Here is a 168,592-nt window from a genome sequence, read left to right on the forward strand (position 1 = left end):
GTGGCGCGTGCCGAAGCACCCTCCGACGGCGCCGCGAGCGCCCTGGTGACCAGGAGGGGGCGTCAGCTGGCCGGTCGGTTGGCCGCGGACATGAACACCCCCGTCGAGTACACCGACCCGGTGACCGGTGAGCAGGTCGTCGTGGACGTCCCGAGCGCCGAGGAGGTCGACGCGGTCGAGGGGACCGGGGTCGACGGGACCGAAGTCGACGGGGCCGGCGGGGCCGGGGTCGACGGGATCGGGCTCGATGGCGAGCCGGGTGCCGAAGAGCCGGAGCCCCGGGAGGAGACCCCCTGGGGCACCGGCCTGACGGTCAGCTTCATCGTCGCCGCGGTGGTGACGTTCACCGTCTACACGCTGTCGGTCGGCCTGGGCGAGACCAGCCAGTGGCTCGCCCTGCTGGCGAACGTCCTGGTGGTCGGCGGCATCGCCCCGTCGGTGTGGCTCGCCCGGAAGGTGCCGGTGTGGCGGTGGGTCGCCTACGGCGTGGTCGCGGGCGTCCTCGCCGCCTGGCTCTCCCTGCTCCTGACGACCGTCCTCGCGCCCGTCTGACCGGTGGCTCCGGCCGGGGGCCCCGACCGGCGTCCTGGCCGGCGCGAACCCCCGGCCAGAGCCTTCGGCCGGGATCCCGGCGAGAGTCCCGGCCACAACCCCGGCGAGAGCCCTCGGCCGGAAGCCCGGCCGGAACCCCGGCGAAGACCCCGGTCGGAACCCCCGGCGAGAGCCCTCGGTCAGGCCAGGGAGTCCCGCCACGCCGTGTGCAGCGCGGCGAACCGGCCGCGTCCGCCGATCAGCTCCTCCGGCGTGCCGTCCTCCACCACCCGGCCGCCGTCGAGCACCAGCACCCGGTCGGCGATCAGCACGGTCGACAGCCGGTGGGCGATGATGAACGCCGTCCGCTCGGCGAGCACCGTCTCCAGCGCGCGCTGCACCGCGCGCTCGGTCGGCACGTCCAGGCTGGACGTGGCCTCGTCGAGCACCAGCACCGCCGGGTCGGCCAGGAACGCCCGCGCGAACGCCACCATCTGCCGCTGCCCGGCCGAGAGCCGCCCGCCGCGCTTGCGCACGTCCGTGTCGTAGCCCTCGGGCAGCGCCCGGATGAACGCCTCCGCGCCGACCGCCCGTGCCGCCGCCTCGACCTCCTCGCGGGTCGCGGACGGGCGGCCCAGCGCGATGTTGTCCAGCACGGACCCGTCGAACAGGAAGTTCTCCTGCGTCACCATGACCACCGCGCGCCGCAGCTCGACGTCGGCCACCGACCGCAGGTCGACCCCGTCCAGCCGGACCGAGCCCGCGGTCGGGTCGTAGAACCGGGCCACCAGCTTGGCCAGCGTCGACTTGCCCGCGCCGGTCGCGCCGACCAGCGCCACGGTCTGCCCGGCGGGCACGGTCAGGTCGAACGGCGGCAGCACCACCGGCGTCGAGTCGGAGTAGCGGAACTCGACCCCCTCGAACCGCACCGCGCCCCGCACGTCACCCAGCGGCGTCGGCTCCTCCGGCTCGCGGACCTGCGGTTGCTCTTCGAGCAGACCGGAGATCTTCTCCAGCGCCGCGGTCGCGGACGCGTAGGCGTTGGCGAACATCGCCAACTGGTCGAACGGGTCGTAGAACCGCCGCACGTACAGCGTGACCGCGGCCAGCACACCGAGTTCGAGCTGCCCGTCCGCCACCCGCAGCGCGCCCCACGCGAGGACCACCGCGAGCGACAGGTTGCCGATCACCCGCACCAGCGAGGTGAACGCCGCCATCACGCCCATCGCGTCGGTGTTGGCGTCGCGGAACCGGCCGTTCAGCTCGGCCATGATCTTCACGTTGCGCCGCTCGCGCCGGAACGCCTGCACGGCGCGGATGCCGTTCATGGTCTCCACGAACTGCACGATGATCTTCGCGATCGCGCCGCGGGTGTGCCGGTAGGCCCGCCCGGAACGGCGGCGGAACCACTGGGTGAGCAGGATCAGCGGCAGGAACCCGGAGAGCACGACGAGCGCGAGCGGCACGTCCAGGTACAGCAGCACGACCGAGATGCCCAGCAGCGACAGCATCGAGCTGAAGAAGCCGTCCAGGCCTTCCTCGACGAGGTCCTGGAGCGAGTCGACGTCGCTGGTCAGGCGCGAGATGACCTTGCCGGAGGTGTACTTCTCGTGGAACGAGACCGACAGGCGCTGGGCGTGCCGGAAGACGCGTTCCCGCAGCACGAGGAGCACGTCCTGGCCGATCCGGCCGGTGAGCCGGACGAACGACCAGCGCAGCAGCGTCGCGGAGATCGCCGCCACCACGTACCCGCCGACGCACCAGGCCAGGGCGTCCGGCCTGCCGTCGAGCGCGGCCGGGACGCCGGTGTCGATGGCCGCCGCGATCAGCAGCGGACCGGCCAGGTTGACCACGTTCTCGACCACCACGATCAGCAGCGCCAGGATCGCGGCCCTGGTGTGCGGGCGCAGCAGCTCGCCGAGCAGGCGGCGGGAGCGGGCCTGGAGCTTCACCCCCGTCGCGTAGTCGACGTCCTCGACGTCCTCCGCGGCGACGCCGCGCCACGCCTCCTCGTCCCGCTCCGGTTCGAGCGCCGGCTGTTGCCCGGTGGTCACGCCGCCACCTCCTCGTCCTCCATAGTGGACAAGAGGTTGCGGTACTCCTCGTTGTCCGCCAACAGTTCCCCGTGCGTCCCGACGGCCGCGATCCGGCCGTCGACGAGCATCGCCACCCGGTCGGCCAGCTGCACCGTGCTCGGCCGGTGCGCGACGACCAGCGCCGTCACGCCCTTGAGCACGCGGCGCAGCGCGGCCTCCACCTCGGCCTCGGTGTGCACGTCCAGCGCGGACAGCGGGTCGTCCAGGACCAGCACGGCCGGGTGCCCGGCCACCGCGCGCGCCAGCGCGAGGCGCTGGCGCTGACCGCCCGACAGCGACAGGCCCTGCTCGCCGATCCGGGTGTCCAGGCCCCAGGGCAGGGCGTCCACGAACTCCTCGGCCCGAGCCACCTTCAACGCCTCGCGGACCCGTTCCTCGGTGACGTCCGCCGAGCCGAGCGCCACGTTCTCGGTGACGCTCGCGGAGAACAGGATCGGCTCCTCGAACGCCGTGCCGACGATCCGGCGCAGCTCGGCCAGGTCCAGCTCGCGCACGTCGACGCCGTCGACCGTGACGCTGCCCGCGGTGACGTCGGCCAGCCGCGGCACGAGCGCGGTGACCGTCGTCTTGCCCGAGCCGGTGGCGCCGACCAGGGCCACGGTCTCGCCCGGCCGGATGTCGAGGTCGACGCCGCGCAGCACCTCGTGCTCCGCGCCGGGGTGCCGGTAGCGGACCCCCTCGAACCGGACGTGCCCGCGCACCGGCGTGGTGGCGGGCCTCGGGTTCGCCGGGCTGGTCACCGTCACCTCGCTGTCGATCACCTCGAAGTACCGCTCCAGCGCCGACGCGGTCGAGTTCGTCTCGGCCAACAACCACCCGATCGAATCGACCGGCCAGCGCAGGTAAGCGCTCACCGTGATGGCCGCGACGAGCGTGCCGACGGTCATCGTGCCGTTGGCGATGCCGATCGAGCCGAACGCCAGCTGACCGGCGATGCCCAGCTCGGGCAGCACGATCAGCACGGCCCACAGCGCGGCGAAGATCCGCACCTTGGCGACCTCGGTGTCCCGCAGCTCCCGGGCCTGGCGGGCGAACCGCCTGGTCAGGTGCGGGCCGCGGCCGAACGCCTTGAGCACCCGGATGCCGAGCACCGACTCCTCGACCACGGTGGTCAGGTCGCCGGACTGGTCCTGCGCGCGGCGGGCGACGACCTTGAACTTCGTCTCGAACAGGTACGACAGCGCCACCAGCGGCAGCGTGCTCGCCAGCACGATCAGGCCCAGGGTGGGCGCCAACCAGAACAGCACGCCCAGCCCGACCGCCACGACCAGGCTGTTGATCACCAGGAAGATGACGGAGAAGCCGACGAACCGCCGCACCTGGGTGAGGTCGGTGGTGGCGCGGGACAGCAACTGCCCCGACTGCCACCGGTCGTGGAAGGCCACCTGCAGGTCTTGCAGGTGGTGGTACAGCTCGGCCCGCATCCGCGCCTCGACGTCCGACGCCGGTCCGGCGATCAGCTTGCGACGGGCGTAGAACAGCGCGGCCTCGGCGCAGCCGAGCAGCACGATGACGCCGATGAGCAGCGGCAACGCGCCCAGGTCGCGGCCGGCGATCGGGCCGTCCACGATCTGTTGGGTGATCAGTGGAATGCCCAGGCCGCACATCATCGCGAGCATGGTGGCGGCCATGGCGAGCACGACGGGTGTGCGAACGGGCTTCAGGTACGGCCACAGCCTGCGCAGTGTCGCGGCTGTGGAAGTACGGTCTTCCGACACGAGTCCCCCTCCGGTCCACCCTGACGGTACGAAGGTGGACCGACTATCGGCATCCTGTTTTCCCTTGTTCGAGGCTGCAAGCTCCAGGTAGGTGGAAGTCAAGGAGCAGGCGCCGGCGCGGTCGACGAGTCAGGTGGAGGTCACGGTGGAGGTGCGGTTCCTGCGGGCCGAGCCCAGCATGGCGTACCCGCGCGGCAGGTTGCTGGCGGTGCGCGGCGGGCGGTTGCACGTGCTCGCGCCGGACGGGTGGGACGTGGTGGGCGGTCCGCGGCCCGAGGGCGCGCGGCCGATCAGCCGGGAGGACGCGGTGCGGTGGTGCCGGTTCGAGGGCTTCGAGGAGGCGGTGCTGGACGCCGTGCCGGTGCCCGAGTAGCTACTTCCCGCGCAGGATCGTCGGTGCGGTGATCAGCCCGGCCAGGCCGTAGCTGACGCCCGCCAGCACCACGAGCACGGTCCACTTGTCGCCGAGCCCGGCGAACTCCTCGGGCAGCTTGAAGTAGTGCGCGAGGCCCAGCAGGATCGGCCCGATCAACACGATCGGCCAGACCGGGCGCACCTTCAGCAGCCACAGCAGCGGCCCGGCCAGCAGTGCGCTGACCAGCAGCGCGATCGGCAGGCCGACCACGATCAGCAGGATGAACTCGCCCAGGGTCGTCTCGTTGACCACCCGGTCGAGCACACCGCTGCGGTAGGCCCGGATCCACGCGAACAGCAGCGCCGCGCCGACGAGGGCCGACACCACGACGCGCTTGAGCACCTTGAACGCGAAGCCGCCCGCGGTGGTGCCCGGCGTGCCCGGGCCGCGCGACGTGTCACTCACGGGCAGCAGTGTGGCTGACCGGGTGCCGTGCTGTCACCGGTGCGGCCAGTACGAACCCGATCGCACCGGCGGCCACGGCCCCGGCCGGCACCGAGACCCACACGGTGAGCAGGGTGAGCGCGGCGGTGAACGTGACGCCGACGGCGGCGAAGCCGAGGGCGCGGTCCTGCCGGGCCGCCTTCAGCACGACCCAGGAGAGCAGGACGCCCACCACCAGGCTGATCGGCATCGCGAGCAGGCCCAGGGCCAGGCAGTCCCAGTCGTCGGTCGAGCACACGGTCCCGGACGCGATGAACTCGCGCAGCCCCCACCAGGCCGCACCCAACCCGGCGCCCAACGCGGCGCCGACGACCAGTCGTCCCAGCATGGCGGCGGGTTACCCGGGTGATCACTCGCGGTAAACCGCTCACGACGAGAGCATGCCGCCGATCAGGAACGACAGCGCGCCCACGCCGACCGCGGCCGGCCACGCCGACAGCGCCGCGAAGCCCAGACCGGCGATCGACAGGACCACGGTGACCACCGCACCCGACACCGCCGTGACACCCGGTCGGTCGACGCCCAGTCGGCGCAGCAGGAACCAGGCCGTCAACCAGCCCGCCACCGGCAGGAACGGCACGGTGAGCGCGAAGCCGACCTGGCACCCGAAGTCGCTCCCGCAGGCCCGGCCCGCGTAGGTGAACCAGGCCCACCAACCGGCACCCAGCAGGCCGCCGACCGCCGTCACCCAGCCGTACCGCCACGCGACCCGCCTCATGTGAGCGATCTTCGGCCATCCGGACCGCGCCCGTCTTGAGTACTCCTACGCGAAAGGGCCCCCGCTGTCGGCGGGGGCCCTCGTCGTCGCTACCCGCTAGCCGCGGGTGGAGCGGACGCCCAGCAGGACGTCCTCCCACGACGGCACGATCGGGTGGTTCTTCTTGCCGCGCTTGGGCGGCGGGTCCTTGCGGGCCGGTGGCGGCTTGGCGCCCGCCGTCGCCGCCGGCTGCTGCGGTGCCGGTGCGGCCGGCGCGGGCGGTTCCTCGGCCACCGGAGCGGGCTCCGGGGTCGGCTCCGGTTCCTGGACCGGCGGCGGAGGGGGAGGCGGTGGGGCCGGCTCCTCGCGGGCGAGGATCTCCGGCTCCTCCAACTTCTCCAACTCCAGCGCCTGGCGGGCCAGCTGGGTGACCGGCCGGACCGTGCGCAGCGTCCGGTTGGGGTTCGGGTCCATGAGCTCCATGGCCCCGTCGTCCAGCGCGGTCACCGTGCCGCCCTGGGCGCCTGGGTGGAACGCCCAGTGGGCCAGGTTGTCCGACCTGCCCGCGGTCCAGTGGAGCTGGACCACCCAGCGGCCGTCCTCACCCCGCCACGAGTCCCAGCTGACGTCGGCGTACTCCTGGCCGCGCAGGCCGAAGGAGTGCGCGACGACCTCGCCGAGCGTCTGCACGTCCGGGCCGTCCTCGCGGACGGGGTGGGCGCGTTGGGCCAGGTCGGCGGTGCGGGAGCGCTCCAGCAGCACCGGGTAGGCGTAGCGCTCGACCCGGTGCACGGGCAGCCCGGCGGCCGCCGCGACCTGGGCCACGGACTCACCCGCCCGGATGCGCGCCTGGATCTCGCGCGGCCGCATCTGGCTCTCGACCTCGATCTCGATCTGGCCGAGCCGGGTGAGGTCTCCGCGTGCCGCGGCGCGCAGCCGTTCGTCGGCGGGGAGCACGAAGCGCTCGCCGCGATCCGGGTCCTCAAGGATGACGGACTTGCCGTCGTCTTCGAGCCCGATGACTCGCAACGCTCGCATCATGGCCTCCCGGATGGCTCACCTCGCCGACTACACACGTTAATGCGGCGCGCCGCCTTGACGGGGGAGACTCGCCGTGGTCACCGATATCTTCGTGTGATCTTGCCGTATGTCGCCCGTGTCCGCACGTCCGTTACCGGAAGGTTCACCTTCGCGCAGGTCGACCGGGACGTTCCCGGCCCGGTGATCCCGCCGGGTACGGCTTCCCGAAGCACCCGGTCGACCGGCGGCTGCGGGCAGCGGACGAAGGGCCGGCGGGCGACGGGAAGCGCACGAAGAGCCGGCGGACGGCGGGAAGCGGCACGGCGGGGCGGCGGGAAGCGCACGGGGGCCGGGTGGGCCGTTCGGCGCAACGGCCGCCGGACAGCGGTGTGGGGGCCGCCCGACGAACCGGGACGGCCCCCACACCGGAGGACGCGATCAGAGCTGGGAGACGACCCAGTCGACGGCCTTGGTCAGCGTGCTCACGTCGGTCGGCTCGACCGCCGGGAACATGGCCACCCGCAGCTGGTTGCGGCCCAGCTTGCGGTACGGCTCGACGTCCACGATCCCGTTGGCGCGCAACACCTTCGCCACCGCGGCCGCGTCCACCGAGTCGTCGAAGTCGATCGTGCCGACGACCTGCGAGCGGTGCGCCGGGTCGGCCACGTACGGCGTGGTGTACGAAGTGGACTCCGCCCACGAGTACAGCCGCGACGACGAGTCGGCGGTGCGCTCCACGGCCCACGACAGGCCACCGTTGCCCAGGATCCACTCGATCTGGTTGTTCAGCAGGAACAACGTGGCCAGCGACGGCGTGTTGTACGTCTGCTCCTTGGTGGAGTTGTCCAGCGCGGTGGTCAGCGACAGGAACTCCGGCACCCAGCGGCCCGACGCGCCGATCTCGGCGACCCGCTCCAGCGCGGCCGGCGACATCAGCGCGATCCACAGCCCGCCGTCGGAGGCGAAGCACTTCTGCGGCGCGAAGTAGTAGACGTCGTAGTCCGACGCCTCCACCGGCAGGCCGCCCGCGCCCGAGGTGGCGTCGATGGCGACCAGCGCGCCGTCGGAGCCGGCCGGGCGGGCGACGGGCACCGCGACACCGGTCGAGGTCTCGTTTTGCGCCCAGCCGACGAGGTCGGTGCCCTCGGCGTAGGTGATCTCGGGCGCGCTGCCCGGGTCGGCCTTGACCACGATCGAGTCGCCGAGGAACGGCGCGTCGGAGGTGACCTTGGCGAACTTCGAGGAGAACTCGCCGTAGGTGAAGTGCTGGGCGCGCTCGCGCACCAGGCCGAACGCGGCGGCGTCCCAGAACGCGGTGGTGCCGCCGTTGCCGAGCACGACCTCGTAGCCCTCGGGCAGCGAGAACAGCTCCCGCAGACCGGCGCGCACCGAGCCGACCAGGGACTTCACCGGCTTCTGCCGGTGGGAGGTGCCCATCAGCGCGGCGCCCTCGGCCGCGAGCGCCGCGAGGGCCTCGGGACGGACCTTGGAGGGCCCGCACCCGAACCTGCCGTCGGACGGCTGCAGGTCGGAGGGCAGGACCAACGTGGTCGGGTCGGCGGTCTGGGTCATCGCGAAGCCTCCGGTTACGGGGAGGGGGTCGGCACGACCGGCGCCGTTGCCGGGGTCTCCAGTGTTGCAGCCGCGTGGCCGCACGGTGACATCCGGGTGTCCCTGGTCACGTCCGCGCTCGGCAGTGGACAGTCCACGAACGACCGATCACCGGTGGTGCCCGGTCGGTGACGCGGCGGGGAACGCGGTCGCGGGGGCGGGCCGCGTGGACGCCGCGTGCACGTCCGCGATCGACCCGGACGCCGCCCACCGCGCGGTGACCGGCGAGGAGCCGACGCCCCGCCCGCCGCCGGACGACGTCGGCGGCGACCCGGGCAGGTCGGTCAGGCGATCTCTTCCCAGCCCTCCACCTCGGACGGCTTGCGCGGCCCCGGGCCGACGTACTTCGCCGACGGCCGGACCAGCCTGCCGGTGCGCTTCTGCTCCAGGATGTGCGCCGACCACCCGGCGGTGCGGGCGCAGGTGAACATCGCGGGCATCATGTGCGGCGGCACCTGCGCGAAGTCCAGGATCACCGCGGCCCAGAACTCGACGTTGGTCTCGATGGCCCGGTCCGGTCGCCGTTCCCGCAGCTCGGCCAGCGCCGCCTGCTCCAGCGCGTTCGCCGCCTCGTACCGGGTCGCGCCCAGCTCCAGGCACGTGCGCCGCAGCACGCGAGCCCGCGGGTCCTCCGCCCGGTACACCCGGTGGCCGAAGCCCATCAACCGCTCGCCCCGGTCGAGCACGCCCTTCACGTACCCGCGCGCGTCGCCGGTCCGCTCGACCTCCTCGATCATCGGCAGCACCCGCGCGGGCGCGCCGCCGTGCAGCGGGCCGGACATGGCGCCGATGGCGCCGGACATGGCCGCCGCGACGTCCGCGCCGGTGGAGGCGATCACCCGGGCGGTGAACGTGGAGGCGTTGAGCCCGTGCTCGGCGGCCGACACCCAGTAGGAGTCCAGCGCCTTCACGTGCGCCGGGTCCGGCTCGCCGCGCCAGCGGGTCAGGAAGCGCTCCGTGACCGTGGTGCACTCGTCGATCCGGCGCTGCGGCACGGCGGGCCGCCCGATGCCCCGCGCGGACTGCGCCGCGTACGACAGGGCCATGACCGAGGCCCGCGCCAGCTGCTCCCGCGCCTGCTCGTCGGTGATGTCGAGCAGCGGCTCGTAACCCCAGATCGGCGCGACCATGGCCAGCGCCGCCTGCACGTCCACCCGCACGTCACCGGTGTGCACCGGGATGGGGAACGGCTCGGCGGGCGGCAGCCCGGGGCCGAAGCGGCCGTCGACCAGCAGGGCCCACACGTTGCCGAAGCTCACCTGGCCGGCCAGGTCCTCGATGTCCACGCCGCGGTAGCGCAGCGCGCCACCGTCGCGATCCGGTTCGGCGATCTCGGTGCGGAAGGCGACCACGCCCTCCAGGCCTGGTCGGAAGCCGTCGTCCTCGGTCTGCACCACGCTGTGCGCTCCTTCTCGGCGAAAGTAAAGAGTTGGAGAAACCTTGCTCCCCATCAGACCCCACGGCAATCGCGGCCGCGCGTGTCCTCGGTCACGATCAAGGAACCGATTCAGATCGGGGAGGTGATCGTTAAGCCCTTGTTTCCGTTCCGCGTTCGGGTCGTTTCCCGTGGTAGACCACGAGCCATGCACCTGACACCGCACGAGCGGGACAAGCTGCTGGTCCACGTGGCGGCCGACGTCGCGCGCAGGCGGCTCGACCGCGGCGTCGTCCTGAACTACCCGGAAGCGGTTGCCCTCATCACCGACCACGTGCTCGAAGGCGCCCGGGACGGCCGGACGGTCAGCGAGCTGATGGACAGCGGCAGGCACGTCCTCACGCGCGACCAGGTCCTCGACGGCGTGCCGGAGATGGTCGAGTCGGTGCAGGTCGAGGCGACCTTCCCGGACGGCACCAAGCTCGTGACCGTGCATCACCCGATCGTGTGAGGAGCAGCCCGTGGTCCCTGGCGAGATCATCACCGGCGACGAGCCGGTCGAGCTGAACCCCGGTCGGCCGCGCACCACGCTCGTCGTGGTCAACGCGGCCGACCGCCCGGTGCAGGTGGGGTCGCACTACCACTTCGCCGCGGTCAACCCCGGCCTGGAGTTCGACCGGGAGGCCGCGTGGGGCAAGCGGCTGGACGTCCCGTCGGGCACGGCGGTGCGGTTCGAGCCGGGCGTGGAGCGCGAGGTGACCCTGGTGCCGATCGCGGGCGCGCGGCACGTGCCGGGGCTGCGGCCCGAGTGGGCCGGCAGCCTGGACGCGGGGGAGCGGGGCCGGTGACCAGGATCAGCCGCCGCCGCTACGCCGAACTGCTCGGCCCCACCACCGGGGACCGGATCCGGCTGGCCGACACCGACATCCTGATCGAGGTCACCGAGGACCGCAGCCGCGGCGCGGGCTCGGGCGACGAGGTCATCTTCGGCGGCGGGAAGGTGATCCGCGAGTCGATGGGCCAGGGCGTCGCCACCCGCGCCGAGGGCGCGCCGGACCTGGTCATCACGGGCGCGGTCGTGCTCGACCACTGGGGCGTGGTCAAGGCCGACGTGGGCGTGCGCGACGGCCGGATCGTGGCCATCGGCAAGGCGGGCAACCCCGACACCATGGACGGCGTCGACCCGGCGCTGGTCATCGGCCCGTCCACCGAGGTGCTGTCGGGCAACGGCAAAATCCTCACCGCGGGCGGCATCGACTGCCACGTCCACTTCATCACCCCCGGCATCGTGGACACCGCGATCGCGTCCGGCCTGACCACGCTGATCGGCGGCGGCACGGGGCCCGCCGAGGGCACGAAGGCCACCACGGTCACGCCCGGCGCGTGGAACCTGGGCCGGATGCTCGCCTCGTTGGACCACATGCCGGTCAACGTGCTGCTGCTCGGCAAGGGCAACACCACCCGCGAGGACGCCCTCCGGGAGCAGCTGGCCGGTGGCGCGGGCGGGTTCAAGCTGCACGAGGACTGGGGCACCACGCCCGCCGCGATCGACGCCTGCCTGCGCGTCGCGGACGAGTCGGGCGTGCAGGTGGCCATCCACACCGACACGCTCAACGAGGCCGGGTTCGTCGAGTCGACCCTGGCCGCCATCGCCGGCCGGTCGATCAACGCCTACCACTCCGAGGGCGCGGGCGGCGGGCACGCGCCGGACATCATCCAGGTGGTGTCCGAGCCGAACGTGCTGCCGTCCTCGACCAACCCGACCCGCCCGCACACCGTGAACACGCTCGAAGAGCACCTGGACATGCTGATGGTGTGCCACCACCTCAACCCGTCCGTGCCCGAGGACCTGGCGTTCGCCGAGAGCCGCATCCGGCCGACCACGATCGCGGCCGAGGACGTCCTGCACGACCTGGGCGCGATCTCGATGATCAGCTCGGACTCGCAGGCCATGGGCCGGGTCGGCGAGGTCATCATCCGGACCTGGCAGACCGCGCACGTGATGCAGCGGCGGCGCGGCGACCTCGCCGGTGGTGGGGCGGCCGGCAACCTCCGCGCCCGCCGGTACGTGGCCAAGTACACGATCAACCCGGCCATCGCGCACGGCATCGACCACGAGGTGGGCTCGGTGGAGGTCGGCAAGCTGGCCGACCTGGTGCTGTGGGAGCCGAAGTTCTTCGGCGTGCGGCCGTCGGTCGTGCTCAAGGGCGGGTTCATCGCGCACGCCGCGATGGGTGACGCGAACGCGTCCATCCCCACCCCGCAGCCGATCTTCGCCCGGCCGATGTTCGGCGCGCACTCGGCCGCGCGCAGCAGCGTGCACTTCGTGTCGCAGCAGGCGGTGGACGCGGACCTGGCGGACGTGCTGCGGTTGGCCCGACCGCTGGTGCCGATCAGGAACACCCGCGGCGTGACCAAGGCCGACATGGTGCTCAACGACGCGATGCCGTCGGTGAAGGTGGACCCGGACAGCTTCGCCGTGCGCATCGACGGCGAGCTGGTCGAGCCGCAGCCCGTGGCGGAGCTGCCGATGGCCCAGCGCTACTTCCTGTTCTGATGAACCTCGCGGCGCTGATGATCGCGGACTCCCGCTTCCCGGGCGGTGGTCACGCGCACTCGGGCGGGCTGGAGGAGGCCGTCGCGCGGCGGTTGGTCACCGACGAGGCGTCGTTGCGGTCGTTCCTGCTCGGCAGGCTGCGCACGGCGGGGGCGTTGGGCGCGGTGTTCGCCGCCGCCGCGTGTCGTGGCCGGTACGCGGAGCTGGACGCCGAGCTCGACGCCCGCACGCCGTCACCGGCCCAGCGCAACGCCTCACGCGTGCAGGGCCGGGGCATCGCGCGGGCGGCTTCGAAGGCGTGGCCGACGCCCGCGTTGGCCGAGCTGCTGCGCGTCACGCCCCGGCCGCACCACCCGATCATCGTGGGCGTGCTCGTCGGCGAGCCGTTCGAGGCCGCGCAGACCGTGGCGTACCACGCGGTGACGGGTCCGGCGACGGGGGCGGTCCGGTTGCTGGGGCTGGACCCGTTCGGGGTGAACGCGGTGCTGGCCCGGCTCGCGCCCGAGATCGACGCGGTGGCCGCGACGGCCGCCGTCCACGCCGACACCCCGCCCGAGGACCTGCCCGCGCCGAGCGCGCCGGGCCTTGACCTGCTGGCCGAATCCCACGACCGCCACCACTCCGAAGAGGTGCGTCTCTTTGTCAGCTGACCACGTGCACCCGGTGAACTTCGACCCCACCGACGCGGGACACGACCCGCACCACGCGCACGACCACGCCCACCGCGCCGTGCGCCTCGGCATCGGCGGCCCGGTCGGCAGCGGCAAGACCGCGCTGACCGCCGCGCTGTGCCGGGCGTTGGGCGGCAGCGTGGACCTCGCCGTCGTGACCAACGACATCTACACCACCGAGGACGCCGACTTCCTGCGCGCCGCCGGCGTGCTCGACGTCGACCGGATCGAGGCGGTGCAGACCGGCGCGTGCCCGCACACCGCGATCCGCGACGACATCACCGCCAACCTGGACGCGGTGGAGCTGCTGGAGCACCGGTTCCCCGGCCTGGAGCTGGTGATCATCGAGAGCGGCGGCGACAACCTGACCGCCGTGTTCAGCCGGGGGCTGGTGGACCGGCAGATCTTCGTGGTGGACGTGGCGGGCGGCGACAAGGTGCCGCGCAAGGGCGGGCCCGGCGTGACCACCGCGGACCTGCTGGTGATCAACAAGACCGACCTCGCGCCCATGGTGGGCGCCGACCTCGGCGTCATGACGGCCGACGCCCACCGGATGCGCGGCGAGCTACCGGTGCTGAGCCAGTCCCTTGTGGACACACCGGACGCCCCCGCGGTGGCCGACTGGGTGCGCGCTCAGCTCCGCACGCTCGCGGCGGTCAGTTGATCGCCGAACGGGCTGACGTCGCCCGCGCAGCCGTGCTGGTCCCGCATGGGCTCGTACAGCGGGACGGTCTCGTCCGGCGGGAACACGCGGATGCCCCAGACGGGCGTCTTGCGGCACACCTCCGGGTCGAAGTTGTCGACCTGGGCGAACCCGACGTCCGAGATCGCCGCGCCGCCGTGCGGCAGGGTCAGCGACGAACCACGGTCGCCGACGCGGCTGGCCGCGGCGCCGACCTGCTTCCCATCGGCGTCCACATAGGACACCCCCGGGAAACCGCGGAGCACGCACGTGCGCGGGCCCCGGTTGGTGAACACGACCTCCCGGTACACCGTTCCCGCCGCGCCCTCCACGCGGCCGAAGGCGATGTCGAGGTCCACCGAGCGGCACGTGGCCACCTCGGCGCCGACCTCGTCCCCCGCCGCCTGCGCGACGGCGGTTCCCCCGGTGACGGACACGGCCGCGATGATCGCGGCCACTGCGACAGATCTCCTCATCACGATCTCCCCCGAGATTCGCGGGTGGGAGTTCCACCCGACCTGATGACGTGTCGGGGGTCACGGGGGTTGCTCCGGTGAGGGCGCGGGCGCACCTGGTCGTGGAACGCGACCCGAACGGGCGAACCGTGGTGCGCGACATGAGGTCCATGGCCCCGTTGCGCCTCGTGCCGCACCGCGGGCGTGCCGAGGTGGCGCTGGTGCACCTGGTCAGCGCCGTCACCGCGCCGCTGGGCGGCGACGACCTCGAACTGCGCGTCACGGTCGGTCCCGGCGCGTCGCTGGAGCTGCGCGGGGTGGCCGCGACGCTCGCGCTGCCCGGTCGGCACCCCGGCGGCAGCCGTGCCCTCGTCGACGTGGAATTGGCCGACGGCGCGTCGATGTCCTACCTGCCGGAGCCGACTGTCGTCACGGCGCGTGCCTGCCACGAGGCGGTGTTCCGCGCACGGATGGGGGAAGGCGCTCGGCTGCGTGCGCGGGACGTCGTGGTCCTCGGTCGGACGAACGAGCGGTCGGGCCTGCTCACCACGACCCTCGACGTCCGGCGCGACGGTCCGCTGATCAAGCAGACGTCTCACTTGGGAACGCCCGAAGTGGACACGAGCCCGGCCGGCCTGGTGGGGCGCAGGGTGCTCGGCACCGAACTCCTGTGCTGGGGCGACGACCTCCCGGGAGCGGTCTCGGAACCGTGGTGGTCGCTCGTCCCGCTGGTCCGAGGCGGAAGCCTCGCCACCGCCGTGGCCGACGACGTGGTGACCGTCGACCGCGCGCTCGACCAGGCACGCGCCAGGCACCCCGGTTCGCGTCCGGTCTGACTCGATCCCGTGCTCGATTCCGAGGCGACCGTCACACTGAAAGTCACGGATCGGGTGGCGGTCATCACCGTGCGGGCGGTTTCGCCCAGCGCCGGGAACCCGTACGGTCGCTGGATCGCTAGGTGCCACAAGTGCCTTGGCCAGGCCGAAGTACGCTCCGGGAGGTCGGGATGTCGGAGACGACGAACATCGCGTTGCCGTCGATGCGGGTGTCCTACGAACAAGGATCGCTCACGGAGAGCGACCTCGAGGCCAGTTGGCACGAGCAGCTGCAGCTGTGGCTGGACCAGGCGGCGGGCGCCGGTCTGCCGGAGCCGAACGCGATGGTCCTCGCGACCGCGGACACCGAAGGCCGCCCCTCTTCGCGCACCGTGCTGGCCAAGGGCCTGGACGAGCGCGGTCTGGTGTTCTTCACCAACTACACCTCCGCCAAGAGCCACGACCTGATGGCCACCCGCTACGCGTCGGCCACGTTCCCGTGGTTCGCGATGCAGCGGCAGGCCCACGTGCGCGGCATCGTGGAGAAGGTCGGTCCCGCCGAGACGGCGAGCTACTGGGAGAGCCGCCCGCGCGGCTCGCAGCTGGGCGCCTGGGCGTCGCCGCAGTCCCGGGTGGTCGGCGGTCGCTCCACTTTGGAGAGCGCGCTGCACAAGGTCGAGCGGCAGTTCGCCGACTCCGACCGGGTACCCGTGCCCCCGCACTGGGGTGGCTGGCGCATCCGGCCCGAGGAGGTCGAGTTCTGGCAGGGCCGCCGCGACCGCATGCACGACCGCCTGCGCTTCCGCCTCGGCCGTGACGGCTGGGAAGTGCAGCGGGTCGCGCCGTAGTCCACGGCCCGCAGTCCACCACGGCCCGTAGTCCACGGCCCGCGGTTCCCGCTTCGGCGGTTCCCGCTTCGACCGGGCCCCGCGGTGCGTCGTCACCGCGGGGCCCGTTCTACGTCCGGGTGATCTCGTTGCCGCGCCGGGTCAGCGTGGTGCCGCCGCACCGCACGGACTGCTCGGTCGGGGTGTTCGCCAAGACCTCGAAGTCGGGCACCTCAGGGGCGATCAGGCACGCGTAGGAGGCGTTGACCGGGCTCGGGCCGTGGTCGAAGCCGATGGTGAAGATCCCGCCTTCGAGGGACGTGAAGTGCGGTGCCAGCGGCACGTAGGTGATGCCGCCGTGCCGGACCGGGTCGGTGGACACGTCGCCGACGGCCAGGCGCTGGTCGATGGTCGTGACCACCCGGTTCGCGCCGGGAGCCGAGATGCCCGCGCCCAGTGCCACCACGGCGTCCGGGAAGCAGAACCACGCCTTCCAGCCGTCGGTGAACCGGTCGACGCCCGCGATCCGCACCACCGCCGCGCCGTGGCCGTCGGCGGCCCACCCGAACACGTCCTCCGCCGCGCCGCGCTCCAGGTACGGGCGGGGGAGCAGGGAGCGGCCCTGTTCGGTGGTGGTGCCCGGCAGCCGGGCCCAGTCCCACACCGGCAGCACCTCGCGGTACCCGTCGGACGAGCCGAGGCGGATCGTGGCGACGCCGTCCCCGAGGTGCCGCCCGAGGGTGTTCTCCCCGTTCAGCGTCTCGGTGGGCACGGTCCGGGTGGACGACGCGCGCACGGTGAACGCCCAGGTCGGGCGGCGGTGCACGAGGTAGTCGGAGCGGGGGAACCACCGGGTGCCGACCAGCGGCGGGCCGGCGCCGTCGAGCCGGGACGCGAGGGCGGCCAGCTCGTCGGCCCGGTACCGCGAGCCGGAGCCGATCAGCCGGTCGACGGCCGCGCGCAGCGAGTCGAGCCGGTGGGCGTCGGGCCGGACCAGTTCGCGGCCCATGGCGGTGAAGTCGTACGACGAGCCGTGCGCGAACCACTGCTGGCCGTCGAGCAGGAAGTCGGTGAAGAACCGGACGGCGGGCTCGGGGAACAGGTGCAGCCACCGGGTGAGCGACTCGACCAGGCTCGCGCCGTAGCCGCCGGAGTAGAGCTGCGGACCGTGCTGGTGGAAGCTGTAGTCGTCCTGGACGCCCTCACCATCGGTGAAGGCGAGCACCGAGCACATCCGGTCGACCGCCTCGGCGACCACGGCGTCGTCCCGCGTGATCAGCCCGCGCCGCAGGTGGATCGCGGACGCCCAGACCAGGTTCTGCCCGGTCTTCTCCACCGGCCCGACCGCCGACGCCAGCCACTCGCCCCAGGAGGCGCGTTCGGCGGGGGACAGGTCGAGGTCCAGCAGGGCGTCGCCGACGAGCTGCGGTGCGCCGATCTCGTTGTACCACCAGTTGTCGGAGGTGGGGGCCAGGCGTCGCCAGGCCACCAGCGCGGCGAGGCGTTCGGCGGGCGGGAGGGTCCGCGCGCGGTGCAGGTGCTCCATGGCGGGGAAGTCGGCGGCGTCCCGGGACGAGTAGTCGACGTCGGGCCAGGTGCCGTCGAAGGACATGCCGCCCAGTATCGGGCACCGGGTGCCGGCTAGGGTCGACGCTCGCCCCGGGCGAACGGTTCCACGTCGGCCTCCGCCAGCGCCACCCGGTCGCCGCCCCGCCGCCGCGCCTCCCGCACCGCACCGTCCACGCGGGCCAGCGCCTCTTGGAGCGTTTCACCCGGCCGCACCGCGGTGACGCCGACGTTGACCTCCGGCTGCCGGTCGGTTCCCAGGAGCTCCCGCCAGTCGTGCCCGGCCACCGCCGCCCGCATCCGCTCGGCGACCGCGATCCCGCTGTCCGGCCCGTGCCCGGGTGCGGTGACGAGCACGGCGAACTCGTCCTCACCGAGCCGCGCCACGGGCGGCTCGTCACCCGAGGCCCTCCACAGCAGCCCGAAGATCTCGTTCTGCGCCGCGCCGACCGCCGCCTGGCTGATCGACGAGTACCGCGCTCCGATCGCGCCCACGTCGACCAGCAGCAGCCATGTGGTCCGGTCTTCCGCGCCCTCCCGGGCCGCCTCCACCTGGAGCCTGAACCACTCGCGGGCGTGGTCCCGGACCGGACCCCGGTCGTGCGACACCGCCGGCGGTGTCCGCGACGGCGGCTCGTCGGGCCGGGTCATCCCGGCGATGCGGCGGATGCGGTCGGGCGTGGGGCGGCCGAGCTTCGCGTCGAGCACCAGGCGCAGGCGGGCGGCGGCGATGTGTTCCGGGGTGATGGCCGCGTCAGTCACCACGGGGCTCCTCCTCGGCGGGCAACGACTCCAGTGCACGCCGCTGGAACTCGTCCAGCAACAGGCACTCGTCGCGCTCGGCCAGTTCCGACTTCGCGAGCGTGGTCAGCAGGTTCAGGCCCGCGACCCGTTTCGCGGGCGATTCGTCCAGGGCCAGTTCGGCGGCCCAGGTGAACCGCCGCCACCACTCCTCGCGGCGGCCAGTTCCCGTGGTCGAAGTCTCGGTAAAGAAGTTGTTAGTTACCGTACGCTAACGACTGTGCGGAGAGTGCTGGGGAAGATTGCCATCGACACCCGACCGCTGAAGGTCGTGGCGTTCCGGCGGCTGTGGCTCTCGACCGTCGTCACGGCCGTCGGCAGCCAGTTGACCGCGGTGGCCGTGCCCAAGCAGGTGTACGACCTGACCGGGTCGTCGGGCTGGGTGGGCGTGTCGGCCGGTGTGGCGTTGGTGCCGTTGTTGGTCTTCGGGCTGTACGGCGGCGCGATCGCCGACGTGGTGGACCGGCGCAAGCTGCTGGTCGTCACCAACACCGGTATCGCGGTGGCGTCCGTGCTGCTGTGGGTGCAGGCCGCGCTGCACGTGGACTCGGTGTGGCTGGTGATCGCCCTGCTGGGCCTGCAACAGGTGTTCTTCGCCGCGAACGCCCCCGCCCGCACCGCGTCCATCGCCCGGCTGGTGCCCGCCGACCAGATCCCGGCCGCCACCGCGCTCGGTGCGACGGTGATGATGTTCGGCGGCGTGTTCGGACCGCTGCTGGCCGGCGCGCTGATGCCGGTGGTCGGCCTGTCGACGCTGTACCTGGTCGACGCCATCGCCCTGACGCTGACGATCTGGGCGGTCTGGAAGCTGCCGCCGCTCCCGCCGTTGAGCGGCACGTCGAGGCGCGCCGGTGTGCGGGACGTGGTCGACGGGTTCAAGTACCTGGCGTTGCAGAAGATCCTGCTGGCGAGCTTCCTGCTGGACGTCATCGCGATGGTGTTCGGCATGCCGCGCGCGCTGTTCCCGGAGATGGCCGAGAACACGTTCGGCGACCCGCCCGGCGGAGGGTTGGCGCTGGGCCTGCTGTTCGCCGCCATGCCGCTGGGCGCGATGCTGTTCGGCCTCACGTCGGGCTGGACGTCACGGGTGCACCGCCACGGCATGGGCGTCGTGTACGCGATCGTCGCCTGGGGCGTGACGATGATCGGGTTCGGCCTGTCGCACGCCCTGTGGCTGGCCGTGGTGTTCCTGGCCCTCGGCGGCGCGGCGGACATGGTCAGCATGGTGTTCCGCAGCGCGATCCTCCAGTCGGCGGCGGCGGACGAGATGCGCGGCCGGATGCAGGGCGTGTTCATCGTGGTGGTGGCGGGCGGGCCCCGGCTGGCGGACCTCCTGCACGGCACCACGGGCGCCCTAATCGGCCCCGGCAACGCCACCGCCATCGGTGGTGTGCTCGTCGTGGCCGCGACCGGGCTGGCCGTGCTGGCGATCCCGGCGATCCGGCGCTACCGCTTCACGCCCGACGCGCTGCCCTCGGGGGACATCCCTAAGTGATGCCCCTGACCTGCGAAAACACTGAGAACACCCTCAGTCCTCGCAGGTTAGCGTCCGCCGGTATGAGAGCTGCCGTGCACACCAGGTTCGGTCCGCCGGACGTGGTCCGGGTCGTGGAGTCGGCCGTCCCCGTCCCGGGGAAGGACGACGTGCTGATCAAGGTGCACGCGACGACGGTGACGTCGGCGGAGTGCGCGATGCGTCGCGGCGAGCCGCGGTGGGGCCGGGTGGTCATCGGCCTGCGCCGCCCGCGCCGGAGGCTGCGGACCCTGGGGATGGAGGTGGCCGGGGTCGTCACGCGGGTCGGCTCGGACGTGCGGCGGTTCGCGCCCGGTGACGAGGTCTTCGGGTTCACCGGCTTCGGCGCCGGCGGGCACGCCGAGTACGTGCGGATGCCGGCCGACGGGTCGCTGGCGCCCAAGCCGGCCGGTCGGACGTTCGCCGAGGCGGCCGCCGCCGTGGACGGCGCCACCACCGCCTTGTTCTTCCTGCGCGACAAGGTCGGCGTGCGGGCTGGGCAGCGGGTGCTGGTCAACGGCGCGTCCGGCAGCATCGGCACGTACGCGGTGCAGCTGGCGAAGCTGTTCGGGGCGGAGGTCGTCGGCGTCTGCGGTCCCGGCAACGTCGAGCTGGTGAAGTCGCTCGGCGCGGACGAGGTCATCGACTACACGGAACGCGACTTCACGGCGGACTTGGACGCCTACGACGTCGTGTTCGACACGGTCGGCAAGAGCTCGTTCACGCGGTCGCGGCGGGCGTTGCGGGCCGGTGGGAAGTACGTGCCGACCACCGGCCTGGGCAACGTGCTGTGGGGGTTGTGGACGTCGGTGCGCGGCGGCAAGGGCGGCAAGAAGGTCGTGTTCGGCATGTCGGTGCGCAAGAACGCCGGCTTGCTCGTCGTCAAGGACCTGCTGGAGGAGGGCAGGCTGCGGGTCGTCGTGGACCGGACCTACCCGTTCGAGCACATCGCCGAGGCCCACCGGTACGTGGACGCGGGGCACAAGCGGGGCAACGTCGTCATCGCTGTGGTGGACTAGCCCGGTGATCACGTACGACCACCGCGCGTTCGCTCAGGCGTTCCTCGACGCCCACCCGGACGCCAAGCACGGCTACTTCTAAAGCCAGCCCTACAACACGGCCCTGCGTGAGCACCGGCAGCGGGTGCTGGACGGCTTGCAGGAGCTGTTCGGCTTCCGGCTGGAGCCCGACGGGATGTCCCAGGGGCGGGGTGCGCTGTTCATGCTGTTCCGCGCCACGGCCTCGTCGTACGTCAAGATCACCGGGCCGGGCGAGGGGTTCGGGGAAGCCGGGTTGATCTACCGGCAGCTGGCCGAGACCGACGCGCAGCAGCACGTCCTCGGCGGTCTGGAGCGGATCACCGCGTGCAACGACCGGTCGCGTCACGCCCACCTCGACGTCATGGAGTCGCTGATCGGGGTGTTCCTGGGAGAGCGGGCCGGGGCGACGTTCACCTCGGCGGACCTGGCCGCCATCGGCGTGGACGACACCGCCGGCCCGAACAGCGCGGACTACAACCAGTGGGAGGACTACTGAGCCCGCAGGAACCGCGCCCATGAGGTGGCGGGGAAGGTGATGGTGGGCGCGGGGTTCTTCGAGTCCCGCGCCGCCACCCGGTCCCGTTCCTCGATGTGCGCCACCTCAACGCAGTTGGCCGTGCTCGCACTACGAGAACTCTTGCGCCACAGGGTCATGCTCCACAGTCTTATGCAAGACCCTTCAGGTACTCCACTGTTTCCTGCATGGTGTATGCCAAATCCTGGAGGGTCGCCCAGGTCGCCTCGAACACCTCGATCTGGTCGTCCTCGTCGATGAACAGGCTGGCGACCTTGTTCTCCAACAGCACCAGGCTCGGATCGTCGTCGTACTGCAAGATCACGAACGGCCCGCTGAGCCCCGCGTGCAGTTCGGCGTGGGTCGGCACCACCTGAACGGTGACGTTCGGGCGCTCGGCCGTGTCGATGAGGTGGCGGACCTGCCTGGCTTGCGCGCCGGAGTCACCGAACGGCCGCTCGACCGCACCCTGCTCGATGATCGCGTGCAGCTTGAGGGGGTTGCCGCGGGCGAGCAGTCCCTGCCTCGCCATCCGGCTCGCGACCAGCGCATCGACCTGGTTCTCGGAAAGCGCGTGCCCGGTGGCCGCGATGATCGACCGGGAGTACTCCGGGGTCTGCAAAAGACCGGGGATGACCAGCGGCTCGTAGTAGAGCAAAGAACTGGCCTCGTCCTCGAAGTCGGCCCAGGTCTGCCAGTCCTCGTGCAGCTTCTGGTTGTTCATGCGCAGCAGGCCGCGTTGTTCGGCGTGCCGGGCGAGGTCCAGGAGCTCCACGCGTTGCCTGCGCGCGACCTTGTAGAAGTCGAGCAGCTTCTCCAGGTCGTCCAGGTAGATGCCCATACCGGACGTCTCGATGCGGCTGATCTTGCTCCCGGACATGCCCACGGCGTCGCCCACGGCATCGGTGCTGATGCCGGTGGCGTTGCGGAGCTTCTTGAGGATGTACGCGAGTCGGCGAGAGCGGACCGACGTTCCGGCGCGGCGTGCCATGGAAGCGAACGTAGGGCGCTGTGTACTGCGGAGCAATGACACTCACTCGATCGTGTCATTGCGAGCTAAGTGGAAGCGCTGCAAATCTAATGAGCATGGAGCCGATCATCAAGGTGACCTTGCCGAAGCGCGAGTGGTTGTTGCGGTGCTACTCCGAGCAGGAGGACGTGATGACGCTGGAAGTCCAGGACGGCGGGATCGACGTGTTCCTGCCTTCCGGGGTGGACGGCGTACGACTGGAAGCCGCCCAGATCGCGGCGTTCCGGGAGGCGCTGGACGAGGCCATCGCGCAGGCCGAGGCAGACCTCCGGGCCGCCGCCCGAACCTGAACATCAAGACTTGCCCAAGGTGTGCCGATTCGACTATCCGGGCCCAGTGTGATCCGGCACACTCACTCGGCATGGCGGAAGCGACGAGCGCACCGGCGCAACCGGAACTGAAGCGGGCCATCGGCCCGAAGCTGCTGCTGTTCTTCGTGGTCGGTGACATCCTCGGCACCGGCATCTACGCCCTCACGGGCAACGTCGCGGGCAAGATCGGCGGCGCGCTCTGGCTGCCCTTCCTGGTCGCGTTCGTGGTGGCGTTCCTGACCGCGTTCAGCTACCTCGAACTCGTCGGCAAGTACCCCAGGGCGGCCGGGGCGGCCCTGTACACCAACCGCGCGTTCAAGATCCAGTTCCTCACCTTCATGGTGGCGTTCGCGGTGATGAGCTCGGGCATCACCTCGGCGTCCTCCGCCGCGCTCGCGTTCGGGCGCACCTACCTCCAGTCGGTCATCAAGGAGTTCTTCTCGGACACGTTCACCGTGTCCGCGAGCCTGGTCGCGGTCCTCTTCATCATCGGGCTCGCCGCGATCAACTTCCGGGGCGTGTCGGAGTCGGTCAAGGCGAACGTCGTCCTGACCTGCATCGAGCTGTCCGGCCTGGTGATCATCATCGCGATCGGCATCTACGCGGTGCTGGCGGGCGACGGCGACCCCGGCCGGCTCACCCAGGTCGACCCGGCACCCGGCCAGAGCGCGCTGGTGGCCGTCACGTCCGCCACCGCGCTGGCGTTCTTCGCGATGGTCGGGTTCGAGGACTCGGTGAACATGGCCGAGGAGTGCCGCGACCCGGTCCGCATCTTCCCGCGCGCGATGCTGTGGGGCATGGTGATCGCGGCGGTGATCTACGTGCTGGTCGCGATCACGTCGTCGCTGCTCATCCCCGCCGACGAGCTGTCCAAGGCGGGGTCCTCCGCGCTGCTGAAGGTCGTCCAGGTGGGCGCGCCCGGTTTCCCGTTGTGGATCTTCTCGCTGATCGGCCTGTTCGCGGTCATCAACTCGGCGCTGATCAACATGCTGATGGCCAGCCGGCTGATCTACGGCATGTCGAACGAGCGGATCATCCCGAAGGCCTTCGGCATCGTGCACCCGTTCCGCCGCACGCCGTGGATCTCGATCGTCTTCACCTCGGGCGTCGCGATCATCCTGGTGCTCACCACCGACATCGCGAAGCTCGGCGGCACGACCGCCCTGCTGCTGCTGGTCGTCTTCACCATCGTCAACGTCGCGGTGCTGGTGCTGCGCAAGGAGAAGGCCGACCACGAGCACTTCCGCGCGCCGACGTGGGTGCCGGTGCTGGGCGCGCTCACGTGCGCGTACCTGGCCAGCCCGCTGTCGGGCCGCGCGTCGGCGGACTACGAGATCGCGTTGTACCTGCTCGGCGCCGGCCTGGTGCTGTGGCTGATCAACCGCCTGGTGCACGGCAAGGTCGAGTTCGACCCGGAGAAGCTGGCCAAGTGACCCGCTGATCCCGGTGGGCCGCATCCCTGCGGCCCACCGGGTCCCGGGCGTTCGCATTGGTCATTCGATCGGGTGAAAGCCTGATGATCTTGGCGCGGAACGGGGTGCTCAACCCCTTTGTTCACATGAGCCCGTCAACGCCTCCAGGCGAGCACGCGTCATCCGTGATCACCGGCATCCTCGTCGCCGCCGGGTCCTTCTACTCGCTCACCGGGTCCGCCCTCGCGACCGCGCTGGTCACCGCCCTCGCCGTGACGACTGCGGTGGTGCTGCGGGGGCGCGGCCGTCGGGCGCGGCGGTGACGCCGTGGCGCTGCGCACCGACTTCCCCCGCGCGGCCACCCGTGCCCACGACCACCAGCAGGAGGGCGTCACGTCCGGAGTACCCGTGTCGTGCGAGGTCGAGTTCCGCGCCGAGTACGGCCGGGTCGTCGCCTACCTGTGCTACCACGGCTTCGACCGGCACGTCGCCGACGACGCGGCGGCCGAGGCCTTGAGCGAGGCGTGGGAACCACGGTCTTCGGAATGGGCATCGCCTCCGCCTGGCTCGCGGTGGTCGGGTGCCGGCGCTGGGATCCGCCACCACGACGCCTGTGGGAGAGGTGGATCAGCCGTCGGCCGCCGCGCTCCGGACACCCGGTCAGACCACGACGACCGGCCGGCCCTCGGACTCCGGTCGCCCGTCCTCGCTCGGGGTGGTGAGGGGAGACGAGTCGGATGTGGCCCGGCTCGTCCAGCGGTGGAGCGTCGAGTTCGAGCCCGACTCCGTCCAGTTCGCCCGCGGCGACGGCGACACGTTGGTCCGGTACGCCGGGTTGATCCGGGAGACCCCTCACTTGAGGATCTTCTTAATCGGGCGGGCCGCCTCGGTCGGGTCCTCCGACTCCGCCGACAGGCTCAGCCTGACCCGCGCCACGAAGGTCCGCGACCTGCTCGTGGCCCTGGGCAGGCCGGCCGTTCGCGCCGGCGGCCTGACGGCCGTCAGGCCGCTTCCACCCGGTACGGGTCGTGCTCGGCGAGCAGCTTCTCCAGCCGGGCCTGGTCCACCCGGCTCACCACGTAGGTCTCCTCCTGGCGGTCGCGCACGCACTTGGCCAGGGTGAACGCCGACGTGACGGTGAACAGCAGGCCCAGGGCGAGGAACGCGCGCACCCAGCCGTCCACCGGCAGGTAGGCGACGCCAAGGCCGACGGCGGCCAGCGAGATCACGAACGAGATCACCGCCTGCGCGTAGAAGGCGTTGGTGGTCGGCGAGTGGGTTTTCGCGGTCATGGCCGAAGCATCCCCACCGACGCCCACCGGTGTCATGAGTAGCGCTACTCGATCAGGCGAGGGCTTTCTGCCGCCGTCGTAGGTGGGTGGTGTCGTGCGCGTTGAAGACGTCCACCGCACCACCGTGGTCGCGCACCAGTTCCCGCAACCGCTCCTGGTTGGCCAGCCGCAGCTCGGGCACGACCTCCATCCGCTTCTGCATGTACGCCAACGCCGGCGGGCAGTGGGGTGGTGACTCCACCTCGCCGTGGAAGAAGTACGAGTCGCCGGCGTGCAGCAGCCACCGGTCGCCGGTCCGCACCGCCACGCCCGAGTGCCCGTGCGTGTGCCCGAACAACGGCACCAGCAGCACGTCCGGCCGGACCTCGCGGACCCCGTGGAAGCCGAACCACGACTCACCGGTCGTCTCGTGCGGCACCCACCGCGGCCCGTGCGACCACTGCGCGTCCGGGTAGCGCACCCGGTCGTTGCCGGACTTGCCCGAACGCGTCGCCGCGGCCAGCTCCTCGACGGAGAGGTGGACCCTGGCGTGCGGGAAGTCGCGCAGGCCACCGCCGTGGTCGAGGTCGAGGTGGGTCAGCACGACGTCGCGCACGTCCGACGCGGCGAACCCGAGCGCCTCCACCTGGCGCAGCGCGGTCTCCGACTCCGCCAGCACCGGCCGGCTCATCAACCGCCACCGGCGCACCAACGTCTCGCCCGGCCGCCGCACGTCACCGACGCCCAGGCCGCTGTCGACCAGCACGAGCCCGTCGTCGGTCTCCAGCAGCAGCACGTGGCAGACCAGCTCGGCCGCGGCGAGGTACGAGCCCTCGCCGGTCACCAGCTTCCCGCCGAACGGGCGCATGGTGCCGCAGTTCAGGTGGTGCACCTTCATGGTCTCGGCCTTCCGAGGAGTGCGCCCAGCCGGGCGGCGACGGCGTGCAGGGGGTCGAGCGAACGGCGGGTGCGGGCGAGCAGCAGGGCGCCCTCGATGGCGGCCAGCACGACCGTGGCCAGGTCTTCGTCGCCCACGTGCGCGGCGATGACCCGCTGCCACGACGCGTAGACGTCCTCGCAGGCCACGCGGATCGGTTCGCTGTCCGACGCCGCGTCCAACGCCACCGTGGCGATGGGGCACCCGCTGCGGAAGTCCGAAGCCAGCAGCTCCCGGCCGAGCAGCTCCAAGGCCTCGGAAAGCGCTTTCGCCGGGTCCGGTTCGGCGGCGAGGACGGCGGCGAGCGCGGTGCGCAGGTCGTTGCCCGCCAACGTCACCGCCTCGACCGCCAACTGCTCCTTGCCGCCCGGGAAGTGGAAGTAGAGCGAGCCCTTGGGCGCACCGCCCTCGCTGAGAACCTGGTTCAGACCTGTCGCGTGGTAGCCCTGCGACCGGAAGAGCTCGGCCGCGGTGCGCACCACGCGCTGTCGGGTGTCGGTCCGTCGTGGCATGGTTTTACTATAGAGACCGGTCTAGTAATCAAGTCAAGGGCTGGAGCCCCTCGGATACGCTCCTGACCCATGCTGGAGATCACCCACGGCGCGGCGCGCGCCGTCATCGCACCCGAAGGTGCGGGACTGAAGTCCTACGAGGTCGGCGGCGTGCCGTACGTGGAGACGTACGACGCCGACGAACCGCCCATGGGTAGCGGCGCGGTGCTCGTGCCGTGGCCCAACCGCGTGGCGGGTGGCAGATGGGTGCTCGACGGCGAGGAGCAGCAGCTGGAGATCGGCGAGCCCGCCCGGGGCAACGCCATCCACGGCCTGGTGCGCCGCGCCATCTGGGGCACCGTGGAGCACACCGGGTCGCTGATCTCGCTGGAGACGCCGGTGGCGGGCCTCGGCTGGCCGGTCGAGCTGCGCACCACCATCACGTATGCGCTGGACGAGAACGGGCTGTCCGTCTCGCACGGCGTCACCAACGTGGGTGACAAGCGCACCCCGTTCGGCGTGGGCACGCACCCGTACCCGCGGGCCGGCGCGTCGCTGACCGACGAGACGTCGCTGTCGCTGTCCGCCTCGACCGTGCTGCCGGTGGACGCGCACACCATGATCCCGAGCGGCCCGGCCCTGCCGGTCGAGGGGACCGACTACGACTTCCGGGTGGCGCGGCTGCTGGAGGACGTGCGGCTGGACACCGCGTTCGGCGGGTGCGAGCCGGTGGACGGCCTGGTGCGGCACGTGCTCAAGGGGCCGGGCGGCGGCGTCGAGGTGTGGGCGGACCCGGACTTCAGGTGGGTGCAGGTCTACACGCCCGACGACTTCCCTGGACGTGGTCGCGCGGTGGCGATCGAGCCGATGACGTGCCCGCCGGACGCGTTGAACAGCGGGGTGGACCTGCTGTGGCTGGAGCCGGGCGAGTCGTGGGCCGGCCGGTGGGGTTTGCGCCCCCTGTCGTAGACAGTTAGCGTCGCTAACTATGAACGTCGCAATCACGGGTGGGTACGTCGTCCCGGTGGCCGGAGAGCCGATCGAGGGCGGCACGGTCCTGATCCGGGACGGGAAGATCGTCGCGGTCGGCTCGGACGTCGAGGTGCCGGACGGCGTCGCGGTCGTGGACGCGGCGGGCGGCTGGGTGCTGCCCGGTTTCGTGGAGGCCCACGGCCACCTCGGCGTGCACGAGGAGGGCGAGGGCTGGGCCGGGCAGGACACCAACGAGATGACCGACCCCAACGGCGCCCGGCTGCGCGCGTTGGACGCGATCAACGCCGCCGACCAGGGCTTCGCCGACGCCCTGGCCGGCGGCGTCACGACCGCGGTGGTCAAGCCCGGTTCGGGCAACGTCATCGGCGGCCAGACCGTGGCGGTGAAGTGCTGGGGTCGCACGGCCGACGAGATGCTGGTGCGCAACCCCGTCAGCGTGAAGAGCGCGCTCGGCGAGAACCCGAAGCGGGTGTACGGGGACCAGAAGAAGCTGCCGTCCACGCGCCAGGGCGTGGCCGCGGTGATCCGGGACGCGTTCACCAAGGCGCAGGACTACGTGGCCAAGCGGGACGAGGCGGACGGGGCGTTCGAGCGGAACACCACGTCCGAGGTGCTGGCCCGGGTGCTGTCCGGTGAGCTGCCGTGGTGCCAGCACTGCCACCGCGCGGACGACATCGCGACGGCGTTGCGGCTGGCCGACGAGTTCGGCTACCGGCTCATCGTCAACCACGGGACCGAGGGCCACCTGATCGCGGACCTGCTGGCGGAGCGTGACGTCCCGGTGATCATCGGGCCGCTGTTCACCAGCAGGTCCAAGGTCGAGGTGCGGCAGCGCTCGCTGCGCAACCCCGGCATCCTGGCCCGGGCGGGCGTCCGCATCGCGATCACCACCGACCACCCGGTCGTCCCGATCCACTTCCTCGTGCACCAGGTGACGCTCGCGGTGAAGGAGGGCCTGGACCCGAAGGTCGGCCTGGAGTCGATCACCACCAACCCGGCCGCCATCATGGGCCTGGACGACCGCGTGGGATCACTGCGGCCGGGCCTCGACGGCGACGTGGTGATCTGGTCGGGCGACCCGCTGGACGTGATGAGCCGCGCCCTGAAGGTCTTCGTGGAAGGCCGCGAGGTGTACCGGTTCGAGAACGGCGAGGAAGTCCACCTGAACCCGTTCTACTCGGAGTCCTGAACGAGGTCCAGCTGCCGCTGGGCCTCGTTCACCAGCTCCACCGCGTGGTCCCGGCGGGGGCCGAACACCTCCGGCTCCTGCCGGGCCAACGCGTCGTAGAGCTCCAACCCCTTCCGGGCCGCTCGCAACGCCTCGGGCAGGTGCGTCGGCGGCGGTCCGACGATCAGCTGCCCCCAGGCGAGCGTGAGGTAATCGTTCGCCAGGGCGGGCAGGTGGACCTCCGGGTCCTGCACGGCCAGCAGCCGGTTCAGCCGGATCGACTCCGCGGCCGCCTCGAACGCCGCCCGCCGGTCGCCCAAGGCCGCCTCGAGGTTGCTCAGGGTGTTGTGGGCGGCGGCGAGCAGGCCGGGGTCCGGGTACGCGCGCAGGATGTCGATGACCTCCTCGGTCGCCCGCATCGCGCCCGCCTCGTCGCCCGCCTGCGCGCGGATGCGGCCGATGGTCCTGAGCAGCCTCGCCAGCTCCGGTAGGTGGCTTGCCGGATCGAGGTTCGCCAGGTGGCGCCGCAGCACCTCGGCCTTCTCCACGGCTTCCAGCGCGCGCTCGTGCTCGTGCAAGGAGCTCCACGCGCCACCGACCGAGTGGAAGGCGTCCGCCAGGTCGTGCAGGTGCGGCAGGCCCCGCGTGACCAGGTCCTCGAAGATGTCGGCGCAGCGCAGCGCCGCCTCCAACTCGCCCTGGTGGTCGCCCAGGTCACCCAGCCGCCCGCTCACGTGCATCAGCATCTGGGCGCGGGCTTGCGGCGGGGCGTCGGGCGGGAAGTGCTCCATCAGGTACCGCGCGAGTTCCACGCTGGGGCGCAGCAACCCGGTGTGGTACTCGGGCAGCTTGACGTAGACCTGGCCGGCCACCGAGTACGGCGCGTGGTCGATCACCGTGCGGATCAGCGGCTCGCCGGCGTGCCGGCCCCACCCGTCGTGCTCGGTCAGCAGTGACCACAGGACGGGCCGGACGTGCTCGTGGCGGTCAGCTGCGGCGGCCAGCACGATCAGCGGCTGCCGCACCTCGCCGGTGAACAGCCGTTCGACGATGCGCGCCGCGCGTGGCGTGGTGAGGTGGTCGGCCACGAAGTCCTCGCCGAACCGGTCCGGCCGCAGCGGGGCGAACCCGCCCTCCGGGTACAGGTGGTCGTGGCGGCGGACCAGGTCCCGGGCCGCTTCACCGTCGGCGACGCCGGCGCGGGCGAGCAGGGCGGTGGCGGTGTCGGTCGGGCCGAACAGGGTGGCCACGAACACCGCGTCGGCGGTCTGCTCGAAGCGGTCGGCGGGCCAGAACCGGCGTTCGTGGTGGAGCAGGTAGGTGGACAGGTTCGCCAGGGTCGGGCGCGGGTCGTCGTCCCGCTGGGCGCAGACGGCGGCCAGCGCGGCCATGTGCAGGGTCAGCGCCGAGCCGTAGGCGTCGTCGGAGAGGTCCGGCGCGGTGGCAGCGGGTGCGCCGAGAGCGCGGGCGAACGCCTCGGCGGCGTCGGTGAAGGCTTGGACCCGGTCGTCGGGTGCGGTGAGGTCACCCAGCTCGACCGGGTCGGGCAAGTCGGTGGGCACGCGGTCCAGGTCTGCGGTGAGCTGCGGCCACACGGCGGTGGAGCGGGCCAGCAGGAGCACGCGGACCGTGCTGCCGGGGAAGTCGGCGGGCAGGGCCCGGATCATCTCGACCAGGCTGGTGGGGCTCCACCGCTCGGCGTAGTCGGCGACCACCAGGACCTTGTCCGGCCGCGTGGTGCGCGGGGCGGCGGGCGTGGTGGTGCGCTGGGCCACGGCTTCGGCGACGGCCCAGCCGGAGGCGTGCGCGACGGTGGCGAAGGCGTTGGCCAGCCGGGTCTTCCCGCGCCCGCCCGCACCGTGCACGAGCAGCACCGACATCGGCGCGTCCGGGTCGTCCAACCAGTCGGTCAGGTGCGCCTGGACGGCCGGACGCGGGCGGTACGGGACGGTTTCGCGGCGGGCGTCCAGCAGGTAGCTGGGCGTGCGCTGGTGCTTGGGCAGCCACGCGCGCGGCGCACCGGGGCTCAGCCAGTCGAGGCGGTGGTCCGGGCGTTCCAGCGCGAGGGTGACCGTGCCGGAACCGAGCTGCACCACCGAGCCGGCGACGTGCGAGCCGACGACCCGGTTCTCCGTCCAACCTGCTGCCACCCACCCACGTTAGCGCCGCAGGTCGCGCCCGATGACGACTCGCTGGATCTGGTTGGTGCCCTCGAAGATCTGGAGCACCTTGGCCTCGCGCATGTACCGCTCCACCGGGAAGTCGCGGGTGTAGCCGGCGCCGCCCAGGACCTGCACGGCGTCGGTGGTCACCTTCATCGCGGCGTCGGTGCAGATGAGCTTGGCGATCGCGGCCTGGCGGCGGAACGGCAGACCGCGGTCACGGCGGCGGGCCGCGTCCAGGTAGGTGGCCCGGGCGGACTCCACCGCGGCGGCCATGTCGGCGAGCATGAACTCCAGGCCCTGGAAGTCGATGATCGCGCGGCCGAACTGGGTGCGCTGCTTGGCGTACGCGACGGCCTGGTCCAGCGCCGCCTGCGCCAGACCCACGCCGCACGCGGCGATGCCGAGGCGACCGGAGTCCAAAGCGGACAGTGCGATCTTCAGGCCGTCGCCCTCGTGGCCGATGAGGCGGTCGGCGTCGACGCGGACGTCGTCGAACCGCAGCTGCGCGGTGATCGAACCGGTGAGGCCCATCTTGCGCTCGGGCTCGGCCGCGGTGAGGCCGTCGGTGTGGCCGGGCGCGAAGAAGCAGCTGACGCCCTTGCCGCCGTCGTCGGACGTGCGGGCCATCAGGGTGTAGAAGTCGGCGACGCCCGCGTGCGTGATCCACGCCTTGGTGCCGTTGACGGTGTAGTGGTCGCCGTCGCGGGTGGCACGGGTGGACAACGCCCCCGCGTCCGAACCCGCGTGCGACTCCGACAGCGCGTACCCGCCGAGGTGGTCGCCCGCGAGGACGTCCGGCAGCCAGCGCGCCTGCTGCTCCTCGGTGCCGAACGTGGCCAAGGCGTAGCTGGACATGATGTGCACCGACAGGCCGACACCGACCGACATCCACGCCGACGCGACCTCCTCCAACGCCTGGAGGTACACCTCGTACGGCTGCTCCCCGCCGCCGAACCGTTCCGGGTACGGCAGGCCGAGCAGACCGGTCTTGCCGAGCAGCCGGAACTTGTCGCGCGGGAACCGCTCGTGCTCCTCGGCCTCGGCCGCGTGCGGCGCGAGCTCGTCGCGGGCGATCTCGCGGACCAGGGCCAGCAGGTCCTCGGCCTCGGTGGTGGGCAGAAGGCGCTCGGCGGGCATCGTCGACCTCCGGGTGCGGCTCGTGGCCGTCAGCTACTGCGGTGTACTCGGTAGAGTACTGCAGGACGTACCACAGTACTGCATCGAGGCACTGTGACAGAGTTGCCGCCTATGACGTCGATCGCGCGCAGACAGCCGACGCCCAGGCAGGTGGAGCTGCTGGGCAGGCTCGAATCGCTGGTCCTCGCCGAGGGGTTCGCCCACTTCACGCTGGACGACCTCGCCGCACGCCTGCACTGCTCGAAGTCCACCCTGTACGCGCTGGCCGCGAGCAAGGAGCAGCTGGCCGTGCGGGTCGTCGGCCGGTACTTCAAGGGCGCGGCCGAGCGCATCGAGCAGCGCATCGCCGACGTCAAGGACGTCCGCGCGCGCGTCGGCACGTACCTGGCGGGCGCGGCGGAGGAGCTGCGCCGCGCGTCGGGCCAGTTCATCACCGACGTCTCCGCGTTCGCCCCCACGCGCACCACCTACGAGCGCAACGCCCGCGCCGCCGCCGAGCGGATCCGCGAGTTCATCCAGGAGGGCGTCCGCGACGGGGTGTTCCGGGACGTGCATGCGACCCTGATCGCCGAGATGGCCGGTCTGCTCATCGAGGGCATCCAGACCGGCGTGCTGACCCGCCGCGCGGGTGTGTCGGACGCCGAGGCGTTCACCGCGCTGGGTGAACTGCTGCTGGACGGGTTGCGGAGAGAACGGAGCCAGTCGTGATCGTCGTTGCAGGTGAGGCGCTGGTCGACCTGGTGCCCACGCCGGAGGGCAACCTCGCGCCGCGCTTGGGCGGTGGGCCGTACAACGTGGCCGTGGCCGCCGGGCGGCTCGAAGCGCCGGTGAGCTTCCTGTCGCGGGTGTCGTCGGACCTGTTCGGCGACCGGCTGATCGAGCGCCTGCACGCCTCCGGTGTGCGCACCGACCTCGTGCAGCGGGGCGACCAGCCCACCACCCTGGCCGTCGTGGGCCTGGCCGACGACGGCTCGGCGCGCTACTCGTTCTACGTCGAGGGCACGGCGGACCGCCAGGTGACCGACCCGGGGCCGCTGCCCGCCGCGACCAGGGCGGTGTCCTTCGGGACGCTCTCGATGGTGCTGGAGCCGGGCGCGAGCACCTACGAGCGCGTGCTGTGGCGCGAGGCCGAGCGCGGTGCGCTCACCGTGCTCGACCCGAACATCCGTGCGAGCCTCATCAACGACCCGGTGGCCTACCGCGACCGGTACGACTCGTGGCTGCCGCACGTGGGCCTGCTGAAGGTGTCCGTCGAGGACGCGCGGTGGCTGGCCGACCTGCCGCCGGACGCGCCCGAGGACGAGGTGCTGGAGGTCGTGCGCGACTGGCAGGGCGCCGGACCGGCCGCCGTCGTGCTCACCCGCGGCGGTGACGGGCTGGCCGTGCTGACCGCCTCCGGCGACGTGATCCGCGTCCCACCCACGCCCGTGGACGTGGTCGACACGATCGGCGCGGGCGACACCGTGCAGGGCGCGCTGCTGGCCTGGCTGCACGACCACGACGCGCTGTCCGTCGAGGCCGTCCGAGGTCTGGGCGCCGGCGAGTGGGGTCGGGCGCTGGCTTACGCGGGCGCCGCGGCGGCCATCACGTGCTCCCGTGCGGGCGCTGAACCGCCGTTCAGGCGAGAGCTGGAGATGACCTAGCTCTCACCCCTCGTGAGGTGGAGGAACAGCCCTGAAGGGCTACGGTGGTGGATGCACGCTAGCCACCCATGCATCCGGATGTGATGCCGGTCCCACCTCGCAGAATCGGTTCACACCGCGGCTGTGTGGCGGGTCGTCCTCCGACTAGCGTGAACTGACAGGACCCCAACGGGGTGGTGCTGCGGTGCGGGGCGATCCCACGCCCGCGCGCGTGCGTGCGAGACCCGCATGAGCCACCCCGCCCTAGGTTGAGAGGGACTCTGCATGCCCGACGCGACGACTGCGCCGAACGACACCCGTACCGTCGCGCTGCGCCATCCGGGCGGAGAGCACGAGATGAAGGTGGTACCGGCCACCGAGGGTGCGCCCGGTATCGATCTCGGCAAGCTGCTGGCCACCACCGGTCTGGTCACCCTGGACAGCGGGTTCGTCAACACGGCGTCCTGCTCCTCCGAGATCACCTACATCGACGGTGACGCGGGCATCCTGCGCTACCGCGGCTACCCGATCGAGCAGCTCGCCGAGAAGTCGAACTTCATCGAGGTCAGCTACCTGCTGATCTACGGCGAGCTGCCGACCCAGGCCCAGCTGGAGGAGTTCTCCTCCAAGATCAACCGGCACACGCTGCTGCACGAGGACCTGAAGCGGTTCTTCGACGGCTTCCCGCGTGACGCCCACCCCATGCCCGTGCTGTCCTCGGCGGTGTCCGCGCTGTCGACGTTCTACCAGGACAGCCTCAGCCCCTTCGACGCCAACCAGGTCGAGATCTCCACGATCCGCCTGCTGGCCAAGGTGCCCACCATCGCGGCGTACGCCTACAAGAAGTCCGTGGGCCAGCCGTTCCTGTACCCGGACAACTCCCTGGGTCTGGTGGACAACTTCCTGCGCATGACGTTCGGCTTCCCGGCCGAGCCCTACGACGTCGACCCCGACCTGGTGCGGGCGCTCGACCTGCTGTTCGTGCTGCACGCCGACCACGAGCAGAACTGCTCCACGTCGACCGTGCGGCTGGTCGGGTCCTCCGAGGCCAACCTGTTCGCGTCCATCTCGGCCGGCATCAACGCGTTGTTCGGCCCGCTGCACGGCGGCGCGAACTCCGCGGTGCTGGAGATGCTGGAGAAGATCCGGCGCGAGGGCGGTGACGTCTCCGCGTTCGTGAAGAAGGTCAAGAACAAGGAGGACGGCGTCCGCCTGATGGGCTTCGGCCACCGGGTCTACAAGAACTACGACCCGCGTGCCGCGATCATCAAGAAGACGGCGGACGAGATCCTCGGCAAGCTCGGCGCGTCCGACGAGCTGCTGGACATCGCCAAGGCGTTGGAGGAGACGGCGCTCGCCGACGACTACTTCGTCGAGCGGAAGCTGTACCCGAACGTCGACTTCTACACCGGCCTGATCTACCGCGCGATGGGCTTCCCCACGAAGTTCTTCACCGTGCTGTTCGCCCTGGGCCGGCTGCCCGGCTGGATCGCGCACTGGCGCGAGATGATCTCCGACCCGGCCACCAAGATCGGCCGTCCGCGGCAGGTCTACGTCGGCGCGCCGGAGCGCTCGTTCGTGCCGCTCGACCAGCGCTGACCTCTGCTCGACCAGCGCTGACCTCTGCGCCGGGAGGCCCGCACCCGTTCGTCGGGTGCGGGCCTCCCGCGTTGCCGGACCCTTCGCCGTGCGAGGTGGCGTTGCCGCTCCTAGGGTCGGTCCGTGGACTCCTCGACCGTGGTGTGGTTCCGGCGTGACCTGCGGACCTCCGACCACCCCGCGATCGTGGCCGCGGCGCGGCGGGCGTCGCGGGCGCTGGCGTTGTTCGTGCTCGACCCCGTGCTGCTGCGGGCCTCGGGTCGGCCCCGGGTCGAGTTCCTGCACCGGTGCCTGCGGTCGTTGGACCGGGAGCTCGACGGGCGGCTCGTCGTGGTCGAGGGCGATCCGGTGGAGGTCGTGCCGCGGGTGGCCGCGGCGGTCGGGGCGTCCTCGGTGCACGTCTCCGCCGACGCCGGACCGTACGGGCGGACTCGTGACGCGGCGGTGGCCGAACGGGTCGAGCTGGTCCGGGTCGGCTCGCCCTACGCCGTGACGCCGGGGCGGGTCACCAAGCCGGACGGCACGCCCTACCGGGTGTTCACGCCGTTCTTCAAGGCCTGGCTCGACCACGGGTGGCACCCGCCGGCCCGATCCGACGAGTCCACTGTGGACTGGATGCGGTCCGACCTCGGGCGCGGGCTGCCCGCCGGGGAAGGCCTTCCGGACGTCCACGCGGCGTGGGAGGCGTTCCGGGACGAGAAGCTGCCCGACTACGCCACCCGCCGGGACCGGCCGGACCTCGACGGCACCAGCAGGTTCTCCGCCTTCCTGAAGTGGGGTGTCGTGCACCCCCGGACGCTGCTCGCCGACCTGGGGCGCGGCGCGGGCGCGAAGGCGTTCCGCACCGAACTCGCCTGGCGCGACTTCTACGCCGACGTCCTGTGGCACCAGCCGGAATCCGCGCGCCACAACTTCAACCGCGCGTTCGACGCCATGCGGCTGGACGACGACCGCGACCGGTTCCGGGCGTGGTGCGAGGGCCGCACCGGCTACCCGTTCGTGGACGCCGGTATGCGCCAGCTGCTGCGTGAGGGCTGGATGCACAACCGCGTCCGCATGGTCGTGGCGAGCTTCCTGGTCAAGGACCTGCACCTGCCGTGGTGGTGGGGCGCCCGGCACTTCATGCGCCACCTGGTCGACGGTGACCTCGCCTCCAACCAGCACGGCTGGCAATGGGCGGCGGGCACCGGCACGGACGCGGCGCCATACTTCCGCGTCTTCAACCCCGTCACCCAGGGCGAGAAGTTCGACCCGGAGGGGGACTACGTGCGCCGGTACGTGCCCGAGCTCCGGGACGTCCCCGGCAAGGCCGTGCACCGGCCGCGTGACCCGATCGTGGACCACGCGCACGAGCGCCTGGAGGCACTGGCGCGCCACGCCGCCATCAAGGACTAGCGCAACACGTCCCGCAGGCGCACGCGCGCGCCCGTGCGCAGGACGGCGTTGGAGTAGACCTTGCCGCCCAGCCAGGTGATCGCCGCGACCGCGACCAGCGCGAGCACGATCGCCAGCAGCACCTGCCACGTCGGCGCGACGCCCATCGCCATCCGGCCCGGCATCAGGATCGGCGCGAACGGGGGCAGCAGGGACAGCACCGTCACCGTGGTCCCCGTGGGGTCGCTGATCATCAGGTTGATGCCCAGCACGAACGCCACCACGATCGACATGCTGATCGGCGTCAGCACCGACTGGAGCTCCTCCTGGCGCGACACGAGCGACGCCGCGGCGGCGAAGACGGTGGCGTACAGGAAGAAGCCGAGCAGGTACCACAGCAGACCGGTGGCCAGGGCGCCGCCCGCCACGCCCGCGACGTCGATCACCCCCGACGCGGACGACAGCGCCAGCCCGATGCCGCCGATCACCACCAGTTGCAGCAACCCGACCGCGCCGAGCCCGACCACCTTGCCCAGCAGCAGCTGCCACGGCCGCAGGGTCGCCAGCAGGATCTCCACCACCCGGCTGGACTTCTCCTCCACCACGCCCTGCGCGACCATCGTCCCGTAGACCAGCAGCGAGTAGTACAGCAGCGCCGCGATCACCAGGCCGATCGCCAGCCGCTGGCCCCGCTGCTCGTCGCGCGGCTCCAGCGCCACCACGTCGACGCCCGCGCGTTCGACGTTGCGCGCCACCTCGTCCGGGTCCACGCCCGCCTGGGCGAAGTGCGCGTCGAGCACCTGCTGCTTGACCAGCAGGTCGATCGAGTTGCGCAACTCGTCGCCCAGCGACTCCCGCACCAGCACGCGCAGGTCGTCCGAGGCGCCGGTGATCAGCGCGTCCACGTCGCCCGAGCGCACCTGCTCCTCGCCCGCCGCCGGGTCGCTGACGTCGACCGTCTCCACCTCGCGGCCGAACGACCGGGCAGTCTGCTTCAACGGCTCCGCCAGCACCGCGGCCTGCCCGCTCAACGCGACCCGGTCGCGGTTCGCGTCGTCGAACAGCAGCGCCTGCAGCAGCACGTACCCCGCCAGCACGGCGACGATCACCAGGGTGCCCCACACGAACGACTTCGTGCGCACCTTGCCCAGGAACTCCCGGCGCGAGACCAGGAACACCGCCCGGCCGGGGGTGAGGCTGCTCATGCCTTGGACTCCTCGGTCACCACGCTGCGGAACAACTCGGTCAGCGACGGGCGCTGCCGGGAGAACTCGTGCACCGGGCCCGTGTCCAGGGCGGCGCGCAACACCACCTGGTCGTCGACGTCCGGCGCGACCTCCAGCACGGTCCGACCGTCCGACGTGTGGGCCGAACGCACGCCCGGCAGGTGGTCGGCCCAGCCCGCGACCGCCCGCGGCGCGTCCACCACCAGCTTCGACTCGCCGCCGGCGCGCAGCTCGTCCACCGAGCCGGACGCGACCAGCGTGCCGCTGCGCACGATGCCGACCCGGTCGCACAACCGCTCCACCAGGTCGAGCTGGTGGCTGGAGAACACCACCGGCACCCCGCTCGCGGCCTTCTCCCGCAGCACCTGGCTCATCACGTCCACCGCCACCGGGTCGAGGCCGGAGAACGGCTCGTCCAGCACCAGCACGTCCGGCTCGTGCACCAGCGCCGCCGCCAGCTGCACGCGCTGCTGGTTGCCCAGGCTCAGCTTCTGCACCTCGTCGTCGCGGCGGTCGCGCAGGCCGAGCCGGGCGATCCAGTTGTCCGCGCAGCGGTGCGCGTGGTTGGTGGACATGCCGTGCAGCTCGGCCAGGTAGACGAGCTGGTCGAGCACCTTCATCTTGGGGTAGAGGCCGCGCTCCTCGGGCATGTAGCCGATCCGGCGACGGGTCTCGAAGGTGATCGGCTCGCCGTTCCACCGCACCTCGCCCGAGTCGGCGGCCAGCACGCCGAGCGCGATGCGCATCGTGGTGGTCTTGCCCGCGCCGTTGCTGCCGACGAAGCCGAACAGCTCGCCCGCCCGCACGTCGAAGGTCATCCCGTCGAGCGCGACGACCTCCCCGTAGCGCTTGGAGACCCGGTCGATCTCCAGCGCTCCCGGAACCTCGCGGCCCTGTGGCACGTGCTCTCCTCCTGTCGGGACCGGTCCTGCCGCGGACCTGCTAGCCGTACACCTGGGTCGACAGCGGCTCGAACGGCGTCCGGCTGAACACCGCCTCGACCGGCAGGCCGAACACGTCGCAGATCCGCAGCGCCAGGTCGAGGCTCGGGTAGTGGTCGCCCCGCTCCAACGCGCCGATCGTCTGGGGGTTGACCTCCACCGCCTCGGCCAGCCCCGCCCTGGTCATACCCCGTTCGACCCGAAGCACCCCGATCCGGTTGTGGATGGGTTGCCCGGGGCCGCGGCGCACCGGACTCATGCTACGAAGTGTTGCGAAAACCCAACAGAACAGCAAGTAAACAATTCACAGAATAGGCCGAACGGCGGTATCCGCGGGCGGTTCGCCGACGAAATCACGATTCGGTGAAACGATACGTCGGCGGGAACCGAATCGAGTGTCGACGGGTCGAATTGCGCAGTAGGGCCGCAAGCCCCGTTGCCGTGAGGGGTGAACATGGAGCCGGACCAGTGGCTCGCGCAGTACGGAGAGAAGATCGAGCAGGCCAAGCGGAACGCCGCGCAGGCCGAGTCCCAGCTCGGGGGCGTCGGCGGTAGCGCGACGTCGCCGGACGGCCTGATCACGGTCACCGTCAACGCATCGGGCGCGTTGACGGACCTGATCATGCGCCCGCAGCTGCGCGGCGAGGACCCCGAGCGGATCTCCGGCGCGATCATGACCGCCGTCGCCCAGGCGCAGCGCGCCGCGGCGGGCAAGGTCGTCGAGATCATGACGGAGTTCGTCGGTGACAGCCCGGCGCTGGAGTTCGTGAAGGCGAAGATGCCCAACGGCTATTCGGGTGACGGCACGGACGCCGTGGAACCGGAACCGGAGCTGCAGCGTCGAGACACCAGGCCCGATGACGACTACTTCACCAACCCACCCGATGTCATGGCCTGAGCAGGGGGTAGATGACCATGTACGTGTCGTTCAACGTGAACCCGGACGAGATCCGGGCGCACGCCGGCACGGTCGACCAACTGACGCAGCGGATGCTCTCGGCCACCCGTACCGCTGACCCGTCGCTGTCGACCGACGCCTTCGGCGTGTTCGGCTCGTTCCTCGCGCAGTTCCTGCTCAAGGCCGCGGGCTCGTCCCAGGACATCCTCGGCCAGGCCACGGAGACGGTCGCCGACATGTGCCAGGGCCTCAAGGAGGTCGCCGACCTCTACGAGAACGTCGACACCGACAACGCGTTCGGCTTCAACGGGAAGGCACGGGGATGAGCGGGCAAGCCACCACCCAGGGCAGTCGGGATCCCTCGCACCTGATCGGCGACGTGCAGGGCACCGTCGCGGCGGTCGAGCGCGGCGACTGGGTCCAGGCCGGTCTCGGCATGGCGAACACGGCCATGGGCATCGTCGGCATGGCGAGCAACCCGTTGTCGGGCTTCCTGTCCGCCGGGTTCAGCTGGGCCATCCAGCACGTCGACTTCCTGCGCGAGCCGTTCGACGCGCTGCTGGGCAACCCGCAGGCGATCCAGAAGATGTCCGACAGCTGGGCGTCCGCGGCCAAGCAGATCGAGGGCATCGTCGCCGACTACCGGCGCACGGCGGTCGAGGAGACGCGGACCTGGCGCGGCCGTTCGGCCGACGGCTACCGCGCGGCGAGCAAGAAGCACGCGTCCGGGCTGGAGACGCTGTCCAAGGCCACGCAGGGCATCTCGCGCGCCGCCAAGGGCGCGGGCGAGCTCGTCGCGACCGTGCGCAAGACCATCATGGACCTGATCAGCCAGGCCGTGTCCGAGATGGTCATGAAGATCATCCAGTGGCTGGCGGCGTCGTTCCTGACCTTCGGTGCGGCCATTGGCGCGGCGATCGCGGACATCGTGCAGATGGCGTGCAACTACGCCAAGAAGCTCGCCGACTTCCTGCAGAAGCTGGCCAGCTCGCTCAAGAAGCTGATCGACCTGATCAAGTCGGTCGCGCAGATCGCCCAGACCGCCAAGCAGATCCTGCAGGCGATCACCGCGATGACGTCGTCCAACAAGGGCGGTGGCGGTGGCGGCTCGGGACCGCGGTTGACGCAGGGCGGTGTGGGGCTCGACGAGCGGCAGCTCAACGACATGCGCCGGGACGCCGAGCAGCGGTTCAGCAACAACCCCGGCGGCGCGACCGTCCCGTCCGGCTCGGGCGGCGGTGGTGCGGCCGGTGGCTCGGTGAGCGCACCGCCGACGGTCGGTTCCGGTGCCGGCTACGGGCCGGGCACCGACCCGCGCAACCCCAACAGCCCGATCGGCCCGGTCGTCAGCCGTCCCCCGACGGTCGGCTCCGGCTACGGGCCGGGCACGGGTTCGACCGACCCCGGTCGTGCGTACCCGGGCGGTCCGGGCGGCCCCGTGGTGAGCCGTCCTCCGACGGTGGGCACGGGTGGCGGTTCCGGTGGCTCGGGCGGTTCCGGCGGTTCGGGTGGCGGCCCCGGTGGCGGCCACTGGGAGCCGGGCCGGTGGGTGCCGGGCGGCGGTGGCACGGCGACTCCCCTGCCGGCTCCGCCTTCGATGCCCACGATCCGCGACACGACCTACGCGACGGGTAGCGGCACGCCGACGCCGACCGTGCCCACGATGCCGACCGTTCGTCCGCTGTCGACCGACCTGCCGACCCCGCCCACCGGTGGTGGCGCTGGTGGTGGCTTCGGCGGCGGTGGTGGCGGTGGCTTTGCCGGTGGTGGCGGTGGCGGCGGCTTCGCGGGCGGTTCCGGTGGTGGTGGCGCCGGTGGCGGCGGCCAGACCCTCCAGGCCGGCGGCTCGTCCGGCGTGCTGGGCGCGGCCGGCGGCCCGTCCGCCGCGGGTGCCGCGGGCGCCGGCGCGGCGGGTGCCGCAGGCGGTCGTCCCGGTGGTGCCGGCGGCATGGGCATGATGGGTGGCGCGCCGATGATGGGCGCCCCCGGCCAGGGCGGCGACAGCAAGGACCACCAGCGCAAGGTGCGGCTGGAGGGCGAGCCCCTGATCGAGGAGCCGCCGAAGGCCGCGAAGCCGATCATCGGCGAGTGACCTGACACGCCAAGGGGGACCTCCACACCAGGAGGTCCCCCTTCGCACACCCAACCTCGACCTGAACGTTGAACTCGGGGTACCTGAACGTTCGACTCGCGCGTCCTGAACGTTCGACTCGCGCGTCCTGAACGTTCGACTCGCGCGTCCTGAACGTAGGACACGCGCGTTCCGAACGTAGGACACGCGCGCGAGTCCTACGTTCGCGTCGCGCGTGTCCTACGTTCAGGTACCCCGAGTTCAACGCTCAGGACTTGGGCAGGGCGGCCAGTTCCTCGGCAACCTCGGCGGTGACGGTGGGTTCGGCGGCGGCGCGGTCGGTCGGGACCAGGCCGATGCGGGTGCGGCGGTCCAGGACGTCGTCGGCGGTCAGGGCGCCCTCGTGGCGGACGGCCCAGGCGACCTCACCCACCTCGGCGACGCGGGTGGCTTCCGTGCCGTAGCGGGCGACCAGGTCGGGTGGGCCGGTGGCGAGACCGGCACCGACCAGCGGGAGGGTCGCGGTGCGGGAGCGGACCGTCGTCAACGCCGTGGCGTCGACCGCGTCGGCGGCCATGCGGCGGTACGTGGTCAGCTTGCCGCCGACGACCGTCGTGACCCCATCACGCGTCAGCACGGCGTGGCGGCGTGAGAGGTCGGCGCTCGGGCCGTCGCCGGTGTCGAGCAGCGGGCGCAGGCCGGCGAACGCGCCCAGCACGTCGGCCGGCGTCAACCGCCGTTCCAGCACCGAGGACGCCACCGCCAGCAGGAAGTCCACATCGGACCGCGGCACGGTCGGCACGTCCGGGATCGGGCCGTCCACCGGTTCATCGGTCAGACCCACGTACACCCGCCCGTCACGCTGCGGCAGCACCAGCGCGAACCGGTTGCGGGCGCCGGGGATCGGCACGGTCAGAGCGGTACCGGCCAGGCCGACGGTCGAGGCCGACAGGACCAGGTGCGAGCCCCGCGACGGCCGCAACCGCACCTCCGGCACCAGGTCGCCCGCCCACACGCCGGCCGCGTTCACCACCGCGCGCGCCTCGACGTCCAACGACGCCCCGGTCACCGTGTCGACCACCCGCGCGCCCCGCCCGGTCAGGGACGTCACGCGGGCGCGCGTGACCACCCGGGCGCCGAAGCCGGCGGCGGTGCGGGCCAGGGCCACCACCAGGCGGGCGTCGTCGACCAACTGGCCGTCGAAGCTCAACAGCCCACCGCGCAGGTCGGCACGTCGCAGGCCCGGCGCGAGGGCCGACGCCTCGACCGCGGACACCCGCCGCGGACCCGGCAGCACGCGCGACGGCGTGCGGGCCAACCGGCGCAGCGCGTCACCCGCGCGCAGACCGGCCAGCACGACCGGGTCGTGCGACCTGCCGTGCAGCGGCACCAGCTGCGGCAGCGCCCGCACCAGGTGGGGCGCGGTCCGGGTCATCAGGATGCCCCGCTCGACCGCGCTCTCGTACGCCAACCCGACCTCGCCCTGGGCCAGGTACCGCAGGCCGCCGTGCACCAGCTTGCTCGACCACCGCGACGTGCCGAACGCCAGGTCGTGCGCCTCCACCAAGCACACCGACAGGCCGCGGGAGGCGGCGTCGAGGGCCACGCCGGCGCCGGTCACGCCACCGCCGACCACCAGCAGGTCCACCGGTGACGACGCCAGGTGGTCGAGGTCCGCGCGGCGGCGCACGGCGTTCAACGACGTGCTCACGACAGCGCCGCGTCGAGGTAGGCGGCCAGCTCCGCCAGCAGGTCCTCGAAGTCCAGGTCCGCGGTCGCGGGCCGGATCGACAGCACCAGCGACTGCGTCGTCAGCAGCACCAACCGGGCCTGCACGGCCGCCGAACCGGCCCGGATCGAGCCGTCCGCGTGACCCTGCTCGATCCCGGCCACGAGGAACGCCTCGACCAGCGACTGCGTGCTGCCCAACCGCCGCACCAGGTAGGGCAGCATCAGCTCGGCGTCCAGGTCGAGCACGCGCCGCAGCAACGGGTCGGCGGCGAGCAGCCGGATGCCCTCGATGGCCTGCGCCACGAGCCGCTGCCGGGCGTTGTCGCCGGTCACCTCGATGCGCTGGAGCAGCGCGGTGAACTCCCTGGTCATCAACGCCCGGACCAGCGTCCCCACGTCGGGGAACCGGCGGTAGAGCGTCATCCGGCTCACGCCGGCGCGTTTGGCGATGTCCGTCAGCGTGGTGCGGCGGACCCCGACCTCGACCACGCAGTCGCGGGCCGCGTCGAGGAGCGCGTCATCACTGTGACGTTGAGACGTCATGTGTCACACTGTAGCGGTGACCGAGCGCATCGACCACACCCTCCGGGGCAGTTGGACACCCACCACGGGCCCGCTCCCGCCGCATGCGGTGAAGTGGCTGCGTGAACGCACCGGGCTGGGTGACGTCCGAACGCCCGCGCGGACGCCGGAGGTCCCCGGATCGGCGCTGAGCGACGCCGCCCGCGCCGCGCTGGACGACGTCGTCGGGCCCGGACACGTCCGCGTGGACCGCGACTCCCGGCTGGGCCGCGCCGGCGGCCTGTCCTACGTGGACCTGCTGCGGCAGCGCGGTGACGGCGACCTGGCCGTGCCCGACGCGGTGGTGCTGCCCGCGTCACCCGAGCAGGTCGTCGAGGTGCTGCGGACGTGCGTCGAGCACGACGTGGCCGTGGTGCCGTTCGGCGGTGGCACGTCCGTCGTCGGCGGCGTGAACGCCCTGCGCGGCGACAAGGCGGCGGTGATCGCGCTGGACCTGAACCGGCTGGACAAGCTGGTCGAGGTCGACCCCGTGTCGCGCCTGGCCGTGCTCCAGGCCGGGCTGCCCGCGCCCGAGGCCGACCGGCTGCTCGCCGCGCACGGCTTCACCACCGGGCACGTCCCGCAGTCCTACGAACGCGCGACCATCGGTGGTTTCGCCGCGACGAGGTCGGCCGGTCAGGCGTCCTCCGGCTACGGCCGGTTCGAGGACATGGTGGAGGGCGTGCGGCTGGCCACCCCGGTGGGCGAGTGGCGGCTCGGCGCCGCGCCCGCGTCCGCCGCCGGGCCGGACCTCAAGCAGCTCGTCGTCGGCAGCGAGGGCGCGTTCGGCGTCATCACGGAGGTCACGCTGCGCGTGCGGCCGCGGCCGGTGGTCGAGCGCTACGAGGGTTTCGTGGTGGACGGCTGGGACCGCGGCACGACCGTGGTGCGGGGCCTGGCGCAACGCCGGGTGGCGGCCGACGTGACCCGTCTGTCCGATGTGGACGAGACCGAGGTGTCGCTGGCCCTCGCCGGCGGTTGGAAGACCACCGCGCTCAAGGCGTACCTGAAGGCGCGGGGCGTGCGGCGGCCGTGCCTGCTCGTCGTCGGCTGGCACGGCGGGTCGGCGGCCGAGGTCGCGCGCCGGCGCAAGGAGACGGTGCGCGGGCTCCGCCTGGTGTCCCTGGGCACGGCGCTCGGCGAGGCGTGGCGGCACGGCCGGTTCAACGGCCCGCGGCAACGGGACGCGCTGATGGAGGTCGGCGTGTGCGTGGAGACGCTGGAGACCGCGACGCACTGGTCGAAGGTGTCCGCGCTGCGCGCGGCCGTGCGGGCGGCGCTGGTCGACGCGCTGGGCGATTGCGTGGTGATGTGCCACGTCTCGCACGTCTACGAGACCGGCGCGTCGCTGTACTTCACCGTGCTGGCGGCGCGCGACGCCGCCGACCCGATCGGCCAGTGGCAGGTCGCCAAGGCCGCCGCCTGCGAGGCCATCGCCGGGCTCGGCACGATCAGCCACCACCACGCCGTGGGCGCCGACCACGCGCCGTACCTGGAAGCCGAGATCGGCGGGCTCGGGCTGGACGTGCTGGCGTCGGTCAAGCGGACGCTGGACCCGACCGGCGTGCTCAACCCGGGCAAGCTCATCGCTGGCGGCTTCAATCCGGCGGGGCTAGCGTCGCCTGGTGACCGGTGACCTGCTGATCCGTTCCGTGCGGCCGTGGCCGAACACCCCCGGGACACCCCTGGTCGACGTGCTCTGCGAAGGCGGGCACGTCACGGCGTTCGGCCGGGACCTCACCCCGCCGCCCGGCGCGCCGGTGGTCGACGGCCGCGGTGGTGTGCTGCTGCCCGCGTTCACCGACGCGCACGCGCACCTGGACTCGACCAGGCTCGGCCTGCCGTTCCGCCCGCACAGCGCGGGTGACGGGCTGGCCGAGCTGATCGACAACGACCGGCGCAACTGGCGCTCCGCCGAGGCGTCGGTCGGCCGGCGCGCCACCCACACGCTCGGCCGGACGATCGCCTGCGGCGCGACGCACGTGCGCAGCCACGCCCAGGTGGACGTCGACTCGGGGCTGGACAAGCTGGAAGGCGTGCTCGCGGCGCGCGAGGAGCACGCGGCGCGGGCGCACGTCGAGGTGGTGGCGTTCCCGCAGTGCGGCATCCTGCGCGAGAAGGGCACCGCCGACCTGCTGGACGCGGCGCTGCGCGCGGGCGCGGACCTGGTCGGCGGCCTCGACCCGGCGGGCTACGACCGCGACCCGGTGCGGCACCTGGACGTGGTGTTCGGGTTGGCCGAGAAGCACCAGCGCGGGGTGGACGTGCACCTGCACGACGCCGGGACGCTCGGTGCGTTCCAGGTGGAGCTGATCTGCGATCGCGTGCAGGCGCTGGGCATGCAGGGCCGGGTGACGATCAGCCACGCCTTCGCCCTGTCCACTGTGGACTCCGATCGGCAGCGCCGCCTGGTGGAGCTGCTCGCCGAGCACGACGTCGCGGTGACCACGGTCGCGCCGGGCGCGCGGGAACCGTTGCCGCTGCGGCAACTGCGGTGGGCGGGCGTGCGGGTCGGCCTGGGCCAGGACGGCATCCGCGACTACTGGTCGCCCTACGGCAACGGCGACATGCTCGACCGCACCTGGCAGTTGGCCCACCGCAACGGGTTCCGCCGCGACGACCTGGTCGAGATGTGCGTCGACGTCGCGACCAGGGGCGGCGCGGCCGTCCTGGGCCGGACCCTGGGCCTCACCGAACGCGCGCCCGCCGACCTGGTCGTCGTGCCGGGTGACACGGTGACCGCGGCGGTGATGGACCGCGCACCGCGCACGCTGGTCGTGCACGAGGGCCGGGTCGTCGCCGCCGACGGCGAGGTCGTCTGAACTGTCGGTGGTGACCGCTAACCTGCGCGCATGAGCATCTGGGACGCCCTCAAGGCGACTCCGCTCGCCGAGGTGCGTCGGCGAGCGGCGATCATCGGCGAGCTGGCCGAGGTGGCGCCGATGGCGGTGGACGGCGCCGAGCGGTTCGGGTGGAACGACAGAGGTGGGCAGTCGGCCGTCTGGTACTTCACCGCGGACGGTCGCGCGCTGCTGCTGACCTTCGACCACGAGTCGGACCTGAACCTGTACGCGGAAGGCACCTACGCCCTCCAGGAGTCGTTCTACCGGGGCGTGCCCGAGGAGCTCGTGGGCCTGGTCCGCGACCGGCCGGAGAACTACGAGTCGCTCAACCTCGTCGACGAGGCGACGGGGGCGACGATCCACTACGCCGGCGGCGTGTTCTGGTTCGACGGCGGCCAATGGCTGGCGGCGACGGGGTTCCTGGAGCACTGCGAGCGGGAAGGGCTGGACGCGATGCGCGAGTCCGGGTTCGACTACTGCGTCGACGCCTACCTGTTCGGCGTGGAGTTCACCGCGGAGGCGGTGGTGGCGAACCGGGTCGAGGACGGCTGGTACGAGGACGAGGCCGAACGGGAGACGGCGCTGGCCGAGATCCGCGAGCTCATCGCCCGCCACTCCTGAGCCACGGCGCGTGAACCCGAGGGCTCCGACCCGCAGCGCCTGAACCCGAAGGCGCTTGAACCCGAAGGCTCCGACCCCGGCGCCTGAACCCGAGGGCTCCGACCTTGGCGACCTCGACCCACGGCCCGCACCCGCCGAGACGGGTGCGGGCCGTGGGGTCAGGTCAGCTGAGCAGGTAGCCGAGCACGCCTTCGACGCGCTGGCCCTCGCAGTTCGCGAGCGGGGAGTCCATGTGGTCCCGGTTGCTCAGCACGACGCAGCGGTAGAGCGGGTGGGTACCCGCCACCGCCGTGTCGTAGGCGTAGCCGAGGACGGCCACCCGGGTCTGACCCTCGCAGTTCGGGTCGGCCGAGGTGAAGCTGTCCCAGTTGAACGCGCACCGGTACAGCGCGTGGGTGCCCTCGGCCTGCGTGGTCAGCAGGCGACCCACGGAACCTTCGCGGACGGCGCCGTCAGGGCCGCCGTTCGTGGAGGTCATGTGGTCCCGGGACTTCACGTAGCGGATCGCGTCGACCGTCGTCGGGCCACCCGGCGTTCCGGTGAACAGCAAGCGGTTCGGGGAGCCCTCGCCCGCGTTGGCGATCTTGTCCGGAGTGCTCGCGGCGACCAGGGCGGCCTGGACGGCCGCCGGTGCGTCGTCGGGGTGCGTCGCCAGGTGCAGCGCGGCGGCGCCGGCCGCGTGGGGTGCGGCCATCGACGTGCCGCTGATGGTGTTGGTGGCGGTGTCGTTGGTCGCCCACGCCGACGTGATGCCCACACCGGGTGCGAACAGGTCGGTGCACGTGCCGTAGTTGGAGAAGTCGGTCGCGCGCGAGTCCGAGTCGGTCGAGGCGTTGACCGTGACGGCCTCGGTCACCAACGCCGGGCTGAAGCCGCACGCGTCGTCGTCGGAGTTGCCCGACGCGATGGCGTAGGTGATGCCGGAGGCGATGGAGTTGCGAACGGCCGTCTCCATCGGCACGGTGGCGGCGGACGCGATCGCGCCCAGGCTCATGTTCGCGACGGCGGGCTTCACGGCGTTCGCCGTCACCCAGTCGATACCGCTGACGACGCCCGCGAACGTGCCGCCGCCCGAGCAGTTGAGCACCCGCACGGCGACCAGCTGCACGGCCTTGGCGACGCCGTACTCCGCGCCGCCGACGGTGCCGGCCACGTGCGTGCCGTGGCCGTGGCAGTCCACGTTCGAACCGTCCACGGCGTCGAAGCCCGCGGTGGCCCGCCCGCCGAACGTCGTGTGCGTCGTGCGGATACCGGTGTCGATGACGTACGCGTGGACGTTCGCGGCCGTCGTGTCGTAGCTGTACGCCGAGTTCAGCGGCAGGTCCCGCTGGTCGACCCGGTCCAACCCCCAGGACGGCGGGTTCGGCTGGGTGTCGACGGCCTGGACCGTGCCGTCCTGGCTCACCGACTCCACGGCCGGGTCCTTGGCCAGCTGTCTGGCCTCGGCCTCGTTGGCGGCGACGGCGAACCCGCGCAGCGCGTGCTGCCAGGTGGCGGTCACCTTGCCGCCGTGCTTCGCCGTCAGTTCGGCGGCCTGCGCGGCCACGTCGTCGCCCTTGAGCACCACCAGGTAGTGGCCCTCGACCGCGGTGCCCGCGGCCGCCAGGGCGATCTCCCCCTCCTGCGCACCCGCGGTCAGCGGCGAGGCCGCCACCACTCCTACCGCCAGCGCCGCAGCGGCCAGCAGTCCCTTCAACCCGATGAGATCACGCTTCACCCGGGAACCCTCCCCCTTGTCGAAAGCAAATCGGTTGAGCGTGGCGGTCGCGACCGGGTCGGGGTACGGGTAATGGACCGGGACACTGCGGGATCCCGAAGGAATTGGGCAGTCCGGAGGTTTAAGACGGCCGCGGCCTACCGCCGACATCGACCTACAGGGTCACCAGGGCCTTGCCGAGGTTCTCGCCGCGCAGCATCCCGATGAACGCCTGCGGCGCCCGGTCCAGGCCCTCGGTCACGGTCTCCCGGTAGCGCAGCCCGCCGTCGGCGATCCAGCCGCCGACCTCGCGCACGAACTGCTCGCGCAGCCGCTCGTGGTCCCACACCAGGAAACCGCGCAGGGTCAGTCGCTTGCCCACGGCCAGGCCGAGGTTGCGCGGCCCCACCGGGGTCCCGGTGTTGTAGTTCGAGATCGAGCCGCACAGCGCGGCGCGGCCGTGCGGGGTGAAGGCGTCGATGGCCGCCTCCAGGTGCTCGCCGCCGACGTTGTCGAAGTACACGTCGATGCCGTCCGGCGCGGCCCGCGCGAGCAGTTCGGTGACCGGGCCGTCCTTGTAGTTGAACGCCGCGTCGAAGCCGAGCTCGTCGACCAGGTACGCCACCTTGGCGTCGCTGCCGGCGCTGCCGATGACCCGCTTCGCGCCGCGCAGCCGGGCCACCTGCCCGACGACCTGGCCGACCGCGCCCGCCGCGCCGGACACGAACACCACGTCGCCCTCCTTGAACGCGGCGACCTCCAGCAGGCCCGCGTAGGCGGCCAGACCGGGCATGCCGAGCACGCCCAGGTACGCGCCCGCGGGCGCCGCACCCAGGTCGACGCGCACCGCGCCGGCCGCGTCCACGACGCCGTACTCGCGCCACCCCAGGTTGTGCAGCACCGCGTCGCCGACCTCGAAACCGGGCGCCTCGGACGCCACCACCTCGCCCACGGCGCCGCCTTCGAGGGCCTTGCCGACCTCGTAGGGCGCCACGTACGACTTGCCCTCGTTCATCCGGCCCCGCATGTACGGGTCCACGCTCATGACCAGGTTGCGGACCAGCAGTCGGCCGGGGCCGACGGTGGGCACGGGCACCTCGACCAGGTCGAAGTTCCCGGGTACGGGAAAGCCCTCGGGACGGGAAGCGAGGCGGATCTCGCGCGCGGTGTCAGGCAGCGTCATATGGCGTGCAACACCCCACCGGCGCGGCCCTGTTCCGCCGATCAGGTGTGAGCTGAGTCCCTCAGCGCGGTCACGCTGCGGTAGGTGAAGCCGAGCCGCCGGTAGAGCGCGATGGCGGCGCTGTTGCCCGCGTCGACCATCAACCCGCACGTGCCGCGCTCGGCCAGCAACGCGCTCACCACGAACGAGCAGACCTTCCCCGACCACGACCGCCCCCGGTGGTCGGGGTGGGTGGCCACGCCCGCGATGAACCCGACCTCCGGCGCCGTCCACGCGTCCGCGGCCACCGAGACCAGCTCGCCGTCGACGTGCGCGCCCGCCCACCGCGACGGCCCCGGCTCGCGCGGCCACGCCCACGACTCGGGGTTCGCCTTGCGCAGCAACGCCTCCACGGCGTCCCACTCGTCCTCACCCAGCCACCGGGCGCCGCCGCCCGCCGCCAACGACCCGGTGCGCTCCATCCACCCGAACGTGCCGCGCACCGGCCAGTCCAGCTCCTCGGCCACGGCGGTCGTCACCAGAGGTCTCACCCCGGGCCGCACGTGGGCCCGCAGCAGCACCTCCACGTCGTGCGCCGGCCCGGTCAGCACGAGCCGGTCGAACCGGTACAACCCCGGCGCCAGCACACCGACCGCGTCACCGTGCGCCCACGCCGCACCGCCGCGCCCGGGCAGCAACGCCTGCGCGGCCCACCTCGCCGGCGCGTCGGGGGTGGCGGCCGAGACGTCCTCGGGGGTCGCCAGAACACGCATGACGTCATCTTCACCCAAGGTCTACCCTCGCCCGCATGGACATCCGCCGGATCACGTCGTCGGACGCCGTGGTGGCCGCCGGCCACCTGTTCGACGACGCGCCGCGCGAGGACGCCACCCGCGCGTTCCTCGCCGACAACCGGCACCACCTGCTCATCGCCTACGTGGACGACGAGCCGGCCGGGTTCGTGTCCGGTGTGGAGACCATCCACCCGGACAAGGGCGTGGAGATGTTCCTCTACGAGCTGGGTGTCGACGACGCCTACCGGCGGCGCGGCATCGCCACCGCCCTCATCGAGCACCTGATCGGGCTGGCCCGGGAACGCGGCTGCACCGGCGTGTGGACCGGCACGGAGAAGGACAACGCCGCCGCCCTGGCCACCTACCGCCGTGCCGACGCCGAACTGGACTTCGACACCGTCGCCGTCTCCTGGGGCTTCTAGGCCCCCCACCGGGGTCCCTAGGCGCCCTTGCGGAACAGCGCCCGCTTCTGCAACGACTCCTCCAGCGCCCGGAACGCCAGGTCCAGCGCCGTGTTGTACTCGCGCTGGTCGCGCGGCGGCACCGACTCGTCCGGCGCGGGCACCGTGGTCATGGTGAACCACCGCTCGTCCCACAGCAGCCCGACCACGGCCTCCCAGTGCTCCGCGACGACCTGCCTGACCAGCTTCTCCTGGTCGATGGCCTCGGCCATCCGGTCCTGCGACTCGGCCAGCCGCTCCAGCAGCAGCCGCACCCTGGCCCGGTCGGCCGCCCGCATCCGCTCCACCGACTCACCGGCCAGCGCGACGACCTCCCGGTACCGCTCGATCGCCGAGACCGCCTCGACCTCCGGCACGCCGTGCCCGCCGGTGCGCTGCGCGGGTACGACTGAGGCGTGGCTGATCATGGTTCCTCCCCGGTGTCGAACGGGATGACGACCTGCGGTCGCGAGTGCTCGAACCGGTCGAAGAACAACCCGCGGCGCGGTCGCGGTGACCACGCCATGACCTGCTCCGGTCCGAACGACAGCAGCTCCTTGCCCTGGATGTCGAACGCGATCCACGCGCCGATGTCGTCGTAGACGCCGGGTGACAGGCTGTTCTTCAGCCGCTGCGCGCCCCGCCACCAGCCCAGCACGTGGGTGCGGTTCTCCGGGCCGTGCTTGAGCACGGTCCGCAGGCCGTCCAGCCCGGAGACCCGCGTGGTCGCGTTCTTCGCCTCCAAGAGGGTGTGCGCCGCGTCCACCGCGTAAACCACCAAGTAGTGCGGTTGCAGCGGCGCGCCCGTCTCGCCGGTCATGCTCGCGGTGATCCGGCCCGCCGTGTCGTCCACCAGCGCCCGGATGCCGTCCAGGCCCAGCAGGTCCACCGAGTGGCCGGCGCCGCGCAGCTGCTTGGCCAACCGCTGCGCGTGCGGCCAGGCGTCCTCGGCCAGGCACGCCAGGGTGAACTGGGCCTCGTCCGGCTCGTGCTGGCGGGCCAGCGACAGCGCCGCGCCGCCCAGCACGCCCGCCGCGTCCTCGGCCAGCGAGCCGAGCACCGCGATGTTGCGACCCGGTGTGCGGGCGAACCGCACCTTCGCCGCGCTGCCCGCCACGTCGATCACCTGGCCGAGCAGCACGGTGGGGCTGCCGCCGTCGACCGGGCGCAGCGCCCGGAAGTCCGGCAGCGACGGCAGCGCGGGCACCTTGCTGCCGTCGAACAGGATCGGTTCGGCCAGCTCCGGCGGGCGCAGGCGGTGCAGCTCGGCCTGCAACACGTCGAACGTGCCCTTGGCGGTGGCGTCCGGGATGCGCGCGACCTCGTTGCCCGGCCGCACGCCCGACTCGTGGTTGACCACCGCGTGCCAGCGCGGCAGCTCCACCGCGGCGTCGTTCTGCGGCTCGGCCAGCACCCGCCGCGCCTTGGGCAGCGCGATGCGCACGGTGAACTGCTCGAAGATCGCCGACTTGCCCCAGAAGCCCTCGATGCCGGACACGTCCTGGCTGGACAGCACCAGGTGGATGCCCTGCGACCGGCCGCGCCTGGCCACGTCCTCCAGCAGCTGCGTGGCCTGCGCGGTGACCTGGTCGCGTTCGCCGAACAGGTACTGGAACTCGTCGATCACGGCCACGATCCGCGGCCAGTGGCCGTGCGGGTCCTCCTCGCGCAGCTGCTCCAGCTTGGTGACCTCGTGCCGCTTGGCCGCGTCCGCCCGCCTGCGCATCTCGTCGGCCAGGAACGCCAGCAGCGCCACGCCGAACTCGCGGTCGGTGTTGACGTTGACCCCGACCAGCCGGGCGTGCGGCAGCCACGTCGGGTCCTTGCGGCCCGGCGCGAACTGCGCGAACGACACGCCCTCCTTGAAGTCCAGCAGGTACAGCTCCAGCTCGTCCGGCGCGTACCGGGCGGCCAGGCTGCCGAGCATGGCGTAGAGGAAGTTCGTCTTGCCCGAGCCGCTGGGACCGCCGATCAAGGCGTGCGGCGAGGTGTCGCCCAGCCCCACGTGCACCGGCTCGCCCTCCAGGAACCCGACCGGCGCGAGGACGCCCGCCGCCGAGCTCTCCCGCCACGGGTGCTCCGGCAGCAGGTCGGCGAACGTGCTGAGCCGGTTGCGGCGCTCCTCCCGCTTGTCCGCGATCGCCGCGCAGGCGCGGGGCACCCTGGCGCGCGGCAGCGGCGGGTCGAGCGCGACGGTCACGTGCTTGCCGCTCGTCGTGCACGTCGCGGACTGGTCGGCGGCGATGGTGACGGTCTCGATCGGCGAGTTGACCGTGACCGGGATGTCGACGATGACCAGCTGGATGCCCGCCGCGAGACCGTTGCGCGCCACCCGTTGCAGCTGCTGCTGGTGCTCCTCCCGCAACGGCTGCCGGTTGCCGAACAGCACCGCCACCCGCCACGGCTCGGTGCGCCGACCGCCCGCCGCCCGCACCGACTGGTGGCCCTCGGTGAGCACGCCGGTGTGCACCCGCCGGATGTGGTCGGACAGCTCGTCCAGCAGCTCGTGCAACCGGGCCGGGTCGTGCACGGTCAGCAGGCCCGCGCGGGTCAGCGGGTACAGGCCGGGCAGCGCGCCGGTGAGCTGGCCGACGTCCCACACGTGGACGTGCACCAGGCCCGGCTGGAAGTGGCTCAGCACCCGCAGCAGGAGGTTCTCCACCAGGGCCTCGGCCGTGGCCCGGCTCTCGTGGGTCGAGGAGACGTGCAGGTGCGAGTGGTCCAGCATCGGCACCACCACCGGGAACCGCTGCGGCTCGGGCGCGCCGCGCACCACGCCGGTGCCGATGCGCCACAGCTCGGGCACGCCGTCGCTGCCGTCGGCCGTGCCGGGCGCGCCCAGCCACGACTCGGGCGGCCACGACGCCGGGCCCTCGGCCGCCGCGTCGACCAGCGCGGCCAACTGGTCCGGCCCGCGTTCGGACCACTCGCGGAACGCCTCGACCCGGTCGATCATCGCCTGCGCCACCTGCTGCTCGAACAGCGGGTTGGCCAGCGCCCGCGCCAGCAGCGGGTCGGTCAGCGCCCGGTCGACGCCGTCGCCGCGCAACATCACCTCGAACATGTCGCGGGCGCGTTCGTCGGCGAGCAGGCGGTGTTCGCGCGAGGCGTTGCCCAACGCGGCGGCGACGGCCTTGCGGAACTCCTCGAAGGAGCTCTCGATCCTCCTGCGGCGCTCGTCACGCCTGTTCACGTCACAGCTCCACGGCTAGGCGTTGGACCAGTTCCAGGCTGCCCACGATCAGCTCCAACTCGTCGGCGAACTTCTCACCGGCGGCGGTGAACCCGGCGGGCACCAGCGACTCGTGGTGGTCGGCGCTCGCCTCCAGCAGGATGTCGACCGCCTCCTCCAACGCGCCCTGGGCTTCCCGGACGCTGCGGTAGGCGTCCCGGAGGAACTCGCAGCTCTGCTCCAGCGCGACCCTGATCTCGCCTACCGAGGTCACGTCACAGCCTGGAATTGATGCTCTCGGCCTGGGAGATCCCGGCGCCGAGGTGCTTCTGCAGGTCGGTGACGCCGCTGACCACCTCGGCGAACCGGGCGTTCGCCTGCTCCACGTCGGCCTGCACGCTGCCCTGGGTGGCCGTGCTGAGCAGCGCTTGGGCGTCCTCGGCCAGGTCGGCGGCCTGTTGCAGGGCGTTGACGCTCTGGCCCGCCTTCTCGACGGCCGAAGCGATCGCGGCGCGAACCTCTTCGATGCTGGCCATGTCGGATCCCGACCCCTCCTGCGAAACCGGTTGGATTCCTATAGTTGAAAGTAGTACCTAAAGATTCACGATTCACAAGCAAGATCGGCTGACCGGGTGGAGGTGCAAATCCACTCGATCGGGTCAGCGATGATGATCTCAGTTGGGGACCGTCCACACGAATGCCGAGCCCGGTGTCGCTGTCAGTTCCAACGCGGCGATCCCCGTCGGCGGAACCGGAGCGGCTGACCAGCGGGTCGACCCGGATCCGTCGGACCACTCGACGTCCGACCAACCCGAACGGCCCAGCGACGTCACGGCGTCCTGTAGCGCGACCGTGGGCGAATTAGCGCTCGAACCGAGGTCTACGTGCACGCTCAGTAGGTGCCCATGTGGAGCCACCCGGGTGATCTTGCCACTGCGCGCGACCCGGCTCGCTACCGCCCGTGCCTGCCACTCGGCGCCCGCGGACCGGTCGGTGGCGACGTCGACGCGCAACGACAACCACGTGGCCGCCTCCGGCTCGGCCGGGATCACCCGATCGGACACCGGCTCGTCGTCCGGTCGGCCCTGCGGGTCGTGGCCGGGGTCGTCGTGCCCTGGATCGTCGTGCCCTGGATCGTCGTGCCCTGGATCGTCGTGCCCTGGATCGTCGTGCCGCCAGTCGTTCCGCCAGTCGTTCCGCCGGGGGTCGTGCCGGGGGTCGTGCTGCCGCGGGTCGACCTGCTGGGGGCTGTTCCGCTGAGGGCTGTTCCGCTGGGGGCTGTTCCTCTGGGGGTCGCCGCCGGCCCACGCCTCCACCATCAACCGCTCCGCGCCCGGCACCAGGCCGTCGAGCAGCGCCGGGTCCTCCAGCACCGTCCACGCGGTCGGCGGCTCGCAGGCCACCCGCGGTGTCGGGAACTCGTCGCCCAGCCGCCGCACCACCGTGCGCACCGCCCTGGCCAACGCGCCCGCCACGTTCTGCGTCGCGCGCTCGCCGCTGAGCAGGCTGATCGTCACCGACCAGCAGCCGGGTTCCTCGTCGGAGCAGTCGAAGGCCCGCACCACGCGCCCGCCCACCTGGCGCAGCAGTGAGGCGCAGGCGGCGTGCGCCTGCCGCTCGTCGTCGGCCGCCACCACCGCGGTGATCAGCAGCTCCAGGTCTTCTCCCACCATCTCGACCCGAATTGTCCACGACACGCGGGCGACTCGTGAGGGTGCCACTGATGTCACCCATAAGCAGGGACTTGCGCCCACCCCTCGTGATGTCCGCTGATCAGGCCGTTTTCGCCGGTTCAACCCCCGTTCACACGATGCGGTCGGCCACCTCCGGCGGCGCGCCGACCGAGGTAACGATGTGAGCGCATGGCCATCTACGCCTAGGAGGTTCCACCATGCGCAGCATCATCCGATTGGCCGCGGCGAGCGCTCTCGCGTTCCCGATCATCATCGGCGCCGCGGGCATCGCGTCGGCCGACGTGGAGTACGACCAGAACAACGTGTCGGCCACGGCGGACGGCGCCACCGTCCACGAACTGGCGTCCGGCGCGGACGGCTACGGCGGCTCGTACTTCTACGAGCAGTACCAGGCCGCCACGCCGTACGGCGCGGGCTCCTTCACCGTCGTGGCGTGGACGTGGGAGGGCAACGCGGGCTACTACGACGAGTACGCCTGGTCCAGCCCTGAAGGAGCCTGGACCGGCGACACATCGGCCTACGCCGACGACTCGGACTACCACGACCACGACGACGATGACGACGACTACGACGATGACGACGACTACGACGACGATGACGACTCGGGTTACGACGACTGATTCGTGACGGGGGTGGGGTGGCACCGCGTCGGCCACCCCACCCCGTTCGCGTCAGCGCCGCCCGAGCACCCGGTGGACGAAGGCGACGACGTCGGCCAGCACCTCGGCCGAGTTGGTCTCGTTGAACACCTCGTGCCGCGCGCCGCGGTAGACGCGCTCCTCGAACAGCAGGCCGCGCAACCGGTCCGTGCCGGTGCGGGTGTCGGCCAGCGGCACCAGCTCGTCGGCGTCGCCGTGCAGCCACAGCGTCGGCAGGTGCTCCAGCGCCGGCCCGTAGTTGACCTCGTCCAGCGCGCGCTCCAGCGCCTCCAAGGTCTCCCGCCGGTACGGCCCGTGCCACACCAACGGGTCGGACGCGTACCGCTTGCCGACCTCCGGGTCGCGCGAGAGCAGTGCCGGGTCGAGCGGCGCGCGGGTCGCCTCCGCCGAACCCAGCCCGTCCAGCCCCTCCCACGTGCCGAGCACCGGCGCGGACAGCACCAGCGCCGTCAACGGGTGCAGCTGGGCGTACCTGGCCGCGACCAGACCGCCCTCGGCGTGGCCGATCAGCACGGTCGGCAGGTCGGACGCCGCCGAGCTCACCGTGGCGGCGACGTCGGCCACCACGCCGTCGAAGTCGGTGATCAGCGCCCGTTCGCCCGCGGACCGGCCGTGGCCGACGTGGTCGGCCGCCAGCACCAACGCGCCCGCCTCCACCAACGCCTCGGCCACGTGGTCGTATCTGCCGCCGTGCTCGCCGTAGCCGTGCACGACCACGGCGAGCCAGTCGGCGGTCAGGTTGGGCCAGGTGCGGACGGCGAGGTCACCGGCGTGGCCGGGGACGTTGGACTCGATCACCTAGGCAGCGTAGAACGCGCTGATCCTGATCTTCCCGCCGGCGCACACCGGACCGAGGCCCCACGACAGGCTCATCGGCTCGGTCTCGTCCGGCGGGATCGCCGCGGCCCGTGCCGCCTCGGCCTGGCACGGCGCGTCCACCGGTTCGTCACCGGTCGGTACGACGGTCCAGTGCAGGTTCGCCGCCGCCGCGGTGCCGGGCGCGAGGACCAGCGGCGCCGGACCGGGATCGGTGGTGCGCTGGAGGTCGGTCGGCAGCGGGTTGCCCGCCGCGTCGAGCAGTTGCAGGCCGCTGTAGCCGTTGAGCGTGCACGGCGCCGCGCCGTTGTTGGTCACCACGAGCTTGCCGTACCGGTTGCCCGCGCCCGCGTCGCCCGGCTGGACCGCGCCCGCGAGCGCGGCGGCGGTGCAGCGGACCGGGGCGGACGCCTGGCCCGCCGTCGCCGGGGCGGACGACGGCGGCACCGGCGCGGTCCCGGTGGCCGAGGACGAGGGTGGTTCGACCGCGAGGGTCGACTGTTCTGCCGCTTGTCGAGGGCTCCCGCACGCGGTGAGCGCGACCGCGAGGGCGCCGAGCGCCACGAGTCGCCTCATGTCCACCTCCTGGCTCGATGACGAGTCCTTGTCAGGAGGACGTACCCAGCGGCCGTTCGGTTGGGTGTATCGGCGAGAAATTCACCGTATCGGGCGCATCATTGACGGTTCTCGACCCAGCCGCCGTCGAGCACCGGCAGGTCGCCCGCGGCGGCGTTCCACAGGTATGTCCAGCAGACCTGGCCGTCGGGCAGCGCGACCCGCACGCGGCGGTACTCGTCGCCCTCGTACTCGTCCAGCACGGGGAGCGCGTCCTCGGGGCGTTCGAGGCGCAGCACGTGCCCCGGCACGCCGTGGCCGGTACCGCCGCGGGAACCGTCGTCGGGGCGCAGCGCCGGGTAGCCGCGGCCGGTGTCGTGCAGGGTGCCGGGCAGCAACGCGGGCACCGGCTCGCCGACGACGAACGGCGCCACGAGGCGCCAGGCCGCCATCCCGGGCTGGAGCGTGCCGTAGGCGAAGAGGCGGTCGGGCCAGTCGTCCGGCGACGGGTCGCCGTGCACCGGCGTCACGTCCAGGCCGTCGCCGTCGGCGGGCCGTCCGCCGAGCCGCCGCGCGCCGCGCTGGTCGACGTCGGCACAGCGCACCGGCCTGCCGTTGACCAGCAGGGGCATCCGCCGGATGCCGGCGCCGGTGTAGGCGAGCACGGAGTCGACCACGCCGCCGTTGAACAACGTCACCCGTCCGGTGTGCACGCGCACCAACCGGTACCGCAGGCCGCGGCCCTCGCAGCGGTCGAGCACCCGCAGCTGCTCCGCGGTGGCGAACCACACCGCGTGCTCCTCCTCGACGCCCGGCGCCGCGGCCAGGGTCGCCGGGCGCTGGCCGTCGGTCTTGCGCAACCCCGCGGCCCAGACGGCGGCCAGGCCGTCGCACCGGGCGCGCAGCACCACCGCCGGGCCGGTCAGGCCGAGTTCCTCGCGCAGCCACGTCACCTTGGCGGGGTTGGCGTTGGAGCCGTACGCCAGCACCGGCATCCGGCCCGAGAGCGGCGGCTCGCCGTGCTCGGCGAGCCAATCGTCCAGGTCCCGCCCGTCCGGCGCGACCCGCCACCCGGAGTCGGCGCCGGGGTCCGGCGTGACCGGCCAGCCCGCACCGTCGAGGTGCACGAAGCAGTGCCCCGGCCGAGCTCCCGGATAGGGCTCGGCCGGGTGACTGTCGTCCGTGAAGGGCTGCGTCATGCCTCCCATTCTGGCAAACCTCACCGAGAATTCACCCGGCGTTGGGTTCTGCGGGCCGGAATAGATCGGACCTCTTCGGCTCGGTCGTGCGGGAACGGGCTTCACCGCACTACATCAGGCGGAACAGGTCGGAGGTGTTGACGTGACGTGTCACACGTTCTCGGCACGTCGCGCGTCGTACTCCTCTTGTGCCGCCACGAAGTTGGGCAGGTTCGCCTCGATCCAGCCGAACAGGTCGCGGATCTGCTTCGCCGCATGGGTGCCCAGCGGCGTGAGGGAGTAGTCCACCCGCGGCGGGATCACCGGGTGCACCTCCCGGCGCACCAACCCGTCCCGCTCCAGCGCCTGCAACGTCTGGGCCAGCATCTTCTCGCTCACCCCGGCCACCGACCGGCGCAGCTCGCCGAACCGCCGCGTGCCGTCGAGGAGCTTGGCGAGCACGAGGCTGCCCCAGTGGCCGGTGGCGTGGTTGGCGATCGTGCGGGACGGGCAGTCGCGGTTGTATACGTCACCTCGCGGCTCCATGGCACGCACCCTACCTGGATGCTTTCCCGAACGTAAGTACCTGACAAACGGGTAGGTACTTACGAATAGTTAGCAGCCGACCTAGCGTTCGCCGCATGACGACCTTGATCACCGGCGCGACCGGCCACCTCGGCTCCCTGATCCTCAAGCACGCCCTCACCCGCCTCCCCGCCGATCGGCTCGCGGTGTCCGTGCGCGACCCGAAGAAGGCCGAGGGCCTCGGCGTCGAGGTCCGGCCGGGCGACTTCGACGGCCCGCTCGCCGCCACGTTCGCCGGTGTGGAGACGCTGCTGCTGGTGTCGGTGGACGGGCCGGACGAGATCCGGATCGGACGGCACCTGAACGCCGTGCGCGCGGCGGCGGACGCGGGTGTGCGGCACATCGTCTACACGTCGGTCACCGACGCGGACACCTCGCCGCTCGAACTGGCCAAGGTGCACAAGGCGACCGAAGAGGCGATCCGCGCCACCGGCATCCCGTTCACCTTCCTGCGCAACGCGATGTACCACGAGAACTACCTCCCGCAGGGGCCCGGCCCGATCGTCACCGCCGCGGGCGACGGGCGCATCGCCAGCGCGTCCCGCGAGGACCTGGCGCTGGCCGCCGCCGTCGTGCTGAGCACGGCCGGCCACGAGAACGCGGTCTACGAGCTCACCGGCCCGCGGGCGTGGAGCTTCGACGAGCTGGCCGCGCTCGTGGGCGAGACGCACCGGCCGGTGAGCCGGGACGAGCGCGTCACCGGCCTGAAGGGCTTCGGCCTGCCGGACTTCCTGGCCGAGCTGCTCGCCGACATCGAGGTCAACATCGGCCGCGGCGCACTCGCCGAGGTCCGCCCGGACCTGGAGAAGCTGATCGGCCGCGCGCCCACCACGATCGAGGACGCCGTGCGCGGCTAGCCACCCGCGAGCAGCACCGGCGGTCGACCGCGGCGGGCGGTGCCGGGTCGGCGGTTCGCGGCTGGCCGCCCGCGAGCGGTGCCGGGTGGGCGGTTCGCGATCGGCCGCCCGGGAGTAGCGCCGGCGGTTGACCCTGGCGGACGGCGCCGGGTCGGCTGCTCGCGGTCAGCCGCTCGCGAGCAGTGCCGCGTCGATCTCCTGGTGCGCCTCGGGGTGCTCCTCCCACCACCTCGCGTAGACCGGGTTGCGGGGGAGCACCGCGCGGTAGGCCCTGGCCGCGGCGGCGAAGACGTCGTGGGCCCGCCCGGCGGCGGGCCCCTCGCGGCGGGTCGCCAGCATCAGGTCGACCATCAGCGGCGCGCCGCGCAGCGGGCGGATCACGATGCCGTCGCCGCCGCGGGACTGGGGCAGCGCGAACGACACCGCGCCGTTGGCCACCAGGCTGCGCGCGGTGCTGGCCTCGTTCACGTGGTGGCTGAACCGGGGCGTGAACCCGGCCTCCGCGCACGCGGTGAAGATCTGCAAGCGGTTGCCGACGATCTCGTCCGGCGGCGAGACCCAGTCCCGGTCGGCCAGCTGGGCGAGGTCCACCTCGTCCTGCGCGACCAGCGGATCGGTCTCGGGCAGCGCCACGAACTGCGGCTCGCTCACCAGCCGCCGCATCTCCAGCCCGCGCAGCTCCCGCCGTTCCAGCCCTTCGAACCGGTCCAGCACACCCAGCTGCACCTGCCCGGACACCAGCATCTCCAGCAGGTCCGACGCGCCGGGCATGATCTCGGTGCGGACCTCCGAACACGGGATCACCCGCCGCAGCTCCTGCACGAAGTGCCCGAAGAACAACGTGGGCACGCCGCCGACGAGCAACGGCCCCGGCGTGCGGTCCCGGGTCCGCTCACGGGCCAGCGACACCAGCTGCTCGACCTCGTCGAGCACCAGCCGGGCCGTGCCGACGACCTGTTTGCCGAGGTCGGTCGGCACGGAACCGCCGGGGGTCCGGTCGAACAGCCGGCCGCCGACGATGCGCTCGACGGTCCGCAGCTGGGCGCTCATCGCGGGTTGCGTGAGCCCCAGGCGTGAGGCGGCCTTCGTGAGGCTGCCTTCTTCGGCTATCGCGCACACCGCGCGCAGGTGGCGTAGCTCAAGCTCGGGCATAACGCTCTTCTATCCCCCTTTCGTATGAGCCGCCAGCCCTGGCGCCCGCCATAGTTGGCCCGAGTCCCGGAGGAGAGCCATGGCAGTCCCGTCCCGCACCACGTACCCACACGACGTGGTCGAGCGACCCCGGCACACCGTTTACGCGGGCAGAAGTGCCTGCGGCGCAAGGGAACAGGGACGAGCCGAGAGGGTGTGAGGCGGACGTCCCCACCCCGTTCGGGGCCGCCGGTCGTCATTGCGGAGTGAGCGACCGGCGGTCCCGTCGCGTTCTCGGTACTTTCGAGCCATGTCAGTCCAGGACAGCCCAGTCGACTGGGTGAACGAGCACATCCGCAAGTACGTCGAGTCGAACGGCGCGGACGGGCACGAGTGGCAGCCGGGCGTGTTCACGCTCCTGCTGACCACGATCGGCCGGAAGTCCGGGCAGCCGCGCCGCACCGCGTTGATCTACCAGCCCTACGGCGACGCGTACGTGGTCGTCGCCTCGTACGGCGGCGCGCCCGAGCACCCCGCCTGGTACCGCAACCTCGCCGCGCGCAACGAGGCCGAGGTGCAGGTGGGACCCGACGTGTTCCCCGCGAAGGCGCGCACGGCGACCGGTGACGAGCGGGCCGAGCTGTGGCGGCTGATGACCGAGGTGTGGCCGGACTACGACGAGTACACCAAGAAGACCGACCGCGAGATCCCGGTGGTGGTGCTGGAACGCGTCCAGTCCTGAGCGGACGCCTGGCGCCTGACGCTCCTCGACGCCGGGGCGGCGGAACGCCTGAACGCCTGGACGCCGTCAGCCCGCGGTCGTGATCGGCACCGCCGCGCCGGTCACGGTCACCCGCGGGTCGTCGGGCGAGACCTCGATCTCCAGCAGGCTGGGACGACCCATGTCCACGCCCTGGTGGATGGTGATCGACCTCGGCTCCGCGACCTTCCCGACGGCGCGCAGGTAACCGCCGAACGCCGCCGCGGCGGAGCCGGTCGCCGGGTCCTCCACCACCCCACCGACCGGGAACGGGTCACGCGCGTCGAAGACGTCCTCGTCCCGCTGGTGCACCAGCTGCGCGGTCACCGCGTCGTTGGCGCGCAACAGGTCCGCGAGCGCGTCGAAGTCGTAGTCCAACGACGCCAACCGCTCCCGCGTGCGCACGGCCAGCACGAGGTGCCGCGAGCCGCCGAACGCCCAGTGCGCCGGGTAGCGCGGGTCGAGGTCGTCGGCGGACCACCCCAGCGCCCGCAGCGCGGCCGCCACGTCGGCGTCCGGCGCGGGCGTGGCCGAGGTGGGCACGCTGGTCAGGCTCGCCGTGCCGGGCGTCGCGGCCACCTCGACCAGCCCGGCCCTGGTGTGGAACCGCAGCGTGCCCGTGCGCCCCAGCGCGACGGCCGCGGCCACGGTCGCGTGACCGCAGAACGGCACCTCCACCAGCGGGCTGAAGTACCGCACGTCGAACTCGTCGCGGTCGGACCGGGGGAAGAGGAACGCGGTCTCGGAGTAGCCGACCTCGGCGGCGATCTCCAGCATCCGGGACTCGGACGACCCGGTAGCGTCGAGCACGACACCGGCCGGGTTGCCGCCGGCGGGGTCGGTGGTGAAAGCGGTGTAGCGGAGCACTGCGGGTTCCTGCGCTTCGGTCATGACGACAGCGTCCCCCACCGGCCGACATCGAGTCCAACGATTCCCTGTGATGTGGCCGATCGGTATTGTCGATGCGGTGGACACCCGCCTCCTGCGCACCCTCCTGGTGCTCGCGCGCACGGGCAGCTTCACCGCCACAGCGGCGGAGCTGCACCTCGTGCAGTCGACGGTGACGAGCCAGGTCAAAGCCCTGGAACGGCACCTCGGCGCCCGCCTGTTCGACCGGCTGCCCAGCGGCGCCCGGCTGACCGAGGCGGGTCGGCAGGCGGTCGAGCACGCGCGCGAGGTGCTGACCTCCGAGCAACGCCTGCGCGACGCGGTGCGCGGCAGCACCGCGGTGGAGGGCGACGTGCGGATAGCCGCACCGGAATCGGTCTGCGCCTACCGCCTGCCGCAGCGGATCGCGGACGTGGCCATGCGCTGGCCCGGCATCTCCGTGCACCTCTCGCCCGCGGGCACCCGGCAGGCGCTCGCCGGTGTCCGCAACGGCACCCTGGACCTGGCGCTGGTGCTGGAGGACGCGCTGGTCGCGCCCGGCCTGAAGGTGACCGCCATCGGCGTGGAGCCGATCGAACTGGTGTCCGCGCCCGGCGTGGTGCTGGAGGAGCGGTACTTCCTGCTGGAGGAGGGCTGCTCCTACAGCGACCGGTTCGTGCGCGAACTGGCCGCGACGCCGAGCATCACCCGGTTCGGCAGCATCGAGGCCGTGCGGTCGTGCGTGGTGGCCGGTCTGGGCTGGACCGTGCTGCCGCGGGTGGCCGTCGCCGAGCAGTTGGACGCGGGCACGCTGCAGCGCGTGCGCGAACTGCCCGACAGCACGTTGTTCCTGGTCACGGACCCGCGCCGGACGCCTTCCGCGGCCGTGCGGGCGGTCTCGGCGGCGCTGAACTGACCGCACCCGGCGGCCGGGTGTCACCCGTCCAGCCGGGTCAACATCCCCTCGCAGCTGCGCACGACCACGGCCGCGGCCCGCCGCTGCCCGTGGTCCAGCGCCGGGTCCACGGCGTGGTCGCGCCACCGGCCCAGGGTGTCCAGCACGGCGTGCCGCAGCTCGCCCCCGGTCGGCTCGTAGTCCATGCCCAGCCGCACCACCGGGTCCGTGCCCAGGCCGCCGACCAGCCGGGAGGCCTCGGCGTCCAGGTCGCCGGGCAACCGGGTGCGCCCGCCCTGCAACGCGGCCAGCAGCCGCAGCTCCCGGAAGTCGTGCGCGGAGGCCAGGATCCGCTCCACCGACGCGGCCAGGGCCACCGAACCGGGCCGCGGCTCGGCGCGCAGCACCACGTCCAGCCCCAGCAGGGCGGCGCGCGCCTTGAGCACCTCCTTGCGCTCGGTGAAGTAGACGCCGATCGAGTCGCGCAGCTCGCCCAGACCGCTGCGCTGCACCAGCTGACCGGTCAGCTTCACCTGCGTGTCGAAGCCCTGGCGGATCAACGTGGTGGTCAGCCGCACGCCGAAGATGCCGAACCGGTCGACCAGACCGCGGCGCACCGCCGGGTCGAGCCGGACCGGGAAGTCCTCGCCCACGAACCGGTCCGCGGACAGCAGGTGGTCCTCCAACTCGGTGCGCGCCAACGACGCCAGGGCGGCCAGCGCGGCGAACTCCTCCGGCCGCACCGTGCGCGCGGCCACTGCGAGCAACCCGGCCACCGCGACCACGTTCTGGCACAACGGGGTCACGGTCGCCTCGCGCCGGTAGCGGCGGGCGATCTGCTTGGCCGAGGACAGCGCGTCGATCCGGCCGCCGCCGATCTCGTCGGCCCGCGACAGCACCAGCACGGTGTTCACCGGCGCGACCCGCGCCACCGGGTGGTCGTGCGCGGTCTGCAGGAACCGCACGTCGGTGGTGTGCATGTGCCTGGTCAGGTACAGCACCGCGTCGGCCTCGCCGTAGACCTGCTCGACCGGCGCGGTCCCCGGCGTGTCGATCAGGACGAGGTCGCGCAACGACCGGGACGGCCACTGCACCACCACGCGCTCGGCGTCCGGCGCGTCCACGAACGCCTTGCCGTCGCGGCGCAGCACCGGCACCTCGTACTGGCCGACGTGCGCGGTGGGCCGCGGCCCGTCCTGGTACCAGGTGGTCGCGCCGGTGGGCTCGAACTCCTCGCCGATGAGCGCGCTGACCACGGTCGACTTGCCCGACCGCGACCCGCCCGCCACGGCCACCCGCACCGGCTCGCCGAACCGCGCCTGGTGCCCGCGCAGCCACCCGACCGCGCGCGGGCTGTCCCGGTAGACCTCCAGGGCGTCGTCGAGCAGCGCCCAGACCTCGTCCTGCACCGCGCCGGGCCGCGTGCCGCCCGGTGCCACCTCGCCCGGGAACATCAGGCGCTGATCCCCAACGGCGGCGTCTGACCACCGGCGAGCGCCTGGACCCGCTGGTACAGGGCGACCAGGTCGTCCAGCTCGCGCTTGGCGTCCCGGTTGCGGCGCTCCCGCTCGGTGTTGTCGTCCTGGACCGCGCGGCGGGCGCTGCGGGCCGATTCGAGCAGCGTCTCCTGCAACTCCTCGGCCAGCGTGGAGAAGTGGTTGCGCAGGCTGCGCTGGATGTGCCGGGCCGCGTCGCGGCAGTCCTTGCCGAACTTGAGGAAGAAGTCGTCCACGTGCCGTGCCGCGGCGGCCTTGGCGGCGGCCTGCCTGCGGCGCAACCGCTGATCGCTCTCGTCGATGATCGACTTGCCGCCGAACAGCGCGCCCGCGCCCAGCGAGATCGCGTTGATCAGCGGCATCCCGGCGAGGCTGGTGGCCAGACCGAACATCAGCACGCCGCCGTAGGAGCCCTTCAGGCCGGTGAACGCCTTCTGCATCAGGCCGAACTTCTCGATCAGCGGTTTGTCCATCGGCGCGACCCGGTCCAGCACGTCGTCCGGGAAGATCGACTCGGGCAGCAGGTCGTCGCGGACGACCGGGAAGCTCTTGGCGACCTTCTCCGCCACCCACTCCGAGCGGTCGAGCAGCCAGGCGAAGTTCGTCGTGGCGGCCTCGGTGAGGTTGTCCTCCAGCCAGGCCTCGAACCGGTCCCACCCCAGCGCCGGGTCCGCGGTCTCGAACGTCCTGTCCACCTCGCGGATGATCTTGCGGGTGCGGTCGCGCAGGTCGTACTCGATGTCGGAGACCAGGTCGGCCATCTCGTCGGCCAGCACGGTCTGCCAGCGCGCGGACCGGCGGCGCAGCTCGTCGATGCGGCGCTGGGCCTCGTTGAGCGCGGCGATGGTCTTCTCCGGGCCGCGGGCGGCGCGGGCGTCGAGCTCCTCGCGCACCGGCGCGACCAGCTGCTTGATCGCCGACGCCGCGGTGACCGCGACCGTGCGGCGGGCCAGCACGTCGGCCGCGGCCAGGATGTCCTTCTGCACGCAGGTCAGCAGTTCGGGGAAGCCGGACTCGGCGTTGAGCGCCTTGTCGCCGGTCTTGGCCGCGCGCAGGCGCAGCGCGGCGGACACCGGGATCAGCTTCGCGGTCACGCCCGCGCGGGCCAGGTGCGCCCGGTTGCGCTCGACCACCCGCCGCCACTGCGCCGCGATGTCGATCTTCGTGAGGACCACGATCACGTTCGGGCAGGACGTCATCACCTGCTTGAGCAGCTCCAGTTCCGACCGGGTGAGCTCGGCCGTCGCGTCGGAGACCATGAGCACCGCGTCGGCCTGGAGCAGCGCGGTGAACGTGCTCGCGGTGTGCGCGGGCCGCAGGTCGCCGACGCCCGGCGTGTCGATCAGCACCAGGCCCGAGTCCAGCAGCGCGCGCGGGATGCCGACCTCGGCGCGCACGAGGTCGCCGCCGTGGTGCTGGTTGGCGCTCACCTGGCTGGCGAGCTGGTCGATCGGCACCGGGATGCGTTCGGTGGGGGTGTTCGCGATCGTCGCGCCGCGCACGAGCGCGGCCGACGGCGTCTCCGCGTGCTGCACGAAAGTGGGAACGGTGGTCGTGACGTCGTCACCCACCGCGCACACCGGGGCGTTCACCATCGCGTTGACGAGCTGGCTCTTGCCCTGCTTGGGCTCGCCGATCACGAGCACCCTGAGCTTGGGGTCCAGCTGGCGGGAGCGCTTGTCGCGCAACCGTTCGGCCAGGTCGGGCCGGTTGTGCGCAGCGCAAGCCCTGATCGTGTCGTCGAGCACGTCGAGCCAAGGCGCGGACATCACCCGGCAGAGTGTGCCGGTAAAACCCGTCCGGGTGAAAGTCCGGACACGAGGGAGGGCCGGTCCTGTCGAGTGGACAGGACCGGCCCTCCGGTGGCGGATCAGTCTCAGAAGAGCAGGTCGTCCACGCCGAGCGAGTCGACGACCGGGAGGTCCAGACCGTCGACGGCGCCGGTGACGTTGCTCACCACGCCGCCCACGCCGGCGGTGTCCGCGACGCCCGCGACCGTGTCGGTCACGCCGGACAGGGGAGCGGCGCCGTGGGTGTCGAAGTCGGCCGAGCCGTGCGCGGAGCCGGCGACGCCCAGCGCGTCCCCGAGGCCGCCCAGGTCGCCGACGCCGCCCAGGCCGTCCACGGCGGGCAGGTTGCCGGTGAGGCCACCGGTCACGTCGCCGAGCACGCCGGTCAGCGTGTCGACCGTGCCGAACGCGGTGCTGGTCAGGCTGTCCACGTCCGCCACCGAACCGGTGACCCCACCCGCGGTTGCGACGGCACCGTCCAGCGTGCCGGTCGCCGTGCCGGTCAGGCCCTCGACCGGACCGGTAGCGGTGGCCAACGTGCCGTCCAGGGTGTCGGTCACGTCACCCACCGCGGAGAAGTCGCCCTCGACCGACAGCGTCGCCGAGGCGGCGCCGTCGAGCAGGTCCCAGCTCGACACGCCGCCGAAGACCGACAGGCCGTCGGCGTCCGCGCTCAGCGTGCCCGCCACCGCCGCCTTGACGTCGCCGGCGCCGGTGGCACCCGACACGGCGAGCTGGTCGGTGACGGCCTTGAGCCGGAAGATCGCGCCGGCCTGACCGGCGTCGACCAGGTCGAGCGGCAGGTCCTCGACCAGCGAGCCGTCGAGAGCGGGCAGGCTCCCGGTCGGCACGTAGTCGAGCACCAGCGGGATGACTTCCTGCACGTCCAGGGCGCTGATGTCGCTCAGGCCCGCTGCGGCCAGGGTGCCCTCGGCGTCGGCCTGGAAGTCGGCCAACGCGGTGGGGTCGCTGAGCAGGTCGAGGACGAAGTCGTGCAGCGTGTTGGGGCTGGAGCCCATGATGGATGTCTCCTGGTCAAGTAGGACGCGGGTAGCCGGCCCGGCAGGGGTGTGGTCCGGCCTGGTGATCAACGTATGGGCGGGGGGATCACCAGCCATCGGGGATTACTCCCAGTAGATACCGCAACCACTATGGGGTGGTTGTCGTTCACTCCCTAGGGGATTAGGGGATGCGCTTGTGACCCTCTCGTCACCCGTGTAGGTACTCCTGTAGTTCGTTCAGGTGAGTGAGGAGGCCTCCGAGTTGCCGTACGTCCTCGGGGTCGACGTGGGCACCACCCGCACCGCGGCGGCCGTGTGCAGGCTGGGCGGCACCGGGCGCGGTGAGCCGGAGCCGGTCGGCCTCGGCGGTCCGGGCGGCGGGGTGGCGTCGGTGCTGCAGCTCACCGCGGACGGCGCGTTCGCGGTCGGCGAGCCCGGTGACCCGCGGTGGACCGCCACCGGCTTCGCCCGGCGGGTCGGCGACCCGGTGCCGGTCGTGCTCGGACCCGCGGCGGACGCCGGCTCCGCCGAGCCGTGCCCGGCGGAGGAGCTGACCGCGCTCATGGTCATGTGGGTGGTCGACCAGGTCACCGCCCGTGAAGGCGAACGCCCCGCGCACGTCGTGCTCGCGCACCCCGCCGGCTGGGGGGCTCACGCGAAGGGGTTGATGCACCGGGCGCTGCGGTCGGTGGGGGTCGAGGCGTCGCTGGTGCCCGAACCCGTCGCGGCGGCCGAGAACCACGCGTTCACCCGGTCGAGCGCACGCTCGCTCGGCGTGTTCAGCCTGGGCAGCCACGGGTTCGGCGCGTCCGCCGTGGGCCGGGGGTTCGAGCTGCTCGCCACCGCCGAAGGGGTCGACCAGGCCGCGGGCGTCGACTTCGACGACGCGGTGTTCTCGCACGTCCGGTCGTCACTCGGGCGTGAGCTGGCCGAACTGGACGCGGACGACCCGCGCACCAGGGGCCTGTTCGGGCGGCTGCGCCGCGACTGCGAGGCGGCCAAGCGGGTGCTGTCCGGCGTGGTGGAGACGTCCGTGCCGGTGCACCTGCCGTCCGGTCGGGTGGACGTGCCGATCACCAGGGCGCAGTTCGAGGACCTGGTCCGCGCCGACGTCGAGCAGGCCGTCTCGGTGTTCGACCGGGTGGTGCTCGGCGCGGGTGGCGTGGAGATGACCGTGCTGGTCGGCGGTAGCGCCCGCATCCCGCTGATCGCGGCGTCCGTGCCCGGCCGCGTGGTGCTGGAGGCGGCGCCCGAGACGTCGGTGGTGAAGGGCGCGGCGTTGGCCGCCCGCCGGCTGGTGGTCGGACCCGACGCCGAGCCCGAGCCGATCGAGACGTCGGTGATGGTGCGCGACGACGACCCGTTGCTGAGGTTCCCCGTCGGTGGCCTGGACGTGCCGGACGCGGAGTTCACCGCGCCGCCGCCCCGGCCGCCCGTCGACATCACACCGCTCGACCTGCCGGAGCGGCGCACCGTGAAGCGCGTCGTGCGCGGGCTCGTGCCGACCGGTGGGCGTCGCGCCCGTGACAGCGAGGATGGCCGTTGAGCCCGAGCACGACCGCGCGCCCGGTGTTGTCCCCGCAGGTCTCGCAGGTCTTGGACGCCGTCGCGGCGGTCGGTTCGGGGACGGCTGGTGCCGGCGCGGCTGGTGCCGCGGTCGGTTCCGCGGCCGACGGTTCCGGCGCGGCGGTGCGGCTCGGTGTCGTCGCGCCTGGCGGGTACGGCAAGACCACCGTGCTGCGGGAGATCGCGCGGGCGTTCGAGGACGCGGGCGCGCGGGCGTCGGTGGTGGACGACGCGCACCTGTTGCCGGACGCCGAACTGCTGTCGCTGCGCTCCCTGGTCGAACGCGGGGACGAGCACGTCGTGGTGGCCTACCGGCCCTGGCCGCGGTCACGCGCGCTGGCGGCGTTGGCCGAGTCGCTGGGCCGGGCGCGGCCGTCGTTGATGCTGGAGCCGTTCACCCGGGACCAGGTGCGGTCGCTGCTGCCCGCGTCCGCGCGGGGACTGGTGGACTTCGTGCACCAGCAGACCGGCGGGGTGCCGCGGTTCGTGCGGCGGCTGGCCGGGTTGACCGCGGCCGAGCTGACGCCCGAGGTGGTGGCGTCGTTCCGGGTCGACCTGGACTGGCTGGACGCCGACGTGCAGAAGTACCTGCTGGCCGCCGAGGCGGGCGCGGCGCTGCGGCTGGACCTGCTCGGCGGGCTGCTCGGGGTCGACGCCGACGCGGTGGGCGACGTGATCGAGGCCGGTCGGGCCACCGGCCTGGTGGCGGCCGACGGGACGTTGCTGCCCGTCGCACGGGCGGCCGTGGCGGCGTTGAGCCGGACCGACCGCCGCATCGCCGTGCGGCAGCGGTTGGCCGAGCTGCAACTGCGGTCCGGCGGTCCGGTGCTCGACCTGGTGCGGCCGTTGATCACCGCGGGCGGTGCGGGCAACCAGGCGGGTGTCGTCGGGCCGGAGATGGCGCAGGCGTTCCGCGCGGCGGCCGACGAGGCGTTGGCCGTCGACCCGGCGTTGGCGGCACGGCTGCTGGCGGCCATCGGCACGGCGGGCGCCGACGTGGCCGTGCGGCGGGCGGTGGCCTCGGCGATGGCGGGCGACCTCGACGCGGCGCTGCGGTTGGCGGACCAGGTGATCTCCAGCGGCGACCGGGAGCACCGGGGCGCGGCGGCGGAGGTCGCCGGGATCGCGCTGGCGCACCGGGGTCAGCTGGCCCGCGGCACCGAGCTGCACCGGTGGTCGTCGAGCTCGACGTCGTCGGCGTTCGCGGTGATCGGCGAGGTCGGGACGGGGCGGTTGCCCGCCGCGGCGCTGCCGGTCGCGCCGCCGACCATGCTCGACGGCGGCGCTTCCCTGATGGCGCGGGGCGTGGTCGAGTCGGTGACGTCGTCCGCGACCACGTCGTTGTCCACCCTGATGCGTGCGGCGGGGCTGCTGGAGCCGGCCGGGCGGGCGGTGCTGCTGCCCGACACGCCGGCTGCGCTGGCCGCGCTGGTGGCATTGCACAGCGGTGAGCCGGGCGTCGCCGAATCGGTGCTGGACCGGGCGATGGCGACGTCGTCGGGCGGTGCGCTGATGGTGGTGCGGCACCGGCTGCTGCGGGCGTGGATCGCGATGCAGCGCGGGAACCTCGCGCAGGCCAGGGAGACGTTGGTGGCGCTGCGCAAGGCCGGTCGGCCGCTGGAGCCGCGCGACTGGCTGTTCGCGGTGGCGCTGGAGATCGGCGTGGCGCGGCGCAACAGCGACCTGGCCACGTTGAAGCGGACGTGGGAGCAGGCGTGCGAGGCGGTGCTGCGGCACCCCGTCGACCTGTTCACGTTCCTGCCGCTGGGCGAGTTCGCCACCGCCGCGGCACGGCTGCGCGACCAGCACCGGTTGGCGCCGCACCTCACCGCGGCGCGGAACCTGTTGCGGGACCTGGGTGATCCGCCGCTGTGGGCCGTGCCGCTGCACTGGAGCGCGCTGCACGCGGCGATCATCGCGGAGGAGACGTCGGTCGCGGAGGAGCACGCAGCGTCGCTGGCGGCGTGCCGTGACCAGAGCCGGTACGCGGGCATCGTGTCGACGGCGGCCGAGAGCTGGCTGGACGTGGTGGCGGGCAAGGTGGACGCCGACCAGGTCGAGGAGTCCGCCCGCGGCCTGCAGGCGGTCGGCCAGTGGTGGGACGCGGCCAGGCTGGCCGGTCAGGCGGCGATACGGACGTCGGACCGCCAGGCGATGGTGCGGTTGCTCGACTGCGCCCGGCTGCTCCAGGGGCGCACCGCGGCGACGACGCGCAAGCAGCCCGAGCCCGCGGTGGAGGCCGACGCGAACAAGCTCAGCGACCGCGAGCGCGAGGTGGCGGAGCTGGTCGTCGGCGGGTTGACCTACAAGCAGGTCGGCGACCGGCTGTTCATCTCGGCGAAGACGGTCGAGCACCACGTGGCCCGGATCCGGCAGAGGTTGGGCTGCACCAGCCGGGCGGAGTTGCTGGACCAGCTCCGCCAGATCGTCGGCTAGCGGGGTCCGCGACCGGCCGGCCGAGCCGGAGCCTGACCGGAGGCCGTCAGGGTGCCGACGACCTCCGGTCGGGTGCGGACGGGGGAAGGGGGACGTCAGTCCCGTTTGGTCGCGTGCAACAGGATGAGGCCGAGCGCGGCGATCACGAAGTTCTGGAACGCGGGCGTCAGACCGTTCCAGTCCTTGGACTGCCACATGAGGAACCACTCACCGCCGATCGCGATGAAGCCGCCGCCGAACAGCAGCGCCTGCATCACCCAGCCCGTGGACGACAGCCGGCGCGCGACCTCCTCGCGGCGCCGCAGCCAGGCCACCAGGCCCGCCAGCAGCACCAGCGCGGTGACCGCCTCCCAGACGATGATCAGCACGTACGCGATGGTCACGACGGTCGGGTCGGTGATCGCGCGCCACGTCGTGTTGGGCGACCCGAAGGTGGTGTCCATGGCCAGCACGTGCTGCACGAACGCGTGGTTGGTCTCGTAGTCGGTGATGTTCCCGAACACCACGAGACCCATGTATAGCGCGGTGATCCCGGTCAGCGCCGCGATCGCGGCTTGCGGGCTCCCCACCCTGGCAAGTGAACGCATGATCTGTAGAACGTAGTCACGATCCGCCGGAAGTCCATGAGAGGAATTCACATGACCAGGCCGTCCATCGACCCCGCGCTCGGCTTGGACCTGGCTCGGGAACGCACCCTGCGCCGCAGGTCAGGGACGGTGACGGTGCTCGTGCCCGCGCACGACGAAGCCGCCACGGTGGCCGAGGTGGTCACCCAGGCCCGGTGCGGTCTGGACCACATGGAGGTTCGGGGTGAGGTCGTGGTGAGCGCCAGCGGCTGCGCCGACGACACCGCCGACGTGGCCCGCGCGGCGGGCGCGACCGTGGTCGAGTCGCCGGCGGGCAAGGGCAACGCGATCGTCCACGGCCTGCGTGCGGCGACCGGCGACGTGGTGTGCCTGGTCGACGGCGACCTGCGCTACTTCGGCGAGCGGACGCTGGTGGAGCTGCTGGTGGGGCCGATCCTCGACGGCCTGGCCGACGTGACGGTGTCCGACCTGTACTGGCGGCCGGTCTACCCGCAGCTGTGGCTGCACGGGTTCTTCGCGCCGCTCGCGGGCAGGCTGTTCCCGGAGATCCTGCCGAAGGTCGGCACCACGCCGTGGTCCGGTCAACGCGCGGCGTTGCGCGAGCTGTGGCCGGAGGAGCTGCCCGAGGGCTTCACCGCCGACCTCGCCCTGCTGCTGCACTGGAACCGGCACGCGGGCCGGATGCGGCCGGTGCTGGCCGACGACTGGACGAACCCGCAGCGGCCGAAGCCGGAGCTGCTGCGGCAGGAGTTCGAGCTCCTCGTCGCCCACGCCGTCGCCGAGGACCGGCCGGTCGACGTGCCGCGGCTGCGGGCGTGGTTCGACCGGGCCCACGACCTGATGGCGGCCTACCGGCCGGGCGTGGACGACCCGCGCCGCTTCGAGCTCGACCTGCTCGACGGCTCGCTCAAGGCCCTCGACCGGTCCCTGCGACACGGCGACCCGGGGCAGGGCGATCAAGGACAGGGCGATCAGGGGCAGGGCGGCTCGTAGTCCAGCTGCGGCAGGTGTTCACGCCACCGCTCCTCCGGCAGCACGCCCTTGGTCTTGGTGCAGATCCGCTCGATCACGTGCTGGAGGTTCAGGTCCCACACCCGCACCGTGCTGTCCGAGCTGGTGGACGCCAACCGCTGGCCGTCCGGGCTGAACGCGATGTCGCGCAGCCCGCCCTCGTGCCCGGTCAGCACCTGGCCGACCGCGGTGGGCCGCCGGACGTCGTGCACGTCCCACAGCCGGATGGTGCGGTCGTCACCGCCGCTGGCCAGCGTCCGCCCGTCCGGGCTGAACGCCACCGTCACCGCGGCCTCGACGTGCCCGGTCAGCGGCGTGCCGATCTGCTTGACCCGGTTCGGCACGGCCATGTCCCACAGCCGGATCGTCCGGTCGTCGCTCGCGGTGACCAGGGTGCGGCCGTCGGGGCTGATGTCGCCCGCCCGGACCGCGCCCGAGTGCCCGGTCAGCGGCTGCCCGAGCGGCTGCGCGGCGGCCGGGTCCGTCACGTTCCACAGCCGCACGGTCTTGTCCGCGCTCGCCGTGACCAGCGTCTTGCCGTCCGGGGTGAACCCGACGTAGTGCACGTACTCCGAGTGGCCGACCAGCGGGCGCCCGAGCGGCTTGGGGTTCGCCGGGTCCGCGATGTCCCACAGCTGCACCGAGGAGTCGTCGGAGCCGGTGGCCAGGACCTCCCCGTCGTGCCGGAACGCCACCGGTGAGCTGTAGCGGGTGCCCACCTCGATCGGCTCGCCCAGCGGTCGCGGTAGGTGCGGGTCGGACAGGTCCCACAGCCGCACCGACTTGTCGCTCACGCTGGCCAGCGTGAGCCCGTCGTCGCTCAACGCGACCGACCACACCCCCGCGCCGTGCGAGAACACCGCGGCCGACGTCGGGTTGCGCGGGTCGCTGCTGTCCCACACCCGGACGGTCTCGTCCTCGCTCGCCGACACCAGGTGGTGGCCCTCGGGGGTGAAGCGGGGGCCGACGGTGCGCGCCGAGTGCCCCACGAGCACGCCCGGCGGCCCCGACCACAACCGCACCACCGAGTCGTGGCTGCCCGTGGCCAGCGTCCGGCCGTCCGGGCTGAACGCCACCGCGTACACGATCCCGTTGCGCCCGGCCAGCGGCTTGCCGACCGGCAGGGGGTGCGCAGGGTCGGTGATGTTCCACATCCGCGTGGTGCCGTCGCCGCCGGCCGAGGCGAGCACCCGGCCGTCCGGGCTGAACGCCACCGACCACACGCCCTCGGTGTGGTCGGTCACCGGGCGGCCGAGCAGCCGGGGCGCGGCCGGGTCGGACATGTCGAACAGCCGCACGCTGTGGTCCTCGCTGCCGGCGGCCAGCAGCCGGTCGTCCGGGCTGAACGCCAGCGAGCGCACGGTGTGGTCGAACCCGGTGATCGGCTCGCCGAGCGGCTCGGGGTGGTGCCGGTCGCGCACGTCGAACACCACGGCGGTCTTGTCGTCACCGCCGGTGACCAGCAGCGAGCCGTCGTGGTTGAACGCCACCGAGCGCACCTGGCCGGTGTGCAGGCCGAGCGGTTCACCCAGCCGCTGCGGCGCGGCCGGGTCGGTCACGTCCCACAGCCGGGCGGTGGTGTCGCCGTTCGCGGTGACCAGCGTCCGGGAGTCCGGGGTGAACGCGAGCAGGTAGACCGTGCCGTTGCCGCCCATCAGCGGCTGGCCCAGCGAGCGCGGGCGCTCGGGGTCGCTGACGTCCCACAGGCGCACGGTCTCGTCGTTGCCCGCGGTGGCCAGCGTCCGGCCGTCCGGGCTGAACACCGCGGAGGTCACCCAACTGCGGTGGCCGGGCAGCGGCGAGCCCAGCGGCTTCGGGTCGTCCGGGTCGCGCAGGTCCCACAGCCGCACCGTCTGGTCGAAGCTCGCCGTGGCGAGGAACTTGCCGTCGGGGGAGTAGGAGGTCAGGTACACCGGCCCGGTGTGCCCGATCAGCGGCTTCGCCAACGGCGAGGTCTGCGTGGACAGCAGCCGGGTCTGCACGTCGCGGTCGTCGGGCCGCATCCGGTGCGCGACCAGGGCCAGCTGTGCCGACAGCGACGGGTCGGACTCCTGCAACCGGTCCGCCTCCGCCACCACCTGCCGGAACACCGCGTCGTCGCGCTGCCGCACGGCCAGCACCGCGGCCGTGGCCGCGATGAGCGCGAGCACGACCACGCTCGCCACCGCCGCGCGCCTGCCCCACGCGGCGCGCCTGCGGTACTGCATCGACACCGCGAGGAAGTCCTGGGCGGTGCCGGTCAGCCCTTCGCGACCGGCCGCGTCCGCCCAGTGCCGGGCCGTCTCCAGCCGCGCGCCCCGGTAGAGCAGCGACGAGTCGCGGTCCTGACCCGCCCACGTCACCGCGTCCTCCTCCAGCCGCTGCCGCAGCAGCTGCCCCTCCCGGTCCTGGTCGATCCAGCTGCGCAGCCGCGGCCACGCCTGCAACAGCGCCTCGTGGGTGATCTCCACCGAGCCCGCGTCGAGCGTGACCAGCCGGGCCCGCGCCAGCACCTCCAGGGCCTCCTCGCCCGCGGCCCGGTTCGACGCCTGCTCGACCAGCTCGTGCCGGGTCGAACGGCGGCGGGTGTCCTGGGTGTCCTCGCCGACGCGCACCAGCCGCAGCAGCAACGGCCGCGCCGCGAGCTGCGCCTCCGGCGCGAGGTCCGCCCACGCCCGCTCCGCCGTGGCGGCGACCGCGCCCTGGATGCCGCCCGCCGAGCGGTAGCCCGCGATGGTCAGCTTGCCCGCCTGCCTGCGCTGCCAGGTCGCCAGCAGGGCGTGCGACAGCAGCGGCAACGCACCCGCGTCGTAGGCGCCCTGCCCTCCCCTGGCCTGTGCCCGCCCGCTGCGCACGCCCAGGTCGCGCAGCATGAGCTCGATCAGCCCCGGCTCCAGTTGCAGGCCCGCCGCCTTCGCCGGCCGCGACACCGCCTCGCGCAGCTCCGCCGACGTCATCGGCCCCAGCACCATCTGCCGGTCCTGCAACGCGTCGGCCAGCTCCGGGAACGCCAGGCAGCGGCCGTAGAAGTCGGCCCGCACGCCCACCAAGACGACCGCGGGCGCCGTGCCGCCGGGCACCGCGGGCGTGCACGCCACGTGCAGCGCCTGCACGAACACCTGCACCCGGTTCTCGTCCGGGGACAGCGTGAACGCCTCCTCGAACTGGTCCACCACGACCACCACCCGGTCGCCGCCGTGCCGCGCCGCGTAGGCCGCGAACGCCGCCCGGATCTGCGCGGCGAACCGCAGCACACCCATCAGCGTCTGCCCGAGGAACGTGTCGGGGCCGTGCCCGGACGCCACCAGGTCCTGGTCCATCCCGTCCAGGGTCAACGCCATGTCCATGATCCCGGCCAATTCCGGGACCTCTCGGATCAATTCCTTCACCGGATCGGCGCCGGGCGTGATGACCACGGCCGGCCAATTCGTCGAACCGGGCAGCGCCAATGCGCCGTCGCGAATGGACGGAATCACGCCCGCGCGCACCAGAGACGATTTACCGGCACCCGAAGCGCCGACCAGCATGACGATTCCGCCGGTTTCCGCCGCACTGCCCAATCGGGACACCAAGGCGGCCGTGCTGCGTTCCCGGCCGAAGAACCAACTGGAATCCTCCGGTTGGAACGCGGCCAGTCCCCGGTACGGGCACACGCCGATCTCGTCGGAGCTCGGCGGGTCCTCCTCGTCGGGCACCGACACGGGGCTGGCCAACGCCTCCTCCCACAGCGCCCGCCACGCGTCCAGGTCGTACAGACCGGTCGCGGGCGGCTGCGGGCGCGACTTGCGCGCCTCGCCGATGAGGATCTCCAGGACTACCGAGAGTGCCGAGAACCGGGCGGGCACGTTGCGCCCGCGGCGCCAGTCGCTGACCCGCTGCGCGGTCGCCCGGACCGGCCGACCGTGCTCGTCGATGCGTCGCGCGCGGCCGACCGACTCGGTCACCTTCTTCAGCGGAGGGTCGCCCGCTTCGGCGTAGAGCAGCGCGAAGCGCTCCGCGAACACGGCACGGGGACCCGACCCCTGACCGGAACCAGCCATCCGCGGCGTGCCTCCTAGAGGTCCGGTGTTCCGGACCGGAAAACCGGATGTGAGCGCGTGAACAGGTCGTTTGCCGACCGGTGGAGCTCTTCTCAGTCCACCCTAACGACTCGCGCTGACAAGCTGACCGGGACGTTCCGGTGACGTCGTCCAAGTTGTGCGAAGGGACCGGTCGAAGTGGTTTCGCAGGCAACTACCGCGAGTGGCAGCTCCATCGTCGCTGAGGGGTCCTGGGGGTCTTCTCAGCGGTGTGCACCGAACCGGCCCGGCCGGTGGAACGGTGCGGCGACCTGTCATGCAGACCGGAGTTGACCCGGTGCGGGCCACGCGTCCGCCGGTCACGGCCCGTGAGGACCGGGCGATCCCCGGTGAAGCACGGGTCTGCCCGATCCTGCGGACGGTGCTCGACGCGAGCGGTCGCGACCGGGCCGAGGTGAGACTGGACCTGTTGGCCAGGCTCGCCGCCCCGGCGCACCACTAGCCGGTGCCCGACCGGTCCCGTGCGGGCGTCGCACAAAGCGGTGCGGCGCGACGGGTCCGAGCGCGTTTCCGTCCGTGTCGCATTTCCGCCGGCCAACGGGTGGCGCGGTGACCGATGCTGGTGCGGTGCACGAAGACGCGGAACGATGTGTCCGGGCCGTGCGGTCGAAAGACGCCCGGTTCGACGGGTGGTTCTTCACCGCGGTCCTGACCACCCGGATCTATTGTCGACCGAGTTGTCCGGTGGTGCCGCCCAAGGTCGAGAACATGCGGTTCTACCCGAGTGCGGCGGCGGCGCAACAAGCCGGATTCCGGGCGTGCAAGAGGTGCCGGCCCGACGCGTCACCGGGTTCGCCGTTGTGGAACCACCGCGCGGACTCGGTGGCGAAGGCCATGCGGTTGATCGCCGACGGCGTGGTGGACCGCGAGGGCGTGCCCGGACTGGCGGCCCGGCTCGGCTACAGCGTGCGGCAGGTCGAACGGCTGCTGCTGGGCGAACTCGGCGCGGGCCCGCTGGCGTTGGCCAGGGCGCAACGCGCGCAGACCGCCCGGCTGCTCATCGAGACCACCGCGCTGCCCATGGCGGAGGTCGCGCAGGCGGCCGGCTTCGCCAGCGTCCGGGCGTTCAACGAGACGGTGCGCGAGGTGTTCGCGCTGTCGCCGACGGACCTGCGCACGCGCAGGCGTCCCGCCGTCGACACGCCCGGCTCGCTGTCGCTGCGGCTGCCGTTCCGCGCGCCGCTGCGCCCGGACAACCTGTTCGGGCACCTCGCGGCGACCGGCGTGCCGGGGGTGGAGGAGTGGCGCGACGGCGCGTACCGGCGCACGCTGCGCCTGCCGCACGGGCACGGGGTGGTGTCGTTGACGCCGCAGGCCGACCACGTGGCGTGCAAGCTGTCGTTGAGCGACCTGCGCGACCTGTCGATCGCCATCGCCCGGTGCCGCCGGATGCTCGACCTCGACGCCGACCCGGTCGCGGTGGACGAGCAGTTGCGCACCGACCCGGTGCTCGCGCCCGTGGTCGACGCGGGACCGGGGCGGCGCGTGCCGGGCACGGTCGACGCCGCCGAGTTCGCCGTGCGCGCGGTGCTCGGGCAGCAGGTGTCCACGGCCGCCGCGCGCACCCACGCCGGTCGGCTGGTGCTCGCCGCGGGCGAGCCGATCACCGACGGCGGGTTGACGCACCTGTTCCCGACGCCGGAGGCGTTGGCGGCGCTGGACCCCGCCGTGCTGGCGATGCCGCAGGCCCGCAAGACCGCGTTCCGGGCGCTGGTGGAGGCCTTGGCCGACGGTTCGCTCGACCTCGGCGTCGGCGCGGACTGGGACAAGGCGCGGGCCGACCTGCTCGCGCTGCCCGGGTTCGGGCCGTGGACGGTCGAGGTGATCGCCATGCGCGCGCTGGGCGACCCCGACGCCTTCATCCCCACCGACCTCGGCATCCGCATCGCCGCCCGGGCCCTCGGCCTGCCCGACACACCCGCCGCCCTCGTGCGGCGTGCCCGGGCGTGGCGCCCTTGGCGGGCGTACGCCGTCCAATACCTCTGGGCCACCGGTGACCACGCGGTCAACCGGCTGCCCGCCTGAAAGGACGTTCGCCGGATGAGCCACACCACCGTCGACAGCCCCGTCGGACCGCTCACGCTGGTCGCGCACGACGACGTGCTGTCCGGCCTCTACATGACACAGCAGCGGCACCGCCCGCCGGACGACTCGTTCGGCCCCGAGGACACCGCGCCGTTCGGGGACGTGATCACGCAGCTGGCCGAGTACTTCGCGGGTACGCGGACCGTGTTCGACCTGCCGCTGGACCCGATCGGGACGCCGTTCCAGCGGACCGTGTGGCGGGCGTTGGCCGAGATCCCGTACGGCGAGACCGTGACGTACGGGGAGCTGGCCCAGCGGCTCGGCCGACCGTCGGCCGCGCGGGCGGTCGGGCTGGCCAACGGCCGCAACCCGATCGGGATCATCGTGCCGTGCCACCGGGTGGTGGGCGCCAACGGCGACCTCACCGGCTACGGCGGCGGGCTGGAGCGCAAGCGGCGGCTGCTCGACTTCGAGCAGGGCTCAACCTCCTACCGACTTCCCCTCTGACCTACCCCCACACAACCGGCGAGTCGAACGCTCAGCGCCCGCGAGTCGAACCTCCAGGACCCCCGAGTCGAACCTCCAGGACCCCCGAATTCCACGTTCCGGACGTGGAACTCGGGGGTCCTGAGCGTTCGACACGCGGGACACGGGGGTTCGACACGCGGGACCTGAGGGTTCGACACGCGGGACCTGAGGGTTCGACACGCGGGACCTGAGGGTTCGACACGCGGGACCTGAAGGTTCGACACGCGAGGCCGACAAGTTCGGTTGTCTTGACAAGAAGAGTTGTCGGTGCGAGGGTGGTGCCATGCTTGACGTGGCAGTGATCGAAGACCCGGCGGTCGCCGAGGTCTCGTTGGACCCGGTACGGGTGAGGTTGTTGGCCGAGCTGGCCGAGCCGAACTCGGCGACCACCCTGGCGGCCAAGGTCGGCCTGCCCCGGCAGAAGGTCAACTACCACCTGCGCACCCTGGAGCAGCACGGCTTGGTCGAGCTGGCCGAGGAACGCCGCAAGGGCAACATGACCGAACGCGTCATGCGCGCCACCGCCGCGTCCTACGTCATCTCCCCGACGGCACTGGCCGCCGTGCAGCCCGACCCCGCGCGAGCGCCCGACCGGCTGTCCGCCCGCTGGCTGCTGGCCGTCGCCGCACGCCTGGTGCGCGACGTCGGCGCGCTCATCACCGGCGCCACCAAGGCGGACAAGAAGGTCGCCACCTTCGCGCTCGACGGCGAGGTCCGCTTCGCCACCGCCGCCGACCGCGCGGCGTTCGCCGAGGAGCTGGCCACCGCCGTCACGACCCTGGTCGCCAAGTACCACGACGAAACCGCGGCAGGCGGACGCGCGCACCGCGTCATCGTCGCCGTCCACCCCAGCATCCCGAAGGAATGACCATGGGTCACCCGTTCGAAGGCGTCAACGAGGTCCGGCTGGACGGCATCACGCCGGAGCAGGTCTGGGAGGCCATCGCCACCGGCCCCGGCATCGACTCCTGGTTCATGGGCTCCAACGACGTCGAGCCCGGCGCGGTCGTCCGACAGGCCTTCGGCGGCTACCAGCCCGCCCACCCGGTCACCGCCTGGGAACCCGGCAAGCACCTGGCCTACGGCGGCGAGAAGGCGCCCGACGGCCGGTTCGTCGCCTACGAGTTCCTGATCGAGGGCCGCGACCAGGGCAGCACGGTCTTGCGCATGGTGGCGAGCGGCTTCCTGCCCGGCGACGACTGGGAGGACGAGTTCGAGGCCATGACCGCGGGCGGCGAGATGTTCTGGCAGACCCTCGTCACCTACCTGCGCCACTTCGCCGGCCGCACCGCGCGGCCGGTCACCGCTTTCGGCCCGCCCGTGGCGGACTGGCCCGGGATGTGGGTGGACCTCGGCCGCAAGCTCGGCCTCGACACCGCGCCCGCGACCGGCGACCGGGTCACGCTCGACGGCGAGGGCGGCGTCGTCTACTTCGCCAACGCCCAGACCGTCGGCATCCGCACCGCCGGCGCGATGTACCGCTTTTTCCAGGGACGTCCCGGCGTCCTGATCGCCATGCACCACGTGTTCACCGACGACCACCGCGACGAGCGGACCTGGTCGACCTGGATGGGAGACCTGGCATGACCACCCTGCACGCCAAGGAAATCCGCGACGGGATCCACCCCGAGGTCGACCGCCGGACCCGCGGCGGAACGCGAGCCGGCACCACCAGGCTCCTGCTCGGCTGCGGCGTCCTGGCCGGTCCGCTCTACCTGGTCACCGGTTTCGCGCAGGCGTTCACCCGCGAGGGCTTCGACCTCACCCGGCACCCGCTCAGCTTCCTCTCCCTCGGTGACGGCGGTTGGGTGCAGATCACCAACTTCGTCCTCACCGGACTGCTGTTCCTGGCCGCCGCGGTCGGCGCGCACCGCACCGGGCTGGTCGGCCGGTGGGCGCCGGTGCTGATCGGGGTGTTCGCGGTGGGCATGGTCGCCGGCGGCGTGTTCGTGGCCGACCCGGCGTTCGGCTTCCCGGCCGGCGCGCCCGCGGGTCAGGCCGCGGAGCTGTCGTGGCACGGGGTGCTGCACGGCGTGGCGTTCTTCGTCGCGTTCCCCGCGCTGGTGGCGTCGTTCTTCGTGCTGGCGAGGAAGTTGACCGGTCCGTGGGCACGGGCGAGCGTCGCCGCGGGCGTGCTGTCGCTCGCGCCGATGCCCTTCCTGGGCACCGGTTCCGGCACGGTGCTGCTGTACGGCGGCGCCGTCGTGGGTTGGCTGTGGGTGTCCGCCGTCGCGGCGAAGCTGCGCTCCGAGGTCTGAGGGACTGATGACGGTGGGACAGGTTGTCTCCGAGGACGGCACCGCGATCGCCTACACGCGCATCGGGTCCGGACCGCCGTTGATCATCGTGGACGGCGCGCTGTGCCACCGCGCCTTCGGGCCCGCGACGGCCCTGGCCAAGTCGTTGGCCGAGCACTTCACCGTCTACACCTACGACCGGCGCGGCCGGGGCGAGAGCGGCCGGGGCGAGAGCGGCGGCGGCGCACCGCACGACGTGGACCGCGAGGTCGAGGACGTCGCCGCGCTGATCGCGGAGGCGGGCGGGTCGGCGCACCTGTTCGGCATGTCCTCCGGCGGCACGCTGGTCGCCGAGGCGGCGCACCGGGGCGTGGCGGCCGAGCGGATCGCGATCTACGAGTCGCCGATGATCGTCGACGACACCCACCCACCCATGGCCGCGGACCTGCCGGAGCGCATCGAGCGCGCGGTCGCGGAGGGACGCCGGGGCGACGCGGTGAAGCTGTTCATGCGCTCCGTCGGCACGCCGGGCTTCTTCGTCGCGGTGCTCCAGGTGATGCCGCCGTGGAAGAAGCTCAAGGCCGTCGCGCACACGTTGTCTCACGACTTCGCGCTGGTCGGCGAGTTCCAGCGGGGCACGCCGCCGCCCGCCGACCGGTGGGCCGGCGCCGAGGTGCCCGCACTGGTGATCGCGGGCGGCAAGAGCCCCGAGTACATGCGCAACGCGCAACGGTTCCTGGCCTCGGCCCTGCCGCAGGGCGAGCTGACCGTCCTGTCCGGACAGACGCACGTGGTCAAGGCCGCGGCGACGGCGCCGGTGCTGGTCGAGTTCTTCCGGCGCTGACGCCGCCGGGCGTCGGACCCACGCGACCGGGTGGTGGTCGAGGACGTCCTCGACCACCACCCGGTCGCGCGGACGGCTTCAGGGCTTGCGGCCCACCGCACCCGCGATGCAGTAGCTCACCGCGTCGAGCTCCTTGAGCCGCGGGCCGTCCGGCCACCAGTCCGCGCAGATGACCAGACCCGGCTCGACCAGCTCCAAGCCGTCGAACAGCTCCCGCAGCGCGCCCATCGTGATGAACCGCCCGCTGCCCATCGGCGAGTGCAGGAACGTGTCCTCCATCCGCCGCGCGATGGCGGAGTGCTCCTCGGTCTCCGGGTCGAGGAAGTGGGAGACCGCCACGTACGAGCCGGACGGCAGGGCCTCGATGTACTCCGCCATGATCTCGGCCGACGTGGGCGAGTCGCCGTTGTAGTGGTGCATCGTGCCCAGCTGGAACAGCGCCACCGGCTCGCTGAAGTCGATGTGCCTGCGCACGACCTCGTCGTTCAGGATCTCCTGCGGCTTGAAGATGTCGGCCGCGGAGAAGTGCGTCTGGTCGTTCTCCTCCAGCAGCGCCCGGCCGTGGGCCAGTACCACCGGGTCGTTGTCGACGTACACCACTCGGGCATCCGGGTTGATCCGCTGGGCCACCTGGTGGGTGTTCTCCGCGGTGGGCAGTCCGGACCCGCAGTCGAGGAACTGGTTGATACCCGTCTGGCTCGCGACGAACCGGGTGACGCGGATCAGGAAGCTGCGGTTGTCCACGGCCAACGTGGTCGCCTCGGGCGCGACCTGCTGGACCCGCCGCAACACTTCGCGGTCGATCTCGTAGTTGTCCTTGCCGTTGAGGAAGGCGTCGTAGACCCTGGCGATGCTGGCCTTGGTGGTGTCGATGTAGACGGGGGCGGCGGCGTCCGAGGACGTACCCGGCATTGTGGTGACCTCGCATTACGGGGAAGGGGGTTGATCTCTTGTGCACCGCGTCACAGTCCGGTCAGCGTAAGGGTATGGGCTCAACGCGTTAGTGAACGTCGTACCTCTGACCGGGCAAGATCATGGGTGTACGTTCAGTGACGATGCGAGTCGGGCCTCCTCGGGCACAACCGCTGTTCGGGTGGGACAGGCACGACGGGTCTGGAGGATCGGCGATGGCGGGTGGCGGGTCCACGCCGGAGAGGGAAAGCGGTCCCACCGCGCTGCGGATCGTGCTCGGCGCCCAGTTGCGCAGGCTGCGCGAGGCCGTCGAGATCAGCCGGGCGGACGCGGGTTACGCCATCCGCGGCTCGGAGTCGAAGATCAGCCGGATGGAGCTCGGCCGCGTCGGCCTCAAAGAGCGCGACGTGAGCGACCTGCTGACCATGTACGGCGTCGACGACCCGGACGAGCGGACGAAGTTCCTCGACATGGTCCGCCGCTCGAACTCGCCGGGGTGGTGGCACCGCTACACCGACCTGATGCCGGACTGGTTCCAGGACTACGTGGGCCTGGAGGAGGCGGCGTCGCGGATCCTGATCTACGAGACGCAGTTCGTGCCCGGTCTGCTCCAGACCGAGGAGTACGCGACGGCGATCTCCAGCCACGGCAGGCCGGAGCTGGTGACCCCGGAGGTGCGGCGGCGGGTCGCGCTGCGGATGAACCGGCAGAAGATCCTGGCCCGGTCGGGAGCGCCGAGGGTGTGGGCGGTGATGGACGAGTCGGTGCTCTACCGGACCATCGGCGACCGCCAGGTCCTGGTCAACCAGATCGAATACTTGCTCAGCGTGACCAAGGACGGTCCCGTCACCCTTCAGATCGTGCCGTTCCCGCTGGGCGGCTACGCGGCGAAAGGCCCCTTCGCGATGCTGCGGTTCGGCGAGCCCGACCTGCCGGACATCGTCTACCTCGAACACCTCGCCGGTGCCCTCTACCTGGACAAACTCGAAGAGCTGGAGATCTACAGCCGGGTGTTCGACCGGCTCACGGTCGATGCCGAGACACCCGACCGGAGCCGGCAGATGCTCGCCAAGCGGCGGGCGGAACTCTGATCTTCGTCCTTACGGGCGAAGTTCACGCTCCGCATCTGCACGTGCATTTACCCGTGCACCACCCGGTGCTACGGTCCGTGCACAACCGGATGCACGTGCAGATGCATCTCAGGCTTGGAGGGTGTTGTCGATGGCCACCAAGGTTTTCAACGGCATGTCCGCGGCCGACCTGAACGGCGTCACGTGGACGAAGAGCTCCTACAGCGACGCGATCGGCAACTGCGTGGAGTTCGCCGTCCTCGACGGCGGCGACGTCGCCATGCGCAACTCCCGGTTCCCCGAAGGCCCCGCGCTCGTCTACACGCGAGCGGAGATGGCCGCGTTCGTGGCGGGGGCCCGGGACGGGGAGTTCGATGACTTCGTCGACTGACCACCCCTCCCGCACCACGTTCCAGCTGCGCGAGTTGATCGCGCGCGGGTTCCAATTCCTCCACCCCCGTGACGCCAGGGGGGAGCTGGCGGCGGTGGTGGGCGTGCGGGCGCACGACGCCGTCATCGACGTCGTGCGACTGCACACCGAGGACGACGTGGTCGCCATGCGGATGCCCGCCGACGAGGCGAACCTCATGTCTCCCAGTCGGTTCTCGTGGCGCCGTCGCGGACCGGCCACGCACGTGCTCGAAGAACTGCTCGACCTGCCCGACGACGATCAGGCACCGTAAGGCTTCCCGTCCGCGTCCGCGGTGGCGGACGGGACGAGAGGGTTGGCGCCCTCTCACGGCGAACCTGACCTGGAGACGCAGCGGGAGTCGACTCCGCGCCAGACGATGTCGACGCCACGCTCGGAGCGCAACTCCGTGTTCGTCGCGTTTCGGTGCGGAGGCCGAGGTCGGCTTCGGTCTCCGCACCGGCCACACCGCCGCCCCCGGGGCACCGGCTCAGGGGCGGCGCAGTCCGCTCAGCACGATGTCCAGGCCGCGCCGGAACTCGATGTCCGGCGTGATCGTCCGGGCCGAGGCGGCGGTTTCGGCCAGCAGCGGGTAGTGCTCGCCCAGGTCCGACATCGAGTCGGTGCCCAGGCCCGCCAACGGACTCCGGTGCTCGATCTCGGTCGCGCCGATCAGGTAGCCGAGCACCGCGCGCAGCGCGATCACCCGTTGTTCCCCGGTGAACCCGGCGCGGGTCAGCACCGCGAGCACGGCCTCGCCCCAGCGCAGCAGGCTCGGGCACCGGTGCCGGTGCGCCATGGTGAGCGGAACCGCGTTGGGGTGCGCGGCGATCGCCGCGCGGATCCTCTCGACCAGGACCGTGATCTGCTTGTCCCACAACGCTTTCGGCGGTTCCATGTCCACTCCGGACACCATGTGCTCGACCGCCAGCGCCTCCAGCTCGTCCCGGTCGGCGACGTACCGGTACAGCGACATCGTCCCCATGCCCAACTCCGCCGCGACGGCGCGCATCGACAGCGCCGCCAGGCCGTCGCGGTCCAGGACGGCGAGCGTGGCGGCGGCGAGCGCGGACGTGGTCAGCGACTTGGGACGCGGCATGACGCTTGACAGCGTACAAGTTACGCGCAAACCTGTAGGAGTACAGTGCACGCTTACGAACGTCGAGGGGGAAACGTGAAGGTCAGCGCACGTGAGTGGGAAGCCGTGCTCGGCGGCGCGGTGCGGGTGCCCGACCCGGACCGCCTGGTGCACCTCCAGTTCCGCCGCTTCGCCGGCTGCCCGGTGTGCAACCTGCACCTGCGGTCGATCGTCCAGCGGCACGACGAGATCACCGCGCACGGCATCACCGAGGTGGTCGTGTTCCACTCCACGGCGGCGGACCTGCGCCCGCACGTCGCCGACCTGCCGTTCGCCGTGGTCGGCGACCCGGAGAAGAGGTTGTACGTGGAGTTCGGCGTGGAGTCCAAGCCGCGCTCGGTGCTCGACCCGCGCGCGTGGGGCGCGATCACGCGCGGCGTGGCCCAGGCCGTCGGCCCCCTGCTGCGCGGCCGTCGTCCACTGCCCAGGACGGCGGGTGGACGGCTCGGCCTGCCCGCCGACTTCCTCATCGCGCCGGACGGCTCGGTCGTCGCGGAGAAGCGAGGACAACACGCCTACGACCAGTGGTCGGTGGACGAACTGCTCGCCCGTGCACAGCCTCTGAGCAGCAAGAACTGAGTTGTCCACAGGGTTGTCCCCAGCTGTGGACGGCTCGAACACGCGTTCGACTTTGCGGAGTCGGCACCCCGAGGACGTCCTCCACCAGGTGGGCGTCCACCCCGTGGAGGACGTCCGGTCGGTCGCTAGTCGATCAGCAGCGGGAGTGACTGCACGCCGGTGAGGTTCGGCGAGGGCATGAACGTCGGCCTGCGGTCGGGGTCCGTGCGCAGCCGCGGGAAGCGGTCCAGCAGGACGTCGAGCGCGAGCCGGCCCTCCAGCCGGGCCAGCGGCGCCCCGAGGCAGAAGTGCACGCCGCGGCCGAAACCCAGGTGCGGGTTGGGGTCGCGGGTGAGGTCGAAGACGTCGGGGTCGGTGAACCGGCGCGGATCGCGGTTGGCCGCGCCGATCCACAGCAGCAGCATCTGGTCGGCGGGCACCTCGACGCCGCCGAGCACCTCCGGCTTGTTCGTGACCCGCGCGAGCGCCGCGAACGGGGTGAGGAACCGCAGCGACTCCTCGATGGCCGACGGGATGAGCGCGCGGTTCCCGCGCACCGCCGCGAGCTGGTCCGGGTTCGCGTCCAGGCACAGCACGGTGTTGCCCAGCAGCATGGTGGTCGTGATGTGGCCCGCCACGAGCAGGATGCTCGCGAAGTTCACCACCTGCGCGTCGGTCAGGCGTTCACCGTCCACTTCGGCCTGGACCAGGTCGTTGAGCAACCCGGGGCGAGGGCTGCGGCGGCACTGCGCGGCGTGCTCCCCCAGGTAGTCCAGCATCGGCTGGAAGCTCTCGACGCGGTCACGCAGCTCTTCCTGCTGCTTGGCCGCGTCGTCGTTGAGCGAGAACTGGTTGGTGCTCTCGAACAGCTTGTCGACCCACAGCTTGAACAGGTGGCGGTCGCTGCTCGGCACGCCGAGCAGGTCGGCGATCACGATCACCGGCAGCGGGTAGGCCAGGTCGCGGACCAGCTCGAAGTCGTCACCGCTGACGTCGTCGAGGAGTTCGCCGGTCAGCTCGGTGATGCGCGTTGCGAGGTCGGCCACGACCTTCGGCGTGAACGCGTGGGTGACCAGGCGGCGCAGCTTGCGGTGGTCCGGCGGGTCCATCTGGATGAGGTTGCCGGCGGTCAGCGTGTCGTCCACGGCGGGCAGCAGCCGGGTCGTGTCGGACGAGAACCGGGCCCAGTCACCCAGGACCTCGACGGTCTCGTCGTAGCCGTTGACGTTCCAGAAGCCCAGCTCCTCGTCGTACCCCACGACGTGGCCGGGCCGTTCTCCGCGCAGCCAGAACTGCTGCGGGTTGGTGTCCCACATGGTCGTTCCCCCAAGGCGTTGTGGTCGATGTGGCACCACTATGGCACCTACATGGCACCTATGCAAGCCATGGTGATGCCAGTGTGGCGTAGGTGTGTTAGTGGCATGACACCCGACCAGATGAAATTGTGGTTCGATGAGACCAATGGTCCATTTCGGAACGTGACGCATCGCTGTGATCGTTTTCTGGTTCGCTCGCGCCAGGCGGAATAACGCAGCCAGTGGCACACGTGCGCGGGAATCTTCGATGCGCTGACCGGATGGCTCGTACACGGCATCTGACCTGCGGATATCATGTATGTCGCGGTGTCACCCGTAATTTTGCGGGTCAGTGCCGAAGTGGTGACTCGAACGGCCTAGTGAAGTGATCTGTGGCGATGTGTAGTGAAGTGCCGTGCAGCTTCACTTCGATCCGGCAATGCCTTGCCAAGCCGTCGCCCTTCAGTGCAAGATTCCCGCCATGGATTTTCGTGCCCTGCCCGACGGGCAGTGGTCGCCGGTGCCCGAGCTGCCCGGCATCCCCGAAGCACTGCGCGGTGAAGGCGCCTACCTGCCGCCACCGCTGCCCTCGGACCTCGCGCTGCCCGCGGCGACCTACCGCAGGTGCGCCGAGGCCGAGCACGCGCTCGGTCGGCTCGACGAGGCGGCCGACCGGCTGGGCGTGCGATCCGCGCTCGTCAGGTCGACCCAGGTCCGTGACGCGAACAGCTCAGCCGGCCTGTCCGGGGTCGTCGTGGGTCTGCGCGAGACGTTCGCGGCGGACCTGCTGGCGTCCCAGGAGGGCCCGCCGCCCGCGGACAGCGCCGCGCCGTCCCAGCTCGTCGCGCCGTTCCTGCGGGCCTGCGACCACGGGGTGGCTCGGGTCCGCGGCGGTGCGGCGGTGGACGCCGAACTGGTCGCCGAGGTCGCCGCCATCATGACCGGCGGCAGGCCGGGACGCCGCCTGCAGGACGTGCTGCGCGACGCGCCCGGCCGGCTGGGCGTCAGCGACGAGCGCGCCTACCTGCTGACCGCGACCGGCGCGCACCTGGTCGCGTTGCTGGAGCAGTGGTCGACCTGGGTGCGCGAGGAGGACGAGCAGCCGAGGATCGCCAAGATCGCGCTCGCGCACTACCAGCTTGAGGTGCTGCAACCGTTCCCGACCGCCAACGGCCACGTGGCGCGCACGTTCTCGACGCTGGAGATGGTGCGGTGCGGGTTGGTGCGCGACCAGGTGCTGCCGCTGTCGGTGTGGCTGGACACCGCCCTGGACGAGTACCAGCGCCAGATCCGCGCGGTGGTCGACACCGGTCGGGTGGACCGCTGGGTCGACTTCTTCGCCACCGCCGTGCGCGACCAGGCGTTGGCGCAGCTGCGGCTGATCGGCCACCTGGAGGCGTTGGCCGCCGACTACGCCGCGCGGTTGCCGCGCAGGGGGAAGCTGCCGCTGGTGGCGGCCGAGCTGATCGGCTTCCCCGTGGTGGACCACCGGTCGCTGCGCACGCGCTACGGCGTGACCGCAAAGGCCGCCACCGACCTCACCGCCCGCCTGGTCGAGCTGGGCGTCCTCGTCCAGTGGGAGTTCCGCGGCTACCGCCGGGTGTTCCTGTGCCGGGACGTGCTGCGCCTGCTCGCCGACAACGCCGACACCACCGCCTGACCCACCACTACCCGGAAGAGCGCGACGACACCGATGAGCACACCTCCCGACCGACCGCCACCCCGATGCCGCCGTGCCGGCTGCCGCAGGCGGGACTGCCGCCGACGGCACCGCTCAGGCGTCCTGCCGCGGATCCGCCTCGTGGCCGGCCTGCTGATCCAGGTCGGCGTGGCCCTGGTCCACCTGTTCCGGGACTGACTCCAGTTCGGACACCAGGTCGCGCACCCGTTGCGCCGCACCGTCATCGGTCCCGATGAGCAGCGCGAGCGCGCGGTTGAACCGCCGGTGCGCCACGGCCCGGTCGCCCGCCAGCCACAAGGCCCGGCCAAGCAGGGTCAGGCACCCGGCCCGTTCGGCGGCCACCGATCCCCCCGGGTCGGGCAGGTCGTCGAACACCTTGTCCGCCCGGGACAGGTAGTTGATCGCGGAGTCGAACCGGCCCACCTCGATCATCAACGAGCCGAGGTGGGTCAGCGCTCGCGCGGTGCCCGGCCGGTCGTCGTGCAGGAGGTAGAGCTCCAGCACCTCGTCGGCGCACCCGACGACCTTGTGCAGCCGGCCCTGGGCGCGGTAGGTGGCGGCCAGGTCGTGCAGCGCCTGCGCGGCGGCGTCCGGGTCGTCGTCGCGCAGGCGGTGGATCGCCAACTCCCGCATCCCGGCGACGGCGGCCAGGCGGAGCGCTCCCCGCTCGCGCAGGGCGTGCGCGGCCCGGCGGAAGCCCGTGGCCAGGAGCAGGGACGTGGGCAGCGCGGTGGCGAGCTCGGCTCCGACGGCGAGCACGTCGCGCGCCCACGTCTCGTCCGCGTCCGGGGGGACCACCGGCCACACGTCGGTGAACAACGCGACCGCGGCCTCCGGTTCGGCCACCGCGACGCGGAGGGTGGCGAGGACCTCGTCGCGGTGGGCGTCGAACCAGGCGTGCCCGGAGGTCTGCCGGGCGGCCGGCAGGTCTCGGCGCAACCGCGCGACCGCGTGCCGTGGCTCGTCGCTCACCTGGTGCCATCCTTCCGCGTCCCCGGGTCGGTGGACCGACCTCCGGGTGGTGGACCACTGGTCTCATCGCTGTGCGACGTCACTTGATCACGAGTGTCAACCAAACGGGTGAGGCCGAACACCGCTGAAGTAGCGGACTCTCGGCGGAACCGGTCACACGTGCGCGGGACGGGGACACCACGGACCGTCATCACCGCTGCGTGGAGACGACCTCGAACAGGTCGTCGAACTGCATCGGGGCGAGCGCCGTCAACGCGCCGCCGATGAACGCCGGGCCGGGCTGGAGGTGGCCGCTGAGCACGCGGGCGACCGTGGAGCGGTTGACGTCCATGGCCTTCGCCAGCGCGTAGTCCGACTCGAACCCGGCGAGCCGGGCGGCCTTGGTGAAGACGTCGGTGCGGAGCTTGATCGTGTTCGGCATGGCCCGCCTCGTGTTGTGCGCACCCAACGCATGTTGTGGCACCACAACGGTATCAGTGAGTTGTGCTCACACGACCGGCGTTGTGCTGGCACAACGTGCAGGTCAGGGCTAACCTGGGGGGAGCGCGCAACGAACGTTGCGCGCGCGCACGTAACATGGCCGGATGACCACAGACGAGAGTGCGGACTCGCCCTGGTGGGACTTCGTGCAACGCCAACTGGACGACCGCGGGATGTCCACAGCGGACCTGGCCGAGAAGACGGGTCTGGACCGAAGTCGTTTCACCGAGTGGCGGCGGGGCAAGGGCGCATCACTCGACACCGCCCGCCTGGTCGCCAAGGCGTTCGGCATGAGCCCCTTGGAGGTGATGGTGAAGGCGCAACTCATCAGCGCCCAGGAGGCAAGCCTGAACCGGGCCAGTCCTGATCCGGCGCAGCTGACGGACCAACAACTGCTGGCCGAACTGGGCCGCCGCCTCAAGCGTTCGCCCTGAGGCGGTTCCGATCGGAAAACCCCGGCGCGTTGTCGAGGCCCATTCGGCTTCGGCAACGCGCCGGGGTTGTATCCGGAGGGCTGTTCCGTACAGGGCGGTTCTCCCACCCGGCCTCCGCTGTACCGGCCTGGAGCGGCAGTTCTATTCGATTTCGACGGACCGATGTGCGTCGCCTTCGCGTGCCGCCTTGGGGCCGACCGCTCGGCACCTCCCGACCGCACGGGACCGACGGTCGCCGACAGGCACGTCGAGAGCCGAGCGGGCCGCCGAAGTCGGGGTTGCGGCCCTGACCCGAGCGCTATCGTGATCGTCTTGGTCTCAAGCCCTCGTGGAGGACTCGTGGACGGCGTGCTCAGATACCGCATCCTGCACGTCAGCCGGCGAGAGGTCGGCGACCACGCCTCCACGGCGGCGAGCCGGCAGAACCTCGACACGGGCGTGATCGAGCGACTGGCCGACCGCGACAACACCGCGGAGGCCGTCTGCGACACGTGCGGCGCGAAACTGCTGATCACCGCCCAGTCCGACGCCGAGGTGGAGCGGCAGGAGCTCCGGCACCGGCGGTTCCACCGGCTGTGGCCGTTGTTGAGCCTGCTCGCCGCCGCCTGTGGCGTCTGGCTGGTGACGATCCTCCGTGCCGAGGACAGCTCGACGATCCCGTTCCTCCTGGCCGCCGCCGCGTTCCTCTCCCTGGCCGTGCTGACGGTGCTGAGCCTGGTCTCGGCCCCCGCCCGCGGCCAGTTCCCGCTGCGCGTCGAACGCGCCGACTACGGCCCCGACGGCTCCGCGAACCACCTGGCCGCGCCGGTCACCGACGAGCGGGACACCGACGAGCGGGACACCGGCGCCTGACCGCGTCAACGTGTCACCCCCTGCCGCGACCTCATTGAAGGTCAGCCCACCATGGCCAGGCCCAGTTCGGCGAGTTGCGCTTCCGTCAGCGGCAGCGTCGGCCGGCCGGCGCCGACCCGGCGCGGGTGCGCGGGATCCTCCCGGTTGGTGGCGAAGTCCCGACTGCTGAAGTTCCGCACCGACAGCGAGTGCAGCTGTCCGTCCGGCAGGTAGATCCGCAGGGTCCGGGTCAGCGACGCGAACGGGTCGCTCGGCACCACGTCGTAGATCTGCAACACGGTCCCGTCCGCCAGCACGTGTCGATTCGGTGGCCGGCAGTTGCCCATGTCGTAGGCCTGGTCGTCCGCCGCGGTCAGTGGATCACCGGTGAACCGGCCGAAGGTGAGCACCACGCTGCCGATGCCCTCGACGTCGGACACGTCGGCGCTGTAGATGAACGCTTCGCGGGTGTTCGGCCTGGTGGCCGGCACCTTCTGCTCGCTCAGGAGGCCGCCGTCCACCTGCACGCCATTGGGCGCCGACACCGGCACGCTGCTCGGCCCGTCGACCGACGCCGTACTGGGCCAGACCCACGGCCCCTTCACCGCGGCCAGGGCCCGCAAGACCCGTTCCTGCAGCGTCGACAGGTCGGCGCGGACGCTGTCCAGGTCGCGGTCGGTGATGTCGGGGATCTCGCACCTGGGCACCGGCTCGGTCGGCCAGCCGGCCGGTGGTCGTGCGGTCGGCGCCGGGGTCCACGTGGTGTGTGGGGAGTGCGTCGGCAGGTCGGCCCGCGGCCACGGCGCTCCGGTCGTGGGCGTCCCGGTCGCCGACGTCCCGGTCGCGGCGACGTCCTGACCATCGGAATTCAGGGCTCCCGCGCTGACTGCCACCGTGGCCACCCCGGCGACCGCCGCCACCGTCGCCAGCGCAGCGCCGAACTGTTGGCGCCGACGACGCCGCCGGCCACGAGCGACCGCGTCGACCAGTCCGCCGCCGGGCCTTGGCGCGGTCCGCTGCGCCAGTTCGGCCCGCAACGCCGCCCCGAGATCATCCTCATCCCACATCTCGCACGCTCCGCTCCGGTGTGTCGGCCTCGCGGTACGCCGCCCGCAACGCCTGCATCCCTCGTGACAGTTGACTTTTGACGGTGCCCGTCGAGCACCGCAGCACCTGCGCGACCTGCTCGACGGGCAGGTCGTGGACGACGCGCAGCACGAGCGTGGCCCGCTGCCTCGGTGGCACGTCCTGCAGCGCGGCCAGCAGCGACTGCCGCTCGTCGACGCGCCCCAGGTCCCTTGAGTGCTCCGACCGCTCGGGCGTCTCGGCGACCAGGCGTTCCTTCGCGCGGCCCCGCCGCCTGGCGTCCAGGAAGAGCCGGACGAGGATGGTGCGCAGATATCCGTCCGCGTTTCCGCCGGCCACGCGTGGCCACTTCGCGTACAGCCGGACGAAGCTCCCCTGGGCCAGCTCCTCCGCCTCGACCCAGTCGCCGCACAGCGCGTACGCGGTGCGCCGCGTCCCGTCAAACCGCGCCGAGTAGAACTCGGCGAAGTCTTCATCTGAACCGGCCACCGGCATCCTTCCGCAGATCTTGGACGGGAGAAGAACGCCGTCGACCCCCGGCAGGTTGCACGCGCGACCGACACCCCGGCCCAGTAGCCGCAGAGCCGCGCGCCGGACAACCGAATCCACTTTCACCGCCCACCGGCAGCAACCTCCGCCGGAAACCAACGACGGTGGAATTCGCGACTGTGCCAGTACGTTGTCGGCCGCCGACCAAAGAGCGGTCAAGCCTGGACGTAGCCGAGGTAAGAGGCGTCGCACGCACTACGTCCGTTGGTCGGTCGCGGAAGAGCTCTTCAAAGAGTCCTTCCGAAACTACTGTCCAAGCGGAAGATCATCGAGGCCGTGCGGCAGGCCGAACGCTGGCCGGCAGTCGGCCGAACCACTCGCGACCGGCTGGACCCAGCCGGGCCGTAAAAGATCAGGCCCCGAGCGCGTTGCCGCTGCTCAGGGCCTGATTCACCCGGCGAAAGGTGAGTGCCCCCGGCAGGATTCGAACCTGCGACACACGGTTTAGGAAACCGATGCTCTATCCCCTGAGCTACGAGGGCGCGGGGGTGAGCGTACCGGGTCGGCGGTCGGGCTTCCGGTGGTGGGGTTGTCACTCGGTGGGCCTAGGCGTGTGCACCTTGGGTTAGGAGGTCGGCCCCGGGCGGTCGGCTGTACGGGCGAAGTGGGCGACCTCATCTGTTCCGCATCGGTCCAGTGAGGTACAGAAGGGGCATATCCCCCTCCGACGAAAGCCATCCCATGAGCAGCCGACCCTGGCCTGACTTCCGTCCCGGCCCGCTGGGCTCCCTCGGCGCCTGGTGGCGGCGGCTCCGCGCCCGCCCCAACGCCGAGCAGTACACGTTCGTCCCGGCCTCGACCTCCCACCAGCACCAGTTCGAGTCGCCGCTGCCCAGCGCCGTCTACGGGCTCGACTTCCACGCCCGCATGACGATCCACTGGCGCGTGGACCTCACCACGGGCGCTCGGCACACCGCACCGCGCAGCGCCGCGGTCAACGACATCATCCACCGGGCCAAGGCGCTGACCGAACGGGCGATGCTCGTCCACCACGCCCCGCTGCAGCACCAGCTCGGCGCGGAACTGGCGGCCGAGCGGCAGGTCGAGGGCACGCACGTGTGGGCACGTGCGGACTCGATCGAGCTGACCGTCGAGGAGCACGACCTGGCGATGGCCCGCAAGCACATCGAACTCCTGCAGACCACCACGATGCGCCAGGCCGAACGGGACGCCGAGCGGGCGGAGATCAAGTACCTGCGCGACGAGGTGCTGACCGACCTGTCCACCGCGACGATCTGGTGGCTGGTCCGCAACGGCTACGAGGTGGAGCAGGCCGTGGTCCTCAGCAGACACCTGGCCGAACTCGTCGGCATCGCCTCCCAGCGCCGCGACCAGCACTGGGCCGACACGCTGGTCACCTCGTTCGAGAGCGCCCTGCCCCGCCTGGACGACGGGCACCGCGTCGACGTCCGCCTCCACCTGGCCAAGGCGCTCGGCATCTACGGCGGCACCACGGTGGCCGCCGAGTTCGCCGAGCAGGTCGGCCTGCCACCGCAGCTACCGCAGCACCACACCCAGAACGGCGCCAAGCCGCTGACGTGATTGCCTAACCTGGTCCGGTGACCCACAACCTGACGGAGGTGCGCGGCGCGGCGGTGGCCGGCGCGCTGCGTGTCCTCGCCCGGCTGACACCGTTCGTCGAACCCGAGTTGATCGGCCTGCGCGACGTGGTGCGGCCCGGCGACGTGTGCGTCGACATCGGCGCCGCGCTCGGCCTGTACACCGTGTCCCTGTCCCGCCTGGTCGGTCCACAAGGGACAGTGCACAGCATCGAGCCGCTGGTGTTCGCCCACCCCGCGCTGTCCTTCCTGCTGCGCCCGCGCGAGGGGCGCAACGTCGTGCGGCACGCCGTCGCGCTGGGCGTCAGCGAGGGCCGCGAGCTCATGAGCGTCCCGGTCCGGCACGGCACACCGGTCACCGGCCGCTCGTTCCTCACCTCGGGCGCGGACGGCCTGGGTTCCAACGCCGAGTTCGCCGACCACCTGGAGGTCCTGGTCCGCACGGACACCCTGGACCGGTTCTGCGCGGCCAACGCCATCGACCGGCTCGACTTCGTCAAGGCCGACGTCGAGGGTGCGGAACTGCGGGTGCTGCAAGGGGGTTCGGAGACCATCGAGAGGTTTCGACCGAAACTTCTCCTGGAGATCGAGGAACGGCACGTGCTGCGCTTCGGCTACCGGGCCCGGGACGTGCGGGACTGGCTCGCCGACCGCGGTTACCGGATGCACGCCTGGCACCGCAACACCTGGCGGCCGGTCGACCGGATCGACGACCGCGTCCGCAACTACCTGTTCGTCGCGCGATAGGCCGGGGTCGGAGCCGGGAAAGCGGAAGACCCCGGTCCCTGGGGGTGGACCGGGGTCTTCCTGTGGGCCGGTCTACGTGACGTAGACCTCAAGCTCGTGAATCGAGTATCCGTAAACCGTGGCCCGTTGGATACCCGTCATTCGTACGAATCGTGCCGCATCAGGCCGGAACGACGCAAGGTCTTGGCCACCATCACTTGCGGAAGTCGTGTAAACGGTGCGCCAAGCGGCACCGTCGGTGGACAGTTCTATGCGATACGCCGTGGCATAAGCCGCTTCCCAGGACAGCACGATCCGACCGACCGTCCGCGTCGTACCCAGGTCGACCTGCACCCACTGCGGGTCCGACCAGTCGCTGGCCCACCGGGTGTCCGGCCTGCCGTCCACCACGTGCGAGGGCGGCGAGTGGTACCAGCCGCGCTCGTAGCTGCTGGCGGTGGCCGTGGCGCCCGCGGCGAGGTTCGCCAGGCTGGTGCCCCGGCGGGACGGGAACTGCACGACCTGCTGGTAGGTGGGCCGGTTCTGCCAGTTCACCTTGTCGTGCGTGATGCCGCCCATGGACCGGTGGATGATGGTGTCGGCGCACCACTGGTCGCCCGCCGCGCACGACGCGTCGCCCGGGTAGACCTGCGTGGCGGGCGTGGCCGCCGCCGCGCGCAGGCTGTCCAGCAGCACCTGCCGGCACGCCGCCACGTCACCACCGCCGCAGTAGCGGGCGCCCAGGGGGCCGTCGACGCGGTCACCGAGCACGGCGCGCAGGTCCTTGTCGACGTAGCTCCACCAGCCGTGCTGGAACGACGAGCCCTTGTGCGGCGCCGAGCCGTGCGCGTCCGACGGCGGTTCGTCGACCTGGATGGCCCGGGTCAGCTGCCCGTACAGCGCGTCCCCGAGCCCCGGCTTGAACTGCGCCTCCACCAGCCGCGGCCACCACGCGTCGAGCACCCGGACCGCGTCGGCGTGCGCGTAGGTCTTGCTGCCGCGCGAGGTCTCCTTGCGCAGCGACCCGGACCGCTGCCAGTCGCGCAGCTTGCCGACCGCCGACGCGAGCGCCGGGTCGGTCACCGCCGCGGTGTCGATCACCCGCAGCAGGTCGGGCAGCACCTGCTCGGCCCGCAGGTCGGCGACGCCCGCCTCGGCCATGGCCCGGGTCAGCGCGGCGCGGTCGACGCCGCCGCGCGCCACGAGGGCCCGGACGCGGTCGTCCAGCAGGTCACCGCGGTGCACCGAGCCCATGCCGTAGCCGGACGCGGAGAAGTCCCGCGCCTGCTTGTTGTTCCAGCTGACGTAGTAGTCCTGGTTGATCGAGTTCGGGTGCTGCGCGAACGGCGTGTACGCGGCCGTGTTGCGGTCGGCGTCCCAGCCCTCCCACTCGTACGCGGGTTCGGCCTTCACCGGCAGGTGCGGGTCCACGGTCGCCTTGCGCACCGGGTTGGCGCCGGAGTTGAAGTAGGCGGTGTCGCGGGAGTCCACGTAGAACCAGTTGAACGCGTAGCCGATGTGCTCGGCGGCGCGCTGGAAATCGGCCGCCGACCTGATCGCGTCGGGGTCGTTGAACTCCTGGAACCCGATGATCGAGTCGACCTCGTGCAGGTAGGTGGAGCGCAGCGAGGTGTAGGCGACGAACTTCCCGCCGACCTCCGCACGGCTCTGGACGAGGCCGTACTTCGTGCGGTGCATGACGAGCGTGTACGAACCGGCGGGGGTCGGGTCGGCCACGGTCAATTTCCAGGAGTTCTTGCGCTCCAACCGCTCCATCGGCAGGCACTGGCCGTGGTAGCGGTAGTGGAGGGAGTCGGCGGTGGGTGCGCCGCCGGAGGGATCGCACAGCTCCACGGCGTAGGTGTCGGTGATGTCCTGGCCGGCCGACGTCGCGCTCCACGAGTAGTCGACGCCGCGGCCGAGCTGCACGTACATCGACACGCCGGCGAACGACACGCCGCGGGCGCGCAGGCCCGGGCCGTGCAGCTCCTGGAGCATGAGCAGCTGCGGGGCGAAGTAGCCGGTCTGCGGGCCCCAGACGGCGATCGGGTTGCCGGTGTCGGTGTGCGGGCCGGAGACGACCAGCGCGTTCGACATGCCCTGCTTCCTGGTCAGCAGGTCGGGTGGCAGGACGCCGTCGGCGAAGAGGCCTTCCAAGGCCTTGAGGTTCGCCGGCGTGTCCACAGTGGATCCCGGTGCGGAGGTCTGGTCGTGCACCATCGGTTCGGGGGTGACCACGCCGCCGTCGGGCAGCGCGACGCCTTGGGGTGCGGCCGGTGTCGTGCCGTACGGGAAGCTCTGGCCGTCGTGCAGGGTCAGCACGGCTTCGGGGTCGTTCTGCTCCCGGAACGACCGCCACACCTGCTCGCCCGCGGTCGCGCCGTACTTGTTCTGCGCGGCGAGCTTCACCAGCGCGTTCTGCACCTCGCCACCGCCACCGGCGCCGAACAGCCCGCCCACCACGGCGGCGATCGCCACCAGGTCGGTCGGCTGGAACGGCTTGATGTCGTTCCAGTTGGTGATCGCGTCGGCGTGCCCGGTCAGCACGTACTCGCCCGGGAACGTCCGGTTGTTCACCGAGGTGGTGATGTAGGCGTTGATGCCCGCGATGTAGTCCTTCACGTCCTGCAGTGCCTGCGCGCCGCGCGGACCCCGGGTCGCGACCTGGTCGATCTGCGCCTGGAGGTCGGCCTCGGTGTACGGGATCTGGTTGTAGAAGCTCTGCTCCAGCACCCGGTTGCCCTCGGCGCCGCCCGCGAACCCGGACAGTTGGCCGCGGCCGAGGTGGCGGAACAGGTCCATCAGCCACAGCCGGTCCTGGGCGGCGGCGTAACCCGCGCCGAACTCCGTGCCGGACCGGGTGGTCCCGTAGATGTGGGGGATGCCGAGGGCCTTGTCGCGCACGATCGTGACGTCGGCGCGGGGCTTGATCGTGCTCTCGACCTGGTTGGCCGCGACGCCGAAGGAGGCGTCGTTGAAGAACGCGCCCAGCTGCTCGTTGGTCAGGCCGCCGTAGCCGGACGCGAGCGAGTCGTAGCGGCCGAGCTGGTCGGCCGAGTGCGCGGGACGGGTGCCGAGCGCCCGGTGGGCCAGGATCTCGGCGAGGGTCGCGTTGCCGTTCTGGCCGGGTGGCAGCACGTCGTGGCACTGGCCGAGGCAGTGGTCGTCCGGGGTGAACGCGGTGGTCCTGACCTCGGCCTGCGAGGTGGCGGGGACGGTGAGGGCGGCCGCGGCGAGGAGGGCGACCACGGCTAGCGATCGGGCGGCTCTCCGCATGACGCGAAGCTCCTTCCAGGCAGGGATCGTGTGACGCACGTTACTGGCAGGTACCGGATTTGCGAAAGGTCTTCGCGTTTGAATTCGCCCGACCGTGAGGCGGGCGGTTCCGCTGATCGGGTGTGGACTCTTGACCTATAGAGCTGGTATTGGGAAAAAGGTCCACATGATGCGACGTCGATCGCTGCTCACCGGTCTCACCGGTCTCGCCGGCGCGGGGGTGCTCGTCGGTCTGGGCGCCGCGCCGGCCCTCGGTTCGCCCGTCCTGCCGATCCGCGGCTGCGCCGACTGGAACGCGAGGCCGCCGGCGCAGCCGACGAGCGTGGTGGCCGAACGGCCCGTGCGGATCCTGGTCCACCACACCGCGTCGGCGAACGTCACCGACTACTCGCAGGCGGCCGCGTACGCCAACGCGCGGTGGATCCAGGACCTGCACATGGACACCAACGGCTGGATCGACTCGGGCCAGCACTTCACCAACAGCCGGGGCGGGTTCCTGATGGAGGGCAGGCACGGCAGCCTGGCGGCGTTGCGCGCGGGCGACCGGGTCGTGGTGGGCGCGCACTGCCCCGGCCAGAACACCGCCGCCATCGGAATCGAGAACGAAGGCCTCTACATGGACGTGGAGCCGCCGAAGTTGCAGTGGGACTCGTTGGTCTCGTTCTGCGTGTACGCGTGCGAGCAGTACGGCATCCCGCCCAGTGGGATCCACGGTCATCGGGACTACCGGGACACGCTCTGCCCGGGCGACAAGCTCTACGCCCTGCTGCCGCGTCTGCGCCAGGAAGTCGCGCAGGTGCTGAGCTGACCTCGGGTATTTCCTGGCAACTGTGAACAGGCGGAACCCGCGTCCTCCCGTGGTGAGATAACGGGGAATTAACGTCAGCTTGCGTGTTCGTGCGTGAGGCTGGGCGGGTACGAACACGAAACGCCAACGCGGGGAGGCGTCGTGATCAAGGTGATGCTGGCCGATGACGAAGACCTCGTCCGGTCCGGCCTTCGCATGATCCTCAGCAGCGCAGGCGACATGGAAGTCGTGGCCGAATGCGACGACGGGCACCTGGTGGCCGACCTGGCACGCCGGCACCGCCCGCACGTCGTGCTGCTGGACATCCGGATGCGGTCGTCCGACGGGTTGATGGCGCTGCGCAGGCTGCGCGCGATCCCCGACCCGCCGAAGATCGCCATGCTGACCACGTTCGACGTGGACGAGTACGTCTCGGAGGCGCTCCGATTGGGCGCCTCGGGTTTCCTGCTCAAGGACACCGAGCCCGAGCAGCTGGTGCGGGCCGTGCGCGACCTCGCGGTGGGTGGCGCGGTGCTCGACCCCGGTGTGGCGGCACGGGTGCTGGCGGCGGTCGCCGACGGTGAACGGGCGGCCGAGCCCGCCCGGCGGCTGCTGGCCTCGTTGTCCGAACGGGAGCGCGAGGTGCTGGTCCTCATCGGACAGGGCATGTCGAACGCCGAGATCGGCGGGACGCTGCACCTGTCGGAGGCGACCGTGAAGGGGTACGTGTCGTCGGTGCTCGGGAAGATCGGCGCGGTGAACCGGGTGCAGGCGGCGCTGGTGGCGTTCCGCGGTGGGTTGATCGCGTAGAGGACCTCGATCGCGCAGGGCAAGATGGGCGCATGGCGCCAACGGTCGAGGGCACGGTCGCACCGGGGTACGAGCACGTGGCGGAGGCCTTCGCGCGGTCGCTCGCCGAAGACCGGTCCGAGGTCGCGCAGTGCTGCGTCCACGTGGACGGCGACCCCGTCGTCGACCTGTGGTCCGGGCCGCCCGACGCCGTGGTGGTCGTCTTCTCGGCCACCAAGGGCGCGACCGCGGCGTGCGCGAACCTTCTGGTCCAGCGCGGGCTGCTCGACCTCGACGCGCCCGTCACGCGGTACTGGCCGGAGTACGGGGCGAACGGCAAGGAGGGCACGCTCGTCCGGTGGGTGCTGAGCCACCGGGCCGGTGTGCTCGCGCCGTCGATCCCCTTGACGCTGGACGACTTGGCCGAGTGGGAGGCGGTGACCGCGGCGCTCGCGGCGGCGGCGCCGGTCTGGGCGCCGGGCACCGCCTACGGCTACCACGCGCAGAGCTTCGGCTGGCTGGTCGGTGAACTGGTCCGGCGCGTGGACGGCCGCGGGCTCGGTGCGTTCTTCCGGGAAGAAATCGCGATCCCGGCCGGAGCGGATTTCTGGATCGGTCTGCCGGAGCTGCACGAACCGCGGGTCGCACCGGTCGTGACCGAGGTGCCCGGGATGCCCGCAGAGGTGCCTTCCGGGGCGGATCCCGGAATGGATCCCGGAATGGATCCCGGGATGGATTCCGGGATCGACCCCGGGACGGGTCCGTCCGACGTGGACATGTCCGCGTTCGTCGGACCGCACCAGACGACCGCGTTCACGCTCGGCGGCGCGTTGCCCGAGGACGCCGTCGCGGCGGCGGCCGATCGCCGCCTTCGCGCGCTCGGGGCGGGTGCCTCCGGAGGAGTGGCCGACGCGCGGGGCCTGTCGCGGGTGTACCGGTGGTTGCTCGACTCGTTCACCGCGTCGACGCTCGCGGACCTGCCGCGTGCGGAGACCGGTGGAGACGACCTGGTGCTGTCGAGCCCGGCGATGGCGATCGAGCAGGTGTTCGGGCGGGGGTTCGAGGTCTCGCCGCCGGCCGGCGCTCCCGCCGGTGCGCGCACGTTCGGGCACGGCGGTGCGGGTGGCACGACGGCGTTCGCCGACGTGGACCGGCGGCTCGCGTTCGGGTACACGACCACCCGGCTCGTGCTCGGTCCGCCCGGTTCCGACGCCCGGGCGTCCGCGCTGGTCGACGCGGTCTACCGGTCGGGTGCCTAGTTGCCGGAGACCGCTTCCGGCACCACCAGGTGCGGTTCCACCTCGACGCGGTTGCGGCCGTGGCGCTTCGCCCGGTACAGGGCCATGTCCGCGGCGGCGAAGAGCTGGTCCAGCTTGGCCGGTCCGGCGGCCACGCCGATGCTCACGGTGGGTCGGCGGGTGGTGCCCAGGACCACGGTCCAGTCGTGGCCGTCCACGGCCGCGCGGATGCGTTCGGCGACTGTCGGCCCGACCTCCAGCGTGTTGCCGTCGACGTCGCCGAGCAGCACCACGAACTCGTCACCCGCCCAGCGGGCGACCAGGTCGGCGGCCCGGCACTCGCGGCGCAGGAGTTGGGCGATCTCGCGCAGCGTCGCGTCGCCCGCGGCGTGACCGGCGTCGTCGTTCACGCCCTTGAACCGGTCCACGTCCACCAGCACCAGCCACGGGACCCGGCCGCGGGCCGCGGTGCTCTCCAGCACGCCGGCCGCGGCGCGTTCCAGGCCGAGGCGGTTCGCCAGGCCCGTCAACGGGTCGCGCGCCGCCGCCTCCTGGGCCGCCACGGCCAACCGTTGCGCCTGGACGGCCACGCGGCGTTGTTCCAGCGCCTGGCCGAGTCCTTCCTGGAGCGTCTCGGTGGCCGTCCGGCTCGCCGCGACCGAGCAGCGCAACGCCGTCGCCTCGCCGACGTGGTCGCCCATCTCCGCGCAGATGTCCGCGAGGTCCAGGGAGAACCTCAGCAGCAGCGACGGGTCGTTGATGGACTCGGACGCGGCGACCGCCCGGCTGGCCAGCGTCCGGGCCGGGACCAGGTCCCCCCGTTCACGTCGGACGACCGCGAGGACCCAGTTGGCGACGGCCATCGCCCACTTGTCACCGGCCTCCTGCGCCTGCCGCAAGGTCTCCTGGGCGTTCTCCTCGGCCTGCTCCAGCTCGCCGACACCGGCCAGCGATCGGCTGTACGCGGCGAGCAGGGCGCGGCGCATCTGCTCCTCGTCGGCCAGCTCCAGGCCCTCTTTGAGGTAGCCGCGGGCCTCCTCGAAGATCGCCGGGGCGCGTTCGGGGTCCGAGGAGATCGCGCGGAAGTTCAGCGTGCCGCCCAAGCCCTGCAGGCAGTGGCCGAGCACCTCGACGCCGGCCGCGGACGTCTCCGCCGCCCGGCGGGCGACCTGTACCGACAGCCGGAGCATGTCCACCGCGGCACGGCGGTTCCCGATGCCCTCCAGCAGGTAGGCCAGCGCGTGCATGGCCTGGGCGGCGGCGGGGTTGTCGCTGTGCTCGCCGTCGAGTTCGGTCCAGCCCTCCGCGGCCAGTTCGAGGGCCAGGGGGATGCGGCCGAGCCGCCAGGCCAGCTTGGCCCGGTTGACCAGCACCGCGGAGCGCTGCCAGCGGTCGGCGCCGGGCGGCACGCGGCTCACCACCTGGTCGAACAGCGTGTTGGCCTCCGGCAGGCGGCCAGCGTTCAGCAACGCCTTGACCTCGAGGTCGAGTTGCGGGACCTGTCCGGCTACCAGCCGATCTCGTCGCTCCACTCGTGCTGACACTCCATTCCGACTCGGCGAGGCGGTACGCGGGACCGCTCGCCGCCGGCACGGCTACCACAGGCTACCGGCCCGAACGCCGTGTGTACCGCTCCTCGTGCAGTACTTCGTCCAGCGGCATCCGGTTGCGCCAGCCGTGCCGCTCCAGGTCGGGCGTGTCCGGCAGGCACGCGACCGGCCCGACGCACAGCCAGGCCACCGGGCGCAGCGGTGCGGGGACGTCGAGCAGGCGGCGCAGCACGTCCTCGCGGTAGAAGCTGACCCACCCGACGCCCAGGCCCTCGGCGGTGGCGGCCAGCCACAGGTTCTGGATGGCCAGGCAGACGGAGTACAGGCCGGCGTCGGCGATGGCGTGCCTGCCGAGCACGGCGGGCGAGCCGCGGTCGGGGTCGTAGGTGACGACGATGCCGGCCGAGGACTCCAGGATGCCCTCGACCTTGATCCGCGCGAACAGCTCGGCCTGCCGGGCGTCCAGCTCGGCGGCGAAGACGCTGCGCTCGGCGTGCACGTGGTCGCGGAACGCGCGGCGGGTGTGCTCGTCGCGCACGACGATGAAGTCCCACGGCTGGGACAGGCCCACGCTGGGCGCGGCGTGCGCGGCGGTGAGCACCCGGCGCAGCACATCCGGCGCGATCGGGGCGCCGGTGAACTCGCCCCTGGTGTCCCGCCGGCGGTGCAGGACGTCGTAGAAGCTCATTCGGACGATCGTGCCTCACGCGATCCGGTGAACCTGACCGCTGAGGGGTGGTGTGCGTCTCAACCGGGCGTTGAATGGCCGGTCATGGTCGGAACGGTGCACGGGTCCGCGCTCGGGTTCGCGGGCGGTGTCGTGGTGACCGCGCTGGCGGGTAGCTGGCCGGTGTTCGCCCTGCTGCTGCTCGTGGTGGTCGTGGTGGTCGTCTCGTGGTGGACGACCGTGCCCGGTGCGGCGCTGACCGCGGTGCAGTGCTGGGGCCTGTACGGGAGCTTCGTCGTCGGCCACGAGGGGCACCTGGTGGCGGACTGGCCCGCGTTGGCGGTGCTGGCCGTGGCGGCGACGGTCTCGCTCAGCGGGTTGGTGCGCGACCGGTCCCCCTCCATTGTGGATTCCGCGGTGGGTTGACCTTCACCCCGGGTGAAGCCGCACCGTGGTCCTGGCCGGGCCGCGGGGCCCGGCTGGGGGAGGGGCGGTCGTGGAGCTGTTGACCATCGGGGCGTTCGCGCGGGTCGTCCGCCTGTCGCCGAAGGCGTTGCGGCTCTACGACGAGCTGGGGCTGCTGACGCCCGCTCGGGTGGATCCGCTGTCGGGCTACCGGCTGTACTCGCCGGACCAGGTCGAGCGGGCCCGGCTGGTGGCGTGGCTGCGCCGGCTCGGGATGCCGCTGGCGCGCATCCGAGAGGTGTGCGCGCTGGCTCCCGCGCAGGCCGCGGCCGAGGTGCGCGCCTACTGGGCGCAGGTCGAGGCCGACACCGCGGCACGGCGCAGCCTCGCCTCCTTCCTCGTGGACCAGCTCTCCGGGAAGGACACGACCATGACCGTCACGCTCCGGTACGCGCTGCGGACCGACCGCGGGCTCGTGCGCGACTCGAACCAGGACGTCGGCTACGCGGGCGAACGGCTGCTCGCCGTGGCCGACGGGTTCGGCGCGCGCGGCGAACCGCTCAGCTCGATGGCCATCGACGCGCTCGCGCCGCTGGACACCGCCATCCCGGCGGGCGAACTGCTCAACACCCTGGCCGACGCCGTGCACCGGGCCGGCGCGGCGGTCGGGGACTACCTGTCGGCCAACCCCGGCGACGAGTGCAGCGGGACGACGTTGACCGCGGTGGTGCTGTCGGGGTCGCGGCTGGGCCTGGTGCACGTCGGCGACGCGCGGGTCTACCTGCTGCGCGGCGGCGCGTTGTTCCGCATCACGCACGACCACACGGTGGTGCGGTCGCTGGTCGACGAGGGCAGGCTGACCGAGGAGGAGGCGGTCAGCCACCCGCAGCGGTCGATGCTGGTGCGGGCGCTGCACGGCAAGGCGGTCGAGCCGGACCTGGCCCTGCACGACGCCCTGCCCGGCGACCGGTACCTGCTGTGCTCGGACGGGCTGCACACCGTGGTGCCGGAGGCGGACCTCCGGGAGGTGCTGGCGTCGGCGGCCGAGCCGGAGGAGGCGACGCGGCGGCTGGTCGAGCTGGCCAACGGGGCCGGTGGCCCGGACAACGTGGTGTGCGTGGTCGCGGACGTGGTGCCGGGCTAGGCGATCGGCCGCTGGGTCTCGCCGTCCGGTGATGGCCGCCACTGGTCGAACGGGCGGTCCAGGCGCCACGTCGTGCCGTCGTGGGTGAGGACGCGGTCCTCGCACGTCTCCAGGTTCGACAGGGACTCGAACAGCTCGATGCTCCAGCCGAACAGGCGACGGCAGAGCAGGCGGATGGTGAGGCCGTGCGACACCACCAGCGCCGTGCCGGGGTGGGCCGGCGCCCGCATCCGGGTCTCCAGGTCGGTCAGGAACGCGGCCAGGCGGTCGTCCACGTCCGCGCCCGACTCGCCGTTGGGCAGCCGGAAGAAGAAGTGCCCGAACGCGTGCCGCTGGTGCTTCAGCACCTCCTGCTGCACGGGGTCCTGGAGGTTGCCCCAGTCCTGTTCGCGCAACCGCGGCTCGGCCACCGTGCGCTCCACCTGGTCGCCGAGGTCGAGGTTGCGCAGGGTGGCCTTGGTCCGCACGTACGGGCTGACGTAGACGGCCGCCGGGTCGCCGTCGAGGAGTTCCTTGATGCGCGGTCCGGCGGCCTTGGCCTGCTGTTCGCCCAGGTCGGTCAACGGCAGCGCGTGGTCGGGGACGCGGCAGTACGCCAGCTCGTCGACGTTGCCCAGGCTCTGGCCGTGCCGCAGCAGGATGATCCGCACCCGTCCATGGTGCCGGTGTTACATTCGCAGGCGAAACCGGACGGAAGGTGTCACATGATCAAGTACATCGCGCTGTACCGGAAACCGGCGGACGTCGAGGCGTTCGACGAGGCCTACTTCGCCTCCCACCTGCCGCTGGTCGAGCGGACGCCGGGCCTGCTGCGGGCGGAGGTGGCGAAGGTCTCGCGCGTCTTCGTGCCCGGCTTCCTCGGTGAGCACGAGCTGCACCTCGTCGCGGAGATGTACTTCGAGTCCGCCGACGCCATGAAGGACGCCTTCCAGTCGCCGGAGTGGCAGGCCGCGGGCGCGAACCTCGCCGAGATCGGCGGCGTCGAGCTGGTCGCCATGGTCGCCGCGGAGGTCGTGGTCTGATGATCACGGTGGTGATCGGCGGCGGCACGATGGGCGCCGGTGTCGCCCACCTGTTCCTCGCCGGCGGGCACGAGGTCGTGCTCGTGGAGGCGGGCGCGGACCGGGCGTCGGCCGCGCGGCGGGCCGTGGAGGCGTCGCTGGTCAAGGCCGCCGACCGGGGCAAGCTGGACGCCGTGCCGCACGAGCTGCTCCGGCGGTTGACCGTGGTCGAACGGCTCGACACGCAGGTCGGGCGGGGTGCGGCGCTGGTCGTGGAGGCCGTGCCGGAGGACGTGGAGCTCAAGCGGCGGGTGCTGGGCGACGCGGCCCTGGCCTGCCCGGACGCGGTGCTGGCGTCGAACACGTCGTCGTTGTCGATCTCGGCGTTGGCCGAGGGGCTGCCGGGCGAGCGGGTGCTGGGGATGCACTTCTTCAACCCCGTGCCGGTGCAGCAGCTGGTCGAGCTCGTGCACCACCCCGGGGTGGCCGCCGACGTGGTCGCCAGGGTCCGGGGCTGGGCCGAGGAGCTGGGCAAGACCGTGATCGAGGTGCGCGACGCGCCGGGGTTCGCCACGTCCCGGCTCGGCGTCGCGGTCGGCATGGAGGCGATCCGGATGCTCGAAGAGGGCGTCGCCTCGGCCGAGGACATCGACACCGGGATGCGGCTGGGGTACGGGTGGCCGATGGGTCCGCTGCGGCTGACCGACCTGGTCGGGCTGGACGTGCGGCTGGCCATCGCCTCGCACCTGGCGGCGGAGCTGGGGCCGCGGTTCGAGCCGCCGTCGTTGCTGCGGGAGAAGGTCGCGGCGGGTCAGCTGGGTCGCAAGACCGGCCAGGGCTTCTTCACCTGGTAAGCAGGACGGCGTGCGGATCCGCGAACTGACCCGGGCCGACGTCGCCGAGGCCGACCGGCTGCGCCGGGTGGCGTTCGGCGGCATCGACGAGCCGTCGTTGCGGCCCGGTCGGCGAGGGCTGCTCGCCGAGGTGGACGGGCACGCGGCGGGCCTGCTCACGATCAAGGACTTCCACCAGTTCTGGGGCGGCTCGACGGTGCCGATGGGCGGCGTCGGCGGCGTGGCCGTCGACTCCTGGGCACGGGGGCGCGGCGTGGCCGGTGCGCTGCTCGACGCGGCGTTGCGGGACATGCGGGAACGCGGCCAGGTGCTGTCCGCGCTGTACGCGACCGTGCCCGCGGTGTACCGGTCGCGCGGGTGGGAGCGGTCCGGGGTGTTCGAGTGGCTGGAGTTCCCGCTCGACCGGATGCCCGCCGGCGCGCGGGTCGCCACCCGGCCCGCGGTGGAGGGTGACCTCCAGGCGTTGCAGGCGTGCTACCTCGACATCGCGTCGACGGTGGACGGGCTCGTGGACCGCAGCCCGCCCACCATCGCGGTGGACGACCTGCTCCACGAGGCCGTGGTGTCGGTGGTGCCCGGCCACGACGGCGAGGTGCGCGGGTACCTCGCGGCCGAGCGCGACGCCGACGGGCTGCGGGTGCACGACCTGATCGGCCGGGACGTGACGTGCCAGCTCGGGCTGTTGCGGGAGCTGGCCGGCTGGGCCGGTGTGCTGGACAGGGCGCGGTTGCTGGTCACCGACCCGGCCGTGACGGGCCTGCTGACCAACCAGGCGATCGAGTACACCGTGACCACGTCCACGTGGCTGCTGCGCGTGGTGGACCTGCCGGCCGCCGTGGCGGCACGGGGATGGCCGGCGGCGGCGTGGTTGAAGCCCGCGGCGGTGGACCTCGACGTGGTCGACGAGCACGCGCCGTGGCACGCGGGCCGGCAGCGGCTGGTGGTCGAGGACGGTTCGGTGCGCGTCGAGGCGGGTGGCAGCGGCGCCGTGCGGCTGCACGCGCGGGCGCTCGGGCCGTGGTTCAGCGGGATGCAGGACAGCCACGCGTTGCGCCGCGCCGGGCTGCTCGACGGTGACGGCGCGCTGCTCGATCGGCTGGTCGGCGCACCTGGCGTCCCGCGCCTGGCGGATTACTTCTAACCTGACCAGCCGTGCTGCTCGCCGCGCTGGAACTGGTCGGCATCGCCGCGTTCGCCGCCTCCGGGGCGGTCGCGGCGGTGCACGCGCGGCTGGACGTGTTCGGGGTCATCGTGCTGGCGCTGACCACGGCGCTGGGCGGCGGGATCATCCGGGACGTGCTGCTCGGCGTGCACCCGCCCGCGGCCCTGGTGAGCTGGCCGTACCTCGCCGTGGCGGGCGTCACCGGACTGGTGGTCTTCTGGTTTCACCCGACCGTGGCGAAGCTGTGGCGGGCCGTCCTGCTGCTGGACGCGATCGGGCTCGGCCTGTTCGTCACGGCGGGCACCACGACGGCGCTCGGGCTCGGCGCTCCGCCGTACGCGGCGTGCCTGGTCGGGATGACCACGGGCATCGGCGGCGGCGCGCTGCGCGACGTGCTGCTGAGGGAGATCCCGCTGGTCCTGCGCCGGGAGATCTACGCGCTGGCGGCGTTGTGCGGCGCGGTGGTGGTGGCGTTCGGCGACTACCTCGGCCTGCCCGCCGTGCCCGTGACGCTGGTCGGGTCGGCGGTCATCGTGGGACTTCGGCTGCTGGCGCTGTGGCGCCGCTGGAACGCCCCCGTGGCCCGCGACGGCCCCGGGACGTGACCGGCGCGGAAACTTGACGGCTAGCTCACACCGGCTTCTCAGGCGGCTCTCAGGACCAGGAGCAAGACTGACCTCATGCGCATCCTCGTTGTCGACGACGACCGGGCCGTGCGTGAGTCGCTTCGTCGCTCACTGCAGTTCAACGGCTACCAGGTCGACCTTGCCGGCGACGGCCAGCAGGCCCTCGAATCCGTCGTGTCCCAGCGTCCCGACGCCATGGTGCTCGACGTGATGATGCCCCGGCTCGACGGGTTGGAGGTGTGCCGGAGGCTGCGCAGCACCGGCGACGACCTGCCGATCCTCGTGCTCACCGCCCGTGACGCGGTGTCGGACCGGGTGTCCGGGCTGGACGCGGGTGCGGACGACTACCTGCCCAAGCCGTTCGCGCTGGAGGAGTTGCTGGCCCGGCTGCGCGCGTTGCTGCGGCGGGCGGCGTCGGACGCCGAGGAGCCCGCGGGTGTGGTGCTGCGGTTCGCCGACCTGGAGCTGGACCCCGGCACCCGCGACGTGCGGCGCGGTGACCGGCCGATCAGCCTCACCCGGACCGAGTTCGCCCTGATGGAGCTGTTCCTGGCGCACCCCAAGCAGGTGCTGACCCGCGGCCGGATCCTGGAGGACGTCTGGGGCTACGACTTCCCGACCTCGGGCAACGCGCTGGAGGTCTACGTCGGCTACCTGCGCCGCAAGACCGAGGCCGAGGGTGAGCCCAGGCTGCTGCACACGGTGCGCGGCGTCGGCTACGTGCTGCGGGAGACACCTCCGTGATCGGTGCCGCCAACGGGCGGCTCCAGCGGGTGTCGCTGCGAGCCCGGGTGACCCTGCTGGCCGCGTTCTGCGTGGCCGGAGCCGTCGCCGTCGTGTCGCTCGGCGCGTACATGACGGTGAGCCGGAACCTGCACGACCAGATGGACGAGAACCTGCGGCAGCGCGCGCAGGCCGCGGCGAACGCCCCGAAGGTCAACAACGACGTCACCGAGATCCCCGGCGCGTTCCTGGCCGCGGGTGACATCCGGATCGGCGTGCTGGACGTGACCGGGCGGATCCTGTACCCGAAGGGCACGGTGGCGCCGCCGACCCAGCCCGCGGACCTGGACGTGGCGCGCGGTACGCGGCTGGAGAACATCTGGACCGACGTGCGCACCGACTTCCGGGTGGTCGCGGTGCCGTACGGCGACGGTCAGGCGATGGTGATCGCGCAGTCCACCAAGCCGTTGAACATCACGCTGGGCAAGCTGTCCGTGGTGCTGTTCGTGATCAGCGGGTTGGGCGTGCTGGTCGCGGCGGCGGCGGGGACGGCGGTCGCGCGGACCGGGCTGCGGCCCGTGCAGCGGTTGACCGAGGCCACCGAGCGGGTGGCGATGACCGGTGACCTGCGGCCGATCCCGGTGTCCGGCGACGACGAGCTGGCGCTGCTGTCGCAGCGGTTCAACGCGATGCTGGGCGCGGTGGCGGAGTCCCAGGAGCGGCAGCGGCGGCTGGTCGCGGACGCGGGGCACGAGCTGCGGACGCCGTTGACGTCCATGCGCACGAACCTGGAACTGCTGCTGGCCTCGGAGCGGCCGGACGCGCCGACGTTGTCCGAGGTGGACAAGGCGGAGATCAACGCCGACGTGCGGGCGCAGCTGGACGAGCTGACCACGTTGATCGGTGACCTGGTCGAGCTGGCCAGGGAGGACGCGCCGCAGGTCGTGCACGAGCCCGTGGACCTGGTCGAGGTGGTGGAGCGCGCGCTGGACCGCGCCAAGCGCCGTGCGTCCGACGTGGACTTCGTGGTCGAGCTGCAACCGTGGTCCCTGCTGGGTGATTCCAGCGCCATCGAACGTGCCGTCCTCAACCTCCTGGACAACGCGGTGAAGTTCAGCCCCACCGGCGGCGTGGTCAGGCTGTCGCTGAGGCAGCTGGGCGACGGCAGCGCCGTAGTCGAGGTGGCGGACTCCGGCCCGGGCATCGCCGACGCCGACCTCCCCCACGTCTTCGAACGCTTCTACCGCTCCTCCGAGGCCCGCACCCTCCCCGGCTCGGGCCTGGGCCTGGCGATCGTCAAGCAGGTGGCCGAACGCCACGGCGGCATGGCCTACGTGGGCCGCGCCCCCGAAGGCGGCGCCATGTTCACCCTCCGCCTCCCGGGCCGCCCCTGAATTCCCGCGCGAGTCGAACCTTCGCGTCACGCGTGTCCTACGTTCGCGTCGCGCGTGTCCTACGTTCGCGTCGCGCGTGTCCTACGTTCGGAACACCCGAGTTCAACACTCAGAACAGCCGAAGCGGACCTGAGTGTTGAACTCGGGGTACCTGAACGTAGGACACGCACGACCTGGAGGTAGGACACGCGCGTTCTGGAGGTAGGACACGCGGGTTCTGGAGGTTCGACACGCTGGTTTGGGGTGGGGTGGCTGGGGTCAGGGGATGGTGCGGAAGATCATCGGGCGGGTCGAGGTGGACTTGTACTCGCCGGTCAGGTTCTCGTTCGCGCCCCACCAGTGGCCGGCCGGGACGTCGTCGGAGCCGGTGCGGATGAAGATCCAGCCACGGCCGACGCCGGTGTACTCGGTGGTGCCCGACCGGCGCGTGTCCGGGAACAGGTGGACCGGCGACCCGGACCACGTGCTGGGCACGCCGTGCGGGTTCTTCGTGCTGTCGATCACCTGCACGGCGTACTCACGGGTCGAGGCGTCGCCGTCGCGGTCGTACAGCTGCGGCGCGGCGGCGACGACCATCATGTGCCCGGTCGCGTCGCCGGTGCCGCCCGCGGAGTCGTTGTACTTGACCGCGATGACGTCGCCCTGCACCAGGCTGGGCACCGTGGTCTTGGCCGTGAAGTGCTCGGCGCCCGCCTGGAACCCGTCGTAGTACTGCGCCGACGTGGGGCTGGTGCTCCCGAACTCGGCGGTCAGGTAGCTGTCGGTGGCCCACGCGAACGTGTGCTTCAGCGACTGGGTGAGCAGCGGCGCGCACCTGGCCTTGCTCTCGTAGGTCGTCGGACTGCCGGCCACGCCCCACACGACGCTCGTGGCCACGTCCGGGTACCCCTTCTCGCCCGGGTAGAAGTTGTACGTCTGCTGATCGGGCCACGCCAGGGAGTTCAGGTTGTCGGCGAGCTCGTCCACCTCGGCGTACAGCGTGGCCGAACTCGCCTGTGCGGGGGCGGCCACCGCCAGTGCGGCGGTCACCGCGGCGGTGCAGGCGACCAGAATGCGGCGGATGCGGGGAATGGTCATCGAGGCGTCCTCTCAACGGGTGCGACGGACCTCCTGCACTGATGGAGCGCACCCGTGAACCGCTGATACCGACCCCCGGTATGACCGCTGTCACGCCCGAAGCGCCTAACCCTTGGTGGAACCCAGGGTCAGCCCGCCGATGAACTGGCGTTGGAGGACGAAGAAGACGACCAGGGTAGGAAGGGCGACCAGGAGGGAGCCCGCGGCGACCAGGTTGTTGTCGACGAAGAACGTGCCCTTGAGGTTCTGCAGAGCCGAGGTGATCGGCATCTTGTCACCGGTCTGGATCAGCACCAGCGCCCACAGGAAGTCGTTGTAGATCCAGGTGAACTCCAGCGTCGCCAGCGCGGCCAGGGCCGGGCGGCACAGCGGCAGGATCACCTGCCAGTACTGCCGGAACACGCCCGCGCCGTCGACCCGGGCCGCCTCACCCAGCTCCGCCGGGATCGTCTTCATGTAGTTGCTCAGCACGAACACGCAGAACCCGGACTGGAACGCCACGTGGATCAGCACCAGCCCGAGCTGCGAGTCGAGCAACAACCCGCTGTCGCTCAACCAGGACGGCACCGGCGTGAGCAGGTACAGCCGGTACAGCGGCGTCACGATCACCTGCTGCGGCAGCAGGTTGCCCGCGGTGAACAGCATCAGCAGCACCAGGTTGAACCTGAAGCTGTACCGCGACACCCCGTAGGCCACCATCGAGCTGAGCAGCAGCACCAGCACCAGCGCGGGCAACGTCACGATCAACGTGTTCAGGTAGTAGTGCGGCAGGTCGGCCTGCGTCCACGCCGACGTGAAGTTGTCGAACGTCAGGCTCTCGGCCAGCGAGAAGTAGCCGTTGCGCGCGGTGTCGTCGTACGTCCGCAGCGACGCGTACAGCGCCCACAGCAACGGGGCGAGGGTCACCAGGCACGTCAGGACCAGGAACGCGTGCAGGGCGACGCGGGCCAACGAGATCGGGCGCTGTCGGACTGTCACGTCCGTTCCTCCTCGCGGAACACCTGGAACAGGTAGGTGATGATGAACCCGAGCGAGATCAGCAGCAGCACCACGGCCAGCGCGGACCCCCACCCGATCCGGCTCGACTCGCCGATGATGTTGTCGGTCACCAGCACGGACAGCAGCTCCAGCCCGTTGCGGCCCTTGTTGATCACGTACACGATGTCGAACGCCCGCAGGCCCTCGATCACGGTGACCACGAGCACCACCACGTTCACCGGCCTGAGCACCGGGAACGTCACCCGGAAGAACGTCTGCCACGCGTTCGCGCCGTCCAGCGCCGCGGCCTCCTTCAGCGCCGGGTCGACCGCCTTCAGCCCGGCCAGGTACAGCAGCATGATGTAGCCGGTGTGCCGCCACCCGGCCGCCACCAGCACCGCGTACAGGTTGATGTCCGGATCACCCAGCCAGTTCACCGGGTCGGTGGTGGCGGTGCCGAGCACGTTGTTCAGCAGCCCCTGCTCGGGCTGGTAGATCAGCTGCCAGATGAAGCCGACGAGGGCCAGCGAGAGCACCATCGGCAGGTACAGGGCGCTCTGGTAGATCCGCCCGAACCGCAGCTGCCGGTCCAGCAGCACGGCCAGCAGCAACCCGGCCACGGTCGGCACCACGAGCAGGAACAGCAGCCAGACCAGGTTGTGCCGCAACGCGGGCCAGAACCGCGGGTACCGGGTGAAGATGTCGACGTAGTTCTGGAAGCCGACCCACTCGATGTCGGCGAACCCGCCGATCCCGTCCCACGAGCTGAAGGACAGGCCGACGGAGCCGAGCGCGGGCAGCCACACCAGCGCGACGTGCACCAGGGACGGGATGCCGAGCATCAGCCCGAGCACGAGCTTGTCACGCGGTGCCAGCGCGGTGGCGCGGCGACGCCTGCCGCGCCGGGACGTCGGGGAGGGGGCCGACGTCCCGGCGGGCTCCAAGGGGGACTGGGGGGCCTGCAACGCGGTCACGCCGTCACTCCGTGAAGATCGTCTTCGCCTGGTCGGCCATGCCCTTGAGGATCGAGTCGAGGTCGTCGGGGTTCTGGATGAATGCGTTGAGCCCGTTGGTCGCCGCGTCGCTGGCGAAGCGCGGGTCGGTGTCGCGGTCGAGGAACTGCGTGATGTGCGCGGCTTCCTTGATGACCTGCGCCGACTTCTTCTGCAACGCGTTGTAGCCGGACGTCTCGGCCTTGTTCGAGGTGGCGATCGAGGTCGGGTCGGTCTTGAGGTAGGCCAGCTGCGCGGCGGGCGTGGACAGGTACTCCAGCAGCTTGCGCGCGCCTTCGGGGTTGGCGGGCTTGCGGGACATCATGTAGCCGTCGATCGGCGCCTCGACGGTGTCCTGGCCGTGCTCGGGGTTGATCTCCGGGTACGGGAAGAAGTCCAGGTCGTCCACATCGGCGCCCTTGAACTGCTGCGCCACGAACGAGCCGAGCAGGTACATGCCCGCCTCGCCCTTCTGCAACGACTGCGCGGCCTCCTGCCACTCCCGGCCCAGCGAGTTCTCCTGGTGGAACGGCAGCAGCCGCTTCCAGGTGTCGAACACCTCCCGCACCTTCGGGCCCTGCCAGTCCTCCTTGCCGGCCATCAGGTCGACGTGGAACTGGTAGCCGTTGACGCGGAAGTTGAGCTGGTCGAACGTGCCCATGCCGGGCCAGCCCTGCTTCTGCGCGAACGCGATCGGCACGAGCCCGTCGGACTGCATCCTCGTCGACAGCGCGACGAGCTCGTCCAGCGTCTTGGGCTGCTCGTACCCGCGCTGCTGCCACACGCTCTTGCGGTAGAACACGCCCCACGGGTACTGGATGAACGGGATCAGGTACTGCTTGCCGTCCGATGCCGTGGACGCCTCCTTCAACGCGGGCTCGTAGCCGCCGGAGACCTTCGACCACACCTCGCTCAGGTCGCCGGTCAGGCCCTTCTCGGCGAAGAACCGCATCCGGTAGCCCGCGAACCAGGCCAGCACGTCGTCCGGCTTGCCCTGGAGGTAGTTGTTGATCTGCTCCTGGTACTGCTCGTGCTGCTTGGTGTTGATGCCGACCTTCAGGCCGGACTCGCCCTCGAACGACTTGAGCACCGCGGTGATCGCGTCCTTCGGCACCTGGTCGGACAGGTTGTTGCCGAACGACACGGTGTCGGTGGTGGCGCCGCCACCGCCGGAGCCGCACGCGGCCAGCCCGGGCACGGCCGCGATGCCCGCTCCCGCGACGATCGCCTTGAGCAGGGCGCGGCGGCCCGGCAGCGGGTGGGGACTGGCGGAGAACCTCGTCATCGTCGCTCCTACGGGTGACACTCGGCGGTCCCAAGTGAACAAAGAGTCAACAAGAGGCCTCACAATGTGGGCTGCGCCACACGGAATGTCAAGCTATTCGAGGGTTCTTGTTGGACTGTGTTGACGTTTTCGCGGTAAATCGACCACTCTTGTGTCATGACGATTTGGCCCACCGGTGTGCGCGGCCTGGCGTGGGGCGCCGACTACAACCCCGAGCAGTGGCCGGAGGACGTCTGGGCCGAGGACGTCGAGCTGATGCGCCGTGCCGGGGTGAACCTGGTGAGCGTGGCGATCTTCTCCTGGGCGCTGCTCGAAGTGGAAGAGGGTCGCTACGAGTTCGGCTGGTTGGACCGCGTGCTCGACCGTTTGCACGCCGGCGGCATCCGGGTCGACCTGGCCACCGCGACCGCCGCGCCGCCGCCCTGGCTGACCACCGCGCACCCCGAGATGCTCCCGGAGACCGCGGACGGCGTGCGGCTGGCGCACGGCTCGCGCCAGTCGTACTGCCCGAGCTCGCCGGTCTACCGGACCAAGGCCGTCGCGCTGGCCCGGGCGTTGGCCGAGCGGTACCGCGACCACCCGGCGCTGTCCGCGTGGCACGTCAACAACGAGTACGGCTGCCACGTCTCCCGCTGCTACTGCGACCGGTGCGCGGAGGCGTTCCGGACCTGGCTGCGGGCCCGGCACGGCACGCTGGACGAGCTGAACGAGGCGTGGGGCACGGCGTTCTGGAGCCAGCGCTACTCCTCCTGGGACCAGGTCCTCCCGCCGCGCGCGACGCCGTCGCTCGGCAACCCCGGCCAGCTGCTCGACTTCGACCGGTTCGGCTCCGACGCCCTGCTGGAGCTGTTCAAGGCCGAGCGGGACGTGCTGCGCGAGATCACCCCGGACGTGCCGGTGACCACCAACTTCATGGTCACGTGGAACTTCTCCGCGCTGGACTACTGGCGGTGGGCCGCCGAGGTCGACTTCGTCTCCAACGACCACTACACCCGCGCCGAGGACCCCGAGCGGCACGTCGACCTGGCGTTCTCCGCCGACCTCGTGCGCGGGCTGGCCGGCGGGCGGCCGTGGCTGCTGATGGAGCACTCCACGTCGGCGGTGAACTGGCAGCCGCGCAACATCGCCAAGCAGCCCGGCGAGCTGCGGCGCAACTCGTTCGCGCACACCGCGCGCGGCGCGGACGGCACGCTGTTCTTCCAGTGGCGGCAGTCGCGCGCGGGCGCGGAGCGCTACCACTCGGCGATGGTGCCGCACGCCGGGGCGGACACGAAGGTGTTCCGCGAGGTCGAGCAGGTCGGCGCGGAGTACCGGCGGATCGAGGAGCTCGTCGGTTCGACCGTGGACGCGTCGGTGGCCGTCGTCTTCGACTACCAGTCGTGGGCGGCGCTGGACCAGCCCGCGCACCCGACCGCGGACTTCGGCTACCGGGAGCACGTCTTCGGGTACTACCGGGCGCTGTGGCGGGCCGGCGTGACGGTCGACTTCGTGCCGCCGGGCGCGGACCTGTCCGGCTACCGGCTGGCCGTCGTCCCGGCGCTGTACGCGGTGGACGACGCGACGCCGTACGAGCGGTACGTCGCGGGCGGCGGGCACCTGCTGGTCACCTACCTGTCCGGCATCACCGACACGCGCGGCCACGTGCACCTCGGCGGCTACCCCGGCGCGTTCCGCGACCTGCTCGGCGTGCGGACCGAGGAGTTCCACCCGCTGCGGGAGGGCCAGGTGGTGGACCTGGACGACGGCTCGTCGGCCGCCGTCTGGACCGAGCACCTGCACGCCGACGGCGCGAAGGTGGTCGCCTCCTACGCCGACGGCCCGCTGCCGGGCGTGCCCGCCGTGACCCGCAACGAGCACGGCGACGGTGTCGCCTGGTACGTGGCGTGCGGCCTCACCGGCGACGGCGTGGACCGGCTGCTGCGCCCGGTGCTCGACCAGGCGGGCGTGGACCACGTCGGTCCCGGCGGCGGTGACCTCGAAGTGGTGCGTCGGCGCGGTGTGGTGGCGGGCTCCGCCGTATCGTGGCTGGTCGCGGTCAACCACGGGGGCGGCGACGCCGAGCTGCCCGCGGTGGGTGTCGAGCTGCTGTCCGGCGCGCGTGCGTCGGGCAGCGTGGTCGTCCCCGCCGGCGGCGTGGTCGTGATCAGGGAAGAAGAGGTGTGACGTGCTGGCACGTCAACGACAAGCGGTGATCCTCGAAGAGGTGCGCCGCACCGGCGCCGTGCGGGTGAGCGACCTGGTCGTCCGGCTGGGCGTCTCGGACATGACCGTGCGCCGGGACCTGGACGTGCTGGCCACCCGCGGCCTGGTGGAGAAGGTGTACGGCGGGGCCACGTCCGTGGTCGGCCGCAGCACCGACGAGCCCGGCTTCGAGGCCAAGTCGGTGCGCCAGCTGCCGGAGAAGGAGGCCATCGCCGCGTTCGCCGCGGGCCTGGTGCGCCCCGGGACCGCCATCGGCCTGTCCGCGGGCACCACCACGTGGACGCTGGCCCGGTTCCTCGACGACATCCCGGACCTGACCGTGGTGACCAACTCGATCCGGGTCGCCGACGTGCTCCAGCAGAGCGGTCGCACCGACCGCACGGTGGTGCTCACCGGTGGCGTGCGCACGCCGTCGGACGCGCTGGTCGGGCCGGTGGCCGTGCAGGCGCTGCGGTCGCTGCACCTGGACGTGGTGTTCCTGGGCGTGCACGGCATGGCCGAGCGCTCCGGCTTCACCACGCCCAACCTGAACGAGAGCGAGACCGACCGCGCGCTGGTCGACGCGGCCGGACGGGTCGTCGTGGTCGCCGACCACACCAAGTGGGGCACCGTCGGCATCTCCACCATCGCCGCGCTGGACGAGGCGAACGTGCTGGTGACCGACGAGGGATTGGCCGAGCCCGCCCGCGCGGTGCTCGGCGAGCAGGTGGGCGAACTGGTCCTGGCGCACGTGCCGGGGCGCGGAGAGGAACTGGCGTGAGGCGCACGGCGGGGAAGCTGGCCGATGGTCGCGAGATCATCTACTTCGACGACACCCCGGACGCGCCGCCGCGCGACGCGGTCGACACCCGTGACCTGCCCCGAGCGCAGCCGCTGTCGGAGGTGCGGCGCGACCCGTTGACCGGCGAGTGGGTGGCGATCGCCGCGCACCGGCAGACGCGCACCTACAAGCCGCCCGCCGACCTGTGCCCGCTGTGCCCGTCCTCGCCCGGCAAGCCGACCGAGATCCCCGACCCCGGCTACGACGTGGTGGTGTTCGAGAACCGGTTCCCGTCGTTCGCGCAGGCCGTGCCGGAGCTGCCGTCCACTGTGGACGGAATGCCGATGGTGGCGCGGGCGGCCGGGCGCGGTCGGTGCGAGGTCATGTGCTTCACCTCCGACCACGACACGTCGTTCGGCTCGCTGCCCGTGTCCCGGGTGCGCACGGTCGTGGACGCGTGGGCCGACCGCACCGAGGCGTTGAACGCGACGCCGGGCGTGGAGCAGGTCTTCCCGTTCGAGAACCGGGGTGAAGAGATCGGTGTGACGCTGTCGCACCCGCACGGCCAGATCTACGGCTACCCCTTCGTGACCCCGAAGACGGAACGGATGCTCGCCGTCGCGGCGGACTACCAAGCGTCACACGGTCGTCCACTGATGGGTGACGTACTTGCGGCCGAACGTGCGGCCGGCACCCGGATCGTCGCCGAGGGCGAGCACTGGTCGGCGTTCGTGCCCGCCGCGGCCCGCTGGCCGGTCGAGGTGCACCTCGTCCCGCACCGCCAGGTGCCGGACCTGCCCGCCCTGACCGACGCCGAGCGGGACGACTTCGCGGCCCTCTACCTGACCGTGCTGCACCGCCTCGACGCGCTCTACGACCGCCCGCTGCCCTACATCGCGGCGTGGCACCAGGCGCCCGTGCGCACCGGCCGTGACCTGGCCTGGCTGCACCTGGAGGTGTTCTCGGTCCTGCGCACCGCGGACAAGCTCAAGTACTTGGCGGGCTCCGAGTCGGGCATGGGCGTCTGGATCAACGACGCGACCCCCGAGCAGATCGCGGAGAAGCTGCGCGGCCCGGTCTCCGGCTGACCCGGCCGGTCGCGACTCACAACTGATGCCCAGTTTCGTTTAAGGCTCCTCTCAGGCGGGCACCGCACAGTGGTGGACATGACCGAGAACGAGCAGCCGCAGCAGCCACCGCAGTCTCAGCCGCCTCAGCAGCAGAGCCCGTGGGCGCGCGGCGGCGGCGCCGGGCTCGGTCATGACGACGCCGGCTTCCAGCAGCAGGGTGCTGGTCGGCCGGACACCGGCGAGGCGGGTGCCGTGCAGGGCGGCGCCGGCGTGCCGGAGTCCACGGGTGCGCGGGGAGCCTGGCAGGGAGGCCCCGCGCGGCCGGAGGACGTGACCGACGGGTCGGCGGGTGCTCCGCAGGGGAGCACCGGCCGACCCGCCGAACCCGGTCACCCGGACCCCGCCCTCCACCCGGACAGCGTCAGCACGGGTCACGCGGGTCACTCTTCGAACTTCGGCTCGTCGGCCGCTCACCAGAGCGCCGCCGAGCCCGTGCCCGGGTCGCCGGAGGCGCGGTCGCGTCCCGGTCACCTGGATGACTTCGGCTCACCGGCCGCCTCGCAGGGTGCCGCCGGTGGGTCGGGAACCGGTCAGGCGGGTGCCGTGCAGGGCGGTGCCGGTCCGACCGGAGCAGGTGTGGCCGGTGCCGTGCAGGGCGGCGCGGGTCAGACCGGAACCGGTGGGTCCGGCGCCGTGCAGGGCGGCGCCGGACTGCCGGGACCCGGGCCGGAGGCCTGGCAGGGCGGTTTCCACCGCCCGCAGCACACCGGTCCGTACGGCGTACCCCAGGGCATGTCCCACGGCGGCGCCGCGCACGACCACTCCGGCGCGCCGACCCACATCCCTCCGGGGGCGGCGCAGCCCGGAGGTCACCACCCCGGCGCGCCGGGCCCGTACTACGCGCAACCCGGCTCGGTCGCCGCCCCGCCGCGGTCGCGGGGGCGTGGCAAGGTCGTGGCGGGTGTCGCCGCGCTCGTGCTCGCCGTCGGCGGCGTCGCGGGCGGTGTCGGCGGGTACGTCGGCTTCCAGGCCGCCGAGGACTCGCGACCGGTGGTCAACGCGCTCGACCAGCCGCAACCGGCGCGGCAGAGCTCCGACGCACCGGCGGGCTCGATCGAGCAGGTCGCCCAGAAGGTCCTGCCGACCGTGGTCCAGGTGCAGGTCAGCGGTGGCGCCGGGTCCGGTTTCACGCTCAGCTCCGACGGCCTGGTGCTCACCAACAACCACGTGGTCGAGTCCGCCGCCGCGGGTGGCCCCATCCAGGTCAAGCTCCAGGACGGCCGCTCGTTCGACGCGAAGATCGTCGGCCGCGACCCGACGTCGGACCTGGCCGTGGTCAAGATGGAGGACGTGTCGGGCCTGCCCGTCGCCGAGCTCGGCAACTCCGGTGACCTGAAGATCGGCCAGGAGGTCGTCGCGGTCGGCTCGCCGTTCGACCTCAACGGCACGGTCACGTCCGGCATCGTGAGCTCGCTCAACCGACCGGTGCGCGCCGGCGGCCAGCAGGGCGGCGTGGACACCGTGCTCAACGCCATCCAGACCGACGCCGCGATCAACCCCGGCAACTCCGGCGGCCCGCTGGTGAACATGCGCGGCCAGGTCGTCGGCATCAACTCCGCCATCTACAGCCCGAACTCCGGCCAGTCCGCGCAGGGCGGCTCGGTCGGCATCGGCTTCGCCATCCCGGTCGACCAGGCCAGGCGCACGGCCAAGGAGCTGTCCGAGACCGGCAAGGCCACGCAGACCGTGCTCGGCGTCCAGGTGGGCGACGCGCCCAAGGGCGGCGCCGAGGTGCGCAACGTGACCGGCGGCGGCGCGGCCGAGGCGGCGGGCGTCAAGACCGGTGACGTGATCACCAAGTTCGGCGACCGGCCCATCGACACCTCCGACGCCTTGGTGGCCGCCGTGCGGTCCCGAGCGCCGGGCGAGAAGGTCCAGCTCACCATCGGCGCGGACCGCACGGTCGAGGTGACGCTGGGCAGCCAGCCGGTGGAGGTCCGCTAGCCGGACCCCCACCGCCCGGATCCCTACCACCCGAACCACCGGCTCGACGTGCCCCGAGCCGGTTTGTGGAGGCCGCACCCGGCAGGTTCCCCTCACCTGCCGGCGTGCGGCCTCTTGCGGTGCGCGACGAGCGCGACCGCGGCCACGCCGAGCCACACCGCGCCGGTCGCCACCAGCAGCCCGACCAGGTAGTCCCGGTCGTCCAGGCCGGGGTTGGGCGGGCCCGCGAACGGCCGCCACAGCAGCGGGACGGCGAGCAGCACGAGCACGCCGGTGAGCGCGCCGCCGACCCGCACCGCCGCCCGCCACGGCTTCGGCACCCAGCGGGCGATCAGCAGGCCGACCCCGCCGAACAGCGGTGCGAGCACGAGGTCGTGCACGACCGGGCCGCCGACGAACCACAGCGCCAGGTCCACGTCGACCAGCGGCACCAGCAGCAACGCGCCCCACGCGCCCATGGCCGCACCCAGCGCGCCGATCACCCACCTCATCGGACGACCTCCAGCCGGGCGACCCACTTGGTCTGCGTCACGCCCGGCCGGCTCGGGGCGATCAGCCGGCACGGGTAGCCGTGGTCCAGGGACAGGGTCTCGCCGTCGACCGCGAGCGCGAGCAGCGTCAACGGGTCGCGGGCGTGCGCGGCGGGCAGCGTGCTCGCGCGGTAGAGCCCGTCGCGCTCCAAGGACTCCACCCGCACGTCCCCCGGCTCGACGCCCGCCAGCGCCAGCAGGTCGCGCACCGGCACACCGGTCCACCGCGCCGACGCGCTCCACCCCTCCACGCAGGCGATCGGCAGCTCGGCCGTGGTCTGCGGCAGCGCTTCGAGCTCGGCCCGGGAGAACCGGCGGGAGCCGACGGTCAGCCGCCAGTCCCCGTCCACGGCGGACACCCCCGCGGCCGACGCGGTGCGGTTGACCGGGAGCCGGACCGACCGCGTGCCCAGCACCGAGGCGGTGCGCAGCCACGGCACCGTGCCGCCCGCCGTGGCGAGCACCGCGACCGCCGCCGCAACGCCCGTGGCGAGCAGGAAGCCCCGCCGGCTGAGCGTGCCCCGGCGCACCTCCTCGGCGGGCGTGCGCATCAGCGGCAGCTTCACCGCGACGTGCACGAGCAGCGCACCGACCGCGATCCAGGCCACCGCGTGGTGCGCGGGCGGGAAGAAGAACCGCCACGGGTAGTTCTGCGTGGCGTTGAACAGGCCCGTGACCAGCTCGAAGAACGACGCGCCGAGCAGCACGAAGATCGAGGCGCGTTCCAGCGCGTGCGGCAGCGACCGCACCACCGGCCGTTCGAACAGCTTCGGGTGGACCGTCCACAGCTTCGCCAGCAGCAGCGGGATCGCGGCCACGCCCGACGTGACGTGCACGCCCTGCGTGACCCGGTAGAGCCCGACCGGGCGGGTCGGCCAGGCGAACCACCCCGGCGGGTGCTGGATGTAATGGCTGAGCAGCCCGGTGACGAAGCACAGGCCGAACGCGATGCCCAGCCACCGGCCGACGCGGGTGGCGGTGTGCGGGCTGGACGTGCGCTTCACGACCGCACCAGCTCGGTGAACCAGCGCCCGTCGCGCTCGACCAGCCACCGCGGCCTCAGCCCGGCCCGCGCGGCGGTGGGCGTGACGGCCCGCGCGTCGACCCGCGCCCAGTCGAACCACGCGCCGCCCGCCACCCGCGCCCGTTCCCGGCGCACCCCGCAGCCCGGCGGTTCGACCTCGACCAGCACGCTCCCGTGCCGGTGCAGGAGTCCGCGGGCACGGCGGAGCAGCACGACCGGGTCGCCGCCGATGCCGATGTTGCCGTCGGCGAGCAGCACGTGCGCCCACCGCCCGGTGCCGGGCAGCCGGGAGAACACGTCGCGGTGCAGCGCGAGGCCGCCCCGGGACCGGGTGAGGGCGACGGCCAGCGGCGAGTTGTCCACGCCCAGGGCCACGACGCCGCGGCGCACCAGGGCCGCCACCAGCCGGCCCGGCCCGCAACCGAGGTCGACCGTCGGGCCGTGGCAGGCGTCGAGCAGGACCTGGTCGGCGTCGTTCGCGTCGTCGTGCCACCGGTCGACCGGCAGCGGCACGTGGTCGCCGCCCGCGAGGTCGAGCCGGCACTCCGCGCCGCGGAGGCCGACGTCGAACGCGGTCACCGCAGCGCCCCGAGGTGCGCGAGGGCGGCGGCGAAGCGGGTGTGCGGCACGGTGGCGGCGACCTGGTGCGCGGTGGCCACGTCGTCCACATCGGACAGCACGGGCAGCAGGCCGGTGTCGCGGTCGCCCAGCGCCAGCAGCGTCAGCGCGCCGGTGTCGGACCGGGACATCGGCACGGTGCGGAGGTTGGCCGCCAACCCCGGCTGGTTGAGCCCGAGCGCCCACCAACCGCCGTCGGCCGCCGGTCCGAGCACCGCGTCGTGCCCGCCCAGCCGTTCGACGGACTCGGCCAGCAGGGCCGGAGTGACCTGAGGGGTGTCCATGCCGATCTGGAACACCGGCAGGCCGTGCACGCGGTGGGTGTCGGCGTGCGCGTTGGCCAGCCGGTCGGCGAACGACGCGCCCCGCTGGGCGAGCACGGTGCAGTGCCGCAGCGCCGCCCGGATCCCGGTCGACCGGCGTGCGTCGGCGAGCGAGCCGGTCAGCGCCACGACCGGCCGCACGCGCGGGGTGCGCAGGACGGCGTCGAGGGTGTCCAGCAGCGCGGCGGCGGCGACGTCGGCCGCCTCCTCGGGCGTCGCGGGCGGGCAGAGCCGCGTCTTGGCCAGGCCGGGCACGGGTGCCTTGGCGACCACGAGCAGGCTCGTCGTGGGTCGGCCGGCGCTCATCGCTCCCCGCCCTCGTGCGCCACGTCCTTCTGCGCCACGCCTTTCCGTGCCAAACCTTTCTGTGCCAAACCTTTCTGTGCCACGCCTTCCTGTGCCAGGCCTTCCTGTGCCGCACCCTTTTGCGTGACACCCCGCTGGGCAACACCCTGCTGTGCTGCATCCCTGTGGGCTGCATCCCTGTGGGCTGCATCCCTGTGGGCTGCATCCCTGTGGGCGACTGCCGCCATGTCGCGCACCGCGCGCACGGTGCCGCGCACCGAACCGGACACCTTCGACCTCGTGCCCGCCGCCCGCGGCCCGTAGCGGACGTCCCGCTCCACCACCCGCCACCCGGCCGCGGCCGCGCGCAGCAGCAGTTCGAGCGGGTAGCCGAACGCGCGGTCCTCGACCCCCAGGTCCAGCAGGTCCTGTCGGCGGAACGCCCGCATCGGCGCGATGTCGTGCACCGGCAACCCCTTGCGCCGCAGCAACCCCGCCAGCACCGCGTTGCCCGCCCGCGCGTGCCAAGGCCAACTGCCCGCCTCCGGCACCCGCCGACCCACGGCGAGGTCGGCCCGGGCGAGCAACGCCACCAGGTCCGGCAGCTCACGCGGGTCCAGCGAGCCGTCCGCGTCGAGCACGCACACCACCTCCGAGCGCGCGCGCTCGACGCCCGTGTGCACGGCCGCGCCGTACCCGGGCCGGGGCTCGTGCACCACCTCCGCGCCCCACGAGCGGGCGATGTCCGGTGAGCCGTCACGCGATCCGTTGTCCACCACCAGCGGCCGGTAGCCGGCGGGCATGGCCCGCAGCACGCCCGGCAGCGCCGCCGCTTCGTCCAGGCAGGGGAGCACCACGTCGATTTCGTCCACGGACCACAGCATGGTCCGTCGTGGACGCCCGAAAACCGTTGTGGCGCTTACCGAATCCTGACGTGTGCGCCAGTTCTTACGGACCGCTGACGGTTGCCGCCGCAGCACCCCGGATAGGGCGCGGGCGGCTTACCGTGGCCGTGTGCTCCGTGTCCTGGCCGCCGCGGCCCTGGTCGCCTCGGCCGCCGCGGTCGGCGTGGTCCTGGGCGGTGAGCGCACGTTCGCGGGCGCGCCACCGCTGTTCGCCGGCTGGTTCCCGCACGTCGGCATCGGCACGCCGGTAGCCGTGCTGGTCGCGTTGCTCGTCGTGGTGCGGGGTCCGGACCTGGCCGGGCGGCTGCCCTGGCGGGTGGCGCTGGGGGCCGGGTACGCGACCGCCGTGGCGTGGACGTCCTCGCTGGCCCTGGTGGACGGGTGGGACCGGGGCTTCGCCGGACGCCTGACCACGGGCGACGAGTACCTGCACGAGGTGCCGGGCGTGACCGACGTCGGCGTGGTGCTGCGGGAGTTCTCCTCCCGGATCCTGGACTTCCAGCCCGACTCGTGGACCACGCACGTGTCCGGGCACCCGCCGGGCGCGCTGCTGGTGTTCGTCGGGCTGGACCGGGTCGGGCTGTCCGGTGGCGCGTGGGCCTCCGCCTTCGTGGTGCTGGTCGGCGCGCTGACGGCGGTCGCGGTGCCGGTGACCGTGCGGGCCGTGGCGTCCGAGGAGCGCGCACGGGCCGTGCTGCCGTTCGTGGCGCTGTTCCCCGGCGCGGTGTGGATGGGCGTGTCGGCGGACGGGCTGTTCGCGGGCGTCACGGCGTGCGGGATCGCCCTGCTGGCCACCCGGCGCGCGTTGGCCGGTGGTGTGGTGCTCGGGTTCGCCGTGTTCCTGTCGTACGGGCTGGTGCTGATCGGCGTGCTCGCCCTCGCGGTGCTGTGGGCCTCGCCTCCGGGGCGCGACTGGCGGCGGATCGGCCTGGCGGTGCTGGGCGCGTCGGGGGTGGTGGCGGTGTTCGCGGCACTCGGGTTCTGGTGGCTCGACGGCTACCACCTGGTGGTCGAGCGGTACTACCAGGGCATCGCGTCCTCGCGCTCCTACGGCTACTGGGTGTGGGCGAACCTGGCCGCCGCCGTGCTCGCCTGCGGGTTCGCGCCGTTCGCCGCGCGGTGGCGTGATCGCTCGGGAGTCGCCGGTGCGTGCGCCACACTGGCGGCAGCGGCGGCGGTGGCCATCCTGGTCGCCGACGTGTCCGGCTTGAGCAAGGCCGAGGTGGAGCGGATCTGGCTGCCGTTCACCGTGTGGCTGGTCGTGCTCGTGCCGGACCGGCGGCGGACGTGGCTGGCGGCGCAAGGGGTGACCGCGCTCGCGGTCAACCACCTCCTGTTGACCAACTGGTGAGGCGCGAGATGGATGGGACTACCGGGCGGGTGCTCGTCGTGGACGACGACGTGACCGTGCGCGACGTGGTGCGCCGCTACCTGGAGCTGGCCGGGCACGAGGTCGAGCTGGTCGGCGACGGCGAAGGCGCCCTGCGCCGGTTCGCCGAGCGCGAGCCGGACCTGGTGGTGCTGGACCTGATGCTGCCGGGCCTGGACGGGCTGGAGGTCTGCCGCCGGCTGCGGGTCCGCAGCGCGGTGCCGGTGGTGATGCTGACCGCGCTGGGCGAGGAGGAGGACCGGATCGCGGGGCTCCAGCTCGGCGCGGACGACTACGTGACCAAGCCGTTCAGCCCGCGCGAGCTGGCGTTGCGGGTGACGTCGGTGCTGCGCCGGTCACGGGTGACGGCGGCGCGGTCGTCGGTGGTGGAGGACGACGGGCTGCGGGACGGCGGGCTGAGGGTGGACGTCGGCGCGCGGTCGGCGTCGCTGGACGGGCGGGAGCTGTCGCTGACCACGCGGGAGTTCGACCTGCTGGTGTTCTTCCTGACCCACCGGGGCACCGCGTTCAGCCGCAGCGAGCTGCTGTCGCGGGTGTGGGGCTGGGAGTTCGGCGACCAGTCCACCGTGACCGTCCACGTGCGACGGTTGCGGGAGAAGGTCGAGGCCGACCCGGCGCGGCCGGTGCGGATAGCCACCGTGTGGGGTGTCGGCTACCGGTACGACGGTGGTGCGTGATGCTGGTCGAGCTCTACCACATCCTGCCGTACGCGGTGCTGTTCTCGCTGCCGCTGGCGCTGCTCGGGGCGGTGGTGCTGCGGCGGTTGTGGAGCGGGTCGCTGGCCACCGCGCTGACCGTGCTGGCGATCGTGCCGGTGGTGGCGACGATCGGCGGCGTGCTGGCGGTGAGCGGGTTCATGTTCACCCCGATCCTCACCACGACCGTGCTGGTCTGCCTGCTGGTGGCGCTGGTGACGGTGCCGACGGCGGTGCTGCTGGGCCGGGCGCTGGCACGGCGCAGCGTGTGGGAGCGCGAGGCGCGGGCCCGGGAACGGGCCGCCGAGGCGTCCCGGCGTGAACTGGTGGCGTGGATCAGCCACGACCTGCGCACGCCGTTGGCCGGCATCCGGGCGATGGCCGAGGCGCTGGAGGACGGGGTGGTGTCCCGGCGCGACGAGGTCGCCCAGTACGCGGGGCGGATCTCCACCGAGGCCGAGGCGCTGTCCGGGATGGTGGACGACCTGTTCGAGCTGTCCCGCATCACCGCGGGAGCGTTGCGGCTGACGCTGTCGGAGGTGTCGCTGGCGGACGTGGTGAGCGGGGTCGTGGCGGCGGAGGGCCCGGTCGCGTCGCGCAAGGGCGTGCGGCTGGAGGCCGGGGCGGCGACCTGGCCGGTGGTGCTGGGCAGCGACCCGGAGCTGGCGCGGGTGGTGCGCAACCTGCTGTCCAACGCGATCCGGCACACCCCGCCGGACGGGACGGTCGCCGTGCAGGTGGACGTGGAGGGCTCGTCGGCGCTGCTGCGCGTGGACGACGCCTGCGGCGGCATCCCCGAGGCCGACCTGCCCAGGGTGTTCGACGTGGCGTTCCGCGGCGCGCCGCACCGGCAGCCGGTCGGCGGCGGCTTGGGGCTGGCGATCGCGCGTGGCCTGGTCGAGGCGCACCAGGGCACGATCGCCGCCCGCAACCACGGGCCCGGCTGCCGGTTCGAGGTGCGGCTGCCGCTCAGCGCAGGGGGTCCGTTGCGAACTGCTTGACCCCGGCCGCGAAGGGCGTCTCGGCGTGGAAGCCCAGCAGCTCGCGGGCCTTGGTCGGGTCGGCGACGACGTGCCGGACGTCGGCCGGACGTGCGCCGCCGACGACGCGCGGCAGGGGGCCGCCGCACGCCTGCGCCAGGTGGGTGGCGAGGTCGCCGACGGTGTGCGGCTCGCCGGAGCAGATGTTGAGCGCGGTGAACGTGCCGGGTGCGCCGGGTCGGTGCAGGGCCAGGGCGTTGGCCCGCGCCACGTCGGTGACGTGCACGAAGTCGCGGCGCTGTCGGCCGTCTTCGAGGACGGTGGGCGCCTCGCCGCGTTCCAGGGCGCTGCGGAACAGGCTCGCCACGCCCGCGTACGGGGTGTCTTTGGGCATCCTCGGGCCGTACACGTTGTGGTAGCGCAGCGCCCACACCGCGCCGCCCGTCTGGCGGGCCCACGCGGCCGCGTAGTGCTCCTGGGCGAGCTTGCTGGCGGCGTAGGTGCTGCGGGGGTCCGGTGGGGCGTGTTCGGGGACCAGGCGCGGCTCCAGGGGGCTGCCGCAGTGCGGGCACGGCGGTTCGTAGCGGCCCTGGTCGAGGTCGGCCTGGCGGCGGGGTGCGGCCCGGACGACGCCGTGCTCGGCGCACTCGTAGCGGCCCTCGCCGTAGACCACCATCGACGACGCCATGACCAGGTGCTTCACGCCGGTCTGGTGCATCGCGGCGAGCAGGACGGCGGTGCCGAGGTCGTTGTTGCGGGCGTAGAGGGGCGCGTCGGACGGGTCGAGCCCGTGGCCGACGACGGCGGCCTGGTGGCAGACGACGTCCACTCCGTCGAGGAGGTTCTTCACCGTGTCGAGGTCGGTGACGTCGTGGGCGGTTGGGTGGTGGGCGGTTGGGTGGTGGGCGGTTGGGGGGCGGGCGGTTGGGGGGCGGGCGGTTGGGGGGCGGGCGGCGGCTGGGGGGTGGGTGTGGTCGGGGTGGGTGTGGTCGGGTCGGGGGTGGTGGGCTTGGGGGAGGTAGGCGTCGAGGACGACGACGTCGTGGTCCTGTTCGGTCAGTCGGTCGGCGATGTGTGAGCCGATGAACCCGGCCCCGCCGGTGAGGAGAACGCGCACGTCACCGAAGTTAGGGGCGGTTCGGGGGGATCGCCCGGTGCGACAGCGTGACGTCACGGAACCGTCAGATCCATTGATTGGTTACGGTGACGCGCATGGAACGCAGCGCGCAGCGCCTGGGACGCGCCCTTGTCGTGATCGTGGACGACCGGGTGGCGCACGGTGAGCACGACGACAGCACAGGACCGCTGGTCACCGAGTTGCTGGAGGAAGCAGGGTTCATCGTCGACGGCACGGTCGCGGTGGAGGGTGAGGTCGTGGGCATCCGCGCCGCACTGAACACCGCGGTCATCGGTGGGGTCGACTTGGTGGTCACGGTCGGCGGCACCGGCGTGTCGCCGCGCGACGTCACACCGGACGCCACACAGGGCGTGCTCGACCGGCCGATCAGTGGCATCGCCGAGGCGCTCCGGGCCTCGGGGTTGGCGGCGGGAGCCGTCGACGCGGGTATTTCGCGGGGGCTGGTCGGCGTGTCCGGCAGCACCCTCGTGGTGAACCTGGCCGGGTCGCGGTCGGCGGTGCGTGACGGCATGGCGACGTTGTCGGCGCTGGTGCCGTACGTGATCGAACAGCTGTCGGGTCTCGACGAGGCGTGACCGAGCCCGCTGACGACGCCGTCGTCCCCGATTCCGCTGCTGGTGGTGCTGCTGGTGGTGCTGCCGCCGGTGGTGCTGCCGGTGGTGGACCTGCGGGCGGTGGTGCTGCCGCGGAGGAGGCGGCGCGGCGTCGTCGGCTGGCGGAGGTGTTCGGGGACGTGCTGCCGGAGGGCTCGGCGGACGAGCCGCGCCCGAGTGGGCGCGACGACCGGTGGTACGAGGAGAACCGGCCGCCGCACCACGGCGGTTAGGCGTCCAGGGGTCGGCCGAGATCGGTAGCCGAGGATCGGTGGCCGCCGATGGTGGCCGGAGATGGTGGCCGGCGGAAGGGCCGGCCACCCACGGCCCTGAGGCGGTGTTCGAGTGCCTCCGACAGCCGTGAGGCGGTGTTCGGGTGCTCGTGGGCGGGGTTGCGGCGGGGGTCAGTCCTGGCGCTGGTGTTGGGCGGCGAGGAGATCGCGGATCTCCTTGAGCAGCTCGACGTCGGTCGGCTCGGACGGACCGGCCTCCTCGCCCCGCTTGCGCCGCTCCTTCAGCTTGTTCATCGGCAGGACGAAGATGAAGTAGACGATCGCGGCCACGATCAGGAAGTTGATCAAGGCTGTGATGATCGCGCCGAAGTCCATGACGGTCTTGTCGTTGTCGCCGAGCTGCACCGCCAGGCCGTTGACGTTGCTGCCGCCGAACACCGCGATGATCGGGTTGATCAGGTGCGACGTGAACGCGGTGACGATGGCGGTGAACGCGGTGCCGATGACCACCGCCACGGCGAGGTCGATCACGTTGCCGCGCATGAGGAAGTCCTTGAAGCCCTTGATCATGGTGTGGCTCCTCCGTTCGGGGTGGGGGGATGGGGGTGCGGGTCAGCGGAGGGTAACGGCTCAGGTTCGGGTCGGTGACGCTCCGGGTACGTGTGTCGCCTCCACGCGCAGCGAGGCCGGGGCCGAGGCCGGGTGAACGTTGTCCCGCTGGGACGTCAGCGGGAGAGCGTCAGGGGGAGGGGGTCAAGCGGATCGCTTGACCTCCTGGACAGACCACGTGTTGCCGTCCGGGTCGTCGAAGAAGATGAAGGAGTTGTAGTCGGCGCCGGCCGGGTCCCGCCCGGGAGCCATCGCGCCGTTCTCGAAGTGCTGGGGCCCGGAGTTGCCGACCCCGTTCGCTTCGAGGTGGGCGTGGGCGGCTTCGATGTCGGAGACGACCAGTTGGCAGCCCTTGAGCGAGCCGGGCGCGCCGCTGTCGCCGAGACCCTTGCCGAAGACGAGGGAGCACGCCGAGCCCGGTGGGGTGACCTGGACGACGCGGAAGGCATCGCCGTCGCCGGCGCGGTGGTCGGTGTCGAGGGTGAAGCCGAGCTTGTCGGTGTAGAAGGCCTTGGCGCGGTCGACGTCGGATACGGGGACGATGACGACTTCCAGCTTCCAGTCCATGGTGTTCTCCCTGGTGGCGGTGGTGGTGGGTGAGCTCGGGTCGGGTCCGGCTCGATTTGACATGGGGCCCTTACGGGCACCCCAGGCAGGCCAAAGCCGGGCAGGCCTGGCGGGAAGAGCGTCCGCCAAGCCTGCCCGGCTTCGTCCAGCCTATGGCACCCGAACCCATGTCAAATCGAGCCTCGGTGGGGGTGTTCCGGGGCCGTTGTGGGACCGGTGCAGGGGTGGTGGGTCCGGGGGTGAGGGTGGCGGGGGCGGTGTGGGTCCGGTGCGGGGGATGGCGGGCCGTTGTGGGTCCGGTGCGGAGGTGGCGGGCCGTTGGGGGCGGCTTGTGGGTGGAGGTTCGGTGCGGGGGTCGGGGGTGGCGGGGGTTAGCGCAGGGTTAGGGCTACTGGGCCGGTCAGGGATTCGGTGGCTATGTGGTTGGCGGCGGTGCGGGCGGTGGAGATGATCACCAGGTTGTCCTCGCGGACGGTGACTACTGAGGCGTCGGTGGCGAGGACTTGGGCGCTTGGGCCCACCACGTCGACTCGGCTGCCCGGCCTCAGCAGGCCCGCCAGGGCGGAGTCGGCCAGTCGGACGGCTACGGAGGACACGTCCGGGTCGATCGGGGCTAAGCGGGCATCGGTCAGTGGTTCGCCTGATCGTGCGGCGGAGACCAGGGCGCGGCCCAGGGCGTCGGATCGGGGGATTGCCCCGGCGGGCGAGAGGGTGGGTGGTACGGCGATCACGCGCACGTCGTCCGGACCCAGGGGGACGCCCGGGGCGAGGTCGTGGGCGGCGACGAGGAGGTCGACGGTGGCACCGTCCGGGAGGACGGCCAGGCCGATGGCGACCAGGGTCAGCAGGGCCGCCAGGATCCTTCTCAGGTGCAGGAGCATGGTCCCGACGTTAGGGACGGGGTGCTCGGGGGGACAGCGGGAACCCCCGAGCTGTGGACAGCTCGGGGGCCTGTGGACAACTGGTGGGTCAGGAGGCGGCGGCGGCCGGGGTGGTGGCGGACGCGGTCTCGGTCTTCTTGGCGGCGGGCGCCTCGGTCTTCGGCGCGGACGACGAACGGCTGTCGGTCCGGTAGAAGCCGCTGCCCTTGAACACGACACCGACCGCGCCGTAGAGCTTGCGCAGCTTGCCGGAGCACTCGGGGCACGCGGTCAACGCGGTGTCCGAGAAGGACTGCACCGCCTCGAACCGGTGGTCGCACTCGGTGCAGGCGTACTGGTAGGTCGGCACGGTGAGCCCTCCACGAGTCCTGGTTGGCACTCCTCCGTCACGAGTGCCAACAACGATGATGCGCCACCCGGCATATGTGGCGCAAACATCACAGGTCAACGTCACAGCTACGTCGCCAACGGCAGTCGCACGACCCCCCGTCCGGGTGTCAGCACCGCGTCCACCCGGACGTCATGTGGTTCCGCCGGCAACGACGGCACGAACTCCTCGTCGCGCACAAGAGCCACCTTCGGACCTGTGGACAACCTCAGCGCCCGGTCGTAGTAGCCCCCGCCCTTGCCCAACCGCACCCCCGAGTGGTCGACGGCCAGCGCCGGCACCAGCACCAACGCCGCCGAACGCACCGCCGCCGCACCAAGCGACGGGCCCACCGGTTCCCGCAGGCCGAACGCGCCCACGCGCAGCCGGCCGTCGTACGCGGCCCAGTCCAGCTCGTCGCCGACGACCACGGGCAGCAACACCCGCAGCCCGCGCGACCGCAGGGCGTCCACCATGGCCAACGAGCCGGGCTCCGCGTCCGAAGCGGCATAGGCACAGACGGTCTCACCAGCGGAAACGGTGAACTCGGCGAGGGTGAGCAGCACCTCGGTCGACATCGCGGGCATCACCGCGCCGCGCCGTGCGGCCCGCAGCCGTGCGCGCAGAGTCGCCTTCCGATCACGTTCACCGGACGTCATGGCAGGTCACCCTAAGCGCGCCGTTACGCTCGCAGCTCATGAGCGCCTTCCAGACAGCAATCGTGCCGGCGGCAGGCCTGGGCACGCGCTTCCTCCCCACCACCAAGGCGGTGCCCAAGGAGCTGCTGCCGGTCGTCGACACCCCCGGCATCGAGCTGGTCGCCACCGAAGCCGCCGAAGCGGGCGCGACGAAGCTCGTGATCGTGACCTCACCCGGCAAGGACGCCGTGGCGGAGTACTTCCGCCCGCAGCCGGAGCTGGAGGCGACGCTCGAAGAGCGCGGCAAGACCGACCTGCTGGCCAAGGTCCGCCGCGCGTCGAACCTGCTCACCGTCGAGACCGCGCTCCAGGACAAGGCCCTGGGCCTCGGCCACGCGGTCGGCTGCGCGGAGGGCAACCTGACCGGCGAGGACGAGGCCGTCGCCGTGCTGCTGCCGGACGACCTCGTGCTCCCCACGGGCGTGCTGAAGACGATGGCCGCGGTCCGCGAGAAGCACGGCGGCAGCGTGCTGTGCGCGTTCGACATCCCCAGGGACCAGATCTCCGCCTACGGCGTCTTCGACGTCGAGGACACCGGTGAGGACGACGTCAAGCGGGTCGTCGGCATGGTCGAGAAGCCCAAGCCCGAGGACGCGCCGTCCACGTTCGCCGCGGCCGGCCGCTACCTGCTCGACCGGGCGATCTTCGACGCGCTCAAGCGCATCACGCCCGGCGCGGGCGGCGAGCTCCAGCTCACCGACGCCATCGCGCTGCTGATCAACGAGGGTCACCCGGTGCACGTCGTGGTCCACCGGGGTGGGCGACACGACCTGGGCAATCCGGGGGGATTCCTCAAAGCTGCGGTTGACTTCGCACTTGAGCACCCGGATTACGGGCCCGAGCTGGGGGAGTGGTTGCGGGCACGCCTCGCCGACTCCTGAACGAGGTCAACACATGAGGTCAGTGGACGAGCAGCTCGCCAAGGTGGTCGCCGCCGCCGTGCGGCCGGCCCCCGTGCGGGTGGCCATCTCCGAGTCGCAGGGCCTGCTCTGCGCCGAGGAGGTCGTCGCCGAGCGCGCGTTGCCCGGTTTCGACCAGGCGGCGGTCGACGGCTACGCCGTGCGCAGCGTCGACGTGCAGGCCGCCAACGAGGAACCGGTCACGCTTCCCGTGGTCGGCGAGATCCCCGCGGGGTCGCGCCAGCCCAGACGGCTGCAACCCGGGCAGGCGGTCCGGGTCGCGACCGGCGCGCCGCTGCCCACGCTGGCCGACGCCGTGGTGCCCCTGGCCTACATCGACGGCGGCGACACCGACGGTCACCCGGTGAAGGTGACCGTGCGGCGCTCGGTGCCGTCCGCGGCGTTCGTGCGGCGCACCGGCGAGGACGTGCAGACCGGTGACGTCGCGGTGCGCCGCGGCGCGTCCATCGGCGCCGCCCAGGTCGGCCTGCTCGCCGCGGTCGGCCGCAACAAGGTGCTGGTCCACCCCCGGCCGCGGGTGTCGGTGATCTCGATCGGCGAGGAGCTGGTCGACGTCGACCGCACCCCCGGCCAGGGGCAGGTCTACGACGTCAACTCCTACGCGCTGGCCGCCGCGGCGCGGGACGCGGGCGCCGAGGTCAGCCGGGTCGGGATCCAGTCGTCCGACCCGCGCCGGATGCGGGAGGTCGTCGAGGGCAGGTTGCTGCTGTCGGAGATCGTGGTCGTCGCGGGTGGCGTCGGGGGCGTCATCGGCGACGAGGTGCGTGCCGCGCTCGCCGACCTGGGTGACGTCGACGTGACCAGGGTGGCCATGCACCCGGGCTCGGTGCAGGGCTTCGGCCGGCTCGGACCGGACGCGGTGCCGACGTTCCTGCTGCCCGCGAACCCGATGAGCGCCCTGGTCGTTTTCGAGGTGCTGGTGCGTCCGCTGATCCGGGCCGCGCTGGGCAAGCGCAACCCGTACCGGCGGGCGGTCAGCGCGCGGCTGCTGTCGCCGCTGACCTCGACCAAGGGGCGGCGCGGTTACCTGCGCGGCCAGCTGCTGCGCGACGCGGACAACGGCGAGTACCTGGTGCAGCCGCTGGGTACCTCCGGGTCGCACCTGCTGGCGTCGTTGGCCGAGGCGAACTGCCTGATCATGGTCGACGAGGACGTGACCGACGTGGCGGTCGGCGAAGAGGTCATGGTCAGCTTCCTCGCCCAACGAGGCTGAGTGCGGGCGAGAAGACGAGCACAGATGGGGATGGATGAGTTTCGCGGGTGACGGTGGTCGGCACCCCGGCTGGCCCGCGCGGCTCGGACCGCTGCGCGTCGGCGCGGGTCTGGTGGCGCTGCGCCCGCCGAAGCTGTTCGACGCCTCGGCGTGGTCGCGGGCCCGGCTGCGCGACCGGGCGTACCTGGAGGACTGGGAACCCACGGCCGCCGAGGGGTGGCACGAGCGCAACTCGCCGCTGGCGTGGCCCGCGCAGTGGTCGTCGCTGAAGTCCCTGGCCCGGCGCGGCCAGGCGCTGCCGTTCATGATCACCGTGGACGGCGAGCCGGCGGGCCAGATCACCGTGGGCAACATCGTGCGCGGCTCGCTGCGCTCGGCGTGGGTCGGCTACTGGGTAGCGGCCGACCGGGCGCGCGGCGGCGTGGCCACGGCGGCGCTGGCGCTCGTGGTGGACCACTGCTTCGGCGAGGGCGGGCTGCACCGGCTGGAGGCGACCGTCCGACCGGAGAACGGGGCCAGCCTCCGGGTGCTCGCCAAGGCCGGTTTCCGCGAGGAGGGCCTGTTCCTGCGGTACCTCGACGTGGCCGGCGACTGGCGTGACCACCTCTGCTTCGCGATGACCGCCGAAGAGGCGGCACCCGAGGGATTGGTACGCCGATTGGTCGCACAGGGATACGCCCGAACCGCCTGATCTGCGGGCCGACCGGCTTATTCGGATCACCCGAAAGTGGGTGATACACCACACTTTGGTACGTACGCCAGTCGGCGTGCCTCCGACACAGGTGTGACTGTTGTGACTAGCGTGGCATGCGCACCACCGAGCGCGCCGCGGGGTAGGGGGAGGTGACGGGGATGCCGAGCTCGCTGATCGTCGTGGGGCTGGTCGTGGCCTGGTTGGTCGTCCTCGTGCCGATGGTCGCGCGCAAGCGCGCCGACGCGTCGCGCGGCGGCGTGGAGGAGGAGTACGACGCCATGCCCGATGTCGACGCCGAGTTCGAGGACTACGACCACTACGACGAGCCGGACGCCGACGAGTTCGTCGAGCACCGGTCGTTCCGCCCCGGCCGAGGTGGCTACGACCCGGAGACCGCCGCGATCGTGGCCCAGGCGAGGTACGCCTTCCGCCGCCGCGTGGTCGGGACGTTGCTGCTGCTCGCCGTGGTCACCGGCATCGTGGCGGGCGTGCTCTACCCGCTGGTGTGGTGGGGCCACGCCGCGGTCGACGTGACGCTGGTCTCCTACCTCGGGTACCTGCGCCGCCAGGTGCGGATCGAGGAGGACATCCGCGCGCGCCGCGTGGCCAGGTTCGCGGGTGCCCGCCGTCGCACCGGCGGCAGGCCGGCGGCCGGCGACCGGCCGCACGCCCCCGCCACCACCGCCGCGAAGCCCGCGCCGGAGGCCGAGGCGCACCGCGACCAGCCGGGTCTGCCCCCGCAGCCCAGGTTCCACCACGAGGTCCGCCCCGGCACCGTCGTGGTGGACCCGGACGACGAGGACCCGTTGTTCGTCGAGCTGGAGGGCCCCGACGCCCTCCCGTACCGACGGGCGTCGGGCGAGTAGAGGGGGGTGGCAAAACCACCCCCCGGCTACTGATATGCTTCCTCCCGCACCACAACGGAACACGGGGCTGTAGCGCAGTTGGTAGCGCGACTCGTTCGCATCGAGTAGGTCAGGGGTTCGATTCCCCTCAGCTCCACCAATGCGGCACTACTTGAACCCTTGTCCGCAAGGACAAGGGCAAGTAGCTCCGCATCGGTAGCCCGCTCGAAGGCGGCTTCCTCCACCAGGAGGGAGCCGCCTTCGGCGTTTCCGGGCCGTTCGACCTGCTGCCTGGCATGGGCATGTGCCCCCAGTCTCGACAAGCCCAGCGATGCCCGGTGCCAGGCTGTCGCTGCCCACGACGCCGCGTGCGTCGGCTTCAGCGTCGAGGTGCAGCTTCTCGAACACCACCTTGATCACTCCACGCTTCACCGCGCCACCTCCGCGGAGGTAGAAGCCCTGCAGGTCGGCGAGCAGCCGGAGCGCCGCACCGAAAGGCTCCCGTCCGACGTCGAGCTTGCTGGTGGTGTCGGCGAGTTGCTGATCGATCTCGCGGCGCTCGCCGGCGATCTCCGCGAGCTTCGACTTGATCTTCGCCTTCGGCCAGTCGGTGTCACCCAGCAGCAAGTCGAGCAAGCGGTCTTCCTTGACGTCCAACTCGTCAAGCCTGCCCAGCAGCCGCTTCTTCAGTCCGCAGAGCGCTGCTTGTTCGGCACACGTTGCACTCGTTCGTAGGTCTCCTCCGTGCCAGGCAGACGAAGACTGCATCGGCGTCGTGCGCTGCGAACCGGTACGACTTCAGCACGGTGAGACCGTGTCGGAGCAGCGACGCGGCAGCGTCGACCTCATCGACTTGGGCGCGTGACTTGTCGAGCGGGATGCCGGAGGAGGTAATTCTCCGAGTCTGAGTTGTGCGCGTCCGCCGGTCGAATATCTATGACGCGCCACCTGGCATGCATCAAGCAGCGGGCTGATCCGCAATATGGCGGGAAGGAGCTCGAACGTGTCGACGGTTGGCAGCACGTCGACCGTTCGGGATCGCGTCAGGAGGACCTTGCACATCACTCCCAGTGGAGCTTGTGGGTGATCGAAGTGTGGTCCGCTGAAAAATGTCGGTGGGGCGTGGGAGAGTGCAGAGGTGCTCGGGAGGCGCGCATGGACCAGCTAGGCGAGGGGCGGGAAGACATGCTGGGGAAGCTGGCTGCCCATGCTTCTGATCAAAGTTCTGTCCATCAGGCCGGACGGGATGTCATCAACCAGCACATCAACACCCAGAACATCAACACCCAGCACGTTTACTACCAGCCGTCGGTGCCTGTCGTGCCGGTCCCGCCACCGTTGCCCAGTCGTCATCTGCCGTTCCTGCTCCGTGTCGCCTTGAGGCTGGCTGGCATTGGGACTTTCCTAGGGCTGAACCAAGCACTCATGGATTGGTCGCCCAGACCCGAGGACAAGGGCAATATGGTGGTGACCATGGCGCTGCTGACGGGCGTCGTCGCCAGTTGCTTCGCCACCTACATGACCGGCTACGCCGTCTACCTGGCCGTCCGCGCGTTGATCAGCAACATGGCGGAGGATGGACATGACAGATGGTGGCTGCGCGGGATGGTGCAACGACTGGCCATCGCTGTGGGGTGCTGGAGCGTCGCGCTGCTGGCGTTCTTCTTCATCTCACGCTAGCGGGTCTCAGCCACTTGATCGGGTGACGGATCGTGTCATGGTTATGCGGTTGGCTGTGCTGGTGGCCGGTCGTTGCGCTGCCATCTTCTTCGTCCGAGATCTACTACTGCGGGCGAACCGATGAGTCGGTTCCCGCCTCTTCTGCGTGGGCGACCTCGGTGGGGTTGGGCACTCGGGGAGACGGGCACGAGCCGGCCCTGGGGCAGAGCCGGGGGCGGATTGCCGATTCGGTTGACGGCCAGTGTGTTTCCGGGCTTGTCGCCGAATTCGATTTGTCGTGTCGACGGTGGGTGGTTCGGGCGTTCCGCGAGTTGCCGAGCCTGGAGGGTCTGGCGACCCGGAGCCGGTGGTGAGGCCTGGGTCGGCCACATCCGTGGGGACGGAGAGGCGTGCGGCTTGATCGCGTGGAATGTCAAGCAATGCTCAAGTCCGCCGCCGGTGGAGGACGTCAGGCGCATACTCGGCTATCAGTCGATGACGATGAGGTGACGGCTATGCCGACCTGGATCTACTTCGTGATCTTTTGCGCGGTTCTGCTGCTCGTCGCATACCTGGTCGACCGGCGTGCCCGCGCTCAGCGGGCGGGGTTGGTGGCGCCCGCCGACACCAGGGGTCGGTCCGGTGCGGACACGATCGGTCGGGCGCGGCTCGGTCCGCACGGTGCGGGTGGCAGTGACGGCATCACCAGTGGCTCCTACGGCAGTGACGGCATCGGTTGACCGTGTCGGTACCCGGCGGCGTGAGTTGCTGAGCCGGTACTCGGTCCCGGCGGGTCGGGTGCTCTGGGACGTCAAGAGCCGGTCGGCGGCGCGATGACCAGCTCGGTGTCCGGGTCGTGGGCGATCTGCGCCGGACCGGCGACGATCAGGGTGGCTCGGGCCCACGGCCGTTCCCGCAGCAGGAACGGCAGTTCTTCGAGCAGCCAGTTCGCCACGTGCTCCTGTTGCGCGGGGGAGTCGCCGTCGCGGGCGACCAGCAACCGTTCCTGCTCGTCCAGGTCGCCCTGCATCCACACCGAGGCGTCCAACCACGGGGCGAGTTCTGCGCGGATGATGCCCGTGCCCTCGACCCAGACGAAGTCGACACCGGCGGGGATGGCGATGGATCCGGGGCGGTCGTGGGTGGTCCAGGCGTCGGGGCGGAAGTCCACCGCCTCGCCCCGGTGCAGGGGGCGCAGGACGTTCTCGACGAGCACGGCGCCCCAGTCGAAGTAGGCGTGGTTCCAGGCGACGTCGTCGGTGTGCACGACGGCGGAGCGTGGTGCCACCTCGCGTAGCCGCTCGGCCAGGGTCGTCTTGCCGGCACCGCCCCGCCCGTCGATCGCGATCACCCGCGGACGTCCGGTGACGTCGGGGCACGCCTCCCTCAGCTGCCGGACGGCGTCGTGCACGGTCACCACGTGCCAGCCGACGGCCTCGGTCTCACCAGGGTGTAAACGCATCGGCAGACTCCCCAATCCGCTGTGGTGCCACGTCTGACACCTCGCCTGAGCCACGACGACTTGTGCGTGTGCCATCGATGTGCCAAAGTGGTGCCATGGACTTGACCTCGTATGTGAGCAACCTCGGACGTGAGTTCACCACCTTGGCCGAAGCCGGCGGCGACGAGGCACGTGTGCTGGTCGAGCGCCTGACCGGGTCACTCGAATCGGCGATCCGGATGACCCTGCTGGACGCGCTGTCGGCCGCCGCCGATGAGATCACGCTGGACCTGGCCCCCGGCTCGGTGGAGCTGCGCCTGCGCGGACGCGATCCGAACTTCGTCGTGACCCCGCCACCCGCCGAGCAAGTCGGGTTCGCGGCGGACGAGCCCCCGACGACGGCGGACGACGCGCCGGACAGCGGCCTGCTCCTCGCCGAGGACGGCCCCGCCGCGCGGATCAACGTGCGCCTGCCCGAGCAGCTCAAGGCCGCGGTCGAGGAGGCGGCGGCCAAGGAGGGCCGCTCGGTCAACGCCTGGCTGGTCCGGGCGGCGGCCGCGGCCCTGCAGCGGTCCGATCGCGAGCAGCGCCCCGAGCCGCACGCCGGCGGCAAGCGGGCCAAGCAGCGCATCACCGGCTGGGTCCGCTAGCCCACTCCGCGCCACCAGCACCTCGTTACACCGCACCGCTTCCCCGACCTGCGGGAACGGCTCACACACCCACGATGGGGGACGACCATGCCCAAATTCGACACGCCCGAACCGATCTCCGTCACGCTCGAACTCGGCGTCGCCAACGTGCGGATCACCGCGAGCGACCGCACCGACACCGTGGTCGAGGTCCGCCCGACCGACGAGTCCGACGAGTCCGACGTGAAGGCCGCCGAGCAGGTCCGCGTCGACTTCAGCGCCGGCGTGCTGCGGGTCGTCGGGCTGCGGGCACGCCCCTTCGACTTCTCCCGCAAGACCAGGTCGGTCGAGGTGTCCCTCGAACTGCCCAGCGGCTCCGGGGTGTCCGCCGACACGCAGTTGGGTGACGCCCTTTGCGCCGGCCTGCTCGGCGAGTGCAAGTTCAAGACGTCCGTCGGCAACTTCCGGCTCGAACGGACCGGCCCGCTGCGCGTGGACACGTCGAGCGGCGAGATCACCGTCGAAGCGGTCGCGGGCAACGCCGAGGTCTCCACCGGCTCCGGCAAGGTCCGGCTCGGCGCGGTCGAGGGCACCGCGGTGGTCAAGAACTCCAACGGCGACACGACGATCGACGCGGCCACCGGCGAGGTCCGGGTGCGCTCCGCCAACGGCGACATCTCCGTCGAGCGGGCGGGCGCCGGCGTCGACGCGAAGACCTCCAACGGCAGCATCCGGCTCGGCGAGGTGGTCCGCGGTTCGGTCGTGCTCGGGACCGGCATGGGCGGCCTGGACATCGGCGTCGCCGAGGGCACCGCGGCCTGGCTCGACGTGAACACCGGGTTCGGGCACGTGCGCAACCTGCTGGAGACCGCCGCCCGGCCCGAGGAGTCCGACGAGACCGTCGAGGTGCGCGGCCGCACGTCCTACGGCGACATCACCATCCACCGCTCCTGATCCACCGGCAAGGGGAAGAACCATGACCAGCAAGCAATCCCGGCCGGCGATCACGGCTACCGGTCTGCGCAAGTCCTTCGGCGACCACGTGGTGCTCGACGGCATCGACCTGACCGTGCCCCGGGGAACGGTCTTCGCGCTGCTCGGCGCGAACGGCGCCGGGAAGACCACCACGGTCAAGATCCTGTCCACGTTGCTCCGCGCCGACGCCGGTGACGTCCGGGTGGCCGGGCACGACCTGGCCCGCGAACCGGACGCGGTGCGCGCCGCGATCGGCGTCACGGGTCAGTTCTCCGCGGTGGACAACCTGCTCACCGGCGAGGAGAACCTGCGGCTGATGGCGGACCTGCACCACCTCGGCCGGGGCGAGGCCCGCCGGCGCGCCGCCGAGCTGCTCGACCGGTTCGACCTGGTCGACGCGGCCCGCAAGTCCGTCGCGACCTACTCCGGGGGCATGCGCCGCCGGCTCGACCTGGCGATGACCCTGGTCGGCGACCCGCAGGTGATCTTCCTCGACGAGCCGACCACCGGCCTGGACCCGCGCAGCCGCCGGGGCATGTGGCGGATCGTCCGGGAGCTCGTGGCGGGCGGCGTCACCATCTTCCTGACCACGCAGTACCTGGAGGAGGCCGACGAGCTGGCGGACCGGATCGCGGTCCTCGACCGCGGCCGGGTGGTCGCCGAGGGGACCTCGGAGGAGCTGAAGCGCCGCATCCCCGGCGGGCACGTCCGCCTGCGGTTCGCCGACCGGCGGGGCCTCGAAGCGGCCGTCGGCGTGCTGGACCAGGTCTCGCGCGACGACGACGCGCTCGCCCTGCGGGTGCCCAACGACGGCAGCCTGCACGCGCTGAAGGCCCTGATCGGGCGGCTCGACGACCGGGCCGTCGAGGTCGAGGAGCTGTCCGTGCACACCCCCGACCTCGACGACGTCTTCCTCGCCCTCACCGGCGACCCCAGCAACGAGAAGGTGAACTCCCGATGAGCACCCACGCCCTCGCCGGTCCCGTTCCGACCGCCCTGCGCTTCCACCCGCTGCGCGACTCGGCGACGATGCTGCGCCGCAACCTCAAGCGCATGCTGCGGTACCCGTCGATGACCTTGATGCTCGTCGGGATGCCCGTCATCTTCCTGCTGCTGTTCGTTTACGTGCTCGGCGGCACGCTGGGGGCCGGGCTCGGCGGGGAGGTGTCCGGCGGCGGGGTCGGCGGCCGCGCGGCGTACGCCAACTACGTGGCGCCCGCGATCATCCTGATGATGGTGTCGGCCACGGTCCAGGGAACCGCGGTCTCGATCGCGATGGACATGACCGAGGGCATCATCGCCCGGTTCCGCACCATGCACATCGCCCGCGTCTCGGTGCTGACCGGGCACGTCCTGGGCAGCATGATCCAGGCGGTGTTCGGCCTGGCGGTCGTGATCGGCGTGGCGGTGCTGGTCGGCTTCCGGCCCACCGCCGGTCCGGTCGAGTGGTTGGCCACGGTCGGTTTCCTGCTGGCGGTGACCTTCGCGCTGGTGTGGTTGTCCGTCGCGCTCGGCCAGGTGAGCAAGTCCGTCGAGTCGGCGAGCAACCTGCCCATGCCGCTGGTGCTGCTGCCGTTCCTGGGCAGCGGTTTCGTGCCGACCGACTCGATGCCGGCCGGGCTGCGCTGGTTCGCCGAGTACCAGCCGTTCACCCCGATCATCGAGACGCTGCGGGGGCTGCTGCTGGACAAGCCGATCGGGCACAACGCGTGGGTCGCGCTCGGCTGGTGCACCGTCATCGCGCTGGTCGGGTACCTCTGGTCGAAGAAGCTGTTCAACCGCGAGGACTCGCGTTGACGGCCTGAGCCAGAAGTGCGCGGAGTGCCGAGTCCCGTGTCGGGGGTTCGGCGCTTCGCCGTTACGCTCTGGCCGGTGCGCTTTGTGGCGGATCTTCACATCCACTCCAAGTACTCCCGGGCCTGCAGCCGCGACTGCGACCTCGAACACCTGACCTGGTGGGCCCGGCGCAAGGGGATCTCGCTGGTCGGCACCGGCGACTTCACCCACCCGGCCTGGTACGACCACCTGACCGAGAACCTGGTCGAGGCCTCGCCCGGCCTGTTCCGGCTGCGCGACGACCTCGACCGCGACATCGACCGCAGGCTGCCGCCGTCGCTGGCGACCGCGCCCGTGCGGTTCATGCTGTCGGTGGAGATCTCCACCATCTACAAGCGCGACGACCGCACCCGCAAGGTGCACCACCTCGTGTACATGCCGGACCTGTCGTCGGCGGCCCGGTTCAACGCCCGGCTGGCCAAGATCGGCAACCTCGGGTCCGACGGGCGGCCGATCCTCGGGCTGGACTCGCGCGACCTGCTGGAGATCACGCTGGAGTGCGGCGGCTACCTGGTGCCCGCGCACGTCTGGACGCCGTGGTTCGCGGTGCTCGGGTCGAAGTCCGGGTTCGACGCGATCGAGGACTGCTACGCCGACCTCGCGTCCCACGTCTTCGCGGTGGAGACCGGCCTGTCGTCCGACCCGGAGATGAACTGGCGGGTGTCGGGGCTCGACAAGTACCGGCTGGTCAGCAACTCGGACGCGCACTCGCCGCCCGCGCTGGGGCGTGAGGCGACCGTGTTCGACACGGAGTTGGACTACTACTCGGTGCGCGCGGCGCTGGAGACCGGTGACGGGTTCGCCGGGTCCTTGGAGTTCTTCCCGGAGGAGGGCAAGTACCACGTCGACGGGCACCGCAAGTGCGGTGTGCGGATGGAACCCGAGGAGACGTCGGCGCACCGCGGGATCTGCCCGGAGTGCGGCAAGCCGTTGACGGTCGGGGTGCTCAGCCGGGTGGAGGAGCTGGCCGACCGGGCGCACGGCGCGCGGCCCGCGGGCGCGGCCGGGTTCACCAGCCTGGTGCCGTTGCCGGAGATCGTGAGCGAGATCGTGGGCACCGGGCCGAAGAGCAAGAAGGTGCTGGGTGAGATCGACAAGCTGACCGCCGCGTTGGGGCCGGAGCTGGTGATCCTGCGGGACGTGCCGGCCGACGACATCGCCGTGCACTCGCCGTTGCTGGCCGAGGCGGTGACGCGGCTGCGGCGGGGTGAGGTGGTGCGCGACCCGGGGTACGACGGCGAGTACGGCGTGATCCGCGTGTTCGAGCCGGGTGAGCTGGAGCGGCGGCGTTCGTCGTTCGCCCTGTTCGACTACGCCGCGCCCGTTCAGTCCACTGTGGAGCGTGCCCGTCCGGCTCCCGCTCCCGTCGCCGATCCTGCCCCGGTCGCGGTCGCGCCGGGCGGCCACTCGCTGCTGGACGGGCTGGACCCGGAGCAGCGGGCGGCGGCCGAGGTGGCCGGTGGTCCGTTGCTGATCATCGCGGGTCCGGGCACGGGGAAGACGCGGACGTTGACGCACCGGATCGCGGACCTGGTGACGTCCCGGGGCGTGCCGCCCGCCGAGTGCCTGGCGATCACGTTCACCCGGCGTGCGGCGGAGGAGATGGCGGAACGGTTGGCGGTGCTGGCGCCGGACGCCGTCGGCAGGCTGACGATCGCGACGTTCCACTCGCTCGGTGTGCTGATCCTGCGCGAGCACCACGCGGCCTTCGGGTTGTCGGCGTCGTTCGGGGTGGCGGACCCGGAGCGGCAGTCGGCGGTGGCGATGTCGGTCGTCGCGGACGAGAAGGAGGCGCGGGCGCTGGTCGCCGCCGGGGACGCCCGGTACAAGAAGGCGTTGCGGGCGCAGGACCTGGTGGACTTCGACGACCTCATCTCGTTGCCGCTGTCGTTGCTGGAGGAGTCGCCCGACCTGGTCGACGCCTACCGCGCGCGGTGGCGGTGGGTCTCGGTGGACGAGTACCAGGACGTGGACGAGCAGCAGTACCGGCTGCTGCGGCTGCTGGCGCCGCCGGAGGGCAACCTGACCGCGATCGGCGATCCGGACCAGGCGATCTACCGGTTCCGCGGCGCCGACGTCGGGTTCTTCCTGCGGTTCCGGGAGGACTTCCCCGGCGCCCGGACCGTGCAGCTGACCAGGAACTACCGGTCCTCGGCGGCGGTCGTCACGGGTGCGCTGGAGGTGATCGCGCCGTCGTCGCTCGTGCCGGGTCGTGAACTGCGACCGATGGTGGACCACGGCGCCGCGCCCATCGGCGTGCACCACGCGTCGTCGGAGGCGGCCGAGGCGGGGTTCGTGGCGCGGACGATCGAGCAGGTGCTGGGCGGTGCGTCGTTCCACGCGCTGGACAGCGGGCGCGTGGTGGGCGACGGCACGCAAGGCCTCGGCTTCTCGGACTTCGCCGTGCTCTACCGGACCGACCGGCAGGCGCGGGCGTTGGTGGAGGCGCTGACGCAGTCCGGCCTGCCGTTCCAGAAGCGGTCGCACGACCGGTTGGCGGACCGTCCCGGGGTGGCCCGGATCGCGCACGACCTCAAGTTCGCCGCCGGTGCCACCGCGCTGGAGCGGGTGCGTGCCGTGGCGGGCGACGACCACACCGCGTACGAGCTGCTCAAGCCGTTGGCCGCTGAGTGCGGTGCGGACTTCGAGCGCTTCCACACGGCGCTCGCGCTGGGGGTGGAGGTGGACACGTGGGACCCGCGGGCGGACCGGATCTCGCTGCTCACGCTGCACGCGTCGAAGGGCCTGGAGTTCCCGGTCGTGTTCGTCGTCGGGTGCGAGGACGGTCTGCTGCCGCTGCGGTGGCCGGGTGACGACGACCGCGAAGCGGAGGACGAGGAGCGCCGCCTGCTGTTCGTGGGCATGACCAGGGCGCAGCGGCACCTGTTCCTGAGCCACGCGGCCGGACGACCGAGGTCGCCGTTCCTGGCGGCCTTGCGCGCCTACGAGCAGGTGGGCGACCCCCAGCCGCGCCGCAGGCGCAAGGGAACCCAGCTCAGCCTCCTCTGACACCGTCGGACCCCGGCTCTACCGTCGGGGCATGGCGCACACCATCGGATTGGCCCTCGACTGCCACCACCCGACGCGGCTGGCGGAGTTCTGGAAGCTGGCGCTGGGCTACGAGGACGAGCCCCCACCCCCGCCGTTCAGGACGAGGGCGGAGTGGGTGGCGCACTTCGACGACCCGGACGACGACCAGGACGACGGCGCCTGGCTGCACGACCCGGCCGGCGTGGGACCGAGGCTGTTCCTGCAGCAGGTGCGGGAGCCGAAGACGCAGAAGATCCGGCTGCACCTGGACGTGCGGGTGAGCTCGGGGGCGCCGGCGGCGGAGCGGTGGCCGACGGTCCTGAGGAAGGTCGACCAGCTGCTGGAGGCCGGCGGGAGCGTGGTGCGGGAGTACCCGGAACACCACGTCGTCATGGCCGACCCGGAGGGCAACGAGTTCTGCGTCTGCTGATCGCGGCCCCTCGGAGCAGGTCCTCCCAAGATCGGAAGTGGACTGGACCATAACGTGGCGTTATGACGTGACTGGCATATCCGCCGCACGTCCGCGCCGCCTAGCGTCGGGTGTACGGCCCCGCATCCCGTGTCACCACCCTGCAAGGAGACAAGCGGATGACTCGACGTAGCGTCGCCGCGGTCGCCGTGGCGGTCCTGAGCGCTGCCGGATTGGCAGCCGCGCTGGCCACCACCGCGACCGCCGGTCCACCACCGCCGCGGCTCGCCGCGGACGGCGGCATGGTCGCCGCCATGGCGCGCGACCTGAACCTCACCCCCGACCAGGCCCGGGCCCGCATCGAACGGGAGGCGGTCGCGGCCCGGACCGAGTCCGTCCTCAAGGCACGGCTCGGTCCCGGCTTCGCGGGCGCCTGGCTGAACGCGGACGCCACCGAGCTCGTCGTCGGCGTCACGGCCGCCTCGCAGGTCCGGGCCGTCGAGGCGGCGGGTGCGAAGCCGGCGCTGGTCGACCGCTCACTCGCCCAGCTCGACGCCCTCAAGGTCGAGCTCGACCGCAACGCCCGCACCGCGCCGAGGTCCGTGCCCGGCTGGTACGTCGACGTGCCCACCAACACACTGGTCGTCCTGGCCCGCGACGTGGCCGCCGCGAAAGCGTTTGCGCGCGCCAGCGGGCTCGCCGACGCCGACGTCCGGATCGAACCGTCCACCGAGGAGCCCCGCCCGCTGATCGACGTGATCGGCGGCAACGCCTACTACATCGGCAGCGGCTCGCGGTGCTCGGTCGGGTTCGCGGTCAACGGCGGCTTCGTCACCGCCGGCCACTGCGGCCGCACGGGCGCGACCACCACCCAACCCAGCGGCACGTTCGCCGGCTCCAGCTTCCCCGGCAACGACTACGCCTGGGTCCGCACGGCCGCGGGCAACACCGGCCGGCCCCTGGTCAACCGCCACCCCGGCACGGTGCCGGTGGCGGGTTCGACCGAGGCCCCGGTGGGCGCCTCGGTCTGCCGCTCCGGTTCCACCACCGGCTGGCGCTGCGGCACCATCCAGCAGAAGAACGCCTCCGTGACCTACCCCGAAGGCACGATCACCGGTCTGACCCGCACGAACGCCTGCGCCGAACCCGGCGACTCCGGCGGCTCGTGGTTGACCGGCGACCAGGCGCAGGGCGTCACCTCCGGTGGCTCCGGGAACTGCACGTCCGGCGGGACGATCTACTTCCAGCCGGTCAACGAGATCCTCCAGGTCTACGGCCTCCAGTTGATCGTCAGTGGCGGCGGCACGCCGACCAGCACCACCTCGCCGACCACGACGACCACCACCAACCCGGGCCAGACCACCTGGCAGCCAGGCGTCGCGTACGCGACCGGCTCCCTCGTGACGTACGACGGCGTCGGGTACAGGTGCTTGCAGGGGCACACGTCCCAACCAGGCTGGGATCCGCCGACGGTGCCCGCCTTGTGGGGGCGCGTGTGAGCTAGCGGCGAGCGCACGCGCCGGGGGTCCGGCTCGCCCTCGCGGCGAGCCGGGCCCCCTCTCCCGTTCCACCAGGCAGTGAGGAGCCCCGGGACCGGCGCCACGCGGGCTGAACTGCGTGATGTTGCCCGGACGGCACTGCCCGTGTGGCACGCACCCGTACCCTGAGACACGACGAGAAGGGGTGGTGCGGGTCGTGGAGCTGGCCGAGTCGCTGCTGGCGTGGCTGCACGGCTGGTCCGGTGTGCCCCTCTGCCCGGGTGACTGGGCCTGGACCGTCACCGCGTTCGGCGCCCTGATCGGCGTGCTGCCGACGGTCGCCGCGCTGCTGTCGATCACGGTCCGCCGCGTGGTCGGCAACTCCTACGGCCCGATCACCGGCGCGATCTTCGCCGTGCTCGGCGTGGTCAGCACGCTGGTGCTGCCGTGGATGGCGTTCACGGCCACGTACAAGCTGGTGCGCACCCGTGCGCTGGCGGGCATGGAGTCGCTGGACCAGCGGCCGTGCGCGGCGTTCAGCCAGTACGAGTACCTGGTCGGCACGGGGTCGATCGTCGAGACGATCACCGGTCGGGCGGGTGTGCCGCAGCTGATCGCGGCCGGTGCGACGGCGCTGCTGGCGCTGCTGTGCCTGCTGTTCGTGATGCTCCAGGCGGGCTCGGCGTTCCGGCTCGGGCCGAACTGGCCGCGCCGGGTGTTCTGGCCGCCGTTCCTGGTGCTGCTGCTGTCCACGTCCGCGCTGCCGGTCACGCTGGTGGGCCAGCTGCTGCTCGGGTTCTTCCCGATCGCGGTGTTGGGCTCCCTCGTGGTGCGGGTTTTCGGGTTGACTACCGCCATGCTGAACCGCCCCGGTCGCGATCGCGGGAACCCGAGCCCGCAACCCGCGGTGTCGAGAACGCCGCCCCACAGCCAGCAGTCGCACAACCAGCCGGCGCACAGCCAGCCGGTCCAGAACAAGCCGGTCCAGGGCCAGTCGGCGCGGAGCGAGCCGGGCCAGGGCCGGCAGTCCCAGGGCCACCAGCCCCAGCAACCGCAGAAGCCGCCGCCGTACAAGGTGGAGAAGCCGCCGCCCTACCAGCCCGCGCAGATCCCGCCGTACCAGCCGGTCCCGCCCTACCGGCCGACGCCGCCGCAGCGGCACTACCCGCCGACGCGGGTCGCCGACGTGCCCGTCGAGCCGCCCAAGCCGACCCGGGTGGAACAGCCCGCGCAGCTCGCCGACACCCCCGGTCCGCTGCCGTTCGGGCCGGGCGGCGGCAGCGCCGGCAGCACGCCGACGCCCCCGCCCGACTCCGGCAAGGTGTGGAACCCGGCCGCCGGGCGGTTCCGGCGGATCCGCCAGCTCGGCCGCGGTGGCTTCGGCACGGTGTGGTTGGCCGTGGACGAGCAGCTGGCGCGCACGGTCGCGGTGAAGCTCGCGCACGCCCCCGACAACGACACCGAGCAGCGCATGTTGCGTGAAGCGCGCGCTCTGGCCGCCGTGCGGCACCCGAACTGCGTGCGCGTGTTCGACATCGTGCAGGACCCGGACGGCCTGGCCATCGTCATGGAGTACATCGACGGCAGGCCGCTGTCCGACGTCGTGCTGAACAGCGGTCTGCTCGCCGACACCCTCGCCGCCCGGCTCTGGGTGAACATGGCGGACGCGCTGGCCGCCGCGCACGAGCAGGGCGTGCTGCACCGGGACGTGAAGCCGTCCAACGTCATCGTGGACACCCAGGGCACCGCGCACCTGATCGACTTCGGCATCGCCCGGTCGAAGGGCGACAGCACCCTCACCGCCACCGGGATGATGGTCGGCACGCCCGACTTCCTCGCACCGGAGACCGCCCGCGGCGAGGCGGCCAGCCCCGCCTCGGACGGTTGGCAGCTGGCCGCGACGGTCAGCTACGCGCTCACCGGCCACCCCCCGCGCGGCACGCGGGAGAACCCGATCTCGTCGCTGATGGCGGCCGCGCAGGGCGAGCCGTGCGTGAAGCTGCCCCAGCACAGCGCGCACCACCGGCTGCTCACCAGCGCCCTCGACGCCGACCCGGCCCGGCGGCCGTCGCTGACGGCCATCCGGTCCGAGCTGAGCACGTGGCTGTCCCAGGCAGGGCTGAGCAAGGAAGGCCCGGTCACGAGGATGATCGACCGGCCGGAGCCGCCGACCCGACCCGTGCGCTGACCAGGGCCGCGACCCCGAGGACCAGCGGCACGGCGAGCAGCGCGCCGGAGAACGCCAGCACCAGTGCCGTGCAGGCGAGGGCGAACGCGGCCGTGCGGCTGCGGAGGAGCTTGACGGCGGCGGCCAGACCCGCCGCCGTCACCGCCGCCAGCGTGGTCGACGCGACCCGCATGAGCGTGTCCAGACCGACCTCAAGGCGCAGGGTGACGGCCGTGAGCAGCGCGCACAGCACCAGCAGGCCGGTCAGGCCGTGCCGTCCGCCCAGGCGTGCGCCGCCCGCCAGGTAGGTGTTGATCGCGCCGAACGTCAGCAGCGTCGCGGCCACCGCCGTGACCGGTCGCGCGGCCGGGCCGAACGCGCGTTCCAGCAGGTCGGCGAGCGGGACGTCGCTGGTGGTGCCAGCCGTGGTGATCGCGAGCCCCAGGTAGAGCACCGCCACGACGACCAGCGTCCGCCGGGTCGCCCGCCGCGGGTCGGTGAACTCGTCGGCGAGGTTGCTCGCCGCCTCCCAGCCGGAGAACGCGAAGAACAGCACCACGGCGGCGTGCCCGACGGCTGGCCACCCGTGCGGTGCGAAGGGCTCGAAGTCGGTCCGCGCCACGCTCGGCGCGGCGCAGGCGATGGCCACGGCCAGCAGCACCGCCAGCAGCCCGACCAGCAGGACCTGCGCGCTCGCCGACACCCGCAGCCCGGCGTAGTTGGCGGCGAACGCGGCGGCCAGCAGCACGACGCCGATCACCGCGGGGTCGCCGCCGCCCAGCGCGTGGGCGATGTACCGGCCGCCGACCAAAGCACCGCCGAGCACCCCGAACGGCACACCGGCCAGGTAGAACCACCACGCGACCGACCGCGCGGCCGGGCGACCGAACGCGGTGTGCACGAAGCCGACCACCCCGCCGCGGTGCCGTTCGCCGAGCCGGGCGAACGACACCGCGATCGGGACGCTCAACGCGAGCAGCGCGGCCCACGCCAGGATCGACGCGGGCCCGGCGGCCGCGTTGGCCAGGGCGGGCAGCACGAGCACGCCGGGGCCGAGGACCGCGCCCACGTACATCGCGGTGAGCCTCATGCCATCAACGGGAGCTTGCGGGTCAGCCGGGTGACCTCCGCGCGTGGCCCGTAGAGGGCGACGGCGACGAACTCCGGGTCCTCGGTGCGGGCGAGGGCTTCCAGGTACTCGGAGTAGGCGCGGGCGCGGCGGGCGACCTCGGTGAAGCCGATCTTCAGCACGCCCGCCGCCCGGTGCAGGGCCTTGAGGTGCTCGGCGGAGGTGGTCAGCACCGGCACCGGGTAGGTGTTCAGGCCGAGGTGGACGGTGCCGTCGGCGTCCGCGGCGTCCTCGCCGAGCAGGTCGGGCAGGCGGGCGCCGAGGGTGAGGCCGAGGCAGACGGCGGCGTTGGCGGCGAGGTTGGGCGGCAGGTCATCACGCAGGATCAGGGCGAGTTTGTCGGGCAGCAACTGACGGTCCGTTCGTTCGGTGGGTTGCGCCCAGACTTGCGCACCTGAACGACGTGATCCAGCGTCACCGAACTTCGTTCGCCCGCTCCTGACATGATCGGGTCGTGGACGAACTTGATTCGGCGATCATCAGGAACCTGCAACTGGATGCGCGGTTGACGAACCGCGAACTGGCCAGGCGGCTCGGCGTGGCGCCGTCGACGTGCCTGGAACGCGTGCGCGCGCTGCGTGAGCGCGGCGTGATCAAGGGCTACCACGCGGACGTGGACCTGGGCGCGCTGAACCGCCCCGTCCAGGCCTTCGTCGCGGCTCGCCTGCGCCCGATGAGCCGCCTCGTGATCGACAACTTCAAGGCCGCGATCGGCGCCCTGCCGGAGGTGACCGCGATGTACGTGGTGGCGGGGGACGACGACTTCCTCATCCACCTGGCCGTGCCGGACCTGGAACACCTGCACGCGTTCCTCATCGACCGGCTCAGCGAGCGCCGCGAGGTGATCAGCTTCCGCAGCTCGGTGATCTACGAGAGCATCCGCAACCCGGTGCTGTCCGAACTGCCGCGCTGACCACCGCGGCCGCGCGGCAGTTGCGCGAACGGGTGAACGACGTCCGCGCGGCTAACGGATCCCACGTTCTCGCCGACCTAGGCCTTGATTCGTGTTCCAGCGAAACGGTCAGCGAGGTGGGCTCGTGACGTCCGAGGAGAACCCGCACGTCGCGCGGTTGATCCCCACCTCCGGCATCGACGGCGCCGGTGAACGGCGACGACGGGCCACGTCCGCCCTGCTCGCGGTGATGTCCGCGGTGCGCGGGTTCGGGCAGGCCCTCACGCGACCACTCGGCGCGCCCGCCGCCGCAGTACAGGGGTTCGTCGAGGTGCCGTTCGACCTCGGAGACCGCGAGGTGGTCCCCGACGGGGTGATCCGCGTGGTGCGCGGCAGCGGTCGTGGACCGCGCTCGTCGAGGTGGGGACCGGCGCCGACGAGGTGCCCGCCGGGCGGCTCGGAGACCTCCTGGACCTGGCCCGCGAACGGGGTTTCGACGCGGTGCTCACGATCTCCAACGAGATACCGCCGCTGCCCGGCTACCACCCGACCGCGGTCGACCGGCGGGCGGCGGACGAGGTCGTCCTGCACCACTGGTCGTGGACCGAGGTGCTGTGCGAGGCGGTGGCGCAGAAGGAGCACCTGGGCGAGGCCGACCAGGCGTGGATCCTCGGTGAGCTGATCCGGTACCTGGAGCACCCCCGATCAGGCACGATGGCGTTCGAGGACATGGGTCCGGCGTGGGTGGCGCTGCGGGAGTCCGTCCAGGCGGGCACGCTGCGCGCGACCGACCCGACCGCGGCCGGAGCGGCCTTGCGCTTCGACGCGCTGGTGCGGTTCGCGAGCCTCGAACTCGGTCGCAGACTCGGCGCGGAGGTGACGCCGGCCCTGACCCGCAAGGAGCTGGCCGAGCCGCACGCCCGGGTCGCCAGGCAGGTCGACCGGCTCGTCGTCGAGGGGCGGTTGACCGCGGGCGTCCACATCGCCGGCACGGTCGGCGCGCTGCAGGTGACGGCGGACCTGCGGGCCGGGCGCGTCTCCTGCCACGTCGACCTGGACGGGCCGAGGGAGGGCCGCCCCACCACCCGGGTCGAGTGGCTGGTCCGGCAGCTGAAGGACGCGCCCGACACCGTGCGGCTCGAAGCGTTCGCGGCACACGGCCCGGGCGCGGGCGCTTCGCAACCGCTGGGGACCGTGAGAGCGGACCCGACGGCGCTGGTGGCGGACCCGGCGAAGGAGATCCGCGGGTTCCGCGTCGCCGACTCGGGCCCGCTGGGCAGCGGGCCCGGCACCGGCCCGGACTCGTTCATCGCTTCCGTGTCGGGCGCCGTCACGCGCTTCTACGAGGACGTCGTGCGCAACCTCAAGCCGTGGGCCGCCGCACCGCCGCGGATCCGACCGGTGGAAGCGTTCGCGGACGGACCGGGGATCAGTTCCAGGACGGAAGCCACTTCTGGGCTTCCCAGATCTCCGGGGTGATCGGTATGCCGTTGAGGATCGGCCACAGCCACACGAAGTTGGCCACCACCAGGCCCACGTAGAGGGCGACCGCGAGCAGACCGGTGCCCCGGCGCTCCTTGCCGTCCGTCCTCCTGCCCAGGACCTCGCCCAACGCCAGCGCGATGCCCAGCACCAGGAACGGCGCCATCGGCGTCACGTAGAAGAAGTACATCTGCCGGTCGACGTTGACGAACCACGGCAGGAAGCCCGCGCCGTAGCCGACCAGCACCGCCGCGTACCGCCAGTCCAGCTTGGCGATCGACTGCCACAGCGCCCACGCCAGCATCGGGAACGCCAGCCACCACATGGCGGGCGTGCCGATCAGCATGATCGCGCCCACGCAGCTCGCCCCGCCGCAGCCCTGCACGGCGCCCTCGAAGTAGTACAGCATCGGCCGCAGGCCCATCGGCCACGACCACGGCTTCGACTCCCACGGGTGCTGGTTGGTCGCCGACGTGACCAGGCCGGTGTGGAAGTTCAGCACGTTGCCGCTGTAGTACCAGAGCGCGCGCAGCGGCGCCGGGATCCAGCCGTCCTCGGGGATCTTCACGCCCGCGACGTGCCGGTCGATGGCCGTCTCCGACGCGAACCACGCCCACCACGTCGCCAGGTACGCCAGGATCGGGATCACCAGCAGCGCGAACAGCGACGGCAGCAGGTCCTTCGCGAACGAACCCGCCCACGGCCGCCGCACGCCCGCCGCACGACGTGCCAACGCGCTCCAGACCACCGTCAGCACGCCGAAGAACGCGATGTACCACACGCCGGACCACTTCACGCCGCACGCGAGGCCGAGCGCGATCCCGCCGGCGAAGCGCCACCAGCGGAAACCCAGCCACGGGCCGAACGGCGAGTCGTTCACCCACCCCTCGCGCACCGCCACGGCCAACCGCGACCGCACCTGGTCCCGGTCCACCACCAGGCAGGCGAACGCGACCACCACGAAGAACGCCAGGAAGATGTCGAGCATCCCCATCCGCGACTGCACGTGGCTCACGCCGTCCGCGATCAGCAGCACGCCCGCGATCGCGCCGATCAGGTCCGACCGCGTCATCCGCCGGGCGATCCGCACCACCAGCAGGATCGTCAACGTGCCGGCGACGGCCGAGGCGAACCGCCAGCCCACGCCGTCATAGCCGAACAGCCACTCGCCGATCGCGATGAGCTGCTTGCCCAGCGGCGGGTGGACGATCAGCTCGTAGCCGGCGTTGTCCTCGTACCCGCCGTTGCGCAGCACCTGCGCGCCCTGCGGCACGTAGTGCTTCTCGTCGAAGACCGGGGTGCCCTTGTCGGTCGGGAACCCGAGGTTCCAGAACCGCACCACACCGCCGATCAGCGCCACGGTCAACGTGACGAGCCAGCCCCTCAGGGCGTCGCTCATCGGGCCGGGTTCGAGCAGGCGTGCCCGCTGCTCGCGGTCGTTGCCCGGTGGCGGGCTCGCCTTCGGGACCTCTCCGGCGGCGACCACGTCGTCTGCGGACTGCGGTGCGATCAGGCTCACGCGCCCGATCGTAGGGTGAGAGGCGTGAGACCTGTATCTGGATCAGGCCGTTTGGTGCTGGCGGCTACTCCGCTCGGCGACGTCCGGGACGCTTCACCGCGCCTGGTCGAGGCGTTGGGCACGGCCGACGTGATCGCGGCCGAGGACACCAGACGGCTCCGGTCGCTGGTCGCGGCGCTGGACGTGACGCCGACCGGGCGGGTGGTGAGCTTCTACGACCAGGTCGAGACGGCCCGGCTGCCCGGCCTGCTGGAGGCCATGCGGGAGGGTCGGACGGTGGTGCTGGTGACCGACGCCGGCATGCCCAGCGTGTCCGACCCCGGCTACCGCCTGGTCGCCGCGTGCGTGGCGGAGGACATCCGGGTCACCTGCCTGCCCGGGCCGTCCGCCGTGACCACCGCGCTGGCCGTGTCGGGCCTGCCGTCGGACCGTTTCTGCTTCGACGGCTTCCCGCCGCGCAAGCAGGGCGAGCGGCGGCGGTGGTTCGCCGGCCTGCTGGACGAACCCCGGACGTGTGTCTTCTTCGAGTCACCCCACCGGCTGGCGGACACCCTCGCCGACGCCGCCCACGTCCTGGGCCCCGAGCGCCGCGCCGCCGTGTGCCGGGAGCTGACCAAGACCTACGAGGAGGTCAGGCGTGGCGGGCTCGGCGAGCTGGCCGAGTGGGCCGCCGAGGGCGTGCGCGGCGAGGTCACCGTCGTGCTGGCGCCCGCCGAGGCCCGCGAGACCCCGCCGATCGAGGTGCTGGTGGCCGAGGTGAAGCAACGCGTGGCCGACGGCGAGCGGACGAAGACAGCGGCGGCGGAGGTCGCCGAGGCGGCGGGGGTGAGCAAGAAGGCCCTGTACGACGCCGTGATCAGCGCTTCTTGACCGGGACGAGCCGCACGTCGACGCCGGGCAGGTCGCCGAACCGGGCACGCCCGTCGGTGGTCACCAGCGTGCGGTTCGTCGCGCGCGCGGTGGCGGCGATGATCACGGCGTGCGCGCCGCGCGGTGAACCGGATCGCCTGATGTGGGCCATCAGCGCCGCGTGGTGCTCCGCGACGGCCGGCGTGTAGTCCTCGACCGGGATGGTGGTGAGCAGGTCGTCCAGGAACGCGCGCTGCACCGCGACCCGTCCTTGGTCGCCGTCGAGGAGCAGCCCGGCCAGGTACTCGGCCATCGCGACGGCGGCCAGGGCCACGTCGTCCTCATCGGAGATGGCGGTCGGGTCGAGAACGCCGCGCACGCCCGCGACCAGCACCCCGGTGTCGAGGATCAGTCGTGCCACGGGTCGGAGTCCAGGTCGCCGGAGACCGCGTCGCGAGCCGCAGCGACGTTGGCCGCGAACTCCTCGTCCAGCCCGGCGCGCCCGTGCCACCGGCGGAAGACGTCGTGCAGCGCCTTGCCGTTCGCCCTGGGCGCGGGCGTGATCATGGCCACCCGTCGGCCGTTGCGGGTGACCACGATCGTCTCGCCGTGCTCGGCTTCGTCCAACACGGCGGAGAAGTTGCGCGACGCTTCGGACGCCGCCATTTCCTTCATCGCTTCAGACTATCAGAATCTGACTGTCTGAACGTCGGGTCGGCTGAGGGGCCGGTGGCGCGACCCGCGCAAACCCGTCGGGGGCGCCTCCGTAGGCTTGGACCATGAGTGCCTCCGTGCTGACCGCGGTGGCGTGGCCCTACGCCAACGGCCCCCGCCACATCGGTCACGTCTCCGGTTTCGGTGTCCCCTCCGACGTGTTCTCCCGCTACATGCGCATGTCGGGCAACCGGGTGCTGATGGTCTCCGGCTCGGACGAGCACGGCACGCCCATCTCGGTGCAGGCCGAGAAGGAGGGCATGTCCACCCGCGACCTGGTGGACAAGTACCACCGGGTCATCGCGAACGACCTGCACGGCCTCGGCCTGTCCTACGACCTGTTCACCCGGACCACCACCGGCAACCACTACAAGGTGGTGCAGGAGCTGTTCCTCGCCCTCTGGCGCAACGGCTACGTGATCCCGAAGACGGAGATGGGCGCGATCAGCCCGTCCACCGGCCGCACCCTGCCCGACCGCTACATCGAGGGCACCTGCCCGATCTGCGGCTACGACGGCGCCCGCGGCGACCAGTGCGACAACTGCGGCAACCAGCTCGACCCGGTCGACCTGAAGAACCCGCGCTCCCGCATCAACGGCGAGGTGCCGAAGTTCGTCGAGACCGAGCACCTGTTCCTCGACCTCCCGCAGTTCATCGACGCCCTCGGCGGCTGGCTCCAGACCCGCACCGAGTGGCGCCCGAACGTGCTCAAGTTCAGCCAGAACCTGATCGGCGACCTGCGCCCGCGCGCCATCACCCGCGACCTGGACTGGGGCATCCCCATCCCGCTCGACGGCTGGCGCGACCAGCCGATGAAGCGCTTCTACGTGTGGTTCGACGCCGTGATCGGCTACCTGAGCGCGTCCGTCGAGTGGGCGCGGCGCTCCGGTGACGACGACGCCTGGAAGGAGTTCTGGACCGGCGACGCCCAGGGCTACTACTTCATGGGCAAGGACAACATCGTCTTCCACTCGCTGATCTGGCCCTCCCTGCTGCTCGGCCAGAACGGCCAGGGCGCGAAGGGCGGCGAGCCCGGCTCGTTCGGCAGGCTGAACCTGCCCACCGAGGTGGTCTCCAGCGAGTTCCTGACCATGAGCGGGTCGAAGTTCTCCACCTCGCGCGGCACGGTCATCTACGTGACGGACTTCCTCAAGGAGTTCGGCCCGGACGCGCTGCGCTACTTCATCTCCGTGGCCGGCCCCGAGAACCAGGACACCGACTTCACCTGGGAGGAGTTCGTCCGCCGGACGAACTTCGAGCTGGCCAACGAGTGGGGCAACCTGGTCAACCGGTCGATCTCGATGGCGCACAAGAACGTGGGCGCGATCCCGAAGCCGACCAGCCCCACCCAGGCCGACCACGAGCTGCTGGAGCTGTCCCGCAAGGCGTTCGACGTGGTGGGCGCGAACCTGCGCCGCTCCCGGTTCAAGCAGGCGTCCAGCGAGGCGATGAAGGTGGTCGGCGCGGCCAACCGCTACCTGTCCGACCAGGAGCCGTGGAAGCTCAAGGACGACCCGGAGCGCCGCGACACCGTGCTGCACACCGCGTTGCAGGTCGTGCAGGACGCCAACGCCCTGCTGACGCCGTTCCTGCCGCACTCGGCGCAGAAGGTGCACGAGGCACTGGGCGGCACGGGCGTGTGGGCGGCCCAGCCGCAGTTGACCGACGTGGCCGACCTGGACGTGCCCGACCGCGAGTACCCGGTGCTGACCGGCGACTACGCGGGCGAGCAGGCCACCTGGGCGTCCACGCCGATCGAGGTGGGCCGGCCGCTGGCCAAGCCCGCGCCGCTGTTCGCCAAGCTCGACCCCGAGCTGGGTGAGACCGGGCCTGAGTGGGCCCCGATCACCAAGTGAACGCGCTGCCGACGGTCACGTGGTGCCCGCGGTGACGAAACGCCGCGGCGAACGGCCACCGGTCCCGGAAACCCTGCCGGCGCCGGTGGTCGACGCCCACACGCACCTGGACGCGTGCGGCGCGAAGACGCCCGACCAGGTCCGCGAGGTGGTCGACCGGGCCGCCCAGGCGGGCGTGGACCGCGTGATCACCGTCGCCGACGACCTCGACGCCGCGCGGTGGGCCGCCGAAGCCGCCACGTGGGACGACCGGGTGTTCGCCGCCGTCGCCCTGCACCCCACCCGCACGTCCACGTTCGGCGAGGCGGAGCAGGCCGAGCTGGAGCGGCTCGCCGTCCGGCCCAGGGTCGTCGCGATCGGCGAGACCGGCCTGGACTACTACTGGGACTACGCGCCGAGATCCGCGCAGCACGAGGCCTTCCGGTGGCACATCGACCTGGCAAAACGGGTCGGCAAGCCGCTGATGATCCACGACCGGGACGCCCACGACGACATCCTCGCCGTGCTCGACGCCGAGGGCGCGCCGTCCACAGTGGTCTTCCACTGCTTCTCCGGCGACCTCTCCTTCGCGCGCGCGTGCGTGGAACGCGGGTTCGTGCTCTCTTTCGCGGGTACGACGACGTTCCGCAACGCCCACGCGTTGCGGGAAGCCGCAGTCTGGGTGCCGGAGGACCACGTGTTGGTCGAGACGGACGCGCCGTTCCTCACGCCCCACCCGTACCGAGGTCGCCCGAACGAGCCCTATTGCGCGAACTACACGCTCCGCGACCTGGCGACGCTGCGTGAGACAGACCTGGGTGAGTTGGCCACGAAGATCACCCGAAACGCCGAACGCGTCTTCGGTCTCCGTGACTCCGCGAAGTCGTAATCCTCCTTACGACGAATGGAGGACAGACTTGCTCCCCTAACGGAGTGACTGAACTCACAAGGGTTGCCGGGGTGTTGGCACAACCCCCGCGTACCCGTTACGGTCCCGTGACCGTGCCCCGAGTTGCAGTTCGGGGCGCACCCGCAGTCGGGGCGGGTCACGTTGACACCAGAAGCGCCAAGCCGAACACGCACAGGAGTTGCCGGAGATCACTAGCTGACCACCGACATCGAACGTGCGCGTCGCCGGACTTCGCGCCTTCAGGAGGTATGGCACCCCGTGAACTCGTTCAACGAGGACACCGACTGGTTTACGCCCGTGCAGCCGACACCCGTGGCCGGTGTGGACGTCCTGGACAGACCCGGGCCGCCGTCCGAATGGGACACCGCGGTGTTCACCATCACCCCGGACGACGTCCTGGACGTGCTGGGACCGGACGCCGACGAGCTGCTGGCCAGCGCGAACGTCGACGTCGACGAGCTGATCCGGCTGATCAACGCCGAGACCACGCTCCTACCCCCGATCATCATCCCCGACGAGGTCTCCCAGGACCGGGTCGCGGGCAGCCTGGCCGCCGAGCAGCCGAGCGCCCCGCCCGCCGCACTGGTCGAGGCCGCGGGGAAGTGGAAGCGCCGCTTCCTGAAGGCCGCGGTCGCCACCGTGCTGGTGACCATCTCCGGCGGTGGCGCCACCGCGATCGCGATGGACAAGTCCGTCACGGTCGACGTCGACGGCGAAGCCAAGACTGTGCGCACCTACGAGTCCACCGTCGGCGAGATCCTCGCCGACGAGGGCATCACGATCGGCGAGCACGACGCGCTCAGCCCGTCCCCCCAGGCGAAGGTCAGCGACGGCGGGAAGATCTCGCTGGACCGCGGCCGGCTGGTGAAGGCGACGGTCGACGGCGAGCAGCGCGAGGGCTGGGTCCGCTCGGTCACCGTGGACGAGGCGCTGGAGCAGTTGCAGGTCGACGACGAGGGCGCGTGGCTCTCGCACGACCGCGGCATGGACGTGCCCCTCAACGGTCTCGCCCTCGAGGTCAAGAGCCTCAAGACCATCACGCTCTACGACGGCGGCAACGCGCCCCGGCAGCTGCGGACGACGGCCGTGACCGTCGAGGAGCTGATGCGCGCCGAGAACCTCACGCTGGGCCCCGAGGACAAGCTCGAAACGGCGATGGACCTGCGCGTCACCAACGGCGCCGAGGTCCACATCACGCGCACCGGCGTGTCGGTGATCAACGCGACGGAGGCCATCCAGCCGCCCGTCGAGGAGGTCAAGGACGACGCGATGATGAGGGGCCAGAAAGAGGTCCTGGACCCGGGCGAGGCCGGCGAGCAGATCGTCACCTACCGCGTGACGGTGAAGAACGGCGCCGAGGTGGGCCGCGAGAAGCTGGGCGCGAAGGTCACCAAGGAGCCGAAGCCGAAGAAGGTCAAGGTCGGCACCAAGCTCCCGCCCGACGGCGAGGTCTGGGACCGGCTGGCCCAGTGCGAGGCGACCGGCAACTGGGCCATCAACACCGGCAACGGCTACTACGGCGGCCTGCAGTTCAACAAGAGCACCTGGGACGCCTACGGCGGTGCCCAGTACGCCGCGTACCCGCACCAGGCGACCCGCGAGCAGCAGATCGCCGTCGCCACCAAGCTGCGCGACGCCCGCGGCGGCTACTCCGCGTGGCCCCACTGCCGGTCGAAGCTGGGCCTGCCGTAACAATGCACGCGTGACTGAGGATTCGACGACGGCCGGGTCGGGGAGCCACCTCCTCGGCCCGGCCGACGTCCGTCGGCTGGCCGCCGAGCTGGACATCCGCCCCACGAAGAAGCTGGGGCAGAACTTCGTGCACGACCCGAACACGGTGCGGCGCATCGTGGCGGCGGCCGACCTGCGCCCGGACGACGTGGTGCTGGAGGTCGGCCCCGGTCTGGGCTCGCTGACGTTGGCGTTGCTGCCCTCCTGCCGGGCGCTGGTGGCCGTGGAGATCGACGGGGTGCTGGCCGACCGCCTGCCCGTCACCGTGGCCGAGCGGGCGCCCCAGCTGGCCGACCGCCTGTCCGTCGTGCACGACGACGCGATGCGCGTCACGGCGTCCCAACTGCCCGTCGAGCCGACGGCGCTGGTGGCGAACCTCCCGTACAACGTGGCCGTGCCCGTGGTGCTGCACCTGCTGGCCGTGCTGCCGTCGTTGCGCACCGGCCTGGTGATGGTGCAGTCCGAGGTCGCCGACCGGATGGCCGCCGGGCCCGGCAGCAAGGTCTACGGCGTGCCCAGCGTGAAGCTCGCCTGGTACGCGGACGCCCGCCGGGCCGGTCCGGTGCCGCGTTCGGTGTTCTGGCCGGTGCCCAACGTCGACTCCGCGCTGGTGGCGTTCGAACGGCACGAGCCCTTGTCCACTGTGGACCAGAAGCAGCTGTTCTCCTTGGTGGACGCGGCTTTCGCCCAACGCCGCAAGATGCTGCGCGGCGCGCTGGCCGGGTGGGCGGGCTCCGCCGCCGAGGCGCAGCGGCTGCTCGTCGCCGCGGGCGTGGACCCGGCGGTGCGGGGCGAACAACTGGCCGTCGGTGACTTCATCCGGATAGCCGAGGTCGCTTCCGCTCGGTAGTCGATGATCTTTCGGCCGAAAGTGTGATTTGCCGGACGATCCGGTTACAGGCTTGCGTCAGCCAGGCTCGGTCAGGTCTACTCGTGGTGCCATCCCGAGCGGCTGAGAGACCTGGCTCTACGACGCCGCAGCAACCACCCCCCCCGCGGGGCAGGTGCTTCAGCCAGGATCGATGGAGGATCACGTGCCCAGGATGCGAACGCTCACCCGCCGGCGGGTCGTCGACCACGGCCGCCGCACCTCGTCAGCCTGTCGCAGCTGCTGCTAGCAGCCCTAGGCGCCTTCGAATCCTCGCGTCCTTCTTCAGGACACCATTCTGAGCTGAGCCGTCGGTCACGCACGCCATGAGCGTGCGCTGCCGCATGCAGTCGTGGAGCGAAACGTGATCACTGTCGAGAACCTCACCAAGACCTTCCCCGGGAGTACCGGGCAGGTTCGCGCGCTGGACGGCGTGAACCTGGACGTCGCCGCAGGCACCGTCCTCGGCGTCGTCGGCCCCAGCGGCGCGGGCAAGTCCACCCTGGCCCGGTGCGTCGCGCTCCTGGAGCGCCCCGACAGCGGCGCGATCCGCGTCGACGGCACCGACCTCGTCTCCCTCGACGGCACCGCCCTGCGGGCCGCCCGCCGGCAGATCGGCGTTGTGCCGCAAGGGGATTCCCTGCTGCGCCAGCGCACCGCCGCGGGCAACGTCGCGCTGCCGCTGGAGGCCGCGGGCGTGGCCGGTCCCCAGCGCCGCACCCGGGTCGCCGAACTCCTCGACCTCGTGGGCCTGACCGACAAGGCGGGCTCGTACCCCGACCAGCTCTCCGGCGGCCAGCGCCAGCGGATCGCCGTCGCGCGGGCGCTCGCCGCGTCGCCGTCGGTGCTGCTGGCCGACGAGCCGACCTCCGCGCTCGACCCCGACACCACCGGCTCGGTGCTCACCGTGCTGGACCGGGCGCGGGCCGAGCTCGGCGTGACGGTGCTCGTGGTCACGCACGACATGGGCGTGGTCCGCAGGATCTGCGACGACGTCGCGGTGCTGGAGGACGGCCGGGTGGTGGAGCACGGCAAGGTACTCGACCTGGTGTCCGACGCGGCCAGCCGCACCGCCGCGTCGCTGCTGCCCGCCGTGGACCAGAACCCGGCGGCGGAGGCCTCGTTCGACCGGGTCGCGGACGTCGTGCTGATCGGCTTCGCCGCCGTCGGCGCGCTGCTGCCCGAGGTGACCAGCCGGTTCGGCGTCGAGCTGAACCTGCTGGGCGGCGGTCTGACCAGGCTGGGGGAGACCCCGGTGGCCCGGTTCCGCGTCGGCCTGAAGGGCGAGCGCGCGGACTCCGCGCTGGAGTGGATCTCGGAAGCGGGCGGCTCGGTGCGACGGACCCTCTCGGGTCCGCAGGGAGTAGCTGCGTGAGGTCCGCAACACCCTGGTCCATCGTGTTCGACGACGTGCTGCTCGCCACCGGCGAGACGTTGTACATGGTGGTCGTCTCCACCCTGATCGCCGTTCTGCTCGGTGCGCCCGTCGGCATCTGGCTTCAGCTCACCGCACCCGGTGGGCTGAAGCCCCGGCCGGTGCTGCACAAGGTGCTCGGGTTCGTCGTGGACCTGGGCCGCTCCATGCCGTTCCTGGTGCTGCTCGTGGTGCTCACCTCGCTGACCAGGCTGCTGCTCGGCAGCACCATCGGACCCACGGCGGCCATCGTGCCGCTCGCCGTCGGCGCCATCCCGTTCGTCGGCAGGCTGGTGCAGAACGTGCTGGCCGAGGTGCACGTGTCGGTGGTCGAGGCCGCCGTCACCACCGGGTCGTCCACGCTGCGGATCGTGCGCAGCGTGCTGCTGCGCGAGTCGTTGCCCGCGCTGGTCAACGCCATCGGCGTGACCGCGATCGCGCTGCTGGGCTACTCGGCGATGGCCGGGGTGGTCGGCGGCGGCGGCCTCGGCGACCTCGCCGTGCGCATGGGCTACCAGCGGTTCAACGACCGCTACCTGTGGAGCACGGTCGTCGTGCTGGCGATCATCGCCACCGCGATCCAGTTCACCACCAACCGCGTGGCCCGCGGCGTCGACCGCCGCCGCACCGCGTCCGTCTGATCGTTTCTTCTTCTCATCAAAGGAATGAAATGCGTATTCGTGCTGCCCTGCTGGCCGTGCTGCTGACCGCAGTGGGCTGCGGTAGTGGCGACAACGGCGCCGCGTCCGACCCGAACGCGGCGCTGAAGGTCGGCGTGAGCCCGGTCCCGCACGCCCAGGTGCTGCGGTACGTCGCGGACAACCTGGCCGCGGCGAAGGGCTTGAAGATCGAGGTGGTGGAGTTCACCGACTACGTGCAGCCGAACACGGCGCTGGTGGACGGGTCGCTGGACGCGAACTACTTCCAGACCGTGCCGTACCTGGACACGTTCAAGGCGGAGAGCGGCGCGTCGCTGGAGTGGATCGGGCCGGTGCACGTCGAGCCGCTGGGCGTGTACTCGAAGAAGCACAAGTCGCTGGCCGACCTGCCGTCGGGCGCCCGGGTCGCGGTGGCCAACGACGCGACGAACGAGGCGCGCGGGCTGAAGCTGCTCCAGGACAACGGGCTGATCAAGGTCACGCCGGGCGCGGAGAAGACGGCGACCATCCGGGACATCGCGGAGAACCCGCGTGGGCTTGAGTTCGTCGAGCTGGAGGCGGCGCAGCTGCCGCGTTCGCTGGACGACACGGACGCGTCCGTGGTGAACGGCAACTACGCCATCGACGCCGGTCTCAAGCCCGCGTCCGACGCGTTGGCGCTGGAGAAGGTCGAGGGCAACCCGAACGCGAACGGCCTGGTCACGCGGGCCGAGCTGAAGGACGACCCGCGCGTGCGCGACCTGCTGGCCCTGCTCCAGTCGCAAGAGGTCAAGGACTACATCAAGCAAACCTTCGCCGGCTCCGTCCTCGCCGTCTAACCCCCAACCCCATCTCCATCTCCACCCCCCTCGACCTCACCCCCGCGTGTCCTACCTCCAACCCGCGCGTGTCCTACCTCCAGAACGCGCGTGTCCTACGTTCAGAACGCGCGTGTCCTACGTTCAGAACGCGCGAGTCGTACGTTCAGGTCGCGCGAGTCGTACGTTCAGGTCGCGCGAGTCGTACGTTCAGGTCGCGCGAGTCCTACGTTCGCGTCGTGCGTGTCCTACGTTCGGGACCCCTGAGTTCAACGCTCAGGAAAGATCAAGGGCGTCCTCGCCGGACGGGCAGATCAGCAGGATGACGGGGTTGGTGCGAGATCCCCTGTACCAGCGGGGGTCGGGTTTCGTGTCATCCCGCCGACC

169 protein-coding genes, 2 tRNA genes, 2 pseudogenes and 1 riboswitch (1 of these 174 cut by a window edge) are annotated in these 168,592 nt (G+C 72.0%); of the genes and pseudogenes, 97 read left to right on the forward strand and 76 right to left on the reverse strand.

What is annotated here, in order from left to right; all coding sequences use genetic code 11:
- Nucleotides 1-552: the 3' portion of a DUF2537 domain-containing protein gene (locus tag AB0K14_RS04025; protein WP_360458239.1), read on the forward strand. 141 nt of this gene lie to the left of the window's left edge; the window shows 552 of its 693 coding nt (coding positions 142-693); the start codon falls outside the window, past its left edge; its stop codon occupies nt 550-552.
- 179 nt (nt 553-731) lie between these two features.
- Here the strand turns inward: AB0K14_RS04025 and AB0K14_RS04030 are convergent, their stop codons facing one another.
- Both AB0K14_RS04030 and AB0K14_RS04035 read right to left on the reverse strand, forming a co-directional pair.
- A complete protein-coding gene (locus tag AB0K14_RS04030) occupies nt 732-2,585 on the reverse strand; it encodes an ABC transporter ATP-binding protein (protein ID WP_360458235.1) in 1,854 nt (617 codons plus the stop codon).
- Nucleotides 2,582-4,345, reverse strand: a complete 1,764-nt coding sequence (locus tag AB0K14_RS04035) for an ABC transporter ATP-binding protein (protein WP_360458232.1) — start codon at nt 4,343-4,345, stop codon at nt 2,582-2,584. Before AB0K14_RS04035 ends, AB0K14_RS04030 begins: the two co-directional genes overlap by 4 nt.
- A gap of 91 nt (nt 4,346-4,436) precedes the next feature.
- On the opposite strand from AB0K14_RS04035, the gene AB0K14_RS04040 reads away from it, so the two are divergent.
- Complete coding sequence (locus AB0K14_RS04040; RefSeq protein ID WP_360458229.1) at nt 4,437-4,718, forward strand: hypothetical protein; 282 nt, start codon at nt 4,437-4,439, stop codon at nt 4,716-4,718.
- On the opposite strand, the gene AB0K14_RS04045 is transcribed toward AB0K14_RS04040, so the two are convergent.
- From AB0K14_RS04045 to AB0K14_RS04070, 6 genes are all read right to left on the reverse strand, one after another.
- Nucleotides 4,719-5,165 carry a hypothetical protein gene (locus AB0K14_RS04045; RefSeq protein ID WP_360458226.1) on the reverse strand — a complete coding sequence of 149 codons (447 nt, stop codon included), beginning with the start codon at nt 5,163-5,165 and terminating at the stop codon, nt 4,719-4,721. It abuts the gene before it with no gap.
- Nucleotides 5,158-5,532 (reverse strand): hypothetical protein, encoded by a 375-nt coding sequence (locus AB0K14_RS04050; RefSeq protein ID WP_360458223.1) that lies wholly within the window; start codon nt 5,530-5,532, stop codon nt 5,158-5,160. The genes AB0K14_RS04045 and AB0K14_RS04050 overlap by 8 nt, the downstream gene beginning before the upstream one ends.
- A gap of 39 nt (nt 5,533-5,571) precedes the next feature.
- Nucleotides 5,572-5,922 carry a hypothetical protein gene (locus tag AB0K14_RS04055; RefSeq protein ID WP_360458220.1) on the reverse strand — a complete coding sequence of 117 codons (351 nt, stop codon included), beginning with the start codon at nt 5,920-5,922 and terminating at the stop codon, nt 5,572-5,574.
- Between the two features lie 96 nt (nt 5,923-6,018).
- Entirely contained in the window at nt 6,019-6,939 is a 921-nt protein-coding gene (gene sepH / locus AB0K14_RS04060; protein WP_360458218.1) for a septation protein SepH, read from the reverse strand.
- Nucleotides 6,940-7,359: 420 nt separating this feature from the next.
- The gene (gene serC, locus AB0K14_RS04065) at nt 7,360-8,493 is read right to left on the reverse strand and encodes a phosphoserine transaminase (RefSeq protein ID WP_360458215.1); all 1,134 of its coding nucleotides are present in this window, start codon (nt 8,491-8,493) and stop codon (nt 7,360-7,362) included.
- Nucleotides 8,494-8,816: 323 nt separating this feature from the next.
- A complete protein-coding gene (locus AB0K14_RS04070) occupies nt 8,817-9,929 on the reverse strand; it encodes a citrate synthase 2 (RefSeq protein WP_360458212.1) in 1,113 nt (370 codons plus the stop codon).
- Nucleotides 9,930-10,115: 186 nt separating this feature from the next.
- Here AB0K14_RS04070 and AB0K14_RS04075 point away from each other — a divergent pair, with 186 nt between their 5' ends.
- The 5 genes from AB0K14_RS04075 to ureG are packed head-to-tail and all read left to right on the forward strand — an operon-like array spanning nt 10,116 to nt 13,799.
- Complete coding sequence (locus tag AB0K14_RS04075; protein WP_360458209.1) at nt 10,116-10,418, forward strand: urease subunit gamma; 303 nt, start codon at nt 10,116-10,118, stop codon at nt 10,416-10,418.
- A 10-nt stretch (nt 10,419-10,428) separates the two neighbouring features.
- Nucleotides 10,429-10,755, forward strand: a complete 327-nt coding sequence (locus AB0K14_RS04080) for an urease subunit beta (RefSeq protein WP_360458206.1) — start codon at nt 10,429-10,431, stop codon at nt 10,753-10,755.
- Nucleotides 10,752-12,464 carry an urease subunit alpha gene (locus AB0K14_RS04085; RefSeq protein WP_360458203.1) on the forward strand — a complete coding sequence of 571 codons (1,713 nt, stop codon included), beginning with the start codon at nt 10,752-10,754 and terminating at the stop codon, nt 12,462-12,464. The genes AB0K14_RS04080 and AB0K14_RS04085 overlap by 4 nt, the downstream gene beginning before the upstream one ends.
- Complete coding sequence (locus tag AB0K14_RS04090) at nt 12,464-13,114, forward strand: urease accessory UreF family protein (RefSeq protein WP_360458200.1); 651 nt, start codon at nt 12,464-12,466, stop codon at nt 13,112-13,114. The genes AB0K14_RS04085 and AB0K14_RS04090 overlap by 1 nt, the downstream gene beginning before the upstream one ends.
- A gap of 4 nt (nt 13,115-13,118) precedes the next feature.
- Entirely contained in the window at nt 13,119-13,799 is a 681-nt protein-coding gene (ureG, locus tag AB0K14_RS04095) for an urease accessory protein UreG (RefSeq protein WP_360458296.1), read from the forward strand.
- On the opposite strand, the gene AB0K14_RS04100 is transcribed toward ureG, so the two are convergent.
- Nucleotides 13,769-14,293 carry a DUF4232 domain-containing protein gene (locus AB0K14_RS04100; RefSeq protein WP_360458197.1) on the reverse strand — a complete coding sequence of 175 codons (525 nt, stop codon included), beginning with the start codon at nt 14,291-14,293 and terminating at the stop codon, nt 13,769-13,771. The two genes, ureG and AB0K14_RS04100, sit on opposite strands and share 31 nt — an antisense overlap.
- 77 nt (nt 14,294-14,370) lie before the next feature.
- Between AB0K14_RS04100 and AB0K14_RS04105 the strand changes: the two genes are divergently transcribed.
- Together AB0K14_RS04105 and pdxH are read left to right on the forward strand one after the other, a co-directional pair.
- Entirely contained in the window at nt 14,371-15,108 is a 738-nt protein-coding gene (locus tag AB0K14_RS04105) for an urease accessory protein UreD (RefSeq protein ID WP_360458194.1), read from the forward strand.
- Nucleotides 15,109-15,278: 170 nt separating this feature from the next.
- Entirely contained in the window at nt 15,279-15,935 is a 657-nt protein-coding gene (pdxH, locus tag AB0K14_RS04110) for a pyridoxamine 5'-phosphate oxidase (RefSeq protein WP_360458191.1), read from the forward strand.
- 109 nt (nt 15,936-16,044) lie between these two features.
- On the opposite strand, the gene AB0K14_RS04115 is transcribed toward pdxH, so the two are convergent.
- Entirely contained in the window at nt 16,045-17,526 is a 1,482-nt protein-coding gene (locus AB0K14_RS04115; protein WP_360458188.1) for a polysaccharide lyase family 8 super-sandwich domain-containing protein, read from the reverse strand.
- A 29-nt stretch (nt 17,527-17,555) separates the two neighbouring features.
- A complete protein-coding gene (locus AB0K14_RS04120; protein ID WP_360458185.1) occupies nt 17,556-18,242 on the reverse strand; it encodes a diguanylate cyclase in 687 nt (228 codons plus the stop codon).
- 259 nt (nt 18,243-18,501) lie between these two features.
- On the opposite strand from AB0K14_RS04120, the gene AB0K14_RS04125 reads away from it, so the two are divergent.
- The 3 genes from AB0K14_RS04125 (at nt 18,502) to AB0K14_RS04135 (ending at nt 21,330) form a co-directional block, all read left to right on the forward strand.
- Nucleotides 18,502-19,776 carry an MFS transporter gene (locus AB0K14_RS04125; RefSeq protein ID WP_360458182.1) on the forward strand — a complete coding sequence of 425 codons (1,275 nt, stop codon included), beginning with the start codon at nt 18,502-18,504 and terminating at the stop codon, nt 19,774-19,776.
- A gap of 62 nt (nt 19,777-19,838) precedes the next feature.
- Nucleotides 19,839-20,813 (forward strand): NAD(P)-dependent alcohol dehydrogenase, encoded by a 975-nt coding sequence (locus tag AB0K14_RS04130; protein ID WP_360458179.1) that lies wholly within the window; start codon nt 19,839-19,841, stop codon nt 20,811-20,813.
- Between the two features lie 124 nt (nt 20,814-20,937).
- Nucleotides 20,938-21,330, forward strand: coding sequence for a hypothetical protein (locus tag AB0K14_RS04135; protein WP_360458176.1), 393 nt, complete (start codon nt 20,938-20,940; stop codon nt 21,328-21,330).
- On the opposite strand, the gene AB0K14_RS04140 is transcribed toward AB0K14_RS04135, so the two are convergent.
- Both AB0K14_RS04140 and AB0K14_RS04145 read right to left on the reverse strand, forming a co-directional pair.
- On the reverse strand, nt 21,324-21,488 hold the full coding sequence (locus AB0K14_RS04140) for a DUF397 domain-containing protein (protein ID WP_360458173.1): 165 nt from the start codon (nt 21,486-21,488) through the stop codon (nt 21,324-21,326). The two genes, AB0K14_RS04135 and AB0K14_RS04140, sit on opposite strands and share 7 nt — an antisense overlap.
- An 11-nt stretch (nt 21,489-21,499) precedes the next feature.
- Entirely contained in the window at nt 21,500-22,339 is an 840-nt protein-coding gene (locus tag AB0K14_RS04145) for a helix-turn-helix transcriptional regulator (RefSeq protein WP_360458170.1), read from the reverse strand.
- 95 nt (nt 22,340-22,434) lie between these two features.
- On the opposite strand from AB0K14_RS04145, the gene AB0K14_RS04150 reads away from it, so the two are divergent.
- The 4 genes and pseudogenes from AB0K14_RS04150 to AB0K14_RS04165 form a co-directional block, all read left to right on the forward strand.
- Nucleotides 22,435-22,668 (forward strand): hypothetical protein, encoded by a 234-nt coding sequence (locus tag AB0K14_RS04150; RefSeq protein ID WP_360458167.1) that lies wholly within the window; start codon nt 22,435-22,437, stop codon nt 22,666-22,668.
- 71 nt (nt 22,669-22,739) lie between these two features.
- The gene (locus AB0K14_RS04155) at nt 22,740-24,122 is read left to right on the forward strand and encodes an APC family permease (RefSeq protein ID WP_360458165.1); all 1,383 of its coding nucleotides are present in this window, start codon (nt 22,740-22,742) and stop codon (nt 24,120-24,122) included.
- 164 nt (nt 24,123-24,286) lie between these two features.
- Entirely contained in the window at nt 24,287-24,424 is a 138-nt protein-coding gene (locus tag AB0K14_RS04160) for a hypothetical protein (protein ID WP_360458163.1), read from the forward strand.
- Between the two features lie 416 nt (nt 24,425-24,840).
- Nucleotides 24,841-25,065: pseudogene (locus AB0K14_RS04165) on the forward strand (OmpA family protein); the annotation flags it as partial.
- Nucleotides 25,066-25,102: 37 nt separating this feature from the next.
- Here the strand turns inward: AB0K14_RS04165 and AB0K14_RS04170 are convergent.
- From AB0K14_RS04170 to AB0K14_RS04180, 3 genes are read right to left on the reverse strand one after another with little or no spacing between them, the layout of a single operon-like run.
- A complete protein-coding gene (locus AB0K14_RS04170; protein WP_360458160.1) occupies nt 25,103-25,393 on the reverse strand; it encodes a YiaA/YiaB family inner membrane protein in 291 nt (96 codons plus the stop codon).
- Between the two features lie 52 nt (nt 25,394-25,445).
- On the reverse strand, nt 25,446-26,270 hold the full coding sequence (locus AB0K14_RS04175) for an MBL fold metallo-hydrolase (protein ID WP_360458157.1): 825 nt from the start codon (nt 26,268-26,270) through the stop codon (nt 25,446-25,448).
- Nucleotides 26,267-26,821, reverse strand: coding sequence for a TetR/AcrR family transcriptional regulator (locus AB0K14_RS04180; RefSeq protein WP_360458154.1), 555 nt, complete (start codon nt 26,819-26,821; stop codon nt 26,267-26,269). The genes AB0K14_RS04175 and AB0K14_RS04180 overlap by 4 nt, the downstream gene beginning before the upstream one ends.
- A gap of 69 nt (nt 26,822-26,890) precedes the next feature.
- On the opposite strand from AB0K14_RS04180, the gene AB0K14_RS04185 reads away from it, so the two are divergent.
- Nucleotides 26,891-27,769, forward strand: a complete 879-nt coding sequence (locus AB0K14_RS04185) for an aldose 1-epimerase family protein (RefSeq protein ID WP_360458151.1) — start codon at nt 26,891-26,893, stop codon at nt 27,767-27,769.
- Between the two features lie 19 nt (nt 27,770-27,788).
- The gene (locus tag AB0K14_RS04190) at nt 27,789-28,982 is read left to right on the forward strand and encodes an amidohydrolase (RefSeq protein WP_360458148.1); all 1,194 of its coding nucleotides are present in this window, start codon (nt 27,789-27,791) and stop codon (nt 28,980-28,982) included.
- On the opposite strand, the gene AB0K14_RS04195 is transcribed toward AB0K14_RS04190, so the two are convergent.
- Together AB0K14_RS04195 and AB0K14_RS04200 are read right to left on the reverse strand one after the other, a co-directional pair.
- A complete protein-coding gene (locus AB0K14_RS04195) occupies nt 28,967-31,111 on the reverse strand; it encodes a hypothetical protein (RefSeq protein WP_360458145.1) in 2,145 nt (714 codons plus the stop codon). The two genes, AB0K14_RS04190 and AB0K14_RS04195, sit on opposite strands and share 16 nt — an antisense overlap.
- A 9-nt stretch (nt 31,112-31,120) precedes the next feature.
- Entirely contained in the window at nt 31,121-32,263 is a 1,143-nt protein-coding gene (locus AB0K14_RS04200; protein WP_360458142.1) for an acyl-CoA dehydrogenase family protein, read from the reverse strand.
- Nucleotides 32,264-32,374: 111 nt separating this feature from the next.
- On the opposite strand from AB0K14_RS04200, the gene AB0K14_RS04205 reads away from it, so the two are divergent.
- From AB0K14_RS04205 to AB0K14_RS04220, 4 genes are all read left to right on the forward strand, one after another.
- Entirely contained in the window at nt 32,375-32,971 is a 597-nt protein-coding gene (locus AB0K14_RS04205) for a TetR/AcrR family transcriptional regulator (RefSeq protein ID WP_360458139.1), read from the forward strand.
- Nucleotides 32,968-33,906, forward strand: coding sequence for a carbohydrate kinase (locus AB0K14_RS04210; RefSeq protein ID WP_360458136.1), 939 nt, complete (start codon nt 32,968-32,970; stop codon nt 33,904-33,906). The genes AB0K14_RS04205 and AB0K14_RS04210 overlap by 4 nt, the downstream gene beginning before the upstream one ends.
- A 264-nt stretch (nt 33,907-34,170) precedes the next feature.
- Nucleotides 34,171-35,484, forward strand: coding sequence for a citrate synthase (locus AB0K14_RS04215; RefSeq protein WP_230569850.1), 1,314 nt, complete (start codon nt 34,171-34,173; stop codon nt 35,482-35,484).
- A 123-nt stretch (nt 35,485-35,607) separates the two neighbouring features.
- Nucleotides 35,608-36,879, forward strand: a complete 1,272-nt coding sequence (locus AB0K14_RS04220) for a deoxyribodipyrimidine photo-lyase (RefSeq protein WP_360458132.1) — start codon at nt 35,608-35,610, stop codon at nt 36,877-36,879.
- Here AB0K14_RS04220 and AB0K14_RS04225 read toward each other — a convergent pair.
- From AB0K14_RS04225 to AB0K14_RS04235, 3 genes are all read right to left on the reverse strand, one after another.
- Nucleotides 36,876-38,063, reverse strand: coding sequence for an ABC transporter permease (locus AB0K14_RS04225; RefSeq protein ID WP_360458129.1), 1,188 nt, complete (start codon nt 38,061-38,063; stop codon nt 36,876-36,878). The genes AB0K14_RS04220 and AB0K14_RS04225 overlap by 4 nt on opposite strands.
- Nucleotides 38,060-38,902, reverse strand: a complete 843-nt coding sequence (locus AB0K14_RS04230; RefSeq protein WP_360458293.1) for an ATP-binding cassette domain-containing protein — start codon at nt 38,900-38,902, stop codon at nt 38,060-38,062. Before AB0K14_RS04230 ends, AB0K14_RS04225 begins: the two co-directional genes overlap by 4 nt.
- 124 nt (nt 38,903-39,026) lie before the next feature.
- Entirely contained in the window at nt 39,027-39,284 is a 258-nt protein-coding gene (locus tag AB0K14_RS04235; protein ID WP_360458126.1) for a helix-turn-helix transcriptional regulator, read from the reverse strand.
- Nucleotides 39,285-39,479: 195 nt separating this feature from the next.
- Here AB0K14_RS04235 and AB0K14_RS04240 point away from each other — a divergent pair, with 195 nt between their 5' ends.
- From AB0K14_RS04240 to AB0K14_RS04250, 3 genes are read left to right on the forward strand one after another with little or no spacing between them, the layout of a single operon-like run.
- Nucleotides 39,480-39,923: a YbaB/EbfC family nucleoid-associated protein gene (locus AB0K14_RS04240; RefSeq protein WP_360458123.1), complete on the forward strand. Its 444-nt coding sequence runs from the start codon at nt 39,480-39,482 to the stop codon at nt 39,921-39,923.
- Nucleotides 39,924-39,934: 11 nt separating this feature from the next.
- Nucleotides 39,935-40,249, forward strand: coding sequence for a type VII secretion target (locus AB0K14_RS04245; RefSeq protein WP_360458120.1), 315 nt, complete (start codon nt 39,935-39,937; stop codon nt 40,247-40,249).
- Nucleotides 40,246-42,015, forward strand: coding sequence for a WXG100 family type VII secretion target (locus tag AB0K14_RS04250; RefSeq protein ID WP_360458117.1), 1,770 nt, complete (start codon nt 40,246-40,248; stop codon nt 42,013-42,015). The genes AB0K14_RS04245 and AB0K14_RS04250 overlap by 4 nt, the downstream gene beginning before the upstream one ends.
- A 247-nt stretch (nt 42,016-42,262) precedes the next feature.
- On the opposite strand, the gene AB0K14_RS04255 is transcribed toward AB0K14_RS04250, so the two are convergent.
- Both AB0K14_RS04255 and AB0K14_RS04260 read right to left on the reverse strand, forming a co-directional pair.
- Nucleotides 42,263-43,705 (reverse strand): glycerol-3-phosphate dehydrogenase/oxidase, encoded by a 1,443-nt coding sequence (locus tag AB0K14_RS04255; protein ID WP_360458114.1) that lies wholly within the window; start codon nt 43,703-43,705, stop codon nt 42,263-42,265.
- Entirely contained in the window at nt 43,702-44,268 is a 567-nt protein-coding gene (locus AB0K14_RS04260) for a helix-turn-helix domain-containing protein (protein ID WP_360458111.1), read from the reverse strand. The genes AB0K14_RS04255 and AB0K14_RS04260 overlap by 4 nt, the downstream gene beginning before the upstream one ends.
- A gap of 16 nt (nt 44,269-44,284) precedes the next feature.
- Between AB0K14_RS04260 and AB0K14_RS04265 the strand changes: the two genes are divergently transcribed.
- From AB0K14_RS04265 to AB0K14_RS04275, 3 genes are read left to right on the forward strand one after another with little or no spacing between them, the layout of a single operon-like run.
- Complete coding sequence (locus AB0K14_RS04265) at nt 44,285-45,922, forward strand: FAD-binding oxidoreductase (protein ID WP_360458108.1); 1,638 nt, start codon at nt 44,285-44,287, stop codon at nt 45,920-45,922.
- Entirely contained in the window at nt 45,912-47,108 is a 1,197-nt protein-coding gene (locus AB0K14_RS04270; protein ID WP_360458105.1) for an amidohydrolase, read from the forward strand. The genes AB0K14_RS04265 and AB0K14_RS04270 overlap by 11 nt, the downstream gene beginning before the upstream one ends.
- Before the next feature lie 30 nt (nt 47,109-47,138).
- Nucleotides 47,139-47,750 carry a hypothetical protein gene (locus AB0K14_RS04275; protein ID WP_360458102.1) on the forward strand — a complete coding sequence of 204 codons (612 nt, stop codon included), beginning with the start codon at nt 47,139-47,141 and terminating at the stop codon, nt 47,748-47,750.
- Between the two features lie 163 nt (nt 47,751-47,913).
- Here AB0K14_RS04275 and AB0K14_RS04280 read toward each other — a convergent pair whose 3' ends face one another.
- The 3 genes from AB0K14_RS04280 to AB0K14_RS04290 form a co-directional block, all read right to left on the reverse strand.
- A complete protein-coding gene (locus AB0K14_RS04280; RefSeq protein ID WP_360458099.1) occupies nt 47,914-49,467 on the reverse strand; it encodes a S8 family serine peptidase in 1,554 nt (517 codons plus the stop codon).
- Between the two features lie 154 nt (nt 49,468-49,621).
- Nucleotides 49,622-50,629, reverse strand: a complete 1,008-nt coding sequence (locus tag AB0K14_RS04285; RefSeq protein WP_360458096.1) for an NADP-dependent oxidoreductase — start codon at nt 50,627-50,629, stop codon at nt 49,622-49,624.
- Between the two features lie 41 nt (nt 50,630-50,670).
- Complete coding sequence (locus AB0K14_RS04290; RefSeq protein WP_360458094.1) at nt 50,671-51,381, reverse strand: GNAT family N-acetyltransferase; 711 nt, start codon at nt 51,379-51,381, stop codon at nt 50,671-50,673.
- Between the two features lie 35 nt (nt 51,382-51,416).
- Here AB0K14_RS04290 and AB0K14_RS04295 point away from each other — a divergent pair, with 35 nt between their 5' ends.
- On the forward strand, nt 51,417-51,824 hold the full coding sequence (locus AB0K14_RS04295; protein WP_360458092.1) for a GNAT family N-acetyltransferase: 408 nt from the start codon (nt 51,417-51,419) through the stop codon (nt 51,822-51,824).
- A 17-nt stretch (nt 51,825-51,841) separates the two neighbouring features.
- Here AB0K14_RS04295 and AB0K14_RS04300 read toward each other — a convergent pair whose 3' ends face one another.
- The 5 genes from AB0K14_RS04300 to AB0K14_RS04320 form a co-directional block, all read right to left on the reverse strand.
- On the reverse strand, nt 51,842-52,270 hold the full coding sequence (locus AB0K14_RS04300; protein WP_360458089.1) for a hypothetical protein: 429 nt from the start codon (nt 52,268-52,270) through the stop codon (nt 51,842-51,844).
- Nucleotides 52,267-55,035, reverse strand: a complete 2,769-nt coding sequence (locus tag AB0K14_RS04305; RefSeq protein ID WP_360458086.1) for an FtsK/SpoIIIE domain-containing protein — start codon at nt 55,033-55,035, stop codon at nt 52,267-52,269. The genes AB0K14_RS04300 and AB0K14_RS04305 overlap by 4 nt, the downstream gene beginning before the upstream one ends.
- Before the next feature lies 1 nt (nt 55,036).
- Nucleotides 55,037-55,288 (reverse strand): hypothetical protein, encoded by a 252-nt coding sequence (locus AB0K14_RS04310; RefSeq protein WP_360458083.1) that lies wholly within the window; start codon nt 55,286-55,288, stop codon nt 55,037-55,039.
- Between the two features lies 1 nt (nt 55,289).
- Nucleotides 55,290-55,550 (reverse strand): hypothetical protein, encoded by a 261-nt coding sequence (locus AB0K14_RS04315; protein WP_360458080.1) that lies wholly within the window; start codon nt 55,548-55,550, stop codon nt 55,290-55,292.
- Between the two features lie 138 nt (nt 55,551-55,688).
- A complete protein-coding gene (locus AB0K14_RS04320) occupies nt 55,689-56,687 on the reverse strand; it encodes a hypothetical protein (protein ID WP_360458077.1) in 999 nt (332 codons plus the stop codon).
- A gap of 218 nt (nt 56,688-56,905) precedes the next feature.
- On the opposite strand from AB0K14_RS04320, the gene AB0K14_RS04325 reads away from it, so the two are divergent.
- Nucleotides 56,906-57,328 carry a hypothetical protein gene (locus AB0K14_RS04325; protein ID WP_360458074.1) on the forward strand — a complete coding sequence of 141 codons (423 nt, stop codon included), beginning with the start codon at nt 56,906-56,908 and terminating at the stop codon, nt 57,326-57,328.
- Nucleotides 57,329-57,379: 51 nt separating this feature from the next.
- Here the strand turns inward: AB0K14_RS04325 and AB0K14_RS04330 are convergent, their stop codons facing one another.
- The 4 genes from AB0K14_RS04330 to AB0K14_RS04345 all read right to left on the reverse strand — a co-directional run bounded on the left by AB0K14_RS04330 (nt 57,380) and on the right by AB0K14_RS04345 (nt 60,462).
- Nucleotides 57,380-58,165: an alpha/beta fold hydrolase gene (locus AB0K14_RS04330; RefSeq protein ID WP_360458071.1), complete on the reverse strand. Its 786-nt coding sequence runs from the start codon at nt 58,163-58,165 to the stop codon at nt 57,380-57,382.
- Nucleotides 58,166-58,759, reverse strand: a complete 594-nt coding sequence (locus AB0K14_RS04335) for a DUF4232 domain-containing protein (RefSeq protein WP_360458068.1) — start codon at nt 58,757-58,759, stop codon at nt 58,166-58,168.
- Nucleotides 58,760-58,857: 98 nt separating this feature from the next.
- Nucleotides 58,858-59,937, reverse strand: coding sequence for a gamma-glutamylcyclotransferase (locus AB0K14_RS04340; RefSeq protein ID WP_360458065.1), 1,080 nt, complete (start codon nt 59,935-59,937; stop codon nt 58,858-58,860).
- A 150-nt stretch (nt 59,938-60,087) separates the two neighbouring features.
- Entirely contained in the window at nt 60,088-60,462 is a 375-nt protein-coding gene (locus tag AB0K14_RS04345) for a helix-turn-helix domain-containing protein (RefSeq protein ID WP_360458062.1), read from the reverse strand.
- Between the two features lie 95 nt (nt 60,463-60,557).
- On the opposite strand from AB0K14_RS04345, the gene AB0K14_RS04350 reads away from it, so the two are divergent.
- Nucleotides 60,558-61,358 (forward strand): SDR family oxidoreductase, encoded by an 801-nt coding sequence (locus AB0K14_RS04350; protein ID WP_360458059.1) that lies wholly within the window; start codon nt 60,558-60,560, stop codon nt 61,356-61,358.
- 165 nt (nt 61,359-61,523) lie between these two features.
- On the opposite strand, the gene AB0K14_RS04355 is transcribed toward AB0K14_RS04350, so the two are convergent.
- A complete protein-coding gene (locus tag AB0K14_RS04355; protein WP_360458056.1) occupies nt 61,524-62,510 on the reverse strand; it encodes a LysR family transcriptional regulator in 987 nt (328 codons plus the stop codon).
- Between the two features lie 289 nt (nt 62,511-62,799).
- Between AB0K14_RS04355 and AB0K14_RS04360 the strand changes: the two genes are divergently transcribed.
- Nucleotides 62,800-63,231, forward strand: a complete 432-nt coding sequence (locus AB0K14_RS04360) for a nitroreductase family deazaflavin-dependent oxidoreductase (protein ID WP_360458053.1) — start codon at nt 62,800-62,802, stop codon at nt 63,229-63,231.
- 66 nt (nt 63,232-63,297) lie between these two features.
- Here AB0K14_RS04360 and AB0K14_RS04365 read toward each other — a convergent pair whose 3' ends face one another.
- A complete protein-coding gene (locus AB0K14_RS04365) occupies nt 63,298-64,140 on the reverse strand; it encodes a PhzF family phenazine biosynthesis isomerase (protein ID WP_360458050.1) in 843 nt (280 codons plus the stop codon).
- Between the two features lie 76 nt (nt 64,141-64,216).
- Here AB0K14_RS04365 and AB0K14_RS04370 point away from each other — a divergent pair, with 76 nt between their 5' ends.
- Entirely contained in the window at nt 64,217-65,032 is an 816-nt protein-coding gene (locus AB0K14_RS04370; RefSeq protein WP_360458047.1) for a LysR family transcriptional regulator, read from the forward strand.
- A gap of 20 nt (nt 65,033-65,052) precedes the next feature.
- Here AB0K14_RS04370 and AB0K14_RS04375 read toward each other — a convergent pair whose 3' ends face one another.
- The 3 genes from AB0K14_RS04375 to AB0K14_RS04385 all read right to left on the reverse strand — a co-directional run bounded on the left by AB0K14_RS04375 (nt 65,053) and on the right by AB0K14_RS04385 (nt 69,316).
- A complete protein-coding gene (locus AB0K14_RS04375; RefSeq protein WP_360458044.1) occupies nt 65,053-66,465 on the reverse strand; it encodes a hypothetical protein in 1,413 nt (470 codons plus the stop codon).
- Complete coding sequence (locus AB0K14_RS04380) at nt 66,465-68,276, reverse strand: dynamin family protein (protein ID WP_360458041.1); 1,812 nt, start codon at nt 68,274-68,276, stop codon at nt 66,465-66,467. Before AB0K14_RS04380 ends, AB0K14_RS04375 begins: the two co-directional genes overlap by 1 nt.
- A 107-nt stretch (nt 68,277-68,383) precedes the next feature.
- Nucleotides 68,384-69,316 (reverse strand): IniB N-terminal domain-containing protein, encoded by a 933-nt coding sequence (locus tag AB0K14_RS04385; protein ID WP_360458038.1) that lies wholly within the window; start codon nt 69,314-69,316, stop codon nt 68,384-68,386.
- Nucleotides 69,317-69,539: 223 nt separating this feature from the next.
- Here AB0K14_RS04385 and AB0K14_RS04390 point away from each other — a divergent pair, with 223 nt between their 5' ends.
- A complete protein-coding gene (locus AB0K14_RS04390) occupies nt 69,540-70,844 on the forward strand; it encodes an Hsp70 family protein (protein WP_360458035.1) in 1,305 nt (434 codons plus the stop codon).
- Entirely contained in the window at nt 70,841-73,300 is a 2,460-nt protein-coding gene (locus tag AB0K14_RS04395; protein ID WP_360458033.1) for a LuxR C-terminal-related transcriptional regulator, read from the forward strand. Before AB0K14_RS04390 ends, AB0K14_RS04395 begins: the two co-directional genes overlap by 4 nt.
- A 95-nt stretch (nt 73,301-73,395) precedes the next feature.
- On the opposite strand, the gene AB0K14_RS04400 is transcribed toward AB0K14_RS04395, so the two are convergent.
- Nucleotides 73,396-73,869: a DUF2165 domain-containing protein gene (locus AB0K14_RS04400; RefSeq protein ID WP_360458030.1), complete on the reverse strand. Its 474-nt coding sequence runs from the start codon at nt 73,867-73,869 to the stop codon at nt 73,396-73,398.
- 69 nt (nt 73,870-73,938) lie between these two features.
- On the opposite strand from AB0K14_RS04400, the gene AB0K14_RS04405 reads away from it, so the two are divergent.
- Nucleotides 73,939-74,880 (forward strand): glycosyltransferase, encoded by a 942-nt coding sequence (locus tag AB0K14_RS04405; RefSeq protein WP_360458027.1) that lies wholly within the window; start codon nt 73,939-73,941, stop codon nt 74,878-74,880.
- On the opposite strand, the gene AB0K14_RS04410 is transcribed toward AB0K14_RS04405, so the two are convergent.
- Nucleotides 74,859-78,917 (reverse strand): AAA family ATPase, encoded by a 4,059-nt coding sequence (locus AB0K14_RS04410; RefSeq protein WP_360458024.1) that lies wholly within the window; start codon nt 78,915-78,917, stop codon nt 74,859-74,861. The genes AB0K14_RS04405 and AB0K14_RS04410 overlap by 22 nt on opposite strands.
- A gap of 295 nt (nt 78,918-79,212) precedes the next feature.
- Between AB0K14_RS04410 and AB0K14_RS04415 the strand changes: the two genes are divergently transcribed.
- The 7 genes from AB0K14_RS04415 to AB0K14_RS04445 all read left to right on the forward strand — a co-directional run bounded on the left by AB0K14_RS04415 (nt 79,213) and on the right by AB0K14_RS04445 (nt 84,590).
- Nucleotides 79,213-79,398, forward strand: a complete 186-nt coding sequence (locus AB0K14_RS04415; RefSeq protein ID WP_360458021.1) for a hypothetical protein — start codon at nt 79,213-79,215, stop codon at nt 79,396-79,398.
- A 125-nt stretch (nt 79,399-79,523) separates the two neighbouring features.
- Complete coding sequence (locus AB0K14_RS04420) at nt 79,524-80,981, forward strand: AlkA N-terminal domain-containing protein (protein ID WP_360458290.1); 1,458 nt, start codon at nt 79,524-79,526, stop codon at nt 80,979-80,981.
- 15 nt (nt 80,982-80,996) lie between these two features.
- Complete coding sequence (locus AB0K14_RS04425) at nt 80,997-81,488, forward strand: methylated-DNA--[protein]-cysteine S-methyltransferase (RefSeq protein WP_360458018.1); 492 nt, start codon at nt 80,997-80,999, stop codon at nt 81,486-81,488.
- Between the two features lie 304 nt (nt 81,489-81,792).
- The gene (locus AB0K14_RS04430) at nt 81,793-82,377 is read left to right on the forward strand and encodes a helix-turn-helix domain-containing protein (protein WP_360458015.1); all 585 of its coding nucleotides are present in this window, start codon (nt 81,793-81,795) and stop codon (nt 82,375-82,377) included.
- Between the two features lie 2 nt (nt 82,378-82,379).
- Nucleotides 82,380-83,096, forward strand: coding sequence for an SRPBCC domain-containing protein (locus AB0K14_RS04435; RefSeq protein WP_360458012.1), 717 nt, complete (start codon nt 82,380-82,382; stop codon nt 83,094-83,096).
- Entirely contained in the window at nt 83,093-83,767 is a 675-nt protein-coding gene (locus tag AB0K14_RS04440) for a DUF998 domain-containing protein (RefSeq protein WP_360458009.1), read from the forward strand. Before AB0K14_RS04435 ends, AB0K14_RS04440 begins: the two co-directional genes overlap by 4 nt.
- A gap of 13 nt (nt 83,768-83,780) precedes the next feature.
- Nucleotides 83,781-84,590, forward strand: coding sequence for an alpha/beta hydrolase (locus tag AB0K14_RS04445; protein WP_360458287.1), 810 nt, complete (start codon nt 83,781-83,783; stop codon nt 84,588-84,590).
- Between the two features lie 78 nt (nt 84,591-84,668).
- On the opposite strand, the gene AB0K14_RS04450 is transcribed toward AB0K14_RS04445, so the two are convergent.
- Complete coding sequence (locus AB0K14_RS04450) at nt 84,669-85,502, reverse strand: SAM-dependent methyltransferase (RefSeq protein WP_360461883.1); 834 nt, start codon at nt 85,500-85,502, stop codon at nt 84,669-84,671.
- Nucleotides 85,503-85,717: 215 nt separating this feature from the next.
- On the opposite strand from AB0K14_RS04450, the gene AB0K14_RS04455 reads away from it, so the two are divergent.
- The 3 genes from AB0K14_RS04455 to AB0K14_RS04465 all read left to right on the forward strand — a co-directional run bounded on the left by AB0K14_RS04455 (nt 85,718) and on the right by AB0K14_RS04465 (nt 87,255).
- Nucleotides 85,718-86,593, forward strand: coding sequence for a helix-turn-helix transcriptional regulator (locus AB0K14_RS04455; RefSeq protein ID WP_360461880.1), 876 nt, complete (start codon nt 85,718-85,720; stop codon nt 86,591-86,593).
- Between the two features lie 130 nt (nt 86,594-86,723).
- Nucleotides 86,724-86,963 (forward strand): DUF397 domain-containing protein, encoded by a 240-nt coding sequence (locus tag AB0K14_RS04460; RefSeq protein ID WP_360461877.1) that lies wholly within the window; start codon nt 86,724-86,726, stop codon nt 86,961-86,963.
- Nucleotides 86,947-87,255: a hypothetical protein gene (locus tag AB0K14_RS04465; protein ID WP_360461874.1), complete on the forward strand. Its 309-nt coding sequence runs from the start codon at nt 86,947-86,949 to the stop codon at nt 87,253-87,255. Before AB0K14_RS04460 ends, AB0K14_RS04465 begins: the two co-directional genes overlap by 17 nt.
- Nucleotides 87,256-87,471: 216 nt before the next feature.
- Here the strand turns inward: AB0K14_RS04465 and AB0K14_RS04470 are convergent, their stop codons facing one another.
- Nucleotides 87,472-88,080 carry a TetR/AcrR family transcriptional regulator C-terminal domain-containing protein gene (locus AB0K14_RS04470; protein WP_360461871.1) on the reverse strand — a complete coding sequence of 203 codons (609 nt, stop codon included), beginning with the start codon at nt 88,078-88,080 and terminating at the stop codon, nt 87,472-87,474.
- A 75-nt stretch (nt 88,081-88,155) separates the two neighbouring features.
- Between AB0K14_RS04470 and AB0K14_RS04475 the strand changes: the two genes are divergently transcribed.
- The gene (locus AB0K14_RS04475) at nt 88,156-88,698 is read left to right on the forward strand and encodes a peroxiredoxin-like family protein (protein ID WP_360461868.1); all 543 of its coding nucleotides are present in this window, start codon (nt 88,156-88,158) and stop codon (nt 88,696-88,698) included.
- Nucleotides 88,699-88,823: 125 nt separating this feature from the next.
- Here the strand turns inward: AB0K14_RS04475 and AB0K14_RS04480 are convergent, their stop codons facing one another.
- Nucleotides 88,824-89,993, reverse strand: coding sequence for a cytochrome P450 (locus AB0K14_RS04480; protein WP_360461865.1), 1,170 nt, complete (start codon nt 89,991-89,993; stop codon nt 88,824-88,826).
- Between the two features lie 460 nt (nt 89,994-90,453).
- On the opposite strand from AB0K14_RS04480, the gene AB0K14_RS04485 reads away from it, so the two are divergent.
- The gene (locus tag AB0K14_RS04485) at nt 90,454-91,632 is read left to right on the forward strand and encodes a Fic family protein (protein WP_360461861.1); all 1,179 of its coding nucleotides are present in this window, start codon (nt 90,454-90,456) and stop codon (nt 91,630-91,632) included.
- A 114-nt stretch (nt 91,633-91,746) separates the two neighbouring features.
- On the opposite strand, the gene AB0K14_RS04490 is transcribed toward AB0K14_RS04485, so the two are convergent.
- Both AB0K14_RS04490 and AB0K14_RS04495 read right to left on the reverse strand, forming a co-directional pair.
- Nucleotides 91,747-92,625, reverse strand: coding sequence for a tetratricopeptide repeat protein (locus AB0K14_RS04490; RefSeq protein ID WP_360461858.1), 879 nt, complete (start codon nt 92,623-92,625; stop codon nt 91,747-91,749).
- A gap of 190 nt (nt 92,626-92,815) precedes the next feature.
- Complete coding sequence (locus tag AB0K14_RS04495) at nt 92,816-93,046, reverse strand: transcriptional regulator (protein ID WP_360461856.1); 231 nt, start codon at nt 93,044-93,046, stop codon at nt 92,816-92,818.
- Between the two features lie 163 nt (nt 93,047-93,209).
- Here AB0K14_RS04495 and AB0K14_RS04500 point away from each other — a divergent pair, with 163 nt between their 5' ends.
- Nucleotides 93,210-93,539: a helix-turn-helix transcriptional regulator gene (locus AB0K14_RS04500; RefSeq protein WP_360461853.1), complete on the forward strand. Its 330-nt coding sequence runs from the start codon at nt 93,210-93,212 to the stop codon at nt 93,537-93,539.
- A 339-nt stretch (nt 93,540-93,878) separates the two neighbouring features.
- Nucleotides 93,879-94,391 (forward strand): hypothetical protein, encoded by a 513-nt coding sequence (locus AB0K14_RS04505; protein ID WP_360461850.1) that lies wholly within the window; start codon nt 93,879-93,881, stop codon nt 94,389-94,391.
- Nucleotides 94,392-94,432: 41 nt separating this feature from the next.
- On the opposite strand, the gene AB0K14_RS04510 is transcribed toward AB0K14_RS04505, so the two are convergent.
- From AB0K14_RS04510 to AB0K14_RS04520, 3 genes are all read right to left on the reverse strand, one after another.
- Complete coding sequence (locus tag AB0K14_RS04510; protein ID WP_360461847.1) at nt 94,433-95,437, reverse strand: hypothetical protein; 1,005 nt, start codon at nt 95,435-95,437, stop codon at nt 94,433-94,435.
- Nucleotides 95,427-95,945, reverse strand: a complete 519-nt coding sequence (locus AB0K14_RS04515; protein ID WP_360461844.1) for a SigE family RNA polymerase sigma factor — start codon at nt 95,943-95,945, stop codon at nt 95,427-95,429. The genes AB0K14_RS04510 and AB0K14_RS04515 overlap by 11 nt, the downstream gene beginning before the upstream one ends.
- A gap of 469 nt (nt 95,946-96,414) precedes the next feature.
- Nucleotides 96,415-96,487: transfer RNA gene (locus tag AB0K14_RS04520), tRNA-Arg, on the reverse strand.
- 199 nt (nt 96,488-96,686) lie between these two features.
- On the opposite strand from AB0K14_RS04520, the gene AB0K14_RS04525 reads away from it, so the two are divergent.
- On the forward strand, nt 96,687-97,547 hold the full coding sequence (locus AB0K14_RS04525) for a hypothetical protein (RefSeq protein WP_360461841.1): 861 nt from the start codon (nt 96,687-96,689) through the stop codon (nt 97,545-97,547).
- Between the two features lie 17 nt (nt 97,548-97,564).
- Nucleotides 97,565-98,311 carry an FkbM family methyltransferase gene (locus tag AB0K14_RS04530; RefSeq protein WP_360461838.1) on the forward strand — a complete coding sequence of 249 codons (747 nt, stop codon included), beginning with the start codon at nt 97,565-97,567 and terminating at the stop codon, nt 98,309-98,311.
- A gap of 72 nt (nt 98,312-98,383) precedes the next feature.
- Here AB0K14_RS04530 and AB0K14_RS04535 read toward each other — a convergent pair whose 3' ends face one another.
- Nucleotides 98,384-101,566, reverse strand: a complete 3,183-nt coding sequence (locus AB0K14_RS04535; RefSeq protein WP_360461836.1) for a penicillin acylase family protein — start codon at nt 101,564-101,566, stop codon at nt 98,384-98,386.
- Nucleotides 101,567-101,732: 166 nt separating this feature from the next.
- Between AB0K14_RS04535 and AB0K14_RS04540 the strand changes: the two genes are divergently transcribed.
- From AB0K14_RS04540 to AB0K14_RS04550, 3 genes are all read left to right on the forward strand, one after another.
- Complete coding sequence (locus AB0K14_RS04540; RefSeq protein ID WP_360461833.1) at nt 101,733-102,374, forward strand: peptidoglycan recognition family protein; 642 nt, start codon at nt 101,733-101,735, stop codon at nt 102,372-102,374.
- 141 nt (nt 102,375-102,515) lie between these two features.
- Nucleotides 102,516-103,163: a response regulator transcription factor gene (locus AB0K14_RS04545; RefSeq protein WP_053719266.1), complete on the forward strand. Its 648-nt coding sequence runs from the start codon at nt 102,516-102,518 to the stop codon at nt 103,161-103,163.
- Between the two features lie 32 nt (nt 103,164-103,195).
- Nucleotides 103,196-104,401 (forward strand): serine hydrolase domain-containing protein, encoded by a 1,206-nt coding sequence (locus tag AB0K14_RS04550; protein ID WP_360461829.1) that lies wholly within the window; start codon nt 103,196-103,198, stop codon nt 104,399-104,401.
- On the opposite strand, the gene AB0K14_RS04555 is transcribed toward AB0K14_RS04550, so the two are convergent.
- Nucleotides 104,398-105,912 (reverse strand): diguanylate cyclase, encoded by a 1,515-nt coding sequence (locus AB0K14_RS04555; RefSeq protein WP_360461826.1) that lies wholly within the window; start codon nt 105,910-105,912, stop codon nt 104,398-104,400. The two genes, AB0K14_RS04550 and AB0K14_RS04555, sit on opposite strands and share 4 nt — an antisense overlap.
- A 73-nt stretch (nt 105,913-105,985) precedes the next feature.
- Entirely contained in the window at nt 105,986-106,618 is a 633-nt protein-coding gene (gene bluB / locus AB0K14_RS04560; RefSeq protein WP_360461824.1) for a 5,6-dimethylbenzimidazole synthase, read from the reverse strand.
- An 84-nt stretch (nt 106,619-106,702) separates the two neighbouring features.
- Between bluB and AB0K14_RS04565 the strand changes: the two genes are divergently transcribed.
- Both AB0K14_RS04565 and AB0K14_RS04570 read left to right on the forward strand, forming a co-directional pair.
- The gene (locus tag AB0K14_RS04565; RefSeq protein ID WP_360461821.1) at nt 106,703-107,023 is read left to right on the forward strand and encodes a hypothetical protein; all 321 of its coding nucleotides are present in this window, start codon (nt 106,703-106,705) and stop codon (nt 107,021-107,023) included.
- A gap of 70 nt (nt 107,024-107,093) precedes the next feature.
- Nucleotides 107,094-108,146, forward strand: a complete 1,053-nt coding sequence (locus AB0K14_RS04570) for a MerR family transcriptional regulator (protein ID WP_360461818.1) — start codon at nt 107,094-107,096, stop codon at nt 108,144-108,146.
- Here AB0K14_RS04570 and AB0K14_RS04575 read toward each other — a convergent pair.
- Nucleotides 108,143-108,796 carry a histidine phosphatase family protein gene (locus AB0K14_RS04575; protein WP_360461815.1) on the reverse strand — a complete coding sequence of 218 codons (654 nt, stop codon included), beginning with the start codon at nt 108,794-108,796 and terminating at the stop codon, nt 108,143-108,145. The genes AB0K14_RS04570 and AB0K14_RS04575 overlap by 4 nt on opposite strands.
- A 54-nt stretch (nt 108,797-108,850) precedes the next feature.
- Here AB0K14_RS04575 and AB0K14_RS04580 point away from each other — a divergent pair, with 54 nt between their 5' ends.
- The 6 genes from AB0K14_RS04580 (at nt 108,851) to AB0K14_RS04605 (ending at nt 113,906) form a co-directional block, all read left to right on the forward strand.
- Nucleotides 108,851-109,168: an EthD family reductase gene (locus tag AB0K14_RS04580; RefSeq protein WP_360461812.1), complete on the forward strand. Its 318-nt coding sequence runs from the start codon at nt 108,851-108,853 to the stop codon at nt 109,166-109,168.
- Nucleotides 109,168-110,001, forward strand: a complete 834-nt coding sequence (locus AB0K14_RS04585) for a 3-hydroxyacyl-CoA dehydrogenase family protein (protein WP_360461809.1) — start codon at nt 109,168-109,170, stop codon at nt 109,999-110,001. Before AB0K14_RS04580 ends, AB0K14_RS04585 begins: the two co-directional genes overlap by 1 nt.
- A 10-nt stretch (nt 110,002-110,011) precedes the next feature.
- The gene (locus AB0K14_RS04590; RefSeq protein WP_360461806.1) at nt 110,012-111,142 is read left to right on the forward strand and encodes a GNAT family N-acetyltransferase; all 1,131 of its coding nucleotides are present in this window, start codon (nt 110,012-110,014) and stop codon (nt 111,140-111,142) included.
- Between the two features lie 11 nt (nt 111,143-111,153).
- Nucleotides 111,154-111,768, forward strand: coding sequence for a trimeric intracellular cation channel family protein (locus AB0K14_RS04595; protein WP_360461803.1), 615 nt, complete (start codon nt 111,154-111,156; stop codon nt 111,766-111,768).
- A gap of 75 nt (nt 111,769-111,843) precedes the next feature.
- Nucleotides 111,844-112,533 (forward strand): response regulator transcription factor, encoded by a 690-nt coding sequence (locus AB0K14_RS04600; protein WP_360461801.1) that lies wholly within the window; start codon nt 111,844-111,846, stop codon nt 112,531-112,533.
- A complete protein-coding gene (locus AB0K14_RS04605) occupies nt 112,530-113,906 on the forward strand; it encodes a HAMP domain-containing sensor histidine kinase (RefSeq protein ID WP_360461799.1) in 1,377 nt (458 codons plus the stop codon). Before AB0K14_RS04600 ends, AB0K14_RS04605 begins: the two co-directional genes overlap by 4 nt.
- 258 nt (nt 113,907-114,164) lie before the next feature.
- Here AB0K14_RS04605 and AB0K14_RS04610 read toward each other — a convergent pair whose 3' ends face one another.
- The 4 genes from AB0K14_RS04610 to AB0K14_RS04625 form a co-directional block, all read right to left on the reverse strand.
- On the reverse strand, nt 114,165-114,983 hold the full coding sequence (locus tag AB0K14_RS04610) for a hypothetical protein (RefSeq protein WP_360461796.1): 819 nt from the start codon (nt 114,981-114,983) through the stop codon (nt 114,165-114,167).
- Between the two features lie 105 nt (nt 114,984-115,088).
- A complete protein-coding gene (locus AB0K14_RS04615; RefSeq protein WP_360461793.1) occupies nt 115,089-115,961 on the reverse strand; it encodes a carbohydrate ABC transporter permease in 873 nt (290 codons plus the stop codon).
- A complete protein-coding gene (locus tag AB0K14_RS04620) occupies nt 115,958-116,935 on the reverse strand; it encodes a sugar ABC transporter permease (protein ID WP_360461790.1) in 978 nt (325 codons plus the stop codon). The genes AB0K14_RS04615 and AB0K14_RS04620 overlap by 4 nt, the downstream gene beginning before the upstream one ends.
- A gap of 4 nt (nt 116,936-116,939) precedes the next feature.
- Nucleotides 116,940-118,238: an ABC transporter substrate-binding protein gene (locus tag AB0K14_RS04625; RefSeq protein WP_360461787.1), complete on the reverse strand. Its 1,299-nt coding sequence runs from the start codon at nt 118,236-118,238 to the stop codon at nt 116,940-116,942.
- 156 nt (nt 118,239-118,394) lie between these two features.
- Here AB0K14_RS04625 and AB0K14_RS04630 point away from each other — a divergent pair, with 156 nt between their 5' ends.
- The 4 genes from AB0K14_RS04630 (at nt 118,395) to AB0K14_RS04645 (ending at nt 124,274) form a co-directional block, all read left to right on the forward strand.
- Nucleotides 118,395-120,401, forward strand: a complete 2,007-nt coding sequence (locus AB0K14_RS04630; RefSeq protein WP_360461784.1) for a beta-galactosidase — start codon at nt 118,395-118,397, stop codon at nt 120,399-120,401.
- A 1-nt stretch (nt 120,402) separates the two neighbouring features.
- Nucleotides 120,403-121,200, forward strand: coding sequence for a DeoR/GlpR family DNA-binding transcription regulator (locus tag AB0K14_RS04635; RefSeq protein WP_360461781.1), 798 nt, complete (start codon nt 120,403-120,405; stop codon nt 121,198-121,200).
- Nucleotides 121,197-122,288 carry a galactose-1-phosphate uridylyltransferase gene (galT, locus tag AB0K14_RS04640; protein WP_360461778.1) on the forward strand — a complete coding sequence of 364 codons (1,092 nt, stop codon included), beginning with the start codon at nt 121,197-121,199 and terminating at the stop codon, nt 122,286-122,288. Before AB0K14_RS04635 ends, galT begins: the two co-directional genes overlap by 4 nt.
- 78 nt (nt 122,289-122,366) lie before the next feature.
- Entirely contained in the window at nt 122,367-124,274 is a 1,908-nt protein-coding gene (locus AB0K14_RS04645; protein ID WP_360461775.1) for a trypsin-like peptidase domain-containing protein, read from the forward strand.
- A 92-nt stretch (nt 124,275-124,366) separates the two neighbouring features.
- On the opposite strand, the gene AB0K14_RS04650 is transcribed toward AB0K14_RS04645, so the two are convergent.
- From AB0K14_RS04650 to AB0K14_RS04670, 5 genes and pseudogenes are all read right to left on the reverse strand, one after another.
- Nucleotides 124,367-124,765 (reverse strand): hypothetical protein, encoded by a 399-nt coding sequence (locus AB0K14_RS04650; RefSeq protein WP_360461772.1) that lies wholly within the window; start codon nt 124,763-124,765, stop codon nt 124,367-124,369.
- Nucleotides 124,762-125,808 carry a molybdopterin-dependent oxidoreductase gene (locus tag AB0K14_RS04655; RefSeq protein ID WP_360461770.1) on the reverse strand — a complete coding sequence of 349 codons (1,047 nt, stop codon included), beginning with the start codon at nt 125,806-125,808 and terminating at the stop codon, nt 124,762-124,764. The genes AB0K14_RS04650 and AB0K14_RS04655 overlap by 4 nt, the downstream gene beginning before the upstream one ends.
- Nucleotides 125,805-126,407 (reverse strand): class I SAM-dependent methyltransferase, encoded by a 603-nt coding sequence (locus tag AB0K14_RS04660; RefSeq protein ID WP_360461767.1) that lies wholly within the window; start codon nt 126,405-126,407, stop codon nt 125,805-125,807. The genes AB0K14_RS04655 and AB0K14_RS04660 overlap by 4 nt, the downstream gene beginning before the upstream one ends.
- Entirely contained in the window at nt 126,404-127,075 is a 672-nt protein-coding gene (locus tag AB0K14_RS04665) for a DUF2064 domain-containing protein (protein ID WP_360461764.1), read from the reverse strand. Before AB0K14_RS04665 ends, AB0K14_RS04660 begins: the two co-directional genes overlap by 4 nt.
- A 227-nt stretch (nt 127,076-127,302) precedes the next feature.
- Nucleotides 127,303-127,938: pseudogene (locus AB0K14_RS04670) on the reverse strand (glycosyltransferase family 2 protein); the annotation flags it as partial.
- Between the two features lie 157 nt (nt 127,939-128,095).
- Here AB0K14_RS04670 and AB0K14_RS04675 point away from each other — a divergent pair.
- The 3 genes from AB0K14_RS04675 to AB0K14_RS04685 are packed head-to-tail and all read left to right on the forward strand — an operon-like array spanning nt 128,096 to nt 131,045.
- Nucleotides 128,096-129,310: a hypothetical protein gene (locus AB0K14_RS04675; protein WP_360461886.1), complete on the forward strand. Its 1,215-nt coding sequence runs from the start codon at nt 128,096-128,098 to the stop codon at nt 129,308-129,310.
- 8 nt (nt 129,311-129,318) lie between these two features.
- On the forward strand, nt 129,319-130,026 hold the full coding sequence (locus AB0K14_RS04680) for a response regulator transcription factor (protein ID WP_360461761.1): 708 nt from the start codon (nt 129,319-129,321) through the stop codon (nt 130,024-130,026).
- Complete coding sequence (locus AB0K14_RS04685) at nt 130,026-131,045, forward strand: HAMP domain-containing sensor histidine kinase (RefSeq protein ID WP_360461758.1); 1,020 nt, start codon at nt 130,026-130,028, stop codon at nt 131,043-131,045. The genes AB0K14_RS04680 and AB0K14_RS04685 overlap by 1 nt, the downstream gene beginning before the upstream one ends.
- On the opposite strand, the gene AB0K14_RS04690 is transcribed toward AB0K14_RS04685, so the two are convergent.
- Nucleotides 131,014-132,141 carry an NAD-dependent epimerase/dehydratase family protein gene (locus AB0K14_RS04690; RefSeq protein WP_360461755.1) on the reverse strand — a complete coding sequence of 376 codons (1,128 nt, stop codon included), beginning with the start codon at nt 132,139-132,141 and terminating at the stop codon, nt 131,014-131,016. The genes AB0K14_RS04685 and AB0K14_RS04690 overlap by 32 nt on opposite strands.
- 95 nt (nt 132,142-132,236) lie before the next feature.
- Between AB0K14_RS04690 and AB0K14_RS04695 the strand changes: the two genes are divergently transcribed.
- Together AB0K14_RS04695 and AB0K14_RS04700 are read left to right on the forward strand one after the other, a co-directional pair.
- Nucleotides 132,237-132,737, forward strand: a complete 501-nt coding sequence (locus AB0K14_RS04695) for a molybdenum cofactor biosynthesis protein B (protein WP_123748144.1) — start codon at nt 132,237-132,239, stop codon at nt 132,735-132,737.
- Entirely contained in the window at nt 132,734-132,988 is a 255-nt protein-coding gene (locus AB0K14_RS04700; protein ID WP_360461889.1) for a hypothetical protein, read from the forward strand. The genes AB0K14_RS04695 and AB0K14_RS04700 overlap by 4 nt, the downstream gene beginning before the upstream one ends.
- 171 nt (nt 132,989-133,159) lie before the next feature.
- On the opposite strand, the gene mscL is transcribed toward AB0K14_RS04700, so the two are convergent.
- The 5 genes from mscL to AB0K14_RS04725 form a co-directional block, all read right to left on the reverse strand.
- Nucleotides 133,160-133,558 (reverse strand): large-conductance mechanosensitive channel protein MscL, encoded by a 399-nt coding sequence (mscL, locus tag AB0K14_RS04705; RefSeq protein ID WP_360461751.1) that lies wholly within the window; start codon nt 133,556-133,558, stop codon nt 133,160-133,162.
- A gap of 183 nt (nt 133,559-133,741) precedes the next feature.
- Nucleotides 133,742-134,164, reverse strand: coding sequence for a glyoxalase superfamily protein (locus tag AB0K14_RS04710; protein WP_360461749.1), 423 nt, complete (start codon nt 134,162-134,164; stop codon nt 133,742-133,744).
- Between the two features lie 371 nt (nt 134,165-134,535).
- On the reverse strand, nt 134,536-135,045 hold the full coding sequence (locus tag AB0K14_RS04715) for an SAF domain-containing protein (protein WP_360463995.1): 510 nt from the start codon (nt 135,043-135,045) through the stop codon (nt 134,536-134,538).
- 88 nt (nt 135,046-135,133) lie between these two features.
- Nucleotides 135,134-135,394, reverse strand: coding sequence for an FmdB family zinc ribbon protein (locus tag AB0K14_RS04720; RefSeq protein WP_360463992.1), 261 nt, complete (start codon nt 135,392-135,394; stop codon nt 135,134-135,136).
- A 107-nt stretch (nt 135,395-135,501) separates the two neighbouring features.
- Complete coding sequence (locus AB0K14_RS04725) at nt 135,502-136,071, reverse strand: 5-formyltetrahydrofolate cyclo-ligase (protein ID WP_360463989.1); 570 nt, start codon at nt 136,069-136,071, stop codon at nt 135,502-135,504.
- 38 nt (nt 136,072-136,109) lie between these two features.
- Here AB0K14_RS04725 and AB0K14_RS04730 point away from each other — a divergent pair, with 38 nt between their 5' ends.
- The 5 genes from AB0K14_RS04730 to AB0K14_RS04750 all read left to right on the forward strand — a co-directional run bounded on the left by AB0K14_RS04730 (nt 136,110) and on the right by AB0K14_RS04750 (nt 139,942).
- A complete protein-coding gene (locus tag AB0K14_RS04730) occupies nt 136,110-136,991 on the forward strand; it encodes a UTP--glucose-1-phosphate uridylyltransferase (RefSeq protein WP_360463987.1) in 882 nt (293 codons plus the stop codon).
- 13 nt (nt 136,992-137,004) lie between these two features.
- A complete protein-coding gene (gene glp / locus AB0K14_RS04735; protein ID WP_360463984.1) occupies nt 137,005-138,243 on the forward strand; it encodes a gephyrin-like molybdotransferase Glp in 1,239 nt (412 codons plus the stop codon).
- Between the two features lie 34 nt (nt 138,244-138,277).
- The gene (locus tag AB0K14_RS04740) at nt 138,278-138,934 is read left to right on the forward strand and encodes a GNAT family protein (RefSeq protein ID WP_360463980.1); all 657 of its coding nucleotides are present in this window, start codon (nt 138,278-138,280) and stop codon (nt 138,932-138,934) included.
- Between the two features lie 161 nt (nt 138,935-139,095).
- Nucleotides 139,096-139,803 (forward strand): gephyrin-like molybdotransferase receptor GlpR, encoded by a 708-nt coding sequence (gene glpR / locus AB0K14_RS04745; protein WP_360463977.1) that lies wholly within the window; start codon nt 139,096-139,098, stop codon nt 139,801-139,803.
- Nucleotides 139,804-139,866: 63 nt separating this feature from the next.
- Nucleotides 139,867-139,942, forward strand: a tRNA-Ala gene (locus tag AB0K14_RS04750).
- 8 nt (nt 139,943-139,950) lie between these two features.
- Here AB0K14_RS04750 and AB0K14_RS04755 read toward each other — a convergent pair.
- Entirely contained in the window at nt 139,951-140,439 is a 489-nt protein-coding gene (locus AB0K14_RS04755; protein ID WP_360463974.1) for a hypothetical protein, read from the reverse strand.
- 498 nt (nt 140,440-140,937) lie between these two features.
- On the opposite strand from AB0K14_RS04755, the gene AB0K14_RS04760 reads away from it, so the two are divergent.
- Nucleotides 140,938-141,462 carry a hypothetical protein gene (locus AB0K14_RS04760; protein WP_360463972.1) on the forward strand — a complete coding sequence of 175 codons (525 nt, stop codon included), beginning with the start codon at nt 140,938-140,940 and terminating at the stop codon, nt 141,460-141,462.
- 494 nt (nt 141,463-141,956) lie between these two features.
- Nucleotides 141,957-142,181, forward strand: coding sequence for a hypothetical protein (locus tag AB0K14_RS04765; protein WP_360463969.1), 225 nt, complete (start codon nt 141,957-141,959; stop codon nt 142,179-142,181).
- Nucleotides 142,182-142,252: 71 nt separating this feature from the next.
- On the opposite strand, the gene AB0K14_RS04770 is transcribed toward AB0K14_RS04765, so the two are convergent.
- Nucleotides 142,253-142,903: a hypothetical protein gene (locus AB0K14_RS04770; RefSeq protein ID WP_360463966.1), complete on the reverse strand. Its 651-nt coding sequence runs from the start codon at nt 142,901-142,903 to the stop codon at nt 142,253-142,255.
- A gap of 95 nt (nt 142,904-142,998) precedes the next feature.
- On the opposite strand from AB0K14_RS04770, the gene AB0K14_RS04775 reads away from it, so the two are divergent.
- The 8 genes from AB0K14_RS04775 (at nt 142,999) to AB0K14_RS04810 (ending at nt 153,427) form a co-directional block, all read left to right on the forward strand.
- Nucleotides 142,999-143,532, forward strand: a complete 534-nt coding sequence (locus AB0K14_RS04775) for a YlcI/YnfO family protein (protein WP_360463963.1) — start codon at nt 142,999-143,001, stop codon at nt 143,530-143,532.
- Nucleotides 143,533-143,619: 87 nt separating this feature from the next.
- Nucleotides 143,620-144,465, forward strand: a complete 846-nt coding sequence (locus AB0K14_RS04780; protein ID WP_360463961.1) for a DUF4097 family beta strand repeat-containing protein — start codon at nt 143,620-143,622, stop codon at nt 144,463-144,465.
- Between the two features lie 22 nt (nt 144,466-144,487).
- Nucleotides 144,488-145,447, forward strand: a complete 960-nt coding sequence (locus AB0K14_RS04785; RefSeq protein WP_360463958.1) for an ATP-binding cassette domain-containing protein — start codon at nt 144,488-144,490, stop codon at nt 145,445-145,447.
- Nucleotides 145,444-146,283, forward strand: a complete 840-nt coding sequence (locus tag AB0K14_RS04790) for an ABC transporter permease (RefSeq protein WP_360463955.1) — start codon at nt 145,444-145,446, stop codon at nt 146,281-146,283. Before AB0K14_RS04785 ends, AB0K14_RS04790 begins: the two co-directional genes overlap by 4 nt.
- Before the next feature lie 75 nt (nt 146,284-146,358).
- Nucleotides 146,359-149,331 (forward strand): UvrD-helicase domain-containing protein, encoded by a 2,973-nt coding sequence (locus AB0K14_RS04795; protein ID WP_360463952.1) that lies wholly within the window; start codon nt 146,359-146,361, stop codon nt 149,329-149,331.
- A 31-nt stretch (nt 149,332-149,362) separates the two neighbouring features.
- On the forward strand, nt 149,363-149,782 hold the full coding sequence (locus AB0K14_RS04800; RefSeq protein ID WP_360463949.1) for a VOC family protein: 420 nt from the start codon (nt 149,363-149,365) through the stop codon (nt 149,780-149,782).
- Nucleotides 149,783-149,940: 158 nt separating this feature from the next.
- Nucleotides 149,941-151,260, forward strand: coding sequence for an alpha-lytic protease prodomain-containing protein (locus AB0K14_RS04805; protein ID WP_360463946.1), 1,320 nt, complete (start codon nt 149,941-149,943; stop codon nt 151,258-151,260).
- Nucleotides 151,261-151,444: 184 nt separating this feature from the next.
- Nucleotides 151,445-153,427: a protein kinase gene (locus AB0K14_RS04810; RefSeq protein ID WP_360463943.1), complete on the forward strand. Its 1,983-nt coding sequence runs from the start codon at nt 151,445-151,447 to the stop codon at nt 153,425-153,427.
- On the opposite strand, the gene AB0K14_RS04815 is transcribed toward AB0K14_RS04810, so the two are convergent.
- Entirely contained in the window at nt 153,378-154,496 is a 1,119-nt protein-coding gene (locus AB0K14_RS04815) for an amino acid permease (protein ID WP_360463940.1), read from the reverse strand. The genes AB0K14_RS04810 and AB0K14_RS04815 overlap by 50 nt on opposite strands.
- Nucleotides 154,493-154,885, reverse strand: coding sequence for a DUF2000 domain-containing protein (locus AB0K14_RS04820; protein ID WP_360463937.1), 393 nt, complete (start codon nt 154,883-154,885; stop codon nt 154,493-154,495). Before AB0K14_RS04820 ends, AB0K14_RS04815 begins: the two co-directional genes overlap by 4 nt.
- Before the next feature lie 104 nt (nt 154,886-154,989).
- Between AB0K14_RS04820 and AB0K14_RS04825 the strand changes: the two genes are divergently transcribed.
- Together AB0K14_RS04825 and AB0K14_RS04830 are read left to right on the forward strand one after the other, a co-directional pair.
- A complete protein-coding gene (locus AB0K14_RS04825; RefSeq protein WP_360463934.1) occupies nt 154,990-155,448 on the forward strand; it encodes an Lrp/AsnC family transcriptional regulator in 459 nt (152 codons plus the stop codon).
- Nucleotides 155,449-155,847: 399 nt separating this feature from the next.
- Nucleotides 155,848-156,906 (forward strand): hypothetical protein, encoded by a 1,059-nt coding sequence (locus AB0K14_RS04830; RefSeq protein WP_360463931.1) that lies wholly within the window; start codon nt 155,848-155,850, stop codon nt 156,904-156,906.
- On the opposite strand, the gene AB0K14_RS04835 is transcribed toward AB0K14_RS04830, so the two are convergent.
- Nucleotides 156,857-158,419, reverse strand: a complete 1,563-nt coding sequence (locus tag AB0K14_RS04835; RefSeq protein WP_360463998.1) for a phospholipid carrier-dependent glycosyltransferase — start codon at nt 158,417-158,419, stop codon at nt 156,857-156,859. The two genes, AB0K14_RS04830 and AB0K14_RS04835, sit on opposite strands and share 50 nt — an antisense overlap.
- Before the next feature lie 33 nt (nt 158,420-158,452).
- Here AB0K14_RS04835 and rsmI point away from each other — a divergent pair, with 33 nt between their 5' ends.
- Nucleotides 158,453-159,298, forward strand: a complete 846-nt coding sequence (gene rsmI / locus AB0K14_RS04840) for a 16S rRNA (cytidine(1402)-2'-O)-methyltransferase (RefSeq protein ID WP_360463928.1) — start codon at nt 158,453-158,455, stop codon at nt 159,296-159,298.
- Here rsmI and AB0K14_RS04845 read toward each other — a convergent pair.
- Complete coding sequence (locus tag AB0K14_RS04845; protein ID WP_360463925.1) at nt 159,285-159,698, reverse strand: PIN domain-containing protein; 414 nt, start codon at nt 159,696-159,698, stop codon at nt 159,285-159,287. The genes rsmI and AB0K14_RS04845 overlap by 14 nt on opposite strands.
- Complete coding sequence (locus tag AB0K14_RS04850; RefSeq protein ID WP_360463922.1) at nt 159,686-159,952, reverse strand: type II toxin-antitoxin system prevent-host-death family antitoxin; 267 nt, start codon at nt 159,950-159,952, stop codon at nt 159,686-159,688. Before AB0K14_RS04850 ends, AB0K14_RS04845 begins: the two co-directional genes overlap by 13 nt.
- Nucleotides 159,953-160,056: 104 nt before the next feature.
- Between AB0K14_RS04850 and metG the strand changes: the two genes are divergently transcribed.
- From metG to AB0K14_RS04885, 7 genes are all read left to right on the forward strand, one after another.
- Nucleotides 160,057-161,847: a methionine--tRNA ligase gene (gene metG, locus AB0K14_RS04855; RefSeq protein ID WP_360463919.1), complete on the forward strand. Its 1,791-nt coding sequence runs from the start codon at nt 160,057-160,059 to the stop codon at nt 161,845-161,847.
- Between the two features lie 31 nt (nt 161,848-161,878).
- Complete coding sequence (locus AB0K14_RS04860) at nt 161,879-162,715, forward strand: TatD family hydrolase (protein WP_360463916.1); 837 nt, start codon at nt 161,879-161,881, stop codon at nt 162,713-162,715.
- A 279-nt stretch (nt 162,716-162,994) separates the two neighbouring features.
- Nucleotides 162,995-164,428 carry a transglycosylase family protein gene (locus AB0K14_RS04865; protein ID WP_360463913.1) on the forward strand — a complete coding sequence of 478 codons (1,434 nt, stop codon included), beginning with the start codon at nt 162,995-162,997 and terminating at the stop codon, nt 164,426-164,428.
- A gap of 10 nt (nt 164,429-164,438) precedes the next feature.
- The gene (gene rsmA, locus AB0K14_RS04870) at nt 164,439-165,317 is read left to right on the forward strand and encodes a 16S rRNA (adenine(1518)-N(6)/adenine(1519)-N(6))-dimethyltransferase RsmA (RefSeq protein WP_360463910.1); all 879 of its coding nucleotides are present in this window, start codon (nt 164,439-164,441) and stop codon (nt 165,315-165,317) included.
- 86 nt (nt 165,318-165,403) lie between these two features.
- A riboswitch (SAM riboswitch) is annotated at nt 165,404-165,496 on the forward strand.
- 203 nt (nt 165,497-165,699) lie between these two features.
- The gene (locus AB0K14_RS04875) at nt 165,700-166,710 is read left to right on the forward strand and encodes an ATP-binding cassette domain-containing protein (RefSeq protein ID WP_360463907.1); all 1,011 of its coding nucleotides are present in this window, start codon (nt 165,700-165,702) and stop codon (nt 166,708-166,710) included.
- A complete protein-coding gene (locus AB0K14_RS04880) occupies nt 166,707-167,390 on the forward strand; it encodes a methionine ABC transporter permease (protein ID WP_360463904.1) in 684 nt (227 codons plus the stop codon). Before AB0K14_RS04875 ends, AB0K14_RS04880 begins: the two co-directional genes overlap by 4 nt.
- Nucleotides 167,391-167,419: 29 nt before the next feature.
- Nucleotides 167,420-168,226, forward strand: a complete 807-nt coding sequence (locus AB0K14_RS04885; RefSeq protein ID WP_360463901.1) for a MetQ/NlpA family ABC transporter substrate-binding protein — start codon at nt 167,420-167,422, stop codon at nt 168,224-168,226.
- Nucleotides 168,227-168,592: the final 366 nt, after the last annotated feature.

Origin of the sequence: Actinosynnema sp. NPDC050801 (assembly GCF_040673975.1) — a bacterium.
In the GTDB taxonomy this organism is placed as follows: domain Bacteria; phylum Actinomycetota; class Actinomycetes; order Mycobacteriales; family Pseudonocardiaceae; genus Actinosynnema.

Coding starts and splice junctions, on each gene's coding strand:
- AB0K14_RS04480 (WP_360461865.1), bottom strand. CDS start 89,993: ATGTGGGACACCAACCCGCAGCAGTTCTGGCTGCGCGGAGAACGGCCC.
- AB0K14_RS04600 (WP_360461801.1), top strand. CDS start 111,844: ATGCGCATCCTCGTTGTCGACGACGACCGGGCCGTGCGTGAGTCGCTT.
- AB0K14_RS04485 (WP_360461861.1), top strand. CDS start 90,454: ATGGATTTTCGTGCCCTGCCCGACGGGCAGTGGTCGCCGGTGCCCGAG.
- AB0K14_RS04765 (WP_360463969.1), top strand. CDS start 141,957: ATGCCGACCTGGATCTACTTCGTGATCTTTTGCGCGGTTCTGCTGCTC.
- AB0K14_RS04525 (WP_360461841.1), top strand. CDS start 96,687: ATGAGCAGCCGACCCTGGCCTGACTTCCGTCCCGGCCCGCTGGGCTCC.
- AB0K14_RS04355 (WP_360458056.1), bottom strand. CDS start 62,510: ATGCCCGAGCTTGAGCTACGCCACCTGCGCGCGGTGTGCGCGATAGCC.
- metG (WP_360463919.1), top strand. CDS start 160,057: ATGAGTGCCTCCGTGCTGACCGCGGTGGCGTGGCCCTACGCCAACGGC.
- AB0K14_RS04145 (WP_360458170.1), bottom strand. CDS start 22,339: ATGGCACGCCGCGCCGGAACGTCGGTCCGCTCTCGCCGACTCGCGTAC.
- mscL (WP_360461751.1), bottom strand. CDS start 133,558: ATGATCAAGGGCTTCAAGGACTTCCTCATGCGCGGCAACGTGATCGAC.
- AB0K14_RS04730 (WP_360463987.1), top strand. CDS start 136,110: ATGAGCGCCTTCCAGACAGCAATCGTGCCGGCGGCAGGCCTGGGCACG.
- AB0K14_RS04430 (WP_360458015.1), top strand. CDS start 81,793: ATGCTTGACGTGGCAGTGATCGAAGACCCGGCGGTCGCCGAGGTCTCG.
- AB0K14_RS04410 (WP_360458024.1), bottom strand. CDS start 78,917: ATGGCTGGTTCCGGTCAGGGGTCGGGTCCCCGTGCCGTGTTCGCGGAG.
- AB0K14_RS04185 (WP_360458151.1), top strand. CDS start 26,891: ATGCTGGAGATCACCCACGGCGCGGCGCGCGCCGTCATCGCACCCGAA.
- AB0K14_RS04260 (WP_360458111.1), bottom strand. CDS start 44,268: ATGACGTCTCAACGTCACAGTGATGACGCGCTCCTCGACGCGGCCCGC.
- AB0K14_RS04090 (WP_360458200.1), top strand. CDS start 12,464: ATGAACCTCGCGGCGCTGATGATCGCGGACTCCCGCTTCCCGGGCGGT.
- AB0K14_RS04625 (WP_360461787.1), bottom strand. CDS start 118,238: ATGACGAGGTTCTCCGCCAGTCCCCACCCGCTGCCGGGCCGCCGCGCC.
- AB0K14_RS04760 (WP_360463972.1), top strand. CDS start 140,938: ATGGACCAGCTAGGCGAGGGGCGGGAAGACATGCTGGGGAAGCTGGCT.
- AB0K14_RS04460 (WP_360461877.1), top strand. CDS start 86,724: ATGGCCACCAAGGTTTTCAACGGCATGTCCGCGGCCGACCTGAACGGC.
- AB0K14_RS04725 (WP_360463989.1), bottom strand. CDS start 136,071: ATGACGTCCGGTGAACGTGATCGGAAGGCGACTCTGCGCGCACGGCTG.
- AB0K14_RS04050 (WP_360458223.1), bottom strand. CDS start 5,532: ATGCTGGGACGACTGGTCGTCGGCGCCGCGTTGGGCGCCGGGTTGGGT.
- AB0K14_RS04415 (WP_360458021.1), top strand. CDS start 79,213: ATGCAGACCGGAGTTGACCCGGTGCGGGCCACGCGTCCGCCGGTCACG.
- AB0K14_RS04680 (WP_360461761.1), top strand. CDS start 129,319: ATGGATGGGACTACCGGGCGGGTGCTCGTCGTGGACGACGACGTGACC.
- sepH (WP_360458218.1), bottom strand. CDS start 6,939: ATGCGAGCGTTGCGAGTCATCGGGCTCGAAGACGACGGCAAGTCCGTC.
- AB0K14_RS04775 (WP_360463963.1), top strand. CDS start 142,999: ATGGACTTGACCTCGTATGTGAGCAACCTCGGACGTGAGTTCACCACC.
- AB0K14_RS04300 (WP_360458089.1), bottom strand. CDS start 52,270: ATGATCAGCCACGCCTCAGTCGTACCCGCGCAGCGCACCGGCGGGCAC.
- AB0K14_RS04215 (WP_230569850.1), top strand. CDS start 34,171: ATGCCCGACGCGACGACTGCGCCGAACGACACCCGTACCGTCGCGCTG.
- AB0K14_RS04850 (WP_360463922.1), bottom strand. CDS start 159,952: ATGAAGGAAATGGCGGCGTCCGAAGCGTCGCGCAACTTCTCCGCCGTG.
- AB0K14_RS04665 (WP_360461764.1), bottom strand. CDS start 127,075: ATGAGCGCCGGCCGACCCACGACGAGCCTGCTCGTGGTCGCCAAGGCA.
- AB0K14_RS04250 (WP_360458117.1), top strand. CDS start 40,246: ATGAGCGGGCAAGCCACCACCCAGGGCAGTCGGGATCCCTCGCACCTG.
- AB0K14_RS04800 (WP_360463949.1), top strand. CDS start 149,363: ATGGCGCACACCATCGGATTGGCCCTCGACTGCCACCACCCGACGCGG.
- AB0K14_RS04435 (WP_360458012.1), top strand. CDS start 82,380: ATGGGTCACCCGTTCGAAGGCGTCAACGAGGTCCGGCTGGACGGCATC.
- AB0K14_RS04190 (WP_360458148.1), top strand. CDS start 27,789: ATGAACGTCGCAATCACGGGTGGGTACGTCGTCCCGGTGGCCGGAGAG.
- AB0K14_RS04150 (WP_360458167.1), top strand. CDS start 22,435: ATGGAGCCGATCATCAAGGTGACCTTGCCGAAGCGCGAGTGGTTGTTG.
- AB0K14_RS04365 (WP_360458050.1), bottom strand. CDS start 64,140: ATGACCGAAGCGCAGGAACCCGCAGTGCTCCGCTACACCGCTTTCACC.
- AB0K14_RS04275 (WP_360458102.1), top strand. CDS start 47,139: ATGAGCATCTGGGACGCCCTCAAGGCGACTCCGCTCGCCGAGGTGCGT.
- AB0K14_RS04535 (WP_360461836.1), bottom strand. CDS start 101,566: ATGCGGAGAGCCGCCCGATCGCTAGCCGTGGTCGCCCTCCTCGCCGCG.
- AB0K14_RS04510 (WP_360461847.1), bottom strand. CDS start 95,437: ATGTGGGATGAGGATGATCTCGGGGCGGCGTTGCGGGCCGAACTGGCG.
- AB0K14_RS04295 (WP_360458092.1), top strand. CDS start 51,417: ATGGACATCCGCCGGATCACGTCGTCGGACGCCGTGGTGGCCGCCGGC.
- AB0K14_RS04130 (WP_360458179.1), top strand. CDS start 19,839: ATGAGAGCTGCCGTGCACACCAGGTTCGGTCCGCCGGACGTGGTCCGG.
- AB0K14_RS04340 (WP_360458065.1), bottom strand. CDS start 59,937: ATGACGCAGCCCTTCACGGACGACAGTCACCCGGCCGAGCCCTATCCG.
- AB0K14_RS04610 (WP_360461796.1), bottom strand. CDS start 114,983: ATGACCATTCCCCGCATCCGCCGCATTCTGGTCGCCTGCACCGCCGCG.
- AB0K14_RS04205 (WP_360458139.1), top strand. CDS start 32,375: ATGACGTCGATCGCGCGCAGACAGCCGACGCCCAGGCAGGTGGAGCTG.
- AB0K14_RS04805 (WP_360463946.1), top strand. CDS start 149,941: ATGACTCGACGTAGCGTCGCCGCGGTCGCCGTGGCGGTCCTGAGCGCT.
- AB0K14_RS04425 (WP_360458018.1), top strand. CDS start 80,997: ATGAGCCACACCACCGTCGACAGCCCCGTCGGACCGCTCACGCTGGTC.
- bluB (WP_360461824.1), bottom strand. CDS start 106,618: ATGAGCTTCTACGACGTCCTGCACCGCCGGCGGGACACCAGGGGCGAG.
- AB0K14_RS04240 (WP_360458123.1), top strand. CDS start 39,480: ATGGAGCCGGACCAGTGGCTCGCGCAGTACGGAGAGAAGATCGAGCAG.
- AB0K14_RS04245 (WP_360458120.1), top strand. CDS start 39,935: ATGACCATGTACGTGTCGTTCAACGTGAACCCGGACGAGATCCGGGCG.
- AB0K14_RS04235 (WP_360458126.1), bottom strand. CDS start 39,284: ATGAGTCCGGTGCGCCGCGGCCCCGGGCAACCCATCCACAACCGGATC.
- pdxH (WP_360458191.1), top strand. CDS start 15,279: ATGTCGGAGACGACGAACATCGCGTTGCCGTCGATGCGGGTGTCCTAC.
- AB0K14_RS04200 (WP_360458142.1), bottom strand. CDS start 32,263: ATGCCCGCCGAGCGCCTTCTGCCCACCACCGAGGCCGAGGACCTGCTG.
- AB0K14_RS04320 (WP_360458077.1), bottom strand. CDS start 56,687: ATGGTGGGAGAAGACCTGGAGCTGCTGATCACCGCGGTGGTGGCGGCC.
- AB0K14_RS04565 (WP_360461821.1), top strand. CDS start 106,703: ATGGTCGGAACGGTGCACGGGTCCGCGCTCGGGTTCGCGGGCGGTGTC.
- AB0K14_RS04785 (WP_360463958.1), top strand. CDS start 144,488: ATGACCAGCAAGCAATCCCGGCCGGCGATCACGGCTACCGGTCTGCGC.
- AB0K14_RS04770 (WP_360463966.1), bottom strand. CDS start 142,903: ATGCGTTTACACCCTGGTGAGACCGAGGCCGTCGGCTGGCACGTGGTG.
- AB0K14_RS04815 (WP_360463940.1), bottom strand. CDS start 154,496: ATGAGGCTCACCGCGATGTACGTGGGCGCGGTCCTCGGCCCCGGCGTG.
- AB0K14_RS04550 (WP_360461829.1), top strand. CDS start 103,196: ATGGCGCCAACGGTCGAGGGCACGGTCGCACCGGGGTACGAGCACGTG.
- AB0K14_RS04500 (WP_360461853.1), top strand. CDS start 93,210: ATGACCACAGACGAGAGTGCGGACTCGCCCTGGTGGGACTTCGTGCAA.
- AB0K14_RS04170 (WP_360458160.1), bottom strand. CDS start 25,393: ATGACCGCGAAAACCCACTCGCCGACCACCAACGCCTTCTACGCGCAG.
- AB0K14_RS04225 (WP_360458129.1), bottom strand. CDS start 38,063: ATGAGCAGCCTCACCCCCGGCCGGGCGGTGTTCCTGGTCTCGCGCCGG.
- AB0K14_RS04540 (WP_360461833.1), top strand. CDS start 101,733: ATGATGCGACGTCGATCGCTGCTCACCGGTCTCACCGGTCTCGCCGGC.
- AB0K14_RS04580 (WP_360461812.1), top strand. CDS start 108,851: ATGATCAAGTACATCGCGCTGTACCGGAAACCGGCGGACGTCGAGGCG.
- AB0K14_RS04180 (WP_360458154.1), bottom strand. CDS start 26,821: ATGCCACGACGGACCGACACCCGACAGCGCGTGGTGCGCACCGCGGCC.
- AB0K14_RS04405 (WP_360458027.1), top strand. CDS start 73,939: ATGACCAGGCCGTCCATCGACCCCGCGCTCGGCTTGGACCTGGCTCGG.
- AB0K14_RS04740 (WP_360463980.1), top strand. CDS start 138,278: ATGAGTTTCGCGGGTGACGGTGGTCGGCACCCCGGCTGGCCCGCGCGG.
- AB0K14_RS04470 (WP_360461871.1), bottom strand. CDS start 88,080: ATGCCGCGTCCCAAGTCGCTGACCACGTCCGCGCTCGCCGCCGCCACG.
- AB0K14_RS04155 (WP_360458165.1), top strand. CDS start 22,740: ATGGCGGAAGCGACGAGCGCACCGGCGCAACCGGAACTGAAGCGGGCC.
- AB0K14_RS04440 (WP_360458009.1), top strand. CDS start 83,093: ATGACCACCCTGCACGCCAAGGAAATCCGCGACGGGATCCACCCCGAG.
- AB0K14_RS04495 (WP_360461856.1), bottom strand. CDS start 93,046: ATGCCGAACACGATCAAGCTCCGCACCGACGTCTTCACCAAGGCCGCC.
- AB0K14_RS04325 (WP_360458074.1), top strand. CDS start 56,906: ATGCGCAGCATCATCCGATTGGCCGCGGCGAGCGCTCTCGCGTTCCCG.
- AB0K14_RS04175 (WP_360458157.1), bottom strand. CDS start 26,270: ATGAAGGTGCACCACCTGAACTGCGGCACCATGCGCCCGTTCGGCGGG.
- AB0K14_RS04140 (WP_360458173.1), bottom strand. CDS start 21,488: ATGACCCTGTGGCGCAAGAGTTCTCGTAGTGCGAGCACGGCCAACTGC.
- AB0K14_RS04455 (WP_360461880.1), top strand. CDS start 85,718: ATGGCGGGTGGCGGGTCCACGCCGGAGAGGGAAAGCGGTCCCACCGCG.
- AB0K14_RS04345 (WP_360458062.1), bottom strand. CDS start 60,462: ATGGAGCCGCGAGGTGACGTATACAACCGCGACTGCCCGTCCCGCACG.
- AB0K14_RS04350 (WP_360458059.1), top strand. CDS start 60,558: ATGACGACCTTGATCACCGGCGCGACCGGCCACCTCGGCTCCCTGATC.
- AB0K14_RS04230 (WP_360458293.1), bottom strand. CDS start 38,902: ATGACCTTCGACGTGCGGGCGGGCGAGCTGTTCGGCTTCGTCGGCAGC.
- AB0K14_RS04780 (WP_360463961.1), top strand. CDS start 143,620: ATGCCCAAATTCGACACGCCCGAACCGATCTCCGTCACGCTCGAACTC.
- AB0K14_RS04685 (WP_360461758.1), top strand. CDS start 130,026: ATGCTGGTCGAGCTCTACCACATCCTGCCGTACGCGGTGCTGTTCTCG.
- AB0K14_RS04790 (WP_360463955.1), top strand. CDS start 145,444: ATGAGCACCCACGCCCTCGCCGGTCCCGTTCCGACCGCCCTGCGCTTC.
- AB0K14_RS04335 (WP_360458068.1), bottom strand. CDS start 58,759: ATGAGGCGACTCGTGGCGCTCGGCGCCCTCGCGGTCGCGCTCACCGCG.
- glp (WP_360463984.1), top strand. CDS start 137,005: ATGAGGTCAGTGGACGAGCAGCTCGCCAAGGTGGTCGCCGCCGCCGTG.
- AB0K14_RS04465 (WP_360461874.1), top strand. CDS start 86,947: ATGACTTCGTCGACTGACCACCCCTCCCGCACCACGTTCCAGCTGCGC.
- AB0K14_RS04710 (WP_360461749.1), bottom strand. CDS start 134,164: ATGGACTGGAAGCTGGAAGTCGTCATCGTCCCCGTATCCGACGTCGAC.
- AB0K14_RS04585 (WP_360461809.1), top strand. CDS start 109,168: ATGATCACGGTGGTGATCGGCGGCGGCACGATGGGCGCCGGTGTCGCC.
- AB0K14_RS04380 (WP_360458041.1), bottom strand. CDS start 68,276: ATGTCCGCGCCTTGGCTCGACGTGCTCGACGACACGATCAGGGCTTGC.
- AB0K14_RS04385 (WP_360458038.1), bottom strand. CDS start 69,316: ATGGGCTCCAGCCCCAACACGCTGCACGACTTCGTCCTCGACCTGCTC.
- AB0K14_RS04885 (WP_360463901.1), top strand. CDS start 167,420: ATGCGTATTCGTGCTGCCCTGCTGGCCGTGCTGCTGACCGCAGTGGGC.
- AB0K14_RS04315 (WP_360458080.1), bottom strand. CDS start 55,550: ATGGCCAGCATCGAAGAGGTTCGCGCCGCGATCGCTTCGGCCGTCGAG.
- AB0K14_RS04645 (WP_360461775.1), top strand. CDS start 122,367: ATGACCGAGAACGAGCAGCCGCAGCAGCCACCGCAGTCTCAGCCGCCT.
- AB0K14_RS04695 (WP_123748144.1), top strand. CDS start 132,237: ATGGAACGCAGCGCGCAGCGCCTGGGACGCGCCCTTGTCGTGATCGTG.
- AB0K14_RS04450 (WP_360461883.1), bottom strand. CDS start 85,502: ATGCCGGGTACGTCCTCGGACGCCGCCGCCCCCGTCTACATCGACACC.
- AB0K14_RS04075 (WP_360458209.1), top strand. CDS start 10,116: ATGCACCTGACACCGCACGAGCGGGACAAGCTGCTGGTCCACGTGGCG.
- AB0K14_RS04290 (WP_360458094.1), bottom strand. CDS start 51,381: ATGCGTGTTCTGGCGACCCCCGAGGACGTCTCGGCCGCCACCCCCGAC.
- serC (WP_360458215.1), bottom strand. CDS start 8,493: ATGACCCAGACCGCCGACCCGACCACGTTGGTCCTGCCCTCCGACCTG.
- glpR (WP_360463977.1), top strand. CDS start 139,096: ATGCCGAGCTCGCTGATCGTCGTGGGGCTGGTCGTGGCCTGGTTGGTC.
- AB0K14_RS04375 (WP_360458044.1), bottom strand. CDS start 66,465: ATGTTCCCGGGCGAGGTGGCACCGGGCGGCACGCGGCCCGGCGCGGTG.
- AB0K14_RS04100 (WP_360458197.1), bottom strand. CDS start 14,293: ATGAGGAGATCTGTCGCAGTGGCCGCGATCATCGCGGCCGTGTCCGTC.
- AB0K14_RS04715 (WP_360463995.1), bottom strand. CDS start 135,045: ATGCTCCTGCACCTGAGAAGGATCCTGGCGGCCCTGCTGACCCTGGTC.
- AB0K14_RS04360 (WP_360458053.1), top strand. CDS start 62,800: ATGTCAGTCCAGGACAGCCCAGTCGACTGGGTGAACGAGCACATCCGC.
- AB0K14_RS04630 (WP_360461784.1), top strand. CDS start 118,395: ATGACGATTTGGCCCACCGGTGTGCGCGGCCTGGCGTGGGGCGCCGAC.
- AB0K14_RS04055 (WP_360458220.1), bottom strand. CDS start 5,922: ATGAGGCGGGTCGCGTGGCGGTACGGCTGGGTGACGGCGGTCGGCGGC.
- AB0K14_RS04650 (WP_360461772.1), bottom strand. CDS start 124,765: ATGAGGTGGGTGATCGGCGCGCTGGGTGCGGCCATGGGCGCGTGGGGC.
- AB0K14_RS04115 (WP_360458188.1), bottom strand. CDS start 17,526: ATGTCCTTCGACGGCACCTGGCCCGACGTCGACTACTCGTCCCGGGAC.
- AB0K14_RS04285 (WP_360458096.1), bottom strand. CDS start 50,629: ATGACGCTGCCTGACACCGCGCGCGAGATCCGCCTCGCTTCCCGTCCC.